The sequence below is a fragment of the Hyphomicrobium sp. 99 genome (genome assembly GCF_000384335.2).
Taxonomy (GTDB): Bacteria; Pseudomonadota; Alphaproteobacteria; order Rhizobiales; family Hyphomicrobiaceae; genus Hyphomicrobium_B.
The window spans coordinates 340,256-570,941 of the sequence record NZ_KQ031382.1; the positions used below are offsets into that span (position 1 = coordinate 340,256).

Consider the following 230,686-nt stretch of genomic DNA (forward strand, 5'->3'; position numbering starts at 1 on the left):
AGGTAATCCGAACTTTGTCGCCGTTGGGAAGCTCGATGCGGCCAGATCCCTGCACCTGCATGAAGAAGGCATCGACCGGATCCTTGAGATAGAAAAGTTCGAGGCCGAGGCCAAAAAGTCCGCCCTCCTCGATCTCGGCCCGCGTCAGATGAGGCTCGAGACCCCGGTCGGTTTTACGTTTGTGTGTAAGGTGCGCCGACTTCGCTCCTCGCTCGCTTTCAGGAACCATGTTCACGAGGTCCCGGGGGCGCCGATAGATCGGCACCTTGAACGTTTCGTCCGGCGTCCGCGATCCCTTGATCACGGGTTCATAGTAGCCGGTCAGCAAACCCGGATGATCGCTTCCAACAACCCGGTTCGGCTGAAAATGCGCCTCGAAAAAGGACCGCGCACCCTCTGAAGTTTGCGGAGCGTTCGACTTTGATAGTTCAACCGCCCGCGCGCAGATGTGGAGAAGCTCTTTTGGGGATCCCGCACTGCCGGGCTTCGCATCCTTCGGCCCGGACCTCAAAGTCGGCCCGCACGAAGCCAGAAACGCCTTCCAGGCAGCCAGATGATCGTCATCCCGCCAACCCGGAAGATCGTCGAACGATATGGGCTCGAAGGAAATCGAGCTCGGAGTCATTTCGGGCGAAGCTTTGCTCTGAGGGTTATCTGACGACGTCGCGGCGAATGCTGGACCATCGATAATTTGCATCGCCGCGAGACAGAACACCAGCGCTCCGAAACGAGCAGCATTCAAAGATTCTGGGCCAGGAGCCCGTAAGATGCCTGACCCACGCATTACGGTCGTCCGTATCTGGCAGCATTCGCACCGACACGGTCACATCGCGCTTGTTAATCTCTTCTTAATTCGGCGCCTGCGTTGCAACCAATCGCCAGTTCAGGTTGCTGCGCGCCTTGGCGTTCGAGATATCGCGGCTGAACGTCCAGATATCGGTCACGTCTTTTATCTTTTGCGCATCGCCCGCAATAACCTCGCCCGCCTTGTCGCGGGTTGCCGAGATGAGCTCGCTGAGGAAACGCACTGTCACCGAAGCTACGCCATTCTTCAGCTCTGCCTCGACGATATCCGCTTTCCGGATGCCGACGAACTGCTGCTCGACCGTCTCGCCGCGAGCTTCCCGCTCTGCGATAGCGGCCGTGAAGCCGTCATAGACCTCTTTGCTCAAGAGGTCTTTCAAGGACTTGCGATTGCCCTCGGCGAACGCCGACACGATCATCTCATAAGCCCTGCCGGCGCCAGCCAGGAAGGCGTCGGGATCGAACGTCGAATCGACCTTGGCAATATCGAGAAAGCCTGTGGTGACAGCCGGATCTGAAACGGGATAGGCCCGGATCCGCGCCTCGACATTCGTAGATGCGGTTTCAGCCGCAGGGGCAGGCGCCAACGGTTCCCGGTCACGGCGCGGCATTGTGATGACGTCGGCAGAGGCCGTTTCAGCGGCAGGGCGCTGCCCCGCTTCCCGCTCACGCGTTTTCAGGCGCTCAACACGCTGCTCATCGTCGTCGGTACGATGACCAAGCACGCTGCGGAGCTTGATGATCGCTGCAACCGCCACGACGATGGCAATCAGGGTAATAAGATCGAATTGACCGTTCATTCTTAAGGTCAGCGCCTCCGGGTGAACAGGATGCCAATAGGCTTTTGCATGATTGCCCGCCACCGTAGCATCCTATCTAAGGGCGCGGACGGGCTATTTGAAGATGAAACCTCTATAACACCTAACGTCTTCTGCGTCTGCCGCCTGTCGCCGCTGGCCAGGATGAGCGATTTTTAGGGCGCGCCATGTGAATATCGTTGATCGCTCCGGCCTGCTTCCCGATGGTCGTTGGCCGCAGCCGTGCATCCGCGCTAAGGTGCCGCAACAGCTTTGCGAGCCCTTATGTCTCAACCCTTTAAAATCGCCATGCTACTGGCGTTCGCGGCCCTGCCGCTGCTCGAAATCGGGCTGCTGATCCGCCTCGGACAGGTGATCGGCATCTGGTGGCTCGCTCTGATCATCATCGGCACCGCCATCTTGGGAACCTATGTCATCCGCCGGGTGGGCCTCTCCGTTTTCGAGCGCGCCCTATCGCGATTGGGAACGGAACGCGAAGGCTTCCCCCCGCTCTTCGACGGTTTCTTGCAGGTGCTGGCCGGTCTGCTGCTGATTTTTCCCGGAGTAATCTCGGATCTGCTCGGACTGTTCCTGCTCGTTCCCCAAATCCGTCATCTCGTCATTCGAACCGGACTTTTGAAACTCGTCACGCTGTTCCACTATCAGGCTGAAGTCAGCCGCGAGACCTTCCGCGCCAGCACCGGAGAAACCCCTGTCGACGACGATGGTATTGTCATCGAAGGCGAGTACGAACGCGTCAGCGAAAGGCCGTTACATCAGGGGAAAGCGGTTCAGCCCAGACGATCGCGCTCCTGACATTGAATTGCGCGTGATCGAGCCCCGTCTCTCCATTGCGCGTCCCGGAACGCCGTGCTAGCGACCGCGCTCTATTTCGCGAAAATTCAAGCTTGAAGAGGGTACGATGGCCGAGCACGGAACGAATGGAAACGGCGCTGGCGCAACGGAAGAACAGCTGGGCCAAAACCCCATTCAGGCCAAGATCGTTAATCAGTACATCAAGGACCTCTCGTTCGAAAATCCGAACGTCCACAAGCTGATTACGGGTGCTGGCGACCAGCCGACCCTGAAGGTCGAAGTCAACGTCGGCGCCCGGAAGATCGAAAATGATCTCTACGAGTCCGCAATCGAATTCAAAGCAACCGCGACGAACAACATCGGCACGATCTATGTGCTGGAAACCGTCTACGCGGGCCTCTTGAAAATCGAAAAGATGCCGGAAGGCGCGCTCGAGCCGTTCCTGCTGATTTCCGGACCGGCCATGATCTTTCCGTTCCTGCGCCGCCTGGTCGCCGACATCACGCGCGAGGGCGGCTTCCCGCCGCTGCTCCTCGATCCGATCGACTTTGGTGGGCTTTATGTTCGCCGCCAGCAGCAGCAAGGCCAGGGATCGGGCAAAGCCCTCGCCTGAGCACCTGACCTGAGAAACCGTCTCGAATTAAGTGACGCCGGCGATTTTCAAGTCGCCGGTGTTTCACCCCAGAAGCGCAGCCACAGCGCTGACGTCTTCATTTTCTCGACGAACGAACGGTGAGCGTCGATATCCGCTTGCCCGATCCGAGCAGCAAGCGGCTCGGGCCGAACCATAGCCGCACCGCGCCGCGCGCCGCCACGCTGGCTGGCCGATGCATTGGCGCTTGACGACTGCAGACCGAATGCGGCTTGCCGCTCGCCGAGCAGCTCGACGTAAACTTCCGCGAGAAGCAAACTGTCCACGAGCGCGCCGTGCTTCGTGCGCTGGGAATTGTCGATCGAATAGCGCTTGCAAAGCGCGTCTAGTGTATTGGGACCGGCCGGATGCCGGCGCCGCGCAATAGCAAGCGTATCGACCACGCGATCGAAGCTCAGCGGTTTCTCGCCGACGAGACCCAACTCGTAATTCAAGAACATGATGTCGAACTGGGCATTATGAATGACCAGAACGTCATCGCCGACGAAGGCCAGAAATTCCCGCACGACATCGCGGAACAGCGGCTTGTCGTAAAGAAACTCCGTCGCGATCCCGTGGATCTCTTGAGCTTCGCGAGGAACGTCGCGCTGGGGATTAATGAAACGGTGAAACTCTTTGCCCGTCGGAATGCGATTGACCATTTCGATGCCGCCGATTTCGATCAGGCGGTGACCCTTCTTCGGATCAAGACCCGTCGTTTCGGTATCGAGTACGATTTCACGCATTCAGGTCGCTTCCCCCAGAGGACAACTTAGCGCCAGAACTTATCGTAAGCGGTGGCGCTGAGGGGGAGGAGCTTAGTGATGATACGGTCGATTTGGCTGTTGCAGTTTTCGACCGATCCGTTGGTGTCCACAACGAAATCGGCACGCGATTGCTTTTCGTCTTCCGGAAGCTGCCGCGCGACCACCGCCTCGAATTTGGCGTCCGTCATGCCAGCGCGCGCCAGCACCCGCTCGCGCTGAAGCTCAGGCGACGCCGTGACGACGACGATCGCATCAACGTATTCGTCGCGCCCGCGCTCAAAGAAGAGCGGAATTTCGAGAACCGCCATCGCCGCGCCGTGCGCCTTCTCCTCTTGGAGAAACCGGCGCTCCGCCTGATGGACATGAGGATGCACGATGGCTTCGAGGTCTTGGAAGCGATTGGGATTAGCGAGAAGTTGCTCGGCGAGCTTGCCGCGATCGACCGTTTGACCAACGACCGATCCGGGAAAAGCCCGTTCGATCTCGTCATTCAGCGGCCCGGTATAAAGGCGGTGAACTTCCGCGTCCGCATCGAAAACGGCAATGCCGCGCTCACGGAACCGCGCCGCCGCGGTCGATTTTCCCATACCGATCGACCCGGTCAAACCAACGACAAGCATCATGCCTCGCGAATGTTCTCTGCAATGAGATTGTAGAGCTCTGGCGTGACCTCGGGCCGAACCCCAAACCACGTCTCGAAGCCCGGAACGGCTTGGTGTAGCAGCATCCCAAGTCCATCCACGCAGGTGAGCCCATATCTGCGAGCCGAGGCTAACAACGGAGTTTCCAACGGGACGTAAACAATGTCGGCCACAACCGCCTCTTTGCGTGCCCTCGAGAAATCGATGTTCGGATCCCCAACGCCATTCATCCCCAGCGTCGTCGTATTGACGACGACAGAAACCTCAGCAGTATGATCATTACGAGTATCCCACGACGAAGCCGAGACACGCGCGCCGAAGTGACGCGCAGTCTCCTCTGCCCGCTCGATCGTCCTGTTGAAGACGCGAATGTCGTCGCGGCCGGCTTCCAGAAATCCATGGATCACCGCGCGGGCCGATCCGCCAGCGCCAAGAATCATAATCGGACCTGGCGTCGTCCGCCAATGCGGCGCCGACTGATCGAGATTGGCCATGAAGCCATAGGAATCGGTGTTTGTGCAGGCGAGTGCGTCGCCCTCAAGCCAAAGCGTGTTTGCAGCCCCGACCGCAATCGCGGAAGAAGATCGAATCTCCGCAATCGAAAATGCCGCTTCTTTGTGCGGCACCGTTACGTTGCAGCCCACGAACCCGCGCTCTTTCAACGATCCGAGAAACGACTTCAGATCCTCAGGCCGAACCGGCTCTTTTGTATAGGTCCCCTCGATCCCATACTTGCGCAGCCAGAATTGATGGATGAGAGGCGAGCGCGATTGCGCGATCGGCCAACCAATGACACAGGCACGCTTCATGCTGAGATCATCTGTTCTTCGCGAAGGCGCGAGAGAAGCGGCAACAGGGGAATTCCGAGGATCGTGAAATAGTCGCCCTCGATCCGCTCGAAAAGCTGCACGCCCAAAGCTTCGAGTTCATAGCATCCAACGCATCCAAGAATACGATCGCCTACCCGTTCGAGATAAGCGCCGATAAATTCGTCGGAATAATCCCGCATCGTCATTCCGGCCGTCGATGTCGTTTGCCAATGCACGTTGCCGCCCTGCGCGATTGCAACAGCGGAAACGAGATCATGAGTCCGCCCGCGCAGCATGACGAGATGTTCACGCGCTTCGGCCCAGCTACCCGGTTTTCCAAAGATCTTACCGCCCAGCGCCAAGACCTGATCTGCGCCGATGACGAGAGCGTCGGGATGCGCAACGGAGACGACACGCGCTTTTTCCGCCGCCAGCACACTCGCAACATCGCCCGCTTCCGCGCCGGACGTTTTTTCGAGAATTGCATCACGAATGGCGGTTTCGTCGATGTCCGCGGGAATGACCTCGAATATCAGTCCTGCGGCTTCGAGCAACGAACGGCGCGCCGCACTCCCCGAGGCGAGTATCAACCGGCTTGCGTCAGACATTGGCTGGGTCCGTCTCCGGTTTTGACCCCGCCTTGCGGTCGTTCAGTAGCTTCAAGATCATCGTTGCAGATTCTTCGATGGATCGCCGCGTCACATCGATGATCGGCCATCCGTATTGGGCGGCGATCTTCCGCGTATAGGCGATTTCGGCGGATATCGTATCACGATCGACATAGGTTTCGAGATCGCGATCGGCCATCAGGATCGCGCGATTGCGCCGCACGTCGGCGATCCGATCGACATTTGCAATCAAACACACGACAAATGCCGTGTGCTGCCGGAACAATTGTTCCGGTAGTTTCACCTGCGGCACGAGCGGCAGATTCGTTGTCTTGTACCCGCGCTGCGCAAGATAAAGAGACGTCGGCGTCTTCGAGGTGCGCGAGATTCCGAGCAAGATGATATCGGCGTCGCTGAGATTGTCCGGCAACCGGCCGTCATCGTGCGCCATCGTGAAATTCATCGCGTCGATGCGCCGGAAGTAATCGGCATCGAGCACGTGCTGACCCGCAACCGTCGGCGTTTGCGGCGCGCCGAGATAGCTCTCGAACACCTGCATGATAGGGCGCAACACCGCAAGGCAGGGAATCTTGAGCTTTTGGCAGTGCTGCTCGAGCTCGACCGCAAGAGCCTGGTTGACGACGGTATAGAGCACGATGCCGGGTTCCGCCTCGATGTCCGCAAGCACCCGCTTCAATTGCCGCTGCGTCCGCACCAGCGGATGCACGTGCTCGATGGCGCGAATGTTCTGATACTGCACGATCGCCGCTTTCGCGATCGCCGCCAATGTTTCGCCTGTCGCATCGGAAACAAGGTGCATGTGAAACAGGCTTGGCAGCGTCATGACATCGATCTCTTGCGACTGACGGGCGGCAGCCTGTTCAAAACCCCGACGTTATCCCCGAACCCAGTGGGCCTCTTTCGGGTTGAGAGAACAACTGTCGGCTCACCCACCGCGATACCCACATCCGGGCAAAAGGGAAAGATGTTGTTCGACAAACGGCCATCCCATGGGACAACTGTCCCCCTCCAGCCTCTGTCCGGCGGTTCTTAACAAGCCGTCCCTCCGGGTTGTCGTTGCAGGTCGTTCGCAAGCCATTGATTAATGGACGCCTTAGACCTCTATTGCGCGCAATGCCCGACAGGCACTATCGCTCGTGCTACACGGTCGGGCTGACTGAAACCTTGTGGAAGGACTGTGGACGATTTCGTGATCCCCACACCTCGCTGCCCTAAGAGTCAAAAAAATAAGCTTCAAGAAACTTTATCTGATTTGAAGTGAAGGAAAGAACTCCGTTGCGTGACCTGAACGCCAACCGTCCCCCGAAGCGCTTCCTGACACCGTTTTCGGGCAATGCGGTTCAGCCACCGCCCGTCTGGCTCATGCGCCAAGCCGGCCGCTATTTGCCGGAATATCGCAAGGTCCGGTCGGATGCCGGAAGCTTCCTCGACCTGTGCTATTCGCCGAAGCTCGCCGCCGAAGTGACGCTGCAGCCGATCCGCCGCTACGGCTTCGACGCCGCGATCCTGTTTTCCGACATCCTCGTCGTGCCAGACGCGCTCGGCCAAAGCGTTCGCTTCGCCGAGGGTGAAGGTCCGCGTCTCGATCCGATCAAGACGCTTGATGATCTCCGCCGACTCGCCCTATCGAACACCCACTACAAGTTCGCAAAAGTTTGCGAGACGGTCGCACTGCTCAGCAAAGAGCTGCCGCGCGAAACGGCTTTGATTGGATTTTGCGGGGCACCTTGGACCGTTGCGACGTACATGGCCGAAGGCCGGGGATCGAGCGATCAGGCCGCGGCGCGGAGCTGGGCCTATCGGGACCGCGAAGGTTTTTCGCATCTGATCGACCTGCTGACCGAAGCCTCGATCGTGTATCTCTCGAGCCAAGTCGACGCCGGCGCCAACGCGCTGCAGATTTTCGACAGCTGGGCTGGTAGCCTCGCCGAAGACGAATTCGAGCGCTGGGTCATTGCTCCAACGGCGCGCATCGTCACCGAAATCCGGCGCCGCCATCCAAACGTTCCGATCATAGGATTCCCGCGCGGAGCAGCCGCCCTTCTCCAGAAATACATCGCTGGCACGAATGTCGATGGCGTGAGCTGCGATACATCCTGCCCGCTGAGCGTCATGCAAACGATCGCGAAAACCGGCAAAGTCGTGCAGGGAAATCTCGACCCGCTGCTCCTCGTCACCGGCGGCGACACGCTCGATGCCCGCACCGATGCGATCTGCCAAGCGATGGCGGGCCTGCCCTTCGTGTTCAATCTCGGGCACGGCATCGTGCCTCAAACACCACCCGAGAATGTGGCTCGGCTTGTCCATAGGATCCGCGAAACAGGAAACTGAAGCATGTCGGACGCTCGCTCAGTCTCGCCTTCTGCCGGCTCCCCGGCGCGCCGCGCCGCCATTGCGCTGGTGGCGACCATTATTCTGGCTGCGGCGTTCGTCCTGATCTTCCCTGCCGACGCCTATCTCTGGATCAAATCCTTCCACGTCATCGCAATCATCGCGTGGATGGCGGCCATGCTCTATCTGCCGCGGCTTTTCGTCTATCACGCCGAGGCGCCCGTCGGCTCCGCACAGTCGGAAAACTTCAAGTTGATGGAAAGCCGGCTTCTCAACATCATCGCGACACCGTCGATGATCATCGCCTGGGTGCTCGGCCTATGGCTCGCGACCGAAGGCCATTTCTGGTCAGCACCTTGGCTGCACGCCAAAATTACGCTCGTCCTCCTGCTTTCCGGGTTGCATGGGTACCTTTCGGCGTCGGCCCGAGCCTTTCGTGAAGATCGCAACACGAAACCCGCACGGCACTGGCGAATTATCAATGAGGTCCCGGCGGTGCTGATGATCGGGATTGTCATACTTGTGATTGTAAAACCATTTTGAGACTTTCCAGATCCGAGCCGATCTGCTAAACAAAAACAGTCCTCATAGGATTTTGGCAGACGGCACGTTTCGACGTTTTGATGCGTCAACGCCCGCCGGTTCATGACGAGGCGCCCGCCTCGTCGCCGTCACGCCAGGCTCATTCATCCCACCTCACCACCCGATGCCGCTCAAATGCGGCGCTCCGTGGAGTTCTTTTTCAATGAAGCAAATGAAGCTCGAGGATTTGAAGCGGAAATCCCCCGCCGAGCTCGTCACCTTTGCCGAAGAGGCCGGTGTCGAGAACGCCTCGACCCTGCGTAAGCAGGAATTAATGTTCGCAACGCTTAAGCAGCTCGCGACCCAAGAAACCGAAATTACCGCGACCGGTGTCGTTGAAGTCCTGCAGGACGGCTTCGGCTTCCTAAGGTCGCCAGACGCCAACTATCTGCCGGGCCCCGATGACATCTACGTCTCGCCCTCGCAGATCCGCCGCTTTGCCCTCCGTACCGGTGACACCGTTGAAGGCCAGATCCGGTCGCCGAAAGATGGCGAACGCTACTTCGCCCTCCTGAAGGTCTCGAACATCAACTTCGAAGACCCAGAGAAGGCCAAGCACAAGAGCCACTTCGACAACCTGACGCCGCTTTATCCGACCCAGTGGTTGAAGCTCGAAATCGAAGACCCGACCATCAAAGACCTGTCGTCCCGCGTGATCGACATCGTCTCGCCGCTCGGCAAAGGCCAGCGTGCCCTGATCGTCGCTCCGCCGCGCACCGGCAAGACGGTGCTTCTGCAGAACATCGCGCACTCGATCACAGCCAACCATCCGGAATGCTATCTGATCGTCCTGTTGATCGACGAGCGGCCGGAAGAAGTCACCGACATGCAGCGCAACGTCAAAGGCGAGGTGATCTCCTCGACATTCGACGAGCCGCCGTCACGCCACGTCCAGGTGTCGGAGATGGTCATCGAGAAGGCTAAGCGTCTTGTTGAGCATAAGAGGGATGTCGTCATCCTGCTCGACTCGATCACGCGTCTCGGTCGTGCCTACAACACGGTCGTTCCGTCTTCCGGCAAGGTTCTGACCGGCGGCGTCGACTCGAACGCCCTGCAGCGCCCGAAGCGCTTCTTCGGTGCAGCCCGCAACATCGAAGAAGGCGGCTCGCTGACCATCATCGCGACGGCGCTCATCGATACCGGCTCGCGCATGGACGAAGTGATCTTCGAAGAGTTCAAGGGTACCGGCAACTCGGAAATCATTCTGGACCGCAAGGTCTCCGACAAGCGCGTCTTCCCGGCGATCGACGTATCGCGCTCGGGCACACGCAAAGAAGATCTGCTCGTCCCGAAGGATCAGCTCAAGAAGGTCTACGTCCTCCGCCGCATCCTCAACCCGATGGGCACGATGGACGGCATCGAGTTCCTGATCGACAAGCTCCGGTCCACCAAGACCAACGGCGAGTTCTTCCAGTCGATGAACACGTAATCCACTGAAAAAAGATTCACGTGAAATAGGCCGCTCGCAAGGGCGGCCTTTTTTGTTGCTGAGAGCCTCGCAATCTCGCATCGCGTGGAGCGAGGGCTACGGCCTGTCATCCCGGGCGAGCCATCTTGCGAGACCCGGGACCCACCTTCGTTGCGGTCCAGGGTCCCGGCTCTAGCAGCCACAACCAACGTCATGCCGACGGAGGTCGGCACCCAGACAAGCTTCAACAAGTTCGGTGGATGCGTTCAGTTCCGGACCGACCGCGCGCACTTAAAAAATGCGCTGATCGTGGCCGCGGATCCCGCCTGCGCCGGGATCACGACAGATAGGGCAACCCCCTGCCCGACATAACAGAAAACGAAGTTTGCGACTGTGAGCTAGCTTCGAAACCCGATCACTCCGCTGCGTGCAGGATCTGGTCGCGGGCTTCCTGCGCCGGCGTCTTGGCGGCAGCCATCTTCTTATATCGCTCAGGCTCGCCCTTGCCGGGCTCGTAGTAGAACGGCAGCAGCAGCTGCTCGACGTAGCCCTTCGGGAAATTCGGCAGTTCGTCGACGCCCAAATCCTTGGACGTGATCTCACGCTTCGGCTTGTCGCTGAAGGTCCCGAGCATCTTGTCCCAGATTGTCAGAAGCAGACCGAAATTGCAGTCGCCTTCCGTGCCCCAGTTTACGTGGTGCATGTGATGCAAGCGGCCGATCGACAGATGTCCCTGCAGCGGCCCAAGCCGCGCATCGACATTCGAATGCTGCACGATCAGCGTGACCGAGATCAAGAACCCGAGCACCACCGCAACCGGCACAGGCATGCCGATGATCACGAGCGGCATGTTGCCGACGACCATATCGATGGTCTGATGGATGGGATGGCGAATGACGCCGTTGTAGCCATAGAGCCGGCCGACACCGTGATGGACCGCATGCAGCCTCCACAGCGGCGCATAGCGATGGCTCAAGTAGTGCATCATCATGAAAGCGAAGTCGGCGACGACAAACGCAATCAGCACTTGCGTCCACATCGGCCAGTGCGTTGGCCAAATTCCCTGGAACGGGAAGATCCAGCAGATGACCGGGATCAGGAACACGCCATTCATCGCCGACAATTCGTAGACGGCGATGTGCGCGGTGTTCGTGGCCATGTCGCCATGTTCGTGGTGGTCGTTCCACTCATCGAAGAACGGCGCGATTTTTTCGGCTGCGAATGAGGTTGCATAGGCCGTGGCCAGCAACGGAATGAGCCAGAGATATGCCCACTGATTTCCGCGGGCTACGACCAGTTCGCTCACGACCCAGTAGGCGGCGAACGTCAACCCGAACATCATAAAGGGGGCGTAGCCGTATCGGACGACTTCACGAAGAGTTTTCATGCGGCGGCCTTTCTACCCAACCTCTATATCGCTCGGAGGCTGTTTCAGCCAAGCGTTTGAACTCTGAGACGTTTCAACGCGGTAAAGAGACATCAAAGAGATTCATTCTGCAATTCGTGCCGCGCGCAACCGCGCGAGAAATTCATCTGCGTCCTGCAAAGGTGCACTGCACGTTGGCCCAACGCACACGTAAGCCGTTGATTTGCCGTCTATGCTCGTTTTCCCTGCAAGCGGAGATTGGCTGCTCACACTGGGAGCCGCCGCGGAAATGAACTCCACGTCCCCCGGTAACGAGATCCGGTGCAGCGCTGATGCGAGATAATTGTCGCGGCCAATCACAGCAATCTGAACCAGACGATCCAAATCGAGTTCCGCAGCCAGAAGACCGCAGTGACCGGTTGGACTTCGCGCCACTGCTCCGGAAAAAGCATTTACCAACTGCCGGGCCCGGTCGTCGTACCGGCTCTCCCCGGTAAGCGCCGCAAGCGCGATCAGGTTCGAAAGCTGGATGGCATTGGCGCTGGGAACAGCGTCGTCCGACGCCGACTTGAGGCGGACGACGACATCCGTCGTATCGTCGGCCGCTGTGAAATAACCTGCGCCTTCACTGTCCCAATAATGTTGATCGAGGACATCCGCCCAGCGCTGGGCTTGAGCGAGATAGCTTTCCGATTGCGTCGCGCTGAACAGCCGAAGCGCCGCCCAGGTCATGTTCGCATAATCGGATGCCGTGGCCGGCGCCTTTGCTAGACCCGCGCGATACGAATGAAAGAGACGATCACCTCCGGCCGAGAGCTTCGTCGTGATACACGTGAATGCTCTCTCGGCGAGCGTCAGCCATTCCGGTTTTTGAAATACGACCGCGGCACGCGCGAGTGCGGCGATCATCAGCCCGTTCCAATCGGCGAGCATCTTGTCATCCCAGCCAGGACGAACCCGCGATGCACGTCGCTCAAGAAGCTTCGCCCGCATCTCAGCGAGACGCGCTTCCTCATCTTCCGAAAGCATCGCCAGCGAGTCGAGACGATTGAGGATCGTATGGCCTTCAAAATTGCCGTCTGTCGTCACGCCATAGACGCGTGAGAAGAACGCTGCATCATTCGCGCCGAGAACCTCCGCGATTTCCGCCGCGCTCCAAACGTAGAACTTGCCTTCTTCGCCTTCGCTGTCGGCATCGAGAGAAGCCGCGAACCCGCCAGCTTCACCGATCATCTCACGCTCGAGCCAAGCGACAGTCTCGGCGATGCGGATCTTGAAGAGAGGCTCCTGCGTCTCCCGCCAAACCTCCGTCATGAGATCGATCAAGAGCGCGTTGTCGTAGAGCATCTTCTCGAAGTGCGGGACGAGCCAGAGTTCATCAACCGAATAGCGCGCGAAACCGCCGCCGAGATGATCGAAGATTCCGCCCTGCGCGATATGGCGAAGCGTCGTGACAACAGCGTCTTTCGCAATCTTCTCGTCGTAGCGAATGGCGCCGCGCCATAGGAGCCAGAAGATATTCCATTGCGGAAATTTCGGCGCACCGGAGAGACCACCATGTTCGCGATCAACCGCGCGCGCGATGCGCTGAACAAGATCGCGAACATCGGGTTTCGGCGCCGCGCGATCGCTCGCAGCACTATCATCCTTCAACGAAGCAATGAGCGCTTCGGTATTCTTGCGCACATTGTCGGGCTGATTTTGATAAGCCTCCGAGATGCGGAGAAGAACGGTCACGAATGCCGGACGCCCGTATCGTGATTCACGTGGAAAGTAGGTGCCGCCCCAAAACGGTTTCGCCTCGCTGTCGAGAAACATCGTCAACGGCCAACCGCCCTGCTCGCCAAGCCGATGCAGCGCGCCCATGTAGATCGCGTCGATATCGGGACGCTCTTCGCGATCGACTTTGATGTTGATGAAGAGGCTATTCATCACCTCCGCGGTCGCGGGATCTTCAAAGCTCTCGTGCGCCATCACGTGACACCAGTGGCACGCTGCGTACCCGACGGAGAGCAGGATCGGCTTTCCCGTTCGCTTCGCTTCAGCGAGTGCTTCCGGTCCCCAAGCCCACCAGTGCACCGGGTTGTCCCGGTGCTGCAAAAGATAGGGGCTCGTCTCGAACTTCAGGCGATTTTCGCTCAATTGGCACACTTGTGACGTTAGGTTGGTCTGCGGGATGGAGTTGCGGCCCGCGGCGTCTACGAGTACGCGAAGCAAATGAACGAGGCTTCAACGATCTTCGCGCTTTCGAGCGCACCGGGACGCGCCGGCATCGCGGTCATTCGCGTATCTGGCCCCTCCGCGCGCAACGCGCTCGAATTGATGACGGGACCCTTGCCGGAACCGCGCTTCGCTGCCTACCGCACCATCAAGCATCCAACGTCCGGCGAAGCGCTCGATAGAGCCGTTGTCGTCTGGTTCGCGGCACCGAAAACGGAAACAGGCGAGGATGTCGTCGAGTTCCAGGTCCATGGAAGCCGCGCCGTCGTCTCGGGCGTGTTATCGGCGCTGGGCGAGATCGCCGGATGCCGGCTCGCCGAGCCCGGCGAATTTGCCCGTCGCGCATTCGAAAACGGCAAGCTCGATCTCGCGGAAGTCGAAGGTCTTGCCGACCTGATCGAAGCGGAAACCGACGCCCAGCGCCGGCAAGCTCTGGCACAGACGTCAGGCTCGCTTTCAAAACTCTACGACGGCTGGCGGTCGCGCTTGATCGAGATCGCGGCGCTGGTCGAGGCCGCCATCGACTTTTCCGACGAAGGCGACGTTTCGCTATCGGCTTTCAACGAAGCGCGAAAACGCGCGGGAATTCTGCAAAGGGAGATCGCCGCGCATCTCGATGACGGTCATCGCGGCGAGATTCTGCGCGAAGGGTTTCGGGTTGCGCTGCTCGGCGCTCCAAATGCTGGGAAGTCTAGCCTGCTGAACGTGCTGGCCCGCCGCGACGCGGCCATCGTCTCAGCCGAGGCGGGAACCACGCGCGACGTCATCGAAGTCCGGCTCGATCTCGCAGGCCTCCCCGTCATCGTCTCCGACACGGCCGGCATCCGCGAAGCCTCAAGCGACGTCGAACGCGAAGGCATCCGGCGCAGCCTCGCTGCCGCCCGCGACGCCGACCTCGTGCTGTGGCTGACGGAAAATACTGAATCGATTCCGCAACTTAATTTTTCACGTGAAACAAGTCTTGTAATCCGTTCCAAACAGGATCTTGAATTTGATTCCCAGTTCAAAGGCTTAGCGGTTTCGGCCAAAACAGGCGCCGGCATCGACCAGCTCGTCGCCGAGATCGCAAAACGCGCGACCGAAGCCGTCGGCTCTGCGACCGAACCGGCGCTCACCCGCGCCCGTCACCGGGAAGCACTGGAAAATGCCCTGGATGATATCGGCGCCTTCGTTAACGGCCACGCCGAGTTCCTCGAACTTCGGGCGGAAGACGTGCGGCGCGCGGCTCAGGCGCTGGGCCGGATTACCGGCCGGGTGGACGTCGAGGACGTCCTTGACCAAATTTTCAGTCGATTCTGCATCGGCAAGTGAGTCCAAAAGGTTTCACGTGAAATGATTCCCGGATTCGCAAGCCCCTATTTTTAAGACTCCTGTGGGCAACGTCCGTCGACATACCGCCTTTTGCGCGCTCCCCGGATGCGCTAGGTCCCAGGTCATGATCAATGCCATGAACAGCACGTATGACGTCATTGTTGTGGGCGGCGGCCACGCCGGAACCGAAGCAGCAGCCGCTGCGGCGCGAATGGGCGCGCGGACGGCGCTCGTCACCCACGCCTTTGCGACAATCGGCGAAATGTCATGCAATCCGGCCATCGGCGGCCTCGGAAAGGGCCATCTGGTCCGCGAAATCGACGCCCTTGATGGCCTGATGGGCCGGGTGGCGGACGCCGCGGGCATCCAATTCCGGCTCTTGAACCGCTCGAAGGGCCCCGCCGTACACGGTCCCCGCACCCAGGCCGACCGCAAGCTCTACCGCCAGGCCATGCAGGCCGAAATCGCCGCGATCCCGAACCTGGACGTCATCGAAGGCGGCGTCGAAGACCTCATCGTTAACGACGGCCGCGTCCAGGGCGTCATTACCGCCGACTGCCGCGAGCTGCAGGCGGGCGCCGTGGTTTTGACGACCGGCACCTTCCTGAACGGCCTCATCCATATGGGTGAGCAGAAAATTCCCGCAGGCCGAGCTGGCGAAGCGCCCGCCCTCAAGCTCTCCGACCGCCTCTACGGCCTCGGGCTGAAACTCGGCCGCTTGAAGACCGGTACCCCAGCGCGCCTCGACGGCAAATCGATCGACTGGTCGGGCCTCGAGATGCAAAAGGCGGACGACGATCCGGTGCCGTTTTCGTTTCTGACCGAAGCTGTGACGACTCCGCAGATCGCCTGCGGGATCACGTACACCAACGAAGCGACGCACGAGATCATTCGGGCAAATCTGGCCCGTTCGCCCATGTATTCCGGGCAAATCGAGAGCATTGGCCCGCGCTATTGCCCGTCGATCGAGGACAAGGTCGTGCGATTCGCCGATCGCTCGGCGCATCAAATTTTCCTCGAGCCCGAAGGCCTCGATGACGACACGATCTACCCGAACGGCGTCTCGACCTCGCTGCCGGTCGAGGTTCAGGAAGCCTTCCTGAAAACCATGCCGGGGCTGGCAAACGTCATTATCAAGCGCCCGGGCTATGCCATCGAATACGATTACGTCGATCCGCGCGAGCTGAGCCCGGGCCTCGAGGTCAAGCGGATGCCGGGCCTCTTTCTGGCCGGTCAGATCAACGGCACGACCGGTTACGAGGAAGCCGCAGCCCAAGGCCTTCTTGCGGGCATCAACGCCGCCCTGACGGCAAGCCAAACTTCGCGCGATTCAACCTCTAGTGATTCACGTGAAACGGATTCACGTGAAACAGCGGCCGCGAATGTCGAGGATTCACGTGAAACGTATGCCATTTCGCGCACTTCGGGCTACCTGGGCGTGATGGTCGACGACCTCATTACCCGGGGCGTTTCCGAACCCTATCGGATGTTCACTTCGCGGGCTGAATTCCGGTTGAAGCTCCGCGCCGACAATGCCGACCAGCGCCTGACGCCGGAAGGCATCGCCCTCGGCTGCGTGGGCCCCGAGCGCCGCCGGAAGTTCGAGGCAAAAGCCAAAGCCCTGGCTGACGGCCTGGATCTCCTGAACCAGCTCTCGCTGACGCCGACCGAAGCCGCCCGCCACGGCCTCACTGTCAATCGCGACGGTCGCCGCCGTAGCGCCTTCGACTTGTTGGCTTTTCCGGAAATCTCTCTCGATCGTCTGAAATCAGTCTGGCCCGAGATCGGCAACATCGCGCCTGGGATCGCTGCCCAGCTCGAGGTCGATGCCCGCTACGCCGCCTATCTCCGCCGCCAGGACGAGGATGTGGCCCAGCTGAAGCGGGACGAGGCGGTCCGCATCCCGGATGACTTCGATTATGCGGCCATTCCGAGCCTTTCGGCCGAGATCCGGCAAAAGCTTACGCACCATCGTCCGGCGACGATTGCCCAGGCGGGCCGGATCGAAGGCATGACCCCCGCGGCGCTTTTGACCCTGCTCGCCCGCCTCAAAGCCGCCAAGAGCGGCAAAAGCGATCGCAAGAGCGCCTAGAGCATTTTCAAGCAAAGTGGGCACCGGTTTGCGTAAAGAAAATGCGATGAAACAAAGAGACATGGCCCCGGCCCGCATTGATACTCCGGAAGAATTTCAGCGCCGCTTCGGAATTTCACGCGAAACCCGTGAAAAGCTGGAGACTTACGCCGCGCTTCTGAAGCGGTGGCAGAAAACCATCAACCTCGTCGCCCCGAGCACGCTCGACGAGATCTGGCATCGCCATTTCGCCGACAGCGCCCAGCTCTGGAGGTACCGTCCGGAAAACGCCCGAACCTGGCTAGATCTTGGGTCCGGCGCTGGTTTTCCCGGTCTCGTCCTGGCGATCATGGCGTCCGAAACCGGGGGCACCCGCCACATTCTCGTCGAGAGCGACAGCCGGAAGGCCGCTTTTCTGCGGGAGGTCGCCCGCGAAACCCGCGTTGCTGTGGACATTCTGTGCATGAGGATCGAAAATGCCGAGACTCACGCTAAGGTAGGCAAGGCCGACTGCGTTACTGCGCGCGCTCTTGCTCCACTCTCTCGGCTGGTCGAGATCGCGGCACCTTATTTTGCGTCTTCTACGCTTGGCATGTTCTTGAAGGGCCGCGAGGTCGCGACCGAAGTCGAGAACGCAGCTCAAGATTGGCAGTTTGCCTTTGAGCTGATTCCAAGCGTTACGGAAGAGGCCGGCCGTGTTGTGTTGCTCAAAGCGTTGAACCCAAGGATGGAGGGATAAACCCGTGGCCGGCTACGTATCAGGCACGGGCGGTGCGAACGCGGGGCCGCGGATCGTTGCTGTCTCCAATCAGAAAGGCGGCGTCGGCAAAACGACGACCGCGATCAATCTTGGCACCGCGCTGGCAGCCGTCGGCGAACGGGTTCTCATTCTCGACCTCGACTCGCAGGGCAACGCCTCGACCGGGCTCGGCATCGACATCGAGCAGCGCTTCAAGACGACGTTCGACATTTTGACCGGCAACGCTGCGATCCTCGAAACCGTCCTGAAGACGGCGGTTCCGAACCTTTTCGTCGTGCCCGCAAACAGCGATCTCGTGGGCATCGATGCCGCTCTCGCGACTGACCAGAACAAGGCGTTCAAGCTTCGTGACGCGATCACCGCGATGATCGGACATCAGCGCGCACGCGATGCCGATCAGCATTTCACGTATGTCCTGATCGACTGCCCGCCGTCGCTCAATCTTCTGACGCTGAATGCCATGTCCGCGGCGCACGCGGTTCTGGTACCGGTCCAGTGCGAGTTCTTCGCACTCGAAGGTATTTCGCAGTTGAAGGATTCCATCGAGCAGATCCGCGCGACGCTCAATCCGCGTCTCGAGATCCAGGGCGTCGTCCTGACGATGCATGATGGGCGTACATCGCTGTCGCGCGAGGTCGCCGACAACGTTCGCGCCTTCTTCGGCAACAAGGTCTACGACACGGTCATCCCGCGCAACACGCGCATCGCCGAGGCGCCGTCGCACGGGAAGCCCATCCTTCTCTACGATTACGATTGCGCCGGCAGCCAAGCCTATATCCGGCTTGCGACCGAAATCATGGAACGCGAACGGCGCTACAAGGCCGCCTAAGAATCGCGAACACCCGAATTCACTGGGGTTTTGCAGCTATAAACTGACAAGCAGGGGACGAAGAAGCAGATGAATTCCGTAGTGCCGAAGAGCCGCCTGGGCCGTGGCCTTGCCTCTCTCATCGGAGATCCGGCACCCCTCGGACATCGCCTTCCACCCGAAGGCGAACAGCGCATGGTCTCGATCGCCGAAGTCAAATCGAGCCCGCTCAACCCGCGTAAGGATTTCCGCGACGACGAACTCGCGGAACTGGCGGAATCGATCCGCACCAAAGGTCTCGTCCAGCCGATCGTCGTGCGGCCGAACGGCATGTCGGGCGGCTACGAAATCGTCGCTGGCGAACGCCGCTGGCGCGCAGCGCAGAAGGCCGGGATGCATACGATCCCGGTGATCATCCGCGAGCTCAGCGACCGCGAAGTCCTCGAGCTGGCGATCATTGAGAACGTCCAGCGCCAGGACTTGAACGCCATCGAAGAGGCCTCGGGCTATCGCGAACTCGTCGAGCGCTTCGATTACAGCCAGGAGCAGCTCTCCGAAATCATCGGCAAGAGCCGAAGCCACGTCGCCAACACGCTCCGGCTTTTGAAGCTGCCGACGGGTGTCCAGTCGCTGGTCCAGCAGGGTCAGCTCACCGCCGGTCACGCCCGCGCCCTCATCGGCCGCGCCGATGCAGAGACGCTGGCGAAAAAGATCATAGACGACAGCCTGAACGTCCGCGACGTCGAAGCGCTCGTCCAGCAGACCTTCGGCGAAGAGGGCCCGACCGGCGGCAACCGGCGCGCCCGCGACAAGGATGCCGATACGAAAGCCTTTGAGAAAGAACTGACCGATCTCTTAGGGCTCAAGGTCGAAGTCCGCCGCGGATCGGGCGAAACCGGCACCCTCACGATCCGGTACGGCAACTTCGACCAGCTCGACTACATCCGCCAACGCCTTGGCGGAGGTTGAGTTTTTAAGCTTTTTATCGCAATTCTGAAGCCGCCGCTTGACGCTCTCGCGGCGACTTGATGCTGTGCGGGCCGAAAGGCTCGGGCGCTCGAGCCCAACTGCACGAGACACAAACATGAGTGAAGAGAACACGTTGGAGCGTCTTGCCGCGCTCATCCACTCGCGGCGTTCCGATATGAGTGGAAAGTCATATACATCTCAACTGCTGACCGCCGGGACCGAGCGCTGCGCCAAGAAGTTCGGCGAGGAAGCGGTGGAGGCAGTTATCGCTGCGATGGGAACCGATACGGCGGCGCTCAAGGCCGAAGCGGCCGACGTGCTCTATCATCTTCTCGTGCTGCTTGAATCTCGCAACGTCTCTCTCGAAGAAATCCTGAAGGTTCTCGACGGCCGCATGGGCACATCGGGACTGGAAGAAAAGGCTTCCCGCAGCAGAGGCACATCGTGAAAACACGCGCCGCTCCTCGTACGAAGGCGAAGGCGCAAGTGCAGCTGCAGGCGCGTGAGGAAGCGCGCCGTCCCGAAAGTGTCCCCTTCTCTCCCTACCGGGTCTTCACGCGTGAGGAGTGGGCGAGGCTTCGCGCCGATACGCCGATGACGCTGAAGTCGAATGAGCTCGAGCAGCTCTCCGGCATCATCGAAGAGCTGTCGGTCGACGAGGTCGAGCAGATCTATCTGCCGTTGTCGCGCCTTCTCAATCTCTACGTCGCAGCCGCTCAGAAGCTGCATTCGGTCAGCTCAGAGTTCCTTGGCCGCAAAGATACGAAAGTCCCTTTCATCATCGGCGTTGCGGGGTCCGTCGCCGTCGGAAAAAGCACGACGGCACGTGTGTTGCGCGCGCTTCTGGCGCGTTGGCCGGACCATCCGCGTGTAGACCTGATGACGACCGATGGCTTTCTCTATCCCAATGCCGAGCTTCAACGCCGCGGCTTGATGGAGCGCAAAGGCTTCCCCGAAAGCTTCGATACCGAGCGCCTTTTGCGCTTTTTGGGTGACGTCAAATCCGGCGTGTCGAGAGTGGGGGCGCCCGTTTATTCGCACTTCCAATACGACATTCTTCCGGGCCAGGAAGTGTATGTCGAGCACCCCGATATCCTCGTGATCGAAGGCTTGAATATTCTCCAGCCTGCCGAAATGCCGAAAGACGGTAGCACGATCCCATTCGTGTCCGATTTCATTGACTTCTCGATTTATATCGACGCTGATCCGGCCGTGATCGAGAAATGGTATTTGACCCGTTTCATGCGCTTGAGAAGCACCGCGTTTCGCGACCCCGGCGCCTACTTCCACAAATATGCGGCGCTCGCACCCGATGAGGTGCGCCGCGTCGCGCTGAAGCTATGGCGCGAGATCAACCTGAAAAACCTCGAAGAGAACATTCTTCCGACGCGCCGACGCGCCCAGTTGATTTTGCAAAAGGGCGAAAGCCATCGCGTCGAGGTGGCGTCACTTCGCAAGCTCTGAGCTCTCTTTCAGGTGAAATGCCAAAAAAAATGGGCCGCCTGGGGAAGCGGCCCATGAGTGATCACAGGAAGGCTCAGATATCGAATTGTCAGAATGGATCGTGTTTGCGCAAAGGGCTCAGCGACCCGGCTGCATCGCCTGAGGCGATTGCTCGGAGGAAAGCCCCGCCGCGGCCGGCGTGCTCCCCCGAAGGTCTTTTGAAAGCTCGATGCGCGTCTTCAACGTAAAGACTTTGTATTTATCGCGCAGGCGGCGGATCGCCGATGGGTTTGAATATCCCATCAACCGTATAGCGGTGGTTGGTCTCAATTCCGGATGTACCCTCAGCAACTCGTCCAGCCGTGCAATACGGTCGCTATCATCGATGCCGGTACCTTTCGGGCGGCCGCGGCGAATGGGAGAGTGAAGCATTTTGAGCGAACCTCGAAACGAAGCGATTCGTTGATTTCGAGATTGCGGGATTACATTCGCCAATTCCAGGGAGAATAAATTCGAGACCCAATTGGACTCGTTTCACCCCCTATACATTCTCCTTCTGAGCGCCATTCAGTCAGAATTGATATTTCGGAATTTCCGGAATCGGCGTCTGCAACAACCTTTCGGCCTATGAAATGATGCCGTGCTGCTTCGCGAATTCGGCGAGCGAAATGGACGGCCGGGCGCCGATGTGGCTGATAATTTCGGACGCCGCGAGGCTCGCGAGCTTTCCGGCGATTTCCAGATTTAATCCCTTCGCATATCCGAATAGGAATCCGGCCGCATATAAATCGCCCGCACCCGTCGTATCGACGACGGTTTCGACCGGAAATGCCGATATCGTTATCGATTGATCGCCGGAATGAATCTCGGAGCCTTTTCCGCTGCGCGTGAGCACGGCGAGTTTCGCGTCTTCTCGCGCATTTTCAGCCGCAACTTCGAACGAGTCCGTTTGATAGAGAGATTTGATCTCCGATTCATTGGCGAAAAGAATGTCGATGCCTGAGCGAATGAGTTCGAGGAATTCACCGCGATGACGATCGACGCAAAAACCATCCGAAAGTGTAAGCGCAGTTTTACGCCCGGCACGTTTTGCAGCTTGCAGTGCCGACCGGAATGCCGCCTTCGCTTGCGGCTCGTCGAACAAATATCCTTCGAGATAAAGAATGGATGCAGCGCGTATCATTTCCAAATCGAGCTGCATTTCGCCCAAGCTCGTCGAAATGCCGAGGAACGTATTCATCGTGCGCTCGCCGTCGGGCGTCACGAGAATTAGAGAGCGCGATGTCGGCGCGCCGTTCGAAACGACGGGTGCATCGAACGCTACGCCGATCGAGCGAATGTCGTGAGAAAAGACTTTTCCGAATTCGTCGTCCGCAACGGTTCCGATGAATGCCGCGCGTCCGCCGAATGAGGCAATGCCGGCAATGGTGTTGGCTGCCGATCCGCCCGAAATCTCAATGCCGGGTCCCATCGTCGAATAGATTTTTTTGATTTCTTCGGCATCGACGAGACGCATACTTCCCTTCGTCACGCCGACGTCGGCGAGAAAGGCATCGTCACATCGCCCAATGATATCGACGATCGCGTTACCGATCCCGATCACGTCGTAACGCGCGTCAGTCATTGTCGTCCCCCTTGCCATTTGCGCAGGCACTATAGGGACGCAAGAAGCCGTCGCAAGCTGTGCGCTAGCGGCCGCCCGCCGCAGCCGAGGACATCGCTGCCATCGATGCGAGCGCCAAAATCAAGCGCTCGGCGACGACGTCCTCCAAGCTCGACGTGAGACGCGCCGTCTTGGCCGCTTCTGCAATGCGCCGAAGCGCCTGATCGAGCTGTCCCCGCGACCAGCTGCGCACCTGGCGGCCGAAGCTGTCTTTCTGCTTGAAGAACAACGGCGGCCGAATGGATTTGAGCGCATCGTCGAGACGCAAGCCTCCATCCACATCGCTTCTGACACGATGCAGCTTCAGGAAGTATCTCTGCACGATCAGGATGATCACCTGCGCATTTTCGCCTGACGCGAGAGCCCGGCCGAAATCGCTGATCGCATCTTTCGTGCGTCCTTCGGCGACGGCTTCAGCGATGCGTTCGAGCGCCAGCCCAGCCGCATCTCCAACCAGGTTTTCGACATCCTCGTGCGTGATCGAAGGCCGCCCCAGGCAAAAAAGTGCGAGCTTCTCAATCTCGGCTCGCGAAAGCGCGCGATCGGCGCCAAGTCGGCTTTGGAGCAAGGCGCGCGCGTCCCCCTCGATCTTCAACGAGAACGATGCAAGGACTTCGGAAATCAATGTGTCGATGTCCGCGGCGCTGTCGGGGTAGCAGGCAACGGCGAAGCACCCGGCCTGGGATTCAAAAAGAGATCGAAGACTGTCATCCGCTTTGAGATTGCCCGCTTCGACAACCAGCAGGCCCTCGAGCGGCCCTGACGTGAGAAGCGGCTTCAAGAGTGCGGTCGAAACGCGCCGGCTTGCGATCGCGCGGACGATCCGGCGGCCTGAAAACATGGGACGCGTCTGCAACTCGGTTTCGAGGCGCCCAGGGTCCTCGTCGAGTTCCGTTTCGTCGATCTTCAGGATTTCGCCGGGAGGGTTCTGTCGGGCCGCCAAGCTTTTCGCAAGCGCCGCCGCCCGCTCGCTCACCAGACCCGGATCGGACCCATGAAACAGCGCGGCCGCCAGATCAGCAGGCGGCGCCTTCATGAAGGCTGGGGCTTGTTGTGGTTTGACGGCGACCATCAAGGTGCTCTTCCAGGGCTGAAACCCTGAATACCAGAGCTACACGTTCCCGGTCGACAAAACTGCAAGCAGCCGCGTTTGGATCTCTTGGCCAACTGTCTCTGCTGCCCGGTTTTCAGCGTTCTGCCGGGCTTCGACGTTGGCGAAGATCGACGACACGCGATCGAACGAAGCGCGGCCGTAGCTCGTGCCCTTCGCAACCACTTTCTTGTCGGACAATCGGATGAGGCTGTAGGACGCGTCGACGCTGTAGATCTGGCTACCCGCGTTTCCGTCCACGGCAACGAGCATCGACGTGACGGATTCGCGGATGGCGATGTCGAGACGGTACTGCGGCGGTTTAGGAGAGCCACCGCCGGTCGTCTGGTAAATCAGCTCGTTGCGGATGCGCTGTCCGACACGACCCGGAATGGGCGCGACATCGACGGTAGCCAATCGCTCCGTGACGGCCGCGCCATTGATCAGCGCCGAGCCGTAGAGAGGCCGGAAACCACCGTCGCCACAACCCGCCAACGCTGAAAGGGCAATGAAGGCTGAAGCTGCAAAGAGCCCGCGCGCAACCGTCAGGCTGCACGTGCCTCGTCCCCCAAACCGCCCCTCAACCAACGACATTCACGATCCTCTGCGGAACGACGATCACTTTTTTCGGAGGCCGTCCGTCCAACGCACGCACCACCGATCCAAGCTGCAAGGCCGCCGCTTCAACTTCCTCCGATTTCGCACTGCGCGAAATCACGAGTTCGTCCCGTCGCTTACCATTAACCTGTACGGCAATGGTGACTTGATCGTCAACGAGCAGGTCGGGTTCTGGCGCTGGCCAAGGTTCATTAGCGACCAGCGTGTTGTATCCGAGCCGCGCCCAGCATTCTTCAGCCAAATGCGGCATCATCGGGCCGATCATCAAAACAAGAAGCTCGCCGGCCTCCCGAACGGCCCAGGCAACATCCGGTCCCCGCTTGGATAAACCCGATTGGAGAACATTGGAGAACTCGTGGATGTTCGCCACCGCCACGTTGAAACGCAGCGATTCGATGGCTCGGCCAACGGCGTCCAATGCCCGGTGCGCGGCTTTGCGAACTTCCAGGGCCTCCGGGCCGAACGAAGCCGGTTTCGGGCCTTTTTCGCCCGGATACGTTTCGGCAATCTCCTCAATGATTCGCCAGACACGCTGGATGAAGCGCCCCGCGCCCGCAACGCCGGCTTCCGTCCAGATGACGTCGCGCTCCGGCGGGCTGTCCGACAGCATGAACCAGCGCGCGCAATCGGCGCCGTAATGGGCGATGATGTCGTCGGGGTCCACGAGGTTTTTCTTGGACTTCGACATCTTTTCAATGCCGCCGATCGCGGCAGGACGGCCCGTCGAAATCTCGATAGCCCGGCGATTGGCGCCCTCGCCTTCGAACCGGATGTCGCTCGGCAAGAGCCACACCCCGTCCTCGGACTTGTAGGTCTCGTGGGTCACCATGCCCTGCGTGAAGAGCGCAGCGAACGGCTCCCGCGTGTTCGTCGCGAATGACAAGTGCCCGGTGTCGCACATCGCGCGCACGAAAAACCGCGAATAGAGAAGGTGCAAAATCGCGTGCTCGATGCCGCCGATATACTGGTCGACCGGCAGCCAATAATGCGCGGCATCGACATCGACTGGCGTCTTGGCCTCGGGCGCCGTGAAGCGAACGAAGTACCAGGACGAATCGACGAACGTATCCATCGTGTCGGTTTCGCGAACCGCCGGCTCACCGCAGATCGGGCAGTTGACGTGCTTCCACGTCGGATGCCGGTCGAGCGGATTGCCCGGCTTATCGAACGTCGCGTCTTCCGGCAGTTCGATCGGCAAGTCCTTCTCGGGAACAGGCACGGGCCCGTGCGTCTTGCAGTGAATGATCGGGATCGGACAGCCCCAATAGCGCTGCCGCGAGATGCCCCAATCGCGAAGCCTGTAATTGACTTTTCTGGTGCCCTGGGGCCGCGATCCGAGCGTCTGCTTTTCGAGACGCTTCGCCGCTTCGTCGAAGGCAGCAGAGGTCGAAAGCCCGTCGAGGAAACGCGAATTGATCAACGTGCCGTCGTCGACGTAGGCCTTGTTGGTCAGCTCGAATGTCTCGGCGTTTTCGCCAGGCGGCAGGATCACGGGGACGACGGGAAGATCGTAGCGGCGCGCGAAATCCATGTCGCGCTGGTCGCCGGACGGGCAGCCGAAGATGGCGCCCGTGCCGTAATCCATCAGCACGAAATTGGCGACGTAGACCGGCAGCTCCCAGCTGTCGTCGAACGGATGCACGGCGCGAATACCCGTGTCGTATCCGCGCTTTTCAGCGGATTCGATATCGGCGACGGAGGTGCCCATGCGGCGGCATTCTTCGCAGAACTCGGCGAGCTTCTGATCCTTTTCAGCGGCCGCTTTCGCGAGCGGATGGTCTGCCGCAACAGCAAGAAATGACGCGCCAAAGAGCGTGTCGGGCCGCGTCGTATAGACTTCGAGCTCGCTGAAATCTTTCGGTGCCGTCTTCTGATCGAGAGCCCACCGGACGAGCATGCCTTCCGAGCGGCCGATCCAGTTCGCCTGCATCAGGCGAACCTTCTCCGGCCAGTTGACGAGCGTATCCAGATCGCTCAGCAGCTCATCGGCATAGTCGGTGATCTTGAAGAACCATTGGGTCAACTCACGCTGCTCGACGAGCGCGCCGGATCGCCAGCCGCGTCCGTCGATCACCTGCTCGTTGGCGAGAACGGTGTGATCGACCGGGTCCCAATTGACCTTCGAAGACTTGCGGTAGGCGATCCCCTTTTTCAGGAAATCGAGAAACAGCTTCTGCTGATGCTTGTAGTAGCTCGGCGAGCACGTCGCGATCTCGCGCGACCAGTCGAGCGACAAACCCATCGATTTGAGCTGTCCACGCATTGTGTCGATGTTCGCATAAGTCCAAGCGCCGGGATGGACTTTGCGCTCCATCGCCGCGTTTTCCGCCGGCATGCCGAAGGCATCCCAGCCCATGGGGTGCAGCACGTTGAAACCGCGAGCCCGCTTATAGCGCGCGACGACGTCGCCCATCGCGTAGTTGCGGACATGGCCCATGTGGATGCGGCCCGAGGGATACGGGAACATCTCGAGCACGTAGGATTTCGGGCGATTGGGATCTTCCGAGGCGCGAAAGATCTCGCCCTTCTCCCAGACGGATTGCCAGTGTTTTTCGCGCTCGGCCGCGTTGTAACGTTCAGTGGCCATGGGGCCTTGGATCTCGTTCAAGAATTCGTGGAAAGCCGTAAAGAGCCCGAATGGTAAAGCGGGTCAAGAGCCTTGCGAATTTCAAATAGCGTGGAGTCATGCGCGGCATCTCGACCGCATATTTACCAAGATGACAAGGATCGCCCGAATTGTGGTCAGGCAGCAGGAAAGGGTTGAAATCCATGCTCATTGCTTTTCAGCAGGTCGAGAAACCTCACGTTGATGTAGAGGACCTCGCGTCCGTCCTTACGCTGCAGGAGCACGTCTGCCGCCGCGAGCTCCTTTAAATATTTTGCCGCGATATTGCGGCTCGCTATGCCGCTGGCGACCACGTCGCCCGTACGACAGTAGGGCTGGGTGAAAAGAAGTTCGACCAACTCGCGACTATAAATGCGCGGCTGACGCAACTTCACATGGCGCACGGTCTCCTCCATCAAAGCTTTGACTGCTTCGATTTTCTCGGTAGTCCAACGAGCGGTGAATTGGACTGCTTCGAGCATGAACAGGATCCATGGCTCCCAGTCACCGTTGGTAGTCACACCCGTCAGCAGGCGATAATAGCTGTCGCGGTTCGCGTTGATGTACTGACTCAAATACAGGATCGGCAGATCAAGCCGCTTTTGATCAATCAGATAGAGGATGTTTAACGCCCGTCCGGTGCGGCCGTTGCCATCCGGAAATGGATGAATGGCCTCGAATTGATAGTGGCCGATGGCCATGCGGATTATGGGATCGATGCCGTTATCTTCGTGCAGATATTGTTCCCAATTGCGGAGTTTTTCGTTGATGACGGCGGCCCCTTCAGGCGGCGTATAGATGACTTCATCCGTCGCATGGTTCCTGAGAGTCGTGCCGGGGACCGCGCGCACGTCGAGGTCATAGCCCTTGATTGTGCGGCAGAGCGTAAGAGCTGTCTGCACCGTCAGAGGCCGGATCTTGAGATTGTCGAAACCGTTGCGAAGCGCGGTTCTGTAGCGAAGGATCTCGCGGGTCGAGGGATCGGCGTGCTCATCGTTGGCACTCGCGAAACGGAAGAGTTTGTCGTTGGTCGTAACGATGTTCTCGATAGCCGAGCTGTCCTTGGCTTCACGCAACGGAATGCTGTTGATCAGCACATCCTGGTTGGGAATGCGCTTTGCAGCCTGGCGTAATCCTTCGAGCTGGCGCGTCGCTTCGATGCATTTCTTGAGTACGGCCTTGGTTTCGATGTCCTCAGCGGGCGGAAGCAGGGGCAGGTCATTGAAGGGAATTTTCGGATCGAACTTGGTCGCCATAACGTGCCCCATTTAGGCACAAATCAGTGCATGTTGGAGTTTTATGCCCTTGAGCAGCGCGTGTCGAGGCTAATATGCACTAACAAATATAAAAACGGTGCATGTTCTGCTTAACATGCACCGCCTTAGGGACCGTATTCCAGAATGTGCACTAAGATATGATAAATTAGTGCATATTAGTAGCAGCAGCTCTAGCACGTATGCGCGCTGGCGCCTGCTTCTGCGACGGACTGATCTTGCACGCCGCTGCCACCGGAAACGCCGATCGCGCCGATCACTTCGCCCTTCGAATCCTTCAACGGAATGCCGCCGGCAAAGATCATGACGCGGTCGTGGTTGGAAACATGGATGCCGAAGAACTGGTCCCCCGGCTGGCTATTCTCGGCCAGTTCCTTCGTCGAAATGTTGAAGGCCCGGGACGTGAACGCCTTGTTGATCGCAATGTTGATGGATCCGAGCCATGCGCCGTCCATGCGGATGTGCGAGATCAAGTTCGCGCCTTCGTCCACCACAGCGATGTTCATGGGCTGACCGATTTCTTTAGCCTTTTTTTCTGCAGCGTCGATGATGCGGCGTGCGTCGGCGAGTTTCAGCATAGGGGATGCTCCTCGAGTTTCAGTCTAAGGTTAGGGGAGTGAAAATGACGGTTAGCGAAGTCGGATTTGTCGATCCGGGCCTTCTATATGGAAAGCCCGCGCGGAATTGCGACACTTGTTCCTCGTGGGCGGGAATGTCTATGGGAAAGGCTTGAGACCAACGAGGAACGCGCGTGCAACAGAACGACTATCAGGAAAGCGCAGTCGACAGGTTAAAGCGCGTAAACGACGAGATTGCTGCGGCCACGAAATCATCAGGCCGTAACGCGGACAGCGTTCAATTGGTTGCAGTTTCGAAAACTTTCGATGCCGAGGCCATCCGCCCGGTCATCGAAGCTGGGCAGCGGGTATTCGGCGAAAATCGCGTCCAAGAGGCCGAGCGCAAATGGCCGCCGCTCCGCGCCGAATTCCCTGACGTCAAACTGCACCTCATCGGCCCGCTGCAGTCCAACAAGGCGAAGGAAGCTGTCGCGTTTTTCGACGCCATCCACACCATCGATCGCGAAAAGATCGCCCGCGCCGTCGCCGACGAAATGGCCAAGCAAGGCCGCAGCCTCGATCTCTTCGTTCAGGTGAATACCGGCGAAGAGCCGCAAAAGGCCGGCATCATGCCGCGCGAAGCAGAAGCCTTCGTCGCGTTCTGCCGCCAGGATCTGAAACTCGATATCAAAGGCCTCATGTGCATTCCGCCGCTGGAGGAAGAGCCCGCAGTGCATTTCGCGTTCCTCGCGAAGCTCGCAAGCGAACTGGGCCTCAAAGGCCTCAGCATGGGCATGAGCGGCGATTTCGAAACCGCAATCGCCTTCGGCGCGACGCATGTCCGTGTGGGTTCGGCCATTTTCGGCGGTCGCTGATCCGTCTTTCCACGGCAATTTTGCTCGCAATCGCAGCGATGCGCGATCGCGGTGCTACGGTCCTCAAGTGATTCGCTCGAGGCTGTACCTCGAGGTGTGAGCGTTGACGCGCGCGAGGTAAACTCCACCATGACTTCATCTGCTCAGAAAAAAGATATCGCCGAGACTGAGGCCAACACCGCGGCTTCGGATGCAGCGAATGTCGCGCGCGCGGAAGTGCTCGAGCAGGCGAAACAGGAGGAAACCTCCAAAGCCAAGACTGCAGTATCGAAGCTCGAGAAGAATAAATCCGACGCGACGAATGCGGCGCGCAAAACCTGGCACGACTTTCAGGTTGAGGTCTGGATCACGAATTTCAATTCGTACGAATTCGGCTTCTGGAAGAAAGAGCGCAATCGCGGCAAGTCGCGTCAATTCACGACCGACATGGACATCTTCGCAGAGATCATCGAGAACGGTCAGCGCACCGGAGTTCTGGGCTATCGCAAGGAGCTCTGGAATGGCGCGACGGGTATGGACAAGCGTCTCGTCTTCAAGCTGTTCTCCGAGACTTTGAATTGGAAAGCCAGCATGGACATGATGCTGGGCCGCTCCATGCAGCAAACGCTCGCGGCCGGCGGCATGCCGGTGATGTCGTACTCCATCAACACGAGTCCCGACGATTACATCGTCTATCTCGAGCGTTCGGCGCACAAATGGCCGCTGATGCCTGAGAATTTCTCATTCTTCCTGATGGAAGGCGGCGAGCCGAAATTCTACAGGTTCCGGCGCGATTTCATCAATCTCGGTGGCGACTACACGCTCATCGATCAGCACGGCGAGCACGTCGGCCACATTGATGGCGCCATCTTCACCATCGGCGGCAGATGGCGTTGCAAAGTGCGTGGCGATCACGCCGATCCGCGGCTGCTGATGGTGATGAAGCTTTTCACCGGCATGATCGTCTTCAATGGCGGTGCTCGCCGCCACGTCAGGAAACTCGCGCGCGATATTCATGACGGGCGCCTGAAGCCCGACATTCAGCGTCAGGAAGCCGACCTCTATATGAACCCGCGCCGCATTCGCTAACAGTCGGCTTTACGGCGCGGATTGATGCGGGAAGCGGCGCGCCGCCGACTAGTAAATGGCAGGCACGTAAAGATCGTCGGGAACGGGCGCGCGACTATAGTCAGGATTATGCACGCGCTCCGGCAGCACGACGGACGCGCGCGGCACATCTTGGTACGGTATTTGGCTCAGCAGGTGATGAATGCAGTTGAGCCTCGCCCGCTTTTTGTCATCCGCATGGACGACCCACCAGCGCGCCTCGGGAATATGCGTATGCTCGAGCATCGCCTCCTTGGCCTTGGTGTAATCCTCCCAACGCCGCCGCGACTCGAGATCCATCGGCGAGAGCTTCCACTGCTTGATCGGATCATGGATCCGCATTTGGAATCGCAGATGCTGTTCGTCGTCGGAAATCGAGAACCAGTATTTGATGAGCGTGATTCCCGAGCGCACCAGCATCTTCTCGAATTCCGGAACTGTGCGGAAGAATTCCTCAAGATCGGACTCCGTGCAGAAACCCATGACGCGCTCGACGCCCGCGCGATTGTACCAGGAGCGATCAAAAAGCACGACTTCGCCGCCTGCCGGAAGATGCGGCACGTACCGCTGAAAATACCACTGTGAACGTTCCCGCTCGCTCGGCGCAGGCAATGCGACGACCCTGACGACACGCGGATTAAGTCGTTGCGTGATCCGCTTGATCACGCCACCTTTGCCGGCGGCGTCACGACCTTCGAAAATGACGACGACCTTGGCCCTGGTATTGACGACCCAATCTTGAAGCTTGATCAGCTCACGCTGTAACCGAAAGAGTTCCTTGAAATAGACTTGGCGATCGACGAGGCCTGCCGCGCCATCGCGATCATAGCCATCGAGCAACCGCTCAAGTCGCCCGTCGTCCATTTCCATTTCGAGTTCTTCGTCGAAACTGTCGGCAATTTCCGCTTCGATACGCGCCAAATTCGCCCGCTCGCTTTTTTCGTGCTCGTCGATCATTGCTCTATTACCTGCGCCGGAATTTCCCGCGATCTTTTCGCGAGCCAGATGACAATGCCGTGACAAGCCCCGGCGTAGGCGAAGCTTGCGGGTAGGCGTCGCTAGCGGAATTCTAAATGGGCAATGGATTGCGTTCAGTGAAGCCCGCTTGATGCCAATAGGGATAGGCTTTCGCTGTCTCGCTCGCTGCATCGAGCTTCTTGATTTGCTCGGCCGTGAGATTCCAGCCGATCGAACCGAGATTGTCCTTCAATTGCTGCTCGTTCCGCGCGCCGATGATAACGCTTGAAACGGTTGGACGATGGAAGAGCCAGTTGAGAGCGATCTGCGGAACGCTTTTTCCGGTTTCTTTCGCAATCTCATCGAGGGCATCGACAACTTTGAACACGTGCTCGTTCGGAACGGGCGGACCCTGCTCGGCCGTCTTGTGAAGACGACTCGTTTCCGGCAATGGCTGTCCGCGTCTGATCTTGCCGGTGAGACGTCCCCACCCGAGCGGGCTCCAAACGAGCGCGCCGATCCCCTGATCGAGTCCGAGAGGCATGAGCTCCCATTCGTAATCGCGGCCGACGAGCGAATAGTAGGTTTGGTTCGCGACATAGCGCGGATAGCCGTAGCGATCCGCAACCGCGAGCGACTTCATCAGATGCCAGCCCGAAAAATTCGATACGCCCACGTAGCGAATCTTCCCCTCACGGACGAGTTGGTCGAGCGTCGAAAGAACTTCCTCCGCCGGCGTTAAAGCGTCGAAGCCGTGCAGTTGAAAAATATCGATGTGATCCGTCTGCAGACGTTTCAGCGCTTGTTCGCACGTCTTCAAAAGATGGAAGCGTGATGATCCGACATTGTTCGGCTCATCGCCAAAACGGAACGTCGCTTTCGTTGAAATGAGAACCTTCTCACGGCGGCCCTTCAAGGCTTCGCCGAGCACGGTCTCGGAATTTCCGTTCGAGTAGATATCAGCTGTATCGAAAAGAGTGACGCCGGCATCCACGCAGAGATCGACCATGCGCCGGGCTTCTTTGACGTCGGTCGAACCCCAAGCGCTGAAAAATTCGCCCGAGCCGCCGAACGTCGCTGCACCGAAGCTCAAGAGTGGAACAGTTAATCCGGATGCGCCGAGCCGACGGTGTTCCATTGCGTTCCCCTGTCCATTTGATCGTTAATGAGGCGTCTGCATGCGGAGCGTTGCCGCAGCGGTGATGAAAAAAACGCCGGATACCACGTGAGAAATTGATCACATATCGGGGCGTTCCGTACGCAAACTTCACAATTTACTCGACCAAAGGTAGCGCACGGACCTTTCCGGCAATTGGTTTATTTGCCTTAACTTTTTAATAAATAAAAGCAAATCCCCACACGCGCGTCAGTTGTACCAAAATAAGACGATATGCCGCGCGTCGAATCCTCCCTTGTTTTCGCCCCATTACGACGCTTCGTGCGCCCCGTTTGTGAAGACAAGTGAAGGAGTAGTTAGTATGCGATTGAGTTTAATCGCAGTGGCGATGTGCTTGGCCTGGTTGGCCGGAATGACATCGGCAGAGGCACGCCCCTATCACGGTTACAAGGGTGACCGTTACGAGCGTACCCATAAGCATTCCGCTAGCAAGCGGCAGTACACAGCCCGCTACGCATCGCGTAGCCGCTCTTCTGTCCATCGTCAGTATTCACACCGTAGGTCTGGATCTGGTTACGCGTATCATTCGGGAACGCGTCGTCACTATGCCAATAGCGGCAGTGGCCGGCGTCATTACGCACAAGGCCGATCCTACAGCGGACGCAAATTTGCGTCGGCTGGCGGCGCCAGCCTTGGTGGCAAACCGCGCGCTTGGTGCGGTTGGTGGATGCGTACGCAGTTGGGCGGAGGTCCGGAATACAATCTCGCTGCCAACTGGAAGCACTATGGACGTCCGAGCGGACCGCAGGTCGGTGCCGTGGTCGTCTGGCCGCATCACGTCGGCATGATCACCGGCCGTTCATCCAACGGCCAGTGGATCGTCAAATCCGGCAACGACGGAAACGCAGTGCGTGAGCGGCCGATGTCGGTCGCCGGCGCCGTGTTCCGCGCGGGCTAATGGCAATATGGGCAGGTCGAGAAATCGGCCTGCTCATTTTCACGGAGTTGATTGAAAGCCGGAGGCAGCCGTTCGTTATTCCTGAATAGCCCACCCGATATGCTCCATTCCGCTATCGATATCGGCAAAAAATTATGGCCGGTGACGCTTATCGCTGTCGCCCGGCCATTTGGGTAGAAAGGGGCGCTGGTAGAGCGCCCGTTCGCCATTTGCATTTGCGTCCGAAGGCTAGGTGCCCAGTCCAGCGCTTCGGGACGCGAAATGGAATTAGGCGGCCTTCTTCTTTGCCGTCTTCTTGACTGCCTTCTTGACAGTCTTCTTAGCGACTGCCTTCTTGGCGACGGGTTTCTTGCGCTTCGCAACGGTCTTTGCTGCCTTAACTGCCTTAGCCATAGTTTTAGTCTCCCTCTAGGGTTCGAATCAGCTCGAACTTCCCAAACATGAGCAAATTCGAGAGCTTTGTAGACGGAGAAGTTTGAAATCGCGGGCAAAAAGGCGTTTATTAACGCAAACTGTTGCGCGAATGACTCAATTTTTCTTATTTTTCGACGCCTATTGGTCTTTCGACCGACTCGAAGACGCGAATTACGGCACTGCATTCATCGAGTTGCGCCGCAATTGAATCAATTTGAATTGCCCAATTCGCCCTCCAACCCGACTTCGCAATTATATTTCTGCTGCTCCTCGGAGGCGTTTCTGCAGATCGAGCGCAGAGTACAGGTACGTCATCGGCTCATCCAATAATTCACCGACCCACGACTGGTAGTCTGGCTCTTTTGGAATGATGTCGGCGATGACGGAGCCATCCTCGATCTTGATCTCAGCTCCATAATGACGAGCAATCGCTTGCATCTTTGCGTTATCGGGCAAGCACACGAGAATGAGATGGCGCAGTCCGCGATTACGTGCGGTGCGTATCACGCGGCCCATCAGCTGCGTCGCGATCCCGCGATTGACGAACGGCTTCTCGACCGAGAATGCAACCTCGGCTCCCGAGCCATGCATAAGATTGTCTGGACGCAATTCCGCGACGGCGCGCAATTCGCCTTCGACGAAATAACCGAACGTCACATTGCCGAAATCGCCGGCGTGCGAGGCATATCGCGTGATGAAATCATCTGAAACATCGTGACCGAAACGGCGGTGGCGCGCTTCCGGGTCGAGGCGATGCAAATGTTCGGCGAGCAAGTAGCTTTCGCTGGTCAACAGTCGCCGAACGAATCCAAGTTGCTCCTCGCTTGATCCATGGGCCTCTTTCAACATTCATCCAGTCTCCTCGTCATGCGCCGCGCCGCCGCGCGCTAAGCGCTTGTAACGTCCCTGAAAATGGGAATTTATCGGCCCGAAGCGAGAGGAAATGCTGCACAGCAGCATTGCGTTTTTAGGCGACGGATAACGCAGATCCCTGTGCTTCTCGCCCTCAAGCGAGCCTTGGCAGTTGCCGGCGGATCTCGGGGCGGCAATCCGCCCAATCCAATTCGCCGCGGCGATCTCTGTTGCGTCTCTTGCATCCGGCCGACTACCGAGAGTGGGTCACTCATGGGGGCCGGATGGCGACGATCATTGATGGATATAATCGGCGGCTCGCCGAAGGAGAGATCGAGCCCGACGCGGCGCAAGCAGCACTGGCAGTACGTCTTGACGAACTCGATCGGGATCTAGCGACCTACCGGCCGAAAACTGGCATGCTCGCGAAAGTTTTCAGCAAGGCGCCCACCGCTCCGAAGGGACTTTACATTTGGGGTTCGGTTGGCCGCGGCAAGACCATGCTGATGGATCTCTTTTTTGAAGAGACGTCATTCGAGCCGAAACGGCGCGCCCATTTCCACGAATTCATGGCCGACGTGCACGACCGTATCGGCGAAGCCAGAAGGACCGTCGATGGCGATCCGATCCCGCAGGTCGCGGAAAGCATCGCCAAAGAGGCGCGGCTTCTATGCTTTGACGAGATGCATGTGACGGACATCGCCGACGCCATGATCCTCGGCCGGTTGTTCGAGGCACTGTTCGCATCCGGCACCGTCATTGTCGCAACATCCAATGCGCGGCCGTCCGAACTCTATAAGAACGGGCTCAATCGCCAGCTATTCTTGCCCTTCATATCGGCGCTCGAACAGCAGGTCAAAGTGATCGAACTCGGTGCGAAGAAGGATTTCCGCCTCGATAAGCTTTCCGGCGCGAAGCTTTACTTCTACCCCATCGATGGATCGGCGAAGGCCGCGCTCGATGCACACTGGAAGCGGCTGACGGGCAACCATCCGGGAAAACCGCAGTCGCTCGACGTCAAAGGCCGCAAGGTGCGAGTACCGATGGCCTCGATGGGTGTCGCCCGCTTCGACTTCGCGGACCTGTGCGACCTGCCATTGGGCGCAAACGACTACATCCACATCGGCCACGCCTTCCACACCGTCATTATTGACGGCATTCCGATCCTGACGCCCGATCGGCGGGACGTCGCGCGCCGCTTCATCAACCTTGTCGACGCTCTTTATGATGCCCGCATCTGTCTCATCGCCTCCGCTGCCGCCGAGCCGTCCGCGCTTTATCCAAAGGGCGATGGAGCCGATCTCTTCCAGCGGACCGCGTCTCGACTGACCGAAATGCGATCTGAAGCCTACCTGGCTGGCCATTCGGGCGGCCGAACGCGCCACTGACCCAACAAACGTGTCCCATCGTAGCGATTCACCGCACACAATCAGACTTTGAGAAGAAAGTTGCGGCTTGCGCTTGACGGCCCGAGGAATTTGATTAGGCAGCAACGACATCGCGGCCGTAATCGGCAATTACATTTTTAGTGACCTTCGGGGGAGCAACATGGCGCGCACCAAAATCGCACTGATCGGATCGGGACAGATTGGTGGCACGCTCGCCCTTTTGGCAGGCCTGAAGGAACTCGGCGATATCGTCATGACCGACATCATTGAAGGTGTCGCGAAGGGCAAAGCCCTGGATCTCTCGCAAACCGCGGCCGTCGAGGGATATAATGCCAAAATTTCGGGAACGGGCCCCGAAGGCTACGCGGCGATTGCCGGAGCCGACGTCTGCATCGTCACCGCCGGCGTTCCTCGCAAACCCGGCATGAGCCGCGACGATCTCCTCGGCATCAACCTGAAGGTCATGGAGCAGGTCGGCGCGGCAATCAAAACGCACGCCCCGAATGCCTTCGTCATCTGCATTACGAACCCGCTCGATGCGATGGTCTGGGCTCTTCAGAAGTTTTCTGGATTGCCCGCGAACAAGGTCGTCGGCATGGCGGGCGTGCTCGATAGCGCCCGCTTTTCCCACTTCCTTGCCGAAGCGGCAGGCGTCTCGATCGAGGATGTGCGCGCCCTGACCCTCGGTGGCCACGGCGACGACATGGTTCCGATGGTCCGTTATTCAACGATCGGTGGCGTGCCGCTTCCCGATTGCGTGAAGCTCGGCTTCTTCAGCCAGGAGAGCCTGGATGCCATGATCAAGCGCACGCGCGGCGGCGGCGGCGAAATCGTCGCTCTTCTCGGCACCGGCTCGGCCTTCTACGCGCCCGCGGCTTCTGCAATCGCCATGGCAGAGAGCTATCTCAAGGATAAGAAGCGCCTACTGCCCTGTGCCGCCTACCTGAGCGGCGAATATGGATTGAAGGATACCTACGTTGGCGTGCCCGCGATCATCGGAGCGGGGGGAATAGAGAAGGTCGTCGAACTGTCACTCGACGAGGCGGAGAAGGCGATGTTCGAGAAATCGGTCGCGTCCGTACAGGGTCTCATCGACGCCTGCAAAAAGATCAACCCGTCCCTTGAAAACTGAAAGAGTGGCGCACCGTGCTGGAACGCCACTCTCAAGAAGATCAGATAAGAGTTTTGGTCTCAGCCGAACTTGAACATTTTCTTGAGATTGTGCGAAAGCGCGCCGCGCTTCTCCTTGCGCGCGACATCGGCTTCGCTTCTGAGCCACGTCATCTGCACGACCCTGCGCTCGCCGACGAAGGGCGTATGGCCGTGCCACGAAAAGTCGGAGCGCCGGAACGCAAAGACCGTACCGGTGAGCGGGCTGATCTGCTCGACGTAGTCTTCGAAATCGTGGTCGTTGCGCAGAACGCGGAGGCAACCGGCGCCGGTGCCATCCCACTTATCATTGAGATAGGTGAGCATCGTCGCGATCTTGGCTTCGCCATCCGTGTGGATGCGTCCGTCCTTCGCAGCCGAGAGCTTGCGAATGGTGATCATCTTCGGCTTGCCGACGAGATCGATGTCGAGTTTTTCCGACACGATCTTCGAAACCTCAGGGCTCTTGAGGTCGGCGAGCAGTTTCTGGAATGCGCCGTGGATGCCCTCGCCGATGTCCGTCTCGGTGAGAAACCCCGGTTCTTTGAGATCAGGAAAATCCTTTTTCAAGGGCTCGACGACAGTCGGCTGAATGAAGTTCTCTCCGACGAGAAAATTGAAGGGGTCACGGCCGGTACGCGCCGCCTTCAGGCCGTCGATGTTGATGCATGCAAATGTCATGGACGTTCCCCGTTATTGACTAAGCGAGTATGGAACAAGGATTTACGGCGCGGGCGGGATCGACTCAAGAGGCGGTCTCGGCGCACCCCGGAAAAACCGGTAAGCGGCAACTTTACGGTTGCGAATTTGGGCAAAAAGCGGCGATGCGCATGATGACAAAGAATTGTTCAGTGGGGACAGGACGATGAACATCCACGAATACCAGGCCAAAGAACTCTACCGCGAATATGGCGTCCCGACGCCGAACGGATTTCCTGCTTTTTCTGTCGAAGAAGCAGTCGAGGCTGCGCGCAAGCTTCCTGGCCCCGTTTGGGTCGTCAAAGCCCAGATTCACGCTGGCGGCCGCGGCAAAGGAAAGTTCAAGGAACCATCGGCCGGTGACAAAGGTGGCGTCCGGCTCGCTAAGTCTCTGGAAGAAGTCGAGACGTTCGCCAAGGAAATGCTCGGCAAGACGCTGATCACCGTTCAGACCGGCCCCGCAGGCCGCGTCGTGAACAGGCTTTACGTCGAAGACGGCTCGGCGATTGCACGCGAGCTTTACCTCTCGGCGCTTGTCGACCGCGAAACGTCGCGCGTGGCGTTCATTGTCAGCGAAGCTGGCGGCATGAACATTGAGGATGTGGCCCACGACACGCCGGAGAAGATCCACACTCTCACGATTGATCCCGCGACGGGCTATCAACCGTTCCATGGCCGCAAGGTCGGCTTCGCGCTGGGCCTCAAAGGCGACCAGTTGAAAGCCTGTGGAAACCTTGTTGAAAACCTCTACCGCATGGTCGTCGAGAAGGACATGAGCCTGCTCGAGATCAACCCACTGGTTGTCACGAAAGACGGCAAGCTCATCTGCCTCGACGGCAAGATGGACTTCGATTCAAACGCTCTCTACCGACACCCGGAAATCGTCGCGTTGCGCGACCTCGGCGAAGAAGATCCGACCGAAATCGAGGCATCGAAATACGATCTCGCCTTCGTCAAGCTCGACGGCAACATTGGCTGCCTCGTCAACGGCGCCGGTCTCGCCATGGCGACGATGGACATCATCAAACTTTACGGGGCCGAGCCCGCAAACTTCCTCGATGTCGGTGGCGGCGCATCGAAGGAAAAGGTTCAGGCGGCGTTCAAGATCATTCTGGCAGACGAGTCCGTCAAAGGGATCTTGGTCAATATTTTCGGGGGGATCATGCGCTGTGATATCATTGCTGAAGGCGTCGTCGCCGCCGCGCGCGAGATGGATATCAAAGTTCCGCTCGTCGTCCGCCTGGAAGGCACGAACGTCGATCTCGGCAAGAAAATCCTCGCCGAATCCGGCCTAAAAATCATTCCAGCCGACGATCTCGCAGACGCTGCAAAGAAGATCACGGATGAGCTCAAGAGCGCAGCTTGACAGTGTCGCGACCTTGAAACGTCGAAACCTTACGAGTTAGTCAGCCGGTTCTGCTTGCTGCACTGCAAAAAATGCGCAACATTCGGGCGTCGAGACACGCCTTCACGCGGGGTTGGAATGTCTATTCTTATCGACCAGAAGACCAAGGTCATTTGCCAGGGCATAACGGGCAGCCAAGGCACCTTCCACACAAAGCAGGCCCGCGCCTACGGCACCCAGATCGTCGGCGGCGTCACGCCCGGCAAGGGCGGCTCCAAGCACCCCGACGCCGAGCTGGCTGACGTCCCGCTTTTCGACAGCGTCGGCGAGGCCGTCTCGAAAACGGGTGCTACAGCAACTTCGATCTACGTTCCCCCGCCCTTCGCGGCCGACGCCATTCTCGAAGCCATCGACGCCGAATTGCCGCTCATCGTCTGCATCACCGAAGGCATTCCGGTGATGGACATGGTCCGCGTCAAAAGGGCCCTCGTGGGCTCGAAGTCGCGCCTCGTCGGGCCGAATTGCCCCGGTCTCCTGACGCCCGGCCAATGCAAGATCGGCATCATGCCCGGCAACATCTTCCAGAAGGGCTCCGTCGGCATTGTATCGCGCTCGGGAACGCTCACATATGAGGCCGTGAAACAGACAACTGACGTGGGACTCGGGCAGACGACCGCTGTCGGCATCGGCGGCGATCCCGTGAAGGGCACCGAATTCATCGATGTCCTCGACATGTTCCTCTCCGACGACGAAACCAAATCGATCATCATGATCGGCGAAATCGGCGGCTCCGCTGAGGAAGACGCGGCGGAGTTCCTGATGCGCGAGGCGCAGAAGGGACGCAAGAAGCCGATGGCAGGCTTCATCGCGGGCGTAACCGCGCCTCCAGGTCGGCGTATGGGACATGCCGGCGCAATCATTTCCGGCGGCAAGGGCAAAGCGGAAGATAAGCTTGCGGCGATGAAAGCCGCGGGCATCGCCATCGCGCCGAGCCCCGCCGCGCTCGGACGTACACTCGTTGAAGTCTTGCGGGCGTAAGCTCGCAAGACGCAATTACCCGAACGGCCGGCGGCACTTCTACCGGTCCTGTCCGCGTAACCCGGAGCATCAAGGCGATGCTTTCGGAGTATGAAAAGGACGAATTTGATGGCACGAAATGGCCAGAACGAAGCGTTCCTGAGGACCTCGTTTTTGAGCGCTGCGAATGCGCCCTACATCGAGGACATGCAGGCAGAATACGAACGCAACCCCGGCGCTGTCAGCGATGAATGGCGACGGTTTTTCGAGAGCATCAAGGAAGCGCCGTCTTCCATGCCGGCATATTCCGGCGGTCCGGCTTGGGCCCCGCCGCTGTCGGCGCTCTTGAATGAGAACGGAGCGGACCGCGATCTCGTCGGCGCTTTGACCGGCGACTACGGCGAAGCCGAACGCACCATTCGCGATAAGATCGAACGCCGCGCGCAGATATCGGGCTTCGAGATGACTCCGGCCGCGTCGCTCCGCGCCACGCAGGATTCCATTCGCGCGCTGATGTTGATCCGCGCCTATCGCGTCATCGGCCATTTGGCCGCCGACCTTGATCCGCTCGGTCTCGCCGACCGCCGCGTCCATCGTGAGCTGATGCCGGAAACCTACGGATTTACCGAAGCCGATCTCGATCGCCCGATCTTCATTGATCGCGTCATGGGCCTCGAAACGGCAACGATGCGCCAGATCGTTACGATCCTGCGCCGGACCTATTGCCGGAAAATCGGCGTGCAATTCACGCACATCACCGATCCGACGCAAAAAGGCTGGATCCAGGAGCGCATCGAAGGCGCTGAGAAAGATATTCGTTTCACGCCCGAAGGCCGGAAAGCCATCCTGCGGAAACTGATCGAGACAGAGACCTTCGAGAAGTTCTGCGATCTCAAATACACCGGCACCAAGCGCTTTGGCCTCGACGGCGCGGAATCGATCATTCCCGCGCTCGAGCAGATCATCAAGCGCGGCGGTCATTTGGGTGTTCGCGAAATCGCGATGGGCATGGCCCACCGTGGCCGGCTCAACGTGCTCGCGAACGTGATGTCGAAGCCGCTGCGCGCGATCTTCAAGGAATTCAAAGGCGGTTCGTTCAAGCCTGACGATGTCGAAGGCTCAGGCGATGTGAAGTATCACCTCGGCGCCTCGTCCGATCGCATGTTCGACGGCAACACCGTTCACTTGTCGCTGACCGCCAACCCCTCGCATCTCGAAATCGTCGATCCGGTCGTGCTCGGAAAAGTGCGCGCAAAACAGGATCAAGCCGGCCTGGCGAGCGGCGACCGGACGCCGGTCATGCCGCTGCTCATTCACGGCGATGCGGCTTTCGCGGGCCAGGGCGTTGTTGCCGAATGCTTCGGGCTCTCAGGCCTTCGCGGTCATCGAACCGGCGGCTCGATTCATTTCATCATCAACAATCAGATCGGCTTCACGACCGCGCCGCATCACTCGCGCTCGTCGCCCTATTGCTCCGACGTTGCCTTGATGATCGAAGCGCCGATCTTTCACGTTAACGGCGATAGCCCCGAAGCCGTCGTTCACGTCGCCAAGATTGCGACCGAGTTCCGCCAGCGCTTTCAGAAACCTGTCGTCATCGACATGTTCTGCTACCGCCGTCACGGTCACAACGAGACGGACGAGCCGATGTTCACGCAGCCGGCGATGTACAAGCGCATCAAATCGCACCCGACCGTCGTCGACATCTATTCGAAAGAACTCATGGATGAGGGTGTGATGACCCCGGCCGAGTTCACCGAGATGAAGGCGACGGTCCGCGCCAACCTCGACAAGGAGTTCAGTTTTTCCGACGCCTACAAGCCCAACAAGGCGGACTGGCTCGACGGACGCTGGTCTGGCATCACCCGACCCGATAGCGATGATTGGCGCGGCAACACGGGCGTGCCGATCGATACGTTGAAAGATATCGGGCATCGCATCACCACGATCCCGAACGACTTCCACATTCACAAGACGGTCGGCAAGCTCATCGAGCGCCGCCGCGAAATGATCGACACCGGTCAGGGCATCGACTGGGCGATGGCCGAACACATGGCGTTCGCGTCCCTTCTGATGGAAGGTTCCCGCGTCCGCCTCTCAGGGCAAGATTGCGAGCGGGGAACCTTCTCCCAACGTCACGCCGTCTTCATCGATCAGGAAAACGAACGCCGGTTCTCGCCGCTGAAGCACCTCTCACCCAATCAGGCGCGCTTCGAGATCGTCAACTCGATGCTGTCGGAAGAAGCGGTTCTTGGCTTCGAATATGGCTATTCCCTCGCCGAGCCCAACGCGCTGACGCTTTGGGAAGCGCAATTCGGCGACTTCGCGAACGGTGCGCAGGTCATCTTCGACCAGTTCCTGTCGTCCGGCGAGCGCAAGTGGTTGCGCATGTCCGGGTTGGTTTGCCTGCTGCCGCATGGCTACGAAGGCCAAGGACCCGAGCATTCATCAGCGCGCCTCGAACGCTACCTTCAGCTGTCGGCGGAAGACAACTGGCAGGTCGCGAACTGCACGACGCCCGCGAACTATTTCCATATTCTGCGGCGGCAATTGCATCGCAATTTCCGCAAGCCTTTGATCCTCATGACTCCGAAGTCGCTGCTACGCCACAAGCGCGTCGTTTCGAAACTTGAGGATTTCGGGCCCAACGCCAGCTTCCATCGTCTGCTCTGGGATGATGCCGAGCGCGGCACGTCCACGATCAAGCTCAAGCCCGACAACGAGATCAAGCGCGTCGTCATCTGCACTGGCAAGGTCTACTACGACCTTCTCGAGGCGCGCGACGCGCAAGGCCGCGACGACGTCTACCTCCTGCGCGTCGAGCAGCTCTATCCGTTTGCCGCTCGCGCGTTCATCCAGGAACTCGGCCGCTTCAAGTTCGCCGAGATCGTCTGGTGCCAGGAAGAGCCTAAAAATATGGGCGCTTGGTATTTCATGGATGCGAATATCGAGTGGGTTCTGAACCATCTCGGATATATTCACCGCCGTCCAAGATATGCAGGACGGCCCGCCTCCGCTTCGACGGCGACAGGCTTGCTTTCGCAGCATATCAAGGAACAGACCGCGCTCGTCGCCGACGCGCTCGGAACATAGGAAGGTTGAGAGGCTCAGATGTCGATCGAGATTCGCGTTCCCGCGCTTGGAGAAAGCGTAACGGAAGCGACTGTGGGCAAATGGTTCAAGAAGGCGGGCGATGCCGTCAATGCGGATGAGCCGATTGTCGAACTCGAAACCGATAAGGTGACGGTCGAAGTCCCCGCCCCCTCGTCAGGCGTGCTGGGTGAAATTCTCGTTCAATCCGGTTCGACGGTCGCCGTCGGATCATTGCTCGCCGCCTTGCGAGATGGAGCCGGCAAGGCTCAATCAGCGAAGGCCGAAGCAAAAGCTCCGTCCCCCTCCCCCGCCCCCGAGCCTGCTCCAAAACAAGCCGCTCCAACCGCCGCCAGCCCGCCTCCCCCGCCGCCTCCGGCAGCCCAAAAGGCGATGACCGAAGCAGGTCTCGAAGCGTCTGAAATCCAAGGCTCCGGAAGACGCGGACAAATCCTGAAGGAGGATGTTCAGAGCGCCGTCGCCTCCGCGCCGAGGCCTGCCGCAGCGCCGCAGGTTCACGAGGTTTCAAGCGCCGCACCTGCGACGAACGTCGTCGCCATCGCGCCATCGCTCAAGGCTGTGCCAGCGCAGGAGACGCGCCTTCCTTCGCCCGGCCACGATGCCACCCGCGAAGAACGCGTGAAGATGACGAGGCTGCGTCAGACCATCGCCCGCCGCCTCAAGGATGCGCAGAACACGGCGGCCATGCTGACGACGTTCAACGACGTCGACATGAGCGCCGTGATGGCATTGCGCGCGCAGTACAAAGACATTTTCGAGAAACGCCACGGCGTGAAGCTCGGCTTCATGGGACTGTTCGTCAAAGCCTGCATTCAGGCGCTGCGCGATGTCCCAGCCGTCAACGCCGAGATCGATGGCGAAGATCTGATCTACAAGAATTACTATCACATCGGCGTTGCCGTCGGCACCGAGAAGGGTCTCGTCGTACCCGTCGTGCGTGATGCCGATCGCCTGAGCCTCGCCGAGATCGAGCAGCGCATCAACGAGTTCGGCAAGCGCGCGCGCGACGGCAAGCTGTCGATCGAAGACATGCAGGGCGGCACCTTCACGATTTCGAACGGCGGTGTCTACGGATCGCTGATGTCCACGCCGATTTTGAACGCGCCCCAGTCCGGCATTCTCGGTATGCATCGCATAGAGGAACGCCCCGTCGTCCGGGCCGGCCAGGTCGTCATCCGCCCGATGATGTATCTGGCGCTCTCCTACGATCACCGCATCGTCGACGGCAAAGAGGCAGTCACCTTCCTCGTTCGCGTCAAGGAATGCCTCGAAGATCCGCAACGCTTCATCCTGGAACTTTGAGATATGCGTGGGGGAGCCTTCTTTGCGGCGGCTGCGGCGATCATCGCAGCAGTGGCGTCTCAAACGTCGGCATTCGCAGAGCCGAAGGTCGGTCGTGACTACATTGATAGCTTGCTGACGCGCGCCTTGCTCGAACGCGGCGCGATGATCGCCTGCGCCGGCATCGAGAACGACGCGAAGTTGATCGAGGTGCTGATCACGAGCTGGCACAAGGACGCCGCCGGCTCAGCCAAGCTGCTCCGCGAAGTCGGATATCCTGACGATTACATCGAAGCGCTCATGGCACGTTTGGATATCGAAAAAGCGACGCCGAAATTTCCCGATCGGACAGCGCTCATCACCTATTGCAACGCTCTTGGTGACTGGAAACTGCGCTGGGAAATGTACATGATCGCCGCGCCGCAATTCGAAATTAAGCGAGCTCTCGATCAATAGGGCCGCAAGGGCAGGAACAGAATTTATGTCGTACGATTTGATCGTCATCGGCACGGGCCCCGGAGGCTACGTCTGCGCCATCCGCGCCGCGCAGCTTGGCATGAAGGTCGCCGTCGTCGAAAAGCGGTCAACATTCGGCGGCACCTGCTTGAACGTCGGCTGCATTCCCTCGAAGGCGCTTCTTCACGCCTCCCATTCCTATGACGAGGCGAAGAACGGCTTCGCGTCCTTGGGCATCGCGACCGATCCCAAACTCGATCTCGCGAAAATGCAGTCCTTCAAACGCGAAGGTGTCAAAGGCAACGTCGATGGCGTCGCCTATCTCTTGAAGAAGAACAAGATCGACAGCGTCTTCGGCACCGGCCGCATTGTGCGGTCGGGTCAGGTCGCAGTGACGTCCCCAGGCGGCGAAACACAGACGCTCGAAACGAAATGGATCGTCATCGCGACGGGCTCCGACGTGACGCGCCTTCCCGGTATCGAGATCGACGAAAAGCGCGTCGTCTCATCGACGGGCGCGCTCGATTTCACGACTGTTCCGAAAAAGCTGCTCGTCGTCGGTGCCGGTGTCATCGGTCTCGAACTCGGATCGGTATGGCGGCGGCTCGGCTCCGAAGTCCTCGTCGTCGAATATTTGAACCGCATTCTGCCGGGCATGGATGCCGAGATCGGCCGCTCATTCCAGCGCATCCTCGAGAAGCAAGGAATCGCCTTCCGCCTGTCGAGCAAGGTTTCAGCCGTCGAAACGTCGGATGCTGGCGTAACCGCCAAGGTCGAGCCGGCCGAAGGCGGCGCAGCAGAATCGATCGAGGCTGATGCTGTTCTCGTTGCCGTCGGCCGCGTCCCCTTCACCGAAGGGTTGGGGCTTGCGGAAGCCGGCATCGCGCTCGATCCCAAAAAGCGTGTGCTCGTCGATGGCCATTATCAAACAAACGTGACGGGTGTCTTCGCCATCGGCGACGTCATCGCCGGGCCCATGCTCGCGCATAAAGCAGAAGATGAAGGCGTCGCCGTCGCGGAGATCATCGCCGGCCAAGCCGGTCACGTGAATTACGATGTGATCCCCAACGTCATCTACACGAGCCCCGAGGTCGCGAGCGTCGGTAAGACGGAAGAGGAATTGAAGGCCGCAGGCGTCGCCTACAATGTCGGCAAGTTCCCGTTCACCGCCAACGGCCGCGCCAAAGCCATTCACATGACCGACGGATTCGTCAAAATTCTCGCGGACGCCAAGACGGATCGTGTCCTCGGCGTGCACATCATCGGCGCCAACGCGGGCGAGCTGATCGCCGAAGCCTGCGTTCTCATGGAATTCAGCGGCTCAGCCGAAGACTTGGCGCGCACCTGCCACGCGCATCCGACGTTCTCGGAAGCCGTCAAGGAAGCCGCGCTCGCCGTTGCCAAGCGCGCCATTCACTTCTGATGCGCTACTCGATCGGCGTCACGGTGTAGCCGGACTCGCGAAGCAACGCGACGAGACCCGCCGATCCCGGCAGATGCAGCGCCCCCACCGCGACGAACGCATTGCCATTTTCAAAGAGCGGCAATGCCGCGTCACGCATTTTGGCGTTGCGATCCATCAGCAAGGCTTTCTTGAATCCATCGAACGTTGACGGGGGCGCTCCACTCTCCGCCGCAAGCGCCAGCTGAAATGGCATCGCCGCCCCGATCTGGCGTTTCTGGTACATCTGTACCATCGTCTCCATCATATCGTCGGCGCGATCGGCGTAATCGAGTTCGACTTTCAAAATCGCGAGCTGTTGATCGTCGGCAATGGACGCCAGTGCGCTGAGCTGGCTATCGATTGTCTCGAGGCCCGTAACGGCTATGCCGTTCTTTTGCGCTTCGGCCGCGATGCGTAGATCGAGCACGGCTTTGCCGGAAGCGACCTGCTTGCGTTCGCAGTCGGACGTCGCAAGCAGCATGCTGACAAGCCAGGGCTTCATGACCGCTGCGAATTCGCCCGGCATTCCGGACTTCATGACGATGTCTTGGACCTTGTTATAGTCGTCGTCTGAAAGCACGCGCCTCAGCGATTGACCATCCGTGTAAATGATCAGCTTCGCGGCCTTCGTCATCGCTGCCCCCACAGCCTCGGGCGAAAGATCCGCAACTTCGAGCGCCACGGACTTCGAATGAGCAATGGCCTCGATGGCAGCCGATGGAAGTTCTGCGATGCGAGGATCGCTGAGATGCATCGTTCCGAATAGATAGGACGTCCCGACGCCCGGCTTTTCCACTTTCCAAAGCATCGCTTCGGTGTTGGAGAGCGCGCGGCTCTCCGCCATCACCTTCGCGTAGAGGTCGGGCTTCGTGGCCTGCATCTCGGCCAGCATATCCTTGCCCTGACAACGGGCGGGAGCATCATCGGCTGCGGCCGGACCACTGGCGAACGTGCCAGCTGCAAACATCAGCACGCAAACCATGCGGCGACTGTAATGCAACACGCGGGAAACGGACGGCATGAGGATACTCGTGAACAAGCGCCAGCAGCCTTAGCGGCGCGCCGCTCTCGGATGAGCCTGATCGTAAACCGTCAGCAAGCGCGCCCTGTCGACTTCCGTATAGACTTGCGTCGTCGAGAGCGAGGCATGACCCAAAAGCTCCTGAATTTGACGTAAATCCGCACCTGCGGAAAGCAGATGCGTGGCGAAGGAATGCCGTAATGCATGCGGCGTCGCCGTATCCGGCAGCTGCAGTTCGAGACGCAACTTTTCCATCGCAAGCTGGATCAACCGCGGCGACAAGGGGCCGCCGCGCGCTCCGCGAAAGAGTGGCTGTTCTGGTTCGAGAGGATATGGGCAAAGCCGTATATATTTGGAGATGGCCTCGGAGACGACGGCGAGCGCCGGGACCAGCCGCTCTTTTCCACCCTTGCCCGTTACGTGCATGATATCGCGCCCGTCGATCGGCGCCGTGCGCGGAGTAAGGCTCAAGGCTTCGCTAATGCGCAGTCCCGATCCGTAGAGCAACAGCATCACCGCGACGTCGCGCGCCGTGATCCATTCCTCGCCATCGCCGCCATCGCGCTCGACGAGCGAAGCCGCGCTCTGAACCGTCAAAGGTTTCGGGATCGAATGCGGTATCTTCGGCGCCGCGACTTGCAGAACAGCCCGATTTTTCAGGGTTTCCTCGCGTTCGAGCCACCGGAACAGCGTTCGAAGAGCCGATAGCGACCGCGCCAGCGACCGCGACGTCACGCCCGCCTTCCGCCGCCCGGCAAGGAAAAGCCGAACGGTCTTTGCATCGAGCCGTTCGAGATCGGCGAGGCACGGCGGATGTCCGAGATGCGACTTGAGGAAGGCGAGAAACTGCCGCGCGTCGCGCTCGTAGGCTTCCCGCGTTGCCGCGCTCTGTCCGCGCTCCACGACGAGATGATCGAGCCACGCCGCAATTACGCTTTTCAGATCGCCGCTGAGGGGCAGCTCCGCATCCGCGGCCAGGATTTCGTCGAGCGATTGCGCCAAAATTTGCTCCCCTGTCGGCGCCCTAGACACTTCCGACCGTCAACCGCGTTGGTTAATCAAAGGTTAACGTACGCTAAAGCAACTTGCCGGGGTTGAGGATCCCCTTGGGATCGAGAGCGTGCTTGATCGACCTCATCATGTCGATCTCGACGGCAGACTTGTAACGAACGAGCGCCTCGCGCTTCATTTGGCCGATCCCGTGCTCGGCTGAGATCGACCCGTCGAGTTCCGTAATGAGCTCGAAGATCGCGTCGGCCATCGTGTCCCAAAGGGCGAGATATTGCGCGCGATCCATCCCCTCGGGCTGGCTGACGTTATAGTGCAGGTTGCCGTCGCCGAAATGGCCGAACGGCACTGGCCGCGCACCAGGGCAGACGCGTTCAACGACCGCCGCAGCGCGCTCGATAAACTCCGGAATGCGCGCGACCGGCACAGAGATGTCATGCTTGATGCTGCCACCCGCGCCCTTCTGCGCTTCCGAGAAAGCGTCGCGCAGCCGCCAGAAATCTTCCGCTTGGCGAAGCGATCGCGCGATGGCGGCATCGAGGATGAGACCCTTCGAATGCGCATTCGTCAGCATTCGCTCAATCGTATTGGCGACGCGCGCGCCCGTGCCGCCGTGCGAGAATTCAATCAGGGCGTACCAAGGATAAGCATCCGTGAACGGATCACGAAGATTGGGAACGAAGCTCAGCGCGAACTCCTGCGCGCGATGCGCCCAGAATTCGAACGCCGTCAATGCGCCACCCGCCTCCGCTTCCGCCATGCGAAACAGCCTGAGTGCGTGTTTCGGCGATTCCAGAGCGACAATCGCGGTCTCGCGTTCCGCAGGAGTTGGAAAGAGCTTCACGCAAGCCGCCGTGATGATGCCAAGCGTGCCTTCCGACCCGATCAGAAGATCGCGAAGATCGTAACCGGTGTTATCCTTTTTGAGGCGCCGCAAGCCATGCCACACGCGGCCATCTGCGAGCACGGCTTCTAATCCGAGCGTCAGGCTGCGCGCGTTTCCATACGCGAGAACCGCGGTGCCGCCCGCGTTGGTCGCCAGCGCGCCGCCGATTTGCGCGCTGCCTTCCGAAGCCAAACTCAACGGGAAGATGCGTCCCGCTGCATTGGCCGCCTCTTGAGCGGCAAGCAGCGTGACACCCGCCTCGACGATCATCGTCCCGCCTGCCGCATCGACGTCGCGGATAGCCTTGAGACGGCTGAGCGACAACACGATCTCGTTGCCCTCAAGCGAAGGGATCTGCCCGCCGACCAACCCCGTATTGCCGCCCTGCGGAACGATCGCAACGTCTTCCGCATGGGCAAGCGCCAGGATGCGCGAAACCTCTTCCGTCGAGCCGGGCCGCAGAACGACAGGCGTCTTACCCGTATAGCGGTCCCGCCATTCGCTGAGATAACCGGCTTGGTCCTCAGCGCGCGTCAATGCGTTCGCGTCGCTGACGATGTGTGCGAAGCGCTCGATCAGATCGTTGGATAAGGTCCGTGATCGCACTTTTTCGTGCCCGCCTCACACGATCTTTTGTCCAGTCTTCTTCCAGTCGTTGACGAAGGTGACGAGACCGGCATCCGTTAGCGGATGCTTCACGAGCGCCTTCAGAATGCCCGGTGGAATGGTCGCGACATCGGCGCCGATCATGGCCGCCTCTTTCACGTGGTTCACCGTGCGGATCGATGCTGCGAGAATGTCCGTCGAGAGATCGGGATAGTTGTCGTAGATCGCTCGGATTTCGCGAATGACGTCCATGCCGTTGAGCCCGATGTCGTCGAGACGCCCGATGAACGGCGATACGAACGTCGCACCGGCCTTCGCCGCGAGCAACGCCTGATTTGCCGAAAAGCAGAGCGTGACGTTCACCATCGTGCCGTCGCTCGTCAGGGCTTTGCAAGCTTTGAGACCGTCGAGCGTCAACGGCACTTTGATCGTGACGTTGTTCGCGATCTTCCGCAGAACTTCCGCTTCCTGCATCATGCCGTCGTATTCGGTCGCTGCAACCTCGGCCGACACCGGGCCGGGCACCACGGCGCAAATCTCTTTGACGATTTCCTTGAAGTCGCGGCCGGCCTTTGCAACGAGAGACGGGTTCGTCGTAACGCCGTCCAGTAAGCCCGTCGCCGCCAACTCTTTGATCTCGGTCACGTCGGCGGTATCGACGAAGAATTTCATTTCTTTCTCCTCACCTCGTCCTTAAGTCTTGGCCCTGCCTTTGGTGCGCCGCAACTTCCCGGCAAACCTAGCACGACCGATTCTCGGAGGAAGCTTCTAGTCCGTTGAACGCCCCTTTGGATAGCCTGCTTCAAATCCTGGATAACAACGCCGGCGAGGCCTCTCGCAGTGTGCCCGTGCTCATGCCCGTGGCCCTCGATCAGACCTACGACTATCTGGTGCCGGAAGGCATGGACGTCGCGCCGGGCGCCTTCGTGCTCGTGCCCTTTGGGCCGCAAACCCGCATAGGGATCGTTTGGGATACGCCCCGCGGCGAGGGGAAGCCCGTCGATCCGAAGAAACTCAAGGCTTTGACGAGCCGGATTGACGCACCGTGCCTGCCCGAGATTTCGATGCGCTTTGCCGAATGGGTCGCGCGCTACACCTTGGCGCCCCTAGGCATGGTCGCGCGCATGATGATGAGCGCCGACGCCGCGTTCGAGCCGCCGAAGCATCGTTTCGGCGTGTGCATTGTCGAAGGCGCTGCGCCCCCGCCGAAAATGACCCAGGCCCGCACCCGCGTCATGGAAATCGCAGCCGATGGCCTTGTGCGTTCGAAATCGGATCTCGCCAATCTTGCCGGCTGCTCGACGGGCGTGATCGACGGTCTCGCCGCCGCGGGTATGCTCGTCGAAGTCGCTATCCCCGAGCGTGTCTTTCCGAGGCCGCAAGCGGAACATGGGATCACGGACTTCACCGCCGATCAGACGCGTGCCGTCGAAAGCCTGAGAAGCGCCGTCGACGCCGACAATTTCTCCGTCACCCTGCTCGACGGCGTCACCGGCTCCGGCAAAACCGAAGTCTATTTCGAAGCCGTCGCACGCGCGCTCGAAGCTGGTCACCAAACCCTCATTTTGCTTCCCGAAATTGCACTGACGAGCCAGTTCCTCGACCGCTTCGCGCGCCGCTTCGGTGCGCCACCCGTCGAATGGCATTCAGCACTCAGTCCCGCCGAACGAGGCCGCATCTGGAAAGGCGTCGCACGCGGCGACGTCCGCTGCGTCGTCGGTGCCAGGTCCGCGCTGTTCCTGCCGTTCTCCGACTTGGGGCTGATCGTCGTTGATGAAGAACACGACCAGGGTTTCAAGCAGGATGACCGCGTCCACTATCAGGGACGCGATATGGCCGTCGTCCGCGGCAACCTCGGAAAGTTTCCCGTCATCCTCGCTTCCGCCACGCCGTCGATCGAAAGCCACGTGAACGCGCTGATCGGACGATATCGCCACGCCATCCTTCCCGGACGGTTTTCGGGCGTCCAAATGCCGGACGTCTCCGCGATCGATCTCCGCTCGGAAAAACTGACGCCTGGCAAATGGCTCGCTGAACGCCTCGTCGCGTCGATGACCGAGACGCTCGAAAAAGGCCAGCAAACGCTGCTCTTTCTGAATAGACGCGGCTACGCACCGTTGACGCTGTGCCGGTCCTGCGGACACCGCCTCGAATGCCCGCAATGCACGGCGTGGCTCGTCGAGCACCGCTTCAAGAAAAAGCTGACCTGCCACCACTGCGGCTTCTCGCTGTCGCTTCCGGAGAAGTGCCCGAAATGCGCCGCGCCGGGCTCGCTCGTCGCCTGCGGCCCGGGCGTCGAGCGCGTGCAGGAAGAGGTCGCGGAACGCTTCCCCGATGCGCGCGTCGCGCTGCTCTCGTCCGATCTCATTCCGGGATTGCCCGAGATGCGCGAGATGATTCGCGGCATTGAAGCCCGCGAGTTCGACATCATCATCGGCACGCAGATCGTCGCCAAGGGACATAACTTCCCGGGCCTCGCGTTGGTGGGCGTCGTCGATGGCGATCTGGGCCTCGCGCACGGCGCCGATCCCCGATCCGCCGAACGCACGTTCCAGCTCCTGCATCAGGTGACCGGCCGCGCTGGGCGCACGAGCTTCGTCGGCCGAGGCTTCGTCCAAACCTATTCGCCGGAACACCCGGTGATGACAGCCATCGTCGCCGGCGACCGCAACGCTTTCCTCAATTACGAAGTCAAGACGCGCCAGGCCGGACTGCTGCCGCCCTACGGCCGCTTGGCGGCGATCATCGTCTCCGCGCGAGAGAAACCCCTGACCGAACAGGTCGCCCGCGAAATCGCGCGCCGCGCGCCCCCGAGCGACGTCATTTCCGTGCTGGGACCATCCGAAGCCCCCATCGCCGTCGTGCGCGGCCGCCACCGCTGGCGTCTCCTCGTGAAAGCCCCGCGCGACGTCGATCTGCAGGGCTATCTCAGGGCGTGGGCTGGAATGATTCCAAAACTCAAGTCCGACGTTCGCATCACCGTCGATATCGACCCCTACAATTTCCTTTGATTTGAGTTCGTCTAATTCGAAGGATTCTGCGGCATGTTTGCCATAAGACGCGGACCACTTATGCGCGTGGCCAACCCGTCATTCCGCCCGCACCGCAAATCGTCTAAACGACGTTGAGGCCCGCGCCTGCGCCCGGCCTGAATGAACCCTGCCAGCACTTCATGAAAGCACTTCATGCCCCTTCGCATTGCCGTCCAGATGGACCCGATCGATCGCATCGACATTAGCGGCGATTCGACATTCGCAATCCTTCTCGAAGCGCAGAAGCGCGGACACGATATTTTCTACTACACGCCATTCGATCTCGCCTTGCGCGGAGACAAACTCTTGGCGCGCGGCCAGACGCTGAAGGTCGAAGATAAGCGCGGCGCGCATCACGCGCTTTCCAATCCCCGTACCGAAAATCTGGGCGATCTCGACGTCGTGCTGCTGCGGCAGGATCCGCCGTTCGACATGGCCTACATCACGACGACGCATCTGCTCGAACGCATCCATCCGAAGACGCTCGTCGTCAACGATCCCGCGAGCGTGCGCAACGCGCCGGAGAAGTTGTTCGTGCTGGACTTCCTCGATCTGATGCCGCCGACGCTCGTCACGCGCTCGCTCGCCGACGTGCAGGCCTTCCGCGCCGAATATAAGGACATCATCGTCAAGCCACTCTACGGCAACGGCGGCGCCGCCGTGTTCCGCTTGCGGCCGGAGGACGGAAATCTCGGCTCCCTTGTCGAGCTCTTTCAAACGGTGTTCCGCGAGCCCTTCATGGTGCAGGAGTTCCGCCCCGAGGTGAAGGAAGGCGACAAGCGCATCATCCTCGTCGATGGCGAAATCGCAGGCGCGATCAACCGCGTTCCGCAGGCCGGAGAAACACGCTCGAACCTGCACGTCGGAGGCACCGCCGCGCCCGTCGAACTGACCGACCGCGATCGCGAGATCTGCGCGCGTCTCAAACCCGAATTGAAACGCCGTGGCCTGATCTTCACAGGCATCGACGTCATCGGCCCCTACATCACCGAAATCAACGTCACGTCGCCGACGGGCATCCGCCAGGTGAAGGCGTTCGGCGGCAACGACATCGCCGCGATGATCTGGGACGTCATCGAAGAGAAGAGAAAGTCGCGCGCATGAGTGGGCGTATCGATATTCAAACGATGAAAGGCCAAGTCACGATGAGATCGATGACGATCGCAAGCTCGCTCGGAGCGCTTTTGTTCGTTGCGCTCGCAATGCCGTTGCAAGAAGCGCGAGCCGTCACGGCCTCACCGTTCGCGCCGCTTCTGGGACGTTGGTCGGGCATCGGAATGATTGGCTACAAGGCGAGCCCGCCCGAAAAAGTAAAATGCCGGGCGACCTACCTGCTCACCGAGACCGAAGACGAGCTGAAGCAGACGATCCGCTGCGCAACGGCAGGCGGCGCGGTCGAGATCGTCAGCAACGTGAAGGAGACCGGCGGCAAGCTCTCCGGTCACTGGAAAGAGACGATCCATAATTTCGAAGGCGACCTGACCGGCGATGTCACGCCGAAGGGCTTTCACGTCGTCATCCAAGGCACAGACGTCTCCGCCAACATGGACCTCGTCGTGAACAACGATAAGCAAGCCGTCGAAATTCAGTTCACGAATTCATCGCTGATCGGCATGACGCTGGTGATGACGAAGGGGTGAGGGAGCGCTGTTTTTTTTGGTGCGCTCGGACAGGTTTTTGAAACGGCCTCGGCCGAGCGCTCATCTCGCTGAACTTCCTTCGCGGTCTCCTGAAACCGATTGAACGGCTCTTCAGGATCTAGTTTCAGGTTCTTTGCGCTTAGGCACGTAACATCCAATCGTGAGGGAGTGGTGTGGAGGGAAGGATTTGCACCTCCCGCGGTACTCCGGGCCTGCGGTCGTTTCGCTTTTTCCTCGTTCCATCACCTGCGTGGTTCAGCGTAACCAACTAGGCTCCACAGCACCGCAAGCTTCTCCATGCACCAATTGACGTGTGCCGACCGCGTTGACTGGCACATCTCGATTGACATATCGATGTCGGTTCGTGACGCTCTCCGGACAACCATAAAGGCAAGGCAACAGTTATCATGACTTACCAGACCTTTCCGGGGGAAGGCCCCGGCCACTCGGACAGCATCTCGAAGTTGAAAGCTCTTGGCTTCCCGGGGCGCATGGATGGGCTTTCTTATCTCGACATTGGCTGTAACGAAGGCTTTTTCTGCTTTGAGGCGAAGAAGCGCGGTGCCGCCGTTTCTGTCGGGGTGGACACGTACGCCCCTTACATCGACAACGCTCGCGAACGCGGCCAGCGCTACAACCTGGACGTGGATTTTCGCGTTGGTGATATCTTCGACGTGGAAGGTCAGTTTGACTACATCTTGGTTGCCTCGGTTCTCCACTACATCAAGGAGCCGATTCTGTTCTTCCGGAAAGTTTTCAGCCTGTTGAACCCGAACGGAACCTTGTTGCTTGAAGTCGGCGTTACCGACAATGACCGCGACCTGACCCGCGTCTTCCGTGACGATACGGACTATGTCTATCCTTCGTTGAAGTTTCTGGCGAAGAACTGGCTTCGCGATTTCGACGTCAACCTGTTCGGCGAAAGTGTTCCGCAGGTCGGCGACCCGGTGAACCGCAAGGTTTTCCACTGCCACAAGATCCAATCCGTTTATCTGGCCCCGCCGTCCGCGAGTGCCCTCTCGGCTATTTCGCAGGTCGAAGGGCAGCGTATTGATGCTGACCAGTATTTCCTGCCGGCCGTTCCGCGTTCACTCGCGCGCGTGCCCGAGCAGCAGAAAGAGATCTTCAAGGCTGGCGACAAGTTCGACGGCGATGTTGTCCTTGCGTTCAAGAGCATCGCTCACGACCGGTCGATCGTGAACTATGTCGTCGATGTGCTCAACGAAGCCGTTCGCTTTCAGGGCGGCTCCAAGCATACCTTCGTTGAAGGGCGAATCGTGCCTTTCATTTCCGAGCAGTTGTCGGCCCGGCTCAAGCCCTCGGAAGGTTTCCGTGTATTCCGCATGGCCACATGTGACGCAGAGGGCTCTATCCAGATCGGCCAAACGGGAGCGATCGACGTACAGAACACTGCCGACGTGCGGGCGGATATCGAGAAGTTTGGAGCCCAAGCTTGGGCCGAACGCTACCTTTTGCAGAACCGAACACCCAACAGAGCCCTGTTCGAGCGGATCACCAAACAAAAGGCGTACTGGCTCGGGCCAATAGACGTTCCGGTTGCCGATCTCATCCCAATGAGCGGCCCGGGCCGAAAGTATCATGAGGATCAAGCCGAGTGGGACCGCAGGGCAGATCAGATCGCCAAAGCGGTCAACTCACCCGATGACATCCCGCCTTCCATAGCCTTCGTTAGAGACGAAGAGGATGGCTCACGGAAGCTAGTCCTAGCCGATGGAGCGCACCGGCACGAAGCGTTCAGCCGCCGAGGCTTCAAGACCATGCCGGTCCTTCTATGGTTCGATAACGAGGCCCTCTACATGAGCTACCAAGCTAGGATCGCGGCTTGATTGCGATGGTTTGGGAGGACTAACGGATGAGTTTTTACACGCCGAAATACATTTGGCGGATACCACAAGGGCGATTTGGTTTTTGCTACAGTTGGCAGCCGAAGATTGCTGTGCGATGTGAGCCTGCGTTCCCCCTTCGTTCTTGACTTTGTCTCAGCCTGCTGATTAGCTCTCCTCAGGGGGAGCAAAATGTACGGTCAGATCTCCACGCTCGCGTTCATCGGCATCGAGGCACGGCCCGTCGAAGTGCAGGTCCGCGTGACGCCGGGGGCCGCCGCATTCGCCATCGTCGGCCTGCCCGACAAGGCAGTCGCAGAAAGCCGTGAGCGCGTCCGTAACGCCCTCCACGCGGTCGGCCTGGGGCTTCCCTACAAGCACATCACCGTCAACCTCGCGCCCGCGGACCTGCCGAAGGAAGGAAGCCACTTCGATCTACCGATCGTGCTCGCGATGATGTGCGCGATGGAGGCGATCGCGCCCGATGCCATCGCTGGCTATGCCGCCATCGGCGAGCTGGCGCTCGATGGCTCCATCCGGGCCGTGCCGGGCACGCTGCCGGCTGCCATCGGCGCCAACGCCATCGGCAAGGGCCTTATCTGCCCCGCCGCCTCGGGCCCCGAAGCGGCCTGGGCGAGCGAGGACATCGCGATCCTGGCGGCCCCGCACCTGCTGTCGCTGGTCAATCACTTCAAGGGGACCCAAACGCTCTCGCGGCCTGAACCGAATGTGCTGCCGACGCAGAGCTACGCCGCCGATCTCCGCGATATCAAAGGGCAGGAAACCGCCAAGCGCGCGCTCGAAATCGCCGCCGCCGGCAACCACAACCTCTTGATGATTGGCCCACCCGGCTCCGGCAAATCGATGCTCGCGTCGCGTCTTCCATCCATTTTGCCGCCACTACAACCCGAAGAGATCCTCGAAGTCTCGATGGTGCATTCGCTGGCGGGCGAACTGATGGGCGGCAAGCTCACGGTCGAACGTCCGTTCCGCGCGCCCCATCATTCGGCGAGCATGGCGTCACTCGTCGGCGGTGGCTCGCGGCCAAGGCCAGGAGAAGTCTCTCTCGCCCATCACGGCGTTCTCTTCCTCGACGAGCTGCCGGAATTCCAGCCGAACGTGCTCGACGCACTGCGTCAGCCGCTGGAGTCAGGCGAAACGGTTATCGCACGCGCCAACCATCGGATTTCCTATCCCTCGCGCATCCAGCTGATCGCGGCGATGAACCCGTGTAAATGCGGAGGCAGCAATCCCGGCGAGCCGTGCCGTCGCGGCCCGCGCTGCGCCAGCGATTATCAGGCGCGCGTATCCGGCCCTCTGCTCGATCGCATCGATTTGCAGATAGAGGTCCCGGCCATTTCCGCTGCCGATCTCGTTCTGCCCGCTCCGTCCGAAGGAAGTGCCGAAGTCCGAACGCGCGTCGCAGCGGCCCGCGAGCGGCAACGCGCCCGATTTGCAGCGCTGGGTGCCAGAGGCGTCCGCACGAATGCCGATTGCTCGGCAACGCTTCTCGAACAGACTGCAATGCCGGACGAAGCAGGTGTGACGCTTCTTCGTCACGCGGCCGAAACGCTCGGGCTATCGGCGCGCGGCTTTCACCGCACCCTAAAGGTCGCGCGAACGATCGCCGACCTGGAGCGTTGTGACACCGTATCCCGCGCTCATGTCGCGGAGGCCCTGAGCTATCGAGGAGAGACATTGCGACAGGTAAGAGCAGCCTGACGTTCGACAAATGGTGAAGCGCATGGAGTTTCGAAAATCTTCTACTATTCAAGCCGCCGAGTACGATGGTGCGCGCAAGACGCTCGACATCGTTTTTTCGGACGGCAGTTGCTTCACCTATTACGAAGTGCCGGATCGGGAATACGAGGGTCTCGTCAAAGCGGCCTCCGCCGCGGGCTATTTCAAGAAGCGCATTCGCGACAAGTACATGTGCGAGGAGTGCATCCGACAGCGCACGCCGCGCGCAAATAAAAACGCCGGAACTCGAAAGCCCCGGCGCACACTTCACTGATTTGCGTTTGTCGCGATCAGCCGAAGACGGATTTCACGCCCGCCTGCATCGCAGCGGCTTGAGCCGCATTCCGCAAGAGACACGCGATCGTCATCGGCCCGACGCCGCCCGGAACCGGCGTGATCGCGCCCGCAACTTTCGAGCACTCTTCATACGCGACGTCGCCGACGATCTTCGTCTTGCCGCCTTCGGACGGAACGCGATTGATGCCGACGTCGATGACGGTCGCGCCCGGCTTGATCCAGCTACCCTTGACCATCTCCGGAATGCCGACAGCGGCGATGACGAGATCGGCGCCACGGACGACGTCTTCGATGTTCTTCGTGCGCGAGTGCGCGATGGTCACCGTGCAATTTTCTCTAAGCAGCAGAGCCGCGACCGGCTTGCCGACGATGTTCGAACGGCCGATGACGACGGCGTTGAGGCCCGAGAGGTTCGACACCACGCTCTTTGCAAGGATGACCGATCCGGTCGGCGTGCACGGCACCAGCGCGCGTTCGCCAACCCAAAGCCGGCCGACGTTCACCGGATGAAAACCGTCGACATCCTTATCGGGGCTGATCAGGTTCAGCACCTTCTCGGCGTTGATGTGCTTCGGCAGCGGCAGCTGCACGAGAATGCCGTGACAGGCCGGATCGTTGTTGAGCTTCTCGACAAGAGCCAGCACGTCGGCTTCCGGCGTCTCGGCCGGAAGGCGGTGCTCCCACGAGTTCATGCCGACCTCGACGGTCTGCTTCGCCTTGTTCGCGACATAGACCTTGCTCGCCGGATCTTCGCCGACAAGCACGACGGCTAGTCCGGGCTTCAGGCCATGCTCTTTCTGAAGCCGCGCAACCTCTGCAGCAACCTCAGCGCGGACCTTCGCCGCAATCTCTTTCCCATCGATGATTTGCGCCACGGACATTCCCGTCTTTCCTCCTCGTTAACTTATTTTCTCAACGCGTCACTTCGTTCCTGCAGTCGCTGTTCGAGCACGTCCGGATCACCGGAAATCCGCAAGGATTTGAGCCGCGACTTCCCGCCCGTTGCGAGCGAAACCGAGCTCTTTGTCACGCCGAGCCACCGGGCGACCAGCTCTTCGAGCGCCCTGTTGGCAGCTCCATCTTCGGGAAGTGCGCGGACACGCGCCTGAAAAGCCGGACCGTCGGGGGTTTCGACGACCCCGTCAATCGCCTCTTTGGAAGATTTCGGGGTCAGACGAAAGTGCGCAATGACGCACGCGCCCCCATGCCGCCAAGCCTTGCGAGCTGGCGGCTGGGATGCCGACCGGCTGATCACACGATCGCCTTGGCGATATTCGGAAGTACGACGGTCTGGATGAAATAGCAGGCGAGCAGCAGAATGACGGGTGAAATATCGAGCCCGCCCATGTTCGGAAGGGCGTTCCGGATCGGCCGCAGCAATGGCTCGGTCACCGCGTTCAACCCCTGCCAGATCGAACGAACCATCGGATTGTAGGCGTTGATGACCCCAAAGGCCATCAGCCAACTTACGATCACGACGGCGATGACGACGTAAGTATAAAGAGTGATGAGATAACTGATAAAAGCCAGAAGCTCGAGCATTCGCCGTCCCGCAGTTGCGCACCGTTGCGCCATGTAGCCCCGACACCCAGTGCGCCGCAAGTAGGGATAAGGCTGCAGGAACGTCCCGGGCGGCCAGACTGCAAAATGAAGGAATTGGCTTCAATTTGTGGCGCGCGCCGGGCCCTGCCCGCACCCTTTGCGCCACTGTTCTGCTCGACCCGGTTTCTTGACAACAAACCGGGCCAAATCCTAAATGCCCGCCCATTGGGGCCGTAGCTCAGATGGGAGAGCGCTGCAATCGCACTGCAGAGGTCAGGGGTTCGATTCCCCTCGGCTCCACCACCCAACCTTTCTGCCTCGAGGGGCCCGGAATTTTCGCCACACAAACCGAAGTTTTTCAGAGATCAGCAGCCACCATGGGTTGGGGACTTGGCCCATACAGAATTGGCGTTCTTCGAAAAACAATTGAGCGCCGTTTTCTCGAGGAGGAAATTCTTCCCGAGCGCATCGGCGAAGGCGTTTGCTGATACCCCAAGCGTGTCGCCTGAGCGCCCCAGATCCACGCATTTCGACCGCCCTCTGATTGACAATACAACCTCCTCATGGCGTCGTGCGCGCTGGGATGAATAGGGGAGTAAAAGCAATGACCTTCAAAATCGGCGCGGCGATTCTCGTTGGCCTCAGCCTCGTCGGCTCAGCGACGACTGCGGACGCCCGCTGGAACCGGCGCGGCGAATGCCGTCCGCCGCTGGAAGGCGCCGCCACCGGTAAGGGCGTGTTCGGTCTCGGCAGCGAACGTGCGCGAGACGCGGCGGTCGGCAACTGGGAAGAAGCAGCAGAGAGCCGCTATGGCCGCGCTTTTTCGAATTTCGAACGAGCCACTAATGTCCGTTGGGATTGCGCCAAGAACGCTTTGATCACCGCCAAGTGCGTGGTCATCGCGCGGCCATGCGCAGCGCGGATCAGCGGTTAAGCAGCTGTCTGAAGCGATCGGCACGGCCAACGGACAAAAGGCATGCCGATCGCTCGTTCTTGTCACCTTCCTGGAGGCGCGGGCTCCGGCGCATCACCGGGATCATCGATCGGTATGGGCGAAGGCTGCGGCGGCTCCTTCGGCTCGGGCGGCAGGGTTGGAAGTTCCCCAGGCTCCTGCGTGGGAAATGGAATGGTCGGAGGATCGTTGCCGTTTTCCATCACCGAAATGTCCTCGATTTAATCACCTGATCCGACGCACCGGCCATCCGGCCGTTTTTCGGCGGCTGAGAGATGCAGCATCGAGCGGTCGCTCGACGTGCCAGAGCAACAGCGGAACGCACTCCAAAGATGGAGCGTTCCGCCGAATGATCGATCCATCGCCCATAAATAGTTGCGGCCCGGCGGAAACGGCCGTCGCCAGGATACGGGTGGCGAAGGCTATTACGGCCGATCCCTTCAGCCGCGCTTTCCCTTTTGTGTCTCGCCGTTACTAGTTGACCGCCCCGGTGGTGACCGCGGGCTTTCCGCCGGCTTGTGGCGGCGGAGCCGTGAGAGGCTGCACCGGAGATCCAGGTCCGATCTTCTGCAAATTGCCGGTGATGATGAGGTCTTTCTCGTCGACGCCAGTGACGCTGATGAGATCGCCATCCGCTGGACCGAGCGTCACCAGTTTCTGCTGGGCAATATTCTTATCGCCGACCACATAGACATATTTCCCAAGCTGGCTCGATCCGACGGCCGTTTGGGGCACCATCAGGGCATTCGCGTTTTCGCCGGCATGGATGCGGATGCGAACGTATTGTCCGGGCAATAGCGTGCGGTCCGCATTGGCTATGGTGGCCCGCGCCGTTAGGGTGCCCGTCAAGCGGTCGACGGAATTGTCGATGAAGGTGACGGAGCCTTTTTGCTTTGGCTTGTCGTTTCCAGGTACGAAGATCTCGGCGGCCGTCGCGCCGCTGGCGCGCACCTTCTGTATCGCGGCCAGATCCGCCTCGCTCGGGTTGAACGTCACGTAAATCGGATCGATCTGAACGAGCGTGTTGAGAGGCGCGCCTGCTACGCTGATGAGCGCTCCGAGCGGCGCTTGGTTCTTACCCAGCCTCCCGGCAAAAGGCGCACGAATTTCGGTATATTCGAGATTGAGTTCCGCAGTGCGGATTGCGGCGTCGTCGATGGTAATGGCTGCGTCCGCCTGGCGAAGCGAACTCGATCTCTGATCGTAGGTGTCCTTCGCGAGCCATCCGCTCTTGGTGAGTTCCGATCCGCGCTCGAGATTGGAACTCGCATAGTCACGAGCAGCGATGTCGCGCTGTTTTTGAGCTTTGGCGTGATCGAGCGCCGCTTGGTAATCACGCGGATCGATTACGTAAAGAAGGTCGCCCGCCGCAACGTCTGCGCCGTCGGGAACAACCTGTTTCTGGACGTAGCCTGAAACCCGCGCTTGCAGCGTGATGTCGCGAATGGATTCGGTCCGCGCCGAATATTCCAGATAAATATTCACCGGCCGCTTGACGACTGGCGCGACCGGCACCGGCATGGCGAAGGCGGCCTGAGGCGGCGCGGCCGGGCTTTCAACCGAGGCAATAAGCTTTGCAAGTTCCTGCCGGTGAAGATAGGCGCCGACGCCGGCGGCGGCGAGCAAAGCCAAGACAACAATCGTCCAAAGTCGCATCACGAAATCCCTGTCTATTCGGCAGCAGCCGGATGTGAAGCATCGTCGCCTGTGGCCACATGTTTCCCGGACATGTCGGCATCACGCCCTTCGCGCCACTCTTCGATCATGGCGTAGAACACCGGAACGAACAGCAACGTAAGCAGCGTCGCGGCCAGCATGCCGCCGAACACCGTCGTACCAATCGATTGCCGGCTGGCGGCGCCGGCTCCCGTCGCGATCATGAGCGGCACGACGCCAAGAATGAAAGCGAATGCCGTCATCAATATGGGGCGCAGCCGTAGCCGCGCCGCTTCCATTGCCGCATCGACGATGGGCAATCCCTCAAGTCGTCGTCTCTTGGCGAATTCGACGATCAGAATGGCGTTCTTCGCAGCGAGACCGATGAGCATGACGAACCCGATCTGCGAGTAGACGTCAATCTGCAGACCGCGCACCCAGATCGCCAGCAGTGCGCCGAAGAGTGCGAGCGGCACCGCCAACAGCACCATGAACGGCATCGACCAGCTTTCATATTGAGCGGCGAGGATCAAAAAGACAAACACGCTCGCCAGTGCAAAGACGACGAGGGCAATCGAGCCCGCCTTCAATTCCTGGAAGGTAATGCCTGTCCATTCGTAACTGAAGTCGCGAGGGAGCGCCGTCGCCGCCGCCCGTTCCATCGCGGCGATAGCCTGTCCCGTGCTGTAGCCCGGTGCGGGCCCGCCGTTGATCAGCGCCGACGCGTAGTTATTGTAATGAGGAACGGTCTCCGGACCGACGATTGGTTTCAACGTTCCGAGCGTGCTGAGCGGCACCATTCCGCCCGTCGCATTACGCACATAGAGCCGCGACAAGCTCGAGGGATCGGATCGGGAATTCTTGTCAGCCTGTAGCGTCACGCGGAACGTGCGGCCGAAGAGGTTGAAGTCGTTGACGTAGAGCGAGCCGAGATAAATCTGCAGAGTGTTGAAAACGTCTGGCAGGTTGAGCCCCAGGAGCTTCGCCTTCGAGCGGTCCAGATCGTAGTTGAATTGCGGCGTCGAGGTTGAGAACGACGTGAACAGCTGCTGCGCGTCGAGCTCCGGCTGCTTGCGGGCTTCCGCGATCAGCGCTTGCGTTGCCTCGTTGAGAGCCACGCTGCCGCGACCCGTCAGATCTTCGACCTGGAATTCAAATCCGCCGGTCGTCCCAAGTCCAGGAATCGAAGGTGGATCGAAACTGAGTGCGAAGGCTTCGGGGATCATAAAAAGCTTTCCGCGAACCTCTTGCACCAGACGCGATGCGCTTTGTTCGGGCGGTCGTTCGTTCCAGGGCTTCAGAATAGCGAACTCGACCGCGGAATTCGATTGCGCAGCGTTCGTCAAAAAGTTGAGCCCGCTGATCGAGCCAACGATATCGACGCCCGGAGTGCCCTCTAGAATTTCTCTGACCTGCTTCGCCACGGCGTCGGTTCGTTCGAGTGATGCGCCATCCGGCAACTGCACCACGACGAAAAAGTATCCCTGATCCTCGACTGGCAAAAACGTCGAAGCAACGCGCTGGGAAATAAAATATGTGGCCCCGAGCAATGCTGCGAAAAAGAAAAGCATCAGCCAGCGGATGCGTATTAGGAACCGCACGAGATGAGCGTATCCGTGCGAGAGCCGGTCGAAACCGGCATTGAACCAGCGGAAGAGTATGAAGTTTGAGGGCTCGCGATGCCGCAAGAAGACCGCAGCCAGCGCCGGGCTGAGCGTCAACGAATTGAATGCGGAAAGCCCGACCGAAATCGCAACCGTCAGCGCGAATTGGTTATAGAGACGGCCTGAAACACCCGGAATGAACGCCACCGGGATGAATACGGCCATCAGCACGCCGGTAGTCGCGATGATGGGGCCGGTAACTTCAGACATGGCCTTCAAAGCCGCCGCCATCGGCTTCAAGCCGTTTTCCAACTGACGCTCGACGTTCTCGACGACCACGATGGCGTCATCGACGACAAGCCCGATCGCCAACACCATGCCGAGAAGGCTGAGCATGTTCAGCGAAAACCCGAGCACGTGCATGATAACGAGGGTCGCAATCAGCGAGACAGGTATGGCGATCGTGGGAATGATCGTCGTGCGCCAGCTTTGCAAAAAGATGTAAACGACGAGTACGACGAGACCCAGAGCTTCGAGCAGCGTGAAGACCACGTCATGCATGGCGGCCGAGACGAACCGGGTCGTATCGTAGTGCATGCCGTAAGCGATGCCCTTCGGGAACCGCTGCGAAAGCTCGTCCATTTTGGCCAGCACGCGCTGCTGAAGGTCGAGCGCGTTGGAGCCCGGCATCTGGAAAACGGCGAGCACGACCGAGGGGTCCTCACCGAAAAACGCCGATGACGAATATTGGAGCGCCCCGAGCTCGATGCGGGCCACGTCGCGAAGGCGAACGATGGCGCCCGTCGACGGGTTCGAACGAACGACGATATTGCCGAATTCTTCCGGATTGCTCAGCCGCCCGGTCGCGTTGACCTGCATTTCAAACGGCGTCCCCGGGGGCGCAGGCGACTGGCCGATCTTGCCGGCCGCAACCTGAATGTTTTGCTCCGCCACCGCATTTTGAACGTCGACGGCCGTGATACCGAGCTGAGACAGCTTATCGGGATCGAGCCAAAGGCGCATCGAATAGCGCCGCTCGCCGAAGATCTGTACATCGCCGACACCAGCGATCCGCTTCAATGGATCGACGATCTGAAGGTAAGCATAGTTGCTGAGCGTCACCGGATCGACGGAATGGTCAGGCGACGTGAGATTGACGATCAGGACGAAATTCGGGTTCTGCTTCCGGATGGAGACGCCGGCCTGATTAACGATGGGCGGCAAAGACGATGCGGCCTCAGCCACGCGGTTCTGCACGTCCACCGCCGCGATGCTGAGCGGATAACCGACGTCGAATGTGATCGTAATATTCGACGAGCCATCGTTGGAACTCGACGACGACATGTAGGTCATGCCTTCGACGCCGTTGATCTGCTGTTCGAGCGGCGTCGTGACGGTATCTGCAACGACCTGAGCGCTTGCGCCGGGATAGATCGCGCTCACCACCACTTGCGGAGGGGTCACATCGGGTAGTTGCGAGACTGGCAGCAGAAAATAGCAAATGGTCCCCGCCAGGACCATGATGACGGCGATTGCCGAAGCAAAGATAGGCCGATGAATGAAAAAGTTGACCATGCGCCGTCCGACGTTGATGCGGGGGTAGCCACCGAGGGCGGCCTCTGCGTTCCTGCGGAACCTTATACTCTTCAAAGACTCTACCCTCTCTCATCTCAAGCAGCGATTGAGACGTTCTTCGGGCGAGGTAAACACGTGACCAGCTGACCTACACAGACGAAAATGGGGAACTGGTCCTAGCTTCACCAGCTTTCACCATCATCTTCTCTCGAAGATCGTATCTTTGCGGCCACAAAATGCGTGTGTCAGCATAGCGATCGGACGTACAGGCTCCAAGTCTGGGCAGTCAGTCTTGGCGCTCTCAACACCAGACTTGCCTGACGGAGGCCGGTCGAGGGCGGCGACACGGGAGGACGCTTCGGAACGGGCCCTGGCGAGAAACGCCCGGCGAAGGCTGATCGAAACGTCAGCGGGAAGCAAAGCGGTATTGAGAAGTCTCTGCTGCAAGCCAATCCGCCCAATTGCAATCCGGTCGATCACCAAACGTCCGGATGATATAAAACGGCTATGGCTTTGATTGAGCCACAGGTAGAAAACGAGTGCTGAGAATTGATTGTCGTCAGCATCTAAAACCTCATCCCAAGGCTGGGGAATCCGCTTTTGGCGATAAACCGTTTCACAGAAAAGATGCCATTTCAAAAAAGCTCGCGAAATGAAAATCGCGCATCAAGCAGGGTCGAGCAGGAGTTAGAGATCGTCCGACGCCGCCGACGGTCCATTTTGGGCCCGTCCGATCTCCTTTTCGAGATCCGCCAGATCGAGAAATTGATCGGCCTGCCGGCGTAGCTCGTCGGCGATCATCGGCGGCTGCGTTTGCAGAGTCGAAACGATGCTCACCCGCTTGCCCATTTGCTGGAGAGCAGCGACCAGACTGCGAAAATCGCCGTCGCCGGAAAAGATCACGATGTGATCGAGATTGTCAGCAAGTCGCATCGCATCAACGGCAAGCTCGATATCCATGTTGCCTTTGACGCGTTTGCGCCCCGCGCTGTCGATGAACTCTTTCGACGCCTTGGTCACCATCGAAAATCCATTGTATTCGAGCCAATCGATCAACGGACGGATGGAAGAGTATTGCTGTTCGTCTGCTATGGCCGTGTAGTACAGCGCTCTCACGAGCTGCACCCTGCCGCGGAAAAGGCGGAGCAATCTCCTGTAGTCGATGTCAAAGCCGAGCAATTTTGCGGCGGCGTAAAGATTTGCGCCATCGATAAATAAAGCAACGCGCTCAGTCGGATAAAAATGCATGAGGCATTCCAAAAATATGCATGAAACAAAGTCCTCGCGCTGAGTATTCTCAGTCTATGCGGAGAATTGTCAATGGTTGTCGACGTATTGTTTCCAGTTTCTCACCGTTGCGCCTGCACCAAATATAAGGTGGTCATTATTGGCCTCGCGTATCCCAGTTAATTTTGACAATTTGGCAGTGAGATTTCGCACGGTGCCGCCTGCGCCATCGGGAGCCCCTGATTGAGAGAAAAATTTCGGAGATCGGAAGAGGTGCTGTGGGCATCGAAGCCAACCATGCTTCTCATCGAAGCGGTGCTATCTCAGGAAAGACCCAATACTCCGAGTTTCATTTAGGCAAGGAGGAGGCCGGGCCCCGGGGGCCGGTAATGCCTCTCCGCGTTTTCGCCGCGGCAATGTCATGCAACGGCGCGATGACGAACCGGGGCATCGCGTGCTAACCAGCCGCGGAAGCGCGCAAGCGAGACCAGTCGCGTCTTATGCCCATTCAACGCCAGGCCCGTGCAACCTTCGGACCGGCCCGATAAACCCATCTTCAGGATTATGAAATGACAACGTCAGAGCGCGAGACGCGCACTCGAGCGTCGCGATCGGACATTCCCGCTAACCCTCTATCGATCTCGTTGGTTGAATTCGTCGGCCTGATCGCAGCACTCATGGCGATTACGGCGTTGGCGATCGACATCATGCTGCCGGCGTTGCCGCAAATCGCCTCAACCTTCGGCATTGTGAATGAGAACGAAAGGCAGCTCGTCGTCATTCTTTACATGGCCGGCTTCGCCTTGGGCCAAATCTTCTTCGGCCCGCTCTCCGATCACCTCGGCCGAAAACCGGTCCTGATGGCGGGTCTCGCAATTTTCATTCTGAGCACGATCGGCGCAATTCTGGCCGGATCGTTCGAAACACTGCTGCTTGCGCGCGTGATGCAGGGCGTCGGCGCGGCGTCTCCACGTATCATCGCAGTCGCCGTCGTCCGCGATCTTTATAGTGGCCGTCAAATGGCGCGGGTGATGTCATTCGCAATGATGGTGTTCATCATGATCCCCGTCTTCGCCCCGTCGGTCGGGCAGGCGGTGGTTCTAGTCAGCGAATGGCGTTGGATCTTCATCGTCTTGCTGGTGATGGCCGCGATTGCTGCAATCTGGTCGGGAATGAGGTTGCCGGAGACGGCGCGTCCCGCCCTTGGCAAGGAACATGCGATGACGTTGCGAGCCGCGTTTATGGCCGCCGTCTTCAATGGCCAGACGGCCGGCTACGGTGCTGCAGGCGGCTTCATGTTCGGATGTCTGCTTGCCTATGTCGCGAGCGCCCAACAGGTTTTCGTTGGCGTGTTTGGCATGGGCGACAACTTCCCTGTCGTCTTCGGCGCGCTCGCCTCGGCGATCGCGTTGGCCTCATTCGCTAACGCTCGCCTTGTCGGCCGGCTTGGAATGCGGCTTGTGTCGCACACGGCGTTGTTCGCTTTCATCGGTGTTTCCGTGCTGTTGGCGGCCGCTGCGGCTCTAGGCGCGGTCGGCTTCTGGATCTTCGCGATCGCGATGGGCTTCGCGTTTTTTCTCTTCGGATTGATCGCGCCGAACTTCAATTCACTCGCCATGGAACCGCAAGGTCATAACGCTGGGATGGCATCGTCGGTCGTTGGCTCGCTCAGCACCGCAATTGGCGCTATCGCCGGAGGTATCGTCGCCGGATCGTTCGACGGCTCGATTTTTCCGATTGCGGCGGGATTTGCGGCATGCAGCATAATTGCGGGCCTCATAGTCCTCGCGATTGAAGGCCCAAAGCGGTTGTTGGGACGCAATCGCCCTGCGTAGCGGGCGTTTCGTCGCCTAAAATTTACGTAATGAATGCGTGGATGCGATCTCGCACTGGCCACGTATCGCAACGTGTACTAAATGCTGCGGAAGCGACGGAAATGCCGAAGGCTAAATCCCGGGCGCACGAGGGCAGACGGGCATGAGAATTCTCCTGCTTGAAGACGATCTGAATACCGCAAAATATGTCTTGAAGGGCCTTGAGGAAGAGGGCCACACAGTGGACCATCTCGCCGATGGGCGCGATGCGGTCGCGCAAGCCGTCGCCGAAAATTACGACGTGATCATCCTCGACCGGATGCTTCCGAGTCTCGATGGGCTCGCCATCATAAAAACCATTCGCAGCGCCGGACGCGGCGTGCCCGTCTTATTCCTAACCGCTCTTGGCGGCGTCGATGATCGTGTTGAGGGCCTCGATGCCGGCGCCGATGACTATCTCGTCAAACCGTTTGCGTTCTCTGAGCTTATGGCGCGCGTCAACGCACTCGCGCGCCGTCCGCATACGAAGGGCGAGGAGACGCGTCTCAAAGTCGGCGATCTCGAGATCGACTTGGTTGCCCGAAAGGTGACGAGAGGTGGCGATCTCATTGACCTCCAGCCGCGAGAGTTTCGCCTCCTCGAAGTCCTGATGCGCAACCGTGGCCGCGTCGTGACGCGAACGATGCTGCTGGAGCGCGTCTGGAATTTCCATTTTGATCCCAAGACGAGCGTCGTCGAAACCCACATCTCGCGGCTTCGCGCGAAGATCGACAAGCCCTATGGCAAAGAGTTGATCCACACCATTCGCGGGAGCGGATACACGGTCCATGACGGCTCGTGATCTCCTGAAGCGCACGCCCTTCCGCTTGGCGGCGACGTTCTCATTGTTTTTCATCACGACGATCCTGGCGCTTTTCACCGTCGTCTATTTCGTCGCCAGCGCGCGGCTCGTCGCCGATATCCGCGACCGCGTCGAGACAACGCTCGATTCGCTCGCAGCGCTCGATGGCGAGCGCACATTCGACGACCTCGTCGCTCTTGTCGCCAGCGAAAGCGAATCCGTCCGCGATCCCGATTTCATTATGGAGCTCGTCGACAAGAACGGGAACTTTTTGGCCGGCAATGTCCGAGGCGTCAGGGATTCGAAGAATTGGATGACGCTCAAACGCTCCGACGTATTTCTGACGCTTGACCGGGGTGAGCCGGACGACGAATTCCTCGCGATATGGAGGCCGCTTCAAAAAGGTCGCCTTCTCGTCGGCAGCGATAATAGCGAAGTCAAGCAGATGAAATCGTTTCTGCTGAAGTTGCTAGGTTTCGGCGTGCTAGCGGCAGCCTTGGCACTCGCTCTTTGCGCCGCTTATTTCGCCCGGGAAGCGCAACATCGCATCAATGCCTTCGCGCGCCCGCTTGCGAAAGTATCTCAAGGCGAGATCACCGCCCGCGTTCCGATCTCCGGACAGCAGGACGACATCGATCAGGTGGCGCTGCAAGTGAATCGCATGCTGGGCGATCTGCAGCGCTTGATCGAGAACGTCAACCAATCGTCGTCCGACATCGCCCACGATCTCAAAAAGCCACTCGGACGATTGCGCCAGCGACTGGATGATGCGCGGCACAGCGAGGACAAGCAGGAATTTCGCAACGCAGTCGACGCCGCATTGGCGGATATTGATTCCATATCTGCAACATTCGACGCTCTGCTTCGGATTACGCAGATCGAAGCGGGTGCCCGCAGATCGCGATTTGTGACGGTCGACCTGGCAGCTGTTCTTGCCGATGTTCGCGACGTCTACGACGTCGTGGCCGAGGACGCCGGTGACAAATTGAACTACATCAGCGATTGGCCCGGCCCGGCCTACGTGCGGGGCGATCCGGAATTGCTCGTTCAGCTATTCGCGAACCTCGTCGAGAACTCCATCCGCCATTGTCCGCGCGGCACCGAGATAACGATGCATCTTTACGAGCGCGGAGGCGGCTATGTCGTGGACGTCGCCGACACGGGGCCGAGTATTCCGGAGCACGAACGCGTGAACGTCTTCCGGCGCCTCTATCGCTTGGAGCGCGCCCGCTCGACCGAAGGCAGCGGATTAGGGCTTAGCCTGGTGGCAGCTATCGTCGAACTTCATTCGGCAAAGATCGAGCTCTTCGACAACGAGCCGGGCTTGCGCGCCGAAGTCAGATTTCCCGTCGTCTAAGCCGGTGAGACGAAAATAAGGGGCGCACTTCCATGCGCCCCCGAAGAATTTATTCGCCCCTGAATTCTGGAAACTCAGCCGTCGAGACTTGCTCTCAGTTCATCGAACAACGTCACCTGCTCTTTGATCAGTTCGCGCGTCTCGTCGCGCCGAACGAAGATCTTGAACATCGCTTCGCCCGCGCCGTTGAAAAACTGAACGGACCGCGATTCACGCCCCATGAAGGGACGCGCCACAAAGGCAATGTGCGTGCAGTTCTCGAACTTGATGTGTCCGCCGATAGGGCTATCGCCGTGCAGATTGAAGTAGCCGCGCCCAATGGTGCCGGGCGGAATCGGCCCTTCGCATTCGAGAACGATGTCCGGCGTATGCACGATGAAGACGACGGGTCCCCACTCAGTCAGAGCCGACAATATTTTCTCGAACTCGCTACCGGCGACTATGGCGCGGTGCGCATTCGGAAGCGCTTCGACGGCTTCGAATGTACTGACGCCGTACTCTCGGGCGATCTGCTCGAGGATGCCGTCAGCGTTTTTCGCCAACCGTTCGCGCAGAGGCGGCCGCGCGGCGACCTCAGATGAAAGGGTTTCGCTCATGCTGCTGTTCACTCGGCCGCTGCAAGAACGGACTTCGAGCCGTCGGAGAGAACTTCCTGGATCACCTCGAAACCTTCAAACTCCGGATGGCCGAGATAAAGCTTCCGCGTCGCTCCGCCAGCAGAGGAATGCGACTTCCGGAACGAGTCCGATTTCGTCCACGCCTCGAAGTCGGCGAACGAACGCCAGACCGTATGCGAAGAATAGAGAACGTGATCTTCACGCGTCGGTCCGCGAAGCAGGTGGAACGTAATGAAGCCCGGCTCTTTGTGCAGGTTCACTTCGCGGCCAATCCAAAGCTGCTCGAAATCTTTTGCAAGGTCGGGCTCGACCTTGAAGCGGTTCATCGCGATGTACATTGGTGTACCTTTCTATGGAAAAAATGCGGACCCGGAGGCTAATTTTTCAAGCTTCCGGGCCGCCGGCGACCTTAGAGCGGCGAGACGGGAAGTCATTTTGCCCAAAGACGCAGTGATAAATCGATGTGTGCGGAGCGGTTTAGCGACGGCTGGGACCCGCTTGCCGAGGCGGAACGCTATTGTTGTGTCCATAAAAAGTCAACATTATCATCAGTCGTCACCCAGCCGGTATTCGCTATGCTCGGGCAACATCTGGCCGATGTTGAGAAGATTGCCGTCGTCATCGATGAAATGAAATTCACGCATGCCCCACGGCTTGTCCGAAATCTCGGACAGACGTTTTGCCGGGCCGTTTTTAAAAGCCGAGTACCATTCGTCGACGTCGGCGACCCGAATGTACGCGGCGACACAATGCGGCTCAGGAATGTGCGCGACTGACGAGACATGCACCTCAACGGCTCGCCGCCGCAGAATGAGGTAATTGTGGGCGGCACGGACAATATTGAAGCCCTTGCTGTCGTAGGTTTCAACCGAGCGTTCGATATTCGTCGAAAGCAAAACAGGTATCGCCAATGGGACGGCAACGCCCTCGGCGGGAAGTTCGTCGGGTAACGTCATCATTCAGCAGCCGCTCCGATTATTGTTCTGCGTGTGATCGCCGCAGGCAGGATCAATCGCCCACCATCGTTTGACGATACCACCCGCAATGGACACCCGAACGTGTGACTGAGCAGGTCCTCATTCAAGAGGTCGTGAGGCTTACCTTTTCCGGCGATTTTGCCGGCGGCCATAAGCACGATTTCATCGGCGAATGCTGCGGCAAGATTGAGATCGTGAATGACGAGCATCACCGCGCGTCCTTGCGACGACTGCGCTTTAATTAGGCTGAGTACATCGCATTGATGCTTGAGATCGAGGCTCGCGGTCGGCTCATCGAGCAGGAGCGCCGCTGCTTCTGCTTGATGTCGCGGAGCCGTGGCCAACTGGCATAGAGCTCTAGCAATATGGACGCGCTGACGCTCGCCGCCCGAAAGCTGGTTGAGCATCCGCATTTCGAAATTTGCCAATCCAACGGCGGCCAGAGCCTCGCGCGCAACAACGGCCGCGGCGTCGTCGCGAATGCCGAAGGCTGGCACCGTCGCGCCCAACATGACGGTTTCAAGAACGGTAAACGGAAAGGAAAGCGTTGTCGATTGTGCGACGACAGATCGACGCGTCGCGAGACGCGCAACCGACATCTGCCGGATATCCGAGCCATCGAGGAAGACCGAGCCTTCGCTTGGCTTGAGTTCGCCTGCCATGATGCGCAGCAGCGTTGATTTTCCCGCGCCGTTAGGCCCGATGACTGCAGTCAACCGGCCCGGCGTGATCGTCAGCGAGACGTCGTCGATGAGCCGCTTTTGGCCGGCCATGACTGAGACGTGACGCGCTTCCAGCATCGCCTATTCTCCGCCGCCGATGCTGCGTCTCAGCACGAGATGAAGGAACACGGGCGCGCCGACGAGCGCGAGCACGATGCCAATCGGCAATTCCGCAGGCCGGATCGCCATACGCGAAATGATGTCGGCAACGATGACGAGCGTCGCTCCGAGAATAGCGCTGCCGGGAAGAACCGCGCGATGATCGGGGCCGGAGATGAGACGCATCACGTGCGGCGCGACAAGGCCGACAAAGCCGATCACGCCCGCAACCGCCACGGCCGCCCCAACCGCTGCGGCCGTCGTCGCGATGGTGAGCCTCTTCGTTCGTTCGGTATCGATGCCGAGGTGCATCGCTTCTGCCTCCCCAAGCAGAAATCCGTTGAGCCCGCGCATGAGCTGCGGCACGACCAAGATGATAGCGGCTGCGAAAGGTAGGACCGCCAAAACTTTTTCCCAGCTTGCGCCGGAAAGGCTTCCCATCGACCAGAGCGTCAAATCTCTCAACTCGCGGTCATCGCTGGCGTAGGAAAGAAATCCGCCGAGCGAGCCCGACAACGCACCGAGTGCGATGCCGGCAAGCAGCAAGGTGCCGACCGCAAGGTGACCGCGGCGCGCAGCAATGGCAACGAGCGTTATCGTCGTGACAAGCCCGCCGAAGAACGCGGCTATCGGCAGAGCGTAAATCCCGAGAGGCGCGACGAGGGGAGCAGCGATCCCGTGGCCGAGAACGATGGTCGCGATTGCAGCAAGCGCCGCGCCTGATGAAACGCCGATGAGACCCGGATCGGCGAGCGGATTGCGAAAAAGGCCCTGCATCATTGCACCCGACGTCGCGAGAGCTGCGCCGACGAACGCCGCGAGAAGGGTTCGCGGCAGCCTGAGGTCGATGAGAACGAGCCGGTCACGTTTCGCCCCGGCGCCATCCGCATAGCCGGCGGCCGCCGCGAACGCACGCGGGAGCGACCCGAGAGAAATGCCTGTCGGACCGATGGCGAGTGATAAGATCGCCGACAGCAGAAACAACCCGGTGAGCGCAAGAAAGACCTTGCTGCGCGCAGGCCTGACGGCATCGGTAACGCGCGCGATCCTGCCTTCAGCGATACTCACGGCGTTGCAGCGGTTTGGCCCGGCCCGGAATAGAGGGCCTTCATGAGGTCATGCGCGGCTGCGGGCGCACGCGGTCCGAAGCCGAGCAGATATTGACCGTCCATCTCGATGAGACCTTTGTTTTTTGCAGCTGGCGTCTGGCTGAGGCCCGGCAATGACAAGGCGAGATCGCCGCTGTGGCGGTCTCCATCGCCGCGGCGCATTACGACGACGGCATCGGGAGCAAGCTCAGCCAATTGTTCGTCGCTCACCGGCTTGTAACCGGTAACGCTGGCGGCTGCATTGTCGGCGCCTGCGAGCTGCAGGATTGCATCCGCGCCCGTACCGGTGCCGCCGACCGTCGCTCGCCCGTTTTGAATGGCAAGGATGAACAGCACCTTCTTATGCTCTTTGATCTGCTTGCGGTCGATGTCGAGGGCAGCGAAGTCGGCCGCGACTTTTGTAGCAAGCTTCTCGGCTTCCGCCTCCGCGCCGACGATGCCGCCGATACGGCGAACCTTATCCGGCACGCCTTCGGCCGTCTGCTTCTCCGCGATATCCGCGTACTGCACGCCGCTGCTCTTGACGGCTTTGACGACCTCGGGCGGTCCCGCCTGTTCGGATGCGATGATGAGTGTCGGATTGACGGCAAGAACGCCTTCCGCCGAAAGCGCGCGCAAGTAGCCGACAGACTTCTTCTCTTTGAGCGCGCTCGCGGGAAACTGGCTCGTGGTATCGACGGCGACAACCTTATCGCCTTGTCCAAGAGCGTAGAGGATTTCCGTCACATCGCCGCCCAGCGATAGAATTCGGATCGCACCTGAAGGCGGCGGCGCTTCAGCCGCAAACGCGCGCGAGCGGTCGGAGCCCACGTCAGCGGATAATCCGGCAAGCGCGAGAAGAGCGCCCGCAATTGCAAATCGTCCAGTCGCCACGCCCATATGGAACGCCCCAGGTTGCTTTTATTTCGTCAGAATGAGTTTGCCGGTAGCGGTGATGCGCAGGCGATACTCTTGCCCGCGGTGCAGGAGAATTGCTTCGCGGCTACCTTTGAGCAATTCGTCGACCCGGTACCGGATGCTACTCCCTGCCGGCTCATCGGCGTCTGGTATTGTTGTTGTGGAGATGGGTTCGCATCCCGCTTGCCGCAGAGTGGAACCTGCGACCTCTTTTTTTGGAGACATTCGCTCAATCAACGATATGTGGCTGGAAACGGGCATATCTTTCTGTGCCCGTCAGTGAAGATACAAGCTTTGGACGGTCTGCTTTTGCAGCTCATGACTATCGGCATCGGCATGAATGTCCGCACCGGAAGTGGTGTGCTGCAGTTGCAGGGAGGCGAGGGCGCGGACGGCAAACTGTGTGCGCACCGACGCTTGGGGACCATCGAGCGCAAGTTTTAATCCGCGCTCTAATGCGCTCTCATCGCGGGCGCGCGCCGCCTTGAGCAATCCCGACACGGCAAGCTCATCCGGCGATACATGCTGACAGCCGACGCTGAGATAGGAAAAGCCGATCTTGCGTTCCGATCTGAGCGCTCTCAGAAGCGCCGTCACGCGCGCAACAAGAACCGGACCTTCGCCGGTGCCGAGCTTTTCTTCGGCCTCTTTCATGGCGATTTCCCACGGCTGCGCAGAGCCCGTGGTGTAGACCTCGCAAAGGCAGCGAAAGACATCGAGCGTGATGCTTTCGATTGGCAGAAATCCAAGTTCCGCCCGCATCGGAAATCCCAGTGCGTGACCCGCACAGACATCTTCCCCGGTCGCCTTGCCGTCATTTGGCTTCGTAGTTTTGTTCCGCATCCTGCTCATCCGCTGTGTCAATTTCGATTTTGCGCGCCGTAGATTTCAAGATCCGTCGTCGGGTTGTTCATCTTCCGACAGGTTTGAAAGCATGCGGTCGAATGCGGAGACATGGCCGGTGGCCAAGTCCCAAATCATTCCGACTGAGGCTGCGAACATCGATGCGGCAAGCACGGCGCCGGTATTATCGCGCACGTCTAGCCGCTCACCACTGAGGTGCGAGCGTTTCATGGGTTCTCTCCAAAGTATCGGGGTTCAAGGCCCCGCAAATGGCGAATGGAGCCATTAAGCTAAAGTATACTTATGGAGTCAAGTTTAAACTTTGGCCGCCGTCAGAGCTTCGGGCTGCTCTGCGCGTTCGTGAATAATGCGATGCACGAACGCGAGTTTGTCGTAAGCGGCGCGCGGGATCACGAACGGGTAGAAATCGTCGTGGCCCATGCTGCGGCTCAGGCTGTTCATGGCGATCGTCAACGGCACCCATCGCGCCATCAGCGTATCGAACGTGCCGCTCGAATAGATGTCATCGCGCAGATCAAGGCGAAGACCGTGACCTTCCATGCCTTCGGCCGCAGCCGTGTCGAGCGCATCGACCATGTGAAGATAATGAGCCCAAGTTTCGGCCCAGTCTTCCCAGGGATGCGCACTGGCATAGGCGGAAACGTGCCGCTCCTGCCAATCGGATGCGGGACCCGTGTTGTGATGGCGCGTCAACGCCGCATCGTAGTCCTCGCGTTCGTCGCCGAAAACCGCGCGAAACTCATCGAGCCGATTGGCCTCTTCGACAAGAACCATCCAATAATAATGCCCGCTTTCGTGGCGGAGGTGGCCGAGCAGCGAGCGATAAGGCTCGTCGAACTGCTGCCTTTGCCGTTCTCTTTCGACGGAATCGGCTTCGCTGACGTCGATGGTGACGACGCCGTCGAGATGGCCCGTGAGAGCATTGCGCACGAAGTCGAACGTGAGCGGACCTTTCGCCGAAGCCTGGCCATCGAATGGCAAACCGAACCTGAGCAGCGAGTAGACAAGGCGCTTTTTCGCGTGCTCAAGCGCGCGCCACGCAAGCAAGCTACCCTGTTCCGAGAGGTTTGGTATGAGGCGGTTGAGGTCGCAAGCCTTGCAGAAGATGTTGCTCTCGGATTCAGGCGTCAGCCAGTTGCAAACGCCAAACTCGGCATTCGCGCAATAACGCATCGGAACGTCGTAAGGCGTGCTGCTGAGCTTCCGGAAGATCGGCGCTTCGGGTGTAACTTCGCTGACGCCGGTTTTCTCGATCGCGACGATCGCCAACTCATCCGTATCGAAGCCGAGCGCGCTGCTGCATTTCATGCACTTCACGTTTTCGAAGTACACCGTGTTTCCACAGTGCGAGCAGGCGTAATTCTTCATGCCGCGTACCGATTGCCAAAATGTTCGCAAGAGGCCTTCGACGGAAACTGCCGTGGCGCGCAGACGCCGATTTTCAGACCTTGCTGATCAGACACACAGATGCCCTTATAAATCGCACCGGGCCTCAATTTTTCAGGCACCTTGCTCAAACGTAAAGCAGAATGGTCAACTGCGAACTTTTTAGGCTGCCCCACGCTTGTACCACAACTTCCGGCCCGGTAACGCAGATAAGACTATTTCGTTTCCGTGGTCGTCGCGGAGCCGTTGGTGAAGGCTCGCTACTCCGCGATCAGATCAAAATAGGGATAATGCCGCTTCATGGTTCTTCACGTCGCGCTGACCCATCAAACGAGCTACCGCTACGATCGACGGGTAAGCATGGCGCCGCAGGTGATACGCCTCCGCCCCGCGCCACATTGCCGAACGCCCATCCTGAGCTACTCGCTGACGATCACACCGAAGACGCACTTCCTGAACTGGCAGCAGGATCCGTTCGGCAACTTTCTCGCTCGCGTCGTCATCCCGGAAGAAACGACCGAATTCTCCGTCACTGTCGATCTCGTGGCGGATATGGCGGTGATCAATCCGTTCGACTTCTTCATCGAGGAAAAAGCAACGAATTGGCCGTTCGCTTATGACGACGTGTTGAAGAAAGAGCTCGCGCCTTACCTCGTTGCAGCGCCGCTCGGGCCCAACCTCGAGCGCTATCTGAAGAAGATCAATCGCAAAACGCAAACCACGATCGACTTCATCTGCGATCTCAATCGCATGGTGCAGGGAGATGTCAGCTATCTCATCCGCATGGAGCCGGGCGTTCAAACGCCGGAGGAAACGCTAGGCAACGGTTCCGGATCGTGCCGCGACAGCGCGTGGCTTCTGACGCAGATCCTGCGCAACGTCGGCCTCGCGGCGCGTTTCGTATCGGGCTACCTCATCCAGTTGAAGCCGGACGTGAAGCCCCACGACGGCCCCGCCGGCGCCGAGACGGACTTCACCGATCTCCATGCGTGGACGGAGGTCTATATTCCGGGCGCCGGATGGATCGGCCTCGACGCGACGTCCGGTCTATTGGCGGGCGAGGGACACATTCCGCTCGCTGCCACGCCCCATCCCGTTAGCGCCGCGCCCATCAGCGGCAGCCATACGAAGGCGGAAGTTTCATTTGATTTTAAAATGGCGGTCACGCGCATTCGCGAGACGCCGCGCGTCACCAAGCCCTACGACGACGAAACGTGGAAAACCATCGTCGCCACGGGAAAGGCGATTGATAAGCGACTTGTCGAAGGCGATGTCCGCCTGAGCATGGGTGGCGAGCCGACATTCGTCGCCGCCGACGATATGGAAGCCGCGGAATGGAACACGGCAGCCGTCGGGCCGACCAAACGTCGCTATGCGGATCAACTGATCCGCCGCCTGCAGAAGCGCTTCGCGCCGGGCGGGCTGCTTCACTATGGCCAAGGCAAGTGGTATCCGGGCGAACAGCTTCCGCGCTGGGCCTTCGCTCTCTATTGGCGCGGCGACGGCCTTCCGCTCTGGGAAAACCAGGACCTCATCGTCAGCGAAAACGTCGCCCGCCCCGCGATGATCGAGGATGCCGATAATCTGATGCGCGGCCTCTGCGCCAAGCTTGGCCTGCCAGTCGATAGCGCTATTCCGGCCTATGAAGATCCGGCGCATTTCCTCTTGGTCGAACGTAAGCTGCCGATCAACGTCACGGCGGAAGCCAACAAACTGGATGACCCGGCCGAGCGCGAAAGGATCGCGCGCGTTTTCGATCGCGGGCTGGGCGGCGTCGCAAGCTACGTTCTTCCTATACAAGCTTGGCAGACTGCGGATCGCGGCCGCCGATGGGTCACCGAGCGTTGGGCGTTGCGCCGGGAGCAACTTTTTCTTGTACCGGGTGATTCTCCGGCTGGCTTCCGGCTTCCGCTGCAATCATTCCCAGTGCTCGAGCCGCTCGAGCAATCGAACGTCATCCCACGCGATCCGATGAGCCCGTCGCGGCCGTTGCCGGAGCGTTCGGTTTTGCTGCAAGAACGCCGCGTCGTGACGCTCGAGGCAGCGAAGCCAAAAACGCCGATCGAGATCACGCCAGAGATCGGAGGCTCCGTCAGAACCGCGCTGACGGTCGAGCCGCGCGGCAACGCCATTTGCGTGTTCATGCCGCCGCTGACGGACGCGGAAGATTATGCGGCCCTCGTCGCTGCAATCGAGGAAGCGGCCAAAGACACCGGCGTTCCGGTGCAGGTCGAAGGCTACAATCCGCCGTCGGATGCACGCCTCAACGTCATCAAGGTCACGCCCGATCCCGGCGTCATCGAGGTCAACATTCATCCCTCTTCAAGCTGGGAAAGCACGGTCGCGATAACAACCGCCCTTTATGAGGAAGCGCACGAGACGCGTCTTTCCGCCGAAAAATTCATGCTCGATGGTAGACATACCGGAACTGGTGGCGGCAATCACATCGTGCTCGGCGGTATGGAGCCGGCTGATAGTCCGTTCCTGCGCCGACCCGATCTCTTGGCGTCTGTTATCGCCTATTGGCAAAATCATCCGGCGCTCTCCTATTTCTTCTCCGGCATGTTCATCGGCCCAACGAGTCAAGCACCGCGCGCCGACGAGGGCCGCCACGAAGCGCTCTACGAACTTGAGATCGCGCTTTCGCAAGTCCCCGAGCGAGGTGCCGGACATATCCCACCCTGGCTCGTCGACCGGCTCTTCCGTAACCTGCTGATTGATGTCTCGGGCAACACCCATCGCGCCGAGATTTGCATCGATAAACTCTATTCGCCGGACAGTGCGACCGGTCGGCTAGGCCTCGTCGAATTTCGCTCCTTCGAGATGCCGCCGCATGCCCGCATGAGCCTCGCTCAGCAGCTTCTGCTACGCGCGCTCATCGCGATGTTCTGGGAAAAGCCATATCGCCAGAAACTCGTGCGCTGGGGAACAGCGCTGCATGACCGGTTCATGCTGCCGCATTACCTTTGGTCAGACTTCGCCACGATCATCGCCGATCTCAAGGCCGCAAATCTACCCGTCGAACTCGAATGGTTCCGGCCGCATTTTGAATTCCGCTTTCCGCTCTACGGAACCGTGTCGGCGTCGAACCTCACGCTCGAACTGCGTCAGGCGCTCGAGCCCTGGCATGTGCTCGGCGAGGAGAGTGTGGCGGGCGGTACCGCACGCTATGTCGACTCTTCGCTCGAACGCGTCGAAGTGAAGGTCAAGGGCCAAACAGGCGATCGCTACGCCGTGACGTGCAACGGCCGTCCACTGCCGCTGGCGCCGACTGGAAACTGGGGAGAAACCGTCGCTGGCGTCCGCTATCGCGCTTGGTGGCCGCCCTCCGCTTTGCATCCCACAATCCCCACGCACGTGCCCCTGGCGTTCGACATCGTCGATACCTGGAGCGGCCGTTCGATCGGGGGCTGCCGATATCACGTCGCGCATCCGGGCGGACGCAATTTCGAAGTCTTTCCGATAAATGCCTACGAAGCTGAAGGACGCCGCCTCGCGCGTTTCGACGCGGAAGGACACACGGCGGGTCCGATGTCCATCAAGCCCGAGAGCGTTAACCCCGATTATCCATGCACATTGGATTTGCGCCGCACCGCCGGGTGAAAGACTAATTGTGTGTTACGGGCCGCGTTACGCGTCATCGCGGCGCGCCGTCGCTTGCGGAGAGCGGCCCCGCGCACGATAGTGCGCTTGATTGCATTTGGGGGGAGGACGTCGCGGCGTGGATCGGTCGGAATGACGACAGCAGCGGCAACGAGAGAGCAGCCATTATCCGATCTCTTGAGCGCTTACCGGCGCAAGGAGATTACGGGTTTCGACGAACTGCTGGATGCATCCGGAGGAGTGCGGTCGGCGTGGCAGACGTTGCTCGAGGGCGTGGCCGCCCTTCCCGAAGACGAACGTCAAGCTCGCTCCGGCCGTATCGCTTCACGGGTCCGCGAGACAGGTATCGCCTACGATATTTTCGCCGATCCACACACCACCCCGCAGCGCTGGACGCTCGATCTTTTGCCGGTCGTCATTTCGGCGAGCGAATGGCAGGGATTGGAAACAGCGCTGATCCAGCGCGCCCGGCTCTTCGACGCGGTGTTGAATGATGTCTACGGCGAGCAGAAACTGCTGCGCCAAGGATTGCTGCCAGCTGAGCTGATCTTCTCCGATGCCGCCTATCTCGCGCCGGCTAACGGCGTGCTGCCGAACGCCGGCGGCTTGATGTTTTACGCCGCCGATATTGCGCGCGGCGAAGACGGCAAATGGCACGTCATCGACAATCACACCGAAACGCTTGCGGGCATCGGCTTCGCGCTCGCAAACCGCGTCGTGCACACGCACGTCGCTGGTGATCTCTTCAGAGACTGCAACGCCCGCCGTTTGGCCCCTTATTTTCAGGAACTCCAGGCGACCTTGACGCTGCACAGCGGGCGCGAGAACGCGCGCGTTGCGTTGATGACGCCAGGTCCGCATCACGAAGACTACTTCTCGCATGCCTATCTCGCGCGCTACCTCGGCTATCTGCTCATCGAAGGCCACGATCTCAAAACCAGAAACGAGCAAGTTTATCTCAAGACGCTCGAAGGCCTGAAAGAGATCGACCTTCTCGTGCGCTGCATCGACGGGAAATCGAGCGATCCTCTGGAACTCGATCCGACAGGGTTCATCGGTCCTTCCGGGTTACTCCGCGTTTGCCGGAGATCGCCACGCCTTGTCGTCAACGCCATAGGTACGGCACTCGCGCAGAACCGCGGCTTAGGGCCGTATTTGCCGGCGCTTGCCCGTCATGTTCTCGGCGAAGATCTTCAACTCAGGGATGCTCCGCGTCGCTGGCTCGGCGATCCCGAAGCGCGGCGCGAACTCTTCGCTCAGTCCGACAAGTTCATCATCCGCAAAGCGCAGGAAGGCACCGGGCGACCCGGTCAAGCCGCGCGCGGGTGGGAAGCTCGCGGGCTCTCCGCGCCGGAACGCGAGAGGATAAAGCGGGAAATCGAGCTTCACGGAGCGACGCTGGTCGCGGAAGAGAGAGTCGGCTTCAGCTCCGCGCCAATCCTCGCCCGCGAAGGGCTCGTGCCGAAACCGTTTGCCGTGCGCCTTTTCGTTTCCAGAACAAACTCAGGCTATCAGGTCATGCCGGGCGGGCTCGCCATGAGCATTGATCCTGAGCGCGCCGTTGCTTTGAGCGCACCGGACGGCCGCACGCGCGACGTCTGGGTGCTATCTGAACGCGAACTCGCGCCGCACATCAGCCTTTGGCGACCGACGCTGGCAACGGTTCGCATCGAACGGTCACAACGTGTGATTCAAAGCCGCGTCGCCGACGATTTGTTCTGGCTCGGCCGCTACAGCGAGCGCGCCGACTGGACGATGCGCGTTCTGCGCGGTGCCCTCCGGCGAATAGAGGAAGACAGCGTCCCCGACACCGGCCGCCGCGCGGCACGCAGGTGCCTGGAAGTGCTCCTCGGCAAGGATCTGGGCCTCGGCTCGGAAAGCCGGGAGACGCCGCCGGACGCCGAAATCGAACGTCTGTGCGAACGCCTCATCACAGGCGGACTTAGCTTACGCACACTAGAGCGTACGCTCGACGGACTCTATCGCGTCGCCCACCTCGTGCGCGATCGCCTGTCGCTCGAAGCCTGGCAAACGTTGACGAAGTTCCGCCCAGGCGAACGCTGGCGGGAAGCGCTGAATTCGGCGCAGCCGCTCGAAGTCCTCGACGTGCTGGACGAAGGACTTGCGTCCATTGCCGCCTTCAACGGCTTCATGCATGAGAACATGACGCGCAATCACGGCTGGTCGTTTCTGGACATGGGACGGCGCATCGAGCGCGCACAAGATCTCAGCGAAGCGATCCTGACGCTATTCATTCCGCTTCCTGATCCGGAAGAAACATCGAGCAGTCTTTTGCTTCTGCTCGAACTCGCCGACAGCTTCATCACGTATCGATCGCGTTACCGGCTCGATCCCATGCTGCCGCTGGTGCTCGATCTGCTTTTGCTCGACGAAACAAATCCGCGAAGCCTTGCCTATCAGCTCTCCGCGATTGCCCGTCATCTCGAAGGACTTCCCGATACGCATCCAGGTTCGGGATTGCCGGAAGATCGCCGGCTTATTCTCGCACTTCTGACGTCGCTTCGCAGAGCCGATATCGAGTCCATGTCGAAAGAGGAGGGCGGCGCGACGCTTGAACGTCTGCTGATGGACCAGCTCGATATGCTGCCCGAGCTATCCAACGAAATCACCCGGCACTATTTCAATGTGATGGAAGAGGCTCCGCACCGGGCCCACACGCGAGTCGAGCACTCGCTATGATTTTCGATATCACGCATAAGACGCATTACCGCTATCGCTCGATGGTCGTGCAGTCGCTGCACCTCGTGCATATGACGCCGCGCACGCTTCCCGGCCAGATCGTTCGTCAGCACAGGCTGACGGTCGAACCCGCGCCGGCGTCGCGGCAAGATGGTATCGATACGTTCGGAAACATCGACGTCATTCTCGATATCGAATCGCAACACAAAGAGCTTGTGTTGATCGCGCGAAGCACGGTCGAGAAGCTGTCTCCGCCGCCGATAAATCTCCTCGCCACGACGCCGTGGGATCGCCTCGACGACAAGCTTCTCGCAGCGAACCACGAACGTGACGTCCACGTGCTGATGTTCCGCTGCGCCTCGCGCCTCACGTCTCCGACGCTCGAAATCGCAGAGTATGCCGCGCCGTCGTTTGCGCCCGGGCGCCCTGTGCTCGACGCGGCGATGGATTTCACCATGCGGATGTACAACGATTTCACCTTCGACCCGCACGCAACGGATGTCTCGACGCCGTTGAGCCAAGTCTTCCGGACGAAGCGTGGCGTCTGTCAGGACTTCGCGCATGCCGCGCTGGCGTGCTTACGGTCCCTTCGCATTCCGGCGCGTTACGTCAGCGGTTATCTCCACACGCGGCCGCCGCCGGGCCGGCCCAAGCTGCAAGGCGCGGATGCATCGCACGCTTGGATTTCAGTGTGGTCGCCGGAATACGGATGGGTCGATCTCGATCCCACCAACGGCATGATCGTGCGCGACGAACATGTGACCGTCGCATACGGCCGTGACTATGATGACGTGAGCCCGATCAGCGGCGTCCTGCGCGGCGGCGGCGAGCATTCCGTCAGCGTCGGGGTTGACGTCAACATGGTGGCTGGCGCGCCGGCCGACGCGTTGAGCGGACGCTGATCCGGCGATCGCGGTTACCTTTTTGTGCCCTCTTGAAAGAACCAAACGACGCTCGCATGTGTGCCGGGCAGGGGTTTCGCGCCCGTGCGCTGGCTTGGGGCAAGGATGCTTGTTCGCGATAGATCGGAAGGCTACGGGATCGTTTCTCGACTTTTCCATTGGCTCATGGCGATTGCGATTATCGCCATGTTCTTCCTCGGCCTGTGGATGGTGGGGCTCGACTACTACAGCCCCTACTATAATTCCGCGCCGGATATTCACCGCAGCGTCGGTATGCTGCTGCTATTTGCGCTGATCGTCCGCTGGATTTGGCGTGCAGCCAACGTCAAGCCATCGGACGCGGAGTTGTCGCCGATCGAGAAGAAGGCATCCATCGCCGTCCACTGGGGGTTTTACGTTTTGCTTTTTGCGCTGATAGCGAGCGGCTATTTGATTTCGACCGCGGGTGGCGAACCAATCAGCGTCTTCGGCTGGTTCAACGTCCCCTCGATCTTCCAAATGCATGGCCTGGAAAGCCGCGCCGGCTATGTTCACAAAATTCTCGCCTACGCGACGATCGCGCTCGCGGTCGTTCATACGCTTGCCGCTTTGAAGCACCACTACATCGACAAGAGCGCAATTCTGCAGCGTATGTGGTCGGGCCCGCCTAACTGAATTACCCATCGAAAAAAGGAAAGACGTCAATGAAACTTAGAATAGCAGCTCTCGCCGCATCCACATCGCTTGCGCTGCTGACGACGCTTCCCGCGTCGGCCGCCGACTACGTCATCGACACCAAGAACGCCCATGCTTCGATAACCTTCCGCATCAAGCATCTCGGTTTCAGCTGGCTGACCGGACGCTTCGACAAGTTCTCAGGCAACTTTTCCTTCGACGACAAGAACCCTGATGCTTCAAAGGTGAAGGTCGAAATCGACACCACGAGCGTCGATACCAACCACGCCGAGCGCGACAAGCATCTGCGCGGCGCCGATCTGCTCGACACCGACGGATTCCCGACGGCAACGTTCGAGAGTACCAGCGTCAAGACCGAGGGAACGGACAAGGCGAAGATCACAGGCAAGCTCACGCTGCACGGCGTTACGAAGGAAATTACGATCGATGCGGAACGCGTCGGCGGCGGCAAGGACCCCTGGGGCGGTTATCGCGACGGCTTCGTCGGAACGACGGAATTGACGCTCGCCGATTTCGGGATCAAGCGCGATCTCGGACCGGCCGCGAAAACGGTAGAGCTGACGCTGAGCATTGAGGGCATTCGCCAGTAGCGAACGCTTCAGAAACTACCAACGAAAGACTGCGGCGCCGCCGGTCAATCCGGCGCCCGCCGCGGTCATCAGAACGGTGTCGCCCGCAGCATACGGCTTAACTTCCGCCGTCAGCGAAAGCGTGAACGGGATCGTTGCCGCCGAGCTGTTGCCGAAGGTCTCGATTGTCGATCGCAAACGTTCTGGCGCAATATCGAGTTGATGCGCGATCGTATTGATCATCCGCGCGTTGGCTTGATGCGGGATCAGATGATCGATTTGACCCGTTGAAAGCCCCGCCTTCGCCAACGCCTTCTCCGCACACTCCGTCATCATCGCAACGGCTCCGGCATAGACCGCCCTGCCGTCGTTCATCACCATCAGCACCTCTTTCGGATCGGCGATCTTCGAAAAGGGCTTGCGGCTGCCGCCGCCGGGTATCGTGATCAGATCGTAATGCTGGCCTTTTGCCGTGAGATGCGCGCCTCGAATTCCCGCATCGATACGCGCACTTGGTGCAAGCAAGACGGCGCCCGCGGCGTCAGCAAACAGTACGCTGCTCGCGCGATCCGTTTCGTTGATGCGCCGAGACAGAATGTTCGCCGCGACGACGAGAACCGGCGTTTGCTGCGTTCTGACGAAACTGTCGGCAAGCGTCAGCGCATAGATGAAGCCCGCGCATGCGCCCGCCATGTCGATAGCGCCGGCGGCCGTCAATCCGAGACGATGCGCAACGAGCGGCGCGGATGGCGGCAGCAAGTGATCCGGTGTCGATGTCGCGAGCAGCAGCAACCCGACATCGTCTCGTGAAAGCCCGGCACGTGCCAAGGCCATATCACCGGCTTTCACCGCGATATCGGAGAGCGCTTCGCCCTCGGCGGCATACCTCCGCTCGTCGATTCCGGTGCGCCGCTTGATCCAACCGCCTTCGAGACCGAGTCGCGCCTCGATCTCGCTGTTCGGAACGATGCGCTTCGGTGCGTAGTGGCCAAGGCCGATGATCTCGACGCCCGTCATCTCAGCACCTCATCGACGGCTTCGACGATGCTGCGGTAGACGAATTTTAACTCGTCTTTGGTCGTGCAATAGGGCGGCATGACGTAAACGGTCGATCCAAGAGGGCGAAGAAGCACGCCGCGTTCGAGAAGTAGCGCGCGGAGCTTCAATGCGATATCGGCCAGATAGCCGGCTTGCGCATGGGCAAGCTCGAAGGCCGTTATCGTGCCAAGCTGACGAAGATTTGAGAAGCGCGCGTCGGATTCGAGATCATTCAGGCATAGTGCCTGGTTCTGCGTCAGAGCCAAAATCCGCTCGATGACGGGCTCCGTGCGCCAGACCTCGAGATTTGCCGCCGCCGAGGCGCAGGCAATCGCATTGGCCGTGTACGAGCTTGAGTGAAAAAACGTCCGCGAACGGTCTTTCGAGAGATGCGCATCATAGATGGGCGCAGAACACATCGTCACTGCGAGAGGGAGAGAGCCTCCTGTAATTCCTTTGGCGATGCAAAGAATGTCCGGCGATATTCCCGCCTGCTCGCATGCAAACACGGTTCCCGTTCTGCCGAAGCCCGTCATCACTTCATCCGCGATGAAGAGCACGTCGTGCGCTTTGCAGATCCGATGCATCTCCTTCAGCGCATCGGCGTCGTACATCAGCATGCCGCCCGCACCGAGAATTAGCGGCTCGCAAATGAAGGCCGCGACGTCGCCTTTTCGACAGGCGATCTCGAGCGCATCGAATGTCGGCTGCGCATGGTGCGGCTTGGGCAGCGGAATCCGGCCGACTTCAAAAAGCAAGGGTTCGTAGGCCGCGTTGAATACGCCGCGCGCCCCGGCCGACATCGTGCCGATGGTGTCGCCGTGATAAGCGTCCTCCAACGCGAGGATGCGTGTACGCGGCTTGCCTGTATTTTTCCAATAGCCAAGCGCCATCTTCAGAGCGACTTCGACTGACGTCGAACCGCTGTCCGAAAAGAACACGTGACGCAAACCGTCGGGCGCAATCTGCAACAGACCTGCCGCGACGGCCTCCGCAGGTTCATGCGTAAAACCGGCGAAGATGACCTGGTCGAGCAACTCGGCCTGCGCGCGAATGGCTTCGATGATCTTGGGATGCCGATGTCCGTGCGTAATGACCCACCACGACGAGACGCCGTCGAAGATCCGCTTCCCCTCGGGAGTTTCAAGCCACGCACCTTCCGCCCGTGCGATGCGCGTCATCGAAGGTTCGAGCGCATGTTGCGTGAACGGATGCCAGATCGCGGAGGACGTCATGGCCCGACTGCCCCGATATCGAGAACGTCCGCCACCGAGAAATTCTCGGCGAACGCAGCCTGCAACGTGTCGGCATTGAGATCGCTAAGACGCGGCAGCCGTCCGAGCCGCCTCACGGCGCCGAACGACACGATCGTGCGCTCGCTGTCGGCATTTTCATTGCCGATGAAGGCGACGCCAAGGACCGGAATCGCGCGACGCTTCAGTGCTTCGATCGAAAGCAGCGAATGATTGATCGTGCCGAGCTCCGTCGAAGCGCAAAGAATGACAGGCAGCCTCCACTGCGCCAGCAGATCGATCTGCAACAGTCTGCGCGTCAGCGGCACCATGAGGCCCCCCGCTGTTTCTATGACGAGCGGCGTCGGCAAACCGAACGGAGAAAGCTTCTTCGAGTCGATTTCGATGCCGTCGATCTCGGCGGCAAAATGCGGAGAAGCCGGCGTGTTCAACCGGTACCGCTCGGGAAGAATCCGGGATTCGGCGACGCTGGTCAGCCGGTTGACGGTCTGGGAATCCGTTTCACCCGCCAAGCCCGCCTGCACCGGCTTCCAGTAATAACCGTCGAGTGCGTTTGTGAGCGCCGCGGAAAAAACGGTTTTGCCGATATCCGTTCCGGTTGCCGCGACGACGATGCGAATGGTCATGCCGCGTTCTCCGCTTGCGCCGCGGCGATGTCGTCGACAAGACGCGTGATTTGAGTTTCATCGACGTTGAGCGTTATCGTCAGCCGTAGCCGGGACGTTCCCTCAGGCACAGTCGGCGGACGGATCGCGCGGATGTCGTAGCCGCGACTCTGCATCGACTTCGCGAGCGCGACCGCCGGAACATCGCCGCCGACGACCAGCGGGAGAATCTGGGAGCCGGACGGAACGAAGCGCGTCTTCGCCTTGAGTTCGCGCTCTGCATGCGCGACGAGATTCATGAGACGCTCGCGCCGCTCGGGCTGTGTCCGGCAAATCTCGATTGCCGCACGCACGGTCGCCGCAATCAAAGGCGACGGAGCCGTGGCGTAAATGAATGGCCTTCCGCGATTGACGAGAAAATCTCTGATGACGCGTGGGCCAATCACCAACGCGCCCATGACGCCGAGTGCCTTGCCACAAGTATGCAAGCTGATGACGTTATCGCTGCCTTCGAGATCCGCTGCGAGTCCCCGCCCACTCGGTCCGAAAACGCCGGTCGCGTGGGCTTCGTCGATGATGAGCATCGCATCGTGACGCTGCGCGATGTCAGCGAGATCGCGGATCGGCGCCCGGTCGCCGTCCATGCTGTAAAGGCTTTCGATGACAATCCACGGCTGCCCCGTTCCGCCGTCTCGCCGCCAGCTTGCGATTGTCTCCTCGAACGCCTGTGCATCGTTATGGCGAACCGAGATTGCGTTCGCCTTCGATAGGCGCATTCCGTCGTGCGCGCTCGCGTGAATGTATTCATCATAGACGATGAGATCGCCGCGTGATGGCAACGTCGAGAGCAGCGCTGAATTGGCGATGAACCCGCCGCCGAAGAATAGCGCTGTCTCGCCCCCGAAAAAGCGCGCCGCTTCCTGCTCGAGCGCCTCGTGTTCATGGTGATTGCCGCGCAGCAGGCGCGATCCCCCCGCACCAACCGGCACGCCGCGAGCAATCGCCTGCTCGACCGCCTGCGTGAGCTCGCGTGATTGCGCGAGCCCGAGATAATCGTTGGAGGTGAAATCGATGCCGTGCGCCGTTTCGAGCGTTCTCAAACGCCCGCGACGCAGGAGCGCGTCGAGCGCACGCTCATGATTGGCAGGCATCCCGTTGAACCGCAGTGGACGCTAGCTCCGTCTCGTGCTCGTGAGGATGAGCGACCTCGATTTCGAGCGCCGAAAGACCGAGCTTTGCAAAAAGCTTGCTGTCCGTGTCTTCACCCGGATTTTCCGCAGTCAGCAGCGTCTCGCCGACGAATACCGAATTGGCACCGGCAAAGAAGCAGAGCGCCTGCATCTCGTCGCTCATCTCCGTGCGGCCAGCCGAGAGGCGCACGAATGACTTCGGCATCATGATGCGGGCAACCGCGATCGTGCGCACGAAATCGATGGGGTCGATCCGCTCGGTATTTTCGAGCGGTGTTCCCGGAATGGCGATCAGCATATTGATCGGAACGCTTTCGGGATGCTCTTCGAGATTGGCGAGCGTCACAAGCATGTCGACGCGGTCCTGGCGCTCTTCGCCCATGCCGATGATGCCGCCCGAGCAAACTTTCATGCCAGCGTCGCGAACCCGCGCCAGCGTTTCCAGCCGGTCGGCGTATGTCCGCGTGGTGATGATCTTGTCGTAGTAGGCTTCCGACGTATCGACGTTGTGATTGTAGTAGTCGAGGCCGGCATCGCGCAGCTTGACGATATCGTCGTCCGAAAGCATGCCGAGCGTCATGCACGTTTCCATGCCGAGCGACTTCACGCCTTCGACCATGGCGACCACGACGTCCATGTCTCGCGCCTTGGGGCTGCGCCACGCAGCGCCCATGCAATACCGAGTCGCACCGGCGGCCTTGGCTTTCTTGGCTTCCGAGATGACGCGCTCGACTTCCATCAGCTTGGAGGCCTTGAGGCCGGTCTTGTGATGGGCGGACTGGCTGCAATAGCCGCAATCTTCCGCGCAGCCGCCCGTCTTGATCGACAGGAGGCGGCTCATCTGAACTTTGTTCGGGTCGAAAGACGTCCGGTGCACGCTTTGGGCGCGGAAAAGCAAATCCATGAGCGGAAGCTCATAGAGCGCCAGCGCTTCGGCGCTCGTCCAGTCATGGCGGATTGCAGGCCCCCCGCGGCTGGCGGCAAGAGCAGAGGCATCGAGACGGCTAACGGTTGATGTCATTCGGGTGCGATCTCCACGGGGACGGACTGAGCCCCCGATCCGGAGATGATGTTTGCACCGCTTCCGCCCCGGCTAGCAACCGCCAAAATGCCTCTCTGAACGGGCGAGGCAGTTCAAAAAGGACGGGGGAGAGCGCTTTTAGTTAAGATCTTCAGGGAGCGCGGGCAGGATACCGAACGGCACGCCCTCGTCGATGAGTTCCCGCGCCTCTTCGAGCGTCGAGCTTCCGCGAATGTGCCGCTCTTCGATTTCGCCAAAATGCATCTTTCGCGCTTCTTCCGCAAAACGCGTTCCGACATCCTCCGAGCTCTCGAAGATCGTCTTCTTGATGGCGCGCAGCGCTTCAAGCGCGGCCTTGGCGTCTCCGCTTTGCATCGCGATGGCATTATCAGGCCGCGGCGGCGCCACTGTTGCCCTGGTCACGATCGAGGGCGCCATCGGCACCTTGGAAATATCGATCGAACCGCACAGCGGACATTCGATCGCGCCTGCAAGAACTTGCGCGTCGTAATCGGCGCTGGCGCGAAACCAGCTTTCGAACTCATGTCCGGACGGACATCCCAGGCGATATTTAATCACGTTCCTTGCACCAGCGAAGGTGCCTTCGCGTTGGCGACCACGATATCGAAATCGCGGTCGTGCGTTAGTGACGGAATTCTCCGCCGCACTTGGTCGACGTAGGTCGAGTCGATATCGGCGACAACGACGCTGGGATCAACCCCCGCTTCCGCCAAAACTTCGCCCCACGGTGAAATGATGAGGCTGTGCCCGAACGTCTCCCGCCCGTTCTCGTGCCGTCCGCCCTGTCCAGCGGCGAGAATGAAAGTACCGGTCTCGATGGCGCGCGCTTTGAGAAGGGTGTGCCAGTGTGCTTCGCCCGTCGTGCGCGTGAAGGCTGCGGGCGCGGCGATGAACTTGGCTCCGGCCTTCGCCAGCGCCCGGTGCAGAGCCGGAAAGCGCAGATCGTAGCAAATGGTAAGCCCGAGCCGGCCCCACGGAAGCTCGGTGAGAATGGCGCTCGGGCCAGCTTGATAGTTCACGCTCTCGCTGTAGGACTCGCCGCCGCCAAGATCGACATCGAACATATGGATCTTGTCGTAGCGGGCCGCGATCGTCCCATCCGGTGCGATGACGTAGGTACGATTGGCAAGTTTCCGCTCGCCGACCTTTACGGCCATCGAGCCGATGTGAAGCCAGAGCTTGCGCGCGCGAGCAGCATCGGTGAACGCTCGAAGCGCGGCGTTGCCGTCCTCAGGCTTCGTCTCGCTCATGAGACGGTCCTGATCGAGTTCCATCAGGGTCGTGCATTCCGGCGTTTGCACGTAGCCCGCTCCGCGATCGGCCGCTTCGTTGATGAGCGACACGGCGTCGGCGACGTTGCGCTCGACGCTGCGCCCGGCTCGCATTTGGACGAGGGCGGCGCGGAATGCTGTTTTGGATCGCGAGGACATAATCAGGATGCTGTCAAAAGCGTATCGAGGCGGCCGTTGCGTTCGAGGTCCAAAAGGTCGTCGCAGCCGCCTACGTGAACGTCCCCGATCCAGATTTGCGGAACCGTTCTTCGGCCGCCGGCCCGCGAGATCAGGTCAGCACGCAAATCATTGCGACCGGTGAGGTCGATTTCCTCGAAGGCGGCGCCTTTGCGCCGCAATAGGTCTTTGGCCATGTGGCAGTAGCAGCAATTGCCAGCAGTATAGACCGTCACCTTCTGCATTTCGCGGCGCCTCTCAACACGCCATTCAAATAGTTCGAATCAAAACTAAACCGTTCCCGAGGTCATGCAACCTTGCTTCGTGGATTTGCGCCGCTGTGCCGCGCCTTTGCCACGCCCTTTGCAGTTTCAAGAATAACGTTCTGAAACAATCGCAAGAGCGAGCACGTCGACTTTGCGAGCGCCGGCCCGTTTCAAAGCCCGGGCTGCGGCTGATGCCGTTGCACCACTCGTGATGACATCATCGACCAAAACTATGGCTTTTCCAGCGATATTCTGCAATTCGACCTGAGGAACACGGAAGACGCCCGATACGTTTCGCATCCGCTGCGCGCGGGTCAGACCGATTTGATGAGGCGTTGAACGGGACCGCACGAGCGCGAACGGATTGATCGGCTTTCCCGATCGCCGCCCGGCTTCCGCCGCCAGAATTTGCGCTTGGTTAAATCTACGTGCCAGCAGCCGCCACCGCGCCAGAGGCACCGGCACGAGAAGGTCGGCGTCCGCCAGGATCTCCCGCCCGGCCTCCGCGAGCCATCGCCCGAACAAGCGCCGCGCGTTGTGGCTATCGTGAAATTTGAACCCGTGAATGAGGACCCGCATCAGCCCATCGAAGTTGGCGACGGCCCGGGCCCGATCATAATCCGGCGGATTAGCGATCGCGGCCGCGGAGAGCGTTGGCGCGCCCGTATCGACGGCGAGCGGCAATCCTAGCCGGTCGCAGAGCGGGGGCCGGACGAAATTGATCTGCTGCCAGCATGAGGGGCAGAGCGCGTCATGATCCATGATCCGGACGCGGCAGCCCAGGCAGACGGGAGGTAGCAGCATGTCGAGGGCTGCGCGTCGAAGCCGGGTGAATGGCCGAATACGCGAGAGGACACCGGAGCCGCTGCTCAGGCTATCGTCCGCGTCGGCTTCTGCAACCATATCTCCGTTCGACATTGCGCAACCCTAGCGCAACGCGCTAACGCCAGCGAGAGCTTCGATGCGGACCCGGGCGGCGTTCTACTGGCCAGGGTCTCTCTACTGGAAAGACAGCAGATGCCCGGCGCACCGCGGATTTTCGACCGCAAATTTATTAGAACCCGCCGTGACCGCGTCGCTAATGCAACCGGCGGTGAAAACCTTCCGGACTTCCTGCTGGAGCGGGTCGCCGAAGATTTCGCGGACCGGCTTTCCCTCGTGCGCCGGAATTTTCCGCTTGGGCTTAGCCTCGGCGCCTATCACGGGCTCGTGGCTGAGCGGCTGCGGCAGCTTCCCTCGATCGGAACCATCATCGACGTCGAACCATCCCTCGCGAGCCTCGCGCGGGCACCGGGCCTCAAAGTTGTCGCCGATGACGAGGCGCTGCCGTTCGCGGCGGCCAGCCTCGATCTCGTCGTGTCCGGTCTCTCGCTGCACCTCGTCAACGACCTGCCGGGTGCGCTCATCCAGATCAATCGCGCCTTGAAGCCCGACGGCCTTTTTCTCGGCGCCCTGCTCGGCGGCGAGACCCTGAAGGAATTGAGGGAAGCCTGGATCCTTGCGGAGGATGAGGTCCTAGGCGGCGCCTCCCCGCGAGTTGCGCCGTTTGCCGATGTGCGCGAACTCGGCGGACTTCTCCAGCGCGCAGGGTTTGCCCTGCCGGTCGCCGACAACGACGTGATCGAGGTAACCTACGCGTCGCCGCTGGCGCTAATGCAGGAAATAAAGGCCATGGCGGCGAGCAATCCGCTGACCGAACGCCGCCGAACACCGGTGACGCGCAGCCTCCTGCTCCGGGCGGCGCAAATCTATCAGGAGCGCTTCGGTCTTCCCGGCGGCCGCATTCCGGCGACGTTCGAAATCGTCACGCTGACAGGCTGGGTACCCCACGAAAGCCAGCAGAAGCCGCTGCGGCCTGGATCGGCCGAAGTCAGCCTCAAAGATGTACTGAAGCCTCGCTCAACAGATCCCTCAGCCAAGGAATGAGCGGCTCGTCGGCGGGCGGCATCGGATAGCGGTTGAGATCGAGAGCCCGGACCCATTTCACGGTCTGCCCCTCACGGGGTCTGATCTCGCCGTCCCACGTCCGGCAAATGTAGAGCGGCATCAGCAGATGGAATTTCTCATACGCGTGGCTGGCGAAGTTGAACGGCGCAAGGCACGTCCGGCAAAGCTCGATGTCGAGTTCTTCTTTGAGTTCGCGGCAAAGAGCATCCTCGGGCGTTTCACCCGTCTCCACTTTGCCGCCGGGAAATTCCCAGAGACCGGCCATGGACTTGCCTTCCGGGCGCTGGGCGATCAGCACCCGCTTGTCGTCATCGATGAGCGCGACGGCAGCGACGAGCAGCAGCGGTTTCATGAGCGCCGCCGAAGCAGATAGGCCGTTTCTTCGAGACGCGTCACGCCCCGTTTCCGCAGGTTCTCGCTTTCGGCAAGTCCATCGCGGCTATCGAGCACCTCGATCTTGAATAATCCCCCGTAAATACGGCGAACCTCATCCGGCGAAACGGCAAATGGCGGACCCGTGATTTCGCCCTCGGGATAATCGATGGCGATAAGAAAGATGATCGCCTCACGCGGCACGATGCGCGCGAGAGTCTCGACGTAATGGGCGCGCATTCCAGGCGGCAACGCAATCAGCGCGGCGCGGTCGTAGACGGCAACGACATCCTTCAGGACGTCGGAAGACATCTCGAAAAAATCGCCGCAATAAAGCTCGAACGGGCCAGCCGACGAAATCTCGAACGCGCCCGCCGAGGTGCGGTCCGGCACTTGCCCGCCTTCCTCGAAAAATTCACGCACGGCAACGTCCGACAGTTCGACCCCGATCACGCGATGCCCTTGCGTCGCGAGCCAGACCATGTCGCGGCTTTTCCCCGCAAGCGGAACGAAGACCGCGCTTTGTTGCGGCAACCCGAGCTTCGGCCAAAAGCGCAAAAGCTGCGAATGGATTCGCTGCTGGTGAAATCCGATTTCGCGGTTCTGCCAACGCTCGTGCCAGAACGCCTTATCCATGAACCCTCAGCTCTTCAGCTCCGGTAATCGGCATTGATCGACACGTATTCATGCGTGAGGTCGCAGGTCCAAACCCGTGCGCCCGATTTGCCAACTCCGACATCGACCCGAATGAGGATTTCGGAGTTCTTCATATAGGCGGCTACCGTCTTCTCGTCGTAATCCTCGGCGCGCTCCCCGTCCCGCGCGACGCAATAGGGACCAAACCAGATCGAAAGCCTGTCGCGGTCCGCAGCTTCACCTGACTTGCCGACGGCCATCACGACGCGTCCCCAATTCGGATCTTCTCCGGCAATCGCCGTCTTGAGAATGGGTGAATTGGCGCAGGAAAGCGCGATCGCCCGCGCCGCAGCCCACGATTTGGCGCCGCCGACTTCGAAAGTGACAAATTTCGTCAAACCCTCGCCGTCCTTCGCGACCTGGATCGCGAGATCGCGCATCAGGTCGTAAAGAGCCTCGGAGAATGCCTGGAGCTTCTTCGACTTGGCCTTCGTGATGGGCTTTTGCCCGCGAGCCTCGGCTTTACCCGTCGCGAACATAAGGCAGGTATCGCTGGTCGACGTATCGCCGTCGACCGTCATGCAGTTGAACGTCGTCTCGGCGTGCTCGGCCAGAAGCTCCTGCAACGCATCGGATGAGATCGCGGCGTCGGTGAAGATGAAGCACAGCATCGTGGCCATGTCGGGCGCGATCATGCCGGCGCCCTTGCAGAAGCCATTGATCGTGACCGCGACATCGCCGATCAGCGCCGTCCGCGTCGCGAGCTTCGGATAGGTGTCCGTCGTCATGATCGCCCGCGCCGCCTTTTCGAAGGCGTTGGGCTCAACCTCTTTGGCGAGGCCGCTGAGTAGATGCGCGAACTTTTCGGCGTCGAGAGGTTCGCCGATGACGCCGGTCGAAGCCACGAACACCTCATGCGGTTTGCATCCGACCGCCTCAACGGCATGTGCAACCGTGACGTCCACCGCGTCGCTGCCCTTTTTGCCTGTGAAGGCGTTGGCATTGCCGGAATTGACGACGAGCGCTCGTGCCTCGCCCTTTTTCAGGTGTTTACGGCAGGCAAGCACCGGAGCGGATGCCGTCTTCGACTGGGTGAGAACGCCGGCGACAGACGTTCCCTCATCGAGCACGGCAAGCAGCAGGTCAGTGCGATTCTTGTAGCGAATGCCGGCTTCGGCGGTCGCGAACGCGACGCCGTCGATGATGGGCAGCGTTGCGAGCGTCTTGGGTGCAAACGGCGAAACGTTCGGGACTTTGCCCATAATTGATCTCCGGCGAGGCTAAGTGGCTCCCTGAAACAGATCGGGCCGCCATAATCAAGCGGCCCGAGCAGGAACTTTGCGGCTGGAACTGAAAAGGCGAAGCTTAGGGCTTCGGCGCTTCCGCCGGCGCGTCCTTCGGAGCTTCCTTCGCCGGTTCAGCGGCTGCAGGCTTCGACTGGCTCTGGATCAACGCATTGCGAGCATCGACCGTCTTCTTGATCTCCGGATCGACGATCTCGATTTTCGCCTTACCGCGCAGCCCAACAGCCGTCTGCTGTGCTTTCTGCAGAAGCAACGACTGAACGATACGGTCCTTGACGATGTCGAAGGCCGGCGGCTGCTTGGTGCGGCGATCTTCCAGCTTCACGAGGTGCCAGCCGAACTGCGTCTTCACCGGGTCGGAAACTTCACCCTTCTTCAGCTTGAACACGATTTCTTCAAACTGCGGCACCATCTGCCCGTGGCCGAAGTAACCGAGGTTGCCGCCATCATCCTTGGACCCAGGATCCTTGGAGTTTTCTTTGGCGAGCTGAGCAAAGTCGGCGCCCTTGTCGAGCTTTTCCTTCAAGGCCTTGGCTTCGTCTTCTGTCGCGACCAGAATATGCCGGGCCGATACTTCTTCCTCAGGCTTCAAAAGCTTGACCTGATCATCATAGATCTTGCGCGCGTCGGCATCGCTGACGGAAGCCTTGATGACCTTGTCGAAGTACAACTCGCGAAGTGCGCGCCGTTTCAAATAGTTGAGGCGCGTTTCGAAGTCGGCGCCCTGATTCAGCTTTTCGGCTTCGGCGGCTTCCGCAAAAAGCTGGTTGTCGATGAGGAATTCGAGAAGGGACGTGCGCTTCTGCTCCGGCGGCATTGTGCCCATGTCGGAGCCGATTTCGCTCTCCGCAACCGCAAGATCGCCTTCCGTTATGGGCTTGCCATCGATCGTGGCGACGACCTTGTCGTCGGCAAACGCTGTGAGAGGTGCGGCAAAGCCTGCCAGCGCGAATGTCATGAGAATAAGGGGGATGCGCTTCATCAGCGTCGGCTCCGCATTGGGGTTGAGGGTCTTGAGACGGCAGTCTCTAGGCCTGTTTGGGCACGACGGCGACACCGGACGCGGGCGGCCAGCAAGCGCGTTTCGATAGCGGGCCAAGGCACGAAAACCAAGTTAATTCTTGGCCAGGATGAGAAAATCTCTTAACTCGGCATATGCCGCATAACATTGACAGTTAGGGGGGCGAGTTCTTATGTCTGCCGCTAATCGCGTCGGGTATTAAAGCCCGTGTCGACCGCGCAATTCGCAGCGCCGAGGGAACGTTGACGCAGGCGTGGCTGGGCATGTCCCGTGCCGCGCATTTTTTGCTTAACGCTGCCCGGCGACAGGAAACTGAACCGGCCGCGCCGAGGGCGTGGCTCAATACGAATCTGTAGGACGGATCTAAAATATGCTCTCGTTCGGTAATCTCGCTTCGAAGATTTTCGGTTCCTCGAACGAGAGGAGAGTGAGAGGCTTTCGGTCTCGCGTCGCGGCCATCAACGCGCTCGAACCTGAGCTGCAGGATTTGTCCGACGAAGAGCTTCGGGCGCGCACTGAACAGTTCCGCCAGCAACTGAACGATGGCAAATCGCTCGACGATCTGCTCGTCCCCGCCTTCGCGACCGTTCGCGAAGCGGCAAAGAGAACGCTCGGCCAGCGCCACTTCGACGTCCAGCTCATCGGCGGCATGGTTCTCCATCAGGGCGACATCGCCGAGATGAAGACGGGCGAAGGTAAAACGCTCGTCGCCACGCTTCCCGTTTACTTGAACGCGCTGACCGGCAAAGGCGTCCACGTCGTTACCGTCAACGACTACCTGGCGAAGCGCGACGCCGATTGGATGGGCCAAGTCTACCGCTTCCTCGGCCTGACCGTCGGCTGCATCGTTCACGACATGAGCGACGAGGCCCGCAAGATCGCTTACGCCTGCGACGTGACCTACGGCACGAACAACGAGCTCGGCTTCGATTATCTCCGCGATAATATGAAGATGAACTACACCGAGATGGTGCAGCGGCCGCACATTTACGCGATCGTCGACGAAGTGGACTCGATCCTCATCGACGAAGCGCGCACGCCGTTGATCATCTCCGGCCCTCTGGACGACCGCGCCGATCTCTATCAGCAGATCGACGAGCTGATGAAGATCGTCACGCCCGAAGATTTCGAACTCGACGAGAAGCAGCGCCAGGTTTCGTTCACCGAAGCCGGTAACGAAAAAATGGAACGCGCGCTCGAAGAGGCAGGCCTCCTGAAAGGCACGCTCTACGACATCGACAACGTCACGATCGTCCATCACCTGACGCAGGCGCTGAAGGCTCACAAGCTCTTCCAGCGCGACAAGGATTACATCGTCAAAGGCGGACAGGTCGTCATCATCGACGAGTTTACCGGCCGCATGATGCCGGGCCGCCGGTACTCGGAAGGTCTGCATCAGGCGCTCGAAGCCAAAGAGAAAGTCGAGATCCAGCCTGAGAACCAGACGCTGGCCTCGATCACATTCCAGAACTACTTCCGTCTCTACAAGAAGCTTGCCGGCATGACCGGGACGGCGATGACGGAAGCCAGCGAGTTCATGGACATCTACGGGCTCGACGTCATCGACATCCCGACCAATCTTTCGGTCAGCCGTATCGATGAGGACGATGAGATCTACCGCACGCAGCGCGAGAAGCTTGCCGCCATCGTGCAGTCCATCGCGGAAGCCAAGGATCGCGGACAGCCGATCCTCGTCGGCACCACCTCAATCGAGAAGTCTGAGCAACTCTCCGAGCTTCTGAAGGACCACAAATATTTCAAGGAACTCGCCAAGCAGCTCGAAGAACAGGCCGCTGCCATCAAGCCGGGCAAGGAAGAAGAGCTTCGCAAGCATCTGACCGACATGGCCGCGCTTCTGACAAAGTTCGCAACGGCAGCGAAGGGTAAGGGCGACCCGATCCCGCATCAGGTGTTGAACGCGCGCTACCACGAGCAGGAAGCGAGCATCGTAGCGCAGGCTGGCCAGCCCGGAGCCGTGACGATCGCCACCAACATGGCAGGCCGCGGTACGGACATTCAGCTGGGCGGCAACGCCGAGTTCCGTCTGCGCGATTGGATCGCCGACGAAACCGCGAAGGGAACGCCTCCGGACGAATCCGCAATCAGCACCAAGCGCGCCGAGCTTGTCACTGACGTCGCCGCCAACAAGAAGAAGGCGCTCGAAGCCGGCGGCCTCTATGTGCTTGCGACCGAACGCCATGAAAGCAGGCGCATCGACAATCAGCTGCGCGGCCGTTCCGGCCGTCAGGGCGACCCGGGACGCTCCAAGTTCTATCTGGCGCTCGATGACGACCTGATGCGCATCTTCGGTTCCGAGCGCATGGACAAGGTGCTGCAGACGCTCGGCCTCAAGGAAGGCGAAGCGATCACGCACCCGTGGATGAACAAGTCGCTGGAGACCGCACAGAAGAAGGTCGAGCAGCGCAACTTCGATATCCGCAAGCAGATCCTGAAATACGACGACGTGATGAATGACCAGCGCAAGGTCATCTTCGAGCAGCGGCTCGACATCATGGGCCAGGAAGACGTGTCCGAAACGGTCGTCGAGCTTCGCAACGAACTCATCGACGAGTACGTGACGCGCTTCATTCCGCCGGCGGCCTATGCCGAGCAGTGGGACACGAAGGGTCTTGCCGGCGAGATCAGCAATGTCTTCGCGCTCGAACTTCCGATTGACGCCTGGGCAGCCGAAGAAGGCATCGCCGACGAAGAGATCAGGGACCGTATCAAGACGGCTGTCGACGCCAAGGCCGAAGCCAAGTCGAACGAGCTTGGCACGGAGCTCTATCGCCAGATCGAGAAGATGGTTCTGCTCCAGACGCTCGATCACCTCTGGCGCGAGCATCTCGTAACGCTCGAACATTTGCGTCAGGTCATCGGCTTCCGCGCCTACGGCCAGCGCGATCCGCTGAATGAATATAAATCCGAAGCGTTCATCCTCTTCGAGAACATGCTCGGACGCCTGCGCGAGAACGTGACAGGCCAGCTGATGCACGTCGAACTGGCCCCGCCCGAGGATCAGCCCGCGCTTCAGCCCGTCGATCTGCCGCCGATGGAAGCCCATCACGTCGACGCGACGACGGGCTTCGACGAGTTCGAGCGTGATCCCGAGCTGGCGATGGCGGACGCTGCGATTGCAGGGGCTCGTGCACGCCGCGTGGCGGGCCCCGAGCCCGAAAGGCGCGCACCGCTTCAGAGCCGCAAGAACGACGGTGGGATCGATCCGAAAGATCCCGCAACCTGGGGCCGCGTATCGCGCAACGCGCTTTGCCCGTGCGGCTCAGGCAAGAAATACAAGCACTGCCACGGCAAGATGGATTGACCGCGGAAACAGCAATGCAGCAATTGAGGCGCCGAAAGGCGCCTTACTTGTTTGTGTCTTGTGGCTGAGTTGAGTTCGACGCTGGGCCAATGATCGGCGCCTCTAAAGCAAAGCGCCGATCCCAAATCTTCTCATGCCGTTTCGGAGAGTTAGTGTCCGCCGGACTTCTTCGCGTCCGTCGCCGGTTCATCGTGTCCTCCACTGGCGATCCGGTCGGAGAGCGCCAGAAGCACGCTCGATACGACGAACACGACGTGGATGATGACGAGCCACATCAGCTCTTTCTCGCGCTCCGGCGTCACAGTGCCGAGCGACATGAACTGACGCAGAAGCTGCACGGCGGAAATCGCGACGATCGACGAAAGCATCTTGAGCTTCAGTGCCGAGAAGTCGATCGTTCCCATCCACGCCGGACGATCGTCATCGGGCGAATGGTCCATCTTCGAAACGAAGTTTTCGTAGCCGGAGAAGATGACGATGATGAGCAGCGATCCCGTGAGCGTCAAATCGACGAGCGTCAGCAGGCCTAGGATCACGTCGGATTCAGTCGACGTAAACGCACCGACCGCGAGGTGCGACAGCTCCATCATGAACTTGATCAAGAGAATGATGAGCGACAGCGCTAGGCCAAAATAGAACGGCGCGAGAAGCCAGCGCGAGGCGAACAGCCAGTTTTCAGCCCCGATCTCGATGCGCTTAATGAAAGTTTTCTCGGCCATTTGATCCTCAATCCGTGATTTCGCGTTTTTATCGCAACCGTGACGGCGCGAGGCAAGCACAACGCTGTCGCCCCAGAACTGCTGAGCTACGTAGGATGGCGAGATGAAATTTTTAAGCGGTCGAGGAGGTTAGCGAATGAGGCGCCACGAAAACATCGGCGGCGGCGGATCGCTTTCGAGGCTCGTCTGAATCTGCGGTATTGGCGCCGTTTTCGATGAAGCCGTTTGCGTCGCAGACTTGGGTGAGAAAGGCGAAGGCGGGGGAACATTGGCGAGCCATTGCTCTTGCTCGCGGATCGACGCGATCGTCGGCCCGCAGGCGTCGATCTGGCCGGGGAGTTCTCGCGCTCGCGCTTCTTGGAAAATGTAGCGGCCGGTGCAAGCCCCAATCACCGGAGGTCGCTTCGTCCGCTCGAAAAGGTCATACCCTTCCTTGAGATTGTTCCAGAACGGCGCCCACGGCGACGCACTCTGCGCCACCATATTTTCGTCCGTCATGCGGAACGGCAGAATGTGCACCGGCACTCTCTGCTCTCCCGCATCGATCGCGGCGATCGTCAGCTGATGGATCTCTTCGGAAACCGGATTCGTCATCGCGAAGCAACCGACTGACGAACATCCGCCATGGATGAGGATGTCGGAACCCGTCCGCGCCTGTGACTGGTCGAGGATGTTCGGATAGCCGATGTCGAGTGAAACGGGCCATCGGCCGGCATGGCGGGCCTGCGCACGCGTCACCGTGTAGTAGCCTTCCGGGGCTTGCCGGTCACCGTCGCGAAGTTTCGGCCCGAGTGTGCCCGACCAGTGGCAGATCGGATAGGTCGCGAAGAGGATGAAACCGTCATCCTTCTGCTTCCAGATCTCGAGTTCGGATTCGGCCTTGAAGATGCGGATGAGGATGGGCGACGCCAGCGTCACGCCCTTCTCCCGCAAGCGCTGCTGTAGCACCGCCACATCGGGCGTTCCGGGAAGCGGAAGCGCGCCGGTCGCAGCAGCACGCTGACGTTCGACGCGATCGGCGGCAACGTCTTTGAGTTCGATCGTCAGCGCGTTCGCTCGGTCAGTTGCGACGTGACTGATCACGACGAGACTGAGGATCATCGCCCCGACGAGCTTCAGACGCGTTGAACCGTACGACACCATGGACCTGCGACCGGTACCTATCTTTCGCGACCCGAACATTATCGCTCTGATACCCGATTCGAAGTGACTTTTCGCCAACACTTAGGGCCAGAAGCGCTTCTGTATACGGTTAACTTTTGGCGCCCTCGCTTGTGCACTTGTCGTCGATCGAATCAGCCCCGACGGAGCCCTTTTGGCCCGGTTCGAACTGATATTTGCCGCCGCAAACGGCCACCTTCGGAGGCAGCTTGCTGGCCTCGAACAGATCGTTGCCGGCCTTGAGCGTCTTCCAGAAATCGATCTGAGGGCTGTTCGCGTGCTTCGCCATCCGATCCGGGCTCATTCGGAACGGAAAGACCTGAACCTGAAAGCGTTTTTGCCCGCCGGAGAGCGCCCCGGTGACGAGCTGCCAAATTTCCTGCATCTGCGCGTTCGTCATCGCAAAGCAGCCGATGGACGCGCAGCCGCCGTGTACCATGATCAGCGAACCAGTGCGGCCATGCGCACGGTCGAAGGCATTCGGGTAGCCGAGATTGAACGAGCGATACCAGCGGCTGTTCGGATTGAGAGCCGAGGAATCGACCGTGTAGAAGCCTTCCGGCGCTTGGCCGTCGCCCTGTTGCAGCTTCGGTCCCAGGACGCCCGACCAGCGGCATATCGGATACGTCGCGAAAAGTCGGTATACGCCGTCGCGCTGCATCCAAAGCTCAAGTTCGAACTCACTCTTGAAGATCCGGATCAGCACGGGCGCACCCTCGGCGACGCCAGCACTCTTGAGACGCTCCGGAAGATTCGCGAGATCCGGCTCGCTTGGCATCGGCAGGCCGAAATCCCAGCGGAGCCTTCGTATTTCCCGCTCGTATTTGATCAGAGACGCATCGCCGCCCGGCAATTTCGGCAGCCAAACCGGCACGGAAATGAACGCCACCACAGCAAGCGCCACCAGAACTGAGCCCAAGCCCAGGATCCGTCCAATTCGGCCTCGTCGTGGCTGTCGCAACTTGGACCCAGTCTCGTTGTGCGTTGTCAATCAATCGACCGCGGGCCGACGGATCAGTTCGCGTTCGAAATTGGCGATGAAGCCGCCATTGATGATTGCGACTGCTGCTGCTTCGCCACCTTGATATCGGCAAGCGAGGGTTCGTTGTCGGGGTTCGTAATGCCCTTCAGCTTGTTGCCGCTTGCGACATCCATCTGAGCGGGCTCGGGCAGCGGCGTAAAGGCCGTGACGAACGGCCGGTCGAACGCCGGACAACGCCCTGAGGCATCCGGGCGGCTGCGCGGAACAGCATCGACGACATAGCGGCGCTCACAAACTGCCACGCTCGGCGGAATGCGATATTTTTCGAAGTAATCGTAGCCCTGCTTCATGGTTTTCCAGAAGCCGTACCATTGGTTCGACTTTTCGCGGGCCATCCGGGCGTCCGTCATCCGGAACGGATAGGCATGCAGCTGGAAGCTCGGTTGGCCAGCCTTCAGGGCTTCGCGCGTCAGTCCGTAGATCTCTTCCATCAGCGCGTCTGTCATCGCATAGCAGCCGGCGGAACGGCAGCTGCCGTGCACCATGACGGAATCGCCCGTGCGGCCCCACGAGCGATCGAAGGCATTCGGATAGCCGAGATTGAACGACAGATAGTATTTCGAATTCGGGTTCATCAAAGTGGGCGTGATGGAATAGAAGCCCTCCGGCGCTTGCCGGTCGCCCGTGCTTTGCTTGGGGCCGATCGCGCCCGACCAATTGCAAATGGGATAAGTCCGGAAGTGATAGAAGCGCCCATCGTCGCGCTGCTTCCAAACCTCAAGCTCGGATTCTTCCTTGAAGATCCGCACGAAAACCGGCGAGCCGGCCTGCATGCCTTTCTTCGCAAGGAGCCCGAGCGTCTCCTTCGACAACGGCACTTCTGAAGGCGGAGGAATTGTGGGCGCGCTCGAGCAGGCGGCGAGCGCCGCCACGGCGAACAAAATCATGAGCCGCACAACAGCTCGCGTCATCGAGCCAGTGTTGGTTCCCACCAATGCGCCCTTCACGTCCCGAACGAATTCCCCGTGCCGCGGGTCGGCGGACTGTTAACACAACGAACTCAAACGATTACTGAAATCGGCGGACGGCCGAGTCAATTCAAGTATCGTGTGCAAATACGGCATCACGGTGGGCTCGTCCCCGGAAGGGGAATTAGCGCCCGATCGACAAAAACCGCTCGTGACGCTGAGCCCGGATATCTTCGGCCGATTTGCCGTCGAATTCCGAAAGCATGCGGGCAATCGCATTACCCGTCGCGATAATCACTGATTCGCGGTCGCGATGCGCGCCGCCGGTCGGTTCCTTCACAATCGCGTCGATGACCCCGAGCTGGTCGAGATCCTGCGCTGTGATCTTCATGTTCGTGGCGGCTTCTTCTTTCTTGTTGCTGTCGCGCCAGATGATCGAAGCAGCACCTTCCGGCGAGATGACCGAGTAAATCGCGTGCTCGAGCATAAGGATGCGATTGGCCGTCGCGATGGCAATGGCGCCACCCGAGCCGCCCTCGCCGACGATGACGGTAACGATCGGAACGCCCAGTCTCAGGCAGCACTCCGTCGACCGCGCGATGGCTTCGGCTTGGCCGCGCTCTTCCGCGCCGATTCCGGGATAGGCGCCCGGCGTGTCGACGAATGTGATGATCGGCAGATTGAAACGCTCGGCGAGCTCCATGAGGCGCACGGCCTTGCGATAGCCTTCAGGCCGCGCCATGCCGAAATTGTGCCGGATGCGCTGCTCGGTGTCCGCGCCCTTCTCGTGCCCGAGAACGACGACCGACCGGTTCCGGAACTTGCCAAGGCCGCCGACGATGGCTTCGTCCTCGGCGAAATACCGGTCGCCGGCGAGCGGCGTAAACTCTTCGATGAGACCGCCGATGAAGTCGAGCGCGTGCGGGCGTTCCGGATGCCGCGCAACAAGCGTCTTCTGCCAAGGCGTCAGCTTGGCATAGGTATCGGCCAGAGCGGCCTTCGCCTTCTGCTCGAGCTTGGTGATCTCGTCGGCGATGTGCGGACCCTTGCCTTCGGTCTGCATGGCCTTGAGCTCGGCAACCTTGTTCTCAAGCTCGAGGATCGGCTTTTCGAAATCAAGATAGGTACGCAATGCGGTCGTAGCGTTCACGGAACTTTGGCTTTCCTGACTGTGCAACTGAAGCGTGCGGCAAGCGCTTTTTTCACGCGCGACATTCGCCACGGCTAGCCGCGGGTGTCAAGGCGTCAACTCCTGCCCCCCATACTTCTGGCATGCGGGGGCGCTCACAATGATTAATTTTCGCCCTCCGAGAGCCGCTTGACGGTCGGCGCGATCGCAAACATGAGCGCCGCCGCAACGGCGACGAGCCCAGCCTGCGCCAGGAACGAAAGGGCCAGCGCGTCCGGATCGTTGGCCGTGAATGCGCCTCCGATATCGCCCGCAAGCTTGTCACCGAACGCCATCGCGAGGAACCAGAGCCCCAAGACCTGGCCCGACATTCTTTGTGGCGCGATGCGCGTCATCGTCGAAAGCCCGACCGGGCTCAGCATCAATTCGCCGACGGTGAACAGGAAGTAGAGCCCGATCAGCCAAAGCGGCGAGACGCGGCCGTCTGCCGCGTAGGTCGCGGCGGGAACCATCAACAGAAACGACGCTGCCAGGAATACGAGACCGAGCCCGAACTTAACGGGCGAAGACGGCTGCTGCTTGCCGAGCGTCATCCAAAGCGCAGCCGCCAACGGCGTCAGCAGGATGACGAAGATGGGATTGGCGGATTGATACCACGAGGACGGAAAGGAGAATCCCAAGATCTCGTTACGCGTCAGCGAGTCGGCGAAAAGTGTCAGTGACGTGCCCGACTGTTCAAAGATCGCCCAGAAAATCATCGCCGCAAGAAAGTACACGCCGACGGCAGCCATGCGCTGGGCGTCGGGGTTCTGCCGCGTAGCCCCGTAGGCGATCCCCATGAGCGGCAAGATGACGAAAAGCCAGCGCAGCCAATGGAAGCCTTCTAGGTCCCCGAGCAAGGCAAGAGCGAGAAGCGCCAGCGAGCCGATGCCAACGAACAGGCCCTGACGGACCACCGATGACGTCGATTCAGGGCTGGTCACGTCAGGATCTTTCAAGTCGCGCATTTTCCAAAAGAAGAGCGCGACCGAAAAGGTCATGCCCACACCGGCCGCTGCGAAGCCCCAATGCCAGCTCAGATTGGGATCGAAGCCGGCTTGGGCGAGCCAACCCTTGAAGGTGCTGCTCTGCGCAAGAAAGCCCGTCACCAGCGGTGCTAAAAACGCGCCGAGGTTGATGCCCATGTAGAAGAGCGAAAACCCCGCGTCGCGCCGCGTGTCGTCCTTCGAATAGAGAGCGCCGACAAGGGCTGAGATGTTCGGCTTGAAGAGACCGGTGCCGATCGCGATCAGCGCGAGGCCAATGTAGAATGTTTCGCTGGACGGCCATGCGAGCGCGTAGTGCCCGCAGGCGATCGTCGCCCCGCCGATGAGCACGCTGTACTTCGCACCGAGAAGCCGATCCGCGATGAAACCTCCGGGAAGGGCGAGGAGATAAACCGCCATCCCGTACGTGCCGTAAATGCTACCGGCGCTGGGCGTCGCGAAGCCGAGCCCGCCCTGCGCAACCGGAGCCACCATGAAAAGCACCAGAAGCGCCCGCATTCCGTAAAACGAAAAGCGCTCCCAAAGCTCAGTAAAGTAGAGAATTGCGAGCCCGCGAGGCTGAGCTGCGAAGCCGAGCCAGGAACTGCGAGGTTCAGATGCGGCCGAAGCCACATATCCCGCTGCAGAAATGTCCTGGCCCTTTTGCGACGCCATTATGCGCCCTTATCGCCGGTCAGAACTTTACCCATCCACTCGTCGATGGTCGTAGTGCCGAGTTCCTCGACCTTGCTTCGCTCGGAAGGTCGAAGCACATCCTGCATCGCGTCGATGCGCTTCCATTCGCAAAACGGCGTTTCGGGTTCGACCCCGGGCGCGTAACGCGAAGCTTCGACCTTGGTATGACGGTGCACATAACGCGGGCAGTTCATCCAGACTTCGTGAATGCTCACCTTCACCGCCAATTCGGCCTCTTTGAAGCTGTCGAGCTCGGGTCCGCTCACGATGAGTTCGGCGCGGCCTTGCGCGCGCAGGCGAAACGGCTTCTCGAAGTCGATGAACAGCATGCCGATCTCCGGGTTGCCCGAGATATTGCCCATCGACAGATACATCCCGTTGCCGTCGTAGCTCGGAAAGAGCAGCGTCTGAGCATCGAGCACCTTTACGAAGCCGGGAGCGCCGCCTTTGTATGAGACAGTTGGACGGCCGCGATCGTCGATCGTCGTCAGGAAAAACATGTCCCGGCTTTCGATGAAAGCCTTGGCACTGTCGTCGATCTCAGGCTTGAGGGCAACCGCTTCCACTCGATCTGCCATCGCTCTCGTGTCGAAAGCCATTTGCAAGGCCCGATGGATATCTCCGTATAGGCGGCTCATTGGCGTATCCCCGTAAGTTGAAAGCGCCGTCCATCGCGACGGATTTCAGGCGTTTTGTCTAGATTTTGCTTTTGGCGAGTGGGTGATGGGCGTTGACGAGCGCCTTCAGCCGCTCCTGCAGTACATGCGTATAAATCTCCGTCGTCGAAATGTCAGCATGGCCAAGAAGCTGTTGCACGGCTCTGAGGTCTGCCCCGCGGTCGAGAAGATGACTGGCGAACGCGTGACGCAGCACGTGCGGTGACACGCGCTCAGGCGCAATTCCGGCAGCTTCCGCAATGCTTTTGAGATCCTGTGCGAAGCCCTGTCGCGTCACGTGGCCGAGTGCCGATTTCGAAGGAAAGAGCCACTCCGAATTATCTAAGCGGCCGGACACACCGAGGAACGCATCAAGCGCGGCGCGCGCCGTTGCGTTGAGCGGAACCAATCGCTCGCGGCCGCCCTTGCCTTTGATCGTAAGAACACGCTTGTCGCCACGAAGCACGCTGCGCGGCAGCCCGACGAGTTCAGAGACGCGCATGCCCGTCGCGTAGAGAACTTCGAGGAGACAGTGAAAGCGCAAGGCTCGAAAGAGCGCGCGGCCTTCCTGTCCCTCGCACTGTTCTTGTGAAACCGTGAGCAGCCGGTCGACCTCGGCGATGCTGAGAACTTTCGGCAGCGCGCGCTGCTTCTTCGGCCCCTGCAAACCGGCCGTCGGATCGAGCGCGATAAGATCTTCGGCTAACAGGAATCGGTAGTATTGCTTGATCGCTGAAAGCCGCCGCGCGCGCGACGTCGGTGCTTGGCCCTCGCTTGCGAGATATCCGAGATAAGCTTGCACGTCGGCCGGCTTGGCGTCCGGCGCAGCTATTCCTCTCTCTGACAAAAAGCCAACAAAGGTCTCGAGGTCGGCGGTGTACGCGTCGATGGTGTTTGCAGAAGCGCCGCGCTCGGCCGAGAGCATGGCGAGAAAGTCCGCGAGGTGGCCATCGCGTTCGGCGACCGGCGTCATAGAGCCCTCAATTCGTTTCAGTGTGCGGCCATGAAGGAAGCAGCGCTTCAAGGCCTAAGCGCCGCGCATCGGCTTCAAGACCGGCGCGTTTCAACGCGCGAATGCTGTCGCCGAGAGCGATGAGGTTGGCGTCCTGCGCGCCGTTCGGTCCAAGTGCCTTCATGACGAGCAGAACGGTATGGCCGAACTCCTGCTTTTTCGATGCAACTTGTAATTCCGTCAGAACGCCAGTCTCCGGCAGATAGCCGGACGTCGGCTGCGGTGTTCTGTTTGCGGCATCCCAGAGCGGAATGGGCACCAGATAATCGAGCGCTTCGAGAACCGTCGTCAGGCGATAAAGCGCAGCTGCCGGGAAACGGCCATTCGATACGTAGGTCTCGAGAACGGAAAAGCTCCGGCCCCGGTCTGGCTCCTTGGCGTCGGCGATATCGATGAGCGCCCGCCAATGCCCGAGGCCGGGTCCGCCGCCTTGATCGGCGATGCCGATCCAATCGCGGGCCATGTTGAATTGGCCCGACGCCAAGCCGATTTCAACGCCGGTTTCGGCAAACCAGACGATCTCCGGAACGGGCCGAAGCTGTGACGCGGCGGGCGCAATCATCTGCGCTCCGATCATGCCGAGACCTTCATGCTTGGCGTCATCGAGGAAGGTCCGGATCAGTCGCGCCTTGCGCATGGGTGTGCGCTCGTCCTCGGCGGCCTTGAAGAGCGCCGCGCGGCGGGCAACGCCCTGCGGCCCGCGACCGCCCAAGAGATCGTCGGCCGGAATCTGCTCCGCGTTGACCCGATAAATACCCGCAAGAGCTTCCGGCGTCAGCGCATTCAATCGCGCGGCCGCTTCCGTCGCGGGCAGTCCCAGATCGACGGGTGTCGAATGATCGCTTGCGAGCGCGACCAGCAGCGCCGGCTCGCCTTTCTCCAGAACGGTCTTATGAGGAAGGCCGCCCACTTTCTCCGCGATCCTGTAATCGAGCAGAGTGATCTGCTTGACCGGCGAATAATGAGGCTTGGAATTGATCGCGAGAGCGTCCAGCGCCTCGAGACCGGGAGACGGCGGAACACCTTCCTCGCGCGCCAGATCCGCGGCAAGGCCAGCCGATGATTTGTCGTCCTGCGTCGCCGAGCAGTAGCCGGCCATCAGGATCGACTGACCCTTGAGACGCGCTGGGATGCTGCCTTTGAGCGTCGCCGATCGCGCGATGAGTTCGCAGGCCTTGTCCGAGTGTCCTGACGCGAGTTCGTTGCGTGCTTCGAGTGTGAGGATGAGCGCATTGTCGCCACCCGCCTGCTTCGCGATCTCAGCCGCCGCCTCCCGCGCCAATCCCGAGCGGTAGAGCGCTTCGAGCCTGAGCGCAGCGAAATCAGTGCTAGATGCGCCCGGCGATGGCGATGTGATGAGCCGCTTCCAAAGGCTATGGAGCACAGGCGATCGCGGCGGGATCTCGATCGTGCTGATCAGCTTCTCGAGCGCGTTGACGTCCATCCCGCCCCAGAGTTCGTAGGGCAACCCGGAGCCGTCGTTCGACATGACGGGTGCGAGTTCGTCCTTTTCAACGCCAGGGAGAATGGCGCCGCGCACGACGCCCTTCTGCGGGTCAGGCTGGCTGCCGCGATCGGTATCCGGCTGCACAACGCTATCCGGGTTCGGCTGCCCCCACGTACTGCCGCCGCTGGAGCCACCCGCCGGCCCATCCAATGGCTGCAGATAGGTGCGCTGGTCCGCGGGTGGCGAATACGCGTCGTCGCGCGGAGCCTTCTTTTTGGCGCGTGGAGAGGAAGGCGCGGCTGGCGCGTCTTGGGCGGCCGCGGGAACCGAAACCATGCCGATTGGAAGGAGAACGAGCACCGCGAGGCCCGTGGCCGCCGCAATAAGTCTTCGGTGTGCATACACCATCGCCATTCACCGCCGGATTTTGATATTCTGCACGGGCTTGCTGATGGTCTGCTGCTCTGGCTCAAACCGGGTCGCCAGCACATAAAGGCCCCCGAGAACCAGCGCCGTCAGCGCGCAAAGTACGAATAAAAGCCGGAAAAGGCTCGGCATTTCTCTGTCCCGTCCCCGGCCGTTAGGTGAACATGTTTGAAGGCGTGATTATGACTCAATATGGTATTTTGCCGAAGAGCGCCTCCGTGGATCCGAAAGAAGGTTTGGGTCTGCTGTGGCTTTCCGGTAAGTTTCCAATTTGCGAACGTTTTGGGTTCGTGGCATGACGGCGCCGAAATGACCACCCCGCCGCGCGGCCTACCGCCAGAACCGAACCCAGAAACCAACCAACTTGCCGAACCCGTCGGTGTTGAGCCTCGGATGATGGAAGCCGAAGCGATCGCGCTCGCGAAAAAGAACATCGGTCAGCGGCCGCTCGTTGTCGTGGGCCTCATGGGCTGTGGCAAGTCGTCGGTCGGCAAACGCTTGGCGTTCAAGCTCAAGCTACCCTTCGTCGACGCCGATGACGAGATCGAGCGCGCCGCCGCCAAAACTATCAACGAGATTTTTGCCGATCACGGCGAGGCTCATTTTCGCACCGGTGAGCGTAAGGTGATCGCCCGGCTGCTCGGCAACGGCCCGCAGGTCCTTGCGACCGGGGGCGGCGCTTTCATCAATCCGGAAACGCGGCGGCGGATTAAAGAGGTCGCCATTTCCATCTGGCTGAGAGCGGATCTGCCCATCCTCATGCGCCGGGTGTCGAAACGTGATCATCGCCCACTTCTGCGCAATGCCAATCCCGAAGCGACGATGCGGAAGCTGATCGAGGAACGCTATCCCATCTATGCTGAAGCCGACATGACCATCGATAGCCGCGACGAGCCGCACGACGTCATCGTCACCGAGATCATAAGCCGCCTCGCCGCCGGAACCGAAATCCCCCCGATGTCCATCCTTGACGCAAATCCATCCCGCAACGTGCACGTCGATCTCGCCGATCGCTCCTACGATGTCTTGATCACCCGCGGCATTCTCCGCGACACCGGCCCGCTCTTGAAGGCGCGGTTCGGTGAGGTCAAATGCGGTGTGGTGACGGACGAGAATGTCGCCCACTACCATCTTGCGACGCTGGAAGAGAGCCTCAAGGCCGCGGGCATGTTCGCCGGCTCCGTGATCATGAAGCCCGGCGAAGCGACGAAGAACTTCCGCGATCTGGCGACGCTCTCGGAACGGCTTCTGGAGATGGGTCTCGAACGCGGCGATCTCGTTTTGCCGTTCGGTGGCGGCGTCATCGGCGATCTCGCAGGTTTTGCAGCTGGGATCCTGCGGCGCGGCGTGCGCTTCGTGCAAATTCCAACGTCGCTGCTCGCGCAGGTGGATAGCTCTGTCGGCGGCAAGACCGGGATAAACACCCCGCAGGGAAAAAACCTCATTGGCGTCTTTCATCAGCCAAGTCTCGTTATCGCCGACACCGCCGTGTTGACGACGCTGCCCCCGCGCGAGATGCGCGCCGGTTATGCCGAGGTCGCGAAATACGGCCTCCTGGGCGACGCAGAGTTTTTCTCTTGGCTCGAGGCGAACTGGCAGGGCGTGTTCGGAAACAACGGGCCGGCTCTGACCACGGCGATCGAAACGAGCGTTGCAGCCAAAGCCGCAATCGTCGCCCGCGATGAGACGGAGACGGGCGACCGCGCGTTGCTGAACCTCGGCCACACATTCGGCCACGCGCTCGAAGCCTGGACCGGCTATTCCGACCGTCTCTTGCACGGCGAGGGCGTGGCCATCGGCATGTGCCTTGCGATCCGCCTATCGGAGGAGCTTGGCATCTGTCCTCCCGGCCGCGCCGAACGGGCATCGAAACACCTGCAAGCCGTCGGCCTTCCGACGAAAATCAGCGACATTCCAGGCGGACCGGCAGATCCGGCGGAGTTGTTCCGGCTGATGGGTCAGGACAAGAAAGTTAAAGCCGGCAAGCTCGCGTTCATTCTGGTTCGCGACATCGGACAAGCCTTCGTTTCTCGCGATGTGGCGCCGGAAACCGTGTTGGCGTTCCTGGCTCGGGAAATCGCCCGCTAAGCATGTTTGAGAGCGGCAGCCGATTGGTGTGCTAGACTGCTGACGATCCTGATTAGGAACAGCGAATTACCATGACTATAGTCATAAGCCTCGCAGCGATCTTTTTGCTGATCGTCTTGTCGGCGTTCTTCAACGGCAGCGAGACGTCGCTCACCGCCGCATCCCGCGCGCGCATGCACTCTCTCGAAGAAGATGGCAACGCTTCCGCCGCACTCGTAAACAAAGTGCTGTCGCGGCCGGAAAAGATGATCGGCACGGTTCTGCTCGGCAACACGTTGGTCGACGTGCTGGCCGCCGCGCTCGCCTCCAACATTGCGGTCAATCTCTATGGCGAGGTTGGCGTCGCCTATGCGACCGCGATCATCACGATCCTGATCGTGATCTTCGCCGCCGTGCTTCCGAAAACCTACGCTCTTGCCTACGCCGATCGGGTCGCGCTCCTCGTGGCGCCGATCATGCAGGTCCTGATCTACCTCCTGACGCCGTTTACGAAGGCGATCGAGTTCGTCGTTCGCGGCATCCTGCTATGGACGCCCGGCAAGGCCGACGACGAGGCAAACATTCTTGCCGCGCATGAAGAGATCCGCGGCACCATCGATCTGCAGGCGAGAGAAGGCACGGTCGCCAAGGGCGACGCCGAGATGCTCGGCGGCGTGCTCGACCTCCGCGATCTGCAGGTCGCCGACATCATGGTTCATCGCACCAAGATGGAGACGATCAACGCCGACGATCCGCCACCGAAAATTCTCGATTCCGTCCTGCGCTCGCAATATACGCGCGTGCCGCTCTGGAAGGACGAGCCCGAGAATATCGTCGGCGTCCTGCATACGAAAAATCTGCTGCAGGCGTTGTCGCGCACTGATTGGCGGCCCGACAAACTCGACATCATGAAATCCGCGTCCGAGCCGTGGTTCGTCCCCGATACGACGACGCTGAAGGATCAGCTCAATCAGTTCCTGAAAAAGAAAATGCAGATGGCCCTCGTCGTCGATGAATACGGCGAAGTGCAAGGTCTCATCACGCTCGAGGACATTCTCGAAGAAATCGTCGGACAGATCACCGACGAGCACGATATGCCCGAAAGCCACATCCGCATGCAGTCGGATGGAACCGTCAACGTCGATGGCACCGTTGCAATTCGCGACCTCAATCGCCATCTCGATTGGGATTTACCCGACGATGAGGCGACGACCGTTGCAGGCCTCGTCATTCACGAGGCTCAGACCATTCCGGAGCCGGGCCAGGTCTTCACGTTCCATGGCTACAGATTCGAGATTTTGCGCAAAAGCCGCAATAAAATCACGGCTATCCGCATCAAGCCGGTGACGCTATCGGAAAAGGCGATTGCTGCTGCCGCGAGGGCCGCACGGTAACGATTGTTGCGACGCTCGAATTCAAGACCTCGGCAAAGCTTCTCCGGGCGCGATCGTCGCCAGTGCCAGCGCGTGAATGCCGCCCGCGAGTTCGTCCTTCAAGAGGTCGTTGACGAGCCGGTGGCGTTCGATGCGGGACTTGCCAGAAAAGACATCCGAGACGACGAGTATGCGAAAATGACTTTCGCCCGTTCCAGGTGAGTTACGATGACCGGCGTGAAGCTCCGACTCGTTGATGACGTCGAGCCGTGTAGGATGCAACGCGATCATCAGCTTTTCTCGAACTCGACCCGTAACCGACATTTTTGTCTCTTAAAGAAAATCTTCTTAACGGCATGACTGCGACAGGTTCCCGAAAGGGCCTATTAAGGGATTGACCGCACAGTCACGACGGAAATCAAGCGTTTTCTTGCCGCCTTGTTTCAGGCCGCGCTAACCCTCATAATTCAGACGATGAAACTGGAATCGAAATATTTCGACAGCATCCGCGTCTCTTCGAAGCGCCAAGGCGCCAAGAAGGAAGAGCGCGCGCCGCTTTGTCAGTGGAAGGGTTGCGACAAGCCCGGCGCTCACAAGGCGCCAAAGGGCCGTGGTCGCGACGGCGAATTTTTCCACTTCTGCGTGGACCATGTCCGTCAGTATAATGCCGAGTACAACTATTTCGACGGCATGAGCGATGCCGAGGTCAGCAATTTCCGTAAGGACGCGCTGACGGGTCATCGGCCGACCTGGAAGACGGGCGCCAACGCGTGGGCCCACGGTACGCGCGACGAAGGAAGAACGGCAGAGGCCGCTGCCCGGGTCCAAGCCACTGCGAGGGCGCCTCGCAAAGCGCGTTCCTCCCGGACCGAGACCTCGACGTTCCGCCGCCAATTGAAGCCTTTGGAACAGAAGTCGCTCCGCGTTCTCGATCTGCGCGACGACGCAACGTCTCAGGATATCAAGACGCGCTTTAAGGAATTGGTGAAAATACACCATCCCGATGCCAACGGCGGCGACAGCCGTTCCGAGGAAAAGTTGCGCGAAATTCTGCAAGCCTATAATTACTTGAAGCAATCTGGCCTGGTCTAATCCTCCGAGCCTCTGAACCGAGTGCACCCGAAGGGAGTTGCACCAGTTTGAGGTTTTTGCGGCAGCTGGGCGATTTGATCGGGAACCCCATGGAAATGCGCACGTCATCTAGCGCGGCCGGCACGCCAGCCGCCAATCTTCCGGACATGAAGTTGTCCGTCCGCCAGGTTTTCAATATCGACAGCGATCTCGAAGTTCCGGCCTATTCCAAGGCCGACGAACATGTTCCGGATGTCGATCCCGATTATCAATTCAACCGGGACGTGACCCTCGCGATTCTCGCAGGCTTCAAGCACAACCGCCGCGTGATGATCCAAGGCTATCACGGCACCGGCAAGTCGACCCACATCGAGCAGGTAGCGGCGCGCCTCAATTGGCCGTGCGTTCGCGTCAACCTCGATAGCCACGTCTCGCGCATCGATCTCGTCGGCAAGGACGCGATCGTGCTGAAAGACGGCAAGCAGGTCACTGAGTTCCGCGAAGGCATCCTTCCCTGGGCGCTGCAGAACAACATCGCACTCGTGTTCGACGAGTACGACGCCGGCCGGCCCGACGTCATGTTCGTCATTCAGCGCGTGCTCGAGGTCTCCGGTAAGCTGACGCTTCTCGATCAGTCGAAAGTCATTCGCCCGCATCCCGCTTTCCGCCTGTTCGCGACGACCAACACCATCGGTCTCGGCGATACGTCGGGCCTCTATCATGGCACGCAGCAGATCAACCAAGGTCAGATGGACCGCTGGTCGATCGTCGCCACGCTGAATTACCTTTCCCACGACGATGAAGCGAAAATCGTGCTGTCGAAGGTCAAGTCGTTCGGCAAGACGGACGCCAAGAAGAAGCAGATCTCGCACATGGTCCGCGTCGCGGATCTGACGCGTTCGGCCTTCATCAATGGCGATCTCTCCACCGTGATGAGTCCGCGCACCGTGATCACCTGGGCCGAGAACGCCGAGATCTTCGGTGACATCGGCTTCGCCTTCCGCGTCACGTTCCTCAACAAATGCGATGATCTCGAAAAGCCGCTGGTCGCCGAATTCTATCAGCGCTGCTTCGGCGAAGAGCTTCCCGAAAGCACGGCAAACGTTGCACTGAGCTAGTTCCGGTTTCTCACGCCGCAGGCGTCCTTTCTCCCCTCACCAGAGGGGAGGGGGCGGGGGCGGGGAGACCCCACAACCGTAATGTCAGCATTTGTTGCAAGACGGTCCCAAAAATGCGTCTTTTGCGTTTAGATCTTCACCCCACCCCTAACCCCTCCCCTGAGGGGAGGGGAATTCACGAAGCTGACCCAGGATTGGACCTTAGCCAGTGAGTTCGCCTTCCACAAAACGCCGCGAAGCACCATCCGAACCGCTGAAGCGCGTTCTTGGTCCAGCCGTGCGCGCCATCGCGGGCGACAGCGAGATCGAGGTCGATTTCGGACCGGGTAAAGGCGATGTTGCCGGCAAGGCCGTGCACATTCCCGATCTGCCGCGCGCGCCGTCTGCAAAGGACATCGCGCTGACGCGCGGCTGGGCTGACAGCTTGGCGCTGCGTATCGGCTGCCACGACGTCAAGCTTCATCGACGCCTCGCACCGGCCGCTGGTCCCGCCCGCGCCGTCTTCGAAGCAGCTGAGCGCGCCCGCATCGAAGGCTTGGGATCGGCGCGCATGCCGGGCATGGCGTCGAACCTGACGGCACGCCTCGAAGACCACTACAGCCACGGCCGTTTTCGCACCGTCAGCACGCGCGCAGAAGCACCGCTCGAAGATGCGCTCGCACTCCTGATCCGTGAACGCATCACCGGCCAGGCGCCGCCGTCCTCGACGAAAGGCCTCGTGGATGTCTGGCGTCCCGTGATCGAATCGCGCGGCGGCAAGCTGCTGAGCCGGCTTGAGGGCCTCTCCGAAAATCAGGAACAGTTCGGCCGCCAGATACGCGATCTCCTGAAGATCCTCGAAATGGCGGATCAAACCGATCAGCCCCAGTCCGAGGACGAAGAGCAGGAGAGCGAAGAAGGTCCGGCCGAGGGCGGCAGCGAGGATTCGGAAGACAAGAGCGAGGACGCTTCCGAGGGGCAGGATCAGGAGAGCGAGGAACAGCTCTCCGAAGGCGACCTCTCGGAGTCCGAGGAATCGATGGAGTCGGGTCAGACCGAGCCACAGGACCTCGACGACGGCGATCTGAACGACGAAGAGACGCCAGCGCCGTGGCGTCCGAACATGACTGTGCTCGATAACCCGGAAGCCTTTGGCTACAAGGTTTTCACGCACGCCTACGACGAAGAGGTCGGCGCCGAACAGCTGTCGACTCCGGAAGAACTCGAACGGCTTCGCGCTTTCCTCGACAAGGAACTAAAGACGCTCTCGGCCGCGGTCGCAAAGCTCGCGAACAAGCTGCAGCGCCGTCTATTGGCGCAGCAGAACCGTGGCTGGGACTTCGATCTCGAAGAAGGCCAACTCGACGCCGCACGGCTGACGCGCATCATCACGGATCCAACCGGCGCGCTCTCCTTCAAGCGCGAGCGCGACACCGATTTCCGCGACACCGTCGTGACGTTGCTGCTCGATAATTCAGGCTCGATGCGCGGACGGCCGATCATGGTCGCAGCATGTTGCGCCGATATCCTCGCGCGCACACTCGAACGGTGCGGCGTCAAAGTCGAAATTCTTGGTTTCACGACAAAAGCCTGGAAGGGCGGCCAGTCGCGCGAAGAATGGCTGGCGGCCGGAAAGCCGCCGTCGCCCGGACGCCTGAACGATCTTCGGCATATTATCTACAAGACGGCGGATGCGCCGTGGCGCCGCTCGAAGAACGCGCTCGCGCTGATGATGCGCGAAGGCCTGCTCAAAGAGAACATCGACGGCGAAGCGCTGGCATGGGCTCATTCCCGCATCGTCAATCGCCCCGAACAGCGCCGCATCCTGATGATGATTTCGGACGGCGCGCCGGTCGACGATTCAACGCTTTCGGTGAATTCTGGAAGCTATCTCGAGCAGCATCTTCGCCAAGTCATCCACGAGATCGAAACGCATTCGCCGGTCGAGCTCATCGCCATCGGCATCGGCCATGACGTGACGCGTTACTACCAGCGCGCCGTGACGATTACGGATGCTTCGGAGCTTGCCGGCGCGATGACGGAAAAGCTCGTCGAGCTGTTCGAGGAAAAGCATGAGGCCGACGAGCCGGCAGGCGCGCGCCGCCGGCACGCACGCGCCCATTGAGTTTCCGCTTGGCACTGAGCAATTATCGACGCATCAGCTCCGCTGTCGCGCCATGGGGCTCCGCCGTGGCGCAATGCGGCTTCGCCGTCGCGCTTCTTGCGCTCGCGGGCGGAACCGCAGCAGCCGATGGCAAGCCCGACCTCACCAAGCTCAAGTCCGGTCCAATCGTTGTTGAAAGCAAGCGCATCACGTCGTTCAAGCGCTTCGAGGCCGAGCAGCCCCTTGCCAAACTGACGTTTCGCGGCGGCCTCGAATTGACGTCGCCATCGCCCTACTTCGGCGGCTGGTCCGCTCTTCTTCTCGACGACGACGCGAAATCTTTCGTTTCCATTTCCGATGCCGGGGAGTGGATGACGGGAACGCTCGTTTACGACGGCGTTCATCCCGCAGGAATAGCCAAGGCCCGCCTCGGGCCACTACGGGATGCGGAAGGTCGACCGATCAAGCGCGGTCGTGACCGCGATTCAGAATCGATTGCGCTCGCGAGCGGAACCTTGGCAAGCGGCTCGGTTTTGATCGGTTTCGAAGGAAGACATCGCATCGAGCGCTACGACATGACGCCCGCCGGTTTTTCGGCCGTTCGCGGAAATCTCAAGCTTCCGCCCGAGGCAAAAAAGATGGGCTCGAACCTCGGCCTCGAAGCGCTGACGGTGCTGACAGGCGGACCCTATAAGGGCAGCGCAATCGCGTTTTCGGAGCGGCTCTACGATCAACAGCGCAATCACACCGGTTGGATATGGACGGCCGACGTCCCGCAAACCGTCCATCTGAAAAACATCGGCGACTACGACATCACCGATATCTCGAGCCTCGATGATGGCACGCTGTTCGTCCTGGAGCGCCGCTTCCGCTGGACGGAAGGCGTCAAAATGCGGCTGAGACGCGTCGCGCCGGAAGACTTGAGCCCAGACCATACGTCCGAGGGCGAGATATTGATCGAGGCTGATCTCAACGATCAGATCGACAATATGGAAGGGCTCGCGGTCACCCGGCTCAAGACCGGTGAAATCCTGATCACGATGATCTCGGACGACAACTTCAACCAGATGCTTCAGCGGACGTTGCTATTGCAATTCGTGCTGAAGGATAGCGGGCAAGCGAAAGCCCGGCCGCCAGATTGAGTGGCGCCGGGCTCATATTCGCTTGCAGAAAAACCGCTTAGCTTAAGCAGCCTTGCTGGTTTCAGCCTTGGCAGCCTGCGCCTTCTGAATCTCGCGCTTCAGCTTGAGGCAGGTCAGCGACAGCTCGTCGTTGTCCGCCTTGAGAAGGAACGCATCGAGGCCACCGCGGTGTTCGACGGATTTCAAGGCCCGGGCCGAAACGCGCAAACGGACTTTCCGGCCGAGAACGTCGCTGAGCAAGGTCACGATGTGCAGATTGGGACGAAACTTGCGCTTCGTCTTGTTTTCGGCGTGGCTCCGAAGTTGGCCTGAGAGGGGCAAAGTCCCCGTCAGCTCGCAGCGCCTGGTCATAACTCTCTCCTGTGCCGCTGCTTTTACGAGCGCGGTGATCTAAAGCCTGCTATTGCAGCAAAAAATTGTGCCCCGCAAGCCGAGCCTACGGGGTTTCGCCTGCTGTATAATGGACATGGCGGACGGACGTCAAGATAGGGCTTAGGGGGCCGCCCAAAGTCCAACAATCGTCGCAAATCCGCCCTACCACGAGGCGGCCGACGGGGAAGCAGGGAATGACGATGGCGAATTCGCGCTCTGGGGTCAAAAGACTTGGGCTTTCTTGCTGCCTGATGCTCGCCGTGACAGCCATTTCGCCGCTTCGCTCCGCTGAAGCATCGGACGTTTCCTTCCCGAGCCAAGTTGGCGCGGTTTATCGGCTATCATTCAACGGCTTCAATGTCGGGAAATACCACTTCGACGCCAGCTACGACGGTAAATCCTATATCGCCAAGGGCCATACCGAAGTTTCCGCCCTGTTTGGTGCCTTCAAGTGGGCTGGAAATTTCACCGGCAGCGGCTCGGTCGAGACAAAAGGTCCTCAACCGGCCAGCTTCGAGATGAGCACCAAGACGAAGTCGAAGACAACGTCCGTGAAGCTGAGCTTCGATGGCCCCCGCGTCGCCTCGGTCGCGCTCGTTCCCAACAAGAGCCCGTCCCCCGAAGCGATCAAGCTCAAGCCTGAAAATCTGCAGAACGTCTTCGATCCGATGGGTGCGACGCTCGCGATCTCGAGCGTGAATGCAGCCGACGCGTGCAACCGCACGATCCCCGTTTTTGACGGTAAAGCCCGCTACGATCTGCGCTTCTCAATGAAAGGCCGTGAGCCGATCAAGGAAAAGCGGCCATCCGGCCAACCGGCCGAACTCCTGATTTGCCGAGTGAAATACGTACCGATCGCGGGCCATAAACCCAAGGATTTCGTCAATCCCTGGATCGACTACGATCATATCGAGATCGCGCTCCGCGCCGTTCCGACGGCCGGCATCTATGTCCCTTACCGGGTGACGGTCCCCTCGACCATCGGCTCTGCCATTATGACCGTCGATACCATTAACATCACGGCCGCGAACAACCAGCAGATCGCTCTGAAGCAATAATGCGCGCTGACCGGGAGGTTGTGCGCGACCCGATACCCATCGCAGAGGGTCCGAATAACCCTTGATATCTTGGCCCTCCTCTGCAATGCCAGGGCTCGATCGGAGTCAAGTACAGCATGGCAAGTGATCTCGAGGCCCGCATCCGAAATGTGACCGCGGTGCTCGGACCAACGAATACCGGCAAGACGCATCTCGCAATCGAGCGGATGCTCGGCCACGAAAGCGGCATGATCGGCCTTCCGCTGCGCCTTCTCGCGCGCGAAGTCTACGACAGGATCAAGCAGCGCGTGGGGGCCGACAAGGTCGCGCTCATCACCGGCGAGGAAAAGATAAAGCCGGAACGAGCCCGCTATTGGGTCTCGACCGTCGAGGCGATGCCGCGCGACATCGATGTCGACTTCCTGGCGATCGACGAGATCCAGCTCTGTGGCGATCCCGAACGCGGCCACGTCTTCACCGACCGGTTGCTGCACGCTCGCGGCCGCTCCGAAACGCTGCTCCTTGGCGCGCAGACGATGCGCGAGGCGATCAGCGATCTCATTCCGGGCGCCAACTTCATTTCGCGGCCGAGGCTTTCGAAGCTGACGTACAGCGGCGAGAAGAAAATCACGCGTCTTCCTTCGCGCACGGCGATCGTCGCCTTCTCGGCGCAAGAGGTCTACGCGGTTGCGGAATTGATCCGTCGTCAGCGCGGTGGCGCCGCCGTCGTCTTGGGCGCGCTATCGCCCCGGACGCGCAACGCCCAGGTCGCGCTCTATCAATCGGGCGACGTCGAATTCCTGATCGCGACCGACGCCATCGGCATGGGTCTGAACCTTGATGTCGATCACGTGGCGTTTTCTGCGCTTCGCAAGTTTGACGGCTACAACCATCGCAATTTGACGCCGGCGGAGATCGGCCAGATCGCGGGCCGCGCCGGCCGCCACATGAATGATGGCACGTTCGGCGTCACGGGCGGCGCCGATGCGCTCGATGCCGATATGGTCGAGCGCCTGGAGACGCACAGCTTCGACAGCGTCAAGACGCTGCAATGGCGAAGCCGTGCGCTCAATTTCTCCTCGCTCGACGCTCTGCACGCGTCGCTTCGCGAGTTGCCGCGTGAGCAACGTCTGACGCGGGCCCGCACGGCCGACGACGTTGCCGCGCTCGAAGCTCTGACGGCTGATCGCGAGATCGCCGACGTCGCGACGAACCGCGATCGCATCGAGCTGCTGTGGGATGTCTGTCAGCTTCCGGATTACCGCAAAATTTCCGGGCAGAGCCACGCCGAACTCGTCGGCAATCTCTACGGGCATCTGACGAGCGGCAACAATCGCATTCCGGAAGATTGGTTTTCGAAGCAGGTTTCGCTGGCGGATCGCACCGATGGCGATATCGATACGCTTGCAAACCGCATCGCTCATATCCGGACGTGGACGTTCGTCGCCAATCGCCCCGATTGGCTGAGCGACCCGGTACACTGGCAGGAACGGACGCGGGCCATCGAAGATAGCCTGTCGGACGCCCTGCACGAATGTTTGACCCAAAGATTTGTAGATCGGCGAACCAGCGCGTTGATGAAGGGCATGCGAGACAAAGATGAACTGACAGCCGACATCGCTGACGATGGCGCGATCACTGTCGAAAATCACTTCGTAGGACGTCTCAAGGGTTTTCGCTTCACGCTCGATGCGGCAGGCGACGGCATCCACGAGAAGGCGACACGGCAGGCAGCGATGCAGGTCGTGACGCGCGAGCTCGGAATGCGTGCTCGACGGGTCGCCGCGGCTCAGAACGAAGCGTTCAAGCTGACGCGAACGGGCAGCATCGTTTGGCGTGACGACGAGCTTGCAAAGCTCGATCGCGCGGATGATCCGTTGCAGCCCGGCGTGACGTTGCTCGCTGACGATGCGATGAGCGAAGCCGATCGCGAGAAGGTGCTCGCTCGTCTCAAGACGTGGCTCGACGATACGATCGCTGATAAGCTGAAACCGCTCGTCGAGATGTCGAAGAGCACGGAGCTGCAGGGGTTGGCGCGCGGCATCGCTTTCCAGCTCAAGGAAGGTCTCGGCGCGCTGAAGCGGGAGACGGTCGCGAACGAGATCAACGCGCTCGATCAGGCGGCGCGAGCTGAGTTGCGCAAATACGGCCTGCGTTTCGGCGCCTTCAATATCTTCTTCCCGCTCATGTTGAAGCCCGCGCCCGCTGACCTCGCGGCGACGCTGTGGCTTTTGACAAATCCGACGCCGAACGGGACAGTGCCGCAACTTCCGCGGCCGGGCCTGACGAGCGTCGCGGTCGATCCGGAAACGCCGGAAGCGCTCTATCGTGCTCACGGCTTTCATGTCTGCGGGCCTCGCGCCATTCGCCTCGATATTCTCGAGCGCCTTGCCGATTTGATCCGGCCGTTGCTCGCCTGGCGCTCCGCGCCCGGAAAGACCGATGCGCCGCCGAAAGGTTCGACCGGCGATGGCGGCTTCAGGGCGACCGACGACATGATGTCGATCCTCGGCTGCTCGGTCGAGGAGTTGAGCGAAGTCTTGAAGGCGCTGGGCTTCCGGCTCGAGAAACGCCCGATCCCCGCTGCCGCTCCAGCTCCAGAAGCGGCCGCAACCGTGCCCGCCGATGCCGTATCGAACGAAGAGGCGAAACCCTCGGAGGGCGAAGCCGTCGCCGCGGAAGCGTCCGATCAGCCGACAATCGAAAATGAAGCCGCACCACAGCCGGCAGAGACAACGGCAGAAACCACTGAAGCTGCCGCAGTCGCCCCGACGGCTGCCGCTGCGCCAGAGCCTGAAAGATTCGAAGAAATCTGGCGGCCCCGCCGGCATCAGCGCCCCGAGCGCAGGGATGGCCCGCGCCGCGAAGGTGGTCATAACCGTCACCAGCGTCCTCATTCGAACAGGCCCGCTGCAGGCGCTCCGCAAGCCGCTTCATCCACTACGGGCAATGCTGGCGCACCGGCGCCGGAGACCTCCGCGCCCGCCGATCGATCGGAGCATCAGCGCCATCGTCCCGAGCGCCACGAAAATCGCGGCGATCGCCCGCGCTTCGAAGGTCGCAAGGGCGGCGGCGACCGGCGTCCGGATCAAGGTTCAAGAAAAGAGGAAGGAAACCGCCCGCGCCGCGATGACAATCGCAATGGCCGACGCGAGGAACGTCGTTCGCCGCAAGTGATCTCCGCGGCGCCGCCGAAATCAACAGGCACCGATTCATCTTCGCCGTTCGCCGCTCTCGCTGCGCTGAAAGCGCAGATGGAGAAGCGGAGCGAAGGTTCAGGTTCCACCTGATCTCATGCCTGACGCGACTGCAGGGTCCGTTCAGCGCATTGATCAATGGATGTGGTTTGCCCGTATCGCGAAGTCGCGGACATTGGCGCAGGCGTTGATTGAACGCGGCAAAGTCCGCATCAATCGCGAAAAGGTCTATAAGACGAGCACGATCGTCAGGCCTGGCGATGTCCTGACATTGTCGCTCGGGCCGCGCGTTCTGAGTATCGAGGTTCTAGGCATCGGCTCGCGGCGTGGGCCCGCTTCCGAAGCGGTCCTGCTCTATCGTGATCTGACAGCGCCTCGGCAGGGCGCCAACGAAGGGGAAACTAGGAGCACAGAAGGGACGGGGCCCGAGCAAGCCCTGCGCTCCGAAGGGACGGGAAGGCCGACAAAGCTGCAACGCCGACAGTTGGACAAGCTTCGGGGCCGCAGTTGAGCTGTGACGCCCGGTCCACCTAGGCAGCCGTAACGCCTATGCTAATAAAGGCGCCGCTAGATCGAGCCGCCGGGTTGGGAAGCATCGCAATCCGCCCATCATTCGATCGTCTTCGATGGACCAGGAATCCGAATGACCTACGTCGTCAATGAAAAATGCATCAAGTGCAAATACACCGATTGCGTCGAGGTTTGTCCGGTAGACTGCTTCTACGAGGGCGAGAACATGCTCGTCATCCATCCCGACGAGTGCATCGATTGCGGCGTGTGCGAACCGGAGTGCCCGGTCGACGCCATCAAACCGGACACCGAGCCGAACCTGGAAAAGTGGATGGAGCTCAATCGGCAGTATGCTGAAACTTGGCCGAACATCACGGCCAAGAAGCCAGCTCTACCGGAAGCCGAAACTGCGAAAGATGAGGCCGGCAAGTTCGAGAAATATTTTTCTCCAAACCCCGGCAGCGGCGACTAAAATTTGCTTTTCAGGAACGGCTTGAGGTCAAAAAGAGCAAATCCGATGTAAGACATTGGTTTTGCGGGGAATTTTAAAGAGCGCCTTAATCTCGACCAGATTGTCTCAGAACGCGACCCTTCATTTACCGCCAGAACTGTGTTAGTGTCAGTTGCGATGGCGTTGAGTCTGCACAAATCCGGAACGGCCGCGAACAAAAAGGGGTTGCCTCCCTCTGATAGGCAGCTTTTTATAAGGCGTTATGGGGCGTCGCTGGGCCACTTCAGAGTCGGACAGGATTTGCAAAGCTAGGCCACAAATGAGCGCGCAGGGGAACGGCCTCCCGACAAAGGAGGATCGGATCAATGCGCGCGTGTTGTTCGGATGCAACACGTATCCGGCACCACTGATGCTCCGCCCCCACAGGGTGGACTGACGGCCGAGCCGAACCGTCCGGCAAGGCCCAGTATGCGAGAGTGAGAGATCGATATGGCTCAGAAGAAAAAAGCTCCGGTCGCCCCCAAGTCCGCAGCAAAGAGTGCCGCGCGAAAACCCATTCCTCTGAAGACCAGCGCGAGCGCCACTAAGGTCGCCGCCAAGCATCCGGCCAAGCCGAAGGCAGAAGCTCCTGCCAAGCCCAAGGTGGCTCAGCCCGTCGTCGCCGCCAAGCCGGCCAAGAAACCTGTTCCAGTAACCGCGGCGTCGGCCAAGCCGGCGCCCAAGATCGAGGCCCCCTCCGTTTTGAAAAAACCGCTCCCGCACGCGCCTGCAACCGCCCATCTCGCTGCCAAGGCTGCCCCCGCGCCGCAGCGCACTGTTGCCGTTCCGGCTAACGCGCACAAAGCGGCGAGCCAGAAGCTTACGGCGCCCGTCGCTCCTGCTCAGCAGCCGGTCACGCCGAAGGCGATTGCCGAGAAGGCTGCAGCTGCCCGCCAGATTCTCGCCGTGCAGAAGAAGCCGGTCAGCCAGCGCCACGGCTTCAAGGCCAACGAATTCGTCGTTTATCCCGCTCACGGCGTCGGCCGTATCGTCGGCATCGAAGAGCAGGAAATCGCGGGCATGTCGCTCGAGCTCTTTGTCATCACGTTCGACAAGGAGAAGCTGACGTTGCGCGTGCCGACCGGCAAGCTCGCAAGCGTCGGAATGCGTAAGCTCGCTGACGAAGGCCTAGTCAAAAAGGCCATGGAAACGTTGAAGGGCCGTGCCCGCATCAAGCGCACGATGTGGAGCCGCAGAGCGCAAGAATACGTCGCCAAGATCAACTCCGGCGATCTGATTGCCATCGCCGAAGTCGTCCGCGACCTCTACCGCTCCGAAGCGCAGCCTGAGCAGTCGTACTCCGAACGGCAGCTCTACGAGGATGCACTCGACCGCATGGCGCGTGAACTCGCGGCTGTCGAGAAGCTCGATGAGCGCGGCGCAGTTCAGAGGATCACCGAGGTTCTCTCGAAGAGCGCCAAGGGCCGTCGATTGGCCGATGGTGAGTCGGTTGGCGAAGCGGCCTGAGCCGCATCATCACTGACGCTATGAAAGTTATCGCGCTCGGTTCCGCACCTTCCGGCGGGGCCGGGCGCAATTCTTTTCAAAGCCTGCCAATTCAAATCGGATCGGCCGGTAATCGCACCGGTTGGATTGGACTTGTTGAATTTCGCTCGCTGACGTTGGCGGGCGCATCCGCCGCTTCCGGCATATCGAGCTGAGAGGGATCAGCGATATCTATGAGCGGCCCATTTCGCCGCTCGATCCACCCGCGAAGCACGACGGTCTTGCCGGTGAGGCTGTCGAGCGAACGGTCGAACGCAGGATTTGCAGCAAGAACCTTCTTGTCGATCCGCGCGGTGAAATCGGTTTGCCAATCATTGCTGAAATTGAGGTACGTCGCGCCCTTCGTGCGGCCGACGGAAACGACCGTACCGGTCACGCGCACGTACTTGCCGCGCTGCTTCATCAACTCGCCCGCATGGTCTGCGGGGATCGTGCGGTAGATGCCGTTGCTCCATAGCCCCAGTCGCTTCCGCTGAGCTTCCGCCTCGTGAGCTAGAAGCTCGCGCGCGCACACAAAGCTTTCGGAAAGCCCGTAGGCGCGAGCGTAGCCATTCGCGAGCAGCGTACCCTGCACCCAGTCCTGCCGCCCACGATCAGCCAGAAAGACGTGCGCCAGCGTCCGCCCGTAGCGATCGGTGCGCCGGCCGGCATATGCAAGTTTGATCTTCTTCGCCAGCACGAGATCCGACAGAGCCTTGATCGTGTCGCCTTCGGGCGGCCAGGCACCCGCCGCGGCATTGGCGTCGCGTGCCCTGGGCGCGAGTGCGCCGATCAGGCGAACGACCTTGCCATCATCGAGAATGATCGTTTCGCCGTCGATGACCCGAGTCACGGTTCGAATGGGGCCGGGCTCTATGGCGCACGGTGCAGGAGACGCAGAGGGTTGTGCCATAAGGCAAGGCGGAACAAGCAGCCCCACCGCGCCGAACACATATGCCGCCCATCGCCTCGCCATGCGGAATAGAAATCATAAGCGGGGCCGCGCGCCAAGAACGACGACCGAGTTGGCGGGCAGCTTCAGTTTTGATCGCGCTTTCGACCGCTCAGAAGCGGTGGACGAAGCCGAAGCTGAACTTATTCATCGAGGCTTCCACCTCGTCGTGGCCGGCTGGCAACGAATCGAAGCTCGCGCCGGAGAACTCGACGCGCCGGTATTCGAAGCGCAGGCGATTATTGTCGCTCCAAAGATACTCGATGCCGCCGCCGGCAGTCCATCCGGACATCATATTGGAGTCGCTGGCACCGAGAGAGCCATTTCTGACTTCCAAATTGGCGAAGGCGTAGCCGCCGGTCGCGTAAATCAGGGTGCGATCCCACAATAAATACCCCACCCTGCCACCGACCGACCCGTCGAAATCGACGTGGCCCTTGTATCCGGAGATGCCGTCTATGCGGGAGCTGTCGCCATACAGAAAATCGTAGCTCAAATCGGCAGTAGGTCCGAAAAGGAAGTCATTGTAGCGGAAATCGTATCCGGCCGAGGCTCCGAGCGTGATGCCGTCAGCGTCCCTCAGCCGACCGCCACTGGTGCTGAATGACAGGGTGTTAAAGCCGAGCGACGGTTTCCAGTAGAAACCTTCCCAGGACGATGGGAGCGGCCTTTCGACATAGTTCGGGACGATGAGGTTATAGGGGCTGCTCAGATTGCCTATGGGCTTCACTTCATCCGGAAGACTCTGCGCCATTGCAACGCCTGCTTGTGACAATAACGCCGTTCCGGCCAACGCAGCCAAAATCTTTCTCATCAGAGTATTCCCCTCACGTCTCAGCCTCCGACCAACGCCGCAAAGCGGCGTCAGATTTGAAGGCCCTTCCTGTGTGTGACTAGAACGCCCCGGATATCCCGTCCAATAGACACAGCCTGGGGCACAGCGCGTCTATCCCCGCCAGCCAGCGGAGTTTTCCGCAGCAGCACCGTACTCTCGGCTACGTTAAGTATTTTGAAAAGGAGGAATTTTGAGCATTTCGTATCTTCGTTGCGAGTGTGTGTTGAAGAGCCTTCACTGCGGCCAGCAGGCTCTGTCTCTCCGCGGGCTCTGGGGTGGCAGTAAGTCGCGAGCACCAACAATGTAGCCGCGAGCGGCCCTCATCGCAGAACCCGCATTCGCCTGCCAGCTGCCTGCCTTCGCCAAGGCGTGAAACGGCGAGAGCGGACATATAAACGCCGGGGCCGAAGCTTCGTCGACACCTCGAATTGGCCCGCCTCGAAATCTCCACGACCCCCGCGCTTGACCTGGAGCGATGCTCACCGCATAGCTTTCCGGCGCATCGCAGACGCGGTGGGCGACCGGCGAACAAAGCCGGAAGGCTTGGGACCGGCCCCGTAGCTCAGCTGGATAGAGCAACGGTTTCCTAAACCGTAGGTCGCAGGTTCAAATCCTGCCGGGGTCGCCATGCTCATGCAAGGCGTAAAATTTTTCCAGAAAATCTATTGCCCTTAACGTGCAGATGACGCGGCAGGCGCCGCATTTATCGAAGAAACTGCGCCCTTGGCGGACCAGGACAAGTTCGGTACGTATCCGCAGGGGAAGCAACATTTTCCGAGCGCAGGTATAATGAGCCGAGATTCGCTCGTTATCCCCATCCAGGAGATCAATGCACGGATGACCGCCAAGATCGAGGTCACGATCGCCGATCAAAATCCGGTCGTTCGTGCAGGTCTGGAAGCACTGATCGCACGCGATGGACGCTTCACCGTCTGCGGGATCCACGCGACCGGAGAGAGCCTGATCAGCGCCCTCAAGACGAAGCCGGTTGAGATCGCAGTCGTCGGGTGGACGTTGCCGGACATGACGGGCGGCGCCGTGCTCGCCCGCGCCAAACAGGAAAAATGGCAGACGCGGATCATCATCTACACGGGCGAGCGCTCGCACGATGTTTTGCGGACGTCGATAAAGAGCGGCGCGTGGGGGTTCGTTTCGAAGACCGAGGATCCGCAAGTTTTGCTGGAAGCGGTTGTTTCCGTCGCGCGTGGCCGCTTGTCGCTGCCCTACGTGGACATCGACCTTTTGAATCACGATCCGCTGGAAGGTCTGACGGCACGCGAGCGTGAATTGCTTGCTGCACTTGCGAACGGCTGGACCAACTTACAAATCGCGGCCCGTACCGGCATCTCGCGTAATACGGTGAAATATCATCTGAAAAATTTGTACGACAAACTCGGCGTATCGAATCGCGCCATGGCTGTTGCACTGCACGTGTCGGTTAACCGTAATGAGCAGTAGTAACGTCTAGGGAAACCCTGCAGCAAAGTGCTGCACCGCGGGCAAATAAGGTGGGTAGCAGAGGCTGCCCAACCGGGTGTTGATAGTTTTTCGTTCACACCATCACTGTCCCCCTGCTAGTTAAGACTACGCCCGCATCTGCGATCGGGCGGAAGGATCAGCAAAAGTATGCCGGAACGCCTCCCCTGCTGCGTCGGGGGCCGTCGGCTTGGCACAACGCAGCGCGGAGGAACGCTTCTATGACTGTTACGCCTCATCTTTTTATTCCCGGCCCGACCAATGTTCCCGATAGCGTTCGCATGGCGATGAACGTTCCGATGGAAGACATGCGTTCGCCGGAATTTCCGAAATTCACGCTGCCGGTGTTTGAAGACCTGAAGAAGGTCTTCAAAATGAAGGACGGCCGCGTTTTCATTTTCCCCTCGTCCGGTACCGGCGCTTGGGAATCCGCGATCGAAAACACGCTCGCGCCCGGAGACAAGGTTCTGATGAGCCGCTTCGGCCAGTTCTCGCTCCTCTGGGTTGATATGGCGGAGCGTCTTGGTCTCAAGGTCGAGCTTTGCGACGAAGAGTGGGGCACCGGCGTGCCGCTTGAGAAGTACGCGGACATTCTCGCGAAGGACAAGAACCACGAGATCAAGGCCGTTTTCGCAACTCACAACGAAACCGCGACCGGCGTGTCTTCCGATATCGCCGGCGTTCGCAAGGCGCTCGACGCCGCGAAGCATCCGGCGTTGCTGTTCGTTGACGGCGTTTCGTCCGTTGGTTCGCTCGACATGCGCATGGGCGAATGGGGCGTCGATGCATGCGTCTCTGGCTCGCAGAAGGGCTTCATGCTTCCGACCGGCCTCGGCATCCTCGCCGTCAGTCAGAAGGCGCTCGACGTCAATAAGAGCGTCAACGGTCGCATGAACCGTTGCTTCTTCTCTTGGGAAGACATGATCAAGACGAACGATCTTGGCTACTTCCCGTACACGCCGGCGACGCAGCTGATCCGTGGTCTCCGCGCCTCGCTCGATCTCATCTTCGCTGAAGGCCTCGATAACGTCATCGCTCGCCATCACCGTTTGGCGACGGGCGTTCGTCACGCCGTCGACGCATGGGGCCTGAAGCTCTGCGCGAAGGAGCCGAAGTGGCATTCCGATACGGTATCGGCGATTTTGGTGCCGGAAGGCTTCGACGCAAACAACGTGCTGAAGACCGCCTACTATCGCTACAACACCTCGCTCGGAACCGGCCTCAACAAGGTCGCCGGCAAGGTCTTCCGCATCGGCCACCTTGGTGCGCTCGATGAGTTCATGATTGGTGGCGTTCTGTTCGCTGTCGAGATGGCGCTCAAGGATACGGGCATCAACATCAAGCTCGGCTCCGGCACCGGTGCTGCCGCGGAATACTTCAGCAAGACCGCGACGAAGTCGGCAACCGCCCCGACACCGAAGCAAGCGAAAGCTGCCTAAGACATAACGCCCGGCCTCCAGCGAGGCCGGGCGATTCTTCTCGTCGTAATACCGTCATTCCCAAATAACAAAACGCGAACCAATCCTAGGAAGGCACGCCCCCATGAGCTTCACGCTTTACCCGCTCCGCAAACAGAGATTGCAGCGCTCGTATCTCGCAGTTCCGGGCTCCAACCCGACCATGATCGATCGCGCGCTGAAGAGCGCCGCCGATTACGTCTTCCTCGATTGCGAAGACGCCGTCGCACCGCCCGAAAAGGAGCAGGCGCGTAAGAACATCATCCAGGCGCTGAACGATCTCGATTGGAAGGGCGCGGGCAAGAGCGTGAGCGTCCGTATCAACGGCCTCGACACGCACTACATGTACCGCGACGTCGTCGACATCGTTGAGCAGGCAGGCGCCAAGCTCGATACCATCCTCATTCCCAAGGTCGGCGTTCCCGCCGACGTCTACACGGTCGAAACCATCGTCAGCCAGATCGAAGTCGCGAAGGGCCTTCCGCACCAGATCGGCACCGAAGCTCTCATCGAAACGCCGCTCGGCATGGCCAACGTCGAAGCCATCGCATCCGCCAACAGCCGTCTTGAGTCGATGCACTTCGGCGTCGCCGACTACTCGGCCTTCAACAAAGCCCGTACCGTCGTCATCGGTGGCCTCAACCCTGATTATCCGGGCGACCAGTGGCACTTCCCGCTGTCGCGTATGACCGTTGCTTGCCGCGCGTTCGGCTTGCGTCCGATCGACGGTCCGTTCGGCGGCATCGATGATCCGGAAGGCTACAAGGCCGCCGCTCGCCGCGGCGCTGCGCTTGGCATGGAAGGCAAGTGGGCCATCCATCCTTCGCAGATCGAACTCGCTAACGAAGTCTACTCGCCGACCGCCAAGGAAGTCGAACGTGCCGAGCGCATTCTCGTAGCGCTGAAGGAAGCGGAAGCTCAGGGTAAGGGCGCAGCATCCCTCGACGGCAAGATGATCGACGCCGCTTCCGAGAAGATGGCGAAGAATCTGCTCGTCACGGCCGCCGCCATCAAGGCAGCCGAAGCGGCACGCAGCAAATAAAAAGCCCGGAAACGTCAGAATTCCAAGGAGTCCAAAATGGACATTCATGAATACCAGGCGAAGGAACTTCTTGCGAAGTTCGGCGTGCCGATCCCGCGCGGCGGTCTCGCCTACAGCCCTGAGCAGGCGACCTATCGCGCCAGCGAACTCGGTGGCGCTGTTGTTGTGAAAGCGCAGATCCATTCAGGCGCCCGCGGCAAGGCCGGTGGCGTCAAGCTCTGCCGCAACGAGCGGGAAATCGAAGAAGCGGCCGAGTTCATGCTCGGTCGCAAACTCGTCACGCATCAGACGGGACCGGCAGGAAAGCTGGTCTCGCGCCTCTACATCGAAGAAGCGACGAACATCGATCGCGAAATCTATCTCGGCTTCGTGATGGATCGCGCCTCCGAGCGCATCGTCGTTGTCGCGTCCGCTGCAGGCGGCATGGACATCGAGGAAATCTCGGCGACCCAGCCCGACACCATCATTCGCGTAACGGTCGACCCGGCCGTCGGCATGCAGCAGTTCCAGGCCCGCGAACTCGCGTTTGGCTTGGGCGTTGATCCCGACATCGTCAACAAGATCGTACCCGCGATCATGGGATGCTACCGCGCATTCCGCGATCTCGATGCGATGATGGTGGAAATCAATCCGCTCGTCATCACCAAGGAAAAGCAGGTTCTCGCGCTCGACGCCAAGATGTCGTTCGACGAGAACGCGCTCTTCCGCCGCCCGCACATCGCCGAGCTCCGTGACAAGAGCCAGGAAGATCCGCGCGAGACCTACGCGTCGGACCGTGGTCTTTCCTACGTCGGTCTCGATGGCGACATCGGCTGCATCGTGAACGGCGCTGGCCTTGCGATGGCGACGCTAGATATGATCAAGCTCGCTGGCGGCGAACCGGCGAACTTCCTCGACATCGGCGGCGGCGCGTCTCCCGAGCGCGTGACGAAGTCCTTCAAGGCCGTGCTGCGCGACAAGAACGTTCGTGCAATTCTGGTCAACGTCTTCGCTGGCATCAATCGTTGCGATTGGGTCGCGAAGGGCGTGGTGGATGCCGTCAAGGAACTCGAGATCACGATGCCGATCGTCGTTCGCCTCGCAGGCACGAACGTCGAAGAAGGCCGCAAGATCATCGATACGAGCGGTCTCACAGTGATCAGTGCCGATACCCTCGCTGAAGCGGCGAAAAAAGCGGTCGAAGCAGCGAAAAAAGCGGCCTAATCGGGAGAAACGCACCAATGGCAATCTTCATCAATGAAAAGACGCCGATCCTGATCCAGGGCTTCACCGGACGTATCGGCACGTTTCACGCTCAGGAAATGATCGACTACGGTTCGAACGTTGTCGGCGGCGTGACCCCTGGTAAGGGCGGTACGTCCCACCTCGGCCGGCCGGTGTTCAACACCGTCAAGGGCGCAGTCGACGAAACCGGCGCAGAGGCCTCGATCGTGTTCGTGCCGCCGCCATTCGCGGCCGACGCCATTATGGAAGCGGCCGACGCTGGCATCAGATACTGCGTCTGCATCACCGACGGCATTCCCGCCCAGGACATGATCCGGGTGAAGCGCTACATGCGGCGCTACAAGAAGGAAAGCCGCATGGTCCTGACCGGGCCGAACTGCGCCGGCACGATTTCGCCAGGCAAAGCGATGCTCGGCATTATGCCGGGACACATCTACCTTCCGGGCCGCGTCGGCATCGTCGGCCGCTCGGGCACGCTCGGCTACGAAGCTGCGGCGCAGATGATGGCCCTCGGCATCGGCGTTTCGACGTCGGTCGGCATCGGCGGCGATCCGATCAACGGCTCTTCGCATCGCGACGTCCTCGAAGCCTTCGAGAACGATCCCGACACCGATGCCGTTCTGATGATCGGCGAAATTGGCGGACCGCAGGAAGCCGAAGCCGGAGTCTACGCCCAGGAGCACATGAAAAAGCCGGTGATCGCTTACATCGCTGGTCTTTCCGCTCCCAAGGGTCGTCGCATGGGCCACGCTGGCGCCATCGTCTCGGCGTTCGGTGAATCGGCTGCCGAAAAGGTTGAGATCCTCAAGGGCTGCGGCGTGACCATCGCGCCGACGCCTTCGGAAATGGGCGCAACGGTCGCCCAGGTCCTCGGCCAGAAGAGAAAAGTAGCTTGAGATCGGTCGAGGCCGGAGCAAAATTTTGCTTCCGGCCTCCCTCTCCAGTACTCTAAGTCATCGACTTCCGAATTCTGTCCCTCACTCATGGGGGCGTGGAGCCTTGGTTATGCAGGATACGACGCCAGCGGTCAGCTCGACCAAACTCGATGAAACCGAGCTGATCAACGAGCTGAAGCGTCTCCGAACTCAGATTCCCGACAACCCGTCGCTCAACCCGATTCTGAATGTCGCCTTTGATCTGTCGCGCCGCCTGGAATCGGGCGCGGTGTCCTTTGATGAGGTTCAGGGTCTTGCGGGCCGATTGATGGACCGCGCCTGCGTTCGCCGGGCTCGCAGGCTTCGCGAAAAGATCGGCTATGTCGACCAGTCGACGACGCTCAAGGATTTCACGTCCTACGTCGAGAAGACGGCGACTGAATCCGGCAACTCGATCGAAGCTTTCGCCGAGCGGTGGTCGCGCGCCCGCACCGGCATCGTTCTGACAGCCCATCCGACCTTCGGTCTTTCCGATGCCCTTTATCGCCGCATGGTCGAGATCGCGATCTCCGATCCGGCGGCCGACGTAACGATCGGCCTGCCGCACCGGCCCGAGCAGTCGTTGACGCTCAAGCATGAACACAAGTGCGCACAGGACGCGATCCGCAACCTGCGCAACGCGTACGAAGAACTGCTTCACGGCTTCTTCAGCGTGGCTTCGCAGAAATTCGGCGACGCGGCTTTCAAGCTGCGCCCGAAGCTGACGACGTTCGCGTCCTGGGTCGGCTACGATCTCGACGGCCGCACCGACATCTCGTGGTCATTCTCTTTCGAAGTCCGGCTCCGCGAAAAGCGTGCTGCGCTGGCCGATATTCGCGAGCGCTTCGTCGTCCTGAAGCACAAGCTCGAAGGCGGCGATGCCGCTCAGCGTATTGCTCGCCAGATCGTCGGCAAGCTCGACCTCGGCATTGCTGCGGTCGATGAGCAGATCAAGGCGCTCGAGAGCTTCACCAACGACACGGAGGGTCTAGCACAGGCTGCGAACCTCATCACCAAGACAGACGGCTACAACCTTCTGACAGTCGAGCCGCTTCAGACGTTGTTCGACAGTCTGATCGATGCAGTGGAAGCGCCGCAGATGAAGCGCGCAACCGCGGCCCTCGCCGGACTCGTCGAGGCGACCGGCCTCGGCATGTCCCACATCCATTTGCGCATCAACGCGCTGCAGCTTCACAACGCATTTCGCGCTTACGTGCACGAGCCGTGGACACGCGACCTGACCGAAAGCCAGTCGCTGGCCCGCATCGTCGACATGATCAAGAACTGCACGCCGGAAACGGTGAACTTCGCGACGCTCGATCTCGAGACCGCGACGGCGATCCGCCAGTTCGCGCTGACAGCGCAGATCAAGAAGCACGTCGATAAGGAAACGCCGATCCGCTTCCTCATCGCGGAATGCGAATCGCCGGCGACCGTGCTGATCGCAGTCTTCTTCGCAAAGCTCTTCGGCGTCGATGACATCACCGACATCTCGCCGCTGTTCGAAACGCCATCGGGCCTCGAGAACGGCGCGCGCATCATGCAGCGCCTGGTCGAAGAGGAAGCGTACCGCAAGTACGTTGAGGGGCGGAAACGCCTGAGCATCCAGACCGGCTTCTCGGACGCTGGCCGTTTCATCGGGCAGATCCCGGCGACACTCGCCGTCGAGCGCTATTATCACGGGCTCGCAGCCCTCATTGACAATGCGAAACTCGAGAACGTCGAGACGCTCGTTTTCTCAACGCACGGCGAGTCGATGGGGCGCGGTGCGCATCCGGGCAACCTGTACCGCCGCCTCCATTACGTCATGACCAACGAGGCGCGTCGCCGCTTCGGTGCCGCCAACATTCCCGTCAAGCACGAGACGAGCTTCCAGGGCGGCGACGGCTACATGTTCTTCGGCAATCGCGGGCTGACGACCCGTGCGCTGGCGACCATCGTGATGGATGGCGACATCCCACCGGCCGAAAAAGATCCGTTCTACTCCGAGCAGAATTTCAGCCTCGACTTCTTCCTTCGCCTGCGCGCCTTCCAGCAGAAACTTTTCTCCCACGAAGGCTATCGCGCGGTGCTCGGAGCGTTCGGCCCCAACCTGCTCTTTAAAACTGGCTCACGCCCCGTGAAGCGGCAAGGCGATCACGCGTCCGATCGCGGTAATCCCGCGCGTATGCGCGCCATTCCCAATAACGCGATCCTTCAGCAGTTCGGCTATATCGCGAACGTCGTGGCGGGCCTTGGCACCGCGGTCGGCGATGATCGCGAACGGTTCAACAAGCTCGTGAAATCGTCGAAGCGGCTGCAATCGCTGCTGGCGATGATCGGCTACGGCAAGACGATCTCGAGCCTCAATGCGATGGATGCGAATTCGCAGGTCTTCAACGCCGGGCTTTGGGCTGCGCGCGCGTCTTGGGGCCGCGAGGAAGCGCTGAACAGCGCATTCCGGACCCTCGCCACGCACCTGCTGCCGGACGACCGGCACGGTGACATCTCCGAACTCGTGCATCTCCTTCGCCTCGACGCGATCGATTTGCATGCGATCCTCGTCGATCAGAATATCGAAGACGGTCTCGTGCCGGATGAGAACCGGCTTGAACTCGATCTGCTGCAGGCCATCAGGCTTGCGCTGATCATGCGCATCTTCATCCTCGCGGCTCAGCTGCCGCGCTTTGCGCCTCAGGATGGACTGTCTCACGCCCAGGTTCTCGAAATGGCTCTGAGCCTCGAGATCCCGGAGGTATTGAGCATCTTGCGCAGGGCCTTCCCGCACGATGCGAAGAATCTCGCGGGCAAAACCTTCGACGAGTCGGCGAGCTATCGCCCGCGCGGTATCGACGACTATGCCCGTCTCGAAACGGAAATCCTGACGCCGATGGAAATTTCGTACGAGTTCGTGCGTGAGATCGGCACCGGCATCTCGCACCACTTCGGCGCGTTCGGCTGAGGTCTTTCAGCCGTCTGGGGCGGCCGCGCGCCGGCCGCTGCTACTTCAGATCGTCCGCTTGCAGCGCGAAGACTTCGCCTTCGCTCACTTCACTGTCGAGCCACAAAAACGGCAAATCCGGCCGGGACGCTTCGAGTGCTTCCTGGCCCATGCCGATTTCGACGATGAGACTGCCCGTAGACGCGAGCCGGCTCGGCGCGCCGTCCAGAATACGTCTCACGAGATCCATCCCGTCCTCGCCGCCAAGATGCGCCAGCGTCGGCTCCGCTCGATATTCGGGCGGGAAAGCCGCGACGGCGGCCGCGGTGACGTAGGGCGGATTTGAGATGATGAGATCGTAGGTAGCGGCGGGAAGCCCGTCGAACAAATCCGCTTTGAAAATGCGCACGCGATCGGCGAGGCCATAGTCGGCAATGTTGCGCTCGGCCACAGCCAGCGCATCTGCCGAAATATCGCTCGCGTCGACTTCGGCATTCGGGAAAGCTTCAGCAGCAAGAATGGCGAGACAGCCGGACCCCGTGCAGAGATCGAGCACGCGCCGAACGCTAAGCGGATCGGGCACGATTGCCGCCAGCTGGTCCCGTACCAACAGTTCGCCAATGAAAGAGCGAGGCACGATCACGCGCTCGTCCACGTAGAACTTGTGACCCTGGATATAGGCGCTGTTCGTAATGTAGGCAGCCGGCTTGCGCGTCTCGATGCGCTTCGAAATCACCGCAGCGACGCTCTCGCGCTCTGCAAGCGTCAGCCGGCAATCGAGCCACGGATTGATGTCGTCGATTGGCAGGTCGAGCGTCGCGAGAATGAGATAAGCCGCTTCGTCGACCGCATTCGTCGTGCCATGCCCGTAGCTGAGCCCGGCGCGGTTCATCGACGTGACGGCGTATCTTAGCCAGTCGCGAACGCTAACGAGTTCATCGATCGGCGCGCGCCCAGGTTTGGCTGTCATGACAATTGACTGGTAAGCCGTGGTCTCAAGCTGTCGCGGGAAGTTCGTCGAACCGGATCAAACGGCGCTGATCCTCGTCCCAAAGCTTGAGACGCGCGCAACGGATGCTGTCCTTGAGCGTCAGCCTATTGATCGACTTCAATTCCGGGCTTCCCTCAAGGCAAGCCGACAGCCGGTAATTCGGGATCGTGCTGTTGAGGTGATGAATGTGGTGCAGGCCGATGTTGCCCGTGAACCAATTCAGAATTTTCGGCAGCTTGTAATAGGAAGACCCGAGCAACGCCGCGACCTGGAAATCCCAGCCTTCGGCCTTGTCCCACGTCGTCTCTTCGAACTGATGCTGAATGAAGAACAGCCAGCCGCCCGTCGCCGACGCGAGATGCAGAACCGGCAATCCGACCCACAGTACGTTGGCATAGCCGAAGAAATAGCAAAGGGGAGCATAGAGCCCCACGAGCCCGACGTTGAGACCCATCACGCTCTTCCAGGTATCGCGAGGCGGCAGCGCGTGGAACCACGGCAACCGCTGTAGAATGAGGAAGTAGAATGGAACGCCCAAGCCGAACAGGAACGCCGGGTTGCGATAGAGCTTGTAATGAAGCTTCCCGAGGTTGGAGAGCTGCTGATATTCCCGGACCGTAATCGTATCGATGTCGCCCGCGCCGCGCCGGTCGAGATTTCCCGATGACGCGTGATGATGCGCATGTTCGCGCCGCCACAGGCCATACGGCGTCAGCGTGAACACGCTCATGCAGCGGCCGACGAAATCGTTCACGCCCCGTGAGGAGAAGAACGAGCCATGGCCGCAATCGTGCTGAATGATGAAGGCGCGGACGACGAGGCCGGCGGCCGGAATAGCAAGGAGCAGCGTCGCCCAGTACGCATGTTCAACAGTTGCGAACATAACGCCGACGATGAGGACGAGCGGCACGAAAGTCGTCAGCAATTGCTGGACCGCGACGCGTGGGATCGCCCCGCGGAATTTCTGGCAGTGAGCGGCGAGCCGGCGAACACGCTGCTTCTGCGTTTCGGGCATCGAAGCCTGCGGCGCGGCTGCAGGTCGCACGTCGCCGATCGAAACATCGGCGCGGCTCTCCGCACGCAAAGGCTGCTTAAGGCTTAAGTTCAAAGCTCTGATCCCTCAGGAGTGGCATCGACGATAGTCCGACCGACGGCGTCGCGTAGCATATTCGACGTGCTTCGCGAAACGCTGTTGACGTCATTTGCGTGAGGAATGCGTGCGCGGTGACGCATTTCTGGCGCAAAACGCTCATGTTTTCGGGCCGGCGAATTTAGGTGCGAAAAAAAGAGGGCCGGATTGTGCCCGGCCCTCCTGATTTTCAGTTATCGCGTCCATTCGCGCAATCTCTGGTAAATGACGCTCTAGTAATGCTGGCCCCAGATTTCCACGATTGCTGAGCCTTTGCCTTTCGCGGACGAGTCGAAGAAGCGCGACCGGTATTTGGCTTCAATGTGATCGACAGCTTGGCGGCGCGTGCCTTTGAGATCAATCGGACCATAGGTGCCACCGGCATCCACCCGCGTCCGCACAGGAACAATTTCCTCCTCGCCGTCGCTGTAGACGATCTTCACCTCGTTAAGGGTGATCGCCCGATCGCGAACTGTAACGCGGATACGCCGGAAACCGCCTTCGTTGCTGCCGACCGGGATGATGTCTTTGTCGAACCCGATGAAACCGGCAGTCTGAGCGCCAAGCAGCACCCAGCCCTGGTTATATTTGCGGCCTTCGCCATTCGGTCCAAGCCAGCCTGGAGCATATTGTCCGAAGACTTCGATCCGGGCTTGCCCGTTGAAGCTCGGCCGCGAACGATAAACGAGCTGGATCTCCTTGATGAAGCGGTCGCCCCTGAGATCGATCCAGTTCGTGCGCGAGTTTTTCGGAATGTCTGCGTTGACGGCGAGGCTATCGCTTTCGCCGTTGGCGTAGACAACTTTCAACTCGTTGATGTGAATGTCGTTATCGAGCACGCGCAGCCGGATTTTCGCGAATTTCCCGACTTCGTTGCCCACCCGGATGACGTCGCGATCTGTCAGGAAGCCAACGTATTGAGCTCCAAACAACACGTCGCCACCCGCCGTGGCCTGACCTGCCTTGACAGGCGTTGCGACGGGAACCGTCGGCCGGACCGAAAGATCGCCGCCCGACGACAGGCTTTCACGCCTGTCTGATGTGCCGCGCCCGCTCCGATCCATCGACCGGCCGTCTCTGTCTTGAATGCCGATGATCTGGAGCCGACCGCGGCCATAGCCCGGCGTCTGCTCGATCACGATCTGGTCGATGAATTTGCTGTCGTAGGTCTGGTTGATGGGGCGGCTGCGTTCGCCCCAGTACATGTCGATCTGACGGTCTTCATTCCAGACCGAGCCGTCGCTGTAGACGATCTGCACGCGCTGAACATCGAAGAGCTTGCCCATCGCATTCTTGATGCGAATGCCTTTGTAAGCCCCTTTCGCTTGCCGCACGTCGATCGTGTACTTGTCGAGTGCTAAGTCGACATCCGTTTCGGCAATCAAAATCAACTGATCGCCATAATGATGATGACGATGGTGATGGTATCGGTTGTGCCGGGCTTCGGCCGCCGTGATGGCGCCCGTGGCCAGAACGGCGCACAGCCCTAGAACCAGTCTCCCCAACATAAACATAACCCCTCTGGTTACTAAACGCCCGTGCCCCTAGACGGAGCGTACTCTAGCGACGGCCAAGCCGAAAAGGCAGCGGGCAGACCATCGTTCGGACGATCGGAAGGGGATATGGTGTGAATCTGCAACACAAGCTTCCGGTTGTAATATCCGTGGCTTGTGCCAGCCGAATAAGAAATTGATTTTCAGTGCGCAGGCCCGATCGGTTGAGACCATTTCCGCGCTCAGCTGAGATCGCAGGCCCGCTCGAAACTCCGCGATCTGCTGCAACGGAGCGCAACGAAGACGCAACACTGGCTGGCGGATCGTGAGTTGTGGTTCGAGGCGGACTTGCGACTCCTACGACTGTAGGCTGTAGTCTCCGCATAGAGAGAGATCTCCGCGCCGTCTCAAGACCCCTTGGCGCAAAATCACTCACCTACGACCCGCAGTCTCCCCCGGCTGCGGGATTTTTTTGGCCGATGCAGCCGGTCCGAATTCAGGACCTGTCCGATGAAGAGAAGCCGGCGGCTTTCGCCTCGTCCTCGCTGCAGAACCAGCGCTCGCCGCGTTCCGGCCGGACCTTGGCGCTGGCATAGGCTTCCGACCACGGCAGAGTGTAGATTTTCGACGACGCCCGAACGACGCCCTTGATGGGGCAGCCGTCCGGCGCTTGCCGCTTGGCCATCTCCCAGGTCTGGTCGCGCCAAGCCTGCGGACGCGCGACCTCGCCCTGCCAGATGCCGGCTTTGGCATTGCGTGCGGCAGTTTCCTCGCTCCCGAGCGAGCTGAAGTACGAGCTGGCAGCGAAGACATACCCGTTACGAACCAGCTGGGTCGCGAGATCCGAGCCGTCGACAGTGCACTGCGCGAGCGTGCGACCGGCATCGTCCTGTCCCGAACGGGTACAGGTCACGACGCGTCCGCGGATGATCTTGCTAAGGCCCGTTCGAGCCGCCGCCGCGCAATTCCATTTGCGGCCGTTCGCCCGGTAGCAAGGTTGCTGGTTCGAGGGCGCTTCGATCCCGTCGATACGAACGTTGACGCCATCAACCCGCATGGCATCGCCGGCTATCGCCGTCGCCTGCCCCGAAATCTCGGACGAAATCGTGACTTTCTGCGAACTGCCCGGGGCGAGGTCGACAACCGCGGCGCCAACGCCGTCAGCGCTGCGCAGCATGGGGCCGCCGACGTAGATCAGCCCGATAGCCAGCGCCGCACTGATGAGATGATGCGCCTTGATCGGGAAATCCCGGGCGACGTCTGGCATCAACTTGGCTTTGTCGCGCGCCGCATCGAGCGGAACGCGCAGAGCCTCCCGGATCGGCTGGAGAAGTCCGCCGAGCGAATCCTTGACGACGCGCCACAAGAATTTCGACCAACGCGAAAGCTCGGCAAATGCAGCCGCTGCAATATCGAGAAGCGCGTCGCCGATGAACGAGAGGAACTTTGAAATTTGCGAGCGCGCGGCAGAGACGCCGGCGCGGCCCGCTCCGACACCGGCATCGGCAGCGTTCTTGACCTTCTCGACGGCTGCGACGCGAATGTCCTCAGCACGGCGCTGCCGGTCCGCACGGCGCACGAGAACCGTCGTGCGCACGTACTCTCGCCATTCGAAGCCTTCGCTACGTCTACGCCACCCGAACATCGAGCGCTCCTCTCAGCATGATGATTCGCTCTAGTCAGTTTGGGGCGAATGATGGCGTCCCTTTGTCGCCAAAGCGCGGCCCCCAAGTTTCCGGGGCATTCCGCAGATCTCAGCCCGACCTTCAAACCGGTTTAGCGAAGGCCTCTGCCACTCGCAAGCGCGCCCCGGAAACCCTCAACTGAAAGCCTGGGGAGTCGAAATGACAGCGATTGACCCATTTCCGTCATCCCGGCGAAGGCCGGGATCCATCCAAGGTTGATACTTGCGATGAACGGACGCTTGGACGGATCCCCGCCTGCGCGGGGATGACGTTCCGGGGTGGGAATGAGAGCGAGATAAGAGATCGCAAGCTCAATTGCGCTGCGCGATCTGTGCTTCCGGAAGCGACCACAGCCTGATGACGCCATCCTGACCACCCGTCAGAAGTGTATGTCCGTCGTTGGAGAAAGCTACGGCCTTGGCGCCTGAGCCCACGCCAGTCAGCGGAATATAGTTCCGCAGCCGCTTCAGGCTTCTGATCCGCACGACGCCGTCATCTGACGCAGATGCCATCAAATCATCGGAACTTGAAAACGCAAGCGATGTGATGCGGGCGTTATGGCCGCTGAGCGAACGCTGCATGCGATAGGAATTCATCGACAGAAGCTTGATCGAACCGTCGAGGCCGCCCGCCACCAGCATCGCCCCATCCGGCGAGAACGCGAGCGACGAGATGTAATCGGAATTGTTGCGATAGATCCGCCGCGTGTCGCGCGTGTCGGCATTCCAAATTCTGATGGCGCGGTCGGCCCCGCCAGACGCGATCCATTGGCCCGACGTATCGGCGGCGATGGCCTGGACGGCGTTCTCATGACCGTCGAGAACAGCAGAAGGCGCGCCCTCTGAAGCCGTCTCCCAAACGGCGACGCTCCAGTCGTGGCTCGCCGCCGCGATGCGATCCTCGGAACCGACGAATGCGACCGACCAGATCGTCGCGTCGTTGCGCTTGAAGCGGAAAAGGCGGTGTCGCGATTCAAGATCGTAGACGGCGATAGCGCCGTTCGAATGCCCCGTGACAACCCGGTTGTTCCGCACGGCGAGCGTGGTCGCAGGCCCATCTTCAAGCGGGATCGTGCCCTGCTGATAATGGGAATCATACGACCATATTTTGAGCGTCGGTTCTTCCGACGCTGTAACAATCAAACGTCCGTTGCCGCTGAGGGCGAGCTTGTCGATGGCACCGTCGAAAGCCTTGATCTGGGCCGTCTGTGTGAGGGACGGATCTGCCGTCGCGGTGGGCTTTGAGATCGCTCCCGTGGTGATCGCGTTGCCGCGAGTCTTGAGCATCTGCGGAATGCGATCGTGGAAGGCAAAAGCGACGCCCGCGATCGCCGCGGCGATCATCAGCCGTGTCGTAAGCCGCCGCAGGAATGGACGCCGCGCAACGTCGGGCTTCGGACGGATCTTCGGTTTGGACTTCACCTTTTCGGCGACCACACGCGGCGGCGGAGGCAATGGTGGCAGCTTCTCCACCGGCTTTGCCTTTTCGGCCTTGGCCTTCTCGGCCTTCGCCTTTTCAGCGCGGGACGTTTTCTTCGCCGCCACCGGCTGCGGCGCTGGGGGAGCTGCCGGAGGCGCAGTCTGAGCAACTTTTCGCTTCGCCGCGGAAGGGCTCTTCAACGCGTCGACGAAATCCAGCATCCCGCCTTTGGGCCCCGGAGCATCGGGCGGCGGCGGAACGGGTGTCATGGTGACGGCCTCGGCCGCACGCTGAGCCTCGTCGTTGCGGCGGCGGACTTCCGTCTTCTCCTTGAAGCGCTGAAAGAGGCCGGGCTTTTCGGGCTCCGGCGCAAGAAGCGCGCCTCGCCAAGCAGCAACTGATTGCGGCCGTCCATCAGGCGTCAGCGAAAGTGCCTGCTGAATGGCATCGAGAAACGTCGCGCGATATCCGCCGAGCGCGGCCTCGCGAACGGGGACCATCTCGTCCTTGAGCATCCGCGACGGCGAATCCGGCGGCCGCTTTCCGGTCACCGCGTGATAGAGCGTCGCCGCAAATGCGTAGATATCTGTCCAGGCGCCCTGCTGGCGGCTCGTCTCGGCATACTGTTCGTAGGGGCTGTAGCCCGGTTTGACGAGCGCCGAGACGGTCTTCGTTTTCGAATGAGCTGCGATGTCGCTCCGCGCGGCGCCGAAGTCGATCAGCACCGGATCGCCGTTGTTCCGAATGATGATGTTGTCGGGAGCAATATCGCGATGGAGGAAATCCGCTTTGTGGATCACCTCGAGCGCGTCGAGCAGTGGCGCCACGATTTGGTCGAGCTCTTTTTGGCGCGGCGCCCGCCCGAGATCTTTCAGCCACGCCTTGAGGTTCTTCCCTTCCTCGAAACGCAGCACCATGTAGGCGGTGTTGTTGGCCCGAAAGATTCGGTGCACCTTGACGATGTTGTGGTGATCGAACTTCGCGAGCGTCTGCGCTTCTTCGATGAAGCGATCGAGACCCCAATTGTAGTCGCTCTTACAACCCTCGGAGCGCGGCGTCGCTTCCAGGCTCTCGGTTCGAAGCGCGAAATCGCTAGGGAAATATTCTTTGATGCTGACCTTGCGCGTCAGCTCCGGCTCGTCCGCAAGATACGTGACGCCGAAACCGCCTGCGCCGAGAACACGCACGATTTTATAATCGCCCGCGAGCTCCGTGCCGTCCGGTAAAGCGACAAGCTGCGTCATGATCCTCGTGCGCGTGCCGTCCGCGCGCTCGTGATGAAAGGCCTCTGATCGTGGTCCTGACTTAGGCTCTCGGAGAGAGTGCTAATCTTGTCTCTGTTTTGTCCCAATGGCGCAAGAATGTGGCGTATCGACGGGCGATGAACCCGTGATGAATAAATCCCCATGGTGTCGCCTTTGAGCCATGTTGCCGCCGCCATCTCCAAACCTAATCCTCCCGACGCGATTTGGGCACGAATCAGATGCACGAGCTCTCTCGAACTCGATGCGCCGTAGCCGGTACGGCGATTCTCTCGGGCATGGCAGTCTTGACTTTCCCCGCACATGCTGGCGGCGCGGAAACCGTGATCGATACATCGCTCCGCTTTGCGAGCGTGGCCGAAGAATTGTTTTCGGCAGGCTATCGGGCAGCGCCCGCGTTGATGCTCGGCGTTGTTCTCGCAACGGTTTTGCCACTTCTGGCGATGCTGATGAAGGTTTCAGAACCGCTTCGCCGCTCCCCTGATGCAACGCTGCGCTATCGGCCCGGACGCAATGAAAAGTTCGAGGCGGAGGTTGCGAATATCCTGGGCAGCCGCAACCGGCTTCCCTTCGTCGAAATCGAAAGCACAGGCCGCAAAATGCGCTGCGCGATCCTGCGCGACATGCTTCGAATTGGCCGGGAACACGACAACGACATCCGCATCCCAAGCCGGTCCGTGCATCGCTATCATGCGGCGATCCATCGTGATTTGGACGATTGGCACATCACCGATCTGACAGGCGTGGAGAGCAACGGTTTGATCGTCAACGGCAGACGCTGCTGCGAAGCGCGCCTCAACGATGGCGATGTCATTGAGCTCGGGCCGGGGAAACTGCGGTTTCGCGCTGGATTCGGATAATACTCAATTCATCGCCAAGGTTCTGTCCAGGTTCCGGTTCATGCATCTCCGGAACAGTATCTGACGCGGCGGCAGTCTGTGCTTGTTCAAATGGGAGGGAGATTTTAATGACCATCGAGCGCGGGGAAACGACCGCAGGGAATGAGGCGAAAGCCGTGAAACCGCATAAATTTCTGGGCTCATTGAGGGACGCTCTCATGGCCGCGGGCCGCGATGACACGGTGCCCGCTGGAGCCGCGCGCGCGAACTCCGCCGTTCCTCCAGTGCCCGTTTCCGCTGTGCCGATCGCCGCGTCTGTAGAGAAGATCGCGCCCCCTCCCGTGCCGGCGCCCGAGATCCCAAGTGCCGAGGAAGCCGCGCGTTTGGCGCGCACACCGCCGGAGCCAAAAATGCCTGATCGCGTCGCAGCACCGAATGAGACGGATGCACCGCCGACAACCCGCGTCATTCGCCCCGAACCCGCCAAGCCCCGGAAAGCCGAGCCCGAGGCGCCCCCGCGCACGGTTCTCGTCCGCGGCAAGCAGAAGATCGAACATGGGGTGTTCGAGCGCGATCCCGTCGTCGGCTTCTTGATCGTCGTCGGCGGCCCGGGCCTCGGCTCCTACCGGCCGATTTTCGAAGGCAACAATACCGTCGGCAGGTCAGCCGATAATCGCATTCCGCTCGATTTTGGCGATGAGACCATCTCCAACGAAGCGCAGGCGTATGTGCGCTACGATTCGAGCGATCGGTCTTTCCTCTTCGTGCCAAATCTTGCTAAGACGAATGTCGTTTCTGTGAACGATAAGCGACCGGCTGGCCCCGTGCCGCTGCATCCGATGGACGTAATAACATTCGGGCGCACGCAAGTCGCATTCCTGCCGTTCTGCGGGAGCGATTTCGACTGGTCCGAGATATCCGAAGCTTAAGGATCGAATGCCGCCGTTCGAGCACGCAATCGCCGCAACGCGCGGAGCCAGAGATTATCAGGAAGATACCGCTGCCTTCATGTCTGATGGCAGCGAGCCTGTCTCTATGTCGAGCGAAGGTCCGGGCTACGACCAGGGCGGCTTCGCTGTCCTGGCCGATGGCATGGGTGGCCATACCGGTGGCGCACTCGCGAGCAAGACCGTCTGCGAGAACTTTTTGGAGTTCGTTGCCTCGGCCCAAGGCAATGTGGGCGAGCGCCTGATCTCTGGCCTGGGCGCAGCCAATGCTGCGGTCGCATCCAAAATCGCCGAGAACCCTCTTCTTGCGGGAATGGGATCGACGCTCATCGGCGCCGCCTTCGGACCGGCCGGCATCGAATGGGTCAGCGTCGGCGATAGCCCGCTCTTTCTTTTCAGGCGCGGCGAGGTGGCTCTCTTGAACGAGGATCATTCTCTCGCGCCCGAACTCGATAGGATGGTCGCCGAAGGCAAGTTGACCGCTGCCGAAGCCCGTCACGATCCACGTCGCCACATGCTCCGATCGGCGGTGACGGGTGAAGAAATCGATCTTCTCGATGTCTCGCGACAGCCGTTGAAACTGGAGCCCGGCGATTATGTCGTCCTGGCGAGCGACGGTATTGCGACGCTCGAAACGGGCGAAATCGCGCGCCTCATCCAAGGCTACGCGAAGGATGGTGCGGCCGCCGTTGCCAAGGCCATCATCCGATCGATCGAAGCAATGCGTGAGCCTTATCAGGACAACGCGACCGTGCTCGTCGTCAGAGCTGTCGGCTGAACGCCTTTCTCGGAAATTTTATTTTTTTCAAGCGTTGTTCCGCGTTTTCGACGAATCGCAAAAGCTATTTCGCGAGTGCCTGCAACGTATTGATCGAAATCGAATTCGCTTCGCACTCGCGAACCTTACGCAAATGTATACTGGCCGCCAGAAACCCGCAAAGAACCTCCCGTATTGAGCCCTGCGTTACGGCCGCTATGGCCGAAAGAAACGCGAAGGAGAGACATATGATTTCCAAGGTTCTCAGCGGCGCAGTGCTTGCTGGTCTTTTGTTGGCCGTTTCGGCTCCGGTCGTCGCTTATGCTGAAGATGCAGCTCCGAAGACCAAGGCCGACTGCAAGAAGGCCAAGGGCACGTGGGATAAGGCGACGAAAACCTGCACCGTGAAGAAGTAATTCGAGAGTTTTGATCTCGCAGAAAGCAGTGGGTTCTCGAACCCGCTGCTTTTTTGTTTTCACCTGAGCCAAACGTTCAAGTGTCGTCACGAAAGTTGGTGGCGAGATTGCGAATACGCGACGCGATATGCGGCTGCCTGGATGCGAGACGATAAAAATCGTCTCTTTGCAATTTCAGCAATCGGCATTTGGATGACGTGATGACGGCATCTCTATGCAAGCTTTCATCGAACATCGCCGCCACACCGAAGACATCGCCCGCTCCGTACACGCGCTCGCCGTCGTCGGTACGCGTTTCAAGTTTGCCTGAAGCGATAAAGTACACGGCATCGCCGGGCGCGCCCTTTCTCACGACTTCGAAGTTCGGCGGAAGATTGTGCGCCTGCAGAAGAGGCATGATCTCGGCGGCTTCCTTCGCATCGAGCCGCGCCAACAATGGCACGCGCGACATCAGCGACCACGTAACGACGAAGTCGCGCCGCTGCAGCTCTTGCGCGAAGCCCGTCGAAATGATGGCGACCGGCAGCGCGAGAATGCAAAGACCAGTGATCATCGTGATGCCGCCAATGACTTTTCCGAGTGCGGTGACGGGCGCCGCGTCGCCGTAGCCGACCGTTGTCAACGTCGCGATGGCCCACCACGCCGCGTCCGGCACGCTGCCGAATTTATCCGGCTGCGCGTCGCCTTCTACGTAATACATGAGCGTTGAGGAGAAGAGCAGCGCCGCTGCCAGCAGAAGACCGGCGCCGAGGAGGGCCCGGCGCTCATTCGAAAGCACGCGAATGAGCGTGTACATCGCAGGCGAGTAACGAGAAAGCTTCAGGAACCGTAGCAGCCGCAGCGTTCGGAGTATGCGAAGGTCGATCGCGAAGAGACCGCTGAGATAGAATGGCAGGATCGCGAAAAGATCGATGAGTAAGGCAGGTTGCCGCGCGAGTTTCAGCCGGGCTCGCCACGGCGAGGTGCGCGATAGATAGGGAACTTCGACGGCGGTCCAAAGCCTCAACAGATACTCGATGGTGAAAATCGCGACCGAGAAGCGTTCGAAATAATAAAATTCCTGGCTCCACGCCGCTCTGAGCTTTGGCACCGTCTCGGCAACGAAGGCGGCGACATTCAACAGAATGAGGACTACGATGAAGCCGTCGAAGATCCTGCTCGCCCAACTCTCGCCGTGCCCCGTCTCGATGATCTCGTACACGCGTTGGCGCAGCGTCCTGCTTTGCGACGCACGCGGCGAATAATCGAGCGAACGATCCGTGAGTTCCTGCAAGCGTCGATCCCCCTTGCGCGCTGTCGAGCCCCGATCCCTCAAATCTTCCCAGCACCGCGACGTGGGAGGATCTTGCGCCATTTAGCTAACTAAGGCATCAGCGGATGTCCCGCTGATCACCCAAGCCGAAATCGGATTTTTGGCCGCAGGTGCTTGGCGTGCAACCCTCGGCAGTCCAATATCGCGGCCCGCCCTAAAGCATTGGCACACTGCCAATAAAAAAAGATATCTCGGAGGAAAACCCGTGTCTGTGAAGTCCGACATAGAGATTGCGCGCGAAGCGAAAATAAAGCCCATCGCCGAAGTCGCAGCCAAAATCGGCGTGCCGTCGCATGCGCTCATTCCCTACGGCTGGACCAAGGCGAAGGTCTCGACCGATTACATAAATGAGATTCAGTCGAATAAAGATGGCAAGGTCATCCTCGTCACCGCCATCAGCCCGACGCCGGCCGGCGAAGGCAAGACGACGACGACGGTCGGCTTGAGCGATGGCCTTAACTATATCGGCAAGAAGGCGATCGCGGCGCTACGCGAACCCTCGCTAGGGCCCTGCTTCGGCGTGAAGGGCGGCGCGGCCGGCGGCGGCTACGCCCAGGTCGTGCCGATGGAAGACATCAATCTCCATTTCACCGGCGACTTCCACGCCATCACGAGCGCGCACAATCTGCTCTCGGCCTTGATCGACAACCACATCTACTGGGGCAACGCGCTCGGCATCGATCAGCGCCGCATCGGCTGGAAGCGCGTGCTCGACATGAACGATCGGGCGCTGCGCTCGATCGTCAATTCCTTGGGCGGCGTCTCGAACGGCTTCCCGCGCGAGGACGGATTCGACATCACCGTCGCCTCCGAAGTCATGGCGATCCTCTGCCTGTCGAAGGATCTGAAAGACCTTGAAAACCGTCTCGGCAACATCATCGTCGCCTACACGCGCGATAAGAAGCCGATCCGCGCCCGCGACCTCAAGGCCGACGGCGCGATGACGGTGCTGCTGAAGGACGCCCTGCAGCCGAACCTGGTGCAGACGCTCGAAAACAATCCGGCCTTCATCCACGGCGGTCCGTTCGCGAACATCGCGCACGGCTGCAACTCGGTGCTGGCGACGAAGACGGCGATGAAGCTTGCCGATTACGTCGTCACAGAAGCCGGCTTCGGCGCCGACCTCGGCGCCGAGAAGTTCTTCGACATCAAGTGCCGCAAGGCCGGCATTTCGCCGTCCGCCGTCGTCATCGTCGCCACCGTTCGCGCGCTCAAGATGCACGGCGGCGTCGCCAAGGATGACCTCAAGCATGAGAACGCCGCGGCCGTCGCTAAGGGCTGCGAAAACCTGAAGCGCCACATCGAAAACGTGAACAAGTTCGGCGTGCCGGCCGTCGTCGCCGTCAACAAGTTCATCACCGACACCGACGCCGAGATCGCGGAAGTGCAGAAGGCCGCCGAAAGCATGGGCACGAAGGCGTTCCTGTGCACGCACTGGGCCGATGGCGGCAAGGGCACGGAGGCGCTGGCGCATCACGTCGTCAAGGTCATCGACGAAGGCAAGGCGAACTTCAAGCCGCTCTATCCGGACGACATGAAGCTGCGCGACAAGGTGAAGACGATCGCGACGGAAATCTATCGCGCCGCCGACATCTCGTGCGATGCGAGCGTCGAAACCCAGTTCAAGGATTTCGAGGCCGCAGGCTTCGGGCATTTCCCGGTCTGCATGGCAAAGACGCAGTATTCGTTCTCGACCGACCCGACGAAGCGCGGCGCCCCGACGGGCCACATCGTGCCCATTCGTGAGCTTCGGCTGTCGGCCGGCGCCGAGTTCATCGTCGTCGTCACCGGCGAGATCATGACGATGCCGGGCTTGCCGAAAGTGCCAGCCGCAGACTCGATCCGCCTCGACGACAAGGGCCAGATTCAGGGCTTGTTCTAAATTTTCGTGCCGGCGGCCGGCTCCGCGTAGCGGAGTCGCCGGCACCAATTAAAAGATCTCTCGCCGGCGGCCGGCTCCGCGTAGCGGAGTCGCCGGCACCAACTAAAAATCAGTCGCTGGCGCCAACAAAAAGCCAGCACTCACATACCAGTCATACGGGGCAGGTCGTATCGCGGCCCGCCCCGTTCCTTTAGGAAGAACGCGCTTCCTTCCGAGTTGATCGCCGCCGAATGCGCCTTCTCCCCATTCTTGCCGCAAGCTGTTTCGTCAGTTCGATGTCGATGCGGATCCTCGATCCCGTCGTGCCGGACATCTCGCGCGACCTCAGCATCGATACCGCTTCCGTCGCGATGCTCGCGTCGTTCTTCGCCTTTCCCTATGCGCTCGCCCAGCCCGTGCTCGGAGCGTTGGGCGACGGCTTCGGCAAGTCTCGCATCATCAAGATCGCGCTGCTGATCGTTGCCCTGTGTCTGGCGGCCTCCGCCGCAGCGCCAACCTTCGATATGCTTGCCTTCGCCCGCCTCGTCGGTGGAGCGGCCGCGGGCGGGATCATTCCGTTGGCGTTTGCACTCGTCGGCGACGCATTCCCGATGATCGAGCGGCAGATCGCATTGTCCCGTGTTTTGACCGCGATCATCGCCGGCAATCTCGCGGGTCTGATCGGCGCCGGTTTCGTGGCAGCTGAGTTCGGCTGGCGGATCTCCACTTTGACCGCATCGGGTTTGGCGCTGACGGCTCTTGTCGTGACGGTGTGGGGATTGAAGCCGCCCACTCCCGCTCGACCTGTGGTGCGAGCACGCGGCGAGTTCTTCGACGGCTATCGGGCGGTCTTCGCCAATCCAAGATCCATCGTTTGCTTCTCAGCCGTGTTCGTTGAAGGCATCGTGATCTTCGGGCTCTTCCCTTACGTCGCGGCTCTGCTCGAGCAGCGTGGCGCCGGAGGCCTGAAGGAAGCTGGCATCGTCCTCTCGGGCTTCGCGATCGGCGGCTTCATCTACACCTTCATGGTGCGGCTGATGCTGGGACGGCTTGGTCTTTACAACCTGATCATGTCAGGCGGCATCATCTCTGGCCTCGGACTGGCCATGCTGTCGTTAGGCACGTCTTGGCCCGCGGAAATGGCGATGTTCGTCATCGTCGGCGTCGGCTTCTACATGATCCATAACTCGCTTCAGACGCAGGCGACCGAACTCGCACCTCGCTATCGCGCCTCAGGCGTTGCCGCGCATTCGTTCTTCGTGTTCTTGGGCCAGGCCTTCGGTCCGCTGGCGTACGGGTTCGGTCTCGCCAATGCCGGCACGCTTTGGACGATGGTGACCGCGGGTAGCCTGATGGGCCTGCTCGGCGTCGTCACCGCTTGGGGCTTGAAATCGAGAGCGGCATCGCCTGTCCCGGGTGGCGCCGATCCGGCCCGGACTTAGAGCGCGAGCAGGCATTGCCAAGGCCTTGGGGCAATGCCGGAAATTTATGCTAAGAAAACCCTGAACTGCATATTTCAGAAGCAAATATGTGGTGATGTTACGAGGTAGACCCAGCATTTCCGGGCTTCGCGGAAACTGGCCTAGGGTTTGCGATGCCTATCCGAAAAGAATCGTGACGGGAGGGTGGTCTTGGTCGCGCCATTCGACGAAATGAACGGCTTTGGCGGTGAAGTTCGCGCTCCTTATCGCGCGCTCGCCGATTGGCTAGGCGTCCAGCACCTCGATACGCTTCGACAAAAGTCGGCCGAGGCGGAGGTGCTCTTTCGCCGGTCCGGCATCACCTTTGCCGTCTATGGCGCCGAGGAAGCTGGCGAGCGCCTCATCCCCTTCGATATCCTTCCCCGTATCATCGCCGCCGAGGAATGGCGCCGTCTCGAACTCGGCATCGAACAGCGCGTCAGAGCGCTCAATGCGTTTTTGTACGACATCTACCACCGTCAGGAGATCCTGAAGGCTGGCAAGATTCCCGAAGAGCTCATTACGCAGAACTCGGCCTTCCTGCCCGAGATGATCGGCGTAGACCCGCCGCGCGGTGTCTACAGTCACATCATCGGCGTCGATCTCGTCCGCACCGGCGAAAACGATTTCATGGTTCTCGAGGACAATACGCGCACCCCGTCCGGTGTCTCCTACATGCTGGAGAACCGCGAGACGATGATGCATCTCTTCCCCGACCTCTTCAGCCGCAATCGCGTGCGGCCGGTCGAAAATTATCCTGACGCCCTGCTGAAGACCCTCGAAAGCGTCGCGCCTGGAAATCTCGATGCCGAGCCGACGATCGCGCTGCTGACGCCGGGCGTTTACAACAGCGCCTATTTCGAACACTCGTTCCTCGCCGACCAGATGGGCGTCGAACTTGTCGAAAGCACCGATCTCGTCGTTATCGACGGTCTTCTTCGGATGAAGACGACCGAGGGGTTGAAACGCGTCGACGTGCTTTACCGGCGCGTCGATGACGATTTCCTCGATCCGCTTGTATTCGATCCGACGTCGCTGCTTGGCGTGCCGGGAATATTCGATGTCTATCGCTCCGGCCGGGTGACGATCGTCAACGCACCGGGGGCGGGCATCGCCGATGATAAGGCGATCTACAGCTACATCCCGGCGATTATCGAGTTCTATACCGGCAAGTCTCCGATCCTCCCCAATGTCGAGACATACAACTGCCGTGAACCGTCGAGCCTCAAGTATGTACTCGAACATCTCGCCGAACTTGTCGTCAAGGAAGTTCACGGTTCCGGCGGCTACGGCATGCTCGTCGGCCCGAAGTCGACCAAAGAGCAGATCGAAGCTTTCAGGGCGAAGCTGATCGCCAATCCGACGAATTATATCGCCCAGCCGACGCTTGCGCTTTCGACATGCCCAACGCTCGCCGACTCGAGCGTTTCAGCACGGCATCTCGACTTGCGCCCATTCGTGCTCATTGGCGATCAGGTGCGGCTGATGCCGGGAGGGTTGACCCGCGTTGCTCTTAAAAAGGGCTCGCTGGTTGTCAACTCGAGCCAAGGCGGCGGCACCAAGGATACTTGGGTGCTGCAGGAATAGTTTCGGAATGCTTGGACGTACGGCAAACGATCTCTACTGGCTGTCGCGTTATATCGAGCGCGCGGAAAACATCGCGCGTCTTCTCGAGGTCGGCTATCGCATCGTGCTTCTACCGCGCGAGGGCGAAAGCTTTCACGAGGAATGGCGATCGACGCTTGAAAGCGCGGGCTGCCTCCAGGGCTACGTGCAGCGGCACGGCGAGCTCATGTCGCAAAACGTCATCGACTACATGCTGTTCGATACGTCGAATCCGTCGAGCATAGCATCATGCCTCGCAAGCGCGCGTCGCAACGGCCGCGCACAGCGCACGGCTCTGACGCGCGAAATGTGGGAAAGCCTGAACAGCGCCTGGCTCGAATTCTCCGCGATCCGCCCCGCGACCGTCACGTCGAATTCACTTCCCGAGCTTCTTGATTGGGTGCGCTCGCGCTCCGCGCTCTATCGCGGCGCTTTGCTGAACACGATCCTGCGAAACGATACATATTATTTCAGCCAGGTCGGCACGTTCATCGAGCGCGCCGACAGCACCGCGCGCATCCTCGACGTCAAATATTATCATCTCTTGCCGTCGAGCGAGATGGTGGGTAGCGAAAAGGACAATTATCAGTGGGCGGCGCTGTTGCGCTCGGTGTCGGCGCACCGCAGCTATCGTTGGGTCTTTAAGGATCACTACCGCCCGCTCAAGATCGCGGATTTCATGATCTTGAATCGCCAGATGCCGCGGTCCCTTCGCTCATGCTATGATGAGTTGACGGCGGCTCTTCGGGACCTAGCCGTGTTTTATGGTATTCGGCACGATTGCCAAACGACAGCTGAGGCGACGCGCGATCTCTTGCTCGAAGCCGACATGCGCAACATTTTCCAATCCGGACTGCATGAGTTCGTGCAGGATTTCATAGGACGCAACAACAAGCTCGGTAACGAGATCTCCGCCGCTTATCATTTTAGCGATTGAGGATCGACGATGCGCATTTCGATTGGGCATGTGTCGCGTTACGTTTACAGCGAGCCGACACGATATTCCATTCTGGCTCTGCGCCTCACGCCGCCATCATTTCAAGGCCAGCGCGTCGTCGAATGGCGCGTCAGCGCTCCCGGCGTCGACGCGGTAAAAGGCTTTCGCGACGGATTTGGCAACCTAGTCCAGCTTGCGAGCTTCACGGAGGAACACTCTGAAACTCTGATCATCGCGAAGGGTGTCGTCGATACGGAAGATCGCGCAGGTGTCGTGCGCGGATTGGCCGATCCGGCGCCGGTCAGGGTTTATCGCCGCCAGACTGCGAAGACGACGGCAACCGACGAAATTCGTGCGCTCTGCCGCGCCGCAGGCGCTAAGCTCGACATCCGCGGAATGCATAATCTGATGCATGCCGTACGCGACGCCGTAGACTACAAAATCGGTGCGACAAACGCGCATACCACCGCAGCCGAGGCATTGGCGGAAGGCAAGGGCGTCTGTCAGGATCACGCGCACGTCTTCATCGCGGCCGCGCGATCGCTCAATATTCCGGCCCGCTACGTAAGCGGCTATTTCCTATCCGGCGCGGGCGAACCCTCCGACGCTAACCATGCGTGGGCGGAAGTCTGGCTTGAAGGGCTAGGATGGGTTGGCTTTGACCCGGCTAATCGGATATGTCCCACCGAGAAGTACGTGCGGCTCGCTTCGGGGCTGGACGCGACATACGCGGCTCCCATTCGCGGCACCCGTAAGGGCATCGCGAACGAAGAGCTTGACGTCATCGTCGAGGTTCAGCAGCAGAGCAGCCAGCAACAGTAGCTGCCTGCTACTCCGGAGATTTTTGTATGACATACGCGGTAGCGTTGCGGCTCGAGGCCGGGCTCGTGTTTGCCGCCGATACCCGAACGAATGCGGGCGTCGACAACATTGCCCAATATAAAAAGCTCCAACTCTGGCGCCGCCCGGACGACCGCGTGCTCGTTCTCCTGGCCGCAGGCAATCTTGCCGTCACCCAGGCCGTCGTCAGTCTGCTGAATGAGCATCTGGCGGAAGAGACGGGTGAAGATTCAGCGACGCTCTATACGGCGCCAAACATGTATCGCGCCGCGCGCGTTGTTGGGGACGCTATTCGCGAAGCACGTCGCATCGATGGCGCGGCGCTCGAGGCGAGCAAGCTCGGCTTCAACACGAACTTTATCTTCGGCGGCCAGATCAAAGGCGAACGACCGCGCCTCTTTCAGATCTATCCGGAAGGAAATTTCATCGAGGCGACGGACGACACGCCATTCTTTCAAATTGGCGAGCACAAGTACGGCAAGCCGATTCTCGATCGCGTCGCGCGTTCGGACATGCGTCTCGGCGAGGCCGCAAAGCTGATACTTTTGTCGTTCGATTCCACGCTTCGATCGAACCTATCCGTCGGCATGCCGATCGATCTCGTCATGTACGAGCGTGATACCTTGGACGGAACGCGCGAGAAGCGCATCAGCGCGGACGACGAATATTTCCGCAACCTTTCGAGTGCCTGGTCCGATGCGCTGCGTCAGGCCTTCTCCAAGATCGAGGAGTTTGACGTCTGATCTCGCTCCACTCGCGGATGTGATTGATTAACGCCCATAAACCGTTGCGACGCTGAATTAGACCGCGTCGTCTGCTCGATCGAATTTATGTTGCACCCCAGCAAAAATGCGGGGGACTTGCCTATGCATGTTTTGCGTTGAAAGTGCAGTCTCGCTTCTGTCGATCAAGTAAGCTTAGATGTGTCCAGCGCGGTGAAGGGCAGGTGAGCGCTGGAAGGATACAATGGGCTTCCCGACACTAAAGGAACATCTCTCGAATTGGACGCTGGATGGCCGCACGCGTGGGCAGGTGGCAGACACCATTCTCGCCATCGCTGAAGCGAGCGCGCGTCTTTCGGAAGTCGTCGGACGGGGAGCACTCGGCGGAAAGCTCGGTCGCGTCGTCGCGCGTGCCGGCGAGCTCGACGAGCAGAAAGAAGTCGACGTCCTCGCCAATGGCATGATCATCGATGCGTTGAAATCTCAGCCCGTCGCGGCGCTTGCGACAGAGGAAGCCGAAAAACCCGTCGCGATCCAAAACGATGCGCCCCTTTTGGTCGCGACCGATCCGCTGGACGGTTCCTCGAATGTCGACGCCAACGTCTCAGTCGGCACGATCTTCTCTATCCTTCCGCGCCATCCGTCGTCGACGGGCGAGGCAGCATTTTTGCGGCCGGGCTCACATCAGCTTGCGGCGGGCTTCTTCGTGTATGGCCCACAAACGGTCTTGGCGCTGACGGTCGGCCACGGCACTCAAATCTTCACCCTCGATAGGGAAACCCGAACCTTCCATCTGACGACGCGCAATGTCGCGATTCCGCCGGAAGCTGACGAGTACGCAATTAACGCTTCCAATGCTCGCCACTGGGATGATCCCATCCGCATCTATATCCACGACTGTGAAAACGGCGAGAACGGACCCCGCGGCCACGATTTCAATATGCGGTGGACGGGCTCGCCGGTTGCCGACATTTACCGGATCCTCTCCCGTGGCGGCATTTACCTTTATCCCGGCGACCGCCGGAAAGGGTTCCACCAGGGTCGCATTCGGTTGATTTACGAAGCCAACCCGTTGAGCTGGATCGTGGAGCAGGCAGGCGGACGAGCAACGACTGGAAGAGATCGCGTGTTGGACGTCGTGCCGGCCGCGCTCCACCAGAAAACGCCGCTGATCTGCGGCTCTCGCGATGAGGTGGATCGAGTTATGCGCATATACAGCGGCCAGGAATTCAAGGGTGAGCGCTCGCCGCTATTCGGTCGGCGGGGTTTGTTCCGCGCGTTGCCGTGAGCTTTTAAGCCGAAAGCTTTCCATCCCTGAACCGCAGCCCATCGAGCCTCCGCAATGTCGATTAAGCATCCGATCATATCCGTCACCGGTTCTTCAGGCGCGGGAACGACGTCGGTACGGCAAACCTTCGAAACCATTTTCCGCCGCGAACACGTGCGGGCCGCCTTCGTCCAGGGCGACGCCTTTCACCGCTACGATCGCTGCGGCATGGAAAAGGCGATGAAGGCAGCAGCGAAGCGCGGCAATCATAATTTCAGCCACTTCGGCCTCGAGGCCAATCTGATCGAGGAGCTCGAAACGCTCTTTCGCACGTACTCCGAAAGCGGCAAGGGTCTTATTCGCCATTATGTGCATGACGATGTGGAAGAGCGTGCGCTCGGCGCGCCCGTCGGCAGCTTTACGCCTTGGACGGAGATCGAGCCCGACACCGATCTTTTGATGTACGAAGGCCTCCACGGCGCCATCGTCACCGGAGGTTGCGATGTTGCGCGCCACGCCGACCTGAAGATCGGCGTCGTGCCGGTGATCAATCTCGAATGGATTCAGAAGATCCAGCGCGACCGTACCGAGCGCGGCTATACGACCGAGGATGTGACGCAATCGATCCTCAGGCGCATGCCTGACTACGTGCAGTACATCTGCCCGCAGTTCACGCAGACCGACATCAATTTTCAGCGAATTCCGACGGTCGATACATCGAACCCGTTCATTGCGCGCTGGATACCAACCCCCGATGAATCGATGGTAATCATCCGCTTCAAGGAGCCGCGCGGCATCGATTTCGCGTATCTTCTGTCGATGATCCACGACAGCTTCATGTCGCGTGCCAATTCCATCGTCATTCCTGGTAGTAAGCTCGATCTTGCCATGCAACTCATTCTAACGCCGCTCATTCTACAACTTGTCGAGCGCCGCCGCCGAGTGATGTGATCGAACCCGCGAAAGGTCTTCCGTGTCCCGCCCTCTCTTGATCGCCCCGTCCATTCTCTCGGCCGACTTCAGCAAGCTCGGCGACGAAATCCGCGCCGTTGACGCAGCAGGCGCCGATTGGATCCACTGCGATGTGATGGATGGACATTTCGTACCGAACATCACCTATGGCGCCCCGGTCATAAAGGCCGTGCGCGGCGCATCGAAAAAAATCTTCGACGTGCATTTGATGATCGCGCCCGCTGATCCCTATCTGGCGGACTTCGCCGCCGCTGGCGTCGATATCATCACGGTCCACGCGGAAGCTGGCCCGCATCTCGATCGTTCCTTGCAGGCTATACGAGCGCTGGGCAAGAAAGCCGGTGTGTCGCTCAATCCGTCGACGCCCGAAAGCGTTATTGAATATGTTCTCGACCGTCTCGATCTCATCCTGGTGATGAGCGTCAACCCGGGCTTCGGCGGCCAATCGTTCATCCCGGCCGTCGTCGAGAAAATTCGCCGCGTGAAGGCGATGGTCGGTTCGCGCCCCATCGATATCGAGGTTGATGGCGGAGTGACGCCGGAGACCGCACGTCAGGTCGTCGAAGCCGGTGCCAACGTCCTGGTGGCAGGTTCGGCCGTCTTCAAAGGCGGCACCGAACAAAGCTATCGCGCCAACATGGATGCCATCAGAAACGCGACGCGGCTCGAGGTCTAAGAGAACAAGGTCCGAAACGCCGCTTGAATTCGGTACCGGCGAGCGTATTTCGACGGGTCATGACTCAAAGCAAATTTTCCGATCCGCTCCCGATCGACGATGTGCTCGACGAAATTCGAGCAGCGCTTCTGTCCAGTGGAACCGCAGTGCTCGTCGCGCCGCCGGGCGCGGGCAAGACAACACGCGTGCCGCTCGCCCTTCTCGATGAATCCTGGACCGCTCATGGCAAAATTCTCGTTCTTGAGCCGCGCCGCATTGCGGCCCGTGCCGCCGCGGAACGGATGGCCACGAACATTGCCAGTCGCCTCGGCGACAAGATAGGTCTGCGCGCGCGCCTCAATTCCAAGACAGGCCCGCACGTCGCCGTCGAAGTCGTGACCGAAGGCGTCTTCACGCGCATGATCCTCGACGATCCCGAGCTCAAGGGCGTCGCAGCGGTTTTGTTCGACGAGTTCCACGAGGGCTCGCTCGACGCCGACCTCGGATTGGCACTGGCACTCGACGCGCGTTCGGCGCTCCGGCCCGATCTCAAAATCCTCGTCATGTCGGCCACGCTCGAAGCCGCAAACGTCGCGAAGCTGCTCGGCGACGCGCCGATCGTCAGGAGCGAAGGCCGCGCCTATCCCGTCGAAACCCGCCACGTGGCGAGGCGCGCGAATAGGATCGAGGACGATGTCGTCGATACTGTGAAGCGGGCGGTTGCCAATGACACGGGCTCGATCCTCGTGTTCCTTCCTGGCCAAGGTGAGATCGCGCGCGTTGCCGAACGCCTGAGCGCGCATGCTTTGCCAGCAGACGTAGACATCGTTCCGCTTTACGGCGGCCTCGATCCCGCCGCCCAGGATCGCGCCATTTCGCCGGCAAAAAACGGCCGCCGCAAAGTCGTTCTCGCGACATCGATCGCAGAAACGTCGATCACGATTGAAGGCGTGCGCGTGGTCGTCGATAGCGGCGTCGCGCGTGTTCCCCGCTTCGAGCCCGATGTGGGCATCACCCGTCTCGAGACAGTGCGCGTATCGCGCGCTTCGGCCGATCAGCGTCGCGGCCGCGCGGGACGAACCGCACCGGGCATTTGCTATCGCCTGTGGGACGAACCTGAGACGCAAGGCCTCGTGCCGTTTGCCGAACCCGAAATTCGCTCCGCTGATCTCTCTAGCCTGATGCTCGACTGTGCAGAGTGGGGCACGAACGATCCGCGCTCGCTGAAATGGCTTGATCCGCCGGCCGAAGGCGCGCTCGCGGCGGCGCGTACCGGTTTGCAAGCCGTCGGTGCGCTCGATGGAGAAGGCAGGATTACGGAGGAAGGAAAGCGGTTGCGCGCGCTGCCGCTTCCGCCGCGCTTAGCGCGAATGGTGCTGAAAGCCGGCGACAACGGCGACGCTCGGACAGCCGCAGAGCTGGCGGCAATCCTCGTCGAGCGCGGCATCGGTGGCAACGATCTCGATCTTGCGGTTCGCCTCGAAAATTTCCGCCGCGATCGCTCGCAACGGGCAGAAAGCATGCGCGCACTCGCGCGTCAGTGGGCGCGAACAGGAACCGCTGCAGCACCGAAATCCAAAGAGACTTCGCCAGCGGCACTCCTCGCACTCGCTTATCCTGAACGAATTGCGAAGAACCGCGGAAAGCGCGGCAGCTTTCTTCTCGCGAATGGCAGAGCTGGGATTCTCGACGATAGTCATCACCTGGCCTCCGCGCCCTATCTAGTCGTTGCCGAGCTTCAGGGACGCGCAGCCGCGACGCGGATCATGCTCGCGATCGCAGCGGAGGAAGCGGAGATCGAAGTATTCGCGGCTGACCGAATAGAGACGAGCGACGAGGTCGTATTCGACAAGGACGCCCGCGCCGTGCGCGCACGCCGAACGCGCCGCCTCGGTGCCATCGCGCTCAACAGCGAGCCGCGCCGTCTTCTCCCAGACGAAGATGTGTCTGCCGTCCTCGCGCGAGGCTTGGGAGATCTCGGAGCGGAAGCCCTGCCATGGACGAAGGCGCAGCTTCAAATGCGCAGTCGCATCGCATTCCTCCGCAAAGGCGACGACACATGGCCGGATCTGTCGGACGCAGCTTTAACGGCATCGATGGACGAATGGCTCAGCCCTTTTCTATCCGGCAAATCGCGGTTTGCTGAAATCGACGCCGACACCTTGGACGCCGCGCTGACTTCTTTGGTGCCGCGCCAGATGCGCGTGCGCCTCGATGCCGAAGCGCCAACGCACTTCGACGCGCCGACGGGCAACAGATTTGCTCTGGACTATGATGTCGCGGATGCCCCGGCGCTGCATATCCGTGTCCAGGAGCTCTTTGGACTGAAGGAGCATCCCGCTATCGCGCGTGGTCGCCTGCCCCTCACGCTGCACTTGCTGTCGCCTGCGCATCGGCCAATTCAAATCACCCGCGATCTACCAGGCTTCTGGGCAGGCTCTTGGAAAGCGGTGAGAGCCGACATGCGCGGCCAATACCCCAAGCACGTCTGGCCTGACGATCCCGCGAACGCGAAGCCCACGGCGCGAGCGAAGCCGCGAGGAACGTGAGCGGAGGATTCTAGCCGAAGCCTCGCACGCAAAAAAAAGCCCCGGCCAAACGGCAGCCGGGGCAGGTTCTCGTGGAGGAACACGATTAATTAGCAGTCCAGCGTGTGGTCACGCTCCCACGTCGTGAAGTGAGACGAGAAAGCATTCCAGTCACGCAGCTTGAGCTTGATGTAAGCCGCCGAGAACTCTTCGCCGAGAGCGGCCTTGAGCGAAGTGTCCTTATCGAAGGCGCGGATCGCATCGAGCAAGTTCAGTGGCAGGCGGGGAGCGTCCGTCACGGTATGCCCGTCCTGGTACATGTCGATGTCGTACCGTTTGCCCGGGTTGGCCTTCGTGCGAATTCCGTCGAGGCCCGCGGCGATGATGATGGCCTGCAGCAGATAAGGATTCGCGGCGCCGTCCGGTAGGCGCAACTCGAAGCGGCCCTTGCCCGGCACCCGGACCATGTGAGTCCGGTTGTTGCCGGTCCAGGTGACGGAGTTGGGCGACCAAGTTGCGCCCGACGTCGTGCGCGGCGCGTTGATGCGCTTATAGGAGTTGACCGTCGGGTTGGTGATCGCGGCGAGTGCTTCGGCATGTTTCATGATGCCGCCGAGGAAGTTGTAGCCCTGCTGCGAGAGGCCCATTTCATCGTGGCCGTCGTAGAACATGTTCGTCTTGCCGTCTTTGTCCCAGACGGAGATGTGAGCATGGCACCCGTTACCGGTCAGTCCGGGGAACGGCTTCGGCATGAACGTCGCGCGCAAGCCATGCTTTTCAGCAATCGAGCGCGTCATGAATTTAAAGAACGAGTGTCTGTCAGCCGTGATCAAGGCATCGTCGAAGTTCCAGTTCATTTCGAACTGTCCGTTCGCGTCCTCGTGGTCGTTCTGATACGGGCCCCAGCCGAGCTCAAGCATGTAATCGCAAATTTCTGCGATGACATCGTAGCGGCGCATCAATGCCTGTTGATCGTAACAGGGCTTTCCAGCGGTATCTTTGCTATCCGATATCTCGGTTCCATCCTGCGAAATCAGGAAGAATTCGGCTTCAACGCCGGTCTTGACGTAAAGGCCAAGCTCGGCGGCTTCCGCCATTACCTTCTTCAGCACGACGCGCGGCGCCTGCGGAACATGCTTGTCTTCCATCACGCAGTCGGCGGCGACCCACGCGACGTCTTTCTTCCACGGCAACTGAATGACCGACGCCGCATCCGGCAAACCAAAGAGATCGGGATGCGCCGGCGTCATGTCGAGCCAAGTCGCAAAGCCTGCGAAGCCTGCGCCGTCTTTCTGCATGTCGGCGATGGCAGATGAGGGAACAAGTTTAGCGCGCTGTGAACCGAAGAGATCGGTATACGAGATCATGAAGTAGCGAATGCCACGCTCTTTGGCGAGCTGGGCGAGATCTAGAGCCATTGGTCTTTCCTCAACGCTTGCGTTTCTTTGTTCGATTTATTGACGGACGGAGGCCAAAAAAAGGGGCGGCTTATAAGCCGCCCGATCCTGATACTCCGGGTATCCATGACGTTCCTGCGAGGGGGACGCGAGCCATTGCAGCCGCTTCGATCGTCAGCGCACAGAGATCTTCGGGCTCTAGATTGTGGATGTTGTTGTGTCCAGCTGCACGAGCAATCGTCTGCACTTCGAGCGTCATGACCTTCAGGTAGTTGGCAAGGCGGCGTCCGGCCCGAACAGGGTCGAGGCGCTTCGAGAGTTCGGGATCCTGGGTCGTAATACCCGCGGGATCGCGGCCCTCGTGCCAGTCGTCATAGCTGCCGGCCTTGGTGCCGAGCTTCGCGTATTCGGCATCAAGCGCCGGATCGTTATCGCCGAGAGCTGCAAGCGCAGCGATGCCGATCGATACCGCGTCGGCCCCGAGAGCGAGCGCCTTAGCGACATCGGCGCCGTTGCGGATACCGCCGGAGACGATGAGCTGAACTTTCCGATGCATGCCGAGGTCTTGCAAAGCCTGAACGGCTGGTCGGATGCATGCGAGCGTCGGCAGGCCGACATGCTCGATGAATACTTCCTGCGTGGCAGCCGTGCCGCCCTGCATGCCGTCGAGAACAATGACGTCGGCGCCAGCTTTCACTGCGAGAGCGACGTCGTAGTAAGGCCGCGTGCCGCCGACCTTGATGTAGATCGGTTTTTCCCAGTTGGTGATTTCGCGAAGCTCGAGCAGCTTGATTTCGAGATCGTCCGGACCCGTCCAATCGGGATGACGGCAAGCCGAGCGCTGGTCGATGCCCTTCGGCAAGTTGCGCATTTCGGCAACGCGATCGGAAATCTTCTGACCGAGCAGCATACCGCCGCCGCCGGGCTTGGCGCCCTGACCGACAACGACCTCGATGGCATCCGCTTTGCGCAGATCATCAGGGTTCATGCCGTAACGCGACGGCAAATACTGATAGACGAGCGTTTGCGACTGGCCGCGCTCTTCCGGTGTCATGCCGCCGTCGCCGGTCGTAGTAGACGTACCTGCGATCGTCGCGCCACGGCCGAGCGCTTCCTTTGCGTTTGCCGACAGTGCGCCGAAGCTCATGCCTGCAATCGTAATCGGAATTTTCAACTCGATCGGCTTCTTGGCGAACCGCGTACCGAGTGTAACGCTCGTGCTGCAGCGCTCGCGATAGCCTTCGAGCGGGTAGCGCGATACGGAGGCGCCGAGAAAGAGAAGATCGTCGAAGTGTGGGACACGGCGCTTCGCGCCGCCTCCGCGAATATCGTAGATGCCTGTCGATGCCGCGCGCCGGATTTCCGACAGCGTGTAGTCATCGAATGTGGCCGAGGGGCGGGGTGTGGTAAGCGGGATTTTCGGCGACATCAGTAAGCATCCGCATTGTCGATGTTGAAGGTATAGAGCTTGCGTGCAGAGCCATATCTCCGGAACTCCGAAGCTTTGGCGTCCTTGATACCGGCGTTCTTGAGGAGATTCGTAAGCGCCTCTTGATGCTCGGGCCGCATCTCTTTCTCGATGCAGTCGGCGCCAAGACTTTTCACTTTGCCGCGAACGAAAAGCTTCGCCTCGTAAATTGAATCGCCGAGAGCGTCGCCCGCGTCACCTAGAACAACGAGGTGACCTGACTGCGCCATGAACGCTGACATGTGACCGATATTGCCTTTAACGACGATATCGATGCCCTTCATCGAGATGCCGCAACGCGAGGAAGCGTTGCCTTCGATGACAAGGAGGCCGCCACGGCCGGTGGCCCCGGCGTATTGGCTCGCATCGCCTTTGATAACGACGCGTCCCGACATCATGTTTTCGGCAACACCCGGACCCGCCGAGCCGTGCACGGTTACGGTCGCCTTCTTGTTCATGCCCGCGCAGTAATAACCGACGCTACCGCGGACATCGACATTGATGGGAGCATCGATACCGACGGCGATGGCATGTCCGCCGCGTGGATTTAGAATTTCCCACTGAGCTTCGTTAGAGCCATCGGTCTGCCGGTGTAGCGCTTCGTTAAGTTCGCGCAACGGGCTCTGAGCCAGATCAAACGTACGCATGAGTTCCCCAATTAGCTGCTGCATCAGCGTTCCCAGAAGTAGACGGTTGACGGTTCCGGTTCCCAGACCTTCGCCTTGTCAATTCCCGGCAAGCCTGCGAGCGCGCGATATTCGGAACCAAACGCAACGTAGTCGTCCGTTTCCGCCATGACTGCTGGTTTGCACGCGATGGGATCGCGCACGACGCCGAACCCCGTCTTCGTACCGACGACGAAGTTGAAGAAGCCGTCGAGATCATCGAGGCTCTTCTCGAGAGCTTCGCCGAGATTCAATCCCTGCTTCATGCGCCACGTCAGATAGGAAGCAGCGACTTCGGTGTCGTTCTCTGTGTTGAACTTCATGCCGTCGCGAATGAGTTCGCGGCGCAGGCTGTTGTGGTTCGAAAGCGAACCGTTGTGCACGAGGCATTCATCCGCTCCGGTGGAGAAGGGATGCGCGCCGAGCGTGGTCACGGCCGACTCGGTGGCCATGCGCGTGTGTCCGATCGCGTGCGTGCCGGACATGTGCGCGAGATCGAAACGCTTTGCGACCTCGTTGGGGTAGCCCACTTCCTTATAGATCTCGATATTCTCGCCGGTCGCCATGGTGCGGATCGAAGGGAAGTCCGCCTCGAGCATAGCTTTGACGGCCGCGAGATTATCCGTGGGAATGCTGAGAACAGCGTGCGTATCGTTGATGCTGAGCTGAGCGTCGGACTTCTTGTCCTTTGCGAGCGCAGCCTTGAGCTTCGGGAAATCCTCCGCGGCAGCCGGTGACTGCAGCGTGATTTTCGTACGTCCCTCAGTTCCAGAACCGTAGACGGCGAACCCGGCCGAGTCCGGCCCTCGCTCGCACATCGTCGACAGCATGCGAGAAAGTAGCTCGCCGAGCTGTGGTTCCATTTTTGGGTTTTTTAGAAAAAGTCCGACGATGCCGCACATGATTTGCCTCCAGACCGGGCCGCGAAGGAACGGATCTAGACCTTAATCGTCGGTCATATAAATGTCAACTGAGAAGAAAGAAGTTTTCTTAAAAGGAAATGCCCGCTCACCAGATTTTGTCAGGGACGCGGATAGATGATGATCGAAAGGTAAGTCATCGGCGTCTTTATGAGGCGCGCGGGACCATGAGGCGCGGCGCTATCGAAAAGGATCGCGTCACCAGCGCTCAGGTGATAGCTGCGGTCGGCATGAGCGTATTCGACTTCGCCCGTAAGCATAAAGATGAATTCGACGCCTTCATGCTGAAAACCAGTATAGGCAACCGCGTCATCGGTGAGCGTGATGAGGTAAGGCTCGATAATGACGGGACCGTCGAGCGAGTGGCCCAGAAGCTGATACTGATGCCCTACTTTGGTCCCGCGCCGGCGTATCACAACGCCTTCTCCGGCCTTCACGTAAGAGCAATCTCGGCGCTGCTCGAAAGAAGCAAACAGAACGGTCAATGGAATATTCAACGCTGAAGCCAGCATCTGCAAAGTGCTGAGCGATGGCGAGATTTGGCCGTTTTCGATCTTCGACAACATGCCGGGAGAAATCTGGGCAGCGGTCGCAAGCTCCGCGACCGTCAATCCCGCATGTTTGCGATGGTGGCGGACCTGATGTCCGATCGCTTGTTCTAATGTGTGTTCAGCAGCGCCTGGTGCATTCGAACCGGTCGCAAGCGATTCAGGCTCTAAAACGGTAATAGTGCTTTTGCGTGTTTTATCTGATGCTTTATCTGACATGAAAGACCTTCCGCCCGGATCCGGCGGTTCAAATCATTATTAAAAAAACAAGTTCGCACGTCGTGCGGCATTATTCCACCATTGAAATGGAAATTGTCTATTGCCTGAAAGACGCAGGCCCAAAAAAGTCCGGATTATAGAGCCTTAGGCTTTCGCTTTGCGAAGCCAATCAGCAAAATCCCTGGAATAGGTACGCGCGCAGGCGAAATCGTACGCTGTACCATCGGGAAGGCGCCAGACGATCACGCCGAGGTGAGACACGTGTGTAATTGCGACGTCTCCTGGCTTGAATACGTCATCGTGAAAATCAATACCCATGCTCCTTAAAAGAGCTTCAGACGGACGCGACTGAGAAACTCGAAAAATCGTCCGGCTATCGGTAACGTCGACAACCGACGCCAATCCGTTGAATGTCTTTGCAAGTTGAGCATATCTATCGACCCCGGCCTCGTCCTTCTGAACGATGAGCCATTGATCGGGACCTGCCCAGACAATCAGCGCTCCGCCCGCGTCGACCGCTTTGGGCGATGACGGAAGGGAAACCCCGAAAGCCGCGCGAGCGATTTCGTCCAGCGAAGCGCTGGCGCCCCGGCGGGCTGCGACATGGGTGACGGTGACATCGTTGCGCTCGATCAGGTCGGACGCACGCGCCGTGTTTGTATGGCTTGCAAGCTCAGACACGCAGTCTCGCTCCTTCAACGTCAACAAATGTAGCCGGAACAACTTCGACGAGGACGTCGCCATTTCGGACGGGATCGACCGCCCTCAAGATCTCGCCCATTCGCGACTCAGCGTTAGATAGCAGCCCCAAGCCGATCCAGTGACCGAGCGACGGTGAGTAGGCGACCGAGGTCATGTAGCCTTGATCGTTCTGTGCGACGGCTGCAGCGCTCTTCCCGATGAAATGCGCTCCGCCGCGAAGTCTTGCCGATCTGTCGACAGGCCTGAAACCGACGACGCGAGGGCGGGTGGGATCGGTGAGCCCCGGCCGTTGCGAAAGAGCGCGGCCGATAAAGTCCTTTTTCGTCGATGCCATCTTGCCGAGGCCGAGATCAGCGGCAGTCGTCGTGCCGTTGAGCTCGGCGCCAGCGACGTGTCCCTTCTCGATGCGCATGACGCCAAGGGCTTCGGTCCCGTACGGCGTGATGCCGAATTCTTCGCCCTTAGCCATCAGCGTCCGCATGAGGCGATCGCCATGGCGCGCCGGTACGCCGATTTCGTAAGCCATCTCGCCCGAGAACGAGAGCCGGTAGAGTCTCGCTTTGATGCCGCCCATCACGGTGAGTTGGCCGACGGCCATATAAGGGAAAGCGGCGTTCGAAATGTCGAACGGTGCGTCGACGATCTTTGCGAGCAGATCTCGAGCGCGAGGACCGGCGACCGAATACTGCGCCCACTGATCGCTAACCGGCACGATCTGCACGTCGAGATCCGGCCAATGCCATTGGCGGCAGAGTTCGAGATGCTGCAGAACCTTGATGGCGTTCGCCGTGGTCGTCGTGATGAAGTAGTGGTCGTCGGCGAAGCGCGCCGCGGTTCCATCATCCATCGCGATGCCGTCTTCGCGCAGCATCATGCCGTAACGGGCTTTTCCGACCCCGAGCGTGCTCATCATGTTGATATAGACGCGATCGAGGAACTTTCCGGCGTCCGTGCCGTGTACCTCGATCTTGCCGAGGGTCGAGACGTCGCATACGCCCACGGCGTTTCTAACCGTGTTCACTTCGCGGGAGACGGTGGTCAGCCAATCGTTCTCGCCGGGCTTCGGAAAATATTGCGCCCTGAGCCACATGCCCGTTTCGATGAATACGGCGCCTCGCTCTTTGGCCCAATCGTGCGATGGCGTGAGACGCGTTGCCTTGAAATGCTTGCCGCGATGCTCACCGGCCAGCGCACCGAGCGCAACGGGCGTGTATGGCGGACGCGCCGAAGTAGCTCCCGTTGCCGGAATGGTTTTGCCGGTCAGCTCAGCCAGGATTGCAAGGCCGTTCACGTTCGACGTCTTGCCCTGATCGGTCGCCATGCCAAGCGTCGTGTAGCGCTTCAAATGCTCGACAGAACGAAATCCCTCGCGTTCCGCTAAGGCGATGTCGGTCGCCGTGACGTCGTTCTGCTGATCGACGAACGCCTTATGCTTTGCCGCTTCCACATGCCAGAAAGCCGCGACTTCGGTGGGCTCGTCATCTGCCTGAGGAATAGCCGTGGCCGTTGCTTCAAACCCGCTGGCCGCGGCAGCAGAGGCGCCGGCCTGCGCACCTTCCTTGAGGCAGGAAGCCAAACCATAGGTGCCTTTTGCAGCGCCCGAGACTGCCATTCCTTTCGGCAACGCTCCCGGAACAAAGGCCGCCAATTCCGGCTGCCATTGCGCACGGCCACCACGATGGGTCGTGACCTGAACGCTGGGATTGAAACCGCCGGAGACCGCGATCAGATCGCACGAGAGGTTTTGCTGTGATCCGTCGGCCGCGATGATGCGGGCGCCCGTGACGCGGCTTGATCCGATCGCATCGGCGACCACGGCGCCTTCGAACACCCGTATTCCGTGCTTGCGCGCCGTTGATTTGATTGTCGGCGGCAGCGAAGCGCGCGTATCGACAAGAGCCGCAACGCGAATGCCCGCATTGGCGAGATCTTCGATCGTGCTCGCACCTTCGTCGTTGTTCGAGAAAACGACCGCTGTTTCGCCGGGCGCTACGCCGAAGCGATTGATATAGCTGCGTACGGCGCTGGCGAGCATGACGCCGGGACGATCGTTATTGCCGAAGACGATCGGGCGTTCGCCCGCGCCTTGAGCGATGATGGTATGCTTCGCAACGATGCGCCAAAGCCGTTGCCGGGGCACACCTGCTGCCGGGACCGGGACATGATCGGCAACGCGCTCCACGGCGCCGAAAGTTCCACCGTCGTAGGCGCCGAAAACGGTCGTTCTCGGCATCAGCTGAACGCCAGGGAATGACTTCAGCTCCGATACGACGGAATTGACCCAGTCTGCGCCCTTCACGCCGCCGACGGTGCGAGCATCGCTCAGCAGTCTGCCGCCGAATGCAAAGCTTTCGTCTACGAGAATAACCCGTGCGCCTGCACGCGCCGCCGAAAGCGCCGCCATCAATCCTGATGGGCCCGCCCCGACGACGAGCACGTCGCAGAACGCGTTCGCCTTATCGTAGATGTCGGGATCATGCTCCTGTGCCGCGCGGCCAAGACCCGCCGCGCGACGGATCATCGGCTCGTAGATCTTCTCCCAGAAAGAGGCCGGCCACATGAATGTCTTGTAGTAAAATCCCGCCGAAAGGAACGGCGAGATAAGTCCGTTGATGGCGAGCAGGTCGAGCGACAGCGACGGAAACCGGTTCTGGCTCTTCGCTTCGAGGCCATCATAGAGTTCGGTTACGGTTGCCCTCGTGTTGGGCTCGCGGCGCGCGCCGGAGCGAAGCTCGACAAGAGCATTCGGCTCCTCGGATCCGGACGTCAGGATGCCCCGGGGACGATGATATTTGAACGAGCGGCCAACCAAGCGAACGCCGTTGGCGAGCAGGGCGGAGGCCAACGTGTCGCCTGCGTAACCGCTGTAGGGAACGCCATCGAAGCTAAATGTGAGAGGCTGCGAGCGGTCGATCAGTCCGCGATCTTTGAGCCGTGCAGTTTGAGCCGATTGTGTCATTGCGCCGTGCCCGCAGCTTTCTGCCGCTCGAGGGCGACCCCCTGAGCAGATTTGACGTCTAAAATTTCGTGAGTGCGTGTGTCGCGAGTAACGACGAGCCAAGCGTGGCATCCAGCTGCGTGATACCAAAGCTCTTGCATGGGACCGGCGACGTTGGCGCGCTCGTAGCCATAAACGTAGAAGGCTTCTTGGGCGTTCGGCGAAGCGAGATCAGGCCGGACGACCGCATCTCCGAGGTAGGAGAATTCGTCGAGGCTGCGTTCGCCGCAATGAGGACAGTTGATGCGCATGGTGGGTCGCCTTCAGTGCAGGTTGGGCTGATTGCCCATGCCCTTCTCATCGATCATGTGACCAGTGCGGAAGCGATCGAGGCGATAGGCTCGCGCCACCTCGTGCGATTCACCGCGGGCGATAAGGTGCGCGAAGCACAAGCCCGAAGCGGGCGTTGCTTTGAAGCCGCCGTAACACCAGCCGCCGTTGAAAAAGAGCCCGTCGATCGGCGTCCGATCGATGATCGGAGAGCCGTCCATGCTCATGTCCATGATGCCGCCCCAGGAGCGCAATAGTCGCACCCGGCCAATCCGCGGCATCAGCGCCATCCCGCCTTCGAGGACATCCTCTACGACCGGAAGGTTACCCCGCTGCGCGTAGGAATTGTAACCGTCGATATCGCCGCCGAACACAAGGCCGCCCTTGTCAGATTGGCTGACGTAGAAGTGCCCGGCGCCGAAGGTCACGACGCCATCGATGAATGGCTTAATTCCTTCCGAAACGAACGCCTGCAAAACATGGCTTTCAATTGGAAGCGTTAAACCGGCCATTCCCGCCACTCGGGATGAATTACCCGCAACGGCTAATGCGACTTTATTTGCACCGATAAATCCGCGCGACGTCTCAATACCGTTGATTTTGCCGTTTGAGATGCGAAATCCGGTAACTTCCGCATTCTCGATTATATCGACGCCAAGTCGGTCTGCGCCACGCGCATAACCCCAGGCGACTGCGTCGTGCCGCACCGTGCCGCCGCGCCGCTGCAGAAGCCCGCCCTGGATCGGAAAGCGCGCGTTATCATAGTTGAGCCACGGATACATCGACCGCACCGCATCGCGGTCGAGCAGTTCGGCATCGATCCCATGAAGACGCATCGCGTTGCCGCGGCGGGCGTAAGCATCGCGCTGTGCGTCGGAATGATAGAGATTGAGGACGCCGCGCTGCGAGACCATCGCGTTGTAATTCAGGTCCTGCTCCAGGCCTTCCCAGAGCTTCATGCTCGTTTCGTAGAAAGGGATATTGCCGGGGAGGAGATAATTCGAACGAACGATCGTCGTGTTGCGGCCGACGTTGCCGGAACCGATCCAGCCTTTTTCGACCACGGCGACGTTGGTCACACCATAGCGTTTCGCGAGGTAGTACGCCGTCGCGAGGCCGTGACCGCCGCCGCCGACGATGACGACATCATAGGCTGGTTTGGGGGCTGCCTGGCGCCAGGCGGGAGCCCACCCGGTATGCCCGCGAAGGGCTTCGCGAAACACTGAAAAGACGGAATAGCGATCTGAGCGCAGCATGAGGTGCTCTGCATTTTCACGCGAACCGGTTAGTCCGGTGCGCCGTGTATCTATGCTGACGCTTATATATCGCGCTGTAATTGACGATAATATAAGAAATACTTATACTGTGAGTTATGGCTACACGCCCAACCCGGCTCCCGTTTGATCTCCACGTCCTTGAGGCGTTTCTAGGCGTTTGCGAGGCGCGCTCAATGGCGCTCGCTGCCCAGAAGCTGGCCATGACGCAGCCTGCCATCTCTCAAGCGGTCGCCGACCTCGAGTCACGTATCGGCGTGAAACTGTTCGACCGCAGCGTCCGCCCCCTGGCGTTGACGCCGGCCGGCGAACTGATGCGGCAACGCGCGTCCGCGCTCATTTCCGAAGCTCGGCAGATTGCGACGGCGATTAGACATGCCTCGCGCGGGCGCTTAGCGCTCATCCGCGCCGGATTGGTTGACAGCCTATCGCGGGCTTTGACCGGCCCTATCGCTTCTTTTCTTGTCGCTCACGCCGAACATGTCTCGGTGCAGTCCGGACTGACGGCCGCCCACGCCGGCGCACTTTTGACGCGAAATCTCGATCTCTTTATTGGCGTCGACGATATGAGCGACGTCGAAGGCTTTGATCGCCACGAGATTGTAACCGAGCCATACATACTCGTACTGCCACCAAGGCAGAAAATTCCCCGTTCCATCGCGGAGCTCGAGGCTTGCGCGGAAAAGCTTCCGTTTATTCGCTATAGCGCCCGGTCCAAAACCGGCATCGATATCGAACGCCACCTCCGCCGGCTGCATATCGACTTCCCGCAAGGCCTCGAATTCGACACCCCGTTTGGGGTGAGCGACATGGTCGCGCGAGGCAAGGGCTTTGCGATCTCGACCCCGATCTGCCTCGCCGAGGCGGCGCTCAGCGGCAGCGACGTGCGAACGGCGCCGCTCCCCGGCCCACAGCTTAAACGAACCTTAACGCTGGTAAGTCGAAGGCAGGAGCTCGGAACCCTTCCCCGCGATCTGACCAAGGCATGCAAGTCATCGCTCGAAGCGTCCACCCTTGCTCCGCTCCGCCAGTCGATGCCGTGGCTGGATGCCGATCTGAGAACCTGACGGTTTACTCCGCATGAGAGCCTTAAGGCCTGGCAGGTTAATTTGCGTGCTGTTGCACTGCGAAGAGGACAGATCAAAAATCCGCAGTGCAATTTTGCCCGGGTGATGGCGCCTCTCCCTGACCTTACGTCGCGTTGGCGCGACGCTGAACTCGGAGTACGAATGATCGATACTTGAATCAGATTGGATACTCCCTGGCAGATGACGCTACAGGCGATCATCATTCGAGCAGATGGTGCTCTAGCTGAAACGGAAGACGTACGCCGGCGGGCGTTCGCTCAAACGTTTTCCGAAGCCGGATTTGAGTGGTCTTGCGACCGCGAAGGATTTGCTCTTACCGCTAAGCTCGGAAGCGGCGAGGCGCGAATGGCGCATTACGTCCGCTCGATCCTTCGCGGCAAACCCGAGACCGAGGATCTTTCGTTCCTCATTCAGGCGATGCATCGCCGTGCTTCGAAAATCTTCGGCGAGATGCTTTCGACGACGGCAATCGAGCCTCGCCCCGGCATACGCGACTTGATCATCACGGCACGCGCAGACGGTCTCCGTCTGGTGCTCGTTTCGCTTCTAGATCCCAAAGACACCGAGCGCCTTCTCACGAGACTGCTCGGCGACCGCGGGCGAACGCTGTTCGACGCTGTCGTCTCCGGTGACAAGGGAGGCAAGGGCGAGTGCGAACCGCTCTATGCCGAAGCGCGGACGGCGCTGGGCGTCGATCCCAAGCACACACTCGTCATCGAAGGCGGAAGCCGTGGCACGCATGCGGCGAAGGCTGCAGGTTATTCCGTCATCACGACGAGAAGCGCATTCTGCCGGGAAAGCCCGGTTTTTAGCGAAGATTCGGTTTGTGTGGACGATTTGACGAGCCTGCTCGCGGCGCGTGATCGCAATCCCCATGATCCGCTTACCCCGGAAGACCGAGCAGATCTTTTAGCGGTTTTACACCGTCTGCACGCGAGTAAGTGCGAAGGGCTGACGGGTCTTGATTGGAGCGATCAGATGAAGGTCTCCGACATTCTGAAGACGAAGGGGTCTGCGGTTAAAACCATCGAGGCCAATGCCACGATGCGCGCCCTGGCTCACAGTTTCAGAAAAGAAGCGGTCGGCGCGATGCTCGTGTTGGACAGCAAGGGTGGTCTTGAGGGAATCATTTCCGAAAGAGACCTGGCTCGGGGTATCGACGAGTTCGGCATGGACCTTCCGCAAATGCGAGTCGCGAACTTGATGACGCGTTCGGTTATTACCTGCGCGCCTGACGATCGGGTCGCTGCCGTTGCCAACGTCATGACCCAGCGTCGCATCCGCCATTTGCCGGTCGTCGTCGAAGGTAAGGTCGTTGGCCTGATCAGTATCGGTGACGTTCTGAAACATCGCTTGGACGAGGTACAACTCGAAGCAAGCGTGCTGAGAGATGTCGCGCGCTCTCGACGCTGATTTTCTCGTCTCGGTTGAACGCTCGACACCAGCTTGCCGCAAGCTCTCCGTGCCAAAGCATCGGATATGGTCGACGCAAGCTATCTCAATGCCATAAAGCAGTTCGAAGGCTACGCAGCCAAAGCCCGCTGGGATTACGCCCAGAACACCAACGGCTATGGCACTCGCGCGCGCTTCGCCGGTGAAGTCATCGATGAAGCCGAGGCCGAACGGCGCTTCTCGGACGAAATCAAAAAGGCTGCGGACTTCGTCGATAAGTTCGCGCCCGGGCTCGATGACGGCAGCAAAGCCGCTCTGACGTCGCTCACATACAACGCAGGCACGGCCTGGACGCAAAGCGGGCTTGGCAAGGCTATTGCCAGTGGCGATCTCGACGCGGCACGCTCGCTATTCCTCCAATATAACAAGGCAGGCGGCAACGTCTTGGATGGCCTCGTGCAGCGCCGGCTTCAGGAAGTGGCCTGGTTTGGCCAGGGCGTGCCCACCACGCAAGTCGCAAGCGCCAGTCTTGCCGCGATGGCTGCCGCAGCCAGTGGCGCGTCGGCTGCATCGGAAAGCGCGCTTTCTGATGCGACTCCCGCAAGCTCAGTCCCGGTATCTGTACGGCCGCGCATAGTTTCCACGGCGTCGACGGCCGACATGAGCGTTGTTGCACCCTTCGTCAGCCTCACCAGCGACCAAGTGCTCCTGTCATTGCTTTCGCATATGGCGAATGCGGGCGCGGGACGCGATGATGGCGACACGAAAAAATCGGATCGCCGTTCCGATCAAAGATCTCAAGATCGCGACGTTGGTGTGAAAACGGGTTGAGCCGGACGTTTCCCTAACCGAAGTGTCTCACCGCAAGAACGATCAGAACCAGCGTGACGCCGACGACGATCCCGGCAATTTTCATCATTGATGCGCCGCTGATCGGATCCGCGGCAGCTTTGGGCCCGCGTTCTCCACTGTGTGGGCCACCCCGCACGTCCGCTTGAATGTTTTTGGTCTTACCGACCAGAAACCGCTGCATGAAAAATTGAAGATCGAGGGACGGCACTGTCTGCGCAATATGCGGATAGATCTGGCCGTGCGGAATTGCCGTTCCGCCGGCGGGGAGATCTGCACGAAACATCTGATCGTCTTCGGCGTAGCGGGCAGCGACACGGTTGGGCGAGGATGAGACTTCGCCCTCGCGCGCGCCCATCCGGCTTGCTTCATCGACGATCGTTCCGTTGAGCTGTTCGTCGAGGAGCGTCAGCAGAACTGGCGCCATGGCTTTGTCGTTGTGAGAAATAGGCGGAGCGGTTTGAGGAGCGGCGTCATTTCCGCCCATGTTCTGCTGGGAAGGGTTTCGATTGCTAAGAAGCTCCTGCTCGCCGCGCAAAAGCGCTTCGTTGACGATCAGGCCACCAATTGTCTTCGCATTATTCACCATGGTCGTTCCGCCTCGAAATCAGATCCTTATCTCGACGCCGACGAAATAGCGAACAGCACTCCTAACGTGACTTTTGTCCGGCGGGCAACGTCTCCGAAAGGTAGGCAAATACGTCCGCGACGGGCTCCTCGTCGAGATCCTGTTTCATCGCCTCATAGACACGCGGGACGATCTCCATCGCTCGGTCGAGCGTCGCATCGGTGCCGGGCCGATAGCCGCTGATGGCGCGAAGATCGCGCGTATCCTCGAATCGCGAAATAACCTCGATGAGCTGGGTTACGAACTGCGCTTGATTTTTCGTTCTGATCTTCGGCGCCAATCGCGACAACGATGCGAGCGGGTCAACGGCCGGAAGCCGGCCTTGGCTCGCAATGGCGCGATCAAGAACGATATGGCCGTCGAGGATGCCACGCGCCGCGTCGGCGATCGGATCGTTATGATCGTCGCCGTCGACGAGAACGGAGAGGACGGCCGTGATCGTGCCCGCGCCTTCTTCCCCGGGCCCCGCGCGTTCAAGCAGCCGGGGCATATTGCTGAAGACGCTTGGCGGATAGCCGCGAGCCACGGGCGGCTCGTCCGCGGCGAGAGCCAATTCGCGCATGGCATGGGCGTAACGCGTCAACGAATCGATGATGAGCAAAACGTTCTTTCCGCGATCCCGGTAATATTCGGCGATACACATGGCGGTGCTCGGCGCCAACCGTCGCATCATCGGGCTCTCGTCGGACGTGGCAACGACCGAGACGACGCGCGAGCGTGAGGCCGCAAGCGTGTCATCGAGAAAATCCCGCACCTCCCGGCTTCGTTCGCCAACGAGAGCCAGCACGGTGACGTCGCTCGAAGGGGCCCGGCTCAGCATCGCAAGCAACGTCGATTTGCCGACGCCGGAACCCGCGAAAATTCCAAGTCTTTGCCCCGCGCAGATGGGCGTAAAGAGATCGATTGCCTTGACGCCGGTCGTCAATGGCACGCCGAGCCTGTTCCGGCGCAGCGGCGACGGCGGCACGCCTTGGATCGCGAATGCGCGCGTGCCGTTGACGAGCGGACCACCATCGTCGATCGGCTGTCCCAAGGCGTTCAGCGTCCTGCCGAGCCAGGAGTCATCCGGCGAAAGCGTCATCTGCCCGGACATCGTGGTGACACGGGCGCCCAGTTCGATCCTATGGTCGGCGATAAAAGGTGTGACGTTGATCGCATCAGCTTCGATCGTCGCGACCTCGGCAAGCACGGACCCGCCAAGTCCCGCAATCGAGACCGCATCGCCTATAGAAACGAACTTCGAAAGTCCGGACACGACAAGGAACGTCGTGCTTATCCGAACGACGCGTCCGGATACCCGATGCGCGGGGGACAGCGCCGTAGCCGTCGCCATCATCCGGTCTAACCGGTCAAACGGCGTCGCTGAAGCCTCCGCGATCAACACTCTTCCCTCCGGCTAAACATCAGGAGCCCGCGAGAGTTTTCAACGAATCCTGCAGAGACGATTCAGTGTCGCTCAGCATGTTGCTGACGGCCTGGAAATTCCGCTGAATGGTGATGAGGTGCGTCATCTCGAGAATGGGATTGACGTTCGATTTCTCGACATAACCCTGCATGACACCATTGTTGAGGAAGTCGATTTCTGGAGTGGGCTGAATGTCGGAAACGACCGATGCGCCTTCTGCTCGCGTCAGCTTCGCGCCACGCGGCATACGGTAAAGCCCGAGCGCGCCGAGATTATTGCCGGCCTGCTCGATCGTGCCGGCTTTGTTGATCGTCGGTGCCGGATCGTTGGGATTGAGCTGCACCGGAGCTCCGCCGGCGTCGAGAATCGGATACCCCGCGAGCGTCGTCATCATGCCGTCGCTCGTCATTTGCATACGCCCGTCGCGCGTATAAGCAACTCCGTTGGGCGTTTGAATTGCCAGGAACGCATCGCCCCTCAGCGCGACATCGAGCGGATTGCCGGTCTGCGTGACCTCGCCGGTCTGCAGCGAAAGATGGTTCTGACCCTTTGAAACGAAGCTGACCGGATCCTTGCCGGCCGGAGTCACCAATTCCTCAAAAGACATCTCTTCGCCGCGAAATCCCACGGTGTTGGTGTTCGCAACGTTGTTGGCGAGCGTATCGAGCCGCCGTTGCAGAGCCATCTGAGCAGAAAGAGCGACGTAGATATTCGATTGCATACGGGATCCGTCTTCATGGGTGGCGGCCAATCCCCGAAAGCCTACGGATACGAACTTGTGGGTGGCTGACTCGCGGATGAACGGCGAGCAAGTCCCACGCAAGCCAAAGCGTCCCTTATTGGTTTTCGCCTAAATCGGCATTGGGAATGCTTACGTGACCATTCTATTCGGCCTGATTATCACCCTCGTCTGTATGCTCGGCGGCTTCACCGCCATGGGCGGCCACGTTTGGGTTATCTGGCAACCCTGGGAATACGTCATCATTTGTGGCTCGGCGCTGGGCACCTTCGTCGTCGCCAACCCCATGAAAACGATTAAGGATACCGGCAAAGCGGCCATCGAGGCCCTCCGGAACGGCACGCCGACCAAGGAAGAGAACATCGAGCTTCTGTCTCTGCTCTTTTTCATGATGCGCGAGCTTCGCGACAAATCCCGCGCCGAAATGGAAATGATCATCGATGCCCCTCAGGATGCGGCAGTGTTCAAGCGCTCGCCGACCGTCACGGCCAATGAAGAGCTGACGACCTTCATCTGCGACTATTTCCGTCTCATCATCATGGGGAACGCCCGTACCCACGAGATCGAATCATTGATGGACGAGGAAATCGAGACGGTGCGCAGCGACAAGCTCAAGGCTTATCACGCGCTTGTTGCCGTCGGTGACGGTCTGCCCGCTCTCGGCATCGTCGCCGCAGTTCTTGGTGTCGTGAAGGCTATGGGCGCGATTGACCAATCGCCGGAAATCCTGGGCCACCTCATCGCCTCGGCCCTGGTTGGCACTTTCGCGGGCATCTTCTTTTCTTACGCGGTCGTTGGTCCCCTCGCGACGAAGGTCAAGATCGTCCGCGATAAGAATCTCCGGTCGTACGTTATCGTCAAACAATCGCTGTTGGCCTTCATGAACGGAGCTATGCCGCAGGTTGCCATCGAGCACGGCCGCAAAGCGATTTCGGCGTACGAACGTCCGACGATCAACGAGGTCGAAACCGCGACGATGGGCGGCGGTGATCGCAGGCCGGTTCAAGAAAGAAAGGCAGCCTGATGTTCCGGCGAGCGCTTCGCGTCTTCCCCGGACCGTCATCCGCAGACACGGCGATAAAATCGCGCGGAGGTCATCATGTCGAATGATGCTCTGCGCGGAACCGACGTTCACCTCGAAATGGAAAGATCGCTCGAGCGAGCCCTTGCTTCCGGTCAAAACAGGCCCGATCGCTTGCCGGGCCTGCAGATGATCTTCGGTCAGTTGCCGCGGGTGATGACGGAGGAACTCGGCAATCTTTCTCATTTGCCCCTCAAGGTACGCCTCCTCGATCTAACGGCGTCGACCATCGCCGACACGTGTGCGCTGCTGCCGAGCGCATTTGCTGGTGTCGTCCGAGCCGAAAGATGGAGAAGCTGGCTCTACTTCATCGCCGACCCGGCCGCGAGCGCGCTCTTCGTAGAGGCGGCGACGGGCTGTGAGAGCATTCCCCAAGGGGGGTTATCGCCTCGCAAGCCAACCCGAACTGACGCGAATGTTCTGAAGGTCCTGTTCAAGCGGGTCGCACGCTCACTGACGAGTGCCTTCTCGATTCTCGTAGACGTCGGCTTCGAAGTTGGACAGGTCGTCGAGAAGATTGAGCTCGAGCCGCAGCTTACGCTGGCTTCGCCCGTCATCGCCGCGCGTCTGTCGTTGGATTACGCCGGGCACCAAGGCGTCGTGACGATCGTCATTCCGCAAGCGGCTCTCGAGTCCGTCCGCCAATTGCTTGCGGGCGCGACACCGGCTGAAGCCATGAGCGTGACCTCGTCGCGCTCGCGAGAAGATCCGACGTGGACGAAGCAGCTTTCCGAGGAGATCGCTCGATCGTTCATCGAACTCAATGGCGTTCTTGAAGAGCGCCCGATTTCTCTGGGTGAGGTTCAGCGCTTCGCGGTAGGCTCGGTCGTTGAGCTGCAGCTGTCGTCGATGTCGCGCGTGCGGCTCGACGCCGACGAGAGCCCGCTGTTCTGGTGCGAGCTCGGCAAGCGCGACAATGCACTGATCCTGCGAATCGATGACGAATTCGACCAACAAAGGGAGTCGGTAGATGAATTCTACGGACTTTAGTGCTGTGCTCTCAAGGCTGCGGCATGTTTCGTATGGCAAAATTCGAGTCGGGTACGTTAGCACGAGGAAATGGCCGGCATGATGCCGAGTAATGCAGTAGAAGCAGAAAGCGCTCCGGAAGGAGCCGAAGCCGGTTTCGATCATGCCATCGCGGGCATGAGCGATTTCGGCGATGGCAATAGCGCGGACCTGGCGGAAAGCCTGCGCAAGGCGGCTGCCGATATGAATGAAGCAGCGGCTGAATTCGGCGGCAACAACGCATTGATCATGGGCTTGCCCGTGATGATGAAGGTCGTACTCGGATCTGCGAAAATGCCCGTCGCCACTTTGGCCAAGCTGGCCAAGGGATCGGTGGTCAAGCTCGACAAGATGGTCGGAGACCAGGTCGATATACTGGTGAATGGCCGCCTTATCGCGCGCGGAGAAGTGGTCGTTCTCAACGAAGGAACGTCGCGCTTCGGTGTCGTGCTGACGCAAGTCGGTTCTTTGCCTCCCGTTGCGAAATAATACCTGCACATGCTGACCATGCGCGATCCGTCGTTAGAGCCCGAAAGAACATTGACGGGTCCCGAGAAAGTCGGGGTGCTTCTGCTTGCGCTCGGCAAACAGCGCGCCAGCGGCCTATTGAAGAAATTCAATCCCGAGGAGCTGAACATCCTCGTTCGGTCCGCCGAGGTGATGCCGACAATCTCAGCGGCAGAACTTGAAAGCATCGTCGAGGAATTCGAAAGTCAGTTCGGTCTGGGTACGCCGTTTCTCGGTCGCGCCGAAGATGTGAAACGCCTGGTCACCGACGTCATCTCCGAGAATAAATCGTCCGGCGAGGGCGATCAGTTCGTGGCGCGCCTGGATATTTGGAGTCAGCTCGCAGCGCTCCCCGACGACGTGCTGCACGCCCATTTTCATAATCAGTCGCCGCAGGTCGCCGCCTATTACCTCGATCGCCTCGGAAGCGAGCGGGCATCGGTCATTCTGAAGTGCTTTCCGGCCGCTGAGCGCAACGATCTTCTGAACCGCATACTCGGGCTCGGACAGGTCTCGCCGCAAGTCGTCGAAGCTCTCGAAAGCGGATTGAACGAAGAGCTGTTCGATAACGATCGGCGGTCCTCCGACAAGCATCTGTCACTGGCGAGCATTCTGAACAATCTCGACAGGGAGGAGTCGGCGCAAGCGCTCCAGTATCTCGCAAGCGTCAAGCCGAAGGACGCCGAAGCGATCCGCAAGATGCTGTTCAAGTTCGAGGATCTGTTGAGGCTGCCGGCGCGGGCGCTGACCGCTCTGATGGACGGAATTCCCGTCGAGCGTACGGTTCTCGCTCTACAGGGCGCCGATGCAGAACTGCAGAACAAGGTTCTGTCGGCACTCTCGCCGCGAGCGCGCCGCATGGCAGAAGCGGAATTGCAAAGTCCCGCCAACGTGCCTCAGCGCGATATCGTTGATGCCCGTCGGGCAATGGTCGATGCGGTTTTGCGGCTCGCAGCCGAAGGTGCAATTGATATTTCGAGCACGTCCTTAGAAGCAGCCTAATCGGCAGGTCGCTGGAGCGGGATCGTGTCTGAAGCACAGGACAAAGATAGCCGCACAGAAGAAGCAACAGACAAGAAAATGTCTGATGCTCGCGGGGACGGCAATGTCCCGATGTCCCGCGAAGCGACCAACTTTATGTACCTTCTCGCAGCGCTGCTCATGGTTGCGGCACTGGGCCAGACTTTTCTCACCAGCTTTGCCGAACTCTTGATGGGGCTGCTTGCGAACGCCGGCTCCATTCGTCTGCAGACGGCGGGCGATCTCGGAATGGTCTTCGACGTTGTCGGAAAGAGCGCCGCACTCCTGACCGCCCCCATCGTTCTCGCTTTTTCAGCGGCAGGCGTATTGGCGGCAGTCCTTCAGACGCCACCCGTTCCGATCTTCAAGCGTGTGATGCCCGATATTTCGAGGCTATCGCCGGCAAAAGGCTGGAAACGTTTGTTCAGCATGACTGGAACGTTCGAGTTCCTCAAGCTCACGCTGCGACTGAGCATCATCGTGATCACGAGTGCCTTGATCCTGATGTACCTGTGGCACGACTTTGCGAATTCGATTTGGAGCGATCCCGCAGCCATCCTCAGGCTGTCTCAGAAGAGCGTCGCGCTATTACTAACATCGCTGGCCATTCTATCATTTGTTCTTCTGCTGTTCGATCTGCCGGTCACCCATATCCTTTGGCGTCGTTCGCTTCGCATGGCGCCCCAGGAAGTCAAGGATGAGCGAAAGCAGTCGGAGGGCGATCCTCACATCAAGGCGCGGCGTCGTTCCATTGCAAGATCACGCGCACGCCAGCGTATGCTTCACGCGGTGCCACGCGCGACGATCGTCATCGCCAACCCGACCCACTTTGCAGTGGCCCTGCGCTACGTCCGCTCCGAAGGAGGAGCTCCGCGGGTCGTTGCCAAAGGCCAAGACCTCGTTGCGCTGTCAATTCGCAAAATCGCCGAAGAAAATGACATTCCCGTCATCGAAGACAAGGCTCTCGCAAGGTCGCTGTATGCAAAAGTAAGCGTGGATCAAATGATCCCGGTCGAATTCTACAAGGCCGTCGCTGAAATTCTCCTTCGCCTTCAGGCGCGGCGGAACAGAACTGGTCCTGTTCGTGCTTAAAGGGAAAAGGTGGTGATGATACCGTTTCGCATCGATCATTCGGAAGTACGCGAAAAGATCCTCGGGGAGAGCATTCGTTCCGTCGCGTCCGACCTGCGCTTGATCGATCTCCCCGATCTGGTCAGCTATCTGAAGACCGGACAGATCGCGAGCATTGGCTCGCTCGTGCAGGCCTCGATCGAACTGTCGTTCAAGCCGGAAACGTTGATCTTCGGACACGCCGGCGACGTTCATCTGGAATGGGGATCGCAGCCCCGCGTATTCCTCGACATGGAATTTCACCACCAGTGCGTACACGTCTATTTCAGGCTGATACTCGAGGCCGAAGAGGCCGGTGTCGAAATCACCTACATATCATTTGAAGGCGAATCGACCGGCCCTGGTCAAAACACCACGCGGCTGCATCACGCGCTTGGAGAAGCCCGCCTCAATTGATCGGATATCAATTAGCGATGTCAGCCGTACCGCACCGGAAGATGAAGTCAGAGACATCGCTGTTCAGGCCGACGCAAGGGAGCGGGTGCACATAGGAAAGCAAGATCATGAAGGATCCCTTTCTATGCAGCCCATGCAACTTTTCGATCTGGCGTTTCGCCAAAACGAATGGCTCGCACAACGACAGTCAGTGATTTCGTCGAACGTCGCGAACGCCAACACGCCTGGATACAAGGCGAAGGACATCGAGAGCTTCGACGACGTGATGCGCAAGTCCGTCTCGATGACGACGACTGATCCGCAGCATCTGACGTCCGGAATCGGCGCGTTCCGCCAGGCTGAAGATGGGGCCAACGAGGCCGAAGTTCTCGTTTCGGGCAACGACGTCAGCCTTGAGCAGGAATTTCTCAAATCCAACGACGTGATGCGCAGCTACACGATGAACACGCAGATAATGAAGACGTTCGACCGGATGCTGCAGTCCGTGACGAAGGGCTAAGCCATGAGTGATCCGCTTATCTCTGCCGCCAAGGCTGCCTCGAACGGCCTCTTCGCACAGTCGACCCGAATGCGGGTCCTGTCTGAAAACATCGCCAACGCCGAGACAACAGGAAAGACGGCCGGCGCTGATCCCTATCAGCGTAAGACGGTCAGTTTCCAATCCGTCACCGATGAGATGGACGGGGTGGACATGGTGCAGGTCGACGATATCGACCGCGATGAATCGCCGTTCCGCACCGAATACATGCCGGGACATCCGGCCGCCGATGAAAAGGGCTACGTCAAGATGCCCAACGTCGACATGCTCGTCGAACTCGCCGATATGCGCGAGGCATCGCGCTCGTACACCGCCAACACCCAAGTCATCAAACAGGTCCGCGAGATTGTCTCGATGACCATCGACCTATTGAGGCCGTCATGAGCCTGAGCATTGCAATGCTATCGCCGGATATCGATCGCATCGGAGGCGCCGCGGCGTCGAAAGGTGCTGCCGCCGTCGCCGCCCCCAGTGTCTCTTCTGGAGCGGCACCGGAAAGCGATTTCGCGCAGACGATGGCGAGCATGGCGGCCGACGCCATTTCAACGATGAAGACGGGTGAAACGACCGCGATGGCCGGCATGCAAGGCAAGGCACCGCTGCAGCAGGTCGTTCAAGCTGTCATGCAGGCCGAGCAGGCGCTTCGAACTGTCGTCGCCGTCCGCGACAAGGTCGTCGGCGCTTACCAAGAAATCAGTCGTATGCAAATTTGAGGTCGTAACTCATGAGAGCGCTTTCAATTGCTGCGACCGGCATGTCGGCACAGCAAACCAACGTTGAAGTGATTGCCAACAACGTTGCAAACATCAACACCACCGGCTTCAAGCGCTCGCGGGCCGAGTTTGCCGACTTGCTGTACCAGACGGATCGTGCCGCTGGAACGGCCGCCCGCGATGACGACACGATCATCCCGGAAGGCAATACGATCGGTCTCGGTGTGCGCACCGTCGCCATCCGAAATCTTTCGGCGCAAGGGCCGCTGGCGTCCACAAACAATAAGTTGGATCTGGCCTTGAGCGGCCGCGGCTACTTCCAGGTTCAAGGCGAAAACAACGAGATTCTTTATACCCGCGACGGCGCCTTCAATAAGAACGCGACGGGACAGCTCATTACGCTCGAGGGTAATCTCGTCGTCCCGAACATCACCGTACCGACGACAGCGACCGACGTCGTCGTCAATGCCGCCGGCCAGGTGTATGCGGTCATCGGCGCGACCGGAACGCAGCAACTTCTTGGTCAATTGTCTCTCGCCAATTTTGCGAACGAGACGGGGCTTGCGCCGCTTGGCGGCAATCTTTTCCAGGAAACGCCAGCGTCAGGAAGCCCCGTTATCGGCAGCCCAGGCGACGTCGGCTTTGCAACGATCCAGCAGGGCTATCTCGAAAGCTCCAACGTGGATCCCGTGAAGGAAATTACCGAGCTCATCTCCGCGCAGCGCGCTTACGAGATGAACTCCAAGGTCATTTCGGCAGCCTCTGATATGTATACGGTCATCACGAAGGACCTTCGCTGATGAAGGCCATGCGCAACATGCGAGAAGGGCTCTGCTTCGCAGCAGCTGCGCTGCTTGCGCTTTGCGCCGTGGCCGTTGTTGCGCACGCGACGGAAGGCGGCCGAACGGTCTTCGTACCCCGCGCCGTCATCTATCCTGGCGACGTCATCACGACAGATGCGCTGGTGGAGCGCAGATTGTTGGTTGCACCAAACAATCCGCCTGTTTTCGGCGAAGATGAGGGTGAACTGCTGGGCAAGGTCGCACGCCGCACATTGCTTCCCGGAGAACTTATTCCAGGAACAGCGGTCCGCACGCAGGACCTCATCAAGCAGGGCAAAACCTACAAGCTCACGTATCAGTCACCGTTCGTATCGATCGTCGGAGTCGGCGTGCCGCTTCAATCAGGGTCGGCCGGCGAAATCATCAACGTGCGCAACCCGGATACGGGATTGATAATCAAGGCCCGCATCAAGCCTGATCAGACGCTTACGGTGGACGATCAATGAGATTGGCCGTTGCTCTGTTGTTGTGTTTTCTCGCCTTGGCGCACGTTGCCGAAGCCGGTACGCGCATTAAGGATGTCACCGACCTTAAAGGCGTCCGCGTCAATCAGATCGTCGGGTATGGTCTCGTCGTCGGCCTCAACGGTACGGGCGATACGCTGCGAAATTCTCCGTTCACGCAGCAGTCGGTGCAGGCGATGCTGGACCGCATGGGCGTAAACATTCGCGGCTCGCAATATGAGCCGCGAACACGCAATGTCGCCGCCGTCATGGTCACGGCAGAACTTCCGCCGTTCGCCTCGAAGGGCTCGCGTTTCGATGTCACTGTTTCATCAATCGGTGATGCCAAGTCGTTGGCCGGCGGCTCGCTCGTCATGACACCGCTCGCAGGCGCGGATCAAAAAATCTATGCAGCTGCTCAAGGTCAGGTCACGATTTCGGGATATCTCGCAAAGGGTGCCGCTGAATCCATAACGTCGGGGATCCCGACGCGCGGCAGAATTCCTGATGGCGCCATCGTCGAGCAGGACGCGCCGGGTGGCTTCGACGAAGATATGCCGCTCGAATTCAAGCTCCGTAACCCCGACTTCACGACCTCTGTCCGCATCATGGACGTCATCAACGCTTTCGCCAAAGAGCGCTATGGCATGCCGATAGCGCGCTCCAAGGACCAGCAATCGGTGATGGTGCGCAAGCCGCCGCGCATGCTGTCGGCGCGCCTTCTCGCCGAAATTGGAGAGCTTGAGGTCGATCCCGATCAATCCGCGCGCGTCGTCATCGACGAGAGAACCGGAACGATCGTCATCGGTAGCGAAGTCCGTATTTCGACCGTCGCGGTCGCGCACGGCAACATCACGGTTCGCGTGACCGAGACGCCTAAGGTTTCGCAGCCTGCGCCGTTCTCCAGGGGAGGCGAAACAGTCGTTGTTCCCGATACCGAAGTCGACGTGAACGAAGCGGGCGGCAAAGTACAAATCGCTCACGGAGCCAATTTGCGTGACCTCGTGTCCGCCCTCAACAGGATGGGACTAAAGCCCATTGGAATTATCGCCATCCTGCAGGCCATGAAAACTGCAGGCGCTCTGCAAGCGGAGCTGGTGGTTCAATGAGATCCTTCACGAGCCTCGCATCGGTCTTTCTCGGTCTGATCCTTTGCATCCCAACCGCGGTCGGTGAAGAGGCAAGGCCAGACAACAACGAACTCGAAGTTCTTCAGGTGCCGCAGCAGCCTGCGCCGCAGCTCAGCCCGGCACAACAGTATTGTTCGAGCATTATGGATGCGACGACGGCTGCTCAGATCGCGCAGCAGAGGCATAACCTTGAGAAGGCGCAGAAGCAGCTCGACGATCGCATAGCTGTTCTCGCCGAGAAAGCCGAAGTCCTGAAAGGCTGGATCAAGTTGCGCGAGGACTTCACCGCGCGCGCGACGGAATCGTTGGTTCAAATATACAGCAAAATGAAGCCTGATGCCGCCGCTCCACAGCTTGCGGCGATGGACGAGATGGTCGCCGCGGCGGTCATGTCGAAGCTCACGCCGAAAGTCTCAAGTCTCATCATGACCGAAATGGAAGTGGCGAAGGCCGCACGATTGTCGGCAGTCATAGCAGGCGCTGGAGAAGTCGCGGTTCACCCGGAGCGTAAGGCCGATGCGCAGTAAGATACGATGGGTAGCACCCGCGATCGCATCGCTCTCATTGCTGCTCACAGCATGCGCCGAACAATTGCGCGAGATCGGACGCGAGCCGACGTTGTCGCCGGTTGGGGCGGGTTTGGCGCCGGATCGGACGGCCCATGTCGAGCTTCCTATCACCCCAGTTGCTTACCACTCCGGAAATTCGACGTGGCAGGACGCCGGTGCCGATCTCTTTCGTGACGCGCGCGCCTTGCACGTCGGCGACGTCGTGACGGTAAAGATTCAAATCAACGATAAAGCATCGCTCGATAACAACTTGAACCGCTCGCGCGATGCCAGCGTCGGTCTTACGTCTTCAGCGGATTTTGATTTTGGCTTCGGGGGCTCTGGCCCGACAGGCTCGGGAAAACTTGACGGCAGTCTCGACCGGACAACATCGACGGGCTCGAAAGGTTCGATAGCGAGATCCGAAAGCATCAACTTGCTCGTGGGTGCTGTCGTCAGCCAGGTTCTTCCAAACGGGAACCTTGTTGTGAGCGGCTCACAGGAAGTGCGGGTCAATTTCGAGCTTCGTGTGCTGAACGTTCAGGGTGTGATTCGTCCACGCGATATCGCGACGGACAACACGATCTCCTACGAGAAGATCGCCGAGGCTCGCATTTCTTATGGTGGTCGAGGCAGGGTGATGGAGATCCAGCAGCCGGCATGGGGCCAGCAGATCCTCGACACCGTCGCTCCGTTCTAGATAGGTCGGAGGACGATAGCTGTGGCGACAGAAAAAAACGAAAATTCGGGCGGCACTGCGGAACTGGTGAAGTCCGCTCTTGCCGCAGCGATCGTCGGCGCAGCCGGTGGCGGAGCGTTCGGCTATTTTGTCATGCCAAGCGGCGCAAGCACAATCGCTGCCGCTGCTGCAACTCATATGGAAGAGAAGCCGGCGCCGACACCTGGACGGTTTCCGAACGATGCACTGGCGGTTGAAATCACCTCCATTATCGCCGACCTCGAAACGCAGCCGAGAATGAGGGTCCGACTTGATATCTCGATCATCGTTGCGAATGGAACTCCGGAAACGACCACACTGAAAAATGAAGTGAAGGAAGATGTGATCGCCTATTTGAAAGGCCTCAACGTATCCGACATTCAAGGCGTCAGAGGATTTCAAAACTTGCGCGAGCAGCTTGACGACCGGGCCAGAGTCCGTGGCCGCGGCGCTATCTTGGGCCTGTTGATTGGCGGCTTGGTTCTCGAATGACGGCACGAAGAATTCTCACCGCGATTGCCGTTTTGTCACTGTCATCAGGCGCCGCGCTGGCGCAGACGGTGGACCTGCAAACGTTGTTCCCCGCCGGAGATGCGAGCGTCTCGGGCCGTATCGTTCAGCTTCTGGTGGTGATGACCGTCCTCTCGGTCGCCCCCGGCCTGCTGATGATGGTGACGTCTTTCGCGAGGTTTGCCATCGCGCTCTCGTTTTTGCGCGTTGGCCTCGGACTTCAGACCACACCGAACAATCTCGTCATGGTAAGCTTGGCCCTGTTCATGACACTGTTCGTCATGGCGCCGACGTTCCAGAAGGCCTGGGACGATGGCGTCAAGCCGATGGTCGAGAACAAAATCAGTCAGCAGGATGGCTATACGCGGACGACGGCTCCGTTCCGCGTCTTTATGCAAGCCAATGTGCGCGACAAAGATCTTGCACTTTTTCACGAACTGTCATCAGAACGCTTCGGCGAGCAAAGCAAAGTCGAATCAGACGATTTGCGCGTGCTCGTTCCGGCTTTCATGATCTCAGAGCTTCGTCGCGGTTTTGAAATCGGGTTTCTCGTGACGCTGCCGTTCCTCGTCATTGATCTCGTCGTCGCGACGATCATGACGGCGATGGGCATGATGATGATGCCGCCGACGGTCGTGTCGCTGCCGTTGAAGGTTTTGTTCTTTGTGTTGGTCGACGGGTGGAGTTTGCTCGTTGGTGCGTTGGTTAAATCGTTCTCCTAGATCGGCGAACGGTGTTAAGTCGCCGCCCAAAGCAAAGATTAACGTTTGGGCCCCTGAAAGTAACTATTGGGAAACAACTCTCAGCTATTTCAAGTTTGATAACAGAGTGGTCGCCAACACCCGCGCCACAGGCATGATGCCGATCTGTTAAGCCGGAAGACCCGGTATGTCCCCAGTAATGCGTGCGCTTATTTAGTGCCGAGTAGAAGGAACAAGGGACATGGGCATGAGCAGTATCAATACCAACATTTCGGCAATGACAGCACTCCAGTCGTTGCAGTCGACCTCTAAGGACCTGCTGACGACGCAGAACCGCATTTCGACCGGCCTGAAAGTGGCTTCCGCTTCGGACAACGCCGCCTACTGGTCGATCGCAACGACGATGAAGTCTGACAACGACGCACTCTCGACCGTTCAGGACGCGCTCGGCCTCGGCAAGGGCACGGTCGACGTTGCATACAACGCGTTGAACCAGAGCATCACGCTCGTCAGCCAGATCAAGGAAAAGCTGACGGCAGCCGCTGCCCCGGGCGTTGACCGCGCCAAGGTTCAATCGGAAATCACCCAGCTTCAGGAGCAGCTCAAGGGCATCGCCGATACGGCGAACTTCTCGGGTCAGAACTGGGTTTCGGTTGACTCATCGGTCACGGGATACAGCTCGACGAAGTCGATCGTTGCCTCGTTTGCTCGTACAACCTCGGGCGCCGTTTCGATCGGCACGATCTCGGTCGATACGTCGAAGTCGGTTCTGTTCGACTCTTCGACGGCTACGACGGGCACCTCCGGCGGCATCCTCGACTCGCAGCGCGGTACGACGGGCGCTATCGTGACGACTGGCGGCACGTCGGTCATGAAGATCGATATCAGCACGCTGACCGACAGCTCGGCTGACCAGGACAAGCTCAGCGCCTACATCTCTGGCGTCGACGCGGCATTCCAGGAAATGACGACGGCGGCCACCAACCTTGGCGCAGCCCAGAAGCGTATCGACCTCCAGACGAGCTTCATCTCGTCCCTGCGCGATACCATCTCCACGGGCGTCTCCCAGTTGGTCGATGCTGACATGAACCAAGAGTCGACGAGACTTCAGGCGCTTCAGGTTAAGCAGCAGCTTGGTGTTCAGGCACTCAGCATTGCGAACCAGTCGAGCCAGAACATCCTCTCGCTCTTCCGCTAACGACTGAAGCTCGGCGCATATCGGCGCCGAGCCCTTCACCCGTTCCAGTCTAGCCTAACTGGCGCATCAGACGGGCCGCATCCCCGGAGCAACGATCCCTAAAGCGGGTCGAGCCCGGCGGAGGCGGCCCGTCACCTTTGCACAAGGTTCCCTCTCTACCGTCGGCATCTAACTTTGCCGGTAAGGTTGCAGAGATGGATTGGCGTCAATTCGAGAATTTGTATCAGAGTCTGAAAGGGCTAGGACGCCAGCGCCTCATCGCCCTCGGCGCGGCCGGCCTATTCGTTTTTGCACTCATAACGATCGGCAGCTATTTCGCCTCGCGATCGGCCTACGACACGCTGTACGTCGGCCTGACCCCGTCCGACGTCAGTCGAATGGGCACTGTGCTGACCGAAGCCGGCATTGCCTTTGAAACGAGTACCGACGGCACCAAGCTGAGTGTTCCCGTCGGTGATACGGCTCAGGCCCGCGCTCTTCTTGCCGAAAAAGGCCTGCCGGGAAGCCAAACTGCAGGATACGAGCTTTTCGACAAGCTTGGCGCCCTGGGTCTGACCTCCTTCATGCAGGAAGTCACCCGTGTCCGGGCGCTTGAAGGTGAGCTCTCGCGCACCATTCAATATCTGAAGGGCATCCGCGCAGCCCGCGTGCATATCTTCCTTCCCGACCAGAACGCGCTGCGCGTCAAGAAGCAGGCCCCGTCAGCTTCGGTCGTGATTAGAACCGACATCGCGGGCGATGCCGCCGCGGCACCTGCGATCAAACATCTTGTGGCAGCTGCAATTCCGGAAATGAGCCCGGACGAAGTGCAGGTGATCGGCACGGACGGAACCATTCTGGGTGGCGGCAAAAGCGCAACGGGCGATGCGCCTGTGCAGATGCTCGAGCTTGAACGGACCGTCGCTCAACAAATTCAAGACAGCGTCCGTCGCACGTTGGCGCCCTATTTGGGTCTGGACAATTTCGAGGTCAGCGCAATCGCTCGCCTGAACATCGACAAACACCAAACGAGCGAAACGAACTTTGATCCCGAGAGCAAGGTCGAGCGATCGACCAGGGTCATCAAAGAGGCGCAGAGTTCTCAGGACGCCGCAAAAACCAACGTCAGCGTCGAACAGAATATTCCGGGCGAAGCCCCCCCGATCAAGGATCAGGCGAAAAAGGCCCAGGATCGCAAGGAAGAGACGACCAACTACGAAATCAGCACGAAGTCCGCTTCCACGACAAGCGAGGGCTACAAGGTCGATAACATCTCGGTCTCGGTGGTCATAAACAAGAAGCGTCTCTCCGAGGTCATTGGCAAGGACGCGAAGGCCGAAGATCTGGATAAGCAGGTCGCGGAAATCGAGAAAATCGCCCTATCGGCGGCCGGAATTGACAAGAAGCGCGGCGATCACATCAGCGTCGCTGCGGTCGACTTCGCGCCGACGCCCTTCGAGGCCGACGCCGCCTCCGCAGGGTGGGCGCCATTGTTGATGAACCTTGCAGGCACGGGAATAAAATCGCTGACGATTCTTTTGGTCGCTGCGATCGTCGTGATGGCAGGCTTCAGGCCCGTCATGCGTACGTTGCTTTCAAATGGCGCCGCAATCGAAGGTCCCGCCGTCGCGGCACTCGGTTCGCCGATCACGTCCATCACTGGAACGGGAGCCGCCCCGATAGACATGCCTGAAATGGCATCGCCGTTACTAGAGCCTGGAGCCAATCCATTCGAAGCCGAAGGCGGATTGGGCTCAGACTTCGGTAGTGGATTCTCCTTGGGCCGGTCTCTCGCGCTTGGTCCGGTCGAAAAGCTCGGAGCGATCATCGATAGCGATGAGGAACAGGCAACCGCCATCCTGAAGCATTGGGTCAAGAACGGATGACGACGAGACTTCACAGTTCGGCGTTTTCGCTCCTGTCTGACTTTGATCGCGAAAACGCGGTCGTCGAACGCGATTACGAAGCCGAGATAAAATCGGCTTTTGAGGAAGGTTATCGCCATGGTCACGCCGACGGCCGGACCGAAACGGAGGCCGATGCCGAGCTTCGGCTGACCGAAGTGATGGCTCTTCATTCGGAGCAACTTTTCGAAGAGAAGCAAAACTGGCAACGCGACTGCGCCGATCTTCTGGCGGCGCGTTTGGAAAACGTCACCAAGCTCATCGAGGCGAGCATCGAAGAACGCGTCGCGACGTTGCTGCGCCCATGGCTTGTCGAACGCTTGCGCGAACGCGCGTTACAAGATCTTGAGAAAGCCATCGCACGAGCACTTGCCGAAGGCGCGAAGGTCCACATCGAGGCGCCCGCTGAAATCCTCCTGCGCCTTCGCGAACGTTTGCCGATAGAGGGCCTGCAAGTCGGATTTTCCGAAAGTCAGAATAGCGATATTCGCGCTCACATCGAAGAGACCGAAATCGAAGTCAATATTTCCGCGTGGATTGCCGCGCTTGAGGCAGTGACATCATGAGCAACGGTCAGGAAGACGTTTCATCGCAGCCGCTGGTCATTGTACGTCGTCGGCGCAACACCGACGAGCCGCACCACGGCGGCGTCTGGAAAATCGCCTACGCGGATTTCATGACCGCGATGATGGCTTTCTTCCTAGTGATGTGGCTCATCAACGCCGCTGACAAGAAGACGATCGTTCAGGTCGCCGCCTACTTCAATCCGATGCGGTTGACGGATCGCTTCGCGGCCCCGAAAGGCCTTGAGGACCTGACCGAGACGGCTACCAAGCCATCTGAGGAAAGAGGCAAAAAAGGCTTCGAGAAGCAGGTCGTTGACCCCCAGCAGACGAAGCAGGCCGAGCAAGAGAGCAAAGAAAAATCCGGCGACGCGATGGACGAGGCGGCGCAGAAGTCGAGCGCCGCAGCTGGCGGGAAGAGTTCAGAAGCTCAAAAGGAGCAGGCGCTTTTCGATAATCCTGGCGATCTCCTTGAGAAACTTGCGGACGAAGCAAGAGCCAATTCACCGACGACGGCATCAAGTCCGGCCGACGGTAACGTGAGCGATCCGTTCGATCGCACCAATAGAAGAGCCGGGAAATCCCAGGCCACATTGAAACCCCTTCCGCAACCAGCCCCGACGTCGCCGGTCAAATCGAACGACAAGGCCAAGGCGGCAGTTGCGCCCGAAAATTCGAAGGCGCTTTTTCCCGAGGCGACGAAGCAGACGCCACCTGTTCCACCGGCACAGAGCCAGTTGGCGAGCCCGAAGCAGCTGGACGTCGCAGCGAAGCAGGCACCGGCTGCTCTCGATCAGCTTAAGAAAGAAGACAAGACGCACGATCAGGATAAGCAAAAGGACAAGGATAAGGACGAGGAGGCGAAGAAGCTCGAGGATGACATCAGCAAGGCAATTTCCGATGTCGCAAGAGATCTGCCGCACGTCGAGGTAAAGGCGACTCCCGAAGGTGTGCTCATCAGCCTGACGGACGACGCACATTTCGGCATGTTCGAGGTCGGTTCAGCAAAGCCGCGCCCGGAGCTTGTTCTTGTGATGGAGAAGATCGGAGGGGTCCTGGGCGACCACAACGGAACGATCGTAGTGCGCGGTCACACCGATAGTCGAGCTTACAAAAACGCAAACTACGATAACTGGCGGCTCTCCGCTGCGCGCGCGCAAATGGCCTATTACATGCTGGTACGCAGCGGCATCCCGGAAACGCGCGTTACCGCCATCGAGGGCCGCGCCGACCGCGACCCGAAAATTCCATCCGATACTTTGGCTGCCCAGAACAGACGGATCGACATCCTTATTAAAGAGGCTCAGAAATGAAGCGGCTCGCGCTGATTTCTGCAGCGTCTGTCGTCGCACTGTCTGGAGTCGCAGCCGGCTCGGCCTTTTATTTCCGGCCGGCGCTGATCTTCGGCCAGAAAAAGCCTGATCCGCGTGGCGATCATGCCGTCCCCTCGTACGCTGAAAAATCGTCAGATGAGCTTCGGGCGAGTAAGGATATCCTGCGCCTCGTCGAGCGACTGGGCGCCGTTCAAGACAAAATCATTCATGGTGATCGCGCGGCACTTGCTGAGCAGGGCCGACTGCTGAACGATATAGCCCACGAAGTTCGCCAGTTCGGCCCGGAAGACTGGAAAGACTACGTCAACGTCCGCACGAGCTTGCTTTATGTATTGAGCGGCGGCGATGCGCATGTCCTCGGGCCGCTGATCGATGGCAATACGCTCGGATCAGCCGACCAGAAGTTGGCGTCTGGCATCGTGAGCTTCGCGCAGGGGCAGACGAGGGCCGCTCGGAAATTATTCTTGGAGATCGATCCGAGATCGCTCGATGTCAGCCTGGTCGGGCCATTCGCGCTCGCCCGGGCATCGCTCTATCTCGACGACAATCGCGAAAAGGCAGTCGAGCTGCTTGACGATGCCCGTCTCGCTTGTCCGCACACCGCAATCGATGAAGCCGCTGCACGAAGAGAGATTCCTATTCTCATCAGCATGGGGCAGAAAGATCGCGCGCTAATGATGACGACGAGTTACGTCCGCGAGTTCGGAAAATCGATTTATGCGTGGAAGCTGTTTCGCGACTTCGCGGAGGCAACGGGAAAACGCAGCGATATGGACGGCTCCGAAACCGTCGACAGGCTAGCCGCTTCGTTCGATCCCGAAAACATGCAGATTGCGTCAGAGCTTTTTATCGATCTCTCGGGCGAAGCGCTCCTCCAAGGCAGGTTGAAACTCGCACGCGCTGCAGCGGAAAGAATTTTGCAGATAAGTGACGCACCTCCCGAAATATTGGACAAGGCGCGTCTCTATCGAGCGGCGGCAGAGGCTCCTTCCGCCGATGCAAGAAATGCTCTGCTGGCATTGAATCAGATCGCGGCCGATCGCCTTTCGGATGAGGATACGGAAATTCGCGAAGTCGCGGGTTTCATCGCAAATTCCGTCGTCGGCGAAAAAATGGATAACGCGCGCTACGGCATGTCCGCGCAGGGAACCAAAGCCCCGGCCGGCGGCCCAACGCCTGAAGACCCGATCTTCCCGAAAGCTGCGGCCGTTCTCGGCAAGGCCGATGCGCTTATAAAAGAAGCCGATCAGATCATCGCACGGAGTGAAAAATGACAGCATCAGTCAGCGGCCCCGCGCCAAGCGCGGTCGATCAGCTTTTGCAGTCCGTCCGTGGCCGCGTATCCGCGCACCGGGAAGGCTCCAAGCAAACGCAAGATGACAAGTCCGATTCTCAAGACGTCGCGGAAGATTATTCGAAGCCCAAAGTGGCGGCGACTTCCGATCGCGCTGTGAGCCGTACTGAAAAATCATCTTCGCGAAAGCCGACTAAATCCGATGCTGCCGACAGTGAGGCGTCGTTCGCAGAAACGATTGACAGCATCGGGCAGCAAGAGCCGAAACCCGGCTCCAATGTCGAGCGAACCGACAACTGGCCCCAAAGCACGCTCGTTGCTGCTGTTGCCGGCAATATTCCCATCGAGCAGAAGACACCCGAAACTGTTCCGCAATCCGCCGAAAATTCACAGCGCCCTATCCGGCCAGCCAGTCTGTTGAGCCAGGATAGTATTGCCGCGTTGATCGATGCCAAGGCGCGCTTGATGCCGAGTGGCGACGGTCCCAAAGCGGCGGACGTTGCAACTCAAGACGTGTCGCTTCCGCAGCAGGAACTGCAGCCCGACGTGCTCTCGAGCGCGATGGAGCCGACCCCGGCGACCGTCAACGGTCAAGAGACCCATTGGAATTTCAACGATAAAACTATCGTCGCCGCAGCATTGCAGGCATCCGGATTGCAATCCGAAGAGAGTCTCGCGCCGCGTGGTTTCTCCTCGCCACGCGTATCGGCATCAGTGCAAAAGCCGGCAGATTCGCCGACTGACCCATTGCCGCGAGCGCAGGTGCAAGCTGTTACGGGACCGGCAGCGGACACGCCCGATAATTCGTTCCTCCCCGATAAAGATCAAACCGGTCCGCATCTCCAACAGCCGGCCACCACCGATGCGGCGAGCGCCAAGGCCTCTCAATCCGAATCATCCAATTCGATCGATCGGGTTTTCTCGGTGGATCCAAAGCCCGCGCAGAACGCAGGAAATGTGACGACGCAAGTTCGCAACGGTGTCCTTGATGCCCTTGCAGGAAAAGCCGGAGAATTAGCGCCAAGTACAGCGACCGCGGATCTTCAGGACCGTGCGCCGTCGCCGCCGCCGGTTTTGCGTTCGTTAGACCTCACCCTTTCTCCGCCGGACCTCGGCTCCGTAAGATTGCGCATGAGTCTCAAGTCGAATTCGTTAGAGATAGAAGCAGATGCTTCGAAAGCGGCGACAGCAAAGATTCTCAACGATGATCGCACGTCCTTGGAACGAGGACTGCGAGATGCGGGCTACGACGTCGCAAGTCTGAAGATCACCGATATTTCGTCGAGCAACGCAATGAGCTCGAATGGACAGCAAACGAACGGATCGCCATCGCGCGAAGGAGATCAGGCGCGCTCAAACTTTGCAGGACAGCAAGACGGGAATTCTCAACGTCGCGACGGTGCGACGTCCGATCAGGCGCAGCGCCGTCCGCAAGATCATTCACAGAAGACCGCCGCCGGCGACCCGACTAACAGTCGTGCGGGCGGTGCAGTTTATATTTAGGTGACGTTAGATGTCGCAGCAGGAACTTATAGGCAGCGGCCTGCATGGCCCATTCTCGCTCGCAGCTGATGCGATCGATGAAGAACTCGCCGAAAATTGTCCGGGCGCCTACGCGCTCGGTTTTACCGATCACCTCGGCCGGTTCTCGATCAGCTATGTTGGCAGCGCGGGCGAAAATCTGAAATCAAAACTGAAAGCGCACATCGGAACCGCATCGCAGTTCAAATTTCGCCATTTCGCCGAAGAGCGGCTCGCCTTCGAAAAAGAATGCGAAATGTTTCATCAGTTTCTGCCCGTCGGAAACTTTTTACACCCTAGCCGGCCGCCAGGCACCGACTGGGCATGTCCGCGGTGTCGGCGATAGCGTGAGGTTTCGTCATGAGATCGATGACGTCCGCGAGGGCTTGATAATAGCCTGAATGCCAATAGGCGCATTCCGCCGTTCCGAGATCGAGATGCAACTGTTGCTGCAATTTCTCCGCCCAGTCTCCGCTGAGACGTGAACCGATCCCCGCCATCCGCGTGTTCAGCGCTCCGAGATCAGCACGCGCATCTTCCATTTTTAGTCCCTCACCGCTCATCATCGGTTATTGTCAGTGAGAGACAATTTACACGGCATTGATGGTAATACCGCCAACAAAGCCCTTTGCATTTTAGCAAATTCCTCGCGGATCATTAACCGCAAGACTTGCGCAGCCGCGCCACGTATCTGTCCATGAGATCGTTGGCGATCATCATCCGTTGCGTTGCAAGTGGCCTGAGCTCAGATGGAACGCGATCGGGATGATTGCGCAAGGCGAACTCACGCCGGAGAATGGAAATATCTGCTTCGGAGACGTTCGTAGTGAGCCCCAGCTCGAGCAATATTTTGTTAGGATCGAGAAAAGCCTCGGGTAGTCCGAGATCACTGGTGTCGTCGTCGCCGTAGTTTCTGCGACGTGGCTGCGGAGCGTGGGAACTGATGCCTGAGCGCTTTTTCGCTGCGAGGTCCCATGCTGCTTCAAGACTGTTAAGCGAAAATTTACGCGAATGCCTAGGCGCACGACCAAGCTCGTCCTCCCGGGCGAACAGATCGTCGATCAGATTATCAAAGCTCGACGGAAGCGGCGTCCGCAGTCGCATTTGGCATAGCCGGAAGAAAAAGGGCCCGTGAAGCCAAGCACGTTATCGAATGCGGCTTGCGGAGCGCTGACGGCCCTAAACCGAGAAAATACTAGACGCGGCGGGCCGATTTCTGAAGCCGGACGGCCTTTTGATAATAATTTCTGCCGAGATTTTCAAAGTCGAGCCGTTCGTCGACATCCGTTACCGGCGTCACAAACTCAACCCCGATATGCCTGTCCTTCAGCCACGAAACCCTGCCGACGATGATCGTGCCATCAAACAGCGTCAGCGATACGGTTTCGTCAACGTCCGGAACGATGCCGTCGAGAACGCTGATCTTTGCTCCCGATTCGGAAAGATCAGTCAAATCGCAGATCAAACGCGAGCTTCGAAACCGAAGCGCCACATGTTGGCGCGCTTCATGCCTGGCCGCATTGCGGCGATCGTCCGAGGGGACGTCCTCCGCGATAGCATCGGGAGTTGTCAAGGCGCGAATGAAATCTCGGATTGTCGTTTGCCTCATATTGCGCACCTAAACAAATCCACCCGTTTCGCAGCGATTAATGCGTAATTCTCTCCAAACGCTTATCGATAAGGAATTGATCCTATCCGCGGTCGAGCGATCGGTTATTTCATTGAACAGCAATTCGGTTACGGAGCCGAAAGTAAAACATATAAAATTATAGCGATTTGAATTCGCAATTAGGCTCTGTGCGGAATAAATGGGAAGATTCATGTATCTGCATCGAGTGTAACCTCGATTGATTTGCCGTGTCTTTTCGGCCGCAAGCAATAATGAAATAAATGTTAATAAGTGACGTGAATCACTGTATTCCCTTTGTTGCCAATGATTTGCGGGGCTTGGGGGGCAACATGTTCGTTGTGCTTGACGACCGTTCGACGGTCGCGGGAGGGTATGTTGCGTGTTTCGAACGAGAGGGGATTGCAGCTACAGCTGTAGATCCATCTGAGTTCTTCGAGTGGTTCGAGCTCATCAATGACTCGGATGTTGCCGTCATCGAAGGTTTTCTGCTCGGCACGGTTTCAAGCCGGCGGCAGATTTCGGCGCGCATCCGGTCGCGATGCCGGGCGCCGCTTATCGGCCTGATCGAAGCGAGAGCGCTGAGCGAAACGCTTGAGCTTTTCTCTCTCGGTTTCGACGACGTGCTCGCGAAGCCATTTCATGTTCGAGAAATTTTGGCGCGCAGCGGCGCAATTCGCCGCCGCATGCAGATCACCGACGAGTGCGTGGATGTCGGCGGTATCAGGATCTTCTTCGACGGCCGCGATCCGATCGTGAACGGCGACGTCCTGCCCTTGCCACGGCGTGAACGGCGAATTTTGGAATGTCTAGTGCTGAGCCGAAATACGCGGATCACCAAAACGCAGATATTCAACCGCGTTTACGGGATTTTTAATGACGAGATCCACGAGAACGTCATTGAAAGCCACATCAGCCGGCTCCGCAAACGATTGAAGCAGAAGCTCGGGTACGATCCGATCGATTCCCAGAGATTCCTCGGTTACCGCTTGAAAGAGTTTGCAATCGACGACGCTCTGCAGCCTGAACACAAGGCGCCAACCAGTCTCACGCAAGGCCCAGATGGTTCAATGCCTCCGAGCATTTTGCGCGACGAGGAGAATGTCGATGGGTCTCTACGGAGTAATGACTACGAGCGTTTCGGGAATGTCTGTCCAGTCTGACCGTATGGGCACGGTCGCGGACAACATCGCGAATATCAATACGACCGGTTACAAGGCAGCATCGACAGAATTCGCAACGCTCATCGCTGAGGGGAGCGTCGCGAATTACGTGCCGGGCTCCGTGTCGACCATTGCCCGCCGCGCGATCTCGGCGCAGGGCGACTTCACGTATACAAAATCCCCGACAGACCTTGCCGTCAGCGGCAACGGCTTCTTCATGGTCGAGAGCGCCTCGGGCACACCTTATTTGACGCGCGCCGGAAGTTTTATTCCTGATTCCACCGGAGATCTCGTCAACGCGGCGGGCTTCAAGTTGCTGGGCTATAATCTTCTCGATGGCAGCTCGAGCTCGGTCATCAACAGCGCGGCAGGCCTTCAGGTTGTCAGCACGGCCGGCCTGGGCATGAAGGCAACGCCTTCGACCAGTGGAACGTTTGACGTCAATCTTCCGGCGGACAATGCCGTCACCGTTGCAGCAAATCTTCCGTCCGCCAACGCTGCGACTGCGGAATACGCCGGCAAAACGTCAATCGTGACCTATGACAACCTCGGGCATCAGGTCACTCTGGACATCTACTCTACGAAAACGGCGGCCAACACGTGGGAAGTCACCGTCTATAATGCTAACGGTTCCTCGGCTTCCGGCGGCTTCCCTTATGCGGCAGGTTCGCAGCTGACGACGGCGACAATGACGTTTGACCCCGCGACGGGTAAGCTCACGTCTCCAACGCCGGCAGCGCTCAGCGTCAATATCCCGAACGGGGCGACGATGACGCTCGACATCAGCAAGATGACGCAGCTCGCGGCCGCTTACACCCCACAGAATGCAAGCGCAAACGGCAGCCCCCCGACGGCTGTCGACAGACTTGAAATCAGCAACGACGGTATCGTCACGGCAGTTTACGCCGATGGATCGCGCGTCGACGCTTTCAAGATCCCGCTCGCAACGGTGGCAAGCCCCGACAACCTTACGGCAATCTCCGGCAACGTCTTCGCGACGAATAAGAGCTCTGGCGATCTGCAACTCGGCTCCGCCAACTCCGGCGGCTTCGGCAAGGTTATTTCCGGTGCGCTTGAGAATACGACGGTCGATCTCGCCTCCGAGCTGACGACCATGGTTCAGGCGCAGCGCAACTACTCTGCTAACTCCAAAGTATTTCAGACCGGCACCGAGCTATTGGATGTTCTCGTAAATCTAGTTCGTTGACGAGGAACTAAAAGGTAAAGGCCCAGCATATGACGCTTACACAGAGTGTCGGCAACGCGCGTTCGAGTTTGTCGACTGTTTCCGAGCAAATCTCGGTTGTGTCGCAGAACATCGCGCGCATGAGCGATTCCAGCGCGACTCGCAAGATCGCAAACGTCATAACTGTGGCGGGGGGCGGCGTAAGCGTCGCCTCCATTTCCCGTACGGCAAACAAACTACTGCTCGACACGTATTTGAGCGCGAACTCAAATAATCAGACGCAAACAGTCATCAACTCGGCGCTCAATCAACTCGAGTACACGGTTGGAGACACGGATACCGCCACATCGCCGGCGGGGCTCATCTCCAAGCTGAACTCTGCGCTTCAGAATTATTCGGCAACCCCGCAGAATAGCGCAGTTGGAGCGACCGTCGTCTCGGCAGCGCAATCGTTGGTGTCGTCTCTCAATTCGGCCACCGAAGCGGTGACGAATATGCGCAATCAGGCCGACGCCGATATCGCAACGTCGGTCTCCAACGTCAACAACCTGCTTTCACAATTTGAGAAGCTGAACCAGAGCGTCGTGAGTGGAACGGCCAGCGGTATCGATATCACCGATCTTCTCGATCAGCGGGATGCAGTTCTGAAACAGCTGTCGAATGAGGTCGGCATAAGAACCGTTACGCGCGCGGGCGGCGATATGGCGATATACACCGACAGCGGTGTTACGCTTTTCGATAAGACAGCGCGGCAAGTAACATTCTCCGCTTCGGGAAATCTTGTACCGGGATCCGTCGGCTCTCCGATCTACGCCGACGGCGTTCCAATTGCTGGCACCTCGCATACGATGTCGATCAGCTCCGGCAATCTCGCTGGCTTGGTGGAAGTCAGAGATAACATCGCTCTTACCTATCAGAGCCAGCTCGACGAAATTGCCCGTGGTTTGATCGAAGCGACCGCCGAAACCGATCAGTCCGCGTCTCCGACGCTGCCGGACGCAACAGGTCTATTTACTTATGGCGGCGGCCCCGCGATTCCTGCATCCGGAACCCTCGTGGCCGGCCTGGCCGGCTCGATCAAGGTCAATCCGAATGTCGATCCCTCGCAAGGCGGGGATCCGACCCTCATCAGAGATGGCGGCATCGCGGGCAATGCGGCCTACACGTACAACACGACAGGCACCGCTTCCTATACTGATAGGATTCAGCAGCTCATAACAAATCTCGGAACATCGCGCTCATTCGACGGCTCAGCACAGCTTACGCAATCGGCCTCCGTTTCCGACTACGCGAAATCCTCGGTGTCTTGGCTCGAGGCTTTGAGGCAGTCCGCTAGTGCAGAAGCGGAGTCGCGCCAAACCCTGGCGGATCGCGCCAGCTCTGCGCTTTCGAGCGACACAGGTGTGAACCTGGATGAAGAGATGACGAACCTGCTCGATTTGGAAAGAACCTACCAGGCGTCTTCGCGGCTGATAAACACAGTCGACAATATGTTCGCAACACTCCTCCAGGCGGTCAGCTGACATCATGATCTCGACATCGTTCATATCGTCCTCTGCTCTGTCCGATGAAACGCGCCGGTCAATCGCGCGTTTGCAATCGCAGCTTGTCGACACCCAGAAAGAACTTGCAACCGGAAGACACGCCGATGTCGGTGTGACCCTTGGAGCAACGACCGGCGTCAGCATTTCGATGCGCCAGGACCTCGAGCAGATTCAGGCTATCAAGAATTCGAACAACCTAGTCTCAGCCCGTATGGAAGCTTCGCAATCGTCGCTGCAGACCGTCGCCACGAGCACATCGAGTTTCTTGTCGGCCTTGATCAGCGGCGGGTCGGCATCGACGTCGCCTCAAACAATCATTCAGGCCGCCCAATCGGGCTTGCAAACGCTGCAAGACCAGATGAACACGTCGCTCGACGGACAGTATCTGTTCGCGGGCATCAATTCGGACGTCAAGCCGATGGAAGATTTTCTCGGAACTCCTCCGTCCACCGGACAGCAGGCAGTAACGAGCGCGTTCACCGCCAAGTTCGGTTTCGCTCCTACCGATCCCCAGGCCGCGAATATCTCGCCCTCGGACATGCAGGATTTCCTTGATAACGAGTTTGCTGATCTTTTCTCGAGTTCCAATTGGTCCAGCATTTGGTCGTCCGCGTCGGACAAATCCGTGAGCAGCCGGATTTCGCGTACCGAAATAGCCAATACTTCGGTGACGGCCAACGACAGCAACTTCCGCGCTCTAACTGAAGCATTCACGATGATCGCGGGGTTGGGTTTTGCAAACCTTAACAGTGGGACCCAGCAAGTGATCATTGCAAAGGCGAGAGATCTCACCGCCAACGCAACGGGTGGACTTACACAAGTCCAGTCCTACCTCGGCGTCGCGCAGCAACGCGTTACGAGCGCAAACGACCAGATCAGCACGCAGATCGACTTCTTGACGAAATCTATCGACAACTTAGAGCAAGTCGATCCGGCCGCTGTCACCACGCGGCTGTCGGACATTTCGACCGCGCTTCAAGCGGCGTACTCCATCACGAACAAGCTGAACAATCTCACCATCATGGACTACCTGTCGTGAGCTTAGGCGGCATCTAGAGCAGGGCTTCTGGAAAGCAAAAGATGTACAAGTTCTCATACGAAGAGACGATGAGCGAATCGAGTAGCCGGCAACGCGAAAATGAGCGCCTGGCTATTGAACAGTCAGTCGCCCTTCTAAAGTCGGCTGAGAAAGCTGGGCCGCAGTCGCGTGAAGCGATTGATGCCATCTTCTTTCTCAATCGGCTTTGGAGTTTCTTCCTCGACGATCTCGCGAAGCCCGAGAATGGGTTGCCGGATGAAATCCGTGCGAGCCTCATTTCGATCGGCATTTGGATGCTCAAGGAAGCCGACGCGATCAGCAAAGGAAACTCGAAGAATTTTGCTGGCCTGATCGACGTTTCGAACGTCATCGCGGAAGGATTGTGATGGCGGGCGGCTTGAAAATCACGCTGCGTGCCGGCGAGCGGATCTTCATCAACGGCGGCGTCTTGCGCGTCGACCGCAAGGTCAGCCTAGAGCTCATGAACGATGTGATCTTCCTTCTCGAGCAGCACGTGATGAAGCCCGAGGACACCACGACGCCGTTCAAGCAGCTCTACTTCATGATTCAGATGATGCTGATGGATCCTTCATTGCACATGAAGGCAAGGACAATGGCGCGGGAGTCGGTTGCCAATCTTCTCGGAAGCGTTGGCGACCGCATTCTTAGGCAGGGTCTCCTCGATACCTCGGAGCTGCTCGATAGCGATCGTCCGTTCGATGCATTGAAGAAAGTCAGATCGCTGCTTCCATTGGAAGCTGCCGCAATGAATCCTCAGGAACAAAGCAAGGAGGTCGCATGACAACAGTTTCGTCGACCAGCAGCACAGACACCACGTCAACCGCAACCCAGACGGCAGCGAAGTCGAATACGCTCAATTACAACGATTTCCTGAAACTCATGGTCGCCCAGCTGCAGAATCAGGATCCGCTCAATCCGACGGATTCGACTCAGTACATGTCTCAGATCGCTCAGTTTTCGAGCGTTGAACAGGGCATCAACACGAACTCCAAGCTTGATCAGCTTCTTGTGAATTCGAACATCTCCCAGGCCAGCACCATGATCGGGCTGACGCTGAAGGGAACCGACGGCACAACGGGCATCATCCAATCGGTACGTATCGATTCTTCGGGGTCCACAGCCATTCTGACGAACGGCAAGGAAGTGCCGATCAGCGCGGGCGTAACGATCGGTTATCCTACATGACGGAAGGCGACGCGCTCGAGATCGTTCAACAAGCGATCTGGCTGACGATTGTCCTGGCGGGCCCGGTTGTCGGCTCCGCGATGGTGATTGGCGTCGGGGTGGCATTTTTTCAAGCGCTTACCCAAGTCCAGGAAATGACGCTTACCTTCGTGCCGAAACTGATTGTGGGATTTTTGATCATCCTCCTCACGGGCAGCTACAGTGGAAATCTATTGAAAGTGTTTACAGAGCAACTCTATTTAAGAATTGCTCTCGGTTTTAAGTGACAGCGTCGCATTAGATTTTGAAAACGAGTAGTCCTCGTTTAATTTGATAAATCATCGAAAAGAGTATTGCGCCTGTTGGCGACTCATGGTCCGTAGGCGGCGTTACCCGGTCCACTGATTAAAGCGTGCTTTCGCTGTTCTCGCAGTGATCTCGATTGGCAGTACCGAAGAAATTATTCACTATGCAGACGATATCCTCATATCTGCCCCAGGTTTCCGGTGGAGACCGACGTGCGACTTCTCTCGGCAGATGTTCTTCCCAGCGAGGCATAAAACCTTCGCCACCTTGAGCTGAGCAGGATTATGAGCGCATTAGCACTGAAGCAATTGCCGTCGTCCGCCATAATCATGTCGGTCAGCGTCGCAGGGATCTGTTCAACATTTTTGTTGTGGCATTTCTTGATGCGTTCGGACATTGACCTGACGGCTTTGTCGGACGTCTCCTGGCAAATTGCCGAAGTGGATTCGCGCGGCCGCCTGGTGCGGCTGGGTTCACACCCATTCGCCCTCGCCCTTTTGTTCGGATTTACCGCAGCCGGATGCATGACTTTCGCTTGGGGCGCCTTGCAGTTTTTTCGAATAGCATCTGGAGCGCCGAAGGAAATCGACGAACGCTTGTCCGAACGCCTGGAGAAAGTAGGACAGGAACTGGATGACGAGGTCTTCTCGGTGATCCGGCTGGTGAAAGAGCACATCGAGCTCAGCGGGTCGCACTCCGAATCCCTTACCAAAGTGAGCAACACTTTGGTCGCGTCGACATCGCCAGAACGCGTCCGCGCCATAATCCAAACGCTGATCAGCGAAAACAAGAAAATCCAGAATGAAGTGCGCGAACTCAACGGTCGCTTGCAGCAATCGCAACAGCAAATCGAAAAGCTGAGGGTCAGCCTCAGCGATAGCCATAAACTAGGAATGCTCGATGCCGTCACGTCGCTGAAGAACCGGCATTGGTTGGAAGTCCACCTTCCAAGAGAGGTTGAAACCGCAGCCGAAACAAATGGCTACCTTTCGCTGATCATGGCGGATGTCGACCATTTCAAAAGGATCAACGACACATTCGGACACGCGGTCGGTGACGAGATCCTGAGACGCTTTGCCGAGCTTCTCTCAAAGAACATCAAGGGGCGCGATACGGCAGCTCGCTATGGCGGCGAAGAGTTCATCGTATTGCTGCCGCAAACAAGGCTTGATGGCGCAAAAAATCTCGGGGAACAGATCCGTGGTGAGCTCGAAAGCAAGAAATGGATGCACCATCGAACGGGTCAGCCCATCGGGAAGGTCACAGCATCCTTCGGGATTGCCGAATTGCGGCCCGGCGAGGATAGCTACTCCCTTTTAGATCGAGCTGATTCTAAGCTTTATGAAGCGAAGGCAGCCGGCCGCAATCGTATCATTGCAGACGAATAGCATTTGCGCCACCGAGCACGTAGCGAGAACTATGATCTCGCGATCAACGGATCGTCATCGGATAGTGGCTCATCGAACTGAACGCTGACCTTCTTGTTGTGAGACCAGGCGACGATACCTCTCATCTTTCGTCCATTGCGAAGCTCAACGAAAACCCGTTCCTTCAATGCGAGATCACGCTCGCAATCAAGACCAATTCCGTTTTTTGAAATATCGCGTGCGAAAGCGATTGAGACGCCCGCTTTATCGCTGATCTTGCAGGGTTGCAGCAAAACATATCTCGGCGTCTTCCGGCGTTGCGGCAGGACCGGAATTGCGACTTCACCGAATTGATTGACGCATCCAAAACCGCCAGCAAGCGCGTCTTGTAGAAACTTGCCGAGGACAAGCGCATTCCCGGTGTAAACGCCATTGAAGCGCCAGCGCGTCTCCGGTTCGAGACGGCCAACCGCGATCTTGCAATCTTCGGCGAGTTTTCGCCAGAGTGCAGAAATTTGCTCTAGTTTCGCGACGGGTATGCTCGGCCCCGAGAAGGCCCCTGCGCTTTCGATCAACGGCATCGCCAACTTCTTGGCGTCCGACAAATCGAAATAGATCTTGCTGATCGATGCGGCCAGCTCGCCTGAAATTCCGATGTCCTGCCACGCTCGTAGCGCGACCTTGACGACCGGCGCTTCGACGGGAACGAGGTTGCTGCATGTTCGAAGCATCCAAGTCCGGTCGAAAGCCAAGCTTGCATTCATGCAGCTCGCAATCGCGCCGATTTGGAGCGCGGCCCAATGAAATTCGCAGACGAGCGCCTCGAAGAGTGCATTGCCTTCATCCGGCTCGTTGGAAATACGCGAGCGCGGGAAGGAAGGTCTCGCCGGTTCCGCGATTTTCAAAAGTGCCTTCAACACGAGTCATATCTCTCAGATTATAGGAATTGGAATTGGCGAGCCGAGCCCACGCGACCTCAAAGAGGTTTGGAGAATAGAGTGCGGAGCTTTGCGGCGGGTACGGCGCGAGAGAACAAAAAGCCCTGCGCCTCGACGCATCCTTCGGCACGTAATCGATCGAGCTGTTGTTCGGTCTCGACACCCTCTCCGACGCTGGTCATGCCGAGATTGTACCCGAGTTGGATGATGGATCGGCGCAACGTAGCCGAACGCTTGAGGTTGGCGACGTCGGAGACGAAGGAGCGATCGATTTTGATTTTATCGAATGGAAAGCTTTGCAGGTAGCTGAGCGACGAGAAGCCCGTTCCGAAATCGTCGATGGCAAATCTAACGCCCATCTTGCGCAAGCGCTCGAGCGTTTCGGAGGCGATGTCCCGATCCTTCATCAGAAGCGTCTCTGTAATTTCAAGTATCAGCCTGGAGAGCGGCAGTCCTCTGCATGCGTTGGTGACCTTCTCGACAAGATCCTGGCCCCGGAACTGTGCAGGCGAAATGTTGACGGCAACCCAGATGTCGTCGGGCCAGAGGCTCGCCTCGGCGCAAGCTGTCTTCAGCACCCAATCGCCGATCTGACCGATCAAACCGCATTCCTCAGCGATCGGAATGAATTCGTGAGCGGGAATGAGGCCACGTACAGGATGTGACCAGCGGATCAATGCCTCGCAGCCGACGATCTTGCGCGTTTTGACATTAACGATCGGCTGATAATGGAGTTCGAACTTGCTGTTGGCGATCGCCTCGCGCAGCCCCATGATGATTTGGTGGCGCGTCTGTAGACGTTCGTGCATCGAATGTTCGAAAAAGCCATACGTGCCCCTGCCGACCGATTTCGTCCGGTAAAGAGCCATGTCGGCATTCATCATCAGCTGCTCGGCATCGACGCCGTCCGTCGGTGCAACGGCAATCCCGATGCTCGTTCCGATCGAGACTGTATTCTCCTCGAGGACGAATGGTTCGGCAAACGCGCTGATGACGCGCTTTGCAAGCGCCTGGATCTCTTCGATTGATTTTGGCGCTACTTGAATAATTGCAAATTCATCGCCGCCGAGCCGCGCGACCGTATCCGTTTCGCGGATCTCGGCGCGAAGTCTTGCTGCGACTGCGACGAGAAGAGAATCGCCGATCGGATGCCCAAGCGTGTCGTTGACGGATTTGAAACGATCGAGGTCGAGGCAGTGAAGTGCCAAAGAGGAGCCGTTCTGCACGTGTTTCAGGCCCTGTCGGATGCGCTCCTGGAAAAGCGCACGATTGGGAAGGCCGGTCAGAACATCTTGGTGTGCAAGCCGCCCGATCGTTTCCTGATACCGCTTGCGCTCGGTGACGTCGAGATGAGCTGTCACGAAGCCGCCGCCAGGCAATGGCGTGCCACGAATCTCGAGATATGTTCCGTTGGGCCGCTGACGCTCAAAGATGTGGGGCTCGCTTTTGCGTGCGCGTTCGACGCGAATGCGCACCTGCTCTTCCGCATCGCCCGGACCATATTCTCCGCGATTGGCGTTGAAACGGTAGAGGTCCTCCAGAGACGGGGGAGACTTTTCGAAAAGCGAATCCGGATATTCGAGTAGCTGTCGCTGTTTGCGATTGCAGAGAAGCAAGCGAAGGTCGCGATCGAAAACGGTAAGGCCACCCGGAAAGCTGTCGACTACGGCTTGCAGCAGCGCATTGCGATCCTGCAACGCCATGTGAAGCGTGACGGCAGTCGTAATGTCGATCTGAAACGACAGGAAGCCTTTGCCCCGCCCATTTCTGCTCTTGAGCGGTACCACGATTGAGTCGACCCAATAGTGCGTACCGTCCTTCGCCTTGTTTTTTACGGGTGCCCGCCAAGTTTCGCCTTTACGCAGTTTTTCGTAGGCATCTGCCCAGAATTCTTTTGGGTGGTGGCCGGAATTCAGTATGGAGTGGTCTTTGCCCGCGACCTCTTCGGCGGTGTAACCGCTAATTCGCAAAAACTCGGCATTTGCGTGAACGATCCGGCCATTGGGATCTGCAATCGAAACGATGCCCAGTTGATCGAGCGCGGAAGCGAACGCTTGCGCATCAGAATTTGTGCCGAAATACGGGCTGGCCGCACGCCTTTTCCGCCCCTTCTTGGCGATTGGAGCGGTATAGACGAGTTCGTCGATATTGAAAGCCATGACGCCTTTAATCGGTGAGCCCCGCATATTTCCGCCCCATTCATTCATCGGCCAAAGGAAGGTCGAAATCGAATAGCTTTAGATCAACGGGCGTCCCATTCCTGATATTCTGTATGGCAAACCCTGCCGTGGCGAACAGGCCGCCATCATGCCCCGTGGCCTCAAGCCGGGTTCATGGGCAGCCTATCCATTGCAACAATTAGACGTAATGTCTTAAGGCGAGATTAGCCCGCGCCGAGGCGAATCACGTAGGATAAAGTAGTCTGTACACAGACTGGGCAGGCCCGATGGCGGGGGAGCAAACATAGGCGAATCGGGCAGCCATTGAGCCATTACAGATTTGTTTTCCTTCGCCAATGTATGCGTGCGTAATAGGAAGCGTTAATAGAAGCAAAAATATCGAGACAAGCTTGTCCATAGACCGACCACAAGACAAACGTAAATTTGGCCGCCGGCCCGTATACAAGGCTGCTGTTATTGCGCTTGCTGATGACCAGCGCCTTCCCGGAGCCCTCCTGGATTTATCGGAAGGCGGCGCGAAAATTAAGCTTGCGCAACCGGAGCGTTTGATTGGCGAGTTTTATTTAGAAGTCCCAGGCGACGATTTGATCGTCAAATGCCGCCTCGTTCGCGTCGATGGTGAAATCGCTGGCCTGCAATACGTGAAGGCGCCGCGGCGTCTTTCCTGGCTGAAGAGGTAGTCGAAGGAGTCGTTACAACCCGTCGATTATTCCGCCGTTGCCGCTAGAATAAAAGAATGGTCGCGTCCAGTTTGAGCAAAGAAGAATGCGGGTTCATTTAATAGAAGCTGCATTAGCGTTTCAATAAAAACGCAATGTCGCGGTTTTCGTAAACCAATTCGATAGTTTTCCGGACTAATTCTAGTGAACAGCTGCTTGATTGATGAAATCATAGGCATGATGCCGCGCAGCTGAGTCGGCGATCCGACATGTTCCAGGCTTTTTAGAAGCAGGAACTCCCGATGGAGCACGATAATTCGCGGCCGCTTCCTTCGTCAGTCCAGAAAAATTTGACGATTGCCAAGAATTTCCGCCAACGCAGCTTGCGCTGCCTTGTCGATGACCGCCCGCGTCAGCTCCCCAGACATTAAGCGTCCCTGCAAAACCAACTTTCCAGGCATTGCGGATGCCTTCGCCCTGGCCACGTCGTCCGCACAACAAAACCCAGAAACAAGATCAACGCTCCAAGGAAATAGGTCCAGTTATGGTCATAGGATATATCAACAGCAAATGGTCGATGCCGCGTCGGCTTGCACTGATATCTGCGGTGTTCTTAATTCCTTCGCTGGCTCAGCTTTATCTCTACGCGCAGAATCAGCTGGAGCAGATCAGCACGCTTGATCGGGAAATCAGCGGTGGCAAGTTGGCGTCCGCTGTTTGGACGAAAATGTCGGCCGACGAAAACTCCTCGTCTGGTGACGGAGAGCTCGCAAAGCTTTCGGATGCATCCCGGAGTCTCGGCGTTCAGTCGAATGTCAGTGCCTTCCAAAACGCACGAACACCGGATGAGCGGGTGCGTCTTGGCGTTGAGCTTTTGGACTTGATCGCGACTTCGTCCGGGCTCGCCGCAGATGCCTCGGCTTCCACCTATTATGCGCAGGAGGTGATCGTTCAGCGTTTGCCGGGCGTTAAGCAGGCGCTGATCGAGCTCAAATCCACTCTCGATACCGCTGGACTGGCAGACGACCAGATCAAACTGGCAATCAACTATGCCGTATTGCGGAGAACGACGGAAAAACTCCGCGGAGCGGTGAATAAGCTTCTCAGCGATTCCTCCACTGACGCCAAGAACGCCCTCGGCGACACGAACGCCAGGCTCCTGTCTGAGCTTGATCTGATCGCTGCGAAGCTCAAGGCAGCCGACTATCGGCGCACTTCGCTCGGCAGTGATGTGATGTCATCCATCGCCAATGCCAACAGTCTTGTCGGCACGGCGGCGGGCCAAGTCGGTGGCCTCTTTGACCGTCTCTCCGAAGAGCATTCTGCAGAAGCGCGCTCATCTCTTTACCGCACGCTCGGTCTGCTGATCGCAGCAACGGTCGCTGCCTTGATCATGGTCAGTCTAATCGCGAAGGGAATTTCTCTGCGGCTGTCGAGCTTGGTCAGCGCGATGGATCAACTCAGCCATAAGGATTTGAGCGTCGAGGTTCCGTATCTCTCGGACAGCAACGAAAACGGCATGATCGCGCGTGCGCTCGCACGCTTCAAGGAAGCCGTCATCGAAAATAAGTCGATGACCGATGCCGCTGTCGAGGCGGCCAAGCAGCAGCAGGAGCAGAGCGACCACTATGCGCGCGAGCACGAGCGGTTCATGGATGCGTTCACCAGCGCGGCCGAGCGTATAGCGACCGGCGACTTCACGCATCGCATTACCGAAAAGGTCATCCCGGAGTACGAGGCGATTATCAGCCAGATGAACCTAATGATGGGTCAGCTCGAAGCCGCGCAAGCCGGGAAGCTCGAGGCAGAGAATCAGATCAATACCGTCGTCGCTTCGCTCGGGACCGCTCTATCGGAACTCGCGCAAGGAAACCTCGAGACCACTGTATACGCCGAATTCGGTCCCGAGTTTGCAAAGCTCAAGGCCGACTTCAATTCTGCAGCATCGCAACTGAAAAGCACGATCGAGCTTGTGAAAAAGGGCGCCAGCAGCATCAAGCTTGGCACCGAAGAAATTTCGCAAGCCTCGGACGACCTCTCGCGGCGCACGGAAAACCAAGCGGCAAGTCTTGAGGAGACGGCAGCTGCCGTTAAGGAGATCACGGATACCGTCAACAAGACGGCGCGCGGCGCAACCCATGCCCGGGAAACGGTTTCTGTTGCCAAGGCAGACGCCGAGAAGAGCGGCGAGATTGTTCGCAAAGCGATTTCGGCGATGAACGGCATCGAGAGTTCCTCGAAACAGATCAGCCAGATCATCGGCGTCATCGACGAGATCGCATTCCAGACGAACCTCCTCGCCTTGAATGCCGGCGTCGAAGCAGCACGCGCTGGCGATGCTGGCCGAGGCTTCGCAGTCGTCGCATCGGAAGTGCGGGCACTGGCGCAGCGTTCTGCCGAGGCGGCGAAGGAGATCAAAGGTCTCATTTCTGCTTCGACCGGACAGGTCGCACAAGGTGTGCAGCTTGTCGGTGAAACCGGCTTGGCGTTGACGCGCATCGTGACCCAGGTCGCGGAAATCAACACCATCGTGACGGACATCGCGGCGAGCGCCAACGAACAGGCCCATGGCCTGGAGCAAGTCAACACAGCCGTCAACGAGATGGACCAGGTCACGCAACAGAACGCCGCGATGGTCGAGGAAGCCACGGCCGCAACGCAGACTCTCGCGCAGCAGACCGAGGAACTCGTCCGTCTGGTCAGTCGCTTCCGCACAGGTGACGACACAATCGTCGACATGTCGTCTCGTCGGGATTCGTCCAAGCCTGCGGCGCGCGCCCAGCGTGCACCTGTTAAGGCCAAGATGGCGGCGGCAGCCGGCATGGGACGTCGCAGTGTGGCTTCCTCCGACGCCGGTTGGGAGGAATTTTGATGCCCCGCGCGAAAGCAAAGGTGATCGCCGGTGATTCCGGCGATCACAGCCAGCCGCGTAAAGGCGCACGCGGGAAGAAGGCTGGTGTCGCCGCGCAAATGATGGAAGCCGAGACGGAAATGCCAGTAATCGAAAGCGAGACGACGCTGGTGCTTCCAGACTCGCTCGACTCTTCGTCTGCCGCCAACATCAAGGATCTGCTCCTCGCGCGTCGCGGCTCTCCCCTCGTCGTTGACGCCCGACAAGTGCACCGCGTCGGTATTCAAGCGTTGCAGGTCTTGATTGCTGCTGCTCAGACTTGGCGGGCGGATGGGCAGAGCTACAAGGTGACAAACCCAAGCTCCGAACTTCTCGAAACGCTTGCGCTCGTTGGATTGTCGGGCGACCAATTTCTTCTCGAAGGATCTTCTCCATGACGCAGACGATACTGACCGTCGACGATTCACGAACGATGCGCGACATGCTGAAGATGGCGCTCGCAGAGGCTGGCTTCAACGTTCTGCAGGCCGTTGACGGCGTCCACGGGCTGGAAGTTCTCCAGACATCCATGCCGGACGTCATCGTGACCGATATCAACATGCCGAAGATGGACGGCTTCGGTCTCATCGAAGCGGTGCGAAAGGATAGTCGCTATCGCCGAGTTCCGATTCTCGTTCTCACCACCGAGAGCGACGCCGCAAAGAAAACGCGGGCAAAGGAAGCCGGTGCGACGGGCTGGATCGTCAAGCCGTTCGAACCAACCAAACTTATCGCAGCAATTCGCCGCGTCGCCGCCTAAGGCAAATATAAAAGAGCATACAGATGACCGTCGATACGATGGCCGCAATCCGGCAGACGTTCTTCCAGGAGTGTGAAGAACAGCTCTCGGAAATGGAAGTTGGCCTGCTTGCAATGGACGAGGGTAACGCCGATTCCGAAACGGTGAATGCCGTTTTTCGGGCGGTGCACTCGATCAAGGGGGGCGCTGGCGCATTCAAGCTGACGGCGCTGGTTCAGTTCGCACATACGTTCGAAACGGCACTCGATTTCGTCCGCAGCGGCAAGCTGCATCCGACAGCGGACGTGATGAAACCGATGCTCCGTGCCGCCGACGTGCTGGCCGATCTCGTAGAGGCATCGCGCGACGGTAAGGAAATCGACGAGTCGAGTTACGCAGCCATCGCAGCAGAGGTCAAAGCGCTGACGATGATCGATGGCGCCGAAGAGGTCGAGGAAGTCATAGATTTCCAGCCGACGGTGATTGATTTCGGACTGCCGGACTTGACGCCCGAGCCCGCCGCGGCGCCGGTCCATGACTATCGCGTCGGCTTCACACCCCGCCCGGAACTCTATGCCAACGCCAACGAAGCGGTATTGGTCATTCGAGAGCTTTCACGTCTCGGCCAAGCGGAAACAACTTGCGATGTTTCCGCAGTTCCAGATCTCGAAACGATAGATCCGAATGGCGCCTATCTGTCCTGGAACATCAAGCTTTCGTCGGAAGTGGCGATCGAAGCCGTCCGCGAGGTTTTTGAATTCGTCGAAGGCGAAGCCGAGATCAGCGTTGAAGCCGATGGTCAGCCGGAGATTTCTGACGCGGATATTGCAGCCTTGCTGGCGCAGGCTCTGGGCAGCGCGCCCGCGGCAGAATCCGAACAGGCCTCAAACGTAACGAACGCCGAGGGACCTGTACAATCTGATCCGGTGCAACCCGAGCAGGTCGCGAGCGAAACGGCATTGCCACCGGCACAAGTGGCCGAGGCTGTGAAGACTGTCGCGGTCCCCACGCAAACAACCATCCGCGTCGAATTCGATCGCGTTGATCGGCTCATCAACTTGGTCGGCGAACTCGTCATCAACCAGGCGATGCTGTCGCAACGCGTTATCGAGGCGAATTTCGCAGGCTCGTCTTCGGTGATCATCGGCCTTGAAGAACTCGAGCAGCTGACACGCGAGATCCAGGAAAGCGTGATGGCGATCCGCGCGCAGCCGGTGAAGCCCCTCTTTCAACGTATGTCACGCATCGTGCGCGAGGTCGCGGATGCGACCGGCAAGCAAGTTCGCCTGAAAACCGATGGCGAAGCCACCGAGGTCGACAAGACTGTCGTCGAGCGTCTGGCGGAGCCATTGACGCACATGATCCGCAACGCGGTCGATCATGGCATTGAGTCGCCTGAAGAGCGCATCGCGGCTGGAAAGCCCCCGGAAGGCAACGTTCGTTTGAGTGCCGCGCACCGCTCGGGCCGTATCGTGATTGAAATTACCGACGATGGCGCCGGCATCAATCGTCAAAAGGTGCGCGCGTCCGCGATCAAGAAGGGCCTCATCTCGGCTGACGCGCAGCTTTCCGACAGCGACATCGACAATCTTCTGTTCTTGCCAGGCTTCTCGACCGCCGCCACGATTTCGAGCATTTCAGGCCGCGGTGTCGGGATGGACGTCGTGAAGCGCTCCATCTTGGCGCTTGGCGGGCGAATATCGATATCGTCGCGACCGGGCTTCGGCTCGACGTTCTCGATGAGCCTGCCGCTGACGCTCGCCGTTCTCGACGGCATGGCCGTCTCCGTTGCGGGCCAGACGCTTGTCGTGCCGTTGACGGCTATCGTCGAGACGCTGAAACCCAAGAAGGGCGAAATCCACGGCATCGGCGCTGATAGCCGGGTCATGGCCATCCGCAACACGTTCGTGCCGCTCATCGATGTGGGCACGCAGATGGGTTTTCGCGAGGCGCCGGCCGATCCGGAACACAGCGTCGCGATATTGGTCGAGACCGGCGGCGGCGCGCGTAACGCTCTGTTGGTCGACTCGATCCAGGATCAACGCCAGGTCGTTATCAAAAGCCTTGAGGCCAATTACGGAACAGTTGCCGGCATCGCCGCCGCAACAATTCTTGGTGATGGCCGTGTAGCACTCATTCTCGACGTGGATGCGCTGGTCACCGGTTCGTTCGAAGACCAGATCGCCGCCGCAGCACGCTATGGAACGGAAGGATAATAACCATGCAAGACGTTAGTTCGTCGGCCAACTCCGCAAACCGCGAGTTCGTCGCCTTCCGGGTCGGAGCACAGGAATTCTGTATCGACATTATGGGCGTTCGCGAAATTCGCGGCTGGACCCCCGCAACACCACTGCCCCACGCGCCAGCCTACGTGCGTGGTGTCATCAATCTTCGTGGTGCTGTGCTTCCCATCGTTGATCTCGCCATGCGCTTCGGTCTCGGTCTGACGGAGCCGACACCACGGAGCGTCATTATTGTGGTGCAGGTCTATCAGCAAGTCGTCGGCCTCCTGGTCGACGCCGTATCGGATATCCTGACGACGTCCGAAGCATCCATGCAGCCGACGCCGGACGTCGCGTCTGACCTCGCCAAGAATTTCGTCAAGGGCGTCTATGCCGTTGAAGGCCGCATGATCAGCATCGTCACGCTGGAAAGCGTGCTGCCGATAGCGGCTAAGGCCGCCGCATGACCGCTGCAGCAGAAAGGTCATCGTCGAGTCCTGCCGGAGCTCTCGTAACCGGCGAGTTCTCGTTTTCCGCCGCAAACTTTCGCGAGATCGCGGAAATTGCGAAATCGGAAGCGGGTATCGACTTGCCTCAGTCGAAGGCAACGCTCGTCTATTCACGACTCGCAAAACGCCTGCGCGCGCTCGGGATCGACACGTTCACCGAGTACTGCGCAACGGTGCGCGCCAATGATGACGAGCGCGACAGCATGATTGCTGCGCTCACCACCAATGTGACGCGCTTCTTCCGCGAGGCGCATCACTTCGAACATCTACGGACTGCGATCATCGAACCGCTTGCTGAATCGGCACGCCGCGGGAACCGCGTCAGGCTTTGGTCAGCCGCCTGCTCGACGGGACAAGAACCGTACTCGATGGCGCTTACGGTCCTTTCTGTCATCCCCGATGCCGCGTCTCTCGACATTCGCATCCTTGCAACCGATCTCAATCCCCACGTCGTTGCGCATGGAAAGAACGGTCTGTACCAAAAAGAAGAGCTCCGGGATGTGCCGCCCAACTTGCGAGCAAAATGGTTCGCGCCGGTGCCCGGCGACAGCCGAGGCAGCCTGAAAATTGCCGATGAGGCGCGATCTCTCGTCTCGTTTCGCCAGCTCAATCTAATGGGAACCTGGCCGTTCAGCGGCCCCTTCGACGCAATTTTCTGCAGGAATGTCGTCATCTATTTCGACCGCGATACGCAGAGCATGATTTGGAACCGCTTGACGCGGATGCTGAAAGAAAACGGCGCTCTTTATATCGGGCATTCCGAACGCATCTCCGGTCCTGCATCTTCAATGTTGTCGACGGATGGCATCACGAGCTATCGCAGGAAGAACAGTAAGTCGCCATGAAGAAAGTCAAAGTCCTCGTGGTCGATGATTCGTCCACTATGCGCGGGTTGATCGCGACGGTCTTGGCGAAAGACCCGGATATCGAAGTTGTGGGCGAGGCCGCGGATCCGCTTCAAGCGCGCCAGGCCATCAAGGCTCTCAATCCCGATGTCATCACGCTTGATGTCGAAATGCCGAACATGAGCGGGCTCGAATTCCTCGAAAAAATCATGCGGCTTCGGCCCATGCCGGTCATCATGGTTTCAACGTTGACGCGGCGTGGCGCGGAAGAAACGCTGCAAGCTCTCGAAATGGGCGCTATCGACTGCATAGAAAAGCCCCGTCCGGGTAACGAGCACAGCTTCGAGGAGCTGCCATACAAGGTCAAGATAGCTGCGTCGGCGCGCGTCAAACCCCTGATCAAAGTTGACGATCGCAAGCAGGCAAGTGCTGTTGAATCGGCGAATGAATCCTATGTCTCCGACGGCCGCGTCGTTGCCATCGGCGCGTCGACGGGAGGCGTCGAAGCGCTATTGGCGCTCCTGTCCGGCTTTCCCAAAAATTGCCCACCGACTGTTATAACGCAGCATATGCCGCCTGCGTTCACGCGAAGCTTCGCTAGCCGTCTTGATCGGCTCTGCGCGCCAACGGTTCAGGAAGCGACGGACCGCGTAAAACTGACGCCGGGGAACATATTTCTAGCGCCAGGTGGTGCGAGCCACCTCGAAATCACACCGGATTTGCGCTGCCGCCTAAAGGCCGGCGAGCGCGTAAACGGGCATTGTCCTTCGGTGGATGTGCTATTCAATTCGGTGGCGCGATCGTGCAAGAGCCACGCCGTTGGTGTTATTCTTACCGGCATGGGAAAAGATGGAGCCGCGGGTCTGCTCTCGATGCGTAAGGCCGGCGCAACGACATTCGGCCAAAATGAATCCACCTGCATCGTCTACGGCATGCCGAAAGCGGCATTTGAAGCCGGTGCCGTTGAAAGCCAACTGCCGCTCGAGCGGCTAGCGGCAGCGATAATCTCAGAAACGTCAACAAAGAAGAAACACTAGGAGGCAAGGCCATGCCCGCAATGCAGCAATTGACGATTTTGGTCGTTGATGACACATCCGTCAGCCGAGCGCTTCTAACAGACGGCCTCGATCAGATCGGCTTGAAGAATTTCAAAGTCGCCAAAGATGGCGAGGAAGGTCTCAAGATGATGATGACAGCGCCTTGTCATCTCGTCATCTCGGACTTCAACATGCCGAAGATCGATGGCATGCAGCTGCTGCGCGCATTGCGCCAGCATGGTCCGACGAGCAAAGTCGGTTTCATCCTCGTAACGGGTAAGGGCGATAAAGCGCTCATCGACGAAGGCAAGAAATGGGGACTTAATAATTTTCTCGCCAAGCCCTTCTCAGTGCCACAGCTCAAAACGTGCATCGAGGCCGTTGTCGGTAAGTTGACATGACGCTGGCCGATGCAACGGAAAAGCGCGTTCACATAATCCAAGGCGAGTTCTTCGTCACCAGAGACCGCGATGTCATGGTGACAACTATCCTCGGATCGTGCATCGCCGCGTGCATTCGTGATCCGCTGGCTGGAGTGGGCGGCATCAATCATTTTCTTCTGCCGGGCAACATCGGCGCCACGGCGGCCGAGGACGAGCGTATGGGCGTGCATCTGATGGAGATGCTCGTCAACGGCTTGCTGAAGGCGGGCGCGCGTCGCGAGCGGTTGGAAGCGAAGTTGTTTGGAGGCGCGCGCACGGTGCGATCGCATTCGGACATCGGCAAGCACAACGCCGAATTCGCGCAACGCTTTCTCAAGGCTGAAGGTATTTCCTACGTGGGTGGTAGCACCGGGGGATTGCAAGGACGGCGCATTCAGTATTGGCCGGTTTCCGGACGTGCGCGGCAGATCCTGCTCGCAGGTCCGGCGAAAATCGAAAGGCCGGTGCCGATGCCTGTCGCAACGGTCGATGTTAACGCCGGCGAACTCGAACTTTTCTGATCGCTCTTACATTGGGGTCCGGACGACATGAATGACAGCAATCAGGAAGGCAAAGGATTGCCGCGGGCAGGCGTTGCCGTACCGGAGATATTGACCACGGTCTCCGATGAGGTTCGCATGCTGTCCGATACGGCCAGTGACCTGCAGGATCTTATCGGCAACCTCGTCGTTGCCGGCGCGTTCGGTGGATCGCAATCGCTTTATCAGCTGCAAAGCCTCGATCGGCTCTGCCAGAACCTCGGCGCAGTCGCGGATTTTCTCGCGAGCATTGCAAACGGTTCTTCGCCCGACTGGAAAGTCGATGTCACTGATGCCGCTCGCGCCGTGAAGCTCGCAGACGTTTGCGATCGGCTGACCGGGCGGAAGGCGACCACCGATCCGTCCGAAGAGACCTCGGGCGAATTCGACGATTTCGAGACGTGGCCGATGACCGGCTGACGCCGATCAGGATCCGACGAATTCTCTGGCCGCCGCAAGCGACGCGAAGCGACGCCGCCCAACGAGCGTGTCGATCTCGATAGACCCATCTTCGTATTCGAGAAATTCCCGGCCTGCGAGCTTGCCACCGATCGTGGGTTTGCGCGGTTCGGGAAGCGGCGGCGGAATTGGGCCTGCAGACAGATCTCGTGCCGATTTGCTCGATGCATCTTGAGCCGGCGTTTGCCGGAAATTGAGCTGCGGCAGGATGCGGATCGACGACCGGCGGCGCTCGATGATCGGAATGAGCTTCATCGTCACCGCAGCAATGAGAATGCTTTGCGTGACAGCGAGAGCCATCAACCGATGGATCCAGATCACGGGCTCATCGGAAAGCAACGCTGAATAGCCGATCATGAAGATCAGCACCGACAGCATTCCAAGTCCGGCGAATACCGTGAAGGCGGCAATTCCGCTTCGATGATGGGACGATAAAGGATTGCTGACGGCATCACTCGTCAGCCGCTGTTTGAGATCGGCAGCTGTCTGCCGGAAGACGGCATCGAAGCCGAACGTATTATCGATTGCGCTCATTGTTCTTGATCATGTCCGCTTTTGAGAGATAGGTCCAACTGTCGATCATGACATCTTTGATCACGTCCCGGCCGAGCCGCTTGTTGGCTCCAATCGCGATGTTGGCGGCTAGCTCTTTGATGGCCTGCTTGCGACCGCTCTTGATGTCGGCCGGCGTGGTTTCGTAGATCTGCCGGAACGCTTCGTCGGCGACGAAAACTTCGGGCTGCAAGGAACTGGATCTCACAAGCTCGGAATCCGCAGTGAATTGCAAACGCGTCACGACATATCCGAGAACTTCACCGTTCGTGAGAATCGGCACACTCACCATGTGAGTCTTCATCATCTGCAACTTGGTTTCAGGTTCCTTGTTCGCAGACGACATACTCGCCTTCCACGAGGACGCGCCGTAGACGCCGCCGATCGTGGAGAGACAAGCGATAAACGATATGATGATCAATCGGACCACTGCGTGCTCCGGCTCGGCCCGATGTGGCGGGTATACGTTCCATCCGATTCCGCGTTCTGGATAGCGTCGGAAAGCATCCCGGCGATTTCTTTCACGGCCTCAAGGTGCAGCCGGATCTTGCGAAGATTGACGTCGAGCTTGGCACGGAACGTCTGAAGCCGCAGATTGAGATCTTCATCGATGTCAGAGGGCTTCAGTCGGCGCATAGCCTGATTGAGATCGACGAGCCCCTGACTTTTGCGGTCATTGGAAGCCTTGAGGTCGAAGTTCGGCGCTTTATCCAAGGCCGCCGTTTCTTGTTCAAGATTATCCTCGATGCGCCGGATGACTTCGACGACAATTGCTCGGGCCGCATCGACATCATGTGCGACGGCACGAGGAATGTGCGGAGCACGGCGGCCGCCTTGCCCACCAACGCCGACCCGTTTGATGGCTGCGGCTGGCGATTGCTGAGATCTGGCCTTTGCTTCAACCGGAGCGGTGCCCATTCTACTTTCCTCTGGAACCGTCAGGTTCCGGTTTGAAGATCATCGGGGCGATGCCGATCGTTCCCGATTTCGAGAGCGTGGTCGCCAAGCTATCCACCATCATCGACCGCCAAACGGTTCCCGCTGTGCCTTCGCCAAAGAGGGTGTCGGAATCCTTCGGCATCCACTCTTCCAGCATCTGGCGGAGATACAACGCCTCGAACTTTTGACCGGCTTCCTTCGTCTGGATGCTCTGCGCTTGCCCGGACTTAATTTGCGCAGCGCTATCGACAGGCTGCGCCTCCGCCGGCGATCCCTGGCGGACGGTCTGTCTGGCGGCCCACATGGCCTGATCGGCGACAGCTGCGGGAGGAATAATCGACATGGTGCATTTCAATGATGACGGATGATCGTCTCACGATGAACGTGTTGACTTACCCCGGCCTTGCGCCGCTGTGGCCTGCTGGAACTCAAGTAGAGCCTCGAGGTCCCGTTGTTCCGCCTTGCGGGCTTCCTCGGCTCGAACGTCGGCCAACAACGCCGCCGCCCCGCGCGTGCGCTTAGTAGCCTCGACATACCGGTTAAGCGCCATTTCATGTTCTTTGGAGAGACGCTGAAGGCGCCGCTGGATGTTCCCTAGGCTCCGCGACATGAGCTGTAGAAAGGGCTCATGGACCGCTGATGGGTTGGCAAGGGTGGCGATGAGGTCGTTCTGCGAGATGCGCAGCTCATCCATTTGCCGCGTGATTTCGCTGATCCGCGCGCGCTCCGTGGTCTCGAGATCATGAAAGACGTCGACGAGGCGACTGACCTTTTTCGATGATCTAGCCATTTGCGCCAAGGTTCTGGATCGCCTGAGACACCAGCGACGAAAAGATCTCCAGTGCCGTCTTATCGATCTGCAACAGAAGGAAGAGACCGCCGAGTACGACGAACGGCGTCGAGACGAAATAGATCGGAATCTGCGGCACCATCTTATTGAGGAAGCCGAAAGCGAGGTTGATTGTTATCGAATAAACGACAAGCGCTGCGCTCAGCTGCAGCGTCAACTTGAAGGCGGATCCTACGAGTCCGACGATCATCTGCAGGTTGGGAGGCGACGCGATCGATAGTCCGACTTTGAACGTCTCGTACGACCGTTGCAGCATCAGAATGATGTTGACGTGCTGGTTGGTGATGAAGAAGAGCGCCACGGCCGGCGTCGTCACGAGCGAGGCAAAGGGTGACGACGGATCGTTGTTTTCGACGGAGTGCGAAAAAACCGAACCATATCCGGCATAGTTCGCCATGCACGTCGCGGCAAACTCCAGCGCCATGAATATAATGCGAACGAGAAATCCGAGCAGGATGCCGGTCGAGGTCTCGACGACGATCATGGCGAGCAGATTGCTCGGCGCTTCCCCGGTCGCGGGACGCACCGAATCATAAACGAGCGGGCTCAGCGCAAGAGAGACGGCGAAGGCAACGAACAGACGCAGCTGAACCGGAATTCGATCGCTCGAAAATCCGGGCAACAGCATGAAGCACGCCCCGACGCGGCAGAAGACAAGGAGCGGGACGAGAAGAGTTTCGTGAGCGAAGGTTGTCATGAAACTGAGCCGAGAGACTGTATCTGGACACCGCGGCTGATCTCGAGATGCGAGAGAACAGGCAGCGTTCCGTAAAGTCGCTCGGTAACCGTGTGGACGTATGGGCGCGTTTCGGCAGCCGTGACGAGAACGAATTGGTGGCCCGCGTCCATAAGAGGCTGGACCATACGGCTGAGATCGCCCCCGAACTGCTCGATAAGGCGCGGCTCGATGTCGAATTCGATGACTTCGCCCTTGGCATCGCGCTTCAGAGCTTGATGGAACGCAAGCTCCCAACGGTTTCCGAGCCGCACGACCTTGAGATAGTTGCCTTCGCTGAGATCGCCGCAAATCTGCGACGCCAAGCGCATGCGCACATGCTCGGAAATTTGCTCGGCCTTGCGTGAGAACGGAGCGATCTCCGCCACGGCTTCAAGAATGAGATGCAGGTTGCGGATCGAAATGCGCTCGCCAAGCAGCATCTTGAGCACGCTCTGAAGGCCCGAATACGAGATCTGCGACGGGCAGATTTCTTCGAGCAGCTTGCGATATTCGGGATCGAGCCGCTCCAGAAGAGCGCGAAGATCGCGATACGAAAAGAGTTGTGCCAAGCTGTTGCGGATAACCTCGGCCACGTGAGTCAAAAGCACGGATGTGTTTTCGACAGGGACGAAGCCGTCGCGCTTCAACGCGTTGGTGAAGATGTCCGGTATCCACAAGGCCTTCATGCCGAACGCCGGCTCGCGCGTCTCGTCGCCCGGTGCTTCCGGCTTCGGGCCGTCTCCGACCACGACGAGGACGTCGCCGAGCCGAAGCTCCGCGCTTGAGACCACCGTTCCGTGAACCTTGATTTGATAGGTCTTCGGCGTGATGGATAAGTCTTCGGTGAGCTTGATATCTGGAACCACGAAGCCGTACTGCTTGGCGAACTTGCGCCGCATCTTCGCGACGCGCTGCGGAAGATCGCTGGTCGGACGCATCAGAACGGACGAGATTTGCTTGCCAAAGCAGATCTCGATTTCCGTTGTCTTTAGTTGGTCGCGGATGGACTGACGCGACTGCTCTTCGGCCGAAGGAGCTTGGCCCATGGTCTTGGCAGATGCCGCGGCCTGCTCCAATTCGGCTCTCTGGCGAACGAGGCCCAAGCTGATGAACGTCAGCATTCCGCCGATGCCGGCGAATGGCAAAAACGGCAGGCCCGGCGCAAGCGACAAAAGGGACATCACGCCGCCAGCGATCAGAAGGGCGCGGGGGTAGTTGCCAAGCTGGCTGATGATCACGCCTTCGGTCGAACCCTGGGTGCCGCCCTTCGACACCAGAAGGCCCGCAGCGAGCGCAACGATGAGCGCAGGCATCTGCGTGACGATACCGTCGCCGACCGACAGTTTGACGAAGGTGTCGACGGCATGATCGAAAGCAAGATCATGCTGAGTAATGCCGATGATGATCCCGCCGAAGATGTTGACCGCGGTGATGATCAACCCGGCGATCGCATCGCCCCGAACGAACTTCGAAGCGCCGTCCATCGCGCCGAAGAACTGGCTTTCCTCTTCTAGTTCCCGGCGCCGGCGAATGGCTTCCTTCTCGTCGATCGAACCAGCCGCGAGATCGGCGTCCACGGCCATCTGCTTGCCGGGCAGCGAATCAAGGGTGAAACGCGCACCGACCTCAGCGATACGGGTCGCGCCCTTCGTGATGACGACGAAGTTCACGGTGATGAGAATGATGAAGACGATGATGCCGATGACGAAATTACCGCTCATCACGAACTGCGCGAAGCCCGCGATGACGTGGCCGGCAGCGTTGGGGCCGTCCGCACCTTGGGAAAGAATAAGGCGCGTCGTTGCCACGTTGAGCGAAAGCCGGAGCAGCGTGGCGATAAGAAGAATGGTCGGGAAAGCCGAAAATTCGAGCGGCCGTCGTATCCACAACGCGACCATCAGGATGATGATCGAAAGCGCGATTGAAAAGGCGAGCCCAAGATCGATCATGAACGCCGGAAGCGGCAGGAACAGGATCGTCAGGATGGCGATCATGCCTACGGCCAAGCCCGCGTCGCGCCGACCCAAACCTAGGTCGATGCCGCTCTCGGCGGTTTTCGTGGCTGCCATGATAAAAAATTTCCCCCGCGATTTGGGGGCGACTCTCCTATCCGAAGCTTGCGCGAGGTCGTCATCGGGCAACGAACGGGGGAGAAAAATTCAGATCTGAGAGATCTATACAAAATTCAAGTGGGTGGCTGGCGGCGATTGCATCGCCAACCAGCCGCCAAGACACCTATGCTCCGACCCGCTCGCGGCTATTCGGCCGCTTCGACCGGATGAAGAGAGGTTTGAACGGAGCCGTTGTTGGGTTCGTTCTTCACGGCATCGTGCCGTCCGCGACCGATGCCGGAATAGCTGAGGCCGAGTTCGCGCACGGCATCGGCATCGAAAACGTTCCGGAGGTCGACGATGGTCTTGCCCTTCATCCGCCCTTTGAGCGCTTCGAGGTCGAGCGCCCGATATTCGTTCCATTCGGTAATGACGACGAGGACATCGGCGCCTTCAGCGGCATGATCGGCGCTGTCGCACCACACAACTTCTGGTAGCAACGGCTCAGCCTGACGCCGGCCCTGCGGATCGCACGCGCGAATGGTGGCGCCCCGTTCCTGCAGCATCGGCACGATGACGAGACTTGGCGCGTCGCGCATGTCGTCTGTGTTCGGCTTGAAGGTCAATCCAAGGACGGCGATCGTCTTATCGCGAACCGACCCTCCGGCAGCCTCTTCGATCCGGATCGCCATGGCGAGTTTGCGCTCGTGATTGACGCGTTCGACCTGCTCGATGATCGAAACCGGTGATCTGGCCTCCCGCGCGGTGCGGATAAGCGCCGATACATCCTTAGGGAAACAAGAGCCGCCGTATCCGGGGCCGGGATGAAGAAACTTGTCGCCGATACGCTTGTCCCTGCCGATTGCGGAGGCAACTTCCTGGACGTCCGCGCCGACGCTCTCGCAAAGATCAGCTATCTCGTTGATAAAGCTGATCTTTAGGGCGAGAAAAGCATTTGCCGCGTATTTCGCAAGCTCTGCCGATTCGCGTTCGACGAACATCACGGGCGAGCCGCGAAGCGCCAGAGGCTTATAAAGCCGTTCCATCACATCGCGCGCCCGATCATCGTCGGCGCCGACAAGAACGCGATCGGGATGGGTGAAATCCTGAATTGCCGAGCCTTCCCGCAAAAACTCGGGATTGGAGCAGATGGCCACGTCGGCGTCGGGTCGCTTTGCCTTGAGGCGGCGCTCGATCTCTCGGCTGGTTCCGACAGGCACGGTCGATTTCGTCGTAACGACCGTAAATCCGTTGAAATGTGGCGCTGCTTCTTCCACGGCCGAGAACACGTAGGAAAGATCAGCGTATCCGTCGCCACGTCGCATTGGCGTTCCGACCGCCAGAAACACGACGTCGGCATCGGCGACAGCGGGTCCCAGTTTTTCCGTGAAGAGCAGGCGGCCGGCTTTGATGTTCCGTTCCATCAATGCGTCGAGCCCCGGCTCGTAAATGGGGGAACGGCCTGCCTTGAGATCGGCAAGGCGGTTCGGGTCCTTATCGACGCAAGTCACCGTCCAGCCGAAATCGGAAAAGCAGGCGGCTGAGACGAGTCCGACGTATCCCGCGCCAACCATACAAATCTTCATACTTCAGGTCCCCTTCCCCTGCTGAATCCGGCCGCAACCTGACGAGGTGTAGCATCGGATCGGTATGTGGGAAATTGCCACGCGGACGCGACTGTCCCCAAAATACCCAGCTAATCGACGAGCAGTTGGAAAAGATGGCGGTCAGGGCTGTATCCGCTCAAATGACACGACTTTTTATAATGAAGCCTGTCCGCAGCGCTGGCCGATCGCTTCGCAAGCAGGCCCCCTGACCATTGAGACGACGGACTTCACGTCCTGATAAGTATCGAAGTTCTTGTTATTTGACCCCGCAAGGGGATCAGGGCTTTGATGCATTCGTCGACACGCTGCTGTGTCGGCCGCGGTGATTTCGAAGGCGACTTGCGCCGCGTCATCAAACGCTAAGACCCACGAATTCCTCGTGGGCTCCGCATTGGAGACCGCTATGAAAAACGTTGACCTCTGCTTCCTGTCCCCGTGTTGCGCGATGAAGGCCTCGATGTGTATGGCCGGCTGCTGTTGAGATCACGCAGCCCCGCCTGAGCCCTTTCAATCAAAAAATCGCAATTTAGAGGACGCTGGCCACGGCCGGCAGAGCAAAGCCATGTCTAAATCCTACGTCATTGAGGTCGGCGACGACCAAGCCGGACTTATCATCCGTGAAGAAGGTGAACGCGAATATCTCTTTCATGCGGCACTGAATGAATACAGTGCTCTCGAAGGTCGCCGCTTCGCAAATCCTCTTCTCGCCGAACGGGCGGCAATCGCCCACTTGGCAAGCCGGCGTCGCCGGCGAATCTCGGCCCGCGCTCAGGAGGCTTTCGCGCTATGAGCGGACACATCAGCGAAGCCATCCGCTCGCATCCTGAGCCAAATCGGGGTGTCGACCTGCGAACAACGCCAGCGCCCTCCCGGCACTTGACGTTGGTGGCGGATCGCGACTGGCATCCCGATCCGATTCCGTCACTGGCGCCGGTCGGGCCGTCGACAGACTTCTAACGCGCTGAGCACGCAGGCTTGATAGCGCAACTTCCTCCCTGGACCTGCTCGCACTCTGCGGACGGGAACCTTGAGACCGGTGGCTCTTCATCGGCCGCCGGTCTCTT

216 protein-coding genes, 2 tRNA genes and 1 pseudogene (1 of these 219 only partly in view) are annotated in these 230,686 nt (G+C 59.5%); 120 read left to right on the forward strand and 99 right to left on the reverse strand.

Going from position 1 to position 230,686, the window contains the following annotated elements; all coding sequences use genetic code 11:
• Together G359_RS01995 and G359_RS02000 are read right to left on the reverse strand one after the other, a co-directional pair.
• A protein-coding gene (locus G359_RS01995; protein WP_045837538.1) for a murein transglycosylase A crosses the window boundary here: on the reverse strand, positions 1–625 show its 5' portion. It extends 515 nt beyond the left edge of the window; 625 of the gene's 1,140 nt are visible here — the first part of the coding sequence; its start codon is at positions 623–625; its stop codon lies beyond the left edge, outside the window.
• Between the two features lie 223 nt (positions 626–848).
• Positions 849–1,604: a Tim44/TimA family putative adaptor protein gene (locus G359_RS02000; RefSeq protein ID WP_045834769.1), complete on the reverse strand. Its 756-nt coding sequence runs from the start codon at positions 1,602–1,604 to the stop codon at positions 849–851.
• 282 nt (positions 1,605–1,886) lie between these two features.
• Between G359_RS02000 and G359_RS02005 the strand changes: the two genes are divergently transcribed.
• The gene (locus G359_RS02005; RefSeq protein WP_052699147.1) at positions 1,887–2,417 is read left to right on the forward strand and encodes an FxsA family protein; all 531 of its coding nucleotides are present in this window, start codon (positions 1,887–1,889) and stop codon (positions 2,415–2,417) included.
• Positions 2,418–2,523: 106 nt separating this feature from the next.
• Entirely contained in the window at positions 2,524–3,030 is a 507-nt protein-coding gene (gene secB, locus G359_RS02010) for a protein-export chaperone SecB (protein ID WP_052699148.1), read from the forward strand.
• A 47-nt stretch (positions 3,031–3,077) separates the two neighbouring features.
• Here the strand turns inward: secB and dnaQ are convergent, their stop codons facing one another.
• The 5 genes from dnaQ to G359_RS02035 are packed head-to-tail and all read right to left on the reverse strand — an operon-like array spanning position 3,078 to position 6,717.
• Entirely contained in the window at positions 3,078–3,794 is a 717-nt protein-coding gene (dnaQ, locus tag G359_RS02015; protein ID WP_045834770.1) for a DNA polymerase III subunit epsilon, read from the reverse strand.
• A gap of 26 nt (positions 3,795–3,820) precedes the next feature.
• Positions 3,821–4,438, reverse strand: coding sequence for a dephospho-CoA kinase (gene coaE, locus G359_RS02020; protein WP_371198988.1), 618 nt, complete (start codon positions 4,436–4,438; stop codon positions 3,821–3,823).
• Positions 4,435–5,265 carry a shikimate dehydrogenase gene (locus G359_RS02025; RefSeq protein ID WP_045834771.1) on the reverse strand — a complete coding sequence of 277 codons (831 nt, stop codon included), beginning with the start codon at positions 5,263–5,265 and terminating at the stop codon, positions 4,435–4,437. The genes coaE and G359_RS02025 overlap by 4 nt, the downstream gene beginning before the upstream one ends.
• Positions 5,262–5,873: a Maf family nucleotide pyrophosphatase gene (locus G359_RS02030; protein ID WP_045834772.1), complete on the reverse strand. Its 612-nt coding sequence runs from the start codon at positions 5,871–5,873 to the stop codon at positions 5,262–5,264. Before G359_RS02030 ends, G359_RS02025 begins: the two co-directional genes overlap by 4 nt.
• Positions 5,866–6,717, reverse strand: coding sequence for a pyruvate, water dikinase regulatory protein (locus G359_RS02035; protein WP_045834773.1), 852 nt, complete (start codon positions 6,715–6,717; stop codon positions 5,866–5,868). Before G359_RS02035 ends, G359_RS02030 begins: the two co-directional genes overlap by 8 nt.
• A gap of 452 nt (positions 6,718–7,169) precedes the next feature.
• Here G359_RS02035 and hemE point away from each other — a divergent pair, with 452 nt between their 5' ends.
• The 3 genes from hemE to rho all read left to right on the forward strand — a co-directional run bounded on the left by hemE (position 7,170) and on the right by rho (position 10,236).
• Complete coding sequence (gene hemE, locus G359_RS02040; protein WP_082072759.1) at positions 7,170–8,225, forward strand: uroporphyrinogen decarboxylase; 1,056 nt, start codon at positions 7,170–7,172, stop codon at positions 8,223–8,225.
• Positions 8,226–8,228: 3 nt separating this feature from the next.
• Entirely contained in the window at positions 8,229–8,768 is a 540-nt protein-coding gene (hemJ, locus tag G359_RS02045) for a protoporphyrinogen oxidase HemJ (RefSeq protein ID WP_045834774.1), read from the forward strand.
• A gap of 202 nt (positions 8,769–8,970) precedes the next feature.
• Positions 8,971–10,236 carry a transcription termination factor Rho gene (gene rho, locus G359_RS02050; protein WP_045834775.1) on the forward strand — a complete coding sequence of 422 codons (1,266 nt, stop codon included), beginning with the start codon at positions 8,971–8,973 and terminating at the stop codon, positions 10,234–10,236.
• A 394-nt stretch (positions 10,237–10,630) separates the two neighbouring features.
• Here rho and G359_RS02055 read toward each other — a convergent pair whose 3' ends face one another.
• A complete protein-coding gene (locus G359_RS02055; protein ID WP_045834776.1) occupies positions 10,631–11,602 on the reverse strand; it encodes a sterol desaturase family protein in 972 nt (323 codons plus the stop codon).
• Between the two features lie 102 nt (positions 11,603–11,704).
• On the reverse strand, positions 11,705–13,723 hold the full coding sequence (locus G359_RS02060; RefSeq protein WP_045834777.1) for a thioredoxin domain-containing protein: 2,019 nt from the start codon (positions 13,721–13,723) through the stop codon (positions 11,705–11,707).
• Between the two features lie 75 nt (positions 13,724–13,798).
• Here G359_RS02060 and mnmE point away from each other — a divergent pair, with 75 nt between their 5' ends.
• From mnmE to coaA, 7 genes are all read left to right on the forward strand, one after another.
• Complete coding sequence (mnmE, locus tag G359_RS02065; RefSeq protein WP_045834778.1) at positions 13,799–15,112, forward strand: tRNA uridine-5-carboxymethylaminomethyl(34) synthesis GTPase MnmE; 1,314 nt, start codon at positions 13,799–13,801, stop codon at positions 15,110–15,112.
• A 136-nt stretch (positions 15,113–15,248) separates the two neighbouring features.
• Positions 15,249–17,204, forward strand: coding sequence for a tRNA uridine-5-carboxymethylaminomethyl(34) synthesis enzyme MnmG (gene mnmG, locus G359_RS02070; protein ID WP_045837543.1), 1,956 nt, complete (start codon positions 15,249–15,251; stop codon positions 17,202–17,204).
• Between the two features lie 46 nt (positions 17,205–17,250).
• Positions 17,251–17,922: a 16S rRNA (guanine(527)-N(7))-methyltransferase RsmG gene (rsmG, locus tag G359_RS02075; RefSeq protein WP_245279901.1), complete on the forward strand. Its 672-nt coding sequence runs from the start codon at positions 17,251–17,253 to the stop codon at positions 17,920–17,922.
• 4 nt (positions 17,923–17,926) lie between these two features.
• Positions 17,927–18,772: a ParA family protein gene (locus G359_RS02080; protein ID WP_045834780.1), complete on the forward strand. Its 846-nt coding sequence runs from the start codon at positions 17,927–17,929 to the stop codon at positions 18,770–18,772.
• 69 nt (positions 18,773–18,841) lie between these two features.
• Positions 18,842–19,720 (forward strand): ParB/RepB/Spo0J family partition protein, encoded by an 879-nt coding sequence (locus G359_RS02085; RefSeq protein WP_045834781.1) that lies wholly within the window; start codon positions 18,842–18,844, stop codon positions 19,718–19,720.
• 115 nt (positions 19,721–19,835) lie between these two features.
• Positions 19,836–20,168 carry a phosphoribosyl-ATP diphosphatase gene (locus G359_RS02090; RefSeq protein WP_045834782.1) on the forward strand — a complete coding sequence of 111 codons (333 nt, stop codon included), beginning with the start codon at positions 19,836–19,838 and terminating at the stop codon, positions 20,166–20,168.
• A 38-nt stretch (positions 20,169–20,206) separates the two neighbouring features.
• Positions 20,207–21,184 (forward strand): type I pantothenate kinase, encoded by a 978-nt coding sequence (gene coaA, locus G359_RS02095; RefSeq protein ID WP_045837544.1) that lies wholly within the window; start codon positions 20,207–20,209, stop codon positions 21,182–21,184.
• 117 nt (positions 21,185–21,301) lie between these two features.
• On the opposite strand, the gene G359_RS20865 is transcribed toward coaA, so the two are convergent.
• From G359_RS20865 to G359_RS02130, 7 genes are all read right to left on the reverse strand, one after another.
• Complete coding sequence (locus tag G359_RS20865; RefSeq protein WP_045834783.1) at positions 21,302–21,595, reverse strand: hypothetical protein; 294 nt, start codon at positions 21,593–21,595, stop codon at positions 21,302–21,304.
• 193 nt (positions 21,596–21,788) lie between these two features.
• The gene (locus G359_RS02105) at positions 21,789–22,787 is read right to left on the reverse strand and encodes an adenosine kinase (protein ID WP_045837545.1); all 999 of its coding nucleotides are present in this window, start codon (positions 22,785–22,787) and stop codon (positions 21,789–21,791) included.
• Positions 22,788–22,851: 64 nt separating this feature from the next.
• On the reverse strand, positions 22,852–23,898 hold the full coding sequence (gene holA, locus G359_RS02110) for a DNA polymerase III subunit delta (RefSeq protein ID WP_045834784.1): 1,047 nt from the start codon (positions 23,896–23,898) through the stop codon (positions 22,852–22,854).
• 39 nt (positions 23,899–23,937) lie between these two features.
• On the reverse strand, positions 23,938–24,510 hold the full coding sequence (locus G359_RS02115; RefSeq protein ID WP_052699149.1) for an LPS assembly lipoprotein LptE: 573 nt from the start codon (positions 24,508–24,510) through the stop codon (positions 23,938–23,940).
• On the reverse strand, positions 24,497–27,121 hold the full coding sequence (gene leuS, locus G359_RS02120) for a leucine--tRNA ligase (protein ID WP_045834785.1): 2,625 nt from the start codon (positions 27,119–27,121) through the stop codon (positions 24,497–24,499). The genes G359_RS02115 and leuS overlap by 14 nt, the downstream gene beginning before the upstream one ends.
• Before the next feature lie 155 nt (positions 27,122–27,276).
• A complete protein-coding gene (locus G359_RS02125; RefSeq protein ID WP_082072760.1) occupies positions 27,277–28,395 on the reverse strand; it encodes a Fic family protein in 1,119 nt (372 codons plus the stop codon).
• Between the two features lie 191 nt (positions 28,396–28,586).
• Positions 28,587–28,991, reverse strand: a complete 405-nt coding sequence (locus G359_RS02130) for a GlcG/HbpS family heme-binding protein (RefSeq protein ID WP_045834787.1) — start codon at positions 28,989–28,991, stop codon at positions 28,587–28,589.
• A gap of 173 nt (positions 28,992–29,164) precedes the next feature.
• Here G359_RS02130 and G359_RS02135 point away from each other — a divergent pair, with 173 nt between their 5' ends.
• Both G359_RS02135 and G359_RS02140 read left to right on the forward strand, forming a co-directional pair.
• Complete coding sequence (locus G359_RS02135; protein ID WP_045834788.1) at positions 29,165–29,845, forward strand: YggS family pyridoxal phosphate-dependent enzyme; 681 nt, start codon at positions 29,165–29,167, stop codon at positions 29,843–29,845.
• A 129-nt stretch (positions 29,846–29,974) separates the two neighbouring features.
• Positions 29,975–30,913: a hypothetical protein gene (locus G359_RS02140; RefSeq protein ID WP_045834789.1), complete on the forward strand. Its 939-nt coding sequence runs from the start codon at positions 29,975–29,977 to the stop codon at positions 30,911–30,913.
• A 48-nt stretch (positions 30,914–30,961) separates the two neighbouring features.
• On the opposite strand, the gene ppk2 is transcribed toward G359_RS02140, so the two are convergent.
• Positions 30,962–31,888, reverse strand: coding sequence for a polyphosphate kinase 2 (ppk2, locus tag G359_RS02145; RefSeq protein WP_045834790.1), 927 nt, complete (start codon positions 31,886–31,888; stop codon positions 30,962–30,964).
• A gap of 112 nt (positions 31,889–32,000) precedes the next feature.
• On the reverse strand, positions 32,001–33,026 hold the full coding sequence (locus G359_RS02150) for an aldo/keto reductase (RefSeq protein ID WP_045834791.1): 1,026 nt from the start codon (positions 33,024–33,026) through the stop codon (positions 32,001–32,003).
• A gap of 340 nt (positions 33,027–33,366) precedes the next feature.
• Here G359_RS02150 and G359_RS20690 point away from each other — a divergent pair, with 340 nt between their 5' ends.
• Positions 33,367–33,963 carry a C40 family peptidase gene (locus tag G359_RS20690; protein WP_197077515.1) on the forward strand — a complete coding sequence of 199 codons (597 nt, stop codon included), beginning with the start codon at positions 33,367–33,369 and terminating at the stop codon, positions 33,961–33,963.
• Between the two features lie 267 nt (positions 33,964–34,230).
• Here G359_RS20690 and G359_RS21010 read toward each other — a convergent pair whose 3' ends face one another.
• Both G359_RS21010 and G359_RS02160 read right to left on the reverse strand, forming a co-directional pair.
• Positions 34,231–34,356 (reverse strand): hypothetical protein, encoded by a 126-nt coding sequence (locus G359_RS21010; protein WP_256363856.1) that lies wholly within the window; start codon positions 34,354–34,356, stop codon positions 34,231–34,233.
• A gap of 273 nt (positions 34,357–34,629) precedes the next feature.
• Positions 34,630–35,226, reverse strand: a complete 597-nt coding sequence (locus G359_RS02160) for a GNAT family N-acetyltransferase (protein WP_045834793.1) — start codon at positions 35,224–35,226, stop codon at positions 34,630–34,632.
• Positions 35,227–35,513: 287 nt separating this feature from the next.
• Between G359_RS02160 and zapE the strand changes: the two genes are divergently transcribed.
• Together zapE and mdh are read left to right on the forward strand one after the other, a co-directional pair.
• Positions 35,514–36,617: a cell division protein ZapE gene (gene zapE / locus G359_RS02165; protein ID WP_045834794.1), complete on the forward strand. Its 1,104-nt coding sequence runs from the start codon at positions 35,514–35,516 to the stop codon at positions 36,615–36,617.
• Between the two features lie 160 nt (positions 36,618–36,777).
• Positions 36,778–37,749 (forward strand): malate dehydrogenase, encoded by a 972-nt coding sequence (gene mdh / locus G359_RS02170; RefSeq protein WP_045834795.1) that lies wholly within the window; start codon positions 36,778–36,780, stop codon positions 37,747–37,749.
• Between the two features lie 59 nt (positions 37,750–37,808).
• On the opposite strand, the gene G359_RS02175 is transcribed toward mdh, so the two are convergent.
• Positions 37,809–38,447 (reverse strand): 2OG-Fe(II) oxygenase, encoded by a 639-nt coding sequence (locus G359_RS02175; RefSeq protein WP_045834796.1) that lies wholly within the window; start codon positions 38,445–38,447, stop codon positions 37,809–37,811.
• A 184-nt stretch (positions 38,448–38,631) separates the two neighbouring features.
• Between G359_RS02175 and sucC the strand changes: the two genes are divergently transcribed.
• The 6 genes from sucC (at position 38,632) to lpdA (ending at position 47,098) form a co-directional block, all read left to right on the forward strand.
• On the forward strand, positions 38,632–39,831 hold the full coding sequence (gene sucC / locus G359_RS02180; protein WP_045834797.1) for an ADP-forming succinate--CoA ligase subunit beta: 1,200 nt from the start codon (positions 38,632–38,634) through the stop codon (positions 39,829–39,831).
• A 117-nt stretch (positions 39,832–39,948) separates the two neighbouring features.
• On the forward strand, positions 39,949–40,848 hold the full coding sequence (gene sucD / locus G359_RS02185) for a succinate--CoA ligase subunit alpha (protein WP_045834798.1): 900 nt from the start codon (positions 39,949–39,951) through the stop codon (positions 40,846–40,848).
• A gap of 108 nt (positions 40,849–40,956) precedes the next feature.
• Entirely contained in the window at positions 40,957–43,920 is a 2,964-nt protein-coding gene (locus tag G359_RS02190) for a 2-oxoglutarate dehydrogenase E1 component (RefSeq protein ID WP_045837547.1), read from the forward strand.
• An 18-nt stretch (positions 43,921–43,938) separates the two neighbouring features.
• Positions 43,939–45,240, forward strand: a complete 1,302-nt coding sequence (gene odhB / locus G359_RS02195) for a 2-oxoglutarate dehydrogenase complex dihydrolipoyllysine-residue succinyltransferase (RefSeq protein ID WP_045834799.1) — start codon at positions 43,939–43,941, stop codon at positions 45,238–45,240.
• A 3-nt stretch (positions 45,241–45,243) separates the two neighbouring features.
• Complete coding sequence (locus G359_RS02200) at positions 45,244–45,675, forward strand: hypothetical protein (RefSeq protein WP_045834800.1); 432 nt, start codon at positions 45,244–45,246, stop codon at positions 45,673–45,675.
• A gap of 25 nt (positions 45,676–45,700) precedes the next feature.
• Positions 45,701–47,098, forward strand: a complete 1,398-nt coding sequence (lpdA, locus tag G359_RS02205; protein ID WP_045834801.1) for a dihydrolipoyl dehydrogenase — start codon at positions 45,701–45,703, stop codon at positions 47,096–47,098.
• 4 nt (positions 47,099–47,102) lie between these two features.
• Here the strand turns inward: lpdA and G359_RS02210 are convergent, their stop codons facing one another.
• The 4 genes from G359_RS02210 to fsa form a co-directional block, all read right to left on the reverse strand.
• A complete protein-coding gene (locus G359_RS02210) occupies positions 47,103–48,140 on the reverse strand; it encodes a TraB/GumN family protein (RefSeq protein WP_082072761.1) in 1,038 nt (345 codons plus the stop codon).
• Positions 48,141–48,170: 30 nt separating this feature from the next.
• A complete protein-coding gene (locus tag G359_RS02215; RefSeq protein WP_371198989.1) occupies positions 48,171–49,142 on the reverse strand; it encodes a tyrosine recombinase XerC in 972 nt (323 codons plus the stop codon).
• A 73-nt stretch (positions 49,143–49,215) separates the two neighbouring features.
• Positions 49,216–50,640 (reverse strand): FAD-binding oxidoreductase, encoded by a 1,425-nt coding sequence (locus G359_RS02220; protein WP_045834803.1) that lies wholly within the window; start codon positions 50,638–50,640, stop codon positions 49,216–49,218.
• Between the two features lie 15 nt (positions 50,641–50,655).
• The gene (fsa, locus tag G359_RS02225) at positions 50,656–51,312 is read right to left on the reverse strand and encodes a fructose-6-phosphate aldolase (protein ID WP_045834804.1); all 657 of its coding nucleotides are present in this window, start codon (positions 51,310–51,312) and stop codon (positions 50,656–50,658) included.
• A gap of 104 nt (positions 51,313–51,416) precedes the next feature.
• Between fsa and G359_RS02230 the strand changes: the two genes are divergently transcribed.
• The 6 genes from G359_RS02230 to G359_RS02255 all read left to right on the forward strand — a co-directional run bounded on the left by G359_RS02230 (position 51,417) and on the right by G359_RS02255 (position 59,170).
• On the forward strand, positions 51,417–53,651 hold the full coding sequence (locus G359_RS02230) for a primosomal protein N' (RefSeq protein ID WP_045834805.1): 2,235 nt from the start codon (positions 51,417–51,419) through the stop codon (positions 53,649–53,651).
• A gap of 174 nt (positions 53,652–53,825) precedes the next feature.
• On the forward strand, positions 53,826–54,776 hold the full coding sequence (gshB, locus tag G359_RS02235; protein WP_045834806.1) for a glutathione synthase: 951 nt from the start codon (positions 53,826–53,828) through the stop codon (positions 54,774–54,776).
• Complete coding sequence (locus G359_RS02240; protein WP_245279902.1) at positions 54,773–55,312, forward strand: hypothetical protein; 540 nt, start codon at positions 54,773–54,775, stop codon at positions 55,310–55,312. The genes gshB and G359_RS02240 overlap by 4 nt, the downstream gene beginning before the upstream one ends.
• A gap of 407 nt (positions 55,313–55,719) precedes the next feature.
• Positions 55,720–57,159 carry a methyltransferase domain-containing protein gene (locus G359_RS02245; RefSeq protein ID WP_082072762.1) on the forward strand — a complete coding sequence of 480 codons (1,440 nt, stop codon included), beginning with the start codon at positions 55,720–55,722 and terminating at the stop codon, positions 57,157–57,159.
• A gap of 189 nt (positions 57,160–57,348) precedes the next feature.
• Positions 57,349–58,878, forward strand: coding sequence for a YifB family Mg chelatase-like AAA ATPase (locus tag G359_RS02250; protein WP_045834808.1), 1,530 nt, complete (start codon positions 57,349–57,351; stop codon positions 58,876–58,878).
• A 10-nt stretch (positions 58,879–58,888) separates the two neighbouring features.
• Positions 58,889–59,170, forward strand: coding sequence for a KTSC domain-containing protein (locus G359_RS02255; protein ID WP_052699150.1), 282 nt, complete (start codon positions 58,889–58,891; stop codon positions 59,168–59,170).
• A 16-nt stretch (positions 59,171–59,186) separates the two neighbouring features.
• On the opposite strand, the gene folD is transcribed toward G359_RS02255, so the two are convergent.
• From folD to G359_RS02270, 3 genes are read right to left on the reverse strand one after another with little or no spacing between them, the layout of a single operon-like run.
• Positions 59,187–60,074, reverse strand: a complete 888-nt coding sequence (gene folD, locus G359_RS02260) for a bifunctional methylenetetrahydrofolate dehydrogenase/methenyltetrahydrofolate cyclohydrolase FolD (protein WP_045834809.1) — start codon at positions 60,072–60,074, stop codon at positions 59,187–59,189.
• Between the two features lie 23 nt (positions 60,075–60,097).
• Positions 60,098–60,448, reverse strand: coding sequence for a DUF167 family protein (locus tag G359_RS02265; protein WP_082072763.1), 351 nt, complete (start codon positions 60,446–60,448; stop codon positions 60,098–60,100).
• A complete protein-coding gene (locus G359_RS02270) occupies positions 60,445–60,735 on the reverse strand; it encodes a YggT family protein (RefSeq protein ID WP_045837552.1) in 291 nt (96 codons plus the stop codon). Before G359_RS02270 ends, G359_RS02265 begins: the two co-directional genes overlap by 4 nt.
• A gap of 227 nt (positions 60,736–60,962) precedes the next feature.
• Here G359_RS02270 and G359_RS02275 point away from each other — a divergent pair.
• Together G359_RS02275 and G359_RS02280 are read left to right on the forward strand one after the other, a co-directional pair.
• Positions 60,963–61,038 (forward strand) — tRNA-Ala (locus tag G359_RS02275).
• Positions 61,039–61,339: 301 nt separating this feature from the next.
• A complete protein-coding gene (locus G359_RS02280; RefSeq protein ID WP_045834810.1) occupies positions 61,340–61,669 on the forward strand; it encodes a hypothetical protein in 330 nt (109 codons plus the stop codon).
• A gap of 492 nt (positions 61,670–62,161) precedes the next feature.
• Here G359_RS02280 and G359_RS02290 read toward each other — a convergent pair whose 3' ends face one another.
• The 3 genes from G359_RS02290 to G359_RS02305 form a co-directional block, all read right to left on the reverse strand.
• Positions 62,162–63,343, reverse strand: coding sequence for an efflux RND transporter periplasmic adaptor subunit (locus G359_RS02290; protein WP_045834812.1), 1,182 nt, complete (start codon positions 63,341–63,343; stop codon positions 62,162–62,164).
• Between the two features lie 14 nt (positions 63,344–63,357).
• On the reverse strand, positions 63,358–66,522 hold the full coding sequence (locus G359_RS02295) for an efflux RND transporter permease subunit (protein ID WP_045834813.1): 3,165 nt from the start codon (positions 66,520–66,522) through the stop codon (positions 63,358–63,360).
• Positions 66,523–67,209: 687 nt separating this feature from the next.
• Positions 67,210–67,770 (reverse strand): LabA-like NYN domain-containing protein, encoded by a 561-nt coding sequence (locus G359_RS02305; protein ID WP_045834815.1) that lies wholly within the window; start codon positions 67,768–67,770, stop codon positions 67,210–67,212.
• A 548-nt stretch (positions 67,771–68,318) separates the two neighbouring features.
• Here G359_RS02305 and G359_RS02310 point away from each other — a divergent pair.
• From G359_RS02310 to G359_RS02320, 3 genes are all read left to right on the forward strand, one after another.
• Complete coding sequence (locus tag G359_RS02310; protein ID WP_052699151.1) at positions 68,319–69,584, forward strand: multidrug effflux MFS transporter; 1,266 nt, start codon at positions 68,319–68,321, stop codon at positions 69,582–69,584.
• Positions 69,585–69,726: 142 nt separating this feature from the next.
• Positions 69,727–70,404, forward strand: a complete 678-nt coding sequence (locus G359_RS02315; RefSeq protein WP_045834816.1) for a winged helix-turn-helix domain-containing protein — start codon at positions 69,727–69,729, stop codon at positions 70,402–70,404.
• Positions 70,391–71,761 (forward strand): sensor histidine kinase, encoded by a 1,371-nt coding sequence (locus tag G359_RS02320; RefSeq protein WP_045834817.1) that lies wholly within the window; start codon positions 70,391–70,393, stop codon positions 71,759–71,761. The genes G359_RS02315 and G359_RS02320 overlap by 14 nt, the downstream gene beginning before the upstream one ends.
• A gap of 74 nt (positions 71,762–71,835) precedes the next feature.
• Here G359_RS02320 and hutX read toward each other — a convergent pair whose 3' ends face one another.
• From hutX to G359_RS02370, 10 genes are all read right to left on the reverse strand, one after another.
• Positions 71,836–72,357, reverse strand: a complete 522-nt coding sequence (hutX, locus tag G359_RS02325; RefSeq protein ID WP_045834818.1) for a heme utilization cystosolic carrier protein HutX — start codon at positions 72,355–72,357, stop codon at positions 71,836–71,838.
• 8 nt (positions 72,358–72,365) lie between these two features.
• Complete coding sequence (locus tag G359_RS02330) at positions 72,366–72,716, reverse strand: antibiotic biosynthesis monooxygenase family protein (protein WP_045834819.1); 351 nt, start codon at positions 72,714–72,716, stop codon at positions 72,366–72,368.
• Between the two features lie 210 nt (positions 72,717–72,926).
• On the reverse strand, positions 72,927–73,337 hold the full coding sequence (locus tag G359_RS02335; RefSeq protein WP_052699152.1) for a bleomycin resistance protein: 411 nt from the start codon (positions 73,335–73,337) through the stop codon (positions 72,927–72,929).
• Entirely contained in the window at positions 73,334–74,155 is an 822-nt protein-coding gene (locus G359_RS02340) for a heme ABC transporter ATP-binding protein (RefSeq protein ID WP_045834820.1), read from the reverse strand. Before G359_RS02340 ends, G359_RS02335 begins: the two co-directional genes overlap by 4 nt.
• 3 nt (positions 74,156–74,158) lie before the next feature.
• Complete coding sequence (locus G359_RS02345; protein WP_045834821.1) at positions 74,159–75,244, reverse strand: FecCD family ABC transporter permease; 1,086 nt, start codon at positions 75,242–75,244, stop codon at positions 74,159–74,161.
• Complete coding sequence (locus G359_RS02350; protein ID WP_045834822.1) at positions 75,241–76,164, reverse strand: heme/hemin ABC transporter substrate-binding protein; 924 nt, start codon at positions 76,162–76,164, stop codon at positions 75,241–75,243. Before G359_RS02350 ends, G359_RS02345 begins: the two co-directional genes overlap by 4 nt.
• Before the next feature lie 21 nt (positions 76,165–76,185).
• Positions 76,186–76,443, reverse strand: a complete 258-nt coding sequence (gene hemP, locus G359_RS02355) for a hemin uptake protein HemP (protein WP_371198990.1) — start codon at positions 76,441–76,443, stop codon at positions 76,186–76,188.
• 15 nt (positions 76,444–76,458) lie between these two features.
• A complete protein-coding gene (locus G359_RS02360) occupies positions 76,459–77,025 on the reverse strand; it encodes a hypothetical protein (protein ID WP_082072764.1) in 567 nt (188 codons plus the stop codon).
• 45 nt (positions 77,026–77,070) lie between these two features.
• The gene (locus G359_RS02365; protein ID WP_045834824.1) at positions 77,071–77,256 is read right to left on the reverse strand and encodes a hypothetical protein; all 186 of its coding nucleotides are present in this window, start codon (positions 77,254–77,256) and stop codon (positions 77,071–77,073) included.
• Positions 77,257–77,340: 84 nt separating this feature from the next.
• On the reverse strand, positions 77,341–78,414 hold the full coding sequence (locus G359_RS02370) for a zinc-binding metallopeptidase family protein (RefSeq protein ID WP_045834825.1): 1,074 nt from the start codon (positions 78,412–78,414) through the stop codon (positions 77,341–77,343).
• 318 nt (positions 78,415–78,732) lie between these two features.
• Here G359_RS02370 and G359_RS02375 point away from each other — a divergent pair, with 318 nt between their 5' ends.
• From G359_RS02375 to G359_RS02395, 5 genes are all read left to right on the forward strand, one after another.
• Complete coding sequence (locus G359_RS02375) at positions 78,733–82,035, forward strand: transglutaminase family protein (RefSeq protein ID WP_045834826.1); 3,303 nt, start codon at positions 78,733–78,735, stop codon at positions 82,033–82,035.
• Positions 82,036–82,167: 132 nt separating this feature from the next.
• Complete coding sequence (locus G359_RS02380) at positions 82,168–84,735, forward strand: circularly permuted type 2 ATP-grasp protein (RefSeq protein WP_045834827.1); 2,568 nt, start codon at positions 82,168–82,170, stop codon at positions 84,733–84,735.
• On the forward strand, positions 84,732–85,637 hold the full coding sequence (locus G359_RS02385) for a transglutaminase family protein (RefSeq protein ID WP_045834828.1): 906 nt from the start codon (positions 84,732–84,734) through the stop codon (positions 85,635–85,637). The genes G359_RS02380 and G359_RS02385 overlap by 4 nt, the downstream gene beginning before the upstream one ends.
• A 105-nt stretch (positions 85,638–85,742) precedes the next feature.
• The gene (locus tag G359_RS02390) at positions 85,743–86,291 is read left to right on the forward strand and encodes a cytochrome b (protein ID WP_045834829.1); all 549 of its coding nucleotides are present in this window, start codon (positions 85,743–85,745) and stop codon (positions 86,289–86,291) included.
• Positions 86,292–86,320: 29 nt separating this feature from the next.
• Positions 86,321–86,902 (forward strand): YceI family protein, encoded by a 582-nt coding sequence (locus G359_RS02395; protein WP_045834830.1) that lies wholly within the window; start codon positions 86,321–86,323, stop codon positions 86,900–86,902.
• Between the two features lie 15 nt (positions 86,903–86,917).
• Here G359_RS02395 and G359_RS02400 read toward each other — a convergent pair whose 3' ends face one another.
• The 9 genes from G359_RS02400 to G359_RS02440 all read right to left on the reverse strand — a co-directional run bounded on the left by G359_RS02400 (position 86,918) and on the right by G359_RS02440 (position 94,641).
• Positions 86,918–87,898, reverse strand: coding sequence for a beta-ketoacyl-ACP synthase III (locus G359_RS02400; protein WP_045834831.1), 981 nt, complete (start codon positions 87,896–87,898; stop codon positions 86,918–86,920).
• On the reverse strand, positions 87,895–89,154 hold the full coding sequence (locus G359_RS02405; RefSeq protein ID WP_045834832.1) for an adenosylmethionine--8-amino-7-oxononanoate transaminase: 1,260 nt from the start codon (positions 89,152–89,154) through the stop codon (positions 87,895–87,897). Before G359_RS02405 ends, G359_RS02400 begins: the two co-directional genes overlap by 4 nt.
• Entirely contained in the window at positions 89,151–89,798 is a 648-nt protein-coding gene (gene bioD, locus G359_RS02410; RefSeq protein WP_045834833.1) for a dethiobiotin synthase, read from the reverse strand. The genes G359_RS02405 and bioD overlap by 4 nt, the downstream gene beginning before the upstream one ends.
• The gene (locus G359_RS02415; RefSeq protein ID WP_045834834.1) at positions 89,795–90,928 is read right to left on the reverse strand and encodes an 8-amino-7-oxononanoate synthase; all 1,134 of its coding nucleotides are present in this window, start codon (positions 90,926–90,928) and stop codon (positions 89,795–89,797) included. The genes bioD and G359_RS02415 overlap by 4 nt, the downstream gene beginning before the upstream one ends.
• On the reverse strand, positions 90,912–91,988 hold the full coding sequence (gene bioB / locus G359_RS02420; protein ID WP_045834835.1) for a biotin synthase BioB: 1,077 nt from the start codon (positions 91,986–91,988) through the stop codon (positions 90,912–90,914). The genes G359_RS02415 and bioB overlap by 17 nt, the downstream gene beginning before the upstream one ends.
• Before the next feature lie 138 nt (positions 91,989–92,126).
• A complete protein-coding gene (locus G359_RS02425; protein WP_045834836.1) occupies positions 92,127–92,567 on the reverse strand; it encodes a DUF1178 family protein in 441 nt (146 codons plus the stop codon).
• Positions 92,564–93,439, reverse strand: a complete 876-nt coding sequence (locus tag G359_RS02430; protein WP_045834837.1) for a carbon-nitrogen hydrolase family protein — start codon at positions 93,437–93,439, stop codon at positions 92,564–92,566. The genes G359_RS02425 and G359_RS02430 overlap by 4 nt, the downstream gene beginning before the upstream one ends.
• Positions 93,440–93,441: 2 nt before the next feature.
• Positions 93,442–93,702: a glutaredoxin 3 gene (gene grxC / locus G359_RS02435; RefSeq protein WP_045834838.1), complete on the reverse strand. Its 261-nt coding sequence runs from the start codon at positions 93,700–93,702 to the stop codon at positions 93,442–93,444.
• 126 nt (positions 93,703–93,828) lie between these two features.
• The gene (locus G359_RS02440; protein WP_045834839.1) at positions 93,829–94,641 is read right to left on the reverse strand and encodes a ComF family protein; all 813 of its coding nucleotides are present in this window, start codon (positions 94,639–94,641) and stop codon (positions 93,829–93,831) included.
• A 99-nt stretch (positions 94,642–94,740) separates the two neighbouring features.
• Here G359_RS02440 and G359_RS02445 point away from each other — a divergent pair, with 99 nt between their 5' ends.
• Entirely contained in the window at positions 94,741–95,649 is a 909-nt protein-coding gene (locus tag G359_RS02445) for a methyltransferase domain-containing protein (protein WP_045834840.1), read from the forward strand.
• On the opposite strand, the gene mutT is transcribed toward G359_RS02445, so the two are convergent.
• The 4 genes from mutT to G359_RS02465 form a co-directional block, all read right to left on the reverse strand.
• Positions 95,600–96,022, reverse strand: a complete 423-nt coding sequence (gene mutT, locus G359_RS02450; RefSeq protein WP_045834841.1) for an 8-oxo-dGTP diphosphatase MutT — start codon at positions 96,020–96,022, stop codon at positions 95,600–95,602. The two genes, G359_RS02445 and mutT, sit on opposite strands and share 50 nt — an antisense overlap.
• Positions 96,019–96,678: a thiopurine S-methyltransferase gene (locus G359_RS02455; protein ID WP_045834842.1), complete on the reverse strand. Its 660-nt coding sequence runs from the start codon at positions 96,676–96,678 to the stop codon at positions 96,019–96,021. The genes mutT and G359_RS02455 overlap by 4 nt, the downstream gene beginning before the upstream one ends.
• 14 nt (positions 96,679–96,692) lie before the next feature.
• Positions 96,693–97,940, reverse strand: a complete 1,248-nt coding sequence (argJ, locus tag G359_RS02460; RefSeq protein WP_045834843.1) for a bifunctional glutamate N-acetyltransferase/amino-acid acetyltransferase ArgJ — start codon at positions 97,938–97,940, stop codon at positions 96,693–96,695.
• Between the two features lie 103 nt (positions 97,941–98,043).
• The gene (locus G359_RS02465; protein WP_045834844.1) at positions 98,044–98,964 is read right to left on the reverse strand and encodes a peptidylprolyl isomerase; all 921 of its coding nucleotides are present in this window, start codon (positions 98,962–98,964) and stop codon (positions 98,044–98,046) included.
• Positions 98,965–99,373: 409 nt separating this feature from the next.
• On the opposite strand from G359_RS02465, the gene secA reads away from it, so the two are divergent.
• A complete protein-coding gene (secA, locus tag G359_RS02470; RefSeq protein ID WP_045834845.1) occupies positions 99,374–102,325 on the forward strand; it encodes a preprotein translocase subunit SecA in 2,952 nt (983 codons plus the stop codon).
• Between the two features lie 149 nt (positions 102,326–102,474).
• On the opposite strand, the gene G359_RS02475 is transcribed toward secA, so the two are convergent.
• The 10 genes from G359_RS02475 to G359_RS20695 form a co-directional block, all read right to left on the reverse strand.
• Positions 102,475–103,044 carry a TIGR00645 family protein gene (locus G359_RS02475; RefSeq protein ID WP_045834846.1) on the reverse strand — a complete coding sequence of 190 codons (570 nt, stop codon included), beginning with the start codon at positions 103,042–103,044 and terminating at the stop codon, positions 102,475–102,477.
• Positions 103,045–103,173: 129 nt separating this feature from the next.
• Complete coding sequence (locus G359_RS02480) at positions 103,174–104,187, reverse strand: L,D-transpeptidase family protein (RefSeq protein WP_045834847.1); 1,014 nt, start codon at positions 104,185–104,187, stop codon at positions 103,174–103,176.
• Positions 104,188–104,296: 109 nt separating this feature from the next.
• Entirely contained in the window at positions 104,297–105,124 is an 828-nt protein-coding gene (locus G359_RS02485; protein WP_245279903.1) for a L,D-transpeptidase family protein, read from the reverse strand.
• Between the two features lie 95 nt (positions 105,125–105,219).
• Complete coding sequence (locus G359_RS02490) at positions 105,220–106,179, reverse strand: L,D-transpeptidase family protein (RefSeq protein ID WP_156150642.1); 960 nt, start codon at positions 106,177–106,179, stop codon at positions 105,220–105,222.
• 160 nt (positions 106,180–106,339) lie between these two features.
• A complete protein-coding gene (locus tag G359_RS02495; RefSeq protein ID WP_045837556.1) occupies positions 106,340–107,287 on the reverse strand; it encodes an acetyl-CoA carboxylase carboxyltransferase subunit alpha in 948 nt (315 codons plus the stop codon).
• A 161-nt stretch (positions 107,288–107,448) separates the two neighbouring features.
• Positions 107,449–108,984 carry a peptide MFS transporter gene (locus G359_RS02500; RefSeq protein WP_052699154.1) on the reverse strand — a complete coding sequence of 512 codons (1,536 nt, stop codon included), beginning with the start codon at positions 108,982–108,984 and terminating at the stop codon, positions 107,449–107,451.
• A complete protein-coding gene (locus G359_RS02505) occupies positions 108,984–109,643 on the reverse strand; it encodes a pyridoxamine 5'-phosphate oxidase family protein (RefSeq protein WP_045834850.1) in 660 nt (219 codons plus the stop codon). The genes G359_RS02500 and G359_RS02505 overlap by 1 nt, the downstream gene beginning before the upstream one ends.
• Positions 109,644–109,701: 58 nt before the next feature.
• Complete coding sequence (locus G359_RS02510) at positions 109,702–110,634, reverse strand: site-specific tyrosine recombinase XerD (protein WP_045834851.1); 933 nt, start codon at positions 110,632–110,634, stop codon at positions 109,702–109,704.
• 7 nt (positions 110,635–110,641) lie between these two features.
• Entirely contained in the window at positions 110,642–112,528 is a 1,887-nt protein-coding gene (locus G359_RS02515) for a hypothetical protein (RefSeq protein ID WP_045837558.1), read from the reverse strand.
• A 6-nt stretch (positions 112,529–112,534) separates the two neighbouring features.
• On the reverse strand, positions 112,535–112,678 hold the full coding sequence (locus G359_RS20695; RefSeq protein ID WP_197077516.1) for a hypothetical protein: 144 nt from the start codon (positions 112,676–112,678) through the stop codon (positions 112,535–112,537).
• A gap of 261 nt (positions 112,679–112,939) precedes the next feature.
• On the opposite strand from G359_RS20695, the gene aroB reads away from it, so the two are divergent.
• A complete protein-coding gene (gene aroB / locus G359_RS19855) occupies positions 112,940–114,634 on the forward strand; it encodes a 3-dehydroquinate synthase (RefSeq protein WP_156150854.1) in 1,695 nt (564 codons plus the stop codon).
• 71 nt (positions 114,635–114,705) lie between these two features.
• Positions 114,706–116,007 carry an HlyC/CorC family transporter gene (locus tag G359_RS02525; RefSeq protein ID WP_045834852.1) on the forward strand — a complete coding sequence of 434 codons (1,302 nt, stop codon included), beginning with the start codon at positions 114,706–114,708 and terminating at the stop codon, positions 116,005–116,007.
• 21 nt (positions 116,008–116,028) lie between these two features.
• On the opposite strand, the gene G359_RS02530 is transcribed toward G359_RS02525, so the two are convergent.
• The gene (locus tag G359_RS02530) at positions 116,029–116,310 is read right to left on the reverse strand and encodes a BolA family protein (RefSeq protein WP_045834853.1); all 282 of its coding nucleotides are present in this window, start codon (positions 116,308–116,310) and stop codon (positions 116,029–116,031) included.
• Positions 116,311–116,460: 150 nt separating this feature from the next.
• On the opposite strand from G359_RS02530, the gene G359_RS02535 reads away from it, so the two are divergent.
• From G359_RS02535 to G359_RS02550, 4 genes are all read left to right on the forward strand, one after another.
• The gene (locus G359_RS02535) at positions 116,461–117,078 is read left to right on the forward strand and encodes a J domain-containing protein (protein ID WP_045837560.1); all 618 of its coding nucleotides are present in this window, start codon (positions 116,461–116,463) and stop codon (positions 117,076–117,078) included.
• A gap of 95 nt (positions 117,079–117,173) precedes the next feature.
• On the forward strand, positions 117,174–118,175 hold the full coding sequence (cobS, locus tag G359_RS02540) for a cobaltochelatase subunit CobS (protein ID WP_045837561.1): 1,002 nt from the start codon (positions 117,174–117,176) through the stop codon (positions 118,173–118,175).
• 208 nt (positions 118,176–118,383) lie between these two features.
• Complete coding sequence (cobT, locus tag G359_RS02545) at positions 118,384–120,279, forward strand: cobaltochelatase subunit CobT (RefSeq protein ID WP_045834854.1); 1,896 nt, start codon at positions 118,384–118,386, stop codon at positions 120,277–120,279.
• A gap of 8 nt (positions 120,280–120,287) precedes the next feature.
• Complete coding sequence (locus tag G359_RS02550; protein WP_245279904.1) at positions 120,288–121,400, forward strand: esterase-like activity of phytase family protein; 1,113 nt, start codon at positions 120,288–120,290, stop codon at positions 121,398–121,400.
• Between the two features lie 42 nt (positions 121,401–121,442).
• Here the strand turns inward: G359_RS02550 and rpmB are convergent, their stop codons facing one another.
• Positions 121,443–121,751: a 50S ribosomal protein L28 gene (rpmB, locus tag G359_RS02555; RefSeq protein WP_045834855.1), complete on the reverse strand. Its 309-nt coding sequence runs from the start codon at positions 121,749–121,751 to the stop codon at positions 121,443–121,445.
• A 272-nt stretch (positions 121,752–122,023) separates the two neighbouring features.
• Here rpmB and G359_RS02560 point away from each other — a divergent pair, with 272 nt between their 5' ends.
• The 5 genes from G359_RS02560 (at position 122,024) to G359_RS02580 (ending at position 128,473) form a co-directional block, all read left to right on the forward strand.
• Positions 122,024–122,830, forward strand: coding sequence for a DUF3108 domain-containing protein (locus G359_RS02560; RefSeq protein WP_245280100.1), 807 nt, complete (start codon positions 122,024–122,026; stop codon positions 122,828–122,830).
• A gap of 116 nt (positions 122,831–122,946) precedes the next feature.
• Positions 122,947–126,099 carry a helicase-related protein gene (locus G359_RS02565; RefSeq protein ID WP_045834856.1) on the forward strand — a complete coding sequence of 1,051 codons (3,153 nt, stop codon included), beginning with the start codon at positions 122,947–122,949 and terminating at the stop codon, positions 126,097–126,099.
• Between the two features lie 4 nt (positions 126,100–126,103).
• Positions 126,104–126,517, forward strand: coding sequence for an RNA-binding S4 domain-containing protein (locus G359_RS02570; protein WP_045834857.1), 414 nt, complete (start codon positions 126,104–126,106; stop codon positions 126,515–126,517).
• 132 nt (positions 126,518–126,649) lie between these two features.
• Positions 126,650–126,988, forward strand: a complete 339-nt coding sequence (gene fdxA / locus G359_RS02575) for a ferredoxin FdxA (RefSeq protein ID WP_045834858.1) — start codon at positions 126,650–126,652, stop codon at positions 126,986–126,988.
• 468 nt (positions 126,989–127,456) lie between these two features.
• Positions 127,457–128,473 (forward strand): CarD family transcriptional regulator, encoded by a 1,017-nt coding sequence (locus tag G359_RS02580; RefSeq protein WP_045834859.1) that lies wholly within the window; start codon positions 127,457–127,459, stop codon positions 128,471–128,473.
• A gap of 91 nt (positions 128,474–128,564) precedes the next feature.
• Here G359_RS02580 and G359_RS02585 read toward each other — a convergent pair whose 3' ends face one another.
• Positions 128,565–129,344 carry a thermonuclease family protein gene (locus tag G359_RS02585; protein ID WP_245279905.1) on the reverse strand — a complete coding sequence of 260 codons (780 nt, stop codon included), beginning with the start codon at positions 129,342–129,344 and terminating at the stop codon, positions 128,565–128,567.
• Positions 129,345–129,555: 211 nt separating this feature from the next.
• Entirely contained in the window at positions 129,556–130,236 is a 681-nt protein-coding gene (locus tag G359_RS19550; RefSeq protein ID WP_197077517.1) for an outer membrane protein, read from the reverse strand.
• A gap of 593 nt (positions 130,237–130,829) precedes the next feature.
• On the opposite strand from G359_RS19550, the gene G359_RS02595 reads away from it, so the two are divergent.
• The 7 genes from G359_RS02595 (at position 130,830) to G359_RS02625 (ending at position 139,332) form a co-directional block, all read left to right on the forward strand.
• A tRNA-Arg gene (locus G359_RS02595) sits at positions 130,830–130,906 on the forward strand.
• A gap of 161 nt (positions 130,907–131,067) precedes the next feature.
• A complete protein-coding gene (locus G359_RS02600; protein WP_245279906.1) occupies positions 131,068–131,736 on the forward strand; it encodes a response regulator transcription factor in 669 nt (222 codons plus the stop codon).
• A 239-nt stretch (positions 131,737–131,975) separates the two neighbouring features.
• Positions 131,976–133,193: an aminotransferase class V-fold PLP-dependent enzyme gene (locus G359_RS02605; RefSeq protein WP_045834860.1), complete on the forward strand. Its 1,218-nt coding sequence runs from the start codon at positions 131,976–131,978 to the stop codon at positions 133,191–133,193.
• Between the two features lie 103 nt (positions 133,194–133,296).
• Positions 133,297–134,253, forward strand: a complete 957-nt coding sequence (locus tag G359_RS02610) for an HpcH/HpaI aldolase/citrate lyase family protein (RefSeq protein WP_045834861.1) — start codon at positions 133,297–133,299, stop codon at positions 134,251–134,253.
• A gap of 36 nt (positions 134,254–134,289) precedes the next feature.
• Positions 134,290–135,456 (forward strand): malate--CoA ligase subunit beta, encoded by a 1,167-nt coding sequence (locus G359_RS02615; RefSeq protein ID WP_045834862.1) that lies wholly within the window; start codon positions 134,290–134,292, stop codon positions 135,454–135,456.
• 17 nt (positions 135,457–135,473) lie between these two features.
• On the forward strand, positions 135,474–136,373 hold the full coding sequence (gene sucD / locus G359_RS02620) for a succinate--CoA ligase subunit alpha (RefSeq protein WP_045834863.1): 900 nt from the start codon (positions 135,474–135,476) through the stop codon (positions 136,371–136,373).
• A gap of 109 nt (positions 136,374–136,482) precedes the next feature.
• Positions 136,483–139,332: a phosphoenolpyruvate carboxylase gene (locus G359_RS02625; RefSeq protein WP_045834864.1), complete on the forward strand. Its 2,850-nt coding sequence runs from the start codon at positions 136,483–136,485 to the stop codon at positions 139,330–139,332.
• A 40-nt stretch (positions 139,333–139,372) separates the two neighbouring features.
• On the opposite strand, the gene prmB is transcribed toward G359_RS02625, so the two are convergent.
• The 5 genes from prmB to G359_RS02650 all read right to left on the reverse strand — a co-directional run bounded on the left by prmB (position 139,373) and on the right by G359_RS02650 (position 147,272).
• Entirely contained in the window at positions 139,373–140,281 is a 909-nt protein-coding gene (prmB, locus tag G359_RS02630; RefSeq protein ID WP_045834865.1) for a 50S ribosomal protein L3 N(5)-glutamine methyltransferase, read from the reverse strand.
• Positions 140,282–140,306: 25 nt separating this feature from the next.
• Positions 140,307–141,410 (reverse strand): fatty acid desaturase, encoded by a 1,104-nt coding sequence (locus tag G359_RS02635; RefSeq protein ID WP_052699157.1) that lies wholly within the window; start codon positions 141,408–141,410, stop codon positions 140,307–140,309.
• 254 nt (positions 141,411–141,664) lie between these two features.
• The gene (locus G359_RS02640) at positions 141,665–142,939 is read right to left on the reverse strand and encodes a DUF2541 family protein (RefSeq protein WP_045834866.1); all 1,275 of its coding nucleotides are present in this window, start codon (positions 142,937–142,939) and stop codon (positions 141,665–141,667) included.
• Positions 142,940–143,420: 481 nt separating this feature from the next.
• Positions 143,421–144,569 carry a thermonuclease family protein gene (locus G359_RS02645; RefSeq protein WP_045834867.1) on the reverse strand — a complete coding sequence of 383 codons (1,149 nt, stop codon included), beginning with the start codon at positions 144,567–144,569 and terminating at the stop codon, positions 143,421–143,423.
• Positions 144,570–144,920: 351 nt separating this feature from the next.
• Entirely contained in the window at positions 144,921–147,272 is a 2,352-nt protein-coding gene (locus G359_RS02650; protein ID WP_045834868.1) for a serine/threonine-protein kinase, read from the reverse strand.
• Positions 147,273–147,568: 296 nt separating this feature from the next.
• Here G359_RS02650 and G359_RS02655 point away from each other — a divergent pair, with 296 nt between their 5' ends.
• The 4 genes from G359_RS02655 to G359_RS20700 all read left to right on the forward strand — a co-directional run bounded on the left by G359_RS02655 (position 147,569) and on the right by G359_RS20700 (position 150,249).
• On the forward strand, positions 147,569–148,150 hold the full coding sequence (locus tag G359_RS02655; RefSeq protein ID WP_245279907.1) for an FHA domain-containing protein: 582 nt from the start codon (positions 147,569–147,571) through the stop codon (positions 148,148–148,150).
• 107 nt (positions 148,151–148,257) lie between these two features.
• Complete coding sequence (locus G359_RS02660) at positions 148,258–149,058, forward strand: FHA domain-containing protein (protein WP_045834869.1); 801 nt, start codon at positions 148,258–148,260, stop codon at positions 149,056–149,058.
• Positions 149,059–149,065: 7 nt separating this feature from the next.
• A complete protein-coding gene (locus tag G359_RS02665) occupies positions 149,066–149,854 on the forward strand; it encodes a PP2C family protein-serine/threonine phosphatase (RefSeq protein WP_045834870.1) in 789 nt (262 codons plus the stop codon).
• A 227-nt stretch (positions 149,855–150,081) separates the two neighbouring features.
• Complete coding sequence (locus tag G359_RS20700; RefSeq protein ID WP_197077518.1) at positions 150,082–150,249, forward strand: hypothetical protein; 168 nt, start codon at positions 150,082–150,084, stop codon at positions 150,247–150,249.
• Between the two features lie 76 nt (positions 150,250–150,325).
• Here the strand turns inward: G359_RS20700 and G359_RS02675 are convergent, their stop codons facing one another.
• Complete coding sequence (locus G359_RS02675) at positions 150,326–151,522, reverse strand: cyclic nucleotide-gated ion channel (RefSeq protein WP_045834872.1); 1,197 nt, start codon at positions 151,520–151,522, stop codon at positions 150,326–150,328.
• 244 nt (positions 151,523–151,766) lie between these two features.
• Between G359_RS02675 and G359_RS02680 the strand changes: the two genes are divergently transcribed.
• From G359_RS02680 to hrpB, 10 genes are all read left to right on the forward strand, one after another.
• Complete coding sequence (locus tag G359_RS02680) at positions 151,767–153,443, forward strand: formate--tetrahydrofolate ligase (RefSeq protein WP_045834873.1); 1,677 nt, start codon at positions 151,767–151,769, stop codon at positions 153,441–153,443.
• Between the two features lie 230 nt (positions 153,444–153,673).
• Positions 153,674–154,864 carry an MFS transporter gene (locus tag G359_RS02685; RefSeq protein ID WP_045834874.1) on the forward strand — a complete coding sequence of 397 codons (1,191 nt, stop codon included), beginning with the start codon at positions 153,674–153,676 and terminating at the stop codon, positions 154,862–154,864.
• 210 nt (positions 154,865–155,074) lie between these two features.
• Positions 155,075–156,469 (forward strand): circularly permuted type 2 ATP-grasp protein, encoded by a 1,395-nt coding sequence (locus G359_RS02690; protein WP_045837568.1) that lies wholly within the window; start codon positions 155,075–155,077, stop codon positions 156,467–156,469.
• Between the two features lie 7 nt (positions 156,470–156,476).
• Positions 156,477–157,424: an alpha-E domain-containing protein gene (locus G359_RS02695; RefSeq protein ID WP_045834875.1), complete on the forward strand. Its 948-nt coding sequence runs from the start codon at positions 156,477–156,479 to the stop codon at positions 157,422–157,424.
• A 9-nt stretch (positions 157,425–157,433) separates the two neighbouring features.
• Positions 157,434–158,246, forward strand: coding sequence for a transglutaminase family protein (locus G359_RS02700; RefSeq protein WP_045834876.1), 813 nt, complete (start codon positions 157,434–157,436; stop codon positions 158,244–158,246).
• 26 nt (positions 158,247–158,272) lie between these two features.
• Positions 158,273–159,007, forward strand: coding sequence for a proteasome-type protease (locus G359_RS02705; RefSeq protein ID WP_045834877.1), 735 nt, complete (start codon positions 158,273–158,275; stop codon positions 159,005–159,007).
• 223 nt (positions 159,008–159,230) lie between these two features.
• A complete protein-coding gene (locus G359_RS02710) occupies positions 159,231–160,274 on the forward strand; it encodes a class 1 fructose-bisphosphatase (protein ID WP_045834878.1) in 1,044 nt (347 codons plus the stop codon).
• 54 nt (positions 160,275–160,328) lie between these two features.
• A complete protein-coding gene (locus G359_RS02715) occupies positions 160,329–161,204 on the forward strand; it encodes a phosphoribulokinase (protein WP_045834879.1) in 876 nt (291 codons plus the stop codon).
• 22 nt (positions 161,205–161,226) lie between these two features.
• Positions 161,227–161,901: a ribulose-phosphate 3-epimerase gene (gene rpe / locus G359_RS02720; RefSeq protein ID WP_045834880.1), complete on the forward strand. Its 675-nt coding sequence runs from the start codon at positions 161,227–161,229 to the stop codon at positions 161,899–161,901.
• A 59-nt stretch (positions 161,902–161,960) separates the two neighbouring features.
• The gene (gene hrpB / locus G359_RS02725) at positions 161,961–164,429 is read left to right on the forward strand and encodes an ATP-dependent helicase HrpB (protein WP_045834881.1); all 2,469 of its coding nucleotides are present in this window, start codon (positions 161,961–161,963) and stop codon (positions 164,427–164,429) included.
• 89 nt (positions 164,430–164,518) lie between these two features.
• On the opposite strand, the gene glnT is transcribed toward hrpB, so the two are convergent.
• The 9 genes from glnT to G359_RS02770 all read right to left on the reverse strand — a co-directional run bounded on the left by glnT (position 164,519) and on the right by G359_RS02770 (position 174,851).
• Complete coding sequence (gene glnT, locus G359_RS02730) at positions 164,519–165,826, reverse strand: type III glutamate--ammonia ligase (RefSeq protein ID WP_045834882.1); 1,308 nt, start codon at positions 165,824–165,826, stop codon at positions 164,519–164,521.
• A 70-nt stretch (positions 165,827–165,896) separates the two neighbouring features.
• Positions 165,897–167,234, reverse strand: coding sequence for an FMN-binding glutamate synthase family protein (locus G359_RS02735; RefSeq protein ID WP_045834883.1), 1,338 nt, complete (start codon positions 167,232–167,234; stop codon positions 165,897–165,899).
• A complete protein-coding gene (locus tag G359_RS02740; protein ID WP_045834884.1) occupies positions 167,234–167,920 on the reverse strand; it encodes a GltB/FmdC/FwdC-like GXGXG domain-containing protein in 687 nt (228 codons plus the stop codon). Before G359_RS02740 ends, G359_RS02735 begins: the two co-directional genes overlap by 1 nt.
• A 23-nt stretch (positions 167,921–167,943) precedes the next feature.
• A complete protein-coding gene (locus G359_RS02745; RefSeq protein WP_045834885.1) occupies positions 167,944–168,840 on the reverse strand; it encodes a class II glutamine amidotransferase in 897 nt (298 codons plus the stop codon).
• A gap of 119 nt (positions 168,841–168,959) precedes the next feature.
• Positions 168,960–169,625: a helix-turn-helix domain-containing protein gene (locus G359_RS02750; protein ID WP_045834886.1), complete on the reverse strand. Its 666-nt coding sequence runs from the start codon at positions 169,623–169,625 to the stop codon at positions 168,960–168,962.
• Between the two features lie 144 nt (positions 169,626–169,769).
• On the reverse strand, positions 169,770–170,306 hold the full coding sequence (locus G359_RS02755; RefSeq protein WP_045834887.1) for a sarcosine oxidase subunit gamma: 537 nt from the start codon (positions 170,304–170,306) through the stop codon (positions 169,770–169,772).
• Positions 170,299–173,286, reverse strand: a complete 2,988-nt coding sequence (locus G359_RS02760) for a sarcosine oxidase subunit alpha family protein (protein WP_045834888.1) — start codon at positions 173,284–173,286, stop codon at positions 170,299–170,301. Before G359_RS02760 ends, G359_RS02755 begins: the two co-directional genes overlap by 8 nt.
• Positions 173,283–173,576, reverse strand: coding sequence for a sarcosine oxidase subunit delta (locus G359_RS02765; protein WP_045834889.1), 294 nt, complete (start codon positions 173,574–173,576; stop codon positions 173,283–173,285). Before G359_RS02765 ends, G359_RS02760 begins: the two co-directional genes overlap by 4 nt.
• Before the next feature lie 12 nt (positions 173,577–173,588).
• A complete protein-coding gene (locus G359_RS02770) occupies positions 173,589–174,851 on the reverse strand; it encodes a sarcosine oxidase subunit beta family protein (protein ID WP_082072769.1) in 1,263 nt (420 codons plus the stop codon).
• Between the two features lie 116 nt (positions 174,852–174,967).
• Between G359_RS02770 and G359_RS02775 the strand changes: the two genes are divergently transcribed.
• From G359_RS02775 to G359_RS02785, 3 genes are all read left to right on the forward strand, one after another.
• Complete coding sequence (locus G359_RS02775; RefSeq protein ID WP_045834890.1) at positions 174,968–175,936, forward strand: LysR family transcriptional regulator; 969 nt, start codon at positions 174,968–174,970, stop codon at positions 175,934–175,936.
• 201 nt (positions 175,937–176,137) lie between these two features.
• Complete coding sequence (locus G359_RS19555; protein WP_052699158.1) at positions 176,138–177,370, forward strand: CBS domain-containing protein; 1,233 nt, start codon at positions 176,138–176,140, stop codon at positions 177,368–177,370.
• Positions 177,371–177,436: 66 nt separating this feature from the next.
• Positions 177,437–178,180, forward strand: a complete 744-nt coding sequence (locus tag G359_RS02785; protein WP_045837571.1) for a lysozyme — start codon at positions 177,437–177,439, stop codon at positions 178,178–178,180.
• Positions 178,181–178,193: 13 nt separating this feature from the next.
• Here the strand turns inward: G359_RS02785 and G359_RS02790 are convergent, their stop codons facing one another.
• The 3 genes from G359_RS02790 to flgF all read right to left on the reverse strand — a co-directional run bounded on the left by G359_RS02790 (position 178,194) and on the right by flgF (position 180,952).
• Complete coding sequence (locus G359_RS02790) at positions 178,194–178,787, reverse strand: hypothetical protein (protein ID WP_045834891.1); 594 nt, start codon at positions 178,785–178,787, stop codon at positions 178,194–178,196.
• A gap of 61 nt (positions 178,788–178,848) precedes the next feature.
• Positions 178,849–180,162 (reverse strand): FliI/YscN family ATPase, encoded by a 1,314-nt coding sequence (locus G359_RS02795; protein ID WP_045834892.1) that lies wholly within the window; start codon positions 180,160–180,162, stop codon positions 178,849–178,851.
• A gap of 67 nt (positions 180,163–180,229) precedes the next feature.
• Complete coding sequence (flgF, locus tag G359_RS02800; RefSeq protein ID WP_045834893.1) at positions 180,230–180,952, reverse strand: flagellar basal-body rod protein FlgF; 723 nt, start codon at positions 180,950–180,952, stop codon at positions 180,230–180,232.
• Positions 180,953–181,106: 154 nt separating this feature from the next.
• Between flgF and motA the strand changes: the two genes are divergently transcribed.
• The 22 genes from motA (at position 181,107) to G359_RS02910 (ending at position 200,031) form a co-directional block, all read left to right on the forward strand.
• Positions 181,107–181,994 carry a flagellar motor stator protein MotA gene (motA, locus tag G359_RS02805; protein WP_045834894.1) on the forward strand — a complete coding sequence of 296 codons (888 nt, stop codon included), beginning with the start codon at positions 181,107–181,109 and terminating at the stop codon, positions 181,992–181,994.
• A 75-nt stretch (positions 181,995–182,069) separates the two neighbouring features.
• Positions 182,070–183,041, forward strand: coding sequence for a FliM/FliN family flagellar motor switch protein (locus G359_RS02810; protein ID WP_045834895.1), 972 nt, complete (start codon positions 182,070–182,072; stop codon positions 183,039–183,041).
• A 78-nt stretch (positions 183,042–183,119) separates the two neighbouring features.
• Positions 183,120–183,548: a FliM/FliN family flagellar motor switch protein gene (locus tag G359_RS02815; protein ID WP_082073037.1), complete on the forward strand. Its 429-nt coding sequence runs from the start codon at positions 183,120–183,122 to the stop codon at positions 183,546–183,548.
• A gap of 9 nt (positions 183,549–183,557) precedes the next feature.
• Entirely contained in the window at positions 183,558–184,568 is a 1,011-nt protein-coding gene (locus tag G359_RS02820) for a FliG C-terminal domain-containing protein (protein WP_045834896.1), read from the forward strand.
• Positions 184,569–184,592: 24 nt separating this feature from the next.
• A complete protein-coding gene (locus tag G359_RS02825; protein ID WP_045834897.1) occupies positions 184,593–185,678 on the forward strand; it encodes an EscU/YscU/HrcU family type III secretion system export apparatus switch protein in 1,086 nt (361 codons plus the stop codon).
• A 15-nt stretch (positions 185,679–185,693) separates the two neighbouring features.
• On the forward strand, positions 185,694–186,113 hold the full coding sequence (locus G359_RS02830; RefSeq protein WP_245280101.1) for a hypothetical protein: 420 nt from the start codon (positions 185,694–185,696) through the stop codon (positions 186,111–186,113).
• Positions 186,114–186,237: 124 nt separating this feature from the next.
• The gene (locus G359_RS02835; protein WP_045834899.1) at positions 186,238–186,612 is read left to right on the forward strand and encodes a flagellar basal body protein; all 375 of its coding nucleotides are present in this window, start codon (positions 186,238–186,240) and stop codon (positions 186,610–186,612) included.
• 3 nt (positions 186,613–186,615) lie between these two features.
• Complete coding sequence (gene flgC, locus G359_RS02840; RefSeq protein ID WP_045834900.1) at positions 186,616–187,035, forward strand: flagellar basal body rod protein FlgC; 420 nt, start codon at positions 186,616–186,618, stop codon at positions 187,033–187,035.
• Positions 187,032–187,364, forward strand: coding sequence for a flagellar hook-basal body complex protein FliE (locus tag G359_RS02845; protein ID WP_045834901.1), 333 nt, complete (start codon positions 187,032–187,034; stop codon positions 187,362–187,364). The genes flgC and G359_RS02845 overlap by 4 nt, the downstream gene beginning before the upstream one ends.
• 11 nt (positions 187,365–187,375) lie before the next feature.
• Positions 187,376–188,164 (forward strand): flagellar basal-body rod protein FlgG, encoded by a 789-nt coding sequence (gene flgG, locus G359_RS02850; protein WP_045834902.1) that lies wholly within the window; start codon positions 187,376–187,378, stop codon positions 188,162–188,164.
• Positions 188,164–188,652, forward strand: coding sequence for a flagellar basal body P-ring formation chaperone FlgA (gene flgA / locus G359_RS02855; RefSeq protein ID WP_245279909.1), 489 nt, complete (start codon positions 188,164–188,166; stop codon positions 188,650–188,652). Before flgG ends, flgA begins: the two co-directional genes overlap by 1 nt.
• The gene (locus G359_RS02860) at positions 188,649–189,758 is read left to right on the forward strand and encodes a flagellar basal body P-ring protein FlgI (protein ID WP_045834903.1); all 1,110 of its coding nucleotides are present in this window, start codon (positions 188,649–188,651) and stop codon (positions 189,756–189,758) included. The genes flgA and G359_RS02860 overlap by 4 nt, the downstream gene beginning before the upstream one ends.
• Positions 189,755–190,306 (forward strand): MotE family protein, encoded by a 552-nt coding sequence (locus G359_RS02865; protein WP_045834904.1) that lies wholly within the window; start codon positions 189,755–189,757, stop codon positions 190,304–190,306. Before G359_RS02860 ends, G359_RS02865 begins: the two co-directional genes overlap by 4 nt.
• The gene (gene flgH / locus G359_RS02870; RefSeq protein WP_045834905.1) at positions 190,296–191,027 is read left to right on the forward strand and encodes a flagellar basal body L-ring protein FlgH; all 732 of its coding nucleotides are present in this window, start codon (positions 190,296–190,298) and stop codon (positions 191,025–191,027) included. Before G359_RS02865 ends, flgH begins: the two co-directional genes overlap by 11 nt.
• Before the next feature lie 21 nt (positions 191,028–191,048).
• Positions 191,049–191,537, forward strand: coding sequence for a flagellar basal body-associated FliL family protein (locus tag G359_RS02875; protein ID WP_245279910.1), 489 nt, complete (start codon positions 191,049–191,051; stop codon positions 191,535–191,537).
• Entirely contained in the window at positions 191,534–192,277 is a 744-nt protein-coding gene (fliP, locus tag G359_RS02880) for a flagellar type III secretion system pore protein FliP (RefSeq protein ID WP_045834907.1), read from the forward strand. Before G359_RS02875 ends, fliP begins: the two co-directional genes overlap by 4 nt.
• 220 nt (positions 192,278–192,497) lie before the next feature.
• The gene (locus G359_RS02885; protein ID WP_045834908.1) at positions 192,498–193,454 is read left to right on the forward strand and encodes a flagellin N-terminal helical domain-containing protein; all 957 of its coding nucleotides are present in this window, start codon (positions 192,498–192,500) and stop codon (positions 193,452–193,454) included.
• A 194-nt stretch (positions 193,455–193,648) separates the two neighbouring features.
• On the forward strand, positions 193,649–195,319 hold the full coding sequence (gene fliF / locus G359_RS02890) for a flagellar basal-body MS-ring/collar protein FliF (protein ID WP_045834909.1): 1,671 nt from the start codon (positions 193,649–193,651) through the stop codon (positions 195,317–195,319).
• Positions 195,316–195,903, forward strand: coding sequence for a hypothetical protein (locus G359_RS02895; RefSeq protein WP_045834910.1), 588 nt, complete (start codon positions 195,316–195,318; stop codon positions 195,901–195,903). The genes fliF and G359_RS02895 overlap by 4 nt, the downstream gene beginning before the upstream one ends.
• Positions 195,900–197,213, forward strand: a complete 1,314-nt coding sequence (locus G359_RS02900; RefSeq protein WP_045834911.1) for a MotB family protein — start codon at positions 195,900–195,902, stop codon at positions 197,211–197,213. Before G359_RS02895 ends, G359_RS02900 begins: the two co-directional genes overlap by 4 nt.
• On the forward strand, positions 197,210–198,508 hold the full coding sequence (locus tag G359_RS02905; protein WP_045834912.1) for a hypothetical protein: 1,299 nt from the start codon (positions 197,210–197,212) through the stop codon (positions 198,506–198,508). Before G359_RS02900 ends, G359_RS02905 begins: the two co-directional genes overlap by 4 nt.
• Positions 198,505–200,031: a flagellar hook-length control protein FliK gene (locus G359_RS02910; protein ID WP_045834913.1), complete on the forward strand. Its 1,527-nt coding sequence runs from the start codon at positions 198,505–198,507 to the stop codon at positions 200,029–200,031. The genes G359_RS02905 and G359_RS02910 overlap by 4 nt, the downstream gene beginning before the upstream one ends.
• Before the next feature lie 314 nt (positions 200,032–200,345).
• On the opposite strand, the gene G359_RS02920 is transcribed toward G359_RS02910, so the two are convergent.
• From G359_RS02920 to G359_RS02930, 3 genes are all read right to left on the reverse strand, one after another.
• Complete coding sequence (locus tag G359_RS02920; protein ID WP_156150645.1) at positions 200,346–200,591, reverse strand: hypothetical protein; 246 nt, start codon at positions 200,589–200,591, stop codon at positions 200,346–200,348.
• Positions 200,592–200,706: 115 nt separating this feature from the next.
• On the reverse strand, positions 200,707–201,153 hold the full coding sequence (locus G359_RS02925; protein ID WP_045834915.1) for a molecular chaperone DnaJ: 447 nt from the start codon (positions 201,151–201,153) through the stop codon (positions 200,707–200,709).
• Between the two features lie 91 nt (positions 201,154–201,244).
• The gene (locus G359_RS02930; protein ID WP_045834916.1) at positions 201,245–201,658 is read right to left on the reverse strand and encodes a PilZ domain-containing protein; all 414 of its coding nucleotides are present in this window, start codon (positions 201,656–201,658) and stop codon (positions 201,245–201,247) included.
• Positions 201,659–202,008: 350 nt separating this feature from the next.
• On the opposite strand from G359_RS02930, the pseudogene G359_RS02935 reads away from it, so the two are divergent.
• From G359_RS02935 to G359_RS02975, 9 genes and pseudogenes are all read left to right on the forward strand, one after another.
• Positions 202,009–202,662: pseudogene (locus tag G359_RS02935) on the forward strand (response regulator transcription factor); the annotation flags it as partial.
• 121 nt (positions 202,663–202,783) lie between these two features.
• Positions 202,784–204,046, forward strand: a complete 1,263-nt coding sequence (locus G359_RS02940; RefSeq protein WP_045834918.1) for a flagellar hook protein FlgE — start codon at positions 202,784–202,786, stop codon at positions 204,044–204,046.
• Positions 204,047–204,075: 29 nt separating this feature from the next.
• Complete coding sequence (flgK, locus tag G359_RS02945; RefSeq protein ID WP_045834919.1) at positions 204,076–205,548, forward strand: flagellar hook-associated protein FlgK; 1,473 nt, start codon at positions 204,076–204,078, stop codon at positions 205,546–205,548.
• Between the two features lie 4 nt (positions 205,549–205,552).
• On the forward strand, positions 205,553–206,608 hold the full coding sequence (locus tag G359_RS02950) for a flagellar hook-associated family protein (protein WP_045834920.1): 1,056 nt from the start codon (positions 205,553–205,555) through the stop codon (positions 206,606–206,608).
• 41 nt (positions 206,609–206,649) lie between these two features.
• The gene (flaF, locus tag G359_RS02955) at positions 206,650–206,994 is read left to right on the forward strand and encodes a flagellar biosynthesis regulator FlaF (protein ID WP_045834921.1); all 345 of its coding nucleotides are present in this window, start codon (positions 206,650–206,652) and stop codon (positions 206,992–206,994) included.
• Positions 206,994–207,410: a flagellar biosynthesis repressor FlbT gene (gene flbT, locus G359_RS02960; protein ID WP_045834922.1), complete on the forward strand. Its 417-nt coding sequence runs from the start codon at positions 206,994–206,996 to the stop codon at positions 207,408–207,410. Before flaF ends, flbT begins: the two co-directional genes overlap by 1 nt.
• Entirely contained in the window at positions 207,407–207,814 is a 408-nt protein-coding gene (gene flgD / locus G359_RS02965) for a flagellar hook assembly protein FlgD (RefSeq protein ID WP_045834923.1), read from the forward strand. The genes flbT and flgD overlap by 4 nt, the downstream gene beginning before the upstream one ends.
• Entirely contained in the window at positions 207,811–208,080 is a 270-nt protein-coding gene (gene fliQ, locus G359_RS02970; protein ID WP_045834924.1) for a flagellar biosynthesis protein FliQ, read from the forward strand. Before flgD ends, fliQ begins: the two co-directional genes overlap by 4 nt.
• A gap of 303 nt (positions 208,081–208,383) precedes the next feature.
• On the forward strand, positions 208,384–209,487 hold the full coding sequence (locus G359_RS02975; RefSeq protein ID WP_045834925.1) for a GGDEF domain-containing protein: 1,104 nt from the start codon (positions 208,384–208,386) through the stop codon (positions 209,485–209,487).
• Between the two features lie 29 nt (positions 209,488–209,516).
• Here the strand turns inward: G359_RS02975 and G359_RS02980 are convergent, their stop codons facing one another.
• Together G359_RS02980 and G359_RS02985 are read right to left on the reverse strand one after the other, a co-directional pair.
• Positions 209,517–210,386, reverse strand: coding sequence for a PilZ domain-containing protein (locus G359_RS02980; protein ID WP_045834926.1), 870 nt, complete (start codon positions 210,384–210,386; stop codon positions 209,517–209,519).
• Positions 210,387–210,442: 56 nt separating this feature from the next.
• Positions 210,443–212,563 carry an EAL domain-containing protein gene (locus G359_RS02985; protein WP_245279911.1) on the reverse strand — a complete coding sequence of 707 codons (2,121 nt, stop codon included), beginning with the start codon at positions 212,561–212,563 and terminating at the stop codon, positions 210,443–210,445.
• A gap of 356 nt (positions 212,564–212,919) precedes the next feature.
• Here G359_RS02985 and G359_RS02990 point away from each other — a divergent pair, with 356 nt between their 5' ends.
• The 11 genes from G359_RS02990 (at position 212,920) to G359_RS03040 (ending at position 222,866) form a co-directional block, all read left to right on the forward strand.
• Positions 212,920–213,264 (forward strand): PilZ domain-containing protein, encoded by a 345-nt coding sequence (locus tag G359_RS02990; RefSeq protein ID WP_245279912.1) that lies wholly within the window; start codon positions 212,920–212,922, stop codon positions 213,262–213,264.
• 523 nt (positions 213,265–213,787) lie between these two features.
• Positions 213,788–216,115, forward strand: a complete 2,328-nt coding sequence (locus tag G359_RS02995) for a methyl-accepting chemotaxis protein (protein WP_045837577.1) — start codon at positions 213,788–213,790, stop codon at positions 216,113–216,115.
• Positions 216,115–216,531 carry an STAS domain-containing protein gene (locus G359_RS03000; RefSeq protein WP_052699159.1) on the forward strand — a complete coding sequence of 139 codons (417 nt, stop codon included), beginning with the start codon at positions 216,115–216,117 and terminating at the stop codon, positions 216,529–216,531. The genes G359_RS02995 and G359_RS03000 overlap by 1 nt, the downstream gene beginning before the upstream one ends.
• Complete coding sequence (locus tag G359_RS03005; RefSeq protein ID WP_045834927.1) at positions 216,528–216,893, forward strand: response regulator; 366 nt, start codon at positions 216,528–216,530, stop codon at positions 216,891–216,893. The genes G359_RS03000 and G359_RS03005 overlap by 4 nt, the downstream gene beginning before the upstream one ends.
• Before the next feature lie 23 nt (positions 216,894–216,916).
• Complete coding sequence (locus tag G359_RS03010; RefSeq protein ID WP_082072771.1) at positions 216,917–219,088, forward strand: chemotaxis protein CheA; 2,172 nt, start codon at positions 216,917–216,919, stop codon at positions 219,086–219,088.
• Positions 219,089–219,093: 5 nt separating this feature from the next.
• A complete protein-coding gene (locus G359_RS03015; RefSeq protein ID WP_045834928.1) occupies positions 219,094–219,561 on the forward strand; it encodes a chemotaxis protein CheW in 468 nt (155 codons plus the stop codon).
• Entirely contained in the window at positions 219,558–220,448 is an 891-nt protein-coding gene (locus tag G359_RS03020) for a CheR family methyltransferase (protein ID WP_045834929.1), read from the forward strand. Before G359_RS03015 ends, G359_RS03020 begins: the two co-directional genes overlap by 4 nt.
• Complete coding sequence (locus G359_RS03025) at positions 220,445–221,485, forward strand: protein-glutamate methylesterase/protein-glutamine glutaminase (protein ID WP_045834930.1); 1,041 nt, start codon at positions 220,445–220,447, stop codon at positions 221,483–221,485. The genes G359_RS03020 and G359_RS03025 overlap by 4 nt, the downstream gene beginning before the upstream one ends.
• An 11-nt stretch (positions 221,486–221,496) precedes the next feature.
• Entirely contained in the window at positions 221,497–221,886 is a 390-nt protein-coding gene (locus tag G359_RS03030) for a response regulator (protein WP_045834931.1), read from the forward strand.
• Between the two features lie 2 nt (positions 221,887–221,888).
• A complete protein-coding gene (locus G359_RS03035; protein ID WP_082073040.1) occupies positions 221,889–222,428 on the forward strand; it encodes a chemotaxis protein CheD in 540 nt (179 codons plus the stop codon).
• A gap of 27 nt (positions 222,429–222,455) precedes the next feature.
• The gene (locus G359_RS03040; RefSeq protein WP_045834933.1) at positions 222,456–222,866 is read left to right on the forward strand and encodes a hypothetical protein; all 411 of its coding nucleotides are present in this window, start codon (positions 222,456–222,458) and stop codon (positions 222,864–222,866) included.
• Positions 222,867–222,872: 6 nt separating this feature from the next.
• Here the strand turns inward: G359_RS03040 and G359_RS03045 are convergent, their stop codons facing one another.
• The 8 genes from G359_RS03045 to G359_RS03080 form a co-directional block, all read right to left on the reverse strand.
• The gene (locus G359_RS03045) at positions 222,873–223,439 is read right to left on the reverse strand and encodes a hypothetical protein (RefSeq protein WP_045834934.1); all 567 of its coding nucleotides are present in this window, start codon (positions 223,437–223,439) and stop codon (positions 222,873–222,875) included.
• The gene (locus tag G359_RS03050; protein WP_045834935.1) at positions 223,423–223,887 is read right to left on the reverse strand and encodes a hypothetical protein; all 465 of its coding nucleotides are present in this window, start codon (positions 223,885–223,887) and stop codon (positions 223,423–223,425) included. The genes G359_RS03045 and G359_RS03050 overlap by 17 nt, the downstream gene beginning before the upstream one ends.
• Positions 223,875–224,375 (reverse strand): hypothetical protein, encoded by a 501-nt coding sequence (locus G359_RS03055; RefSeq protein WP_052699160.1) that lies wholly within the window; start codon positions 224,373–224,375, stop codon positions 223,875–223,877. The genes G359_RS03050 and G359_RS03055 overlap by 13 nt, the downstream gene beginning before the upstream one ends.
• A gap of 1 nt (position 224,376) precedes the next feature.
• Positions 224,377–224,739: a rod-binding protein gene (locus G359_RS03060; protein ID WP_045834936.1), complete on the reverse strand. Its 363-nt coding sequence runs from the start codon at positions 224,737–224,739 to the stop codon at positions 224,377–224,379.
• Between the two features lie 30 nt (positions 224,740–224,769).
• Complete coding sequence (locus G359_RS03065) at positions 224,770–225,186, reverse strand: hypothetical protein (protein WP_045837581.1); 417 nt, start codon at positions 225,184–225,186, stop codon at positions 224,770–224,772.
• The gene (locus tag G359_RS03070; protein WP_045834937.1) at positions 225,179–225,943 is read right to left on the reverse strand and encodes a flagellar biosynthetic protein FliR; all 765 of its coding nucleotides are present in this window, start codon (positions 225,941–225,943) and stop codon (positions 225,179–225,181) included. Before G359_RS03070 ends, G359_RS03065 begins: the two co-directional genes overlap by 8 nt.
• A complete protein-coding gene (gene flhA / locus G359_RS03075; RefSeq protein ID WP_045834938.1) occupies positions 225,940–228,033 on the reverse strand; it encodes a flagellar biosynthesis protein FlhA in 2,094 nt (697 codons plus the stop codon). Before flhA ends, G359_RS03070 begins: the two co-directional genes overlap by 4 nt.
• Before the next feature lie 188 nt (positions 228,034–228,221).
• Positions 228,222–229,601 carry a UDP-glucose dehydrogenase family protein gene (locus G359_RS03080; protein WP_045834939.1) on the reverse strand — a complete coding sequence of 460 codons (1,380 nt, stop codon included), beginning with the start codon at positions 229,599–229,601 and terminating at the stop codon, positions 228,222–228,224.
• 583 nt (positions 229,602–230,184) lie between these two features.
• Between G359_RS03080 and G359_RS03085 the strand changes: the two genes are divergently transcribed.
• Together G359_RS03085 and G359_RS20835 are read left to right on the forward strand one after the other, a co-directional pair.
• Positions 230,185–230,412: a hypothetical protein gene (locus G359_RS03085; RefSeq protein WP_045834940.1), complete on the forward strand. Its 228-nt coding sequence runs from the start codon at positions 230,185–230,187 to the stop codon at positions 230,410–230,412.
• Positions 230,409–230,579: a hypothetical protein gene (locus G359_RS20835; RefSeq protein ID WP_210165509.1), complete on the forward strand. Its 171-nt coding sequence runs from the start codon at positions 230,409–230,411 to the stop codon at positions 230,577–230,579. The genes G359_RS03085 and G359_RS20835 overlap by 4 nt, the downstream gene beginning before the upstream one ends.
• Positions 230,580–230,686: the final 107 nt, after the last annotated feature.

Excerpts from the sequence above, each read along its gene's own strand:
- G359_RS02580 (WP_045834859.1), top strand. The coding sequence starts at position 127,457 with ATGGCTCAGAAGAAAAAAGCTCCGGTCGCCCCCAAGTCCGCAGCAAAG.
- G359_RS02665 (WP_045834870.1), top strand. The coding sequence starts at position 149,066 with ATGCCGCCGTTCGAGCACGCAATCGCCGCAACGCGCGGAGCCAGAGAT.
- G359_RS02885 (WP_045834908.1), top strand. The coding sequence starts at position 192,498 with ATGGGCATGAGCAGTATCAATACCAACATTTCGGCAATGACAGCACTC.
- G359_RS02105 (WP_045837545.1), bottom strand. The coding sequence starts at position 22,787 with ATGACTGACGCGCGTTACGACGTGATCGGGATCGGTAACGCGATCGTC.
- secA (WP_045834845.1), top strand. The coding sequence starts at position 99,374 with ATGCTCTCGTTCGGTAATCTCGCTTCGAAGATTTTCGGTTCCTCGAAC.
- G359_RS02295 (WP_045834813.1), bottom strand. The coding sequence starts at position 66,522 with ATGGTCAACTTTTTCATTCATCGGCCTATCTTTGCTTCGGCAATCGCC.
- G359_RS02310 (WP_052699151.1), top strand. The coding sequence starts at position 68,319 with ATGACAACGTCAGAGCGCGAGACGCGCACTCGAGCGTCGCGATCGGAC.
- G359_RS20695 (WP_197077516.1), bottom strand. The coding sequence starts at position 112,678 with ATGCCGAGCCTTTTCCGGCTTTTATTCGTACTTTGCGCGCTGACGGCG.
- leuS (WP_045834785.1), bottom strand. The coding sequence starts at position 27,121 with ATGGCCACTGAACGTTACAACGCGGCCGAGCGCGAAAAACACTGGCAA.
- G359_RS02005 (WP_052699147.1), top strand. The coding sequence starts at position 1,887 with ATGTCTCAACCCTTTAAAATCGCCATGCTACTGGCGTTCGCGGCCCTG.
- zapE (WP_045834794.1), top strand. The coding sequence starts at position 35,514 with ATGGCGACGATCATTGATGGATATAATCGGCGGCTCGCCGAAGGAGAG.
- fsa (WP_045834804.1), bottom strand. The coding sequence starts at position 51,312 with ATGAAATTCTTCGTCGATACCGCCGACGTGACCGAGATCAAAGAGTTG.
- G359_RS02240 (WP_245279902.1), top strand. The coding sequence starts at position 54,773 with ATGAGTGGGCGTATCGATATTCAAACGATGAAAGGCCAAGTCACGATG.
- G359_RS02415 (WP_045834834.1), bottom strand. The coding sequence starts at position 90,928 with ATGCCTGCCAATCATGAGCGTGCGCTCGACGCGCTCCTGCGTCGCGGG.
- G359_RS03045 (WP_045834934.1), bottom strand. The coding sequence starts at position 223,439 with ATGAGCGCAATCGATAATACGTTCGGCTTCGATGCCGTCTTCCGGCAG.
- G359_RS02360 (WP_082072764.1), bottom strand. The coding sequence starts at position 77,025 with ATGCGGAACAAAACTACGAAGCCAAATGACGGCAAGGCGACCGGGGAA.
- G359_RS02570 (WP_045834857.1), top strand. The coding sequence starts at position 126,104 with ATGCCTGACGCGACTGCAGGGTCCGTTCAGCGCATTGATCAATGGATG.
- G359_RS02705 (WP_045834877.1), top strand. The coding sequence starts at position 158,273 with ATGACATACGCGGTAGCGTTGCGGCTCGAGGCCGGGCTCGTGTTTGCC.
- G359_RS03070 (WP_045834937.1), bottom strand. The coding sequence starts at position 225,943 with ATGACAACCTTCGCTCACGAAACTCTTCTCGTCCCGCTCCTTGTCTTC.
- G359_RS02975 (WP_045834925.1), top strand. The coding sequence starts at position 208,384 with ATGAGCGCATTAGCACTGAAGCAATTGCCGTCGTCCGCCATAATCATG.
- G359_RS02770 (WP_082072769.1), bottom strand. The coding sequence starts at position 174,851 with ATGCTGCGCTCAGATCGCTATTCCGTCTTTTCAGTGTTTCGCGAAGCC.
- grxC (WP_045834838.1), bottom strand. The coding sequence starts at position 93,702 with ATGCAGAAGGTGACGGTCTATACTGCTGGCAATTGCTGCTACTGCCAC.
- G359_RS02405 (WP_045834832.1), bottom strand. The coding sequence starts at position 89,154 with ATGACGTCCTCCGCGATCTGGCATCCGTTCACGCAACATGCGCTCGAA.
- G359_RS02615 (WP_045834862.1), top strand. The coding sequence starts at position 134,290 with ATGGACATTCATGAATACCAGGCGAAGGAACTTCTTGCGAAGTTCGGC.
- bioD (WP_045834833.1), bottom strand. The coding sequence starts at position 89,798 with ATGACCATTCGCATCGTCGTCGCGGCAACCGGAACGGATATCGGCAAA.
- fliF (WP_045834909.1), top strand. The coding sequence starts at position 193,649 with ATGGATTGGCGTCAATTCGAGAATTTGTATCAGAGTCTGAAAGGGCTA.
- G359_RS02920 (WP_156150645.1), bottom strand. The coding sequence starts at position 200,591 with ATGGAAGATGCGCGTGCTGATCTCGGAGCGCTGAACACGCGGATGGCG.
- G359_RS02340 (WP_045834820.1), bottom strand. The coding sequence starts at position 74,155 with ATGCTGGAAGCGCGTCACGTCTCAGTCATGGCCGGCCAAAAGCGGCTC.
- G359_RS02130 (WP_045834787.1), bottom strand. The coding sequence starts at position 28,991 with ATGCTGAAACTCGCCGACGCACGCCGCATCATCGACGCTGCAGAAAAA.
- G359_RS02765 (WP_045834889.1), bottom strand. The coding sequence starts at position 173,576 with ATGCGCATCAACTGTCCTCATTGCGGCGAACGCAGCCTCGACGAATTC.
- G359_RS03080 (WP_045834939.1), bottom strand. The coding sequence starts at position 229,601 with ATGAAGATTTGTATGGTTGGCGCGGGATACGTCGGACTCGTCTCAGCC.
- G359_RS02125 (WP_082072760.1), bottom strand. The coding sequence starts at position 28,395 with ATGGCGACCAAGTTCGATCCGAAAATTCCCTTCAATGACCTGCCCCTG.
- G359_RS02270 (WP_045837552.1), bottom strand. The coding sequence starts at position 60,735 with ATGCTCGAGCTTCTGGCTTTTATCAGTTATCTCATCACTCTTTATACT.
- G359_RS02320 (WP_045834817.1), top strand. The coding sequence starts at position 70,391 with ATGACGGCTCGTGATCTCCTGAAGCGCACGCCCTTCCGCTTGGCGGCG.
- G359_RS02365 (WP_045834824.1), bottom strand. The coding sequence starts at position 77,256 with ATGAAACGCTCGCACCTCAGTGGTGAGCGGCTAGACGTGCGCGATAAT.
- G359_RS02740 (WP_045834884.1), bottom strand. The coding sequence starts at position 167,920 with ATGCGTACGTTTGATCTGGCTCAGAGCCCGTTGCGCGAACTTAACGAA.
- G359_RS02030 (WP_045834772.1), bottom strand. The coding sequence starts at position 5,873 with ATGTCTGACGCAAGCCGGTTGATACTCGCCTCGGGGAGTGCGGCGCGC.
- prmB (WP_045834865.1), bottom strand. The coding sequence starts at position 140,281 with ATGACAGCCAAACCTGGGCGCGCGCCGATCGATGAACTCGTTAGCGTT.
- lpdA (WP_045834801.1), top strand. The coding sequence starts at position 45,701 with ATGTCGTACGATTTGATCGTCATCGGCACGGGCCCCGGAGGCTACGTC.
- G359_RS02655 (WP_245279907.1), top strand. The coding sequence starts at position 147,569 with ATGGCAGTCTTGACTTTCCCCGCACATGCTGGCGGCGCGGAAACCGTG.
- G359_RS20700 (WP_197077518.1), top strand. The coding sequence starts at position 150,082 with ATGATTTCCAAGGTTCTCAGCGGCGCAGTGCTTGCTGGTCTTTTGTTG.
- G359_RS02250 (WP_045834808.1), top strand. The coding sequence starts at position 57,349 with ATGTACGGTCAGATCTCCACGCTCGCGTTCATCGGCATCGAGGCACGG.
- G359_RS03005 (WP_045834927.1), top strand. The coding sequence starts at position 216,528 with ATGACGCAGACGATACTGACCGTCGACGATTCACGAACGATGCGCGAC.
- G359_RS02905 (WP_045834912.1), top strand. The coding sequence starts at position 197,210 with ATGAAGCGGCTCGCGCTGATTTCTGCAGCGTCTGTCGTCGCACTGTCT.
- mdh (WP_045834795.1), top strand. The coding sequence starts at position 36,778 with ATGGCGCGCACCAAAATCGCACTGATCGGATCGGGACAGATTGGTGGC.
- rsmG (WP_245279901.1), top strand. The coding sequence starts at position 17,251 with ATGAAACAAAGAGACATGGCCCCGGCCCGCATTGATACTCCGGAAGAA.
- G359_RS02475 (WP_045834846.1), bottom strand. The coding sequence starts at position 103,044 with ATGGCCGAGAAAACTTTCATTAAGCGCATCGAGATCGGGGCTGAAAAC.
- G359_RS03040 (WP_045834933.1), top strand. The coding sequence starts at position 222,456 with ATGAATGACAGCAATCAGGAAGGCAAAGGATTGCCGCGGGCAGGCGTT.
- G359_RS02375 (WP_045834826.1), top strand. The coding sequence starts at position 78,733 with ATGGTTCTTCACGTCGCGCTGACCCATCAAACGAGCTACCGCTACGAT.
- G359_RS02160 (WP_045834793.1), bottom strand. The coding sequence starts at position 35,226 with ATGTTGAAAGAGGCCCATGGATCAAGCGAGGAGCAACTTGGATTCGTT.
- G359_RS20835 (WP_210165509.1), top strand. The coding sequence starts at position 230,409 with ATGAGCGGACACATCAGCGAAGCCATCCGCTCGCATCCTGAGCCAAAT.
- flaF (WP_045834921.1), top strand. The coding sequence starts at position 206,650 with ATGTACAAGTTCTCATACGAAGAGACGATGAGCGAATCGAGTAGCCGG.
- G359_RS02200 (WP_045834800.1), top strand. The coding sequence starts at position 45,244 with ATGCGTGGGGGAGCCTTCTTTGCGGCGGCTGCGGCGATCATCGCAGCA.
- fliP (WP_045834907.1), top strand. The coding sequence starts at position 191,534 with ATGACGGCACGAAGAATTCTCACCGCGATTGCCGTTTTGTCACTGTCA.
- G359_RS03020 (WP_045834929.1), top strand. The coding sequence starts at position 219,558 with ATGACCGCTGCAGCAGAAAGGTCATCGTCGAGTCCTGCCGGAGCTCTC.
- G359_RS03000 (WP_052699159.1), top strand. The coding sequence starts at position 216,115 with ATGCCCCGCGCGAAAGCAAAGGTGATCGCCGGTGATTCCGGCGATCAC.
- G359_RS02775 (WP_045834890.1), top strand. The coding sequence starts at position 174,968 with ATGGCTACACGCCCAACCCGGCTCCCGTTTGATCTCCACGTCCTTGAG.
- hemJ (WP_045834774.1), top strand. The coding sequence starts at position 8,229 with ATGTCGGACGCTCGCTCAGTCTCGCCTTCTGCCGGCTCCCCGGCGCGC.
- G359_RS02820 (WP_045834896.1), top strand. The coding sequence starts at position 183,558 with ATGCTGACCATGCGCGATCCGTCGTTAGAGCCCGAAAGAACATTGACG.
- G359_RS02515 (WP_045837558.1), bottom strand. The coding sequence starts at position 112,528 with ATGGTGTATGCACACCGAAGACTTATTGCGGCGGCCACGGGCCTCGCG.
- G359_RS02150 (WP_045834791.1), bottom strand. The coding sequence starts at position 33,026 with ATGGAACACCGTCGGCTCGGCGCATCCGGATTAACTGTTCCACTCTTG.
- G359_RS02400 (WP_045834831.1), bottom strand. The coding sequence starts at position 87,898 with ATGACGGGCGTCGAGATCATCGGCCTTGGCCACTACGCACCGAAGCGC.
- G359_RS02210 (WP_082072761.1), bottom strand. The coding sequence starts at position 48,140 with ATGCCGTCCGTTTCCCGCGTGTTGCATTACAGTCGCCGCATGGTTTGC.
- G359_RS02810 (WP_045834895.1), top strand. The coding sequence starts at position 182,070 with ATGTCGAATGATGCTCTGCGCGGAACCGACGTTCACCTCGAAATGGAA.
- G359_RS02465 (WP_045834844.1), bottom strand. The coding sequence starts at position 98,964 with ATGAAGCGCATCCCCCTTATTCTCATGACATTCGCGCTGGCAGGCTTT.
- G359_RS02940 (WP_045834918.1), top strand. The coding sequence starts at position 202,784 with ATGGGTCTCTACGGAGTAATGACTACGAGCGTTTCGGGAATGTCTGTC.
- mutT (WP_045834841.1), bottom strand. The coding sequence starts at position 96,022 with ATGAAACCGCTGCTGCTCGTCGCTGCCGTCGCGCTCATCGATGACGAC.
- argJ (WP_045834843.1), bottom strand. The coding sequence starts at position 97,940 with ATGGGCAAAGTCCCGAACGTTTCGCCGTTTGCACCCAAGACGCTCGCA.
- G359_RS02140 (WP_045834789.1), top strand. The coding sequence starts at position 29,975 with ATGACTTCATCTGCTCAGAAAAAAGATATCGCCGAGACTGAGGCCAAC.
- fdxA (WP_045834858.1), top strand. The coding sequence starts at position 126,650 with ATGACCTACGTCGTCAATGAAAAATGCATCAAGTGCAAATACACCGAT.
- G359_RS02625 (WP_045834864.1), top strand. The coding sequence starts at position 136,483 with ATGCAGGATACGACGCCAGCGGTCAGCTCGACCAAACTCGATGAAACC.
- G359_RS02510 (WP_045834851.1), bottom strand. The coding sequence starts at position 110,634 with ATGACGCCGGTCGCCGAACGCGATGGCCACCTCGCGGACTTTCTCGCC.
- sucD (WP_045834798.1), top strand. The coding sequence starts at position 39,949 with ATGTCTATTCTTATCGACCAGAAGACCAAGGTCATTTGCCAGGGCATA.
- G359_RS02530 (WP_045834853.1), bottom strand. The coding sequence starts at position 116,310 with ATGTCGGTTACGGGTCGAGTTCGAGAAAAGCTGATGATCGCGTTGCAT.
- mnmE (WP_045834778.1), top strand. The coding sequence starts at position 13,799 with ATGAACGAGGCTTCAACGATCTTCGCGCTTTCGAGCGCACCGGGACGC.
- flgG (WP_045834902.1), top strand. The coding sequence starts at position 187,376 with ATGAGAGCGCTTTCAATTGCTGCGACCGGCATGTCGGCACAGCAAACC.
- G359_RS02335 (WP_052699152.1), bottom strand. The coding sequence starts at position 73,337 with ATGATGACGTTACCCGACGAACTTCCCGCCGAGGGCGTTGCCGTCCCA.
- G359_RS02695 (WP_045834875.1), top strand. The coding sequence starts at position 156,477 with ATGCTTGGACGTACGGCAAACGATCTCTACTGGCTGTCGCGTTATATC.
- G359_RS02380 (WP_045834827.1), top strand. The coding sequence starts at position 82,168 with ATGACGACAGCAGCGGCAACGAGAGAGCAGCCATTATCCGATCTCTTG.
- sucD (WP_045834863.1), top strand. The coding sequence starts at position 135,474 with ATGGCAATCTTCATCAATGAAAAGACGCCGATCCTGATCCAGGGCTTC.
- G359_RS02900 (WP_045834911.1), top strand. The coding sequence starts at position 195,900 with ATGAGCAACGGTCAGGAAGACGTTTCATCGCAGCCGCTGGTCATTGTA.
- G359_RS02685 (WP_045834874.1), top strand. The coding sequence starts at position 153,674 with ATGCGCCTTCTCCCCATTCTTGCCGCAAGCTGTTTCGTCAGTTCGATG.
- G359_RS02985 (WP_245279911.1), bottom strand. The coding sequence starts at position 212,563 with ATGGCTTTCAATATCGACGAACTCGTCTATACCGCTCCAATCGCCAAG.
- G359_RS02280 (WP_045834810.1), top strand. The coding sequence starts at position 61,340 with ATGACCTTCAAAATCGGCGCGGCGATTCTCGTTGGCCTCAGCCTCGTC.
- G359_RS03030 (WP_045834931.1), top strand. The coding sequence starts at position 221,497 with ATGCCCGCAATGCAGCAATTGACGATTTTGGTCGTTGATGACACATCC.
- G359_RS03060 (WP_045834936.1), bottom strand. The coding sequence starts at position 224,739 with ATGTCGATTATTCCTCCCGCAGCTGTCGCCGATCAGGCCATGTGGGCC.
- G359_RS02385 (WP_045834828.1), top strand. The coding sequence starts at position 84,732 with ATGATTTTCGATATCACGCATAAGACGCATTACCGCTATCGCTCGATG.
- G359_RS02795 (WP_045834892.1), bottom strand. The coding sequence starts at position 180,162 with ATGATGGCGACGGCTACGGCGCTGTCCCCCGCGCATCGGGTATCCGGA.
- G359_RS02650 (WP_045834868.1), bottom strand. The coding sequence starts at position 147,272 with ATGACGCAGCTTGTCGCTTTACCGGACGGCACGGAGCTCGCGGGCGAT.
- G359_RS02305 (WP_045834815.1), bottom strand. The coding sequence starts at position 67,770 with ATGCATTTTTATCCGACTGAGCGCGTTGCTTTATTTATCGATGGCGCA.
- G359_RS02950 (WP_045834920.1), top strand. The coding sequence starts at position 205,553 with ATGATCTCGACATCGTTCATATCGTCCTCTGCTCTGTCCGATGAAACG.
- G359_RS02350 (WP_045834822.1), bottom strand. The coding sequence starts at position 76,164 with ATGGGCGTGGCGACTGGACGATTTGCAATTGCGGGCGCTCTTCTCGCG.
- G359_RS02525 (WP_045834852.1), top strand. The coding sequence starts at position 114,706 with ATGACTATAGTCATAAGCCTCGCAGCGATCTTTTTGCTGATCGTCTTG.
- G359_RS02085 (WP_045834781.1), top strand. The coding sequence starts at position 18,842 with ATGAATTCCGTAGTGCCGAAGAGCCGCCTGGGCCGTGGCCTTGCCTCT.
- G359_RS03010 (WP_082072771.1), top strand. The coding sequence starts at position 216,917 with ATGACCGTCGATACGATGGCCGCAATCCGGCAGACGTTCTTCCAGGAG.
- G359_RS02690 (WP_045837568.1), top strand. The coding sequence starts at position 155,075 with ATGAACGGCTTTGGCGGTGAAGTTCGCGCTCCTTATCGCGCGCTCGCC.
- ppk2 (WP_045834790.1), bottom strand. The coding sequence starts at position 31,888 with ATGATCGACGAGCACGAAAAAAGCGAGCGGGCGAATTTGGCGCGTATC.
- G359_RS02175 (WP_045834796.1), bottom strand. The coding sequence starts at position 38,447 with ATGACATTTGCATGCATCAACATCGACGGCCTGAAGGCGGCGCGTACC.
- G359_RS02480 (WP_045834847.1), bottom strand. The coding sequence starts at position 104,187 with ATGGTGTCGTACGGTTCAACGCGTCTGAAGCTCGTCGGGGCGATGATC.
- G359_RS03055 (WP_052699160.1), bottom strand. The coding sequence starts at position 224,375 with ATGGGCACCGCTCCGGTTGAAGCAAAGGCCAGATCTCAGCAATCGCCA.
- G359_RS03015 (WP_045834928.1), top strand. The coding sequence starts at position 219,094 with ATGCAAGACGTTAGTTCGTCGGCCAACTCCGCAAACCGCGAGTTCGTC.
- aroB (WP_156150854.1), top strand. The coding sequence starts at position 112,940 with ATGATGGAAGCCGAAGCGATCGCGCTCGCGAAAAAGAACATCGGTCAG.
- rpmB (WP_045834855.1), bottom strand. The coding sequence starts at position 121,751 with ATGACCAGGCGCTGCGAGCTGACGGGGACTTTGCCCCTCTCAGGCCAA.
- G359_RS20690 (WP_197077515.1), top strand. The coding sequence starts at position 33,367 with ATGCGATTGAGTTTAATCGCAGTGGCGATGTGCTTGGCCTGGTTGGCC.
- G359_RS02455 (WP_045834842.1), bottom strand. The coding sequence starts at position 96,678 with ATGGATAAGGCGTTCTGGCACGAGCGTTGGCAGAACCGCGAAATCGGA.
- G359_RS02845 (WP_045834901.1), top strand. The coding sequence starts at position 187,032 with ATGAGCCTGAGCATTGCAATGCTATCGCCGGATATCGATCGCATCGGA.
- G359_RS02830 (WP_245280101.1), top strand. The coding sequence starts at position 185,694 with ATGATACCGTTTCGCATCGATCATTCGGAAGTACGCGAAAAGATCCTC.
- G359_RS02700 (WP_045834876.1), top strand. The coding sequence starts at position 157,434 with ATGCGCATTTCGATTGGGCATGTGTCGCGTTACGTTTACAGCGAGCCG.
- flgK (WP_045834919.1), top strand. The coding sequence starts at position 204,076 with ATGACGCTTACACAGAGTGTCGGCAACGCGCGTTCGAGTTTGTCGACT.
- G359_RS02745 (WP_045834885.1), bottom strand. The coding sequence starts at position 168,840 with ATGTGCGGCATCGTCGGACTTTTTCTAAAAAACCCAAAAATGGAACCA.
- G359_RS02190 (WP_045837547.1), top strand. The coding sequence starts at position 40,957 with ATGGCACGAAATGGCCAGAACGAAGCGTTCCTGAGGACCTCGTTTTTG.
- G359_RS02605 (WP_045834860.1), top strand. The coding sequence starts at position 131,976 with ATGACTGTTACGCCTCATCTTTTTATTCCCGGCCCGACCAATGTTCCC.
- G359_RS02925 (WP_045834915.1), bottom strand. The coding sequence starts at position 201,153 with ATGCGACTGCGGACGCCGCTTCCGTCGAGCTTTGATAATCTGATCGAC.
- flbT (WP_045834922.1), top strand. The coding sequence starts at position 206,994 with ATGGCGGGCGGCTTGAAAATCACGCTGCGTGCCGGCGAGCGGATCTTC.
- G359_RS02395 (WP_045834830.1), top strand. The coding sequence starts at position 86,321 with ATGAAACTTAGAATAGCAGCTCTCGCCGCATCCACATCGCTTGCGCTG.
- G359_RS02000 (WP_045834769.1), bottom strand. The coding sequence starts at position 1,604 with ATGAACGGTCAATTCGATCTTATTACCCTGATTGCCATCGTCGTGGCG.
- G359_RS02930 (WP_045834916.1), bottom strand. The coding sequence starts at position 201,658 with ATGAGGCAAACGACAATCCGAGATTTCATTCGCGCCTTGACAACTCCC.
- flgH (WP_045834905.1), top strand. The coding sequence starts at position 190,296 with ATGCGCAGTAAGATACGATGGGTAGCACCCGCGATCGCATCGCTCTCA.
- G359_RS02715 (WP_045834879.1), top strand. The coding sequence starts at position 160,329 with ATGTCGATTAAGCATCCGATCATATCCGTCACCGGTTCTTCAGGCGCG.
- dnaQ (WP_045834770.1), bottom strand. The coding sequence starts at position 3,794 with ATGCGTGAAATCGTACTCGATACCGAAACGACGGGTCTTGATCCGAAG.
- G359_RS02600 (WP_245279906.1), top strand. The coding sequence starts at position 131,068 with ATGAGCCGAGATTCGCTCGTTATCCCCATCCAGGAGATCAATGCACGG.
- G359_RS02660 (WP_045834869.1), top strand. The coding sequence starts at position 148,258 with ATGACCATCGAGCGCGGGGAAACGACCGCAGGGAATGAGGCGAAAGCC.
- G359_RS02790 (WP_045834891.1), bottom strand. The coding sequence starts at position 178,787 with ATGGTGAATAATGCGAAGACAATTGGTGGCCTGATCGTCAACGAAGCG.
- secB (WP_052699148.1), top strand. The coding sequence starts at position 2,524 with ATGGCCGAGCACGGAACGAATGGAAACGGCGCTGGCGCAACGGAAGAA.
- flgA (WP_245279909.1), top strand. The coding sequence starts at position 188,164 with ATGAAGGCCATGCGCAACATGCGAGAAGGGCTCTGCTTCGCAGCAGCT.
- G359_RS02535 (WP_045837560.1), top strand. The coding sequence starts at position 116,461 with ATGAAACTGGAATCGAAATATTTCGACAGCATCCGCGTCTCTTCGAAG.
- G359_RS21010 (WP_256363856.1), bottom strand. The coding sequence starts at position 34,356 with ATGGCTAAGGCAGTTAAGGCAGCAAAGACCGTTGCGAAGCGCAAGAAA.
- G359_RS19555 (WP_052699158.1), top strand. The coding sequence starts at position 176,138 with ATGACGCTACAGGCGATCATCATTCGAGCAGATGGTGCTCTAGCTGAA.
- flgF (WP_045834893.1), bottom strand. The coding sequence starts at position 180,952 with ATGCAATCGAATATCTACGTCGCTCTTTCTGCTCAGATGGCTCTGCAA.
- glnT (WP_045834882.1), bottom strand. The coding sequence starts at position 165,826 with ATGGCTCTAGATCTCGCCCAGCTCGCCAAAGAGCGTGGCATTCGCTAC.
- G359_RS02565 (WP_045834856.1), top strand. The coding sequence starts at position 122,947 with ATGGCAAGTGATCTCGAGGCCCGCATCCGAAATGTGACCGCGGTGCTC.
- hemP (WP_371198990.1), bottom strand. The coding sequence starts at position 76,443 with ATGCCCGTTTCCAGCCACATATCGTTGATTGAGCGAATGTCTCCAAAA.
- G359_RS02750 (WP_045834886.1), bottom strand. The coding sequence starts at position 169,625 with ATGTCAGATAAAGCATCAGATAAAACACGCAAAAGCACTATTACCGTT.
- G359_RS02760 (WP_045834888.1), bottom strand. The coding sequence starts at position 173,286 with ATGACACAATCGGCTCAAACTGCACGGCTCAAAGATCGCGGACTGATC.
- cobS (WP_045837561.1), top strand. The coding sequence starts at position 117,174 with ATGCGCACGTCATCTAGCGCGGCCGGCACGCCAGCCGCCAATCTTCCG.
- G359_RS02640 (WP_045834866.1), bottom strand. The coding sequence starts at position 142,939 with ATGTTGGGGAGACTGGTTCTAGGGCTGTGCGCCGTTCTGGCCACGGGC.
- G359_RS02735 (WP_045834883.1), bottom strand. The coding sequence starts at position 167,234 with ATGTCGCCGAAAATCCCGCTTACCACACCCCGCCCCTCGGCCACATTC.
- G359_RS02370 (WP_045834825.1), bottom strand. The coding sequence starts at position 78,414 with ATGAAGAATTACGCCTGCTCGCACTGTGGAAACACGGTGTACTTCGAA.
- G359_RS02290 (WP_045834812.1), bottom strand. The coding sequence starts at position 63,343 with ATGCGACTTTGGACGATTGTTGTCTTGGCTTTGCTCGCCGCCGCCGGC.
- G359_RS02835 (WP_045834899.1), top strand. The coding sequence starts at position 186,238 with ATGCAGCCCATGCAACTTTTCGATCTGGCGTTTCGCCAAAACGAATGG.
- holA (WP_045834784.1), bottom strand. The coding sequence starts at position 23,898 with ATGGTCGCCGTCAAACCACAACAAGCCCCAGCCTTCATGAAGGCGCCG.
- G359_RS02445 (WP_045834840.1), top strand. The coding sequence starts at position 94,741 with ATGCCCGGCGCACCGCGGATTTTCGACCGCAAATTTATTAGAACCCGC.
- flgD (WP_045834923.1), top strand. The coding sequence starts at position 207,407 with ATGACAACAGTTTCGTCGACCAGCAGCACAGACACCACGTCAACCGCA.
- G359_RS02055 (WP_045834776.1), bottom strand. The coding sequence starts at position 11,602 with ATGAAAACTCTTCGTGAAGTCGTCCGATACGGCTACGCCCCCTTTATG.
- hutX (WP_045834818.1), bottom strand. The coding sequence starts at position 72,357 with ATGAGCGAAACCCTTTCATCTGAGGTCGCCGCGCGGCCGCCTCTGCGC.
- G359_RS03085 (WP_045834940.1), top strand. The coding sequence starts at position 230,185 with ATGTCTAAATCCTACGTCATTGAGGTCGGCGACGACCAAGCCGGACTT.
- G359_RS02115 (WP_052699149.1), bottom strand. The coding sequence starts at position 24,510 with ATGTCGTTGGTTGAGGGGCGGTTTGGGGGACGAGGCACGTGCAGCCTG.
- G359_RS02390 (WP_045834829.1), top strand. The coding sequence starts at position 85,743 with ATGCTTGTTCGCGATAGATCGGAAGGCTACGGGATCGTTTCTCGACTT.
- G359_RS02505 (WP_045834850.1), bottom strand. The coding sequence starts at position 109,643 with ATGAGCCGCCTATACGGAGATATCCATCGGGCCTTGCAAATGGCTTTC.
- G359_RS02035 (WP_045834773.1), bottom strand. The coding sequence starts at position 6,717 with ATGACGCTGCCAAGCCTGTTTCACATGCACCTTGTTTCCGATGCGACA.
- gshB (WP_045834806.1), top strand. The coding sequence starts at position 53,826 with ATGCCCCTTCGCATTGCCGTCCAGATGGACCCGATCGATCGCATCGAC.
- folD (WP_045834809.1), bottom strand. The coding sequence starts at position 60,074 with ATGTCCGTGGCGCAAATCATCGATGGGAAAGAGATTGCGGCGAAGGTC.
- G359_RS02440 (WP_045834839.1), bottom strand. The coding sequence starts at position 94,641 with ATGTCGAACGGAGATATGGTTGCAGAAGCCGACGCGGACGATAGCCTG.
- G359_RS02860 (WP_045834903.1), top strand. The coding sequence starts at position 188,649 with ATGAGATTGGCCGTTGCTCTGTTGTTGTGTTTTCTCGCCTTGGCGCAC.
- G359_RS02610 (WP_045834861.1), top strand. The coding sequence starts at position 133,297 with ATGAGCTTCACGCTTTACCCGCTCCGCAAACAGAGATTGCAGCGCTCG.
- G359_RS02910 (WP_045834913.1), top strand. The coding sequence starts at position 198,505 with ATGACAGCATCAGTCAGCGGCCCCGCGCCAAGCGCGGTCGATCAGCTT.
- G359_RS02785 (WP_045837571.1), top strand. The coding sequence starts at position 177,437 with ATGGTCGACGCAAGCTATCTCAATGCCATAAAGCAGTTCGAAGGCTAC.
- G359_RS02895 (WP_045834910.1), top strand. The coding sequence starts at position 195,316 with ATGACGACGAGACTTCACAGTTCGGCGTTTTCGCTCCTGTCTGACTTT.
- odhB (WP_045834799.1), top strand. The coding sequence starts at position 43,939 with ATGTCGATCGAGATTCGCGTTCCCGCGCTTGGAGAAAGCGTAACGGAA.
- G359_RS02865 (WP_045834904.1), top strand. The coding sequence starts at position 189,755 with ATGAGATCCTTCACGAGCCTCGCATCGGTCTTTCTCGGTCTGATCCTT.
- G359_RS02995 (WP_045837577.1), top strand. The coding sequence starts at position 213,788 with ATGGTCATAGGATATATCAACAGCAAATGGTCGATGCCGCGTCGGCTT.
- rho (WP_045834775.1), top strand. The coding sequence starts at position 8,971 with ATGAAGCAAATGAAGCTCGAGGATTTGAAGCGGAAATCCCCCGCCGAG.
- flhA (WP_045834938.1), bottom strand. The coding sequence starts at position 228,033 with ATGGCAGCCACGAAAACCGCCGAGAGCGGCATCGACCTAGGTTTGGGT.
- bioB (WP_045834835.1), bottom strand. The coding sequence starts at position 91,988 with ATGACATCAACCGTTAGCCGTCTCGATGCCTCTGCTCTTGCCGCCAGC.
- sucC (WP_045834797.1), top strand. The coding sequence starts at position 38,632 with ATGAACATCCACGAATACCAGGCCAAAGAACTCTACCGCGAATATGGC.
- flgC (WP_045834900.1), top strand. The coding sequence starts at position 186,616 with ATGAGTGATCCGCTTATCTCTGCCGCCAAGGCTGCCTCGAACGGCCTC.
- G359_RS20865 (WP_045834783.1), bottom strand. The coding sequence starts at position 21,595 with ATGCTTCACTCTCCCATTCGCCGCGGCCGCCCGAAAGGTACCGGCATC.
- G359_RS02090 (WP_045834782.1), top strand. The coding sequence starts at position 19,836 with ATGAGTGAAGAGAACACGTTGGAGCGTCTTGCCGCGCTCATCCACTCG.
- G359_RS03065 (WP_045837581.1), bottom strand. The coding sequence starts at position 225,186 with ATGGCTAGATCATCGAAAAAGGTCAGTCGCCTCGTCGACGTCTTTCAT.
- G359_RS02330 (WP_045834819.1), bottom strand. The coding sequence starts at position 72,716 with ATGTACATCGCGATGAACCGCTTCAAGGTCGAGCCCGACCTTGCAAAA.
- hrpB (WP_045834881.1), top strand. The coding sequence starts at position 161,961 with ATGACTCAAAGCAAATTTTCCGATCCGCTCCCGATCGACGATGTGCTC.
- G359_RS02255 (WP_052699150.1), top strand. The coding sequence starts at position 58,889 with ATGGTGAAGCGCATGGAGTTTCGAAAATCTTCTACTATTCAAGCCGCC.
- mnmG (WP_045837543.1), top strand. The coding sequence starts at position 15,249 with ATGAACAGCACGTATGACGTCATTGTTGTGGGCGGCGGCCACGCCGGA.
- G359_RS02500 (WP_052699154.1), bottom strand. The coding sequence starts at position 108,984 with ATGGCGTCGCAAAAGGGCCAGGACATTTCTGCAGCGGGATATGTGGCT.
- G359_RS02990 (WP_245279912.1), top strand. The coding sequence starts at position 212,920 with ATGTATGCGTGCGTAATAGGAAGCGTTAATAGAAGCAAAAATATCGAG.
- G359_RS02430 (WP_045834837.1), bottom strand. The coding sequence starts at position 93,439 with ATGTCCTCGCGATCCAAAACAGCATTCCGCGCCGCCCTCGTCCAAATG.
- G359_RS02815 (WP_082073037.1), top strand. The coding sequence starts at position 183,120 with ATGATGCCGAGTAATGCAGTAGAAGCAGAAAGCGCTCCGGAAGGAGCC.
- G359_RS02560 (WP_245280100.1), top strand. The coding sequence starts at position 122,024 with ATGCTCGCCGTGACAGCCATTTCGCCGCTTCGCTCCGCTGAAGCATCG.
- fliQ (WP_045834924.1), top strand. The coding sequence starts at position 207,811 with ATGACGGAAGGCGACGCGCTCGAGATCGTTCAACAAGCGATCTGGCTG.
- G359_RS02315 (WP_045834816.1), top strand. The coding sequence starts at position 69,727 with ATGAGAATTCTCCTGCTTGAAGACGATCTGAATACCGCAAAATATGTC.
- G359_RS03025 (WP_045834930.1), top strand. The coding sequence starts at position 220,445 with ATGAAGAAAGTCAAAGTCCTCGTGGTCGATGATTCGTCCACTATGCGC.
- coaE (WP_371198988.1), bottom strand. The coding sequence starts at position 4,438 with ATGATGCTTGTCGTTGGTTTGACCGGGTCGATCGGTATGGGAAAATCG.
- G359_RS02710 (WP_045834878.1), top strand. The coding sequence starts at position 159,231 with ATGGGCTTCCCGACACTAAAGGAACATCTCTCGAATTGGACGCTGGAT.
- G359_RS02645 (WP_045834867.1), bottom strand. The coding sequence starts at position 144,569 with ATGTTCGGGTGGCGTAGACGTAGCGAAGGCTTCGAATGGCGAGAGTAC.
- G359_RS02025 (WP_045834771.1), bottom strand. The coding sequence starts at position 5,265 with ATGAAGCGTGCCTGTGTCATTGGTTGGCCGATCGCGCAATCGCGCTCG.
- G359_RS02245 (WP_082072762.1), top strand. The coding sequence starts at position 55,720 with ATGACTTACCAGACCTTTCCGGGGGAAGGCCCCGGCCACTCGGACAGC.